Origin of the sequence: Vibrio tetraodonis, from assembly GCF_003350295.1 — a bacterium.
Taxonomy (GTDB): domain Bacteria; phylum Pseudomonadota; class Gammaproteobacteria; order Enterobacterales; family Vibrionaceae; genus Vibrio; species Vibrio tetraodonis.
Window position 1 is genome coordinate 1 of record NZ_QLYY01000014.1, and the last position, 182153, is coordinate 182153.

The window sequence follows — 182153 nt, forward strand, 5'->3', positions numbered from 1 at the left end:
GAAGCTATGACTGAAAATCCAGAGCGCTGTGCGTTCTCGGTACCATTGGTTGACTCAAAGACACGTGAGACAGAGCTTTACGCGCACAACCAGACCAAGCAAGACTACCCCAAAGATAAATCTGTTGCAGATTTGTTTGAAGCTCAAGCCGTGCTTACACCAGACGCACCTGCAGCCACCTTTAATGGTGAAACATTAAGCTATCGAGAATTGAATAAGCGAGCCAATGCGTTAGCGCATGAGCTTCAATCTCGGGGTGTTGGCAGCGATGATTTGGTGGGCGTTCACCAAGAGCGCTCGATGTCGATGTTGGTGTCTTTACTTGCGATATTGAAATCGGGCGGGGCGTATGTGCCGCTCGACCCTAACTACCCACAAGAGCGAATACAAGGAATGTTAGCGCACAGTCAACCAAGCTTGGTGCTGTGTGATAAGGACTCTGAGAAAGCGATGGCAGCTTACACGGAGGCGGTATTGGTGGTTGAACATCACCAATGGGCAAACGTAGAACGCGAGCTGATTGCCCGTGGCGATTTGACCTCTCGTGACTTGGCGTATGTTATTTACACCTCAGGCTCTACTGGTGAGCCTAAAGGCATTTCGGTTGAGCATCAATCAGTGATGAACTTCTTGTGGTCGATGGCGAAAAAGCCAGGATTGAGCGCAGAAGATACGTTACTCGCGGTGACCTCGATGTCGTTTGATATCCATGTGTTGGAGTTGTATTTGCCCTTGGTTATGGGTGGTCATGTGGTGGTGGCCTCGAGTGATGATGCACTTAATCCAACCCAGTTAGCAGGATTAATAAGCAAGCATCAGGTGAGTGTGATGCAGGCAACGCCCTCGACTTGGCAAATGCTGGTCAATGATAACTGGCAGCCAGCGCAGCCTCTGCGCGCCATATGTGGTGGTGAAGCCATGCCAGAGAGCTTGAAGTCATCGCTACTCACTCATGGTGCTATCGAGCTTTGGAACGTGTATGGGCCAACCGAGACAACGGTATGGTCATCGGTGAAACGAATTGAACAAGAATCGGCTATCACCTTAGGTCACCCGATTGGAAATACTCAGTTCTATGTGCTCAATGAGCAGCATCAGCTTGTACCAACCGGTGTTGCGGGAGAGTTGTATATTGCGGGTGAAGGACTAGCTCGAGGCTACTTGCATCGTGATGATTTAACCGATGCGGCGTTTGTGGCTAACCCCTTTGTTTCGGGCGAGCGTATGTATCGCGCGGGAGACCGAGTACGCCGGCTAGCAGATGGCGAGCTGGAATATTTGGGTCGCACTGACCACCAAGTAAAAATTCGAGGATTTAGGGTTGAGCTGGGCGCAGTTGATGCGGCGGCGCAAAGCCATGAAAGCGTCAATCACGTGGTGAGCGTGGTTCGCCAAGGCAGTGACAGTGGTGAAAGCCAATTGGTGACCTATGCGGTTTTGAACTCTGACTGGGTTGAGCGAATCGACGAAGCGCGAAGCGGTTTGTATGAGCATCTGAAAGGGCAGTTGCCCCACTATATGGTGCCATCGATTATTCAAGTATTAGAGGCGATGCCACTGACACCGAATGGCAAGATAAACCGTAAGGGGCTACCAGAGCCAACGTCGCTGAGCATGGGCGTGAGCTATCAGGCGCCGCAGGGTGAGGTAGAAGCGCGTTTGTGTCAGCTTTGGTCAGAGGTGCTCAATCTGGATGCATCGACCATCAGTCGAGATGCGAATTTCTTTGAAGTCGGTGGACAGTCTCTTAAAGCGATCCAGTTATTGAACGGCATAAAAGCCGTATTCAATTTCGATATTTCAATGAAAGATGTTTTCATCTCCCCTGAGTTAAAAGACTTAGCAAAGTATATTGAGAACAAAGCGAACGCACCGCTTCAGTCTAAGCATCAATGTTTACCAGTTGACCGAAGCCAGCCTTTACCTCTGACTGATATGCAGCAAAGACTCTGGATTATCGACCAGCTGGAAGGTGATAGCAGTCATTATAATATGCCTCTGGCGTTTCGTTGGAATGAAGCGGTTGACCTTAATATTCTCCAAAAAACTCTCATCGAAATCGTCAATCGCCATGAAATTTTGCGCACGAGCTTTGAGTTATGCGAAGGGGAATCTGTTCAAAAGGTAAGGGGAGAAATCACCGCTTTTCCATTGGCTATCGATGATCTTCGTGGCCAAGATACCAAGTCCCAACAACAATTCATATCAGCGTTGTTTGTCAAAGAAGCGAAGACAGGTTTTGATTTGGGTGAAGACCTTATGATCAGGGCGCGGATTGTCATTGAACATGATCAAGCAAACATATTGTTGCTCACTTTACATCATATTGCTGCTGATGGCTGGTCACTTGAAGTGTTGGTCAACGAACTCAACTTCATATATGGCCCTTTTATGCAAGGGAAACCGCATAGCTTGGCGCCTTTGCCAATACAATATGGAGACTATGCGGTTTGGCAAAGAACATGGCTTACTGGTGAGAATATTGAAAAGCTCCGCTTGTACTGGCAACAGGAGCTGCAATCACTACCCATGGTTCATCGTCTGCCGCTTGACTTACCAAGGCCTCCTGAGCAGAAGTTTGCTGGTGAATTATTGGTTGGTAAGCTACCGCCCCAGATTTTTGGTGAGTTAACTCAGCTTTGCCAAAATCAGGGAGTCACCCCTTTTATGGCGATCCATGCAGCATTTTCGACCTTGATCGGACGCCTAAGTAGTGAAAATGATATTGTCATTGGTACGCCGATAGCCAATCGTGAACATGTCGATGTAGTAAATAATATCGGATTTTTTGCTAATACATTGGTTTTGCGCAGTGACTTGAGCGAGAGCCCGTCCTATCTTGAACTGCTTGCTCAGTCAAAGAAAAAAGCATTAGCTGCATATGAACATCAGCAAATGCCTTTTGAGCAGTTGGTCGAGCTCATCCAGCCGGAACGCAGCTTGGCACACTCACCTTTGTTTCAGATCATGCTGACTTATGCCAGTGATGATTCCGAGCATGATGGTAAGCAAAGATTTATCGCGTTGGACCAAACGCAGAACCATCATACGTCTAAGTTTGACCTCACTCTACACGTCGCAGAAGAGCAGGGCAGCGCAAGTCTTGGTTGGGAGTATGCGTCATCTTTGTTTACCTCAGAGACCATCAGCAGAATAAACGAGATCTTTGTAACCTTGGTGTCTAATTTGGTGCAATCGCCAAGTCAAAGTGTTATGTCACATGAAATTGTTCCTGATGAGGATAAGGCGCTATTGGAAGAGGAGTTTAATGACACTGCCAAGTCTTACCCGGAGTTTGAAACCATTCATTCTCTATTCGAGCAACAAGTTGGTAGAAGCCGAAATCGCATTGCATTGACCTTTGAGGGTAACTCTCTGACATATCATGAGCTAAACAATAAAGCCAATGCGCTTGCTGCTCGTCTTCAATCAGCCAACGTTGGGCCTGATACCTTAGTCGGTTTGTGCTGTTATCGTTCTATAGAAATGGTGGTTGCTTTACTCGCAATTCTGAAGGCTGGAGGGGCTTATGTACCTTTGGACCCGGACTATCCAACTGAGCGTATTAATAGCATGCTCGATGATGCAAAGCCTCAACTGATCTTGACTACCAATGCGACGGCAAGCAGTGTATCAGCAGATCATTTACAAATAAATTTAGATACTTTCGATTTTTCTCATTCCAGTCATTTTTCTAATCCAATCAGTGCAGGATTTACTTCAAACAATCTCGCTTATGTGATTTATACCTCTGGTTCGACGGGCAAACCCAAAGGTGTGATGAACGAACACAAAGCTTTGGTTAACCGAATTCTATGGATGCAGCAAGAATTTGCTCTTGATGACACGGACAAGGTCTTGCAAAAAACTCCGTTTAGCTTTGATGTTTCAGTATGGGAGTTTTTCTGGCCTTTAATGGTAGGTGCAGAGCTTGTAATAGCCAGGCCAGAAGGTCATAAAGATGTTGATTACTTATTGAATGTCATTGAACAAAGCCAGATCACGACACTGCACTTCGTACCACCTATGTTGGCTATGTTTATGTTTGATGGTCGATACCAAACCCAATCTAGCTCGTTAAGGCGCGTGTTTGCCAGTGGAGAAGCTCTACCTTCAGAGCTAGCTAAAGAGTGGACAAAAAACCATGATGCTGAGTTACATAATCTTTATGGGCCAACAGAAGCGGCCATTGATGTGTCATGGCATGCTTGTAAGGCTGAGATCGATTACGTCACGGTTCCGATTGGAAAGCCTATCAATAACACTCAGCTTTACGTGCTGAACCAAGATCTGCAGATAGCACCAATAGGCGTGGCAGGAGAACTTTATATCGCCGGAGATGGTGTGGCAAGAGGGTACCTGAACCGTCCTGAGTTAACCAAAGAGCGGTTTATCTCGAATCCATTCTCAACTGATAATCAATCTCGGTTGTATAAAACAGGAGATTTAGCCAAGTGGAATCACCAAGGTGAGATTGAGTATTTGGGGCGTCTTGATCATCAAGTTAAAATTCGCGGTTTTCGAATTGAACTGGGTGAAATTGATGCTCAGTTACAGAGACATCTCGGTGTGTCCGAATCCATTACCCTTGACGTGACAGGGGCGAATAGTTGGGACAAACAGCTCGTGAGTTATGTTGTTCCCAATCACGGGGAATTTGAAGACAAGGATTATACAGAAGGCTTAACGGCATATTTGTCAGAATCACTGCCTTCGCATATGGTGCCCGCACAAATTATTCTCCTCCAATCGCTTCCTTTAACACCAAATGGAAAAGTTGATAGACGGGCTTTGCCAGTGGCTCGCTTTAGGTTCAAATCAACAGAGTATTCGGCGCCTAAAAATAGGGTGGAACACCAACTTGCACGGATTTGGGGCCAAGTATTGCAAATCGAGCAGTCGAGTATCAGCCGTGAAGCGAACTTCTTTGATATCGGCGGACAGTCTTTGCGAGCGATTCAAGTCTTGGCTCTGGTCAGACAAGAGTTTCATGTGTCTCTATCTGTGAAACAGCTGTTCATGACACCAGTACTTTTCGACTTTGCGGCTTTAATTAACCAAACCAATGTGGAGTCTGAAAAACTTACGATCATACCGAGTCAGCGCGATGGCTTGTTGCCTCTTTCACATATGCAACACAGATTATGGTTTATCGATCAAATGGAAGGGGCAAATGCGTACTACAACATTTGCTATACGATTGAAGCAAAGGAAAAGCTGGAAAAAAGTAGGCTAGAGAATGCGTTGCTTAAAGTGGTTGAGAGACATGAAATCTTGCGTACAAGCTATTTTGATCACAGTGACCAAGTTTGGCAAAAAGTTAATGCTCATCCAAAGAGCTTGGGGTTAGGCTACTCAGATTTAAGTCACCAAGATGCTGAATCAGTGCACGTTAAACTTAAAGCCATCGCGCAGCAAGAGGCAAATACGCCATTCGATCTCTCTCGAGATACCTTATTCAGAGGACATCTAGTCGATATCTCTGAGCATAGAAGTGTTGTCATATTAACTATGCATCATATCGCATCCGATGGCTGGTCTCTTGGGGTTTTACATTCTGAGCTTGAACGCCTTTATGTTGGAGCCGAAATTGAGCTATCACCTTTACCTGTTCAATATGGTGACTACGCGAATTGGTTACAACAACCTCAAGCAAAGTCTGAACTTGATGAGCATTTAGACTACTGGAACCGCCAGCTCGATGGTAGCCCTCAAGCGCACTCACTGCCTCTCGATAGACCAAGACCCAAGTCTCAGTCTTACCATGGGGAGTTATTTAAGTTTGAACTTGAGAATGAACTTGTCTCATCATTTAGGACGCTTTGTAAAACGCATGGTGTGACGACTTTTATGGGGTTGCATGCTGCGTTAAGTGTTTTAATTAGCCGACTGAGTAATCAGCAAGATATTGTTATCGCAACCCCAGTCGCAAACCGTGGATACTCCGAGACGGCCTCTTTGATTGGCTTTTTTGCCAACACCTTGCCTCTTAGAAGCCAGCTTAGTGATGACATTACCTTTCACGACATGATTAAGCAGTCTAAGCGCATTGCATTGGAGGCTTATGAGCATCAACAGGTTCCGTTTGAACGCATTGTGGATACTTTGCAACCAGAACGTAGTCTGAGTCATCACCCAATATTTCAGATCATGCTTTCTGTTACTGACTATGTGCAAAAAGGGCAAGAGACGGATCTGTTTAGGACTATTGATCTGACTGATGAGGAGAATGTGGTTGCAAAATTTGATCTTACTTTGCATGTGATAGAAAAAGAGAAAAACATTGAATTAGCGTGGGAATTTTGCAGAGATTTATTCAATGTTAACACTATTGAAAAATTCAATAGTGCTTTGACTACCCTGCTTAAGGAAATGCTCGCATCGCCAGATTCAAACGTTTATATGCTGCCTATTACGAGTGATTCCGAGCGTCGCTCTTTATTTAATGAATACAATCAGACTCAGTTTGAGCTTCCAGACGTAGGCAGTTATTTGTCTTTGTTTGAGCAACAAGTCAGATTACACCCTAGCCAAATGGCAGCCCGTTTTGGTGATCAATGTCTGTCTTATGCTGAATTGAACCAAGCCTCCGAGAGCCTTGCAAGGCGCATTATCTCGGCTGGTGTTTTTCCCAAGCAGCTGGTAGGTATCTATCTTGACCGCTCTTTGGATATGCTGATTTCTATGCTTGCAATCGGTAAAGCTGGTTGCGGTTATGTGCCACTCGATCCTCGTTATCCAAATGATCGTATCGAGTACATGTTGGAAGATTCACAACCAAGCTTGGTTTTAACGCTTAAGAGTTTCTCTGAACAACTTGATGGTTCAGTAAGCAAGCTGTGCCTAGATAGCGAAATGTCGGAGATGGTATCTACTGACACGTTACCAGAAGTGACTCGAACTGATCTGGCTTACGTCATCTATACATCCGGATCTACGGGTAAACCAAAGGGAATTGCGATTGAACACGGTTCTTTGCTCAACTTTCTTTGCTCTATGGCAGTTAATCCTGGGCTTGAAAGGACGGATAATTTACTTGCAGTCACTTCAATGTCTTTTGATATTCATACGCTTGAGCTGTTTTTGCCCTTAATTCTTGGTGCGCAGGTTGTTATCGCAAGTACAGAAGCGACGATGGATGCTGAATTACTCGCCGGCCTAATTGATTACGAGCGTATTACCGCTATGCAAGCCACGCCTGCGACATGGCAATTACTGCTCAATAACGGCTGGAAACCTGACGTGATGTTAAAAATGCTCTGTGGTGGTGAAGCTATGAATGCAGCGGTTAAGACAGGCTTGCTTATAAGTGATGAGCATCAGCTATTTGATATGTATGGTCCGACCGAAACAAGCGTTTGGTCGGCAGTAAAGCGTATACGTCGAACCGATGCGTTAGGTGTTATTGGTGGTCCAATTGCTAACACCCAGTTTTACGTTTTAAATCCATACCTTGAGCCCGTTCCGAATGGTGTTGGTGGCGAATTGTATATTGGTGGCTTAGGCGTTGCGCGTGAATATTTGAATCGCCCAGAACTGACTGACAAGTCGTTTGTTACGGTAAATATTGATGGCCAACTTCGCCGTTTGTATAGAACAGGCGATCAGGTCCGCTGGGTAGATAAAGGTTCTCTGGTTTACATGGGACGTTTAGACACCCAAGTAAAAATTCGTGGCTTTAGAGTAGAATTAGGCGAAATAGAGTCTCAATTGTTGCAAAATCCATGGGTCAGCGAAGCGATTACCTGTGTCCAGTCTGCCGTGGGTGTAGAGCCTACTTTAGTAAGTTACGTTGTGATTGATGATTCAAATACCGACACATCTTGGCCTTCAATCAAGCAAGCTATTTATCAAGGTATTCGAGCTGAGCTTCCTCACTATATGGTGCCTTCTTCAATCGTCGCAATCAAAGCGATGCCACTCACGCCGAATGGCAAAATAGACCGCAAGGCTTTGCTGAAAAAATCGTTTGATCTTGGACAAGAAAGTTATGAGCAACCAATAGGAGAAACAGAGCTTCAATTGGCTGAGATTTGGCAACATCTAATTAAGCCTGATGCACCGATTAGCCGCAATGCTCAGTTCTTTGAGATTGGTGGACAGTCCTTGTTAATTATGTCAATGGTCAATAAGGTTCGATCTAGGTTTAACGTTGACTTGACGGTAAAAGAAGTATTCTCGACCCCTGTTTTGTCAGATTTAGCAAGTTACATTGAAGGTAAAATGGATGACGGGGACTCCAACCTCACATCTAAGTGTTTAGTGTCGTTTAGTGAGGGTGCACAATCTGACATCTATTGTTTTCCTGGGTTAGGTGGTATGTCGATGGCCTATGCGCCTCTAGCAAATGCGCTGCGTGGGATAGTTAATATCCATGCGTTCGACGCTCCGGGTATGTTTGGACATACTGAGTCAACCGAGTGTTTTGATGATATGGTCGATAGATATGTTCAAGAACTCAAAGCGACTCAGTTTAGTGAACCCGTAATATTGATAGGCCATTCGTTTGGTGGAAGAGTGGCATTCGAAGTGATGCGTAGACTTGAAGCTGAGTCTATAAAAGTTAGCTTGATACTTCTGGATACTCTTCTGACCGACGCAAGTTTTGAAGCTGTCAGTCGTGAGCCAAGTGAAACAGAAATCAAAACGTCTTTTCTCAGTGGTATTTCGAACTGGCTAGGCATAGATATACCAGTGCTGGAACACTCTAGTGAGTTTGATTTCGACGCTGCATCATTCGCTATTGGTCAAAAACTGTCAGACCAAGGTTTTTGCGATAAGGACGGCTTCTCGCTTGACGGGTTCTGGCAGATTTATAAACAACAGGAGCTAATGAATCGCGGCTATCACCCATCTGGCCAATGTGTTGGCAGCATACATCTTCTGTGTTGTGAAGAGAGTTCGCCTTATTTGCAGCAGGTTTTGGATGCTAACTCTCTTTATTCACTCGAACAGATACAAAGTTCCATAGTTACTGGAGAGCATAATTCTATGCTTCACAAAAACCATGTTGCTGGTATCGCAGATTATTTGTTGTCACTTATTACCGTAATCAATCAAAAGTAACTGTATGGCTATTTCCCGTTTGTAGATCGGGCAATAGCCTTATCTAATATGGAATAAATTTATGTCTCAACCAACCAATACGGTTATGGAAGACCCTAACAGTGGGTTTAGCAATCTGGCTTATTTTATTATGCTTGCTGCTACGCTTATCTCCCTGTTGGGAACCCTAATGACAGATTTTGCATTAGGACAATGGGTATATAAGAAAACGAACTCTGCAACAGCATATGGGATAATCGGTTTTGCAGCACTTGCTCCACAGCTATTTTTTACCCCTTTGGTCGGTACTTTTCTTGACCGTTTCCCTCGAGGGAGCATTATGATCGTTGGCCATGTTGGTGCTGGGCTTTGCTCACTGAGCATGATGTTTTTGTACTCAAAGGAAATGCTAAGTTTTGAATGGATACTTGTGTTTGTCAGTATAGGTTCAGTATTTAATAGCTTTATTAGTCAAAGTTTTATGGTTTTGGTTCCTGTGTTGGTCAAACAAGAAAAACTGATAAAGTATCAAGGGTTCTCGCAGGGCGGTCTAGGGATCGTGGAATTATCCGTTCCTGCTCTTGCGGCATTCTTTCTTGTCACTATTGGCCTAAAAGGAGTCTTCATTTTTGATGTAGTGAGCTTTGTCAGTGCCATTTTTATTCTTTCTTTTATCGTGACCAAAATTAATCGCAATGATGGTAGAAGTGAGTCTCTTGATGGCGAAAAAGAGAGTGTTCTACAGCAAGTGAAATTTGGTTTTAAATATTTGATGGGGCATAAATATCTTTTATCTCTTTTGATATTTATGGGAGTCGTTAACTTTAGTATTGGTATTGTTCATGTATTGCTAACCCCCTTGGTGCTGAGTTTCTCAACTGTTGTTGAACTTGGCACTGTATTAACAGCAGCCGGGATAGGCACCCTTATGGGCTCATTTGTCCTAATGTTATTGAGTGATGTCAAAGATAAAAATGCCTTTTTATGTTGGATACTATTTTTTATTGGCATTATTTTGGTTAGTGCATCGCTTATTTTTGTTAATCAGAGTATTACCGTATGGGTGTTAATGGTTATTGCATTGATGATGACCTTATTGTTTGTCATGGTTGAAAGCGTAAATCAAGTCATATGGCAAACTTCTGTGCCGAGTGAACTACAAGGGAGAGTGCTTAGCGTACAAACCTTGGTAACCCAAATGTCATTACCTCTGGCTTTTTTAGTTGCAGGACCAATGGCAGATTTTGTTTTTGAACCCATGTTCAATGAGGGCGGTTTGCTGGCAAGCAATGTAGGAGAAATTATTGGCATAGGCCCAGGGAGAGGTATTGCTTTTTTATATAGTGTATGTGGATTAATGATCATACTTAGTGTGGCAATTTTCTGTAAAAAATCAAAATAATAACTTAGTTGAAAGGGAAAACAATGAAGGTTTTTGAAAGCTTAGAATCAGAAGTAAGAAGTTATATTCGTTCATTTCCTGCGGTATTTGATACGGCGGATAATGCTCTAATATGGGATATAGAAGGCAATGAATATATCGATTTCTTTTCCGGGGCAGGAACATTAAATTATGGTCATAATCCTGATGCGATGTTGAATGCCATTTCTTGTTATCTCAGTCGAAAAGGAATATTACATAGTCTTGATAAAGCGACCATAGCAAAAGAGGCGTTTATTAAAAAATTTAATCAAATTATTCTAGAGCCAAGACAATTAGAATATAAAATTCAATTTACGGGTCCAACAGGAACCAACGCTGTGGAGGCTGCGGTTAAATTAGCACGTAGAGTCACGGGAAGAAGAAATGTTATCGCTTTCACTCGCGGCTATCACGGCTTAACGGCCGGGGCGCTTGCTCTGACGGGGAATGACTATTATCACCAGTCAACCTATGGTGGGAGAAGCGATGTCTACCATGCACCCTATGATCAATACTTTGGTTCAGAAGTGGATACTGCTTCATACCTAAAGCAACTCATTGAAGACAGTAGCAGTGGTGTCGCTCTGCCTGCCGCTATTATCTTAGAGACAGTCCAAGGAGAGGGGGGGATTTACCCAGCTTCTAAGCAATGGCTAAACCAAATTGCGGACATATGTCAGCAGCACGATATTCTACTTATTATCGATGATATTCAAGTAGGAAACGGACGAACAGGTAAGTTTTTTAGCTTTGAGTTTGCCAATATTACACCAGATATTGTCTGTATGTCTAAATCCATAGGGGGCGGGTTGCCATTAGCTTTAAATCTAATCAAGCCCAAATGGGATCAATGGTTACCCGGAGAGCATACTGGTACATTTCGAGGAAACAACCTAGCATTTGTCGCCGCAACTCAACTGCTTGATTTCTGGAAAGACGCGGAGTTTTCTGCAGAAGTTGAACGCAAAGGACAGGTGATCGGCGGCCGCTTAAATGAGTGGGTTAAGGCCTTCCCTGCTTTGAATATGTCTGCTCGTGGCCGAGGCATGGTATGGGGACTTGAAATTCCCGAAAATGATGTCGCTAAGCTCATATCCAAACAGTTATTTGATGAAAAGCTCTTGCTAGAGTGCTGCGGTGCCAAGGATAGCGTTTTAAAGTTCCTTCCACCTCTCACCATTGAGCGAGACACTTTAGTGCGAGGGTTAGATAGAGTCGAAGCGGTGTTTAAACATATTTACTAAGATGTATACTCTGTAACTATAGAATAAGGGCTTAGCCTATGGGTTGAGCCCTTTTAAATGACTGATTATAAGATGTAAATAGTTTGGATAGACAAGAATTTCTAATTTCATCCCCAATAGGCTTACTTGATTTCCCCGAAACAATTGAAGTTCAACATACTGGCTTTGATATCAGTGCATACCATCAAAATTTGTTTGGCCACCATCAAGTTGATTTCCCAGGCAATCTAGGCAAGGCGGTTGATAAGCGATGCGCAGAATATCTTGCAGGACGTATTGTTGCTCGAAAGGCAATAGAGCGAATTAATAGCACTAAGCCGAAAATTGGTACACATGAAGATCGCTCTCCTATTTGGCCACAGGGATTAATTGGGTCGATTACTCACTCTGATGGAGTTGTGATAGCTGCCGTGGCAGAGCAAAAGCATCATAGATTGCTTGGTATCGACTTTGAACATTGGATGAGTGCAGAGCTCGCTGGTGAGCTTTGCGATCAGCTGTTAGATCAATCGGAAAAACAGCTGCTTTTGCAAAGTGACTTAGCATTTGAGCGTGGTGTTACCTTGATTTTTTCGCTGAAAGAAAGTTTTTATAAGGCGCTCTATCCTCATGTGAACACTTTTTTTGGTTTTGATGAGGCAAGAGTTCGCAGTATAGATACCACCAATGGAGCTTTTATCATCGAGCTTTTGACCAGCTTTGGTAAAGAATATCAACAAGGCTGGTCAATAAAAGGTTGTTTTAAGGTATTGTCTGATGGTGTACTGACCTATATCTATGGATAAGCTCAGACATCTATGTATATGATTTGAAGAAAGATAATCAAATAAAAATAAACGCATACTGTTTTTATAGACAGCTCTATGGTGTATCATTCTCACTTCATCTAGAGGGGTACAATGCATGAGTTTGATTTACCAAGAAACTTCACCAAATCCAAGTGAATTTTGCGATTTGCGTGTCAAGGCAGGGCTGTCGGCCAAATCACTAAAAGCCGCTACTATCGCACTTCCAAATAGCTTGTATGCAATTTCAATTCGAGATGGTGAGCTACTTGTTGCTATGGGAAGAGTAGTAGGAGACGGGGCTTGTAATTTTGAAGTGGTGGATGTCGCGGTTGATCCTGAGTATCAAGGAAAGGGACTAGGCAGAAAGGTAATGGAGTATATTGATGGGTACTTAGCATCAGTGGCGTTGGAGGGCTCTTATGTGTCAATGATTGCTGATGAGCCTGAATTCTACCAAAAATTGGGTTATCGCTTGGTATCTCCAGCATGCCAAGGAATGACAAAGAAGTTTAAGCCAGCAAAACAATAATATGATTCAAAAATGTCGATACGATTTTTTGCCCGCCATCGCAGGCCCATATGTACACGCAGCAAGACACAAGCAGACACTTTACATTTCCGGACTGACGGTACTTGGCACAAATGCTCAGTCAGGTGGACTGATTGAACAAACTGAGGAAGTGTTGTCCCAGATATCACAAATACTTGAGGCTGAAGCCTGTGCCATATCTGACTTAATCAAGCTAACCATATTTGTCACCGATATTAGTTTACTTTCATCGATAAGAGAGCAGCTATTTGCTTTTTACCAAAGGCACTTACCTGCTTGTTCCTTGGTGGAAGTTTCAGCATTGATTTACCCCGATTTGCAGATAGAAATTGAGGCCATTGCTGGGCTTGAACATACCCACGGGATGTAACACCCATATCTAAACCCATTTTTACAAGGATGTTGGCTGATGGCCAAAAGGATTATTTTTGTGCACGGCCGTGCGCAAAAACCATCGAAAGATGATTTACAACAGCTTTGGTATGAAGCAATCAACCATGGATTATTAAGAGATGTTGGCCTGCAAGCCTTGGAACAGTTTCAGGAGATCAACAAAGATTTCATTTATTACGGTGATTTGTCGAATGACTTTTTGCAGCAGCCAATGGAAGATATAGGGTTACGTTATCAATCACTGGAAAGACTTAAAAGCTACACCAAGCAGCAGTTTAATAAAGCGTCATATCACGCACTAACTCAAGCAGGTTTTCTTAAAGAGGCGCTGGCAGATATTTTTTCTGCTCCGCTAGGAAAGCTTGGTGTCGCCACTCCCTTAATAAAACTTGTTGCTCCGGACATGGCTCATTATTGGAATGGTGACTCCTATTTCGCGAGTGATGTAAGAAGTCGCCTAACACCTACGCTTAAGCAAGCGTTAGACAGAGGGGATGATATTATGCTTGTCGGCCACAGTTTAGGCTCTATGATTTGCTTTGATAATCTCTGGAAGCTCTCTCACTATGGTGAATATCGTCGACTGTATGGCGCTGATAAAAAAGTAAATCTCTTTGTAACCTTGGGATCTCCCTTGGCAGATGAAAACGTCAAACAACAGCTTAAGGGAAGCAGAAACCGAGGATTTAAAAAGTACCCAACCAATGTTAGAAGATGGTGTAACTTTGCCGCAGAAGATGACTTTATTTCTCATGATACTCGTGTAAGCAATGATTATGACGAGATGTCTAAGTTAGGTCTACTTAAAGCCCCTATTGAAGATTTTCATATCTACAACCTGACCGTTATGGAAGGGCGGTCCAATCCTCATGCATCGATTGGATATTTAATTCATCCAGACTTCATCTCTGTGGTTAATCATTGGATTAATAATTAGATGATATAGAGTTCTGGTTGAGAAAACTCACCAGTAGAGATAGAGAAAATGTCGATGAAATTGAGAGGTATGTAAAAGTTTGTAACTAATAACTTGCTCTATCACTTATATCTATAAATCAGGTATTTATCATTGGATGCTGATCACCTAAGTTGTGTTGCAAATTTGTTGACAATGAAGGAGTTGCAGTGATCTTACCGTTTAAGAAATACGCCTATCTATCAGGCCTATTGATCTCATGTTTGTTTGCTCAAGCTAATGCCTCACCAGATAATATCAAACTAGGAGGTGAGGCCTTTGAGCAATCGATGGGGGCTTGCTCGGATTATCATGTCACCTTGAGTCTCAATACTGACGATTGTGGAGCAGAGACAAGCTGGAAGATTAGAAATAACCAAGATAAGACTCTGTATACGGGATCGGGTTATGACAATAATCAGAACTACCAAAAGTTAATGTGTCTAGAGGCTGGCCAGTACACGCTTGAATTTTTGGATTCAGAGGGGGATGGTATCTGTTGTCAATTTGGCGAAGGTGCTTACAGTTTAAGACTTAATGAGCAGGAGCTGGTCTCTGGTGGAAGATTTGACGACTCTATTGAGCACCACTTTGTTCTGGGTGAGAAGAGTGGTGAAGGCAAAGATTATTATCAGTCAGCACAGGGAAAATCAGGTTATGAGCTGAAAACCGCATTACACAATATTATCAAAAATCATCAGCGGCAAAGTTATTCGGCAGTATGGAGTTTGGTCAAATCAGCAGATATTGATCGCTACTATGAGAATGATGGCAGTATCCTTGATATATATTCGGAAAATGTATCAGCGCCAGATTCAATCAACTATGTCGCTAGAGTTGACCAGTGCGGTAACTACCGTCGTGAGGGAGACTGCTATAATCGAGAGCACTCTTTTCCTAAGAGCTGGTTTGGCGGTAAAGTCGCGCCGATGAATACTGATGGCCATCATCTTTTTGCTTCAGATGGCTATGTGAATGCAAAGCGGGGTAATTGGCCTTTTGGAGAGGTCGGTGTGGCGACTTATCAATCATCAAATGGATCCAAGCTTGGTTATGCGACGAGCGATTTAAACTACACTGGAACCGTATTTGAGCCAGTTGATCAATTTAAAGGCGATCTTGCGCGTGTATATTTTTACATGGCAACACGCTACGAGCATGACATTGCTTACTGGGAAGGCAACACCAGTAGCTCTGATGCAGTGCTTAATGGAACCTCAGATCAAGTTTTTGAATCATGGGCACTTGAGATGTTCAAACGCTGGCACTTAAGTGACCCTGTTGACCAGAAAGAGCGAGATCGAAATGAAGCGGTGTTTCAATTTCAGAACAACCGCAATCCTTTTGTTGATCACCCAGAATTTGTTGAGCAAATTTGGGGGCATTAACTGACTATGATTTCACAGTGATTGAATTGGCAGATAGAACTCCTTTATGAAGTCATTCTGGGGTTCTGTCTGTTTAAACCCAAGCTTAGATAGCACGGAGATACTGCTTTTATTCCAAGTATGGACGCCTGCCCAAATACTGCCTTTGTAGCCTATATCTATGGTGTATCTGAGTACGTCTCTGCACATGGTTGTCGCATAGCCACGCCCCCTTTTTTCTGGTGCCACCCAATAGGCGAGCGCAACATCTTTAAGCCTCGGAAGGAGTGTGACTTGCCCAACAAGTGATAAGTCCACCCGATGTCGGCATGTCCAGACAAAACATTCATTCGTTTGCCAGTCTCTAGACCGATCCCCACACCATTGCCTTGCTTTATTGAGCGTATCAAGTTTTGAAAGGGCTAAGTCTGGATGAAATGCATTAGCACTGAAGGCATCAAATAACTCCTTACCATCAGAAGCGCAAACTGGCTTAAACATCAGGTTTGAGGTGGTAAAAATACTGTTTTGTATCCTTATATTGGGTAATTCAATTTGCATAATAAAATAATATTGTCATTAGTTCTCTAATTATTGGTTCTGGAGTGATTCCTAGGTGCAAGCAAGGGCTATTAAACCGTTAAGTTAAACTAGTGCTGATTTTCTTCGATTAACTGTATGTTTATCAGCTTGTTATAGGTAATTACAAGTAAATAATCGCTGGAAAGATATGAGTTTCCCCCCGTTTTGTATCACTTATGAACGGTCATATGTATCATTTTTATGATAATTGATTTGAACTCTAATTAATAATCAGGCATTTTATTTTTAATCGAACGTTCAATTAAAAAAGGAAAAGGGTTAATGCCTAAGGTAGGGATGCCTGATATTAGAAAGCCTCAGTTGGTTAATGCGACTATGTCTGTGATAGACAGAGTGGGTTTGCACGGTGCAAGTGTTGCGTTAATTAGCAAAGAAGCGGGCGTATCGACGGGAATCATTAATCACTATTTCGGGGGTAAGCAAGGTTTATTGCAAGAGACAATGCGAGAAGTCCTTCGTCAGCTGTCTCATACGGTAAAATCACGTCTTAGCCAACTACCGAAGAATGAGCACCACCAGAGGATAAACGCCATTATAGATGGTAACTTCGTGGGCTATCAGGCAGAAAATAAAGTGGCAAAAACATGGCTGGCGTTTTGGTCGCATTCTATCCATGACCCACAGTTGAAAAGACTTCAAAGAGTCAATGAAAAACGACTTTTATCTCACCTGAAAACCGAACTTAAAGCCTTGTTTGATAGTGAGCAAGCGGAGATTGTTGCCCATGGAATCGCGGCATTAATCGACGGCATTTGGTTACGAGGAACACTCAACCCTGGTGGTATTGATGCCAGTAAAGCTCGATTGATTATTAATGACTATTTAGACAATCAACTAAACCACTACTCAAGAAAATAAATAAAGTGCTAAACATAAGATGAAAATGAAATCTCAGTATATCGATGGTTGTGCATGCTATGCCACATCAAACGAAACTTTTATCACCTACAACCCAGCAAATGGCGAGCCACTGGCAGAGATAGGTCAATCAAATGTTGACGATTTACACATGGCAATTGAGTCTGCTAAGAAAGGCTTTCAAATATGGTCTGCGATGACGTCTACCGAGCGCAGCCGCATTTTATTGAAGGCGGTCGAGATCCTTCGCCAGCGAAATGATGAGCTTGCTGCACTGGAAGTTGCAGATACTGGAAAGCCTTTGCAAGAAGCCATTGCAGTCGATATTACAACAGGTGTAGATGTCATAGAATATTATGCTGGACTTGCTGTTGGCTTGCAGGGCGAGCAGCAACCGCTAAACGAAAGTCAGTTTTTTTATACTCGACGTGAGCCGCTTGGAATATGTGCTGGGATAGGGGCTTGGAATTATCCTATCCAAATTGCAATGTGGAAATCTGCGCCTGCTTTAGCAGCCGGTAATGTGATGATATTTAAACCCTCTGAAGAAACGCCGCTTTCCGTTTTAAAACTGGCGGAAATCTTTACACAAGCTGGTTTGCCGGATGGTGTATTTAATGTGGTGCAAGGTGATTATCGAGTGGGACAAATGCTGACAGCGCACCCTGACATTGCCAAAGTATCATTTACTGGTGAATCGGGTACGGGCAAGGCTGTTATGGCCGATAGCTCAGCAACGCTCAAACATGTCACTATGGAGCTTGGCGGTAAATCGCCTATGGTGGTGTTTGAGGATGCCAAACTCGATGATGCCGTATCAGCAGCCATGGTCGCGAATTTCTACACCCAGGGTGAAGTGTGCACTCATGGAACCAGAGTTTATGTGCATGAGTCTCTGTATGAGGCTTTTTTGAGCCAATTAAAACAAAGAACCGAAAAACTGATTGTCGGCGATCCTATGGATATGGATACCCAAATTGGTTCGCTAATTTCGCGTCAGCACCTTGATAAAGTATTAGAAGCGATTGAAATGGCTAAAAAAAGCGGTGCCAAACTGCTGATTGGTGGTAATCAAGTGACTGACAATGGGCTGTCTAAAGGTAATTTTGTCGCTCCTACCGTCTTTTATGATTGCTCGGATGACATGCCTCATGCCAAAAATGAAATCTTTGGCCCTGTGATGTCTGTGCTTAAGTTCTCAGATGAACAAGAGGTGATTCGACGCGCCAATGATACTGACTATGGTTTAGCGGCTGGGGTGTTTACTCAAGATCTGGCTAAAGCTCATCGAGTGATTCACCAGTTAGAAGCAGGGATTTGCTGGGTGAATACTTGGGGTGACTCTCCGGCTCAAATGCCAGTGGGTGGCTACAAGCATTCAGGTCTTGGCCGAGAAAATGGTCCGGAAACTTTGCGTCACTATACTCAGACCAAAAGCATATTAGTTGAGCTGGGCCCTTACCAAAGCCCCTATGCCTAAGCCATTGTGACTTAAGAGGTGAGAGATGAAACAGAGCTACGATTATATCATCGTTGGCGCGGGGTCTGCGGGTTGTGTGCTAGCCGATAGACTGACAGAAAGTGGTCAACATCAGGTCTTATTGCTTGAAGCCGGAGGCAGTGATAAAAGCATTTTTATTCAAATGCCAACCGCATTGTCGTACCCGATGAATACCGAAAAATACGCTTGGCAGTTTGAGACGGTCGCCGAACAAAGTTTGGATGGTCGCAAACTTCATTGTCCGCGAGGGAAAGTGTTGGGCGGCAGTTCTTCTATTAACGGTATGGTGTATGTCCGAGGTCATGCCTGTGATTTTGATGAATGGGAAGAGCAGGGCGCTGAAGGTTGGAATTATCAAGCCTGTTTACCTTACTTTCGGCGCGCAGAAGCATGGATTGGAGGCGAAGATGACTATCGTGGCGGCGCTGGTCCATTAGGTACATGCAGCGGCAATAACATGACGCTGAACCCATTATATCAAGCCTTTATCAAAGCAGGTGAGGAAGCCGGATATCCGACGACATCAGATTACAACGGTTATCAACAAGAAGGCTTTGGTAGCATGCACATGACGGTTGATAAAGGGGTAAGAGCATCAACGTCTAACGCCTACTTAAGGCGTGCTTTGAAGCGTTCTAATTTGACCTTATTGAAAGGTGTACAGGCTCATAAAGTATTGCTTGAGAATAGAAAAGCAATCGGTGTTGAATTTGAGCACAGAGGCAAGTTGGTACAATGCCTTGCCAACAAAGAGGTGCTACTCAGCTCTGGCCCTATAGGGTCTGTGCAACTTTTACAGCTTTCGGGTATCGGCCCCAAGGCGGTGCTTGAAAAAGCTGGGGTAAAAGTTGAGCACGATTTACCGGGTGTTGGTGAAAACCTTCAAGATCACCTTGAGGTGTATTTTCAGTATCAGTGCCACAAGCCAATAACACTTAACAGTAAGCTTGGCTTAGTCAGTAAAGGAATGATTGGCGCTGAATGGATTTTGACCCGTAAAGGTTTGGGTGCGACTAATCATTTTGAGTCGTGCGCGTTTATTCGCTCTCGTAAAGGACTCAAATGGCCCAACATCCAGTACCACTTCTTACCAGCGGCAATGCGTTATGACGGCCAAGTCGCTTTTGATGGTCATGGATTTCAAGTACATGTGGGCCCAAATAAGCCGCAAAGTCGTGGCCGAGTGGCAATTAGGTCCAGCAATCCTAAAGATAAGCCAGAAATTCAGTTTAACTACATTTCAACAGAGCAAGATCGTCAAGATTGGCGCGATTGTATTCGTTTGACTCGTGAGATCTTGGGCCAGCCTGCGATGGACGAATATCGAGGCAATGAAATTCAGCCTGGTGAGCACATCACCAGTGACCAAGCGATTGATGAATGGGTTAAGCAAAACGTAGAAAGTGCGTATCACCCTTCATGTAGCTGCAAGATGGGCTCTGACGATGATCCTATGGCGGTCTTGGACTCTCAATGCCGAGTGCGAGGTGTAGAAGGCTTATGGGTTGTCGACTCTTCTGTATTTCCCACCATTCCTAATGGCAATTTAAACGCCCCAACCATAATGGTGGCTGAGCGGGCTGCAGATTTAATTTTGGGCTTACCAGTGTTGGCTGCAACGGAACTTCCAGTATGGATAGCGCCAGATTGGCAAGATAACCAAAGAATTAATACCCCTGTGAGAGAGGTTGAGCCTCAGGCTTAGGGGAAAAATAATGATAAGGAAACCATTATGTCTATGATGAAAAAGTCGCTGGCGATGATAGTGCTCAGCGCAACGACAATGAGTGCTTACGCCAATCAATGTTCAACGGTTCGTTTTGCTGATGTTGGCTGGACAGACATCACCGCCACTACTGCGGTTGCAAGTGAATTACTGAAGGGAATGGGATATAAAACCAGAACCGATTTACTCTCGGTCCCCGTCACATACTCTTCGTTGGCCAATGGTGATATCGATGTGTTTTTAGGTAACTGGATGCCAACGATGGGAGCAGATATTGCTAAATATCGTGAGGCAGGAACCGTTGAAACGGTGCGAGCTAACCTTGAAGGGGCTAAATACACCTTAGCGGTACCAAAATATGTTTATGATGCTGGGATTAAACGTTTTTCTGATCTAGTAAAAAACGCAGATAAGTTCAAAAACCGCATTTATGGTATCGAACCGGGTAACGATGGTAATCGACTTATTCAGTCAATGATCGACCAAGATGCTTTCGGTCTCAAAGATTTTAACCTCGTAGAGTCGAGTGAAGCGGGCATGGTTTCTCAAGTTGCTCGCGCAGTTCGTCGCAATAAGTGGATTGTGTATCTAGGCTGGGCACCCCATCCAATGAATCAAGCTGTTGAAATGGAGTATCTAGCGGAGGGAGACGAATTTTTCGGTCCTAATTATGGCGGTGCGAATATTTACACTAACGTCAGATCTAACTACTTGAACGAATGCAAAAATGTGGGGCAGTTGTTGAAAAATCTTGAGTTCAGTCTTGAGATGGAGAGTGCATTGATGGAAGACATACTGAATAAAAAAATGAAGCCATCCAAAGCGGCTCAGCAATGGCTTAAAAGCAACCCTCAGCTTCTCAATAAATGGCTTAACGGCGTGCAAACTCTCTCTGGTGATGATGCCATTAAGGCGGTTTCTGACTACGTCAATGCTAATGCATAAGGTAATTGGCGGGCTTAGGCCCGCTCCACAAAATAAGGCTGTATTGTGAACTTTATTACAAACAACAAAATTCCTTTTGGTCAATGGATGGAGCAGGGCGTTGATTGGTTAACCATTAACGCGGCTGGCTTCTTCGATTCCATTTCTATTTTTCTTGAAACTGTTATTTTGTCTGTCGTTGATCTGTTTAAATGGATGCCACCCGAGGTGCCAATTATCGCCACAGCGGCCATCGCTTGGTATTTGCATCGAAGTATTCCGCTTGTTGTATTTGTGATTGCGGCTTTGTTAATGATATTGAACTTGGGTTATTGGCAGGAAATGTTAGAGACGTTTGTATTAGTGTTTGCCGCCACGACCATGTCTGTACTGATAGGCGTCCCCGTTGGAGTAATGGCTGCTCACCGGCCATGGCTATACACATTATTGCGGCCGATTCTAGATTTAATGCAGACAGTACCCACCTTTGTATACTTGATTCCAACTCTTGTTTTGTTCGGTCTCGGTATTGTTCCTGGGCTAATATCAACAGTCATTTTTGCCATCGCAGCGCCAATTCGATTGACCTATCTGGGGATCACCAAAGTGCCTGAAGAGCTTATTGAGGCAGGGCAAGCTTTTGGCGCGAGTAAGAGAAAGCTGCTGTTTAAAGTAGAGTTGCCAGCAGCCATGCCAAGCATTATGGCTGGTGTCACTCAATGCATTATGCTGTCTTTGTCTATGGTCGTGATTGCGGCGCTTGTTGGCGCTGATGGGTTAGGTAAGCCTGTGGTGCGAGCGCTGAACACAGTCAACATTTCTCAAGGATTTGAAGCTGGCCTTGCGATTGTGTTGGTGGCGATCATCTTAGATCGTTTGTGCAAATCACCTAATCAAAAGGAGGCTTAATCATGGATGCCATTACGATTAAAAACCTTGATGTGGTGTTTGGCGATCAACCACAAAAGGCATTGTCGCTGTTAAATGAGGGTAAAACTCGTCAAGAGATCATCGAGCAAACAGGGCAAGTAGTCGGTGTCGATAACGTCACCATGAGTGTCAAAGAAGGCGAAATATGCGTTCTTATGGGCTTATCAGGCTCGGGTAAATCAAGTTTACTGCGCGCTGTGAATGGCCTAAATCCTATTACTCGTGGTTCTTTACAAGTGAAAAATGGCGATAGCCAAGTTGAGCTATCTTCCTGTGATGCCAATACACTTCGCCACCTTCGTACTCATCGAGTGTCTATGGTGTTTCAAAAGTTTGCCTTAATGCCTTGGCTTACTGTATTGGATAATGTTGCTTTTGGGCTTGAAATGCTTGGTATGCCCAAAGCGCAAAGGAGAGAGAAAGCGCGCGAGCAGCTTGCTATGGTGGAGCTGTCTGATTGGGAGAATAAATACCCACATGAACTTTCAGGTGGCATGCAACAGAGAGTAGGGCTAGCAAGAGCTTTTGCGATGGACACCGACATCTTACTTATGGATGAGCCTTTTTCAGCGCTTGATCCCCTTATTAGAGCACAGTTGCAAGATGAACTTATTTCCCTACAGAAAAAACTCAATAAAACTATTTTGTTTGTTAGCCATGATCTTGATGAAGCGCTCAAAATCGGTAATAACATCGCCATTATGGAGTCGGGTAAACTTATTCAACATGGCAAACCTGAACAAATAGTCTTGGCGCCTGAAAATGATTATGTCAAAGATTTTGTCGCGCATACTAACCCACTCAATGTGCTTAAAGGGCGTTCATTAATGCAACCTGTAAGTCAATTAGAGCGCGAAGCGGCAAGATTGCAGATTTGCCCTGTGCAAAAAGTTTGGGTTGAAGAACGCGATAGCAAACTCTACCTTGATGATAAAACTTCATTAACACTTATCGATTGGCGAGATGAAAAAGTGAATCTTGATGACATATCGCATCAAAGTGTGGTGATAGCTAGCCCAGATATAGGCATGCGAGAAGCAATTAAGCTAAAGCAGCTCAGCGGACAGCCTATTCTATTGGTCGAAAATGGCGAGTTGGTGGGGGTGCTAGATGACAACGACTTTTATTCTGGCTTGCTAGGTAAACATAAGGCGGCATGATGATTTGACCAGTGCCCTAAGCCGATATTTCTTAGCAGCGCTGGTTTTCTTTACCGGCTGCGGTGTATAAAGCCGTTTGTCTTAATGAAATGGTCGATTTGTTTTGGCACCGCAGAGTTATATATCATAGTGGTGTGGGCGCTGCGCATCTCGATATGGTCTGTCATACCTTCGATTTTGGTTTCTTCGACCGTTACAGTACCATCTGAGAGAGTGTTATCTTCTATCATCAGTAAGCTTCTTGCGCCAATAGCTAGTGTTCCCGCAATACTTCCCAGCTTTTGTGGATGATTCCAATTATCTTCGTGTTGTTCTAAACCAAATTTAGGTGCATTACCTAATACTGCTCCCATACCCAAATCTTGGATCCGATTGACAATGGAAGCGCCTTGCAGTGGTGAACCTACGGCGATTACATGAGATATTCGCTCAATATTTGGAGCGCGAGAGGTTAGGTAGTGCTTAATGATAAGTCCGCCAAGGCTATGCCCAACCAGCACGTTTGTTTGTGTTGTTGACAGTGCATGATCAATAACGTTAAACACCTTGTTTTCGTCTATTGCTAGGCTGTTGTAGCTAACCGTTTTTGTATCATGACCGTATGATCTGAGCTTTTGACTTAGCGGCTTCATGACCAAACCATGCATATACAGCCCATGAAGAATAACAATATTCATTGGTGGTCCTACTTATCAAAGAAAAACCATTGTGCCAATTCTCACTGTATTTATCTAGCATGGGACAGCACTGTTTGAATCAGTTAAACAAGGAGTTGAAACATTGGTCTTTTTGAATGGTTCTAAACTTTCGGAACTGAACAACAGTGAGTAAAGCCACGATATGAGTAGTCATTCCGTGGCTTATTGAATGATGTTGTTTGTTAGAAGTTAGTTAGTGGGCCTCCACGCTCCCCAAATATTGCCGTTGTAGGTGGATTTTGGATCTTCTCCTCCTTGAACCCACCACTGAGCTTGCCAACTTTGGTTTGCAAAAGTCACGACTTCACCGCCTAGATACGTTTTTGATGAGTTCCAAGCATCACCTGAAGTTACCGTTTGTTGCAAAGTAGCCTCACTGGAAATGACTTCAAAGGTGAAAGTTTTGCCGCTATTACTCTGTGGGCTGGTGGCTGAGAAAATCAAGGTTTCATTTTGGGTGATAGAATCGGTATTGATAATAATCGAAGATGAACCACTATTTTCTATTCGGACAGGAGTGCCTTGAGTTTGACTTAACTTCGCAGCTTCGTCCATAACTATTACCATTTTGTCACCAGCATTGACGACGTTGTCACTTTTCGATAGTTCATAAAGTTGCCCAGTTAATGATGGGCTGCTGTCGTTGTTACTTCGAGAGACCGTCATTCGGCCAGAAGTTTGGTTGTCTTTAGCGTTGAAGAAGTTAAGTGAAGAGTCATTTTGAAAGAACATGTAATGTTGCATTTCATCATGCCAATCGCCTATAAAAATAGAGCCCTTTTGGTTGATATCATGCCAACCGTTGATTTCAGCAGCAAGAAGGCGGTCCCAAGCGTTTATATTGGCGGAGTTCACACTAATATCAAAGCTGCGAGCCACTTTACCATCTTTATCAAGGATGTCGTATTTTACAGTATCTCCAATTTCTGGTGCCTGGAAACCATCTGGGATAAAAGAAGCAATACGGTTTAAATCCGGATTTGGGGCATGTTCATTAGTAGGTGTGGTTGCACCGCCATTTTTAATGGTAATATCCGAGCAGTTATAAAACCCTTCACCGCCATTATCAATACGTTGCCAGCGCACAAAGAGTATGGCGTCACCGGAACGACCCGATGGAATAGTGACATTGGTGCGATATTTCTTGTGTCTACTATCGTTTTCATAGTTTTCGGCGGCTATATTTCCCTCAGTATGTATTAACTCGAGATCCTCCCAAGCGAGGCGCTTAGAAAGATCTGCGTTTGGCTTGGTAAGGTAGAACTCCCAAAAGGAAGGATTGTGAGCTACTGTTGCGTGAAATACGTACTCGAACGTGCCAGCATTTATTTTAGTCCTTTCCCAAGCTGGGTGTGGGGCTCCTATACCACTTTTGTGTTTGTCATTTGCGTAGCACAATGTGCCATTAGGAATAAGCCGTCTGACCTCATTAGCGTTTCTATAGTCTATGACGTTTTTTGAGTATTCATGTCTTTGAACGAACTGATATTGACCAGAAAGTTCCTTAGCGTTTGCACAAGCTGCGTTGGGCGGGCTACCGGACCATAATCCTCCTTGTTCATAACAGATGGCTTGCCGAGCTTTTGGAAACTCAGACCAACCATGAGCAGAGACATGAATTGGTAAACTAGATAACAAAGAGGCGCCTATTGTAAGCCTCAAAATATTTCTATTAGATCTCACTTTCTTCTATCCTATTAAAAAATTATTAATCAAACATCTATGTTTTAAGACCTTAAAACAGATGGTATTTACTTTTTAAAAAGCGGATAAAAGGTAATTGAGTTTTTTATTTTTAAAAGTTTCTTTATTATTTCTATGAATTGATATCGCAAATGATAAAATAATTACAAACTTGACGTAAATTTTTCTTTCCATCTTAAGTTTATGATTTAAAAAATTTTTTGTTTTAACTCTTGGTCTTCTTGTTGAATTTTTCAACGAAGTTTTACTTTTTATTTTTAATTAATAGTTAATTAAGTAAAGGTTAATTTACTTAAATAACTAAATTATATATTTTAAGTGAAGAGTGATTTTTAAAAACATCGCTCTTTTGATTCACATACTTAAATAATTAAAAGGAATAACTATGAAAAAAAATATATTGTCGTGCATTATTCCAATCGCTGCTAGTATCACAATTTATTCTTCTCAGGTTTACGCAGTTTATAATGGAGTAGAAGTAAGCCCTCAAGACGAATCTTATATGGTGTTTTTATCTACTGCCTCTGGTGGAACTACGTGTAGTGGGGCGCTTATTGCTCCAAATACTGTTTTAACCGCTGCATACTGCGCTGTCGATAACATGGACGCTCATTTTCTATACTCTGCGAATAATGATGGAACTGTAAACGGTGAGAGTAAAAAGGTAGTTAAGCATTACTTTGCTAATGATTTATACACTTTTGACGAGCCAGGTCAGTACTACGACATCGCTATTTTGGAACTTGAAGGCACCCCTGATAATGTTGAGCCTCTCCCAGTTGCTGAAAGAAAAATCCCATTAGGTGCGGATGTATATCCTCTGGGGTATTCTTCCGGTCAATTAAAAAAAATGCCCATCCCTGCGAAAGTAGCCGCCAAAGAGAACTCTAAGGCTTATTATATAGAGGCTTATTTCTCCGAGTGTCCAAATTCACCTCATTACTCGAACATTTATTACAACCAGCCAAGTATAAAGGGGGATGAGGCTAGATGTGGTTTCCTAGAGTGGGCTTTTGAAAACCGAAGAGAGCCGATAAGTCAGACACAGTACACTATTAGTGTCGAGAACCCATCTCTGCCACCCTCTCATCCTCAGTATTCACTAGATGAAAGTAGTGGTTTTGTCACCAAGTACGGAGCTACTCGAGGTGATGGCGGAAGTCCTCTTATATTTGAAGGCAAAATTTATGGTGTAGCCAGTACGGTTACGAACATTTATTCGGCACGACATAATGTGGCAACTTTTTATGAAGGCTTCGAACGTGAGGGAGCTTTAAACTGGATTATGGAAACCATGAAAGATATTCAGACCCGTGTGGACAGAGCAATTGTATTTCCTAACAATTAATTGATAAGTCATTCCAAGGAGTTTTGGAGACACACTTCTGAGCATATTATGTGTTATAGGAGTGTGTCCTCATAATCATGATGGTTTCATTGTTGTTTGAATTTTATACTGTAAAAGTAGATTTTTATATAAATACATTTAGGTGTATTCTCGCATAGCATTTTAAACAATTAAACCTTCATTGAATAAGGTCATAACTCAAAAACTATTAGCAGAAAGATGTTCAAACTGGTGACTCAATATAGTAATTAATCTGTCAATAAATTCATCTCCTTTTGCAATGCATAAGTTGAAACCGAGGTTGTTAGTATTACCGTATACTCTTGTTCGTTTTATGATGTGATAAAAAGAATAATAAATTTAGCACCTAGTAAAAACCTAGCTATTATGATATGTAAAGCATTGATTGATATTGGCTTTCAAGAGAGGGTTTGTGTGACTGATTTTTATTTATCACAAAAAGAGGTGATTATTGTTCAAAATAATCATATAGAATATTACCAATCCGGATTAAAAAAACTTGAGCATCAACCTATGGTTGTCGGTCTAAGCCCAGGTAATGGCTTCTACTCGAAAGAAAATATACTGAGTTTGGTTAAGGGACTGTGTAGTCTAGTACCAAAGCTGCTTATCATAATCCCTGATGTTATCCACGTTCATAACTTTCGTGGAATGGGTTACTCTGAGGAGTTAGCAATTAAAAAAGCCGGAGATGAGTCTCGTCGTTTGGAGAATCGTTTGACACATGTAACCAGTCTTCTAACAAAAGAACTTAATTTAGATAATTTCCATGTATTAGACTGGCAGAAAGACATAGAAGAAAGCCAATCATATCAAAGAAGTGTTGATAAAATATTGACCCATTATCACGCCAATCATTCATTTAGAACGTGCATCGAAGCAGTTTCAAATAGATACATAGAGTCTAAAGCAAAGCATAGAACCCTCATAAAGCTCGACATCAATCAGGCTGTTATGTATTACCTTAAAGAGTTAGCTCTATTTGCTTCAATGCCTAATGTTATTGGTGAACATACTACTATCTCTTATCATCAACTTTGGCAAGATGGAATTCCTTATCTGGAGGAGATCTATCCAAGCATTAAAAGCCATCTTTCTTTGGTTCAATATCAACTTGAATAGCTGATGCTAGTAGACTCGATTATTGTCTTGATTGTCACTTATATAAAGGCTGCTGTCTAATATTAATAGATAACGCAAGTATAGAGAAAACTATATGGACTAATAACTCTCAGCAACGAGAAAATTTCATTTTCTAGTATTGATTAATAGCCTTTTAAATGTTTTTAGATGGATTGAAGATTATATAAAAACCGCCAGCTTTTGCGTGGCGGTTTGATGTTGATTATTACTTAATGGTTACAACTCATCTTCTAGTGTGGAAAGCCGAGAATCTCTGGTTGGGAAAGCGGTAATCACATAACCGTCACTGCCTACTACAATGGCGACATTGGTGAACAGATAATGATAACGACCATAAACAAAAGTGACGGCTGCATACACTCTGCGTTGACCGCCTTCGCCTGTTCTGGTTGTAATTCTAGGGTTACCGTCAACACTGGTTAAGGCTGCCATAATCATGCGTGCTAGCATCTCTCGGTTGTGAAAACCATGTTGCATGAAATCTCTTTGGTGACCACCATCTCTGTTGGTCCATATATGTTCTAGCCCGAAGCCAAACCTTTCACGCCGTCCATTATTTGCATCAGACAAAACCACAAATCTGCGATTATTACCCGGAGCGGCTCCATCATAGGCAATTGCCCAAGTGTTGTTGGCTACTTCATTGTATGTCATACGTGAGCTTACACCACTATTGGTAAATGCTCTTACTATGGTATTGAAGTTTGCGGAATTTCTAGTGTAATAGTCTCCACCAGTTTGCAAAAGGGGAGGCAAGCTAACGACAGTGTCTATCGGCCTTCTATTTGCTCTCCTGCGTATGTTTTGTACACATTGGAACCCATCGTCGTCTTTGACTTCTGGATCGTTGTTGGCACAAGAGCCGGTCAGAACATTTTCATTACGCTTCTTGCCTTTTTTATTCCTTCGTGAAACAAGTTTATCGGGTTTCACATTTGATGCATTGGCAACTAACATAGCGCTATTTAACAGGTCTATAGCCGCTTCAGGGTTGTGATTGATAAAGTCGTTGAGGTGCTGATTGCCAGTGTCAACTGATAGCGCAGGGCCTGCTCCTTGCGCTGCAAGATTAAGATGCTCTTGGACATCATTAATGACAGCGCCTAGCTGATCACGGGTAAGATCCCCCATAAGGTTTATTGCTTCACTTTGTTCTATGGTGCATGTTCCTTCATCGGCATCCGTGTTTACATTGTCATCACAAGCTAATACATTCATTGCCGTGTTAAACGCATCCGGATTATCGTTGTGTGGCTGAGTCTCTATCACTTCGTAAACGATATTATTGTTATTGCCAGTAGGTTGAGGTTCATCAACGATAAGAGGAGGAACATTGGCGAACGGTTGATGGTTTTGTACACCACAGATGCTAGGCTCTCCCAGCAATCTAGCAAATGCCCAAGCCCCTAGACTTTGTAGTGACTGAATGAAATCCTCCACACACCTCTTTTGACGTCGATGTGCAGTGGGTAGCTCCAAGGGTATCGCCGTCTGCTGAGCTAAAACGAGGTTTTCTGCATCGTTGGCGTATCTATCTCCTTGTGTCGAACCAGAAGCAGCAGTGATATGTTTTCCACTAAAAAACTGGTCCTCAACTGCTTTTGAGCTTGTGCTGTAAAGAAGGTGATATGAAGACCACTGATTTTGCGAATAATCATCAGTTCTAAAGTGGATAGGGCTACTGATAAGAGAGTTACCAACAACGGTCACGCCAGTTTCTGGAAAATAGTCAGCATCATTGAGTTCTAAAGAGACATTGGTTTTTTCAATCAGCTGTTTTTGAGCTTTATCCGAAAAAATATTAAGGGTTGCAAGTACATACCCGTCTTCAATACTTTCTTCAAGGTTGAGCTTAAATTCCCAGTATTTCATCAGAGGATTACCTGAGCCAGGTGTAAAAAGATAAGAATCTAGAAGAGGTGGAGTAGGGCCCAGTGCTCGGTCTCCTGTACCGTTGTATCGCATTTTAAGAAGATTGCCGTTGATTTTTCCAGTAAGGCCTACATATCCAAAGTGCCCATCTCGGTCTTTGGAGACTTGTGAATCTGGCGTTGACTCCTCACCTACGGCTCTGATCATAAAGCTTGCGCTGTTATCCACATCGACTTTTACTAGCATTCTAATGCGGCTAATCAGGTTATCACCATACTTTGTTTCTGATACTTGGTCTGTCGTTGCAGTATGTAGTACGCCGTCTCTCAGCTCTTGATCAATAGCTAACTCATTGTAAATAATTTTTTGATATTTGGTTTCACTACTTGTATCAATGGCATAGAAATGCCCACTTTTTTTGGTACAAAGGCTTTGCCCGGTTGGAATATTTGGGTCGTTGTCTTCGATATTAGAGAGATACTCAAAAGCGTCATGGACAGTGTTAATGCTGTTATCTCGGGTTATCGCTAGTGTTTTTCCATTGTCTAGAAAATACCTTCCCCACATATCGATCTTACCTTGGTTGTAAAGCTCGGCTGATAGTTTTCTGGCTTCGGCTGGTTTGAGAAATCGATAACCACTCTCACACTGCTCACCTTGGACTTCAACATGACTCGGAGTGATATCAATCACGGCCAGTGAGCTAGTTGAATATAATGCAGATAGGCAAAGTATTATTTTCTTCTTATTCATTAAATTTACCTCTATTTGGCAGCAAATAAAATCTATATAAACGTGTTCAAGCTTTAAAATAAATAATAGATTGATTAAAAAATAAATTGTTATATGTGTGAAATATGACCCAAGCCTCAATTTATTAAAGTGAATCTTATAATTTAACTTCTCGTATTGTTTTAATTTATTGATTTTAAAATAGATTTAATTTTTGATCTGATTAAATCATTAGGTTTAGTGTTATTTTTTAAAATATAAACTTAAGATATTTTCACTTATTTGTTAATTTATTAATATTATTTAAAATGTGAAGTGTTATTATTGTCTTTTGGGATAATTCTGTCTTGTAAAGTGTATTTTTTATTAATCTTCTTTATATTTAATTTATTATAATGAATTAAGTTTTTATTTAGTAATGATAAAATTCTTTGGTCACTTATGTGCTATCTAGTTTTGCTAGCTATTTTTTAAAACCTTATAATTAGACGAACATTTTTTATATGCATCTTGTTTATTTTTAAGCAACTCATGACTAATAAAATACCCATTTAGGGGCTAGACTTTTAGTATGCTCAATGTGGTTTGGAGGTGCGTATGAATGTTCTTATCCAATTTGATGCATCAGGTGAGTACAAGGATGGCACTTGGAAACAACCTATCTCTTTTTGCAAAGGGGAAGTCCACTCAGTAAGTCCATTATCTGCGATAGTGCTTATAGAGCAGCGCAAGGCTCATATTTATCATCGGGCTGATGATGAATCTTTTGAAAGCTTGGATGATAACTAGCGACAATATGATTTTGATGATGCTGTTAATAAAACCAGAGAGTGTGCCACCTCTCTGGTTTTTCCCATACTCTGTGAGTGAAGGTGTGTTTTTAAATGTAAATCTTACTTTTTGAGTACAACATGGCATGGCCCGATACAATAACATTGTCATCATCAACATGGCAGTAGACGGTTCCCCCGCGTTTTGAAGCTTGGTAACCTTTTAAGTTATTTTTGTTTAGTTGAGATGCCCAATAAGGGGCAAGTGACGAATGAGCTGAGCCAGTAACTGGGTCCTCGCAGTCACCAACATCAGGCCAAAAGTAGCGAGATACAAAGTCGTGATCCTGACCTTTCGCTGTAACGATAAGATCATAAGGAGCAAGTTTCTCCAAGTACTCTCGGCGCACTTTTACCTGTTTTACCTGCTCTTCATTATCAAAAACGGCAAAATAAGCTTGGGGCGTTTTGAGTACTTTTGTCGGGTGAGTAGTCAGTGATTCAAATACCTCAGCTGGGCATTCGGATTCAATTGGCAACCTATTAGGAAACGTCATTAGAATCCGTCCAGAGAGATCTTTCTCTACATTTAAGGTGCTGACATGAAGGGTATCAAATGAAATTTTCCCCTCTACATCATAGAACTGGTAAAGGCAGAAAGCAGCGGCGAGTGTTGCGTGGCCGCAGAAGTCGACTTCAGAGCTTGGTGAAAACCAACGGATAGCATATTGGTTAGCTCCGGTTGGTTTGATAAACGCGGTTTCAGATAGATTATTCTCAGAAGCAATACTTTGCATGATGTCGTCACACAGCCATTCGCATACAGGAACGACTGCTGCGGCATTGCCTTCAAAGCGTTGAGTGGTGAATGCATCGCAGACGAACATTTCGAGTTCCATACCAAATTCCTTGTGTCTTTCAGTTTGTCACAAGCATCATAGGTACCCTAGATAAGTTTGTAATGCATTACATCTTACTTGTGTGATCACCTTTGCCCAAAGTAGTACTTTGGTTACATTGTGATTATCTAGAGAAAGGCTGAGAGTCACCGTCTCAACCTAAGTTGTGTGGTGGCTGGGCGCTAGATGTGCATTAATGAGTCGTGATTTAGCTGACTGATGTCGGTTGCGCCAGTTAAGGTCATAGCAACCCTCATTTCTTTCTCATAAAGGTCGAGCAGATTCTCAACTCCTGCTCTGCCATGAGCGGCGAGCGCATAAATATAGGAACGACCCAACATTGCACAATCGGCACCCAAGGCGAGCATTCTAACTACATCAAGTCCGGAACGTATCCCCGAATCGACGAATATTTTTAAATCTCCTTTGACAGCATCGGCAATGTAAGGCAGTGCTTTAGCAGATGATAGAACGCCATCAAGCTGGCGCCCACCATGGTTGGAGACAACAATACCATCAGCACCAAAACTAACCGCATCTTTCGCATCTTGTTGGTCTAAAATACCTTTTATGATCATAGGACCATCCCAGAAGTCTCTAATCCACTCTAGATCTTTCCAACAAATAGAGGGGTCAAAGTTTTCTCCTAGCCATCCGATATAGTCTTCGAGTTTTGTGGGCTTTCCACGGTAGGTAGAGATATTCCCAAGATCATGAGGCTTCCCGAATACGCCGACGTTAAACGCCCAGTCAGGGTGACGCATCGCTTGAAAAACTCGTCGCATCGCTGCATTTGGTCCACTCATACCAGAATGTAGATCGCGATAGCGCGCTCCTGGAACTGGCATATCGACAGTAAAGACCAGTGTGCTCACCCCAGCTTCCTTGGCGCGTTCAAGAACATTTCGCATAAAACCACGATCTTTTAGTACATAGAGCTGAAACCACATGGGCCTTTTAAGCTTTGGAGCCACTTCTTCAATAGGGCATACTGAAACCGTTGACATGGTAAAAGGAATACCTTTTTGCTCTGCTGCCAATGCCGCTTGAACTTCACCGCGTTTAGAATACATACCAGTTAAGCCAACAGGAGATAGGGCGATAGGTAGAGCAAAGCTTTCTCCAAACACTTTTGTGGTTATATCAATATCAGACATGTTTTTTAGCACTCTCTGCTTGAGTGCTATCGATGATAAGTCCTCACAATTGCGCCTTAATGTATGTTCGTTGTATGAACCACCATCTATGTAATGAAACAAAAACGGTGGCAACTTGGCTTGTGCTGCTTTGCGATAGTCAGAGGTAGATGAAATGATCATTAGTAGCATTCCTAAGGTTAAGTATCAGGTAAAGAACATATCTGGTGAATTTGGCGTTACATCATGAGTGCGTCCGTCATACCAAATCCATATATTGCGATGAGACCAATGATGCCAGTGACAATGACATAATAGAGTGTTGGCAGAATAGTCTTACGAAGTGTAGCGCCTTCTCGTCCCAGTAAACCCACAGTTGCAGAGGCAGCAACAACATTATGGATCGCTATCATATTGCCAGCCGCAGCCCCGACGGCTTGCAAAGCGACGACGATAACGCTTGATATGGATAAGGTTCTTGCAACTTCAAACTGAAACTGGCCAAACATCATATTAGAAACAGTATTTGAGCCCGCGATAAAAGCACCTAGAGCACCAATAGAAGCACTCAGTGCAGGAAAGGCTTCACCGACTAAGCCCGCCGTAAAGTTAGCCGTTGTAATTGGCATGCTAGCTAAGTCTGCTCCATTGATGCCTGAGTTAACAAAAATTCTTACCATGGGTATCGTGAACATCAAGACAAAACCAGCGCCGACTAATGCTTGGCTTGATTCGCCACAAGCTTTGACTAGCGGCTTAACGCTACCAGATTGTAATAATACCGCGACAAAGGCGACAAAAACTAAAATCCCACCCGGCAAATAGAGAGGCTGAATTGCCGCATTAATATCAGCGTAATTGAATATATTTTCAAAGGACAAGTTGATACCCATCAGCACAGACTTTACATCGCTACTAACACGACTTGATACTAAAGCGAGAGCGAGCAAGACATACGGAAACCATGCTAACCACATGCTCATTGGCTTACTTTGTGTCGTATTGAGCTCGATTTTTAGTGCACCCAACCATTCTTTAGGCCACTGGGACTCATCTTCAAAATCCCATGTTGTTCGAGGGACTAAAAAACCTCTTTTGGCGGCAAAGACGACAACGGATAAGCCTGTTAGCCCACCGATGAGTGAAGGGAACTCTGGTCCGAGAAATACCCCAGTTAGTGCGTAAGGTAAAGTAAAAGATATGCCTGCAAATAGAGCAAATGGAACAATATCTAGGCCTTCAGTCCAGCTTTTATTTTTGCCGAAGAATCGTGTGAGCATAACAGCCATTAGTACCGGGATGAGCGTACCTACACAAGCATGGATGATAGATACACTTGCCGTGATCTGCTGCAGGTAGATCTCCCAACTCGAACCGTTATTTACTAATGACTGGCTTATGTTATGGCTATCTAGTCCTTTGTTGATGCCTACTATTATCGGGGTGCCTACAGCACCAAACGAAACCGGAGTTGATTGGATCATCATACCCATTAATACAGCGGCTAACGCGGGAAAGCCAATCGCTACGAGAAGGGGAGCAGCAATCGCGGCTGGTGTCCCAAATCCTGAAGCTCCTTCGATAAAGCATCCAAAGCACCATGCAATAATGATGGCCTGCACTCGTCGATCTGGAGAAATGTTGGTAAAGCCATAGCGAATGGTCGATATAGCGCCTGTATGCTTCAAAGTGTTGAGAAGAAATATTGCGCCAAAAACAATCCAAAGAACTGATACTGTGATGATTATTCCCTGCAGTGTCGACGCGAGAATCCGAGACGTAGACATATCCCAAACAAAAAATGCAATGGCGACCGTCAGGGCGAAAGCGATAGGCATGGCTCTTTTTGCAGGCCAGTTTAGACCTACCAATAGAAAAGCTGCCACAGCTATCGGTGAAAAGGCCACCAAGGCCAGTATTGTTTCATTCATTAGTACATCCTCGTACAAACAGGCCTTGGGACTCCCGTGAATCACCTAGGTTCTTTTATTGTGATTTTTGTGTTAATTCTTAGTGAAATTAATACTTTATTTTCTATGGATACAGAGAAATAATGAAAAAAATTGATTCCAAAAATTGCATAATGATATGAAAGCAGATGATCTTATTCTTTTCTCTCAGGTGGCAGAATTAGGAAGTTTTAGTAAGGTTGCTGAAGTAAATAACCTTACAAATTCAGTAGTTAGCAAGAGAATTGCACGGTTAGAGCAAGACGTAGGTACTCAGCTTCTCTATCGAACCACTCGAAAATTAACGCTAACAGAAGCTGGTAAGGCACTGAATAATAGTGCGAAAAATGTGAAGCAAGCAGCTCAAGAGGCACTGGATTCAGTATCTGGTTTTGGAGAAAGTATGAGTGGAAGGATCAAAATGTCTGTCCCATGTATTTCTGGCGATTTAGTATTAGCGGATGCAGTGGCAGAATTCTGTACTTGGTATCCCGAGTTAAATATAGATATGTCGCTAGATAATCGGTTTGTCGATTTGGTCGATGGTGGCTATGACTTGGTAATTCGAACTGGGTACCTAGAGGATTCGAGTTTGATTGCACGCCATATTCTTGATTCACAGTGGCTGGTGTGCGCATCACCCTCCTATCTTTCCCGCAATGGCAGACCCCTCCAACCTCAAGATCTTACAGGGCACAATTGTTTACAGTATGCCTATCAGACAACTGGCGCTTCGGACTGGGAATTTAAAGGCTTTTCGGGAAATTATATCGTCAAAGTATCGGGTAATTTTTCCACAGATAACGCAACAGCCCTGCGAAAAGCAGCGATTGGCGGGCACGGTATCGCTTATGTCCCACGATGTTTAGTTTACCACGATCTTGGAAATGGTCAGTTGATTGATATTTTCCCAGACTTAGTGGGAAAACGTTTAGGCATTTATGCTGTTTATCCCTTTACTCGCCAGCCTACAAAAAAGGTAAAGATGCTCATCGAGCATATTCGTACCCGCTATCTTGAAATCAAACATTACTTTAAATAACGAAAGTACTAAAAGCCGATGCAAACTAGCATCGGCTTTTAGTCATTCTGTCGTTAGGCTGCTTCTACAACCTCTTCGTCTAAATCAAACGAAGCATCAATGAGCTTTTGGGTGTACGCATTTTGTGGAGAGTGGAAGATCTCATCAGCGGTTCCTTGTTCCATCACTTCGCCTTTTTGCATGACTAAAACACGATCAGATAATGCTTTCACCACGCTTAGGTCATGGCTAATGAACAGAAAACCAATGTTGTGCTTTTTCTGGATATCTTTTAGTAAGTCAATAACAGTGAGCTGGACAGATCTGTCTAGCGCGGAAGTCGGCTCGTCTAACAAAATAAATGAAGGCTCTAAGATTAGCGCTCTCGCTATGGCGATACGCTGTCGTTGACCCCCTGAAAACTCATGTGGATAGCGGTTAATGGAATGAGGATCTAACCGAACTTCTTCAAGAGCTTGACGCGCCCGCTGCATGCGCTGCGAATGACTGAGTTGAGGTTGGTGTACTGTTAAACCTTCAGTGATGATATCACCTACTGTCATACGAGGGGACAATGAACCATAGGGGTCTTGAAAGACCATCTGAACGTCTTTTTTGAGGGCAAACCTTTCTTTATGAGAGAGTTCTGCCAAATTGTTGCCTTTGAAGGCAATATTACCCGTAGAAGGTAGAAGCCCGATAAGCGCTCGACCAAGAGTTGATTTCCCTGATCCTGATTCACCTACGATACCAAGCGTTTCCCCTTGTTTTAGCTCTAGAGATATACCTTTAACCGCCTCGAAATATTGATTATAACTCGGAATAAAATGACTTTTAATGAGAAACTTAACTCGGATATCTTCAGCTTTAAGCAGTGGAGGGGCGCTGGGGTCAATAGGATCTTTACTGCCTTTAGGCACCGAATTAATCAGCATCTCGGTATATTCATGCTGTGGGTTGGCAAACAGCTCACTGCATTTGCCTTCTTCCACAACATCACCTTTACACATGACAATGACTCTGTCTGCCAAATGTTTTACTACGCCGAGGTCATGGGTAATAAATAATATAGCCATACCCATCTTCGCTTGGATCTCTTTGATTAGATTAAGTACTTCGGCCTGAACGGTGACATCAAGTGCTGTGGTTGGTTCGTCAGCGATTAGAATATCTGGTTCATTGATAAGAGCCATGGCGATCATTATTCGTTGCAGCTGGCCACCGGAAAACTCATGAGGGTATTTACTGTATGCTTGTTGTGGGCTGGGTAAGTGAACCAGATTAAATAGCTCCAATACTTTTTGTTTTGCTTGAGAGCGCGAGACAGGGCGATGGCACATAATAGCCTCAGCAACTTGAATGCCTACTCGCATAAAGGGGTTAAGTGATGTCATGGGTTCTTGAAAAATCATACCAATACGGTCGCCACGTATGGTTTGCATTGCTTTCTCTGGTAATGTTAATAATTGTTGGCCTTCAAACAAAATTTGCGACTTTTTATCGACAATGCCATTTTTAGGCAGTAGTTGCATTACAGCATTGGTTGAAACGGACTTTCCGCTTCCAGACTCACCGACAATTGCGAGAGTTTCTCCTTGGAATAACTCGAAATTGACATTCTTAACTGCATCAACAATACCATCATTGGTTGTAAAACTGACGGAGAGGTTTTTTACCTCGAGAATCGGTGTCTGTGACATTTAAATTCCTTTTTAATTCATCTTTTAATGAAAGCTTTCCAAATCATTTCCATAGCTTTTCAAGCTGGAAAAATGATGGTGCGCTTTTTGGACATGCTCAAACTCTAGCATCCACTGCGCATTTCTTTGAGCACTGCAAAATGCTCCCATATGGGACAAAAGATCGTTACAACTTTTGTCTAATATTGAATGAGTTGCTTCAATCAGTTCTGTGGGTTCGATAGATATAAACTGAAGCAATCCATAACTTTGGTTGAGTAAGTCAAATGCACTTTGGTATTGACCCATTTTGTTCAATATTTCTGACTGTGATATTGCTGAGTCTCTCAAACTTCTGAGTAAGCAACCAAATTGACAGGGTTTTGTCTGTTCGTCTTTGACGGCGTTATGAATATGACTGGGCAGGTGAGTAAGAACCTGATCATATAAATTATGGGCTTCCGGCCAATGGCCTTGCTCCAACAATTGCTCTGCTTTTAAATAATTAGTCCAGCACTGTTGTAAGTCCATATTCGATTCACTCCACCAAAGTTATAACAGATACTATTTAAATGTAATTTATTATCCATTGCAAATAATTATCATTTAGTTGTGTGCGGCAACTTATTGGTTGATATTTGACCACTTAAACTCTGATCGTACCTAAGTCACTAAAATATAAATAAAACTGGCCTACACTTGGAACTTATAGAGCGAAAATATAACGATAAGGAAAATAGAGATGGCAATTCAAAGGCTTGAATCAAGTCAGCTGTATCACGCTGCGCAGCTAGCAATGCTGCCATGCAAGTCGACGAAAGAGCTGGCTCCTATTGATGAAATTGTTGGCCAAGAGCGCGCGCAGAAAGCGGTAGAGTTTGCGATGTCCATTAAAGAAAAGGGCTACAACATCTATGCTATTGGCCAAAACGGCTTGGGCAAGCGTACCATGATTTTGCGCTATTTAAACCGTCACCGACATGATGTAAAAGCGCTATATGATTGGTGCTATGTTGCTAACTTTGAAGATACTCGAACGCCTAAAGTACTTGCATTACCGAGAGGTATTGGTAGCCAACTTAAGCAAGACATTGAGAAGCTAATGTCTAAGCTAGTCAATGCCATGCCTTTAGCTTTCGACAATGAGCTCTATTACAGTCGTGCTGACAAACTAAAAAATCAGTTGGCTCAAAAACAAGAAGCTGAACTAGCTGCCATCACTAAAGATGCGAAAGCCAAGGGAATTAGCTTAACCATAACCACCCAAGGTGACTATCAATTCGTTGCTATGGATGGGGATGAAATGCATACCGAAGAGTCATTTGAGGAGCTAACAAAAAAGGAACAAGAGTATTTTGGATCTACCATCGATGAACTTGAAATCAAGTTGCGGGATATGGTTCGCCAGCTTACTGAGTGGGAAGAAGCCTACAGTGAGAAAATCAAAAAACTTAATGATGATGTGACTCTTGATGTTATTACTCACTTTATAAAACAGTTGAAGAAAGACTACTCAGGCTATCCGACAATTAAAACCTATTTAACCGAATTACAACAGGATATTGTTGATAATGCCGATATTTTTCTTGAGCAGAGTGGCGAGCAGGCAGAAGTAGCAACCGCCTCATTAGATAAAAAACTTCCCAGACGCTACAAAGTTAACGTTCTTGTAAGCCGTAAAACAGATGACTTTCCGATTGTTGTTGAAGAAAATCCGAATTATCACAGTTTATTCGGTTATATCGAGACGGCGACGTTTAAAGGAACGGTATTTACGGACTTTTCACTGATCCGCCCAGGTAGCTTGCATAAAGCGAACGGCGGTGTGTTGATGATGGATGCACAGAAAGTGTTGGAGCAGCCTTATGTTTGGGACGGGCTAAAACGAGCGCTGAGAGCGAGAAAACTGAGCTTTACGTCACTTGAAAAAGAAGTCACCTTGACTGGTACAGTGTCACTTGATCCCGAAGCTATACCGCTTGATGTGAAAATAATTTTATTTGGTGATTATCGTACTTATCAACTTCTGCAACACTATGATCCAGAGTTTAGCGAGTTATTCCGTGTGACGGCCGACTTTGAAGACGAAATGGTTCGCAGTCCAGAATCTGAGTTGCAATATGCTCGCTTTATCTCAAGTGTGGTTAACGATAACAATATGCTGCATTGTGATAAAAAGGCGATTGCGCGAATTATTGAACATAGTTGCCGATTATCTGGGGATCAGACTAAGTTATCTTTACATTCAGCCAATATCGCTAATCTTCTCAGAGAGTCAAATTATGTCGCTCGCCAAGCAAACTCGAATATGATTCGAGCGAGTCATGTTGAGGAAGCACTGGCAAATCAGGAGCTTAGAGTTAGCCGCTTAAAAGATAGTGTGATGGAAGGTTTTATCAACGGAACCACGCTACTTCAGACACACGGCCATTCAGTAGGGCAAGTCAATGCGCTTTCGGTGTTAAGCACCAGTGAATATATGTTTGGAGCGCCTAACCGAATCACTGCGACGACATGCTATGGAGACGGTGAGGTGATAGATATCGAACGCAGCGTCGACTTGGGAGGAAGTATCCACTCAAAAGGGGTTATGATACTCACAGCTTACCTCTCTTCGGTGTTTGGCAAAACCGCAAAAGTACCGCTTAAAACCACTATAACTTTCGAGCAATCATACGGTGGTGTGGATGGCGATAGCGCGAGCATGGCCGAATTTTGTGCAGTAGTATCTGCGTTCTCACGCCAACCTAATTGCCAGAGCATTGCTATTACAGGTTCTATGAATCAGTTTGGCCAAGCTCAGCCGATTGGGGGGGTGAATGAAAAAATAGAAGGCTTTTATGATGTTTGTGGGATTAAAGGTCGCAACGATAATCAGGGGGTGATTATTCCTAGGGCGAATATGCATAATCTGATGCTAAGGCCAGATGTTGTTAAAGCTGTCGAACGTGGTGATTTTCATATATGGGCGATTGATCACGTAACAGAAGCCATTGAACTGTTCATGGGCAGGCCAGCTGGAGAGCCTAGTGATGAAGGTAGTTACCCAATCGATACTATATTTGGTATTGCCCAAGCGAAATTAAACGCTTTAAGAAAATAACTAGGTTAGCTTGTGGTGGGCCTTCGGTAAGAAAGCCCACAACAAGATCAGTCTATCAACTCATTTCCCGATTTAAGTTTGTGGTGAAAAGCATCAATGTTACCTAAAGTAGTATCTGCAATATTGCCGAGAGCCTCATTGGTGAGAAAGGCTTGATGGCCAGTAAATAGAACGTTATGACATGCTGAGAGGCGACGAAAAACATCATCAACAATGATGTCGTTGGATTTATCCCGAAAAAACAAGTCTTTTTCATTCTCATACACATCCAAACCGAGTGCGCCGATTCTGCCCGTTTTTAGAGCTTCAATAGCGGCTGCGGCATCTAATAAGCCGCCTCGACTTGTGTTAATGATCATTACGCCATCTTTCATTTTGTCGAAAGCGGTCTTATCTAAAAGGTGGTAGTTTTCATCCGACATAGGGCAATGAAGCGTGACGACGTCACTTTTTTCAAACACTTCATCTTTACTACAATATGTCGCGCCTAGTTTTAGTGCTAATGGGTTTTCGAAAGGATCGTAACAGAGTATATTCATTCCCAGCCCCTTAAGAATGCGCATTGTAGCTATACCTATTTTGCCAGTCCCAATAACCCCAACCGTTTTTTGGTGGAAGTTGAATCCAACGAGTCCTTCGAGTGAAAAATTGGCATCGCGAGTACGTTGATATGCTTTGTGGAAACGTCGGTTAAGGGACATCATTAAGCCGACGGTGTGTTCGGCCACCGACTCAGGAGAGTATGCTGGTACTCTGACTACTTGAATACCGAGGTTCTTAGCTGTTTCTAAGTCGACTCGATCAAAGCCAGCACATCGCATTGAGATGAGTTGAACACCTTGTAATGACAACTCATTTAAGACTGGAGCAGACAAGTCGTCGTTTACAAAAGCACAAACGACTTTACATCCATGAGCCATTTTTGCGGTTTTTTTAGTGAGCGGAAAATCATGAAAATGCAGTTCAAAGCCAAATGGCTTGTTGGCTCTGTTGAAAGACACTTCGTCATACGACTTAGCGCTGAATAGGGCGACATCTAACATATGGACCTCTAAAGTTTTCAATGAGGAAAAATCTAGTCATATTGAAGCGCGAAAATATTAAAAGTTAAAGTAATTATTATCGATAAAAGGTTAACCTTATTCTCAATAAAAGCCTTTTTTACACTTATAGTTGCAGTGTTATTTTTATTATTAAGCCCGGGCGCGTATAAATTCCGCCCAAATTCTCCATCAACATCATAATTTACTGCTAAATTATTAGAGACAAAATAAATAGCTCTTGGCTTAATTATCATTAGGTTAGGTGGGTGTTGTAGCTAGGCGCTGAAAGTATCTATTTTCTGGCTAGGGTATATAAACATGATCACAAAGAAGCTATCCGAGGTGTCTATTGCGACACGGGCATGGTCCATATTAGGTCTATTTGCCATTGGGCTGCTGGCTAACACAGTTCTTAATATTGATAAATCTCGTGAACACATGCGAGAAAACTACGAACGTGGAGTATCGACACTGGTTGAGGCTGCTTCTGGTGTTGCAAAGCATAACTACCAACAATATAAATCTGGCCTTATTTCAGAAAGTGAGGCGCAATCTCGCACGTTAAAGACAATATCGGCGATGAAATTTGATGGCAACAACTATGTTTTTGTCGTTAGTCGAGAAGGTTTACAACTTGCTTCTGGCGTTGAGTCATTAATCGGTAAGAACATCATCGGGCTTCAAGATAGTACAGGACGCTACTTTGTTCAGGACCTGTATACACTTGCTCAAAATGGCGGTGGTTTTGTTGATTACTACTGGAAAAATCCTGATTCGACCACAGCAGATCTCAAAACAAGCTATGCGCTCATTTTTCAACCATGGAGTTGGATGATTGGCTCTGGAATGAATATGCTTGCTTTAAAAGAGGATACACGGAGTTCTGAGGTAGCCTCAATCAGTTACGCTATAGGTATTTTAATTTTATTGTCGGTGGTGATAGGTTTCTTTATTAAAACCATTACTACACCACTCAATCGTACTGTAAATGCAATGAAAACTTTATCTAAAGGTGAAGGTGACTTAACTCAGCGTTTAGAAGAGGAAGGCAGTAGAGAACTGGTAGATTTGGCTCGTTACTTCAACCAATTTGTTCAATCAGTTCAGAATATTATGCTCAATATCAGTGATGCGGGTAGTGAAGTATCTAGTGCTGCAGGTCAGCTATCTAGATCGGCACTGCATATTGATCACAGTCTTAACCAGCAGCAAAGCGATGTCGAAACATTAGCGAGCGCAATGACTGAAATGTTGGCAACCGTTGAGGAAGTAGCGGCGCGAACAGTAGAAGCCAATGATGCAAGTCGTATGGCAGCAAAAGAAGCGAACCATAGTCACGAGATCATCAATAAAAATGTTGGTGGTGCTAATGAACTTGCTGGTGAAATACAGTCTGCCAGTCAAGTTGTACAGCAGTTGGCATCCGATGCTCGTAATGTTGATACCGTTTTAGAAGTGATTCGCGGTGTAGCTGAACAAACCAATCTATTGGCACTCAATGCAGCCATTGAAGCAGCGAGGGCAGGGGAACAAGGTCGTGGTTTTGCTGTAGTTGCAGATGAAGTGAGAAGTTTGTCGCTAAGAACACATGAATCAACGCTTGAAATTCAAAACATTGTAGAGAAGCTTCAATTAGGCGCCGAGAATGTTGTCAAAGTGATGGACCATGGGACAGAGAAAGCAACCAATGCTTCTGAGTTGTCGAGTCAAGCAGGAGTAGCAATTAGTAAGATTAACCAAGAAGTTCACACCATAGAGGAAATGAACCAACACATTGCTACGGCGGCTGAAGAACAGACACTTACTGTTAATGAGATGAACCGAAATATGGTAAGCCTGAATGATATGGCATCTTCTGTATCAGCAGAATCGGCTCAGATGGCAAGTGCCAGTACTGAACTTGATCGTGTGTCCGATAATTTAATCTCTATGATTCATCGCTTTAAGCTTGCTTAGATTGAGGCCCTAAGCTGATGTGGTAGAATCGACTTAGTTCGAACCTAGATTAATTTATTGATGAGACAATTAAAAACATCTATACATCCCGATATTAACCACTTGGATCACAAAGCTATCATTCAAAGGAAAGCGGCGAGAGCCATAGTGGTTAATGGAGAGAAAATTCTACTGCTATATACACAGCGTTATCATGATTACTCCATTCCCGGTGGTGGAATTGATGATGGAGAAGACATTATTGCGGGTTTGGTGAGAGAGTTAACAGAAGAAACCGGTGCTCGAAATATTCGTAGCATCAAGCCTTTTGGTATTTATGAAGAATTTCGACCATGGTACAAGCCAGAAGCCGATGTTATTCACATGCATTCCTACTGTTATACCTGCAAGGTTGATCTCGATCTTGGAAAACCTTCCTATGAAGATTACGAAATAAAAAACGGGATGACAGCCATGTGGGTCAATATTCATAAGGCGATTGAACATAACGAAAAAACCATGACTAGCAGTCCTAAAAAAGGTATGAGCATTGAGCGTGAAACCTACCTTTTACACCTCATTGCCAAGGAAATGATGTAGTACACATGTTTTTTTTGACATGATTAATAGTTGGCGTTGCGGCACATTTTTGTTGCGAACATTTCTCCGGCTGTAGTATAAGTGCCTATACTTATCTAAGTAACTGAATTAATAGTATACTTAATGTTGGGAAGAATACTGTCTATGATGCCAATACGCCGCATTCTCTTAGGAGCTCTACTTGTTAGCGTAAGCTCTATCGTACAAGCTAAAGTCATTGAATCAACCAACTTAGTAGGATTCGGTAAAGCCAAGTACCCAGATGGCTTTACTCATTTTGATTATGTTAATCCTAACGCGCCTAAATATGGCAAGGTTACCTACGGCCAGGTAGGAACATATGATAACTTCAATCGCTATGCATCAAGAGGTGTTGCTGCTGCCGCAACAGGCGAACTCTATGATTCTTTAATGTACTCTCCCAGTGATGAAATCGATGCTTATTATCCCCTAATCGCTCAAAGAGTCCGATATTCAGATGATTACACTTGGCTTGAGCTAGATATTAACCCCAAAGCCCGCTTTCATGATGGAGAACCAATTACCGCCGACGATGTCGCTTTTACTTTTGAGAAATTTATGACAGAGGGAGTCCCTCAGTATCGAGCTTACTATAAAGATATCAAGTCTGTTAAGGCAAAGAATAAGCACACAGTTCGGATAGAAATGGCAACGCCAAACAGGGAGAAACTTTTTAGTTTTGCTCAATCTACACCGGTACTGCCAGAACATTTTTGGAAAGATAAGTCTTTTTCAGAACCCATATCCACGCCGCCAGTGGGCAGCTCAGCCTATAAAATCATCGATCATAAAACTGGGCAGAGTGTCACTTATGGATTAGTGGAAGATTATTGGGCGAAGGATCTTCCTGTCAATATTGGGCGACACAACTTTAAGCAGATTCAGTACGATTATTATCGAGATGATACTGTTATGCTGGAAGCATTTAAAGCGGGTGAGTTTGATTTTCGTCTAGAGACATCGGCAAAGTACTGGGCTAACTCCTACACAGGAAAAAACTTTGATAAAGGTTTTATTACTAAAGAGGAAATTCCCCATCAAAAGCCCGAAGGTACGGCTGGATTTGTTTTTAATACTCAAAGGGAAATATTTAAAGATCCGCTAGTGCGAGAAGCTCTTAGTTATGCAATGGACTTTGAGTGGATGAACAAGAACATGTTCTATGGTCAATACTCTAGAACCCGCAGCTATTTTCAAAATACAGATTATGAGGCAAAGGGGTTACCCAGTGAGCAAGAGCGTAAAGTTTTAGAGCGGTTTAAAAATCAAATTCCTCCACGGGCACTTACACATGAATTTGAACCGCCTAAGACAGATGGCTCTGGACGAATTCGAGCTCAGATGAGAGTCGCTTTCAAACTGTTGAAAGAAGCTGGTTGGGAGCTAAAAGATAAAGTACTTACTAACACTAAGACAGGTGAAGCGTTTCGTTTTGAGTTAATGATTTATAGCCCGACCGATGAACGAATTGCGATACCCGTTCAAAAGAACATGAAGCGAATGGGTATTGAGATGAAAATTCGCACTATTGACACTACGCAATACACAAAGCGATTAAGAGACAGAGACTTTGACATGATCTCCAGAGGGTATTCGGCTAACCCATACCCGAGCCCAAACTTGATGATTATATGGAATTCAAACTATATCGACTCTACTTATAATTTTGCAGGAGTTATGGATCCTGTTGTGGATAGCTTGACAATGGAAATTGCTCAAAAGCAGCAAGATCCGGATGCTTTGCTTGCACTCGGTCGCGCATTGGATCGAGTCCTACAGTGGAACTTTTATATTATTCCACAATGGTACGTAAGTAAGTACAGAGTGGCTATGTGGGATAAGTTTGATCGCCCGACTACTTTGCCTAAGTACGACCTAGGCATTGATACTTGGTGGATATCGAAAGAGAAAGCTGCGAAATTGCCGGAAAAACGTCGTTAGCAAAGAGGGTGAAGCATGACCGCGTATATTTTTCGCCGATTACTGTTAGTGGTACCCACTTTGTGGGCGATAATCACGATTAATTTTTTTATTATCCAGATCGCTCCAGGTGGTCCTGTTGAACAGGCTATTGCGCAACTTGAAGGATTTGACTCAGGGATAATGGAGCGTTTCTCTGGTGGTGGCAGCGAAGTTTCTCTGGATATTGGTAGTGATACTAGTCCGAGTGGTTACAAGGGTTCAAGAGGGTTAGATCCAGAAGTTGTCGAGGAAATCAAAAAGCAGTTTGGTTTTGACAAGCCGATTCTAGAGCGTTACTTCACTATGTTAAAAGATTACGCCACCTTTAATTTTGGAGATAGTCTCTTCAAGGGTGGTAATGTGATCGACTTAATCGTTGAGCGTCTTCCTGTATCTATTTCCCTGGGGTTGTGGAGTACATTGATTATTTATTTCATCTCGATCCCATTAGGTGTAATGAAAGCGATTCATCACGGTTCAAGATTCGATATTTGGTCGAGTGCAGTTGTTATAGTTGGTTATGCAATTCCGGGGTTTTTGTTTGCCATCATACTGATTATATTATTTGCTAGTGGTAATTATTTTAGCTGGTTCCCACTACGTGGCCTTGTTTCGAGCAACTTTGATCAAATGCTTTGGTATGAGCAAATTATTGACTACTTTTGGCACTTGACCTTGCCGATACTGGCTATGGTGATAGGTGGGTTCGCTACGTTGAGTATGCTGACTAAAAATTCATTTTTGGATGAAATCAACAAACAATATGTCGTAACAGCTAGAGCTAAAGGCTTGGATGAAAACAGCATTCTTTACAAGCATGTTTTTCGTAACGCCATGCTGATCATCATCGCTGGTTTTCCCGCAGCGTTTATCAGTATTTTCTTCACAGGTTCAATGTTGATTGAAGTCATGTTTTCGCTTGAAGGTATAGGTTTACTTGGCTTTGAATCAACGATTCAGCGAGACTATCCGGTGGTCTTTAGTTCTCTCTACATTATGACATTACTGGGTTTGATTTTGAGCATTATATCAGACTTAACATACACTTGGGTCGACCCCAGAATAGACTTCGAGGCCCGTTAAATGCAAAACAGCAAAACGGCTAACCCGTTAAATCAAGCGCGTTGGCAAAGGTTTAAAGCGAATAAGCGTGGCTTTTGGTCGCTGTGTATCTTTATGGTTTTGTTCACACTCAGTCTGTTTGCAGAGCTAATTGCCAATGATAAGCCCATATTAGTAGACTATGACGGCGCTTGGTACTTCCCTATTGTAACCCAATATTCTGAAACTGTATTTGGTGGTGAGTTCGAGACCGAAGCCGATTATACCGATCCTTATGTTGCGGAGCTGATAGAAAACAAAGGTTATATGGTATGGCCCCTGATTCGTTTTAGCTATAGCACGATCAATTACGATATTGCTGGCTCAGTTCCTTCTGCACCGGATAATGTTAATTGGCTTGGTACCGATGATAAAGGTCGTGACGTATTGGCGCGTATTATTTATGGCTTTCGTATCTCAGTACTATTCGGGCTTATTCTTACTTTAGTATCAAGCGTCATTGGCGTTATTGTTGGTGCAACTCAGGGGTATTATGGTGGCTGGTTAGACTTGTTTGGTCAACGTTTCATCGAAGTATGGTCTGGGATGCCAACTTTGTTTTTACTCATCATCTTATCCAGTTTTGTTGAACCTAATTTCTGGTGGTTATTAGGCATTATGGTGCTATTTAGTTGGATGAGTCTAGTTGGTGTTGTGAGGGCTGAGTTTTTACGTTGTCGAAATTTTGATTATGTAAAAGCAGCACTGTCAATGGGCGTCAGCGATAGTCGAATTATGAGAAGGCACATGTTGCCAAATGCGATGGTAGCTTCTCTAACAATGATGCCATTTATCCTCTCGGGATCGGTCACAACACTCACATCTCTCGATTTTCTTGGTTTTGGTTTGCCTGTTGGATCTCCCTCTTTAGGAGAGTTGTTGGCTCAGGGCAAAGCCAACTTACAAGCCCCTTGGCTTGGTTTCTCTGCTTTTTTGGTATTGTCCATCATGCTCACCTTACTGGTTTTTATCGGTGAAGCAGTGCGAGATGCCTTTGACCCTCATCATCAAGGTAGATAGTCATGGCGAAAGACATACTCACGTTGAACAATTTGTCGGTAGGATTTGGTGTTGGCAACGAGATAAATAAAGTCACAAATAAAGTGTCTTTTACGATTTCTAAAGGGGAAACCCTTGCGTTAGTTGGTGAAAGCGGATCTGGAAAATCAGTGACGGCCAATTCAATACTTAAGCTTCTTCCCAAAGGCTCTTCTCATTATCTTGAAGGTACTATCAACTTTGATGGTATTGATATACTGAACTGCTCTGAACGCGAACTGAGAGGGATCCGCGGTAATCGTATAGGGATGATTTTCCAGGAGCCGATGGTATCTCTTAACCCTTTACATAAAGTGGGGAAACAGTTGGTAGAGACACTGGCGATACATAGTGGTGTTCGTCAGACTCAAGCAGAAAAATTAGCCGTTGAATGGCTACAAAAAGTGGGCATCCGTTATCCTGAAGTGAAGATTAATGCTTATCCTCATGAATTATCTGGTGGGGAAAGACAAAGAGTCATGATAGCAATGGCTTTGATAAACAAACCAGAACTATTAATTGCTGATGAACCAACCACTGCGCTTGATGTGTCTGTGCAAGCGCAAATATTGGAATTATTGAGAGATTTGCAAAAAGAACTTGGAATGGCGATGCTGTTTATTACCCATGATCTGAGCATAGTTCGCCGAATTGCAGACAAAGTTGCGGTAATGCAAGATGGACAGATAGTTGAACAGGCTGATTGTTATTCGCTATTTTCCGCGCCTGAGCACTCTTACACACAAACACTGATTCACTCGGATCCTCGAGGGCTACCCGTCGAAGTCGCGGAAGATTCAGAGAGTCTTATAAAAGTAGACAAATTAAAGGTTTGGTTTCCTGTAACTGGAGGTCTATTTAAAAGAGTAGTTTCTCATATCAAAGCGGTGACAGATATGGACTTTGACCTGAAACGAGGTCATTCAATGGGTATAGTAGGTGAAAGTGGGTCTGGTAAATCTACTACGGGTATGGCTATTTTGCGTTTAGTGAACTCTGAAGGCTCCATCTGCTATGAACGACATGAGTTACAGGGGTTGAACCGGAAGGAGATGTTACCTTACCGCAGTAAAATGCAGGTGGTTTTTCAAGACCCATTCTCCGCGCTTAATCCTAGAATGTCTGTTGCACAAGTGATAGGTGAAGGGCTATACGTTCATCATGACTTTGATGAATTAACCGTCGATAAAATGATTTGTGAGGCAATGGAAGATGTTGATTTAGATCCTGAAACTCGCCACAGATACCCCAATGAGTTTTCAGGCGGGCAGCGTCAAAGGATTGCAATAGCAAGAGCTTTGGTACTTAAACCTGAATTCATTCTACTCGATGAACCCACATCATCACTTGATCGAACGGTTCAAGCTCAGGTTCTTGATCTTCTGAAATCTCTTCAGCAGAAATACGCTTTAACCTACTTGTTTATAAGTCATGACCTTAATGTTGTTAAATCCCTTTGCCACCATACGATTGTAATGAAGCAAGGGCTTATTGTAGAGAGTGGGAGGACAGATAAGCTTTTTGAAAGTCCTAAACGTTCATACACACGTAAGCTGGTCGAGCTTTCAAGTTTCTAGGTGCTAATAACACAAGGGTTGAGGGGGGAAACTACGTGTGTTATAGATCTTTTTCTAAGTAAGCTTTGACGATAACTTCAATTTCTCCCTTCTCTTTCAATTGCGTGAGAATAGAGTTAAATGTTTCGACGAAGTCGTCTTTGTAAGGGTATTTCTCAGGTTGGATCGTGGTAAAGCCTAAGTACCCTTGCTCTGCGCTCACGACGGCCCCTAACGTGAGTTTCCAATCCTCTGGCAGTAGGCCATCGGTTGTCATACGTTTTATTTCCCAGAGAATAGACAATCGGTCATTCATGTAACAATCAATTTTCTTCTCATATAATTTTAGCAAGCTTGGCCTGCTCCCTTTTGCTTCAGAAACGGTTATTTTGCCTGCTTTTACTGCATTCCAAAACTCGCTTCCACCGAGCGCGAAAGCCTCATTTACACCTATGGTCAAACCGAGGTAGTCCGATGGCCAATTATTTAGTGGGCGATCTTGTACGCTGTCATTGTTGCAAAATACAACAACCTCTTCATTCAAAATGGGCTTTGAATACGGAGATATGTAAAGGCGTTTATCAGCATAGTAATAGGGAGGGAACAGGGCGAAGCCGCGTCCGGACTTGAGCATTTTAAGCCCACGTTTCCAAGGGATGGGTACAATTTTTATCTTATAGCCTGGCATGTCCTCAAACACTCGACGAAGAATGTCGCTGTATATCCCTCTCGCGATGCCATTTTCTACGTAGCTGTATGGTGGATAAGCGTCGTCACCATATACCAAAACTTTAACCGGTGGCTCGAAAGCAACGGCTCGCCACGAGAGTAAAAGTAGAATGAGTGTCCATTTGAGCAAAGTTCGTCCCTTTAATGTGCTCTTTCTATGTTTAACTTTAGTTTATTTATTGAAGGTTAGGCATTAGACTTTGCGTTTTCGCCATTTAATTAAAGCAAAACATGACAGAAGACGACAAAAATACTCAAGAAATTGAAATCGAAGCGATTGGAGTAGAGGTATCAAGTGAGCCTATTGAGCTATATAAGGTGTTTAAATTAGCTAATTTAGTCGGTGGCGGAGGTGAAGCGAAGCACATCATCTCTGAGGGTTATGTTGCTGTCAATGGTGAACTTGAAACTCGTAAACGTCGCAAAATGTATCACGGAGATGTTTTTGAGTTTAACCAAGAGTTCTATGTGGTTATCTGTGATGCTGAGAACTCGGAGTATGAAAGCACAGTTAGTGATTCCGTGACAGAGGAAGTTCGTCATAAGGGCACAAAACCACAAGTGAAGCCAGAAAAGGCTGACAGCAAGAAAGCAAACTCGAGCAAGAAAAATAAGATTGGTCGCTCAGATATCGATTTTTTCTAGCGGTCGGTTTTGCAAGATTGAGTAAATGCAACCAATGTGGCTAATATAGAAAAAGCCCCGTTTTGTACGGGGCTTTAATCGTTAATACCAAAGGTCTTCTGGGGGTATCTTACTTTCAGGTGCATAGGAATCATCATCGAGTGGATGCTCGGCCTTGCCTCGCAAACTCTCTAGCTGATGCTCAAGCATTTGGACAGTGTCGTAATCACCCTCTGAGCAAGCGATGTATATTTGCTGCTCGATAGCTCGAATACTATCTCGAATACTCATGCCCTACCTCCTGCGCTGTTAAACGCTTGGCCGAATAGTTTACCTATTCTCAAAACGATTATAGTCAAGGAGACCAAATTCGATAGGCTGATCTTTCTTATACCATTGGTGAATTTTGTCACTGAAAGACCAAAATTCAGGTGAGCTTCTTCGGATAGCAAATTTATCCAATAACTTAATGTAATCTTGCTCCTGTTTGACCTGTGCAATCATGTTTACAAATAATGGGATTTCTTTTTCACTGAGTGATAAGAAGGCAGCAGGGTAGCTACCTAGAATGCCGCGAACCAAAGTGAAGTCATCGTTATCAAAATCTCTGTTTCTTTGCTCATCAAATAGACTGGAGATATTGGTATGGGCATTATTGTGCAAGAGAGTAAAGACCTGACTTTGGCCTGATTCCGATTCTATCTGCAGTATTATAATCTGAGGGAAGTAACGGATACCTCCGCCTTTTAAGTCATCAATGGTTGCGAGTGCTTGTTCACTTTCAGGAGACAGTCCGGTTTGCTCAATAGCATAACGATTATGGAGTACTGGAGAAAGCTGTGTTTGTAGAATGTTATACAGCTCTTTTTTTGGATTATCGGTCTGATAGGGAACCTGACTAGGTTGATTAAAAGGTTTAACGTTACGTTGTAAGAAGTCACTTAATTGAGCACTTTGGTCCTCATACCAGCTTGACTGTTCGAAATGGCGAATGTCTTTGGGCAGCAGAGTAACAAAATTACTTTCCCCTTCTAAGCGAAGAAAATCCATAAACATACGGGTCATAAGTTGATGACCAAAGTTGCCATACACGTCAAATCCAGCGACGAGGAGATAGTGGATACGTTCAATCAGTGCATAGTCAAGGACCCACGCGGTTTTGGGCGGTTTACCTACCAAACCTTGAACGACGGATGCACTATCAAAGTGCCTAAAGACAGTGAGTGCAGCATTTGGGTTGGTCCCATTGCCTGTCCAAATCACATCGGTTGTGAGATTTTGGCCGTCTTTAAACCACTTATTAATAAATTCAGACTTTGCTTCTAAGTAACGGGCTTGCTGCCGAGAATATGAGACCCAGTTGGTAATCGGCACAGTATTACTTTCCAGTTCCCCCGGCAGCTTCAAATTATCTGCTTGTGAGCGATAAAACTCGTTGACTTCGGGTATATCCGATTTATCAGGATCCAAGAAAAATACCCAGAAACGGTCATTAATAACATTTAATGCCAGCTGTCCACGACATACAGGGCCTTTTATGTAGGCGTTTATTGTATTTTGTGCATTGTCCAGCATGAACTTAAAACGAGCTTTAACGGGAAGGTCGATAAAAGCTGTCATGGGATTGGCTGCAACTTCGACTGAGTAGTCAGGTAGTTTTGCCACATCATACTTGGAGTCGATAAACCACTTTTTCCAGTTAGCCAAGCGTTGTTTATTGAGTGCAAAAGGCATATGGGTCTTATCAACAATGGTTGATAAGACAGGAATCAACCGGTAATAAACGCGCTCGGTTTTAGGGTCATCATATGGACGGCGAGTTGTAATCTGCTTGATGGCTTGTCCTGGTGGCGTGGTTGAACGGATCAGAGTAAAGAAACGAGGGGTTGACTCTTTAAGATCAGAAAAATACAAATGTGACAGGAAAAGGTGTTCGTATATGTATCTAGCCATTAGCTGTACTTTACGCGGACTGGCGTTCAAGAATTGCTCATATTTATTAACCAGGGCATCTTGCTCTGAGGTCAAGGGCAGAGGAGCGCTCATGAGCGCTCCATCTTGTAGCCAAGACATTAAGGTTGAATACTCTGCTGATGTTAGATTAGGCATGCCATAAGGCATTCCCCAATTAGGGTATTTGCTTTCATATTCCGCATATTCTTCGATAGTGGGGCACTGCTGTTCACGATCAATAGAAAAATCGAACCCCTCTAATTGAGTTTGCATAGGTAAAGGGTGCGCTTGTTTTTGCATCAACATTTTTGCCATCAGCCCAGCTTCTATATTGGCAGTAGGCGATTGTGTTCGCTCATTCAAGACAGGATTAAAACCAAAGTCTCTCCATTGAGAGGTGCTTTGAGCATCTTCAAATAATCGAGTGGGTGTTGCTGCGGTTAGTCGTGTACCTTGATAAATGAGGGCTTTGCTCGCCCCGCGATCAATACCAGCTGTGGAGGATAGTTTCAGTTGGCAAGGAGCGTCATAACATGCGTGACATACTACGCAGCGGTTATCAATAATAGGCTTTACTTGGTTGAGAAAGAAGTCACTAGATGGGCTGGATGCCTCTACAAGCCGTTCCCTCGGTTGCGCATAACCAAAGAGTTTGTCGTAATTAAGACTCGCATAGGTTGCACAGCCTGCAAAGAGTGTAATAAGAGATAAGATAAATAGTTTACGCACATTCATGTGAAAAATAGCAGTCCAGATCAGTTCAATCATTGCAATTAAAGCATACTTAATTAGCCATCAAATAACCAACCAAAGTCGTTGAGCCCTACAATTTTGACGAGATTTTACAAGGCGTTCACATAGCCTAAAAAGGCTTAACAATGAAGCTAAGCCTTTTGGAATATAGAGCGACATGAAAGGTGCGTTAGGCTTTTTTCAGTCGTCCGAGTTTTGCCATAGAGATTGGTTTGGTAAACAGTGCTAAAGCAATACAGGTTGCCATCATGAAGGCCGAAATTGTGTACGCAAGGCTATAGTTTTCAACATTGGACATTGAGAAGCCAACAACAGCCGCACCTATAGCACCGCCAATCCCCCATGCTGTATACAGCACACCATAGTTAGTACCGTAGTTTCTAAGACCATAGAATTCTGCTGTTATGGTTGGGAATACCGCTAACAATGTACCATAGCCTACCGCAGCAACTGCTGTTCCTAGGATTAATGTGAACTCGCTATTAAACGTAGCGAACATAACCATATTAATGCCCTGTAGAATGAACGCCAGAAGCAATGTTCTTATTCCGCCAATCTTATCGGCGAGTAACCCTGCGACGACTCGTCCACCGGAGTTAAATATCGCGAGAATTGAAGCGAGATAAACGGCATTAGGTAAATCCGCTTGTATGCTTGCGATAGTCGTGATGTTACCAATGATCATTAGACCAACTGATGCTGCAAAGGCATACATAATCCAAAGAGAGTAGAATTGAGGCGTCTTTAGCATGGACTTCCAAGTTAAGTCACTATCATGAGCACTTGGATTTGTAGACTTGCTGGCCTTATTATGTGGTGAAGCGGGGGCATAATCTGCTGGAGGATTACTGATTGTAGCGGCAAGAGGAACGGTGATCACCAATATGCTAATACCAAGAATAATAAAGCTTGTTTGAATCCCCATGCTATCTATTAGAGATGAGGTAAGCGGAGCGAGATAAATAGCAGCAAGGCCAAAACCAGCAGCAACTAATCCATTAACCATGCCTTTTTTCGATGAGTGAAACCATTTCATCGCTGATGGTGAAAGACAAGCATAGCCAAAGCCAATCCCGGCCCCCGTCATTACACCGAAAGTGATATTTAGCATCAGTGGTGAATTTGCAAAGCCAGATGCAATCATACCTAAGCCTGTTAAGATGGTGCCAAGAATCAGGATCTTACGTGGTCCCATTTTATCTTGTAGGATCCCCGCGATAAGAAGACAAATTGAAAAGGTAATAGTTGCAATAGCGTAGGGGGATGAGGCTTCTGCTGCACTCCATCCTGATTCTGTCACTAACGCTTTGTTGAAGACACTCCAAGCATATAGGATGCCAAGACAAAGGTTGATACAGAACCCTGCTAGTAGTATTCGTGTCGCTTTATCAATCTTGCTCATTTTACTTCTCATTTTACCTCTGTCTGTGAGAGGTTTGTTTTATGGTTTTTTTCAAATTTATTTAGTGTTTATCAACACAAAACATAATGGGCGCGGATTATACCCAATATTGAGATGATTTAAATCTATTTTTTGTGTGGGTTAATATCGGTACGAAAAGAGATAAACTTTGCGTTAAGTAAAGTTCTTATCAAGCGTTCGTGGTAGGCAGCAAACTGGCAGATGGGTTATTAGTGTCTAATATTATAATTATCATTATTGGTCTGGGCTAGTGGGCGCAAACTTGAGTAAACATGCCGCAATACTATATCTCTCAAAAATCAAACAGTTTCTGCATAAGGGGGCCTTACTAGCTCAGCTAAGCTTACTAAACGTCACCCTATTGTTTTCCCCTGTATCAGTTGCGAATCAAGAAAACACAGAGTCACGAACTTTGATTGTGACCAACTCAAAAGCGTGGAAGCCCTTTTCTTATCTAGACGACGATCAACAACCCGCCGGGATATTGATTGACTACTGGCAACATTTTGCCAAACACAATAATGTCGAGATTGAATTTCTTTTATTAGATTGGAATGACTCACTTGAGGCAGTACGCACAGGACAAGCAGATGTGCATGCAGGGATACTATGGTCTGAAGGAAGAGAAGCCTATCTAGATTACACCCCAGAGATCATCACTATTGATACTCAGATGTACATAAATCGAGATTTGATAGGTCTTGACCTCAATGACTTTATGTTGGGCAAACATAACTATAAAGTGGGAGTAGTAACGGGCGGATACGAAGAAGAATTTACTCGCAACAATTACCCTAATATTCGACTTGTGTCATTCAACAATAACCAGAAAATGATTGATGCGGCGTTTAAAGGAGAGATCTCCGCTTTTGTTGCGGATTTACAAGTGGGAAATTTCTATCTTTTGACAAGCAACCAGCCCAACGCTTTCATTGGTGTTAGAAATCTTTACTCAGGAGACTTGAGAGCTGCGGTAAAAGAGGGTAATAAAGCGTTACAAGATAGGATAATAAAGGGACAGGAAACGATTACCACAAGTGAGAAGCAGCGCATTTTGAGTCGTTGGATGCACGTCAATACTGTCTACCCGGCTTATTTGGCACCGATTCTCATTGCGATTGCTGTGGGTGGTGCGATCCTCTATATATTTGCATTGAGGTATTCGGTGCGCATGAAAACTCGTGAGTTAGCCTTGGCCAATGAAGAGCTAAAGAAACTCTCTGAGACGGATTCATTGACAGGGCTGAGTAATCGTCGACATTTCGTTTCGGAGTTTCAACAGCGTATAGAGATGCAGGGTGACGTATGTGTCATTATATTTGATATTGATGACTTCAAATCTATAAATGACAACTACGGGCATCAGGTCGGTGATCATGTCATTAAAACGGTTGCAGAGGCGGTACATGAAAAAGTCGGATCGGACCAACTTTTGGGCCGTATCGGTGGTGAGGAGTTTGCCCTTGTGATGAACAACCAAGATGAGCTGCGAGTAAAAGAAGTCTCCCACGCTATTTGTGACTTAATTCGAAATCTAGACTTTAGCGACAAGCTTCCCTATCAGGTTACCGTCAGCTTAGGGTGCGCATATTACCCAACGGCACATCAGGATATACAGCTTTCAGATGCTGATCAACTAATGTATCAAGCGAAAGCACAAGGGAAGGACCAAGCGGTTGTGCACAACATGGAAAATTCACATTCTTGACCGCCCGTAGAGGTCAAACTTTTACCACTTTGCGCACAAAGAAAGCAAACAAAACCATTTGGCGAAGAAAAACCTTTTCTTTTCAAATTACTGTGGCATATTAGACCTGTATTCACGATGATGCGTGCATCGTATAATGGCTATTACCTCAGCCTTCCAAGCTGATGATGCGGGTTCGATTCCCGCTGCACGCTCCAATCCAAAACCTAGTTCAACCTGTTATTTCCAATTGTTTAAACTTCGTATCTAGCATTTTGATTCTAAAGATTTTTTCTTTCGCATCGAAATCAAATATTATTGATCTAGCCCCCACATACACCAAATTAGCCTTTTCTCCAAAGCAGATTCATAGTGCCATGCATTTTTCGTCGATAAATCGATGGTTTTAGTGAAGGAACTTGCTTACGGCACGTACCACCATTTGTTGTCGATGGCCTTGAAACCTTCCGTTAGCGTTGGGCTTGGAATTCGAATATGAGTTCGCTCTGCTAAGTTGGCTTTGGTAAAAGCATCACTTGAAAAAGGATGGTTGATCAATAACTCTTGTAAGCTCCCGTCCTCAAATGCGGCCTCTAGGCCTTTATGCATCACGTCAGATAACTCGGTATCGTTATTGCGGATATAGAAAAATCGTCCGTAGGGGTAAATCAGAACCAGTTGGTTCTCGACCATCAGTTGCTTTTGGTTTCCGCGATAGGTTTCAAGGAATTGGTGAACTTCTGTTGCACCCAGTGGAAATAAGTCAAACCGTTTTCCTCCAACCATTTTGATTAAGATCTCAATGCGTGGTGCGGTAGTCACTTTCAGTCCCGAAGCTTCCAAGATTCGAATGTCTCCCCAGCCTTGTCCTTGCCCCATAACAAATGGGCTCAGTTGAGATACATTTTTAACATTCTCAACTTTTGCCTGTGTATCTTGATGAATAATAAACAAACGCCATCCAGTCAAACCTAAATCTATGGGTAGGTAGATAGGTTTAAAACGCCCATCTAAGGTCTCATCAAAACCAGTATCAAAAATATCGAGCTGGCCATTTTCAACAAGTTGCCGCGCCCGATTTTGATTAACTTCATTAGAGTCGACAATTGCTGTCATGTCAGAGCCTGATTTTTCAATCGCCAGTTTCAGCATGGCGAGCCCTATCGATTGTTGACCTATGCCATCAAGGTTGGGGTAGCGAATTTCTCTTGCAGAGACGACACTAGCGATGACAGACAATAGCAATAGAGTGATCATCTTCATGTTGAGTTTCCAAACTTTTTAACTGAGTTTTAGTATAGTTATTTGTCAGTAACCCTCCAGCTCACACTATAATTGATAGACATCTTTCTAGAGATTATTTAATGAGTAAAAGGTACGTCAGCAGGATAGGGCGTCGAGTGTTGCTAATTTTAGTCGCCATTAGCAGTGTGATAACCCTGACCACTACGGGGTTGCAGCTGTACTTGGACTATGATAGAGAATTTAGTGACGTTGAATCGACGCATCAAGAAATCAAGCAGGTTTATTCTGGGCTGCTTGCCACCTCATTGTGGTTCTATGATATCCCGTCATTGCAAAAAAGGCTTGAGGAGCTGACGAATCTGCCCAAAGTTGATTATCTCGAAGTCGGTCTTGATGGAGAGGTAATATCATCTGGAATAAAGCCAGAGGGAAGTCATGTTACAAGCCGGTTCGAAATAAAATACTTTGACCAAAATACGGATTTAGAAGCAACGGTGGGAGAGCTTTCTGTTACCTCCAACTCGGAAAAAATTTATCACTTTCTACTTCAGCAGTTTTTCATCAGTCTCCTACTCAATGCGGTGAAAACCTTTCTGGTGTGCAGCATTTTATTTTGGGTATTCCATAAAAGTATAAATGCGAGAGTCATCAGTATTGTCAAATACCTACGACATTATTCGCCACGTTATGCAACCTCTAATTTACAGATGAACAATAAACATTGGACGATCGAGGACACGGACGAACTCAGTTGGGTTGCTGATGAAATTAATAAGCTTACTTGTACTTTTACTAAGCTGTATCAAAGCATTAAAGCTGAGCAAGAAAAGCTGCAAGATTTTACCTATGTGTCTTCTGACTGGCTATGGGAAACTGACAATACACATAGGTTGACTTTTTGTTCTGATCCGATGAGAGCTGCGTTGGGTATCGGTGAAGACAAGATACCTATTGTTCATAAAATTCAAGGGTTAAATAAATCGTTAAAACTACAAGAAAAGCTTGAACAAAAGAAAAGCTTTTCAATGTGCCAAGATGAAATTGAATTTGATGGTAAGGCTTATTACTTCGTTTTCCAAGCCATTGCTAAATACAGTGGTGATGTTTTTGTTGGTTTTCGAGGTACAGCAATAAATGTTAGTGAGCTGAAACAAGCGCAGCTTGAGTTAGAAAAGCTCAATCATTCACTCGAAGCGACTATCGCAATGCGAACGCAAGCTTTGCAAGAAAGTTTAAGGGAGCTTGAAAGCACTCAAGAGAAGCTTGTCGAATCTGAGAAAATGGCGGCTTTGGGTGGCTTAGTCGCTGGTGTGGCCCATGAGGTAAATACACCGCTTGGCATTGCCGTCACGGCTACTTCATTGGTTGAAGATAGTTTAAATAAGCTCAGTGATAGCTTTGACAATCAGACATTGACCAGTACTGAATTTACTAGTGAAAGCCAGATCATGGATAAAGGACTCTCTATGCTGAAAGCGAATTTAGAGCGTGCTTCTATCTTGATTAAAGACTTCAAAAGTACGGCGGTTGATCATATATCAGAAAATCAGTCTGAGTTTAATATTCGTCAAATGTTAGAAGCAGTGTTAGTGAGCCTTGAGAGTGAGACGAAAAAAGTTCCAGTAAGCATCGAGTTGATAGGTGAAAGGGAAATTACAATAAATAGTTTATCTGGTGTCTTAACTCAAGTGATGAGTCACTTGATCCTCAACAGTGTTTACCATGCGTTTGAACAAACTAGTAAACCTGCCAATATTTCGATTAGCTACCAGCAGTCTGAGCATGGCATCACTTTTTTATACCAAGATAATGGGCAGGGCATAGATTTAGAAGACCAACAAAAAGTCTTTGAGCCGTTTTATACGACTAAACGAGGGAGTGGTGGCTCTGGGTTAGGTCTTACACTGGTATACAACTTAGTCAACCAAAAACTAAAAGGAGAGATCCTGCTGGAATCGAGTATTGGTAATGGTGTGAGCTATAAAATAACCTTGCCCAAATCCTTGTCGAAATAAACCATCATTTTCCGTTTTCTAAGGACGCGTTTGACAAGGCAAATCTAACCAATCGTGTCAGAGTTGATATTGACAGCCCAGATACCAAAGAAAGCTTTAGTCAAATTGATAGTCGTTGGTGGTGTACCCCCTAGTGGTTGTAGTAAGCAGAAATATTATAGCTAAGGGCGCATTGTTTAAGTTTTATCGCGGTTGTGACAGGTCACAATGCTCTTAGCTATATCCCTACGCCAAGCTAGTTATTATTATATTATTTCGTTCTCGTGAACATTTTAATGCCGAGTATATGTCAACCAATCCTTATAAATAGTGTGATTGACTCCCGCCTTTTTGGTCTTGGATGCGTTCAACCTGAAATATCACTTTCTTTTACATGCGGCATAAATATAACTGATGGATTTGTTTATAAAAATACGAATTTAACAATAATGAAACAAAGATGGTTGTATTTACATTGTTGCCACTTTTTCATGTGTTCTAATAGGTGCATAAAAGAAAAAGTGGTGCTCTATTTCAAACGGCTTTGTACGGCTTAACTATGACATTGCTAGTTTGACTTAGTGGGGATATGGCTTTCGAACCACCCCGAGAATAGTAACCACAACGTCACTCAATTGTGTAGGACTCAGACCAGATACATAAATGGTTTGTGTACCAAGGACAGGTTTTTAGTCAGAGCATTTCTCGTCAAATGACCAAGTATGGAAAGTATGTTTTTCAGGGTGACCTGCGTAAGCAGAATTTACCACGTGCATAGCCTAGCGACAGGTGCATTTGATGGGGGATTGCCTGCATCACATCCTCGTATTTTCTCAACAACGTCGATTCGTACTAGGAAAAAAAATAATGATAAATACAATAACGTCAGTGATCTTTGGCACGGCTGCACTTGTTAGCCATAATGTTTACTCGCTTGATATAGCTATAAAATGCCCGGACGAACCTATTAACACTATGATGTTAGTGAACGATCAGGTATATGTTGTAGTTGATAATAACCTTATCCATAGTAAAGCTTTACTGGATAACTTAGAGCAAGGCAACATCCGTTTTTGTACATCTCAAGTGACCAATATGTCCTCTTTATTTAAAGGAAGAAAAACTTTTAATACCAAGATTGGAGACTGGGATACATCAAACGTTACCGATATGTCCTCAATGTTTTATTGGGCAGAGTCTTTTAACCAAGATATCAGTCGCTGGGATATGTCAAACGTGACTACGATGCGAGAAATGTTTTTTGGTGCGAAAACATTTAATAAAACGATTGGTCATTGGGATACTTCAAGTGTTGCAGATATGGATTCAATGTTTTCTTGGGCTAGTTCATTTAATCAAGACATCGGTTATTGGGACACCTCTAAAGTGGTCAGTATGGCTTGGATGTTTTTTAGAGCTAAAAAGTTTAATCAAGACATCGGCTACTGGAATACATCTCGCGTGAAATGGATGCATTCGATGTTTGGTGGAGCAGAGAATTTTAATCAAGACATTGGCCGTTGGAATACCTCAAATGTCACTAATATGTATGAAATGTTTTATAAAGCAAAGAATTTTAACAAAGATATCAGTAGATGGAATACGTCTAAAGTATTATCCATGTATCGGATGTTTTTTGGTGCTGTGTCTTTTAATCAAAATATTGGTTATTGGGATACCTCAAATGTGACTCACATGAAGCAGATGTTTGATCATGCGATTAAATTTTCTCAAGACTTAAGTGATTGGAATGTGTCTAACGTAAGTAATTATAGTGAGTTTTCAATAGGTAGTGGTCTCGCTACTGTTCAGAGACCTAGTTTTAGTGATTCGCCTTGGTTAAACCAAAATGAATCTGTGTCCGAATATTATACTCTCAATCAATAACCTTGGCGATCCCTTACTGATGCCTTGTTAACACAAGGCATTTTTTCTAGTTGATTTTTAATTATTAAAACAAATTAATGATTTATATAATAATATTCAATATCATTAATGTTTACTTTGTCTTTTTAACGATAAAAATATCGAACTGATATCTTACTATAAGAATTTTTCCGATAAATTCTCCTCGATTTACTGATAAATATTCCTTTAATAAAATATAATTATATTTTTGTTTGTATAAGGAAGTAAAAATGAAAAATACATATGCTTTATTAGCTTTAGGGTCATTTTTAGTCTTCGGCCAACAGGTACATGCTTCAGAAATATCAGTTAAATGCTCAAATGACGCGGTGAACTCTATCATCATAAAAGGTGGTATTGAATACTTAGTGGTAGATAATGAACTTATTAAAAATCGATACAGATTATATGATTTAGAACAAGGAAAAATTCGATTTTGTACAACGCATGTCACGAGCATGTATGGCGTGTTTTCTTCATCAAAAAAATTTAACGCTGATATAAGTGACTGGGACACATCAAATGTTACAGACATGAGTATGATGTTTTCTCAAGCGCTTACGTTCAATCAAGATATCAGCAATTGGGATACATCAAAAGTAACTAATATGACAGGAATGTTTGCTAGCGCTGAATCCTTTAATCAAAATATTAGTCACTGGAATACATCCAATGTAAGCGATATGTCTATGATGTTTTCGAATGCTAAGTCCTTTAACCAAAACATTGGTCGCTGGGATACTTCTAATGCGACAGACATGTCCGATATGTTTCGCTGGGCTGAATCATTTGATCAAGATATTGGTGATTGGGATACCTCGAATGTAGAGCTTATGTCAGGAATGTTTTCATCTGCTCGCTCTTTTAATCAAGATATTGGCTCATGGGATACATCAAAAGTGGTCTCCATGTCTTCCATGTTTGGTGATACTAAGGCATTCAACCAAAACATAGGCGATTGGAATACGTCTAATGTAACCAACATGGTGGCGATGTTTAGCGGTGCTACAGCATTTAATCAAGATATCGGTAACTGGAATACTTCAAAGGTAACAGACGTACAATTTATGTTCTCGGGAGCTAAAGCCTTTAACCAATACATCGGATTATGGGATATGTCCAATGCTACTAATATGATTGGTATGTTTATGGATGCGAAAGAATTTAATCAAAATATCAGTCCATGGGATACGTCAAATGTTAAATATATGGCCCATATTTTTGAAGGTGCTTCAAGTTTTTCACAAAATTTGACTAACTGGAATGTTAATAATGTTGAGTGGCATGAAAACTATAGAAAAGGGAGTCGCTTATACAATAATAAAGTACCGTACTCATTCAGGTATTAATTTTATACTCGAACTCTATTCTTATATAAAACCTCGCAATCGCGAGGTTTTATATTAAAACTATTCAAATGAATTATACAGTTTATATCAATATTTTTAGTTCCTATTAATATCAATATTAAAATACCAGCATTGTGACCCCAGTCTATTGTTTTGAATAAAAATGTATTAAGAATAAAATTAATTTATTTTTCACAAAAAATTCAAATATAATCATAAAAAACAACAAGTTGATGTTCTCCGTATCTAGGGTAAGTTCTAGTTCTTGACTTATCCAACAGCGTCTATTCAAACTAGGAAATAATAATGATAAAAAACATCACCTCCATACTTGCTGGATCCTTCGTGCTTGCTAGCCAATGCGTATTTGCCATCGATATTTCAGTGAAGTGCCCAGAACAGCCAATTAACTCTGTGCTTATAGAAAAGGGGCAAGTGTATGTTGTCGTAGATAACGCGCTTATTCGCAACCAAACCATGCTGGATAAACTCGAGCAAGGGCACATAGGTTTTTGTACTACCCAAGTGACTAATATGGACATGGTGTTCTTTGAGAAGGCGAGCTTTAATACAGATATCAGCGACTGGGATACCTCAAATGTTACCAGCATGCACTCGATGTTTTTATATGCAGAGGCCTTTAACCAAGATATTGGCTTTTGGGATACGTCGAATGTTGCCGCTATGCTACAAATGTTTTCTTTCGCCAAAGCATTCAATCAAGATATCGGCCACTGGGACACCGCCAGAGTCACAGACATGCAGTCTATGTTTCATAAAGCCCAAGCTTTTAATCAAGATATCAGTCATTGGGATACCTCCAAAGTGACCAATATGTTTGGGATGTTTTATCAAGCGGATGCTTTTAATCAAGATATCAGTCATTGGGACATCGCCAATGTAACGAACATGAATAACATGTTTCAAGGCGCTGGCGTATTCAATACCGACATTGGAAGTTGGGATACCTCCAAAGTCACTACTATGGACTACATGTTTAATGGTGCAGAAGCGTTTAACCAAGATATAGGCCACTGGAACACTTCCCAAGTCACCAGTATGCAAGGAATGTTTATGGTCGCTTATCGCTTTAACCAAGATATTGGCCATTGGGATATATCGAAGGTGACGAATATAAACCGAATGTTTCTGGGCAGCTATGCGTTTAATCAGGATATAGGTCACTGGGATACCTCCAAGGTGACCGACATGTCAGGTGCCTTCAACGCGGCGCTTTTATTTAACCAAGACATTGGCCATTGGGATACCTCCAATGTGGTCAATATGAAAGAGATGTTCTCTCAAGCCACTCGCTTTTCACAAGACCTAAGCAATTGGAATGTTAGCCAAGTGACTGAGCATATGGACTTTGCCAAAGACAGCGTATTGAGTGAGGTGCAGCTGCCGATATTTACCCAGTAGAGGTTGATTCTTTTATATTTATTACTTAGCTTTGAGCCTCGCACAAGCGGGGCTTTATTATATTTTACTCATAAATGGTTTATTTTCTCATTTTTAATATTTGTATTATGTAGTTTCAAATAAATGATGGATTTAAATTTAAAACTATCATTATAAATCGCACATAAGTGTGATTTTTCTCGATATGTTTTTGTTTTATATATGATTTCCTTGATTAATCATTACTTTAAAGTCGGGTTTTAGTATTATTTCCTCTCATTAAAATAAAAATATAGAAATAATACGTCATGAAATTTACGTCAGTTATTTTATCCTGCATGGCTTTGGGTAGTGCAGCCAGCTTTGCCGAAGAAGATCATTCCATTCGTTGTGATGCCAATCCTCCGGGCAGTGTGGTGATTATCGATGAGCGCTTATATGTGGTGGTCGATAATGCGCTATTGCGCCAAGAAGATTACTGGCAAAACTTTATCCACGGCAAGATAGAGCTATGCACAAGTCATGTCACTGATATGAGCGATTTATTTGCTCAATCACCTTATTTTAATTACGACCTCAGCCAGTGGGATACGCGCCGCGTGACCAATATGGATCGTATGTTTAAAGGGGCAAAACGCTTTAGGCAAGACTTATCTAATTGGTCGGTGGAAAAGGTCACTCGCCACCAAGACTTCGCCCTGCAAAGCGGCCTGCCTGATTATTACCTGCCGCAATTTCAACACTAATTTCTGTTAATAATGTCTATTCAACCTAGGAATTAACCATGAAAAAAAACCTTCTGTCACTGCTTGTTGGTGCAGCGGCGCTTGCCAGCCAGCATGCGTATGCCATCGATATTTCAGTAAAATGCCCAGATCAGCCCGTCAATTCGGTGCTGCTGGAAAATGGCAAAGTGTATGTGGTGGTCGACAACGACCTGATTAAAAACCAAACCCTGATCGATAACCTAGAGCAAGGCTATATTGGCTTTTGTACCACCCAAGTCACCAATATGGATAGCGTGTTCTACGAAAGAACCACGTTTAATGCCGATATCAGCGATTGGGATACCTCAAATGTCACTTCAATGCACGGGATGTTTTCTGGTGCAAAGGACTTTAATCAAGATATCGGTTACTGGGATACTTCTAATGTGACTGATATGGCGGCCATGTTTTATCTTGCAAAGGCTTTTAATCAAGATATAGGCCATTGGGATACTTCAAAACTTACCAATATGCATAGCATGTTTATGAATGCCAAGGCCTTTAATCAAGATATAGGTCATTGGGATACATCTAATGTTACTAGAATGGTTCAGGTGTTTGCCTACAATAGCGCGTTTAACCAAGATATTGGGTATTGGGATACCTCAAAAGTAATTGATATGCATGCTATGTTTAGAGGCTCTATATTTAACCAGGATATAAGCCATTGGAACACTTCGAGCGTGGTCAGAATGTCTTATATGTTCAATAACGCAGATGCTTTTGAGCAGGATATCGGTAACTGGGATACCTCAAAGGTCAATAGTATGTTTGCCATGTTTGAATGGACTAGTGCGTTTAACCTAAATATAGGCCTTTGGGATACCGCTAATGTAACTGATATGACTAGGATGTTTAATGGTGCAAAAGCTTTTAACCAAGATATTGGCAATTGGGATACGTCAAGTGTCACCAAGATGAAAGAGATGTTTAAAGACAATGCCATTTTTTCACAAGACCTAAGCAACTGGAATGTTAGCCAAGTAACTGAGCATACCGATTTTGCTAAAGACAGTATATTGACTGAGGAGCAGCTGCCGATATTTACCCAGTAGTGGGTGATTCTTTTAGACTTATTACTTAGCTTTGAGCCTCGCAAAAGCGAGGCTTTTTACTTGGAACAGTAGAAAGAGATAATGCTTAATTGATAATATGAATTGTACTTCGGTGGTGATTTTTGCTCGGTAATGTGAATCGAGGTTGAAATTTTATTTCGACATTTTGGGGTTCAATGCTAAGTTGGGCGGTGCAACCAAAATAGCAAAGGATTATTTCGTCACATGTTTTCTCATCTACCCACGCCAGTTCTTGATCCTATTCTTTCGTTATCCGTCGCCTACCGTAATGACCCTAGACCAGATAAAGTGGACTTGGGCATAGGTGTTTATAAAAACAGTGCGGGTGAAACCCCTGTTATGAAGGCCATTTCTCAAGCGCAAGATATTGTTGTGGCAACCCAAAAAACAAAATCTTATGTGGGCCTAGCCGGCTGCGAGGAGTTTAATCAGAATATGATTGAACTGCTGTTATCAGGGACCTCTGCAATGGAAAGAGTCGCTGCGATTCAGACGCCAGGGGCAAGTGGTGCGTTGCGCATGTTGGGTGATTTAATCAAGGTTGCGCAGCCCGGTACTTGCGTTTGGCTGTCCAACCCAAGCTATGTCAACCACAGGCCGGTAATGGAGGAGGCAGGTTTAAAAGTTAAGCAATACACCTACTTTAGCCCACAAACCAAGCAAGTAGACACAGCCCGTATGCTGGAAGAGTTGGCTCAGGCTGGTCCAAATGACGTAGTCTTATTACATGGCTGCTGTCATAACCCAACGGGCGCAGACATTGATTTTGCTGCATGGCAAGCCATCACTGAGCTTGCACAAAAAAATGGGTTTGTGCCGTTTGTCGATGTGGCTTATCAAGGTTTTGGCGATGGCTTAGATCAAGATGTGCAAGGCCTTCGTTATATGGCTGATAATGTCGAAGAGATGATGATCACTACTTCATGCTCAAAAAACTTTGGTCTCTATCGTGAGAGGACCGGTGCTGCTATTATGGTGGGCAAATCTTTGCAAGATGTTACGAATGCAAAAGGGAAGGCGCTGACTCTCGCTCGCTCTACTTATTCTATGCCACCTGATCACGGTGCAGCTTTAGTGAAAACCATTTTGCAAAGCCATGAATTGACAGGGATATGGAAACAAGAGCTGAGCGAAATGCAGCAAAGATTGGTTAGCTTGAGAAAGAGTTTATGCCAAGAGCTTCGAAATACTCATAACACGTCACAGTTTGATTTTATCGAAAGCCACAAAGGCATGTTTACTATGCTAGGATTTAGCCAAGAACAAATGGCGCAACTTCGTGAGACATATGGTATTTATGGTGTGGGCGACGGGCGAATTAATATCGCTGGTTTGACTGAAAAAGACATTCCTTATGTCGCGGAAGTAATCACTAAAGTCTCTTAAGGTTTGTGCCAAGGCCCACATAAAAGTGGGTCTCTCTGTCAAAGACACGTTGTTAGAAAGTTAGGTGATCGAATGGATAAAGCGTCAAAGGCTTTGGTGGCTATGCTACTTAGTGGAGGATTGATGGCTTGTTCAACCACAAGTCAGAAACCTGAGGAACCACAACCTAAACCCGCAATTGAAGAACCCAAAGACAAGCCTGATGGCTCTGAGGTGGATAAAGATAAGCAAATTGCTGAAAAGCCCAAACCCGTTAAACCCAAGCCTCAGCCAAAGAAGACTGGCGATGGCAAGCTGATTTTGGGTCAGCAGGAATGGGTCTATGTTCCTGGGCTTGAAGAGAACTTTAAGGCGCGGATCGATACTGGTGCGACAACGTCTTCAATCAGTGCCACTGACATTGTCGAGTTCGAGCGTGACGGACAAGATTGGGTCAAGTTTACTATTGAACATGACGGTAAAAAGAGTAAGCAGATGGCACTGCCTGTTGTGCGATGGGTTAAGGTTCGCCAGTCCAGTTCAGAAGAATCTCAGCGCCGCGCTGTGGTGGAGTCTTGGGTTCAACTGGGCGATCTAAAAGAAAAAACCGAGTTTACTCTGGCCGACCGCACACATCTTAACTACCCCTTACTTTTGGGTAGAAGTTTTGTCACAGATGTGGCGATAGTGGATGTGAGTAAAGAGTTTGTGCAGAAAAAGCACAAGTAGGCAGTTTGAAAGAAAAACTCATCATTTAACGGCACCTTAAGGTGCCGTTTTTGTTATGGATATCGTGTTTTTTGAACGCAGTATCAGAACTCAGTAATATATTTCGCTAACCTTGCGGCTTGGATTTAGATGCAACGTCGTAACGGCAGCATGTTATTCGTCATTTGTTCCCGTTTTTGTCGCTCAGCCGATAGTGTCTGCTTATTCTCAAGGAGTCTTTAATGAAGTATTTATCGATGGCGGTGGTCATCAAACAAGGTAAAGTTTTGATCCAAGAACGTTATCGCTCGAACCAAGGTATGGTGTTTGAGTTTCCCGGCGGAGAAGTAGAAACCAATGAGTCGGGCACTGACGCTGCTATCCGCGAGTTATACGAAGAAACGAACATGAGCGGCTTATCTCACGTTGCAACTTATAGTGATATTAATGAATACGGTGGCCGTATTTACTATGTGGTGTTACATGCCAGTAATCATGATGAACCAAGAGCAAACGACTTAAACCGCCAGCAGACTTTTCATTGGCTTTGCTTGGATAATTTACCCATTGATGAATTTTACAAAGCCGATGTGAGTTTCATTCGCCAACATTTAGACAAGCATTTACAAAGAGAAGTAGGAGAGATGGCCTAGTAGGCGCATTATTGAGCTTTGATGTGACCCTTCCATTTTACCATGAAAGGGTCATAAGCCTGTTATTGGATCTCGAGTAGTTCTACATCAAAGATCAAAGTCGATGCAGGCGGGATAGGGCCTGTGCCTTTTTTTCCATAAGCTAGGGTGCTAGGAATAAATAGGCGGAATTTATCGCCTTCAACCATATAAGTTAAGCCTTCTTGCCAGCCTTTAATCACTTGATTTAAACCAAATGAAATCGGCTCACCGCGCTCGACTGAACTGTCAAAGACAGTGCCGTCGATAAGTGTGCCATGGTAATGCACTTTTACCTTACTTTTGGGACTAGGATTGGTTGTACCTTCGCCTTTCGAAAGCACTTTATATTGCAGGCCACTTTCTGTGGTAATAACACCTTCTTGTGTGCCATTTTCGAGCAAAAAGGCTTGACCCGCCGCGAAGTTCTCTTCTCCCGCTTTGCTTGTCACTAACGTGCGGTAAATCATAAAGCCCGCGAGAACCAAGATGACGATAGGAATAATAATTTTAGACATAAGGTCTTTCCATAATTGTTAGGGTTGTTGGATAAGATAGTTGATAGTGTTTGCAATGCCATCGAGATCTTTGTGTCCGGCAAGGAGTACCATGTACTTGCCGTTAACAATAAAGGTAGGGACAGCATTTATCTGGCCGTTTTGAGATATGTCAGCAGCTTGCTGCATGGCGGCGAATAAGCTTCTTCGCTGATCCTCTGTTAATTTATCAGGGCTGGATAGATCTTGGTCGGTAAATGCTTTGTTGATGGCCAGCTTTTGTTGCTGCGCAGTCGCGCCTTCCATTTGCACCGCATTAAACATCGCATTCATCAAGTCATGGCTTGGGGTTGTTCCTAGTTGGGTTTGTGCGCTGTAATAGATCATGGCACTGACTTGGGCACTTTGATTAAAAATTACATGGACCTTACCAAATGTCTGATTGGTCGCGGCTTCAAGTTGGGGGATTGCAGACTCCATATTTGCACAGTGACCACAATTGAGAGAGAAAACCTCAGTAACAACGGGAAGTTGATAAGCGGACAAATCGGTAGGTAAGCGTTCAAATTGTTTGCCTTCTTGTGGGTGTTCGCTTTTGCTGCAACCTGCCAGCAGAGCCACGAGGATAAGACCCGCAAAGGCTAGTATTTTTCTCATACTTGGTACTCTTTACCATTAAGGTGATGTATCAATCTTAGGTATTGATTCTACCTTGTCATGGCCCTGAAAAAAACACTTTGAAGCTAGCATTTCAACGACAAAAAAGTCTTCATTTATAATTAAAGTATTTCCTAGTTCGCCGATATAAATCATGTATCGCAACAAAAAGTATGGTGGATCGATGAAATATCTTGCTTTACCGCTTCTTCTGCTACTGACTGGGTGTGGCAACCTTGCAAAAGAAATGCGCTATATGACAGACGATATGTTAGAAACTGCGCCCAAAACAGATATGGACGTTCGTTATCCATCTTGGGGTAATGCGCCGAGAGTTGCATCTAGGTCAGGAGTGATGGGGCCGATGGGACGAGAAGCCAGTTACAGCGATTTACAAAGCTTTTTGATGAAAAATGGTGTTGAGCATGAAGTCTTGCCTGGCGATCATCTGATGGTAAAGCTGACTGACACCATTAAATTTAATACTGGTTCTTCAATGGTTGAGCCGAGCTCAGCTTATTGGCTCAATAAAATGGGCAGTTATTTAGCCACCCAGCCGGGCATTGATATCGTCATTGATGGACATACAGATAATACAGGACCACCATCGCGCAATGATGTGCTATCAATGAAACGCGCAAAAGCAGTAAAACAGCAATTGATTCGTAATAACGTGGCGATGGACGCTATTTTCACCCGTGGCTATGGTGAGTATGTGCCAGCATGTACCAATAGTACTAGGGCAGGAAAAGCCTGCAATCGACGCGTTGAGGTTCTTTTTATCGTTGCTAACCAGAGATAAAATTCGCACTTGCCAAAAGCCACAACTAGACTTTGCTATGTAGATTCAAGTCATTCATAGTATTTAGTGTGGAAAGTAAATGTCTAAGTGTTTTGAAGTTATCCCCAGGTTCTTTTTGCTCTTAATCTTTTTGGTACCTCTACCTTCAGCTGTATCTTCGCAGCCACTAACCATAACAGTGAGCGAATATCCTCCTTATCATTCAAAAGATTTACCGGGTTTTGGTATTAACGCTCAAATTGTGACTGCCGCATTTGAAAGCCAGGATATTAGTATTGATTACAAGCAAATGAACACTTGGAAGGAAGCCTTTGACTATGCTGCACAAGGAAAAGCCGATGCAGCCGCATTATGGGAGTATAACCAAGCTCATGAAGAAGATTTTTTAATCAGTGAGCCTGTGTATAAAATTAGTGCCCACTTTTTTTACAATAATTCGCTCGATTTTAGTTGGCGCAATGTGAGCGACCTTAAAGGCTACACTATTAGCGCATTGATAGGTGGTTATTATGGTGATGCGTTTGAAGCGGCGGAAAAAAGTGGTGAAATAAAGGTGGTGCGTGTCTATGATGAGACGGAGAATTTAAAAAAGCTAGTTGACGGTTCCATAGATCTTGCGCCTTTGTACATCAGCAGTTTCAATTATGTACTGAAAACTCAAGGTTTAGGCGATAAAAGGTCGGAGTTTAGTTATCATCCCAAGCCTTTGTTTACAAACTCAGTGCACTTGTTAATGCCAAAATCTAACCCTCAAAGCCAATCCAATATGGCGCTATTTAACCAAGGGCTTAAGGTGATTAAATCAAATGGTGCGATGCAGTCTATCCTTAATGATCATCTCAACTATCGCTAATCAATACCATTCAAATTTCTAAGTATTTCATTTTCGATATCCTTCGTTTTTGCTCGTTTATGCCATTCTCTAAAACTCTATGCGACAATGCCAGTTGAGAAACCCTATTAATTACAACAGAGTCATTAGCTTTAGCTTATTATTGATAATAATATTGACCAATTCAATCATTTCAACCGAACAACGCCCGATGCCATCAACTCTCCAGCTTTATCGTGTCAACTTTGTTTACTCATACTCAATTGTTAACCAAGAGTATAAAAAGTAGAGTTAATTAACAAAATAGAGAACATAAATGAAACAAAATGTGTTCGAACGCTCATTAATAGCCTGGGGACGTTTCATCTGGTAGTCAGGTATGCAGAATACAATTCGCAATTATAACAAAACCAATCGTACCCAATAATGTAAACAAGGACTCTTACTATGATGACGAGAAAACCCACCTTACTCGGTGAATGTATTGCCGAGTTCATAGGGACTGGATTACTGATTTTCTTTGGTGTTGGCTGTGTCGCCGCCCTAGTGTTAACAGGGGCCCAGTTTGGCCAGTGGGAAATTAGTGTGGTATGGGGCTTTGGGGTAGCAATTGCCATTTATTGTACTGCTGGTGTATCGGGGGCGCATATAAATCCTGCTGTCACTATTGCATTGGCAGCGTTTCATGGATTTGATAAAGCTAAGGTTGTGCCTTACATTGTCGCTCAAACGTTAGGGGCATTTTGTAGTGCTGCGTTAGTGTATAGTTTGTACAGCAATTTATTTATCGATTACGAAATCACCCATGGTTTTGTACGATCTAGTCAAGAAGCTCTTGCAACAGCAGGTATTTTCTCAACTTATGCTCATGCATCTTTGTCATTTTCTGGGGCGTTGGCGGTTGAGTTTGTGATAACGGCCGTACTTATGTTTGCGATTTTGGCGCTGGGTGATGAGAATAATGGCGCCGCTCGTGGCCCTATGAACCCATTGTTGATTGGTGTGTTGATTGCTGTCATCGGTAGCTCGCTGGGCCCGTTAACCGGGTTTGCAATGAACCCTGCGCGTGACTTCGGACCAAAACTTTTTTCCTACTTAGCGGGTTGGGACTTTGCGCTAACGGGGGCTAAAGACATTCCTTATTTTATTGTTCCTATTCTTGGTCCTATTGCGGGCGCATGTTTTGGCGCTTGGGCATACCCTAAGGTGATAGCGCAATATCTACCGAATACGGGCACTGGCTGCACGATTCCTAATCAGTGTGATGACGCCGAAGAGAGTCAAGAGGCTCACGTTTAATACTAAAATTATTGCTATAAATATCGAATTAAAAGGAAATTATTATGACGGAGCCAAAATATATTGTCGCGCTCGATCAAGGCACAACCAGTTGCCGCGCAGTTGTGCTCGACTACGATGCCAACATTGTCAGTGCGTCTCAGCGAGAGTTTACGCAAATTTATCCTCAGGCTGGCTGGGTTGAGCATGATCCTATGGAAATCTATGCCACACAAAGCTCGGTATTGGTGGAAGCTTTGGGCAAATCCGGTATCCGTAGTGATGAAGTCGCGGGTATTGGTATTACTAACCAACGTGAGACCACTATAGTCTGGAATAAAGACACAGGAAAGCCAGTTTATAATGCGATTGTTTGGCAGTGCCGCCGTACAGCAGCCATTTGTGAAGAATTGAAAAGTCGAGGTCTGGAAGAGTACGTCCAAGAAAATACAGGCTTGGTACTCGACCCGTATTTCTCAGGCACAAAAATTAAGTGGATTCTTGATAATGTAGAAGGTGCGCGCGAAGACGCTAACGCAGGAAAATTGTTATTCGGCACCGTTGATACTTGGTTACTGTGGAAAATGACTCAAGGCCGAGTGCATGTGACCGACTATACCAATGCTTCCAGAACCATGTTGTTTAACATCAACACACTTCAATGGGATGAAAAACTGCTCCAAGAAATGGATATTCCTTTGTCCATGATGCCAGAAGTGAAGAAGTCGTCAGAAGTTTACGGGCAAACGAATATTGGTGGTAAAGGGGGGACGAGAATCCCGATTGCGGGTATCGCCGGAGACCAACAAGCGGCACTTTATGGTCAAATGTGTGTTAATGCAGGGCAGGCAAAAAATACTTACGGAACAGGCTGTTTTTTGCTGATGAACACGGGCCAAGAAAAAGTGACCTCAAAGAATGGTCTCCTAACCACATTGGCATGTGGTCCATCTGGTGAACCTGCTTATGCCCTTGAAGGTGCCGTGTTTATGGGGGGCGCCTCTATTCAGTGGCTACGAGATGAAATGAAGCTTCTTGCCGATGCAAAGGATTCAGAGTACTTTGCCACTAAGGTCGACTCATCCAATGGTGTCTATGTGGTTCCGGCATTTACTGGCCTTGGCGCGCCATACTGGGACGCCTATGCAAGAGGAACTATTGTTGGCTTAACCCGCGGCGTTAACTCCAACCATATTATACGGGCAACTCTAGAGGGCATTGCGTACCAGACACGTGATGTATTGGATGCCATGCAAGCGGATTCTGGGATAAAGCTTGAGGCACTTCGAGTAGACGGCGGCGCAGTTGCTAACAACTTTTTGATGCAGTTCCAATCTGATGTATTGGACACGCAAGTGCTTCGCCCTCAAGTGACCGAGGTCACTGCTTTGGGAGCGGCTTATCTTGCCGGATTGGCGGTAGGGTTCTGGCAAAGTCTTGATGAAGTTGCGGGTAAAGCCACCATAGATAAGACCTTTGTTCCTCATCATGATGAAGAAAAACGTAGCCGTCGTTATAAGGGATGGAAGCGCGCAGTAAAATGCGCTCAAGTTTGGGCACAAATGCATGACGAGGACGAGTAAATAACCCAGAGACGTTATAAAAATGCCCGCTTGAATACAAGCGGGCATACTTCAAGAAAAACTGAAATTATTTCTTTTTGCCTTGTACCACTTGTTTGTCTTCTTCAGTCAGCTCACGAATACGTCGGCTGATGTCACGGCGCTCTTTGGAGATCTCCGCACTTTTTATGATATGGTCGTCTACACGATCCTCGTAATCGGCTTTCATATTTTTGATGATGGCTACGATTTCATCAGGCGTCATGTCTGGTTTGATATAGTCCATCAAGTTATCCAGAAGATCGACTCTTTTACGGTTATCGCGAACTTTTTTTTCATTGTCGAGCAGTTCACGCTTCAGCTTATTCTTTCTGCGTGCTTGAGCTACGATTTCAAATACTCCACTCATAAGTGTTTTTCCTGCTTTTACTTACCTTAAAACTACAGAGATTAAACCACAACATTTATGTCGATAACAGGTTTAAGATCAACAACTCTCTAATGATGACTAGTTTATCACCAAAAAGCCAATCCCGTCGTTGAGTGCAGGCAGCAGTCAGGATATGATTTCGTTATTAATAGAATAAAAAGATAAAGTTTATGCGAGCGTCTGACATTGTAATTCCAAAGGTTGAAAGGGCAGAGTTGTCTCAGCAGTCGAGCAAAATTGTTGAGGCTTACCGTAAAGAATGTCGCAGTCAAGAATTGACGGAAGTTGAATTAAATCGTAGAAAAATCATTATGATTGACGAGTATGGTAATATAAAAAAGCCATCGATTCTTTCTGAGCACTAAGCTAGAAAGGTATGACTTAAGGAAACGATAATGAATATAGAATTAAGCGATATTGAAGCGCGTGTCATTGGCTGCTTGATAGAAAAGGAAGTCACTACTCCAGACTATTACCCTTTGACCCTCAATAGCTTGACCAGTGCTTGTAATCAGAAGAGTAATCGTGAACCTGTTATGACCCTGTCTGAAACAGATGTTCAACAAGTAGTAGATGGATTGATTGCTCGAAGATTAGTAAGTGACGAGAGTGGATTTAATAGTCGAGCAAGTAAGTTTCAGCATCGTTTCTGCAATACAGAATTTGGCGATTTAAAGTTAACATCTCAGCAAAAAGGCATCGTCTGCTGCTTACTGCTTCGCGGTGCGCAAACTCCGGGTGAACTTAGAACTCGTACTAATCGCCTAGCAGATTTTTCAGATGTTAAAGAAGTAGAATCAATTCTAGAAAATATGGCTTCTGGTGGTGATTCTCCCTTAGTCGTAAAATTGCCAAGAGAGGCAGGCAAACGAGAGTCCCGTTATATGCATCTATTTAGCGGTGAAGTCGATGTTGACGCTATTGCTGCATTTTCTCCCGCTGTAAATATCAGCTCTGATAGTAAAAGAATCGAATTGCTCGAGACTGAGGTGGCTGAATTGAAAGCTCAGATTGAAGGACTTCGCCTACAAATAGAAAGCCTCACTTCTTAAATGACATCTGAACATGTAAAATCATCGTGTTCGATATGGTATGTCTACTTGATTCGGACACGTTTCAATTCCCTTTATTGTGGTATAACAACGGATGTATCACGTCGGTATTTGCAACACTGCCAAGGTTCTGGTGCCAAATCTCTGAAAGGTAAAGGCCCACTAACGCTCGAATGGTTTGAAGCGGTTGGGAAAAGCCGCTCCACTGCCTCTAAATATGAATACCGCATAAAAAAGTTGTCCAAAACACTAAAAGAAAACCTGATACAAAAAACAGTTGTTTTAGATGAGCTTTTCGACATTGAGAAAACTTGAGTCAATTGGATGCTTTTAACATCAGTTAGTTATGATTCTCTGTAAACAACCAAGTAATATTTAATCTTCCCCACAAAATTACGTTGTTTCTTTGATTGACCATCAAATGATCAAATTTTGTATTAACCTTAAACTTGTAACTTTAATAAGGTTGGTATGGATATGAAACTGTTAATAAAAGCCACGATAATGTGGTCGGTAGCATGGATGGCCATAGTGGTGAATGCAGCGACCGTAGTCCCAGATGGGCGAGGTAACGGGATGGGGAATACGGGTGTAACTTCGGCTGATTACCTTTTGGCTCCGTTTTACAACCCAGCACTGGTTGCTCTTCACAGAGACTCAGACAAGCTTGGTGTATTGTTTCCTGGTGTCGGTGTAAGGCTCAGAGATACCGATAAGACGCTTGACACTGTCGATAAGCTTCAAGATGAAATTAAAGCGTTTAAAGCTAACCCATCAGACACTGGTGCAGAGGCGAGGCTGAATAGTTATTTAGACCAACTATCTGATGATAAACCACTTGGGGTAAATGGAGGTGTGGTTGCTGCGATAGCACTTCCGGTTGATGTTCTATCGACAAATATATTTACTCGTGGTTACGCCGAAATAATTGCCAATAGTGATATAGCAACTACAGGAACAACCGAACAGCGCTACCAAAATTCGAATGTTGATGTGATTGCATTTGGTTACGGTGAGATTGGTGTAGCTATCGCAAAACGAGTGAATTTTCTAGGGCAAGATGTCTCCGTAGGTATTTCTCCAAAATTTCAAACCATGAGAACATACAAGCAAGCAATCACGGTTGAAGATTTTGATATCAGTGATTACGACAAAAGTGAAACCAAAAAGAATGCATTTAACGTAGACCTGGGAGCGGTATGGTTATACGAACAGTTTCGAGCAGGCGTCGCGGTTAAGGACCTGTTCTCTCAAGAGCTCAATACGTTAGATATCGGTGGTGTCAGTAGATATAAATTAAATACCCAGATTACGGTATCAGGGAGCTATGCACTTGAATATTTTACGGCTTCCACAGACTTTGATTTAACCAAACAAAAAAGGTTTACGGATCAAAATGATGATACGCAATTTTTACGCTTTGGTGTGGAAGGAAATGCGATGGGTTGGGCGCAATTGAGGCTTGGGTATGAAATTGATCTAGAAGATACGCTCGATAATTCTTTCACATTCGGTGTCGGTGTAAGCCCTGCTGATTTGGTGAGTTTTGACTTAGCGGCCAGCTATGCTGGTGACAATCAATATGGACTATCCGGAAATTTAGCATTTACTTTTTAGACTCTTATTTTGAACTGTAAATGGCTATGAGCGCAGAGTTTGTATCTATCGGTTTTTAAATCTGAATAGGATACAAACTTTGCGTAAAACAAAAACTTTCAAACATTTGATAATTCGGCTCGAAAGCCGGGCAAACCCTATGTAATATATGCAGCAATACAAATATCTTTATTCAAAGGGTAAATAATGTTCAAGCTAGCGCTGATAACACTCGCTATAGCGGTCCCAGTCGTGACATGTGCACATACGACCCAAGTGCTAAATGGGTATTGGCAATATGAGGAATATTTAGAAGCTAACCCAGAACAGAAAGAGCTAAGTCAAAAGTTGACTGAAGCTGTAAGAAACGCTCCAATCCCAATAGTAACGGAACAAACTAAGTCTCTATCTATCTCGGTTGTTTATCCTGGACAGCAAGTATCAGATTACTGGGTGAGAAACATTAAATCTTTTGAGGCACGGCTTAGAGAGTTGGGTGTTAAATACGAGATTAAACAGGTGTTTACTCGCCCCAACCTAGATGTAAGACAGCAAAGTCTATCGCTGCTAGAAGCAGTGCAAAATAAAGCGGATTATTTAATTTTCACCTTGGATACTACCCGACACCGAAAATTTATTGAAAATGTACTCAGCTCCACTGATACCAAGCTTGTTTTACAAAATATCACCACGCCAGTTAGAGCATGGGGAGACCAAAAACCCTTTATGTATGTTGGTTTTGACCATGTTAAAGGCATGCGCCTACTCAAGAACTATTATAAAGAAAACTTGCCAGCTGGAAGTCGTTATTCAGTGTTATATTTTTCTGAAGGCTATGTTAGTGATGCTCGTGGAGATACTTTTATCGAAGAGATGAGTCATCACGACTCCTATCAACTATCGTCATCTTTCTATACGGCTGCGACACAAGAGTCTGGTTACAATGCTGCTATCAAGGCTGTGGAGAAAGACCCTGATATTTCCTTTATTTACGCATGTTCTACAGATGTAGCACTGGGTGCTGCTCAAGCCCTGAAAAAATTGAATAGGAATGATATTCTTATTAACGGTTGGGGGGGAGGCAGTGCTGAGCTAGAGGCATTGAGTAAAGGGGACTTGGCGGTGACTGCGATGCGCATGAATGATGATACTGGTGTTGCTTTAGCCGAAGCGATTAAATGGGATATTGAAGGAAAAGATGTGCCAGATGTATATTCTGGGGACTTTGAATTGGTAACGAAAACTGATACGCAAACCAAAATAGACAAATTAAAGCAGAGAGCTTTTAGATATTCGGATCAATAATGTCATTTTTAACTCGGCGAAGGACCAAAAAGCGTCTTGCCACTTTATTAACGCGTTCGATTTTTCTTACCATAGCGGTTTTATCCTTGGTGGTCGTATTACAGAATTACCAAGTAAATCGACAAGTGGTCTCTCAAGAAGTGGCTCGATCTAAGCTTCAAACCCAAAGTTTGGTTCAGCAAATTTTAAATTTTAGACTCGAAGCCCTTGAAATACAGCAAGATAGTTATAGTCGTAATGGCTCACTGGTCGATGCCTTTATCGCAAAGGATACAAATCGACTCGCTCGATTTTTTAATGGTATTGATCAAGCGACTCCAGAGTTAGCCCCTGATTTTCGTTTTATTACAGAGCAATCCCAAATAGTTTGGGATGATGCGAATTATCAGTTTTATGGCCTATCAACGGAACAGCTATCGCACATAAGCCAAGACATGACGACAGGGGGTAGTTGGCATTTGTCCCAAACACCTTCATTACTGGGTACCCGTTATCTTATGGTACGTCGTGTTCCTATTATCAATATGGCGTCTGGAGAGGTATTGGGTTACTTACATATTGCGGTCGTATTGAACAACAACTTTTCTCTTATGAGTGCGGTGTTGAGAGGCAGTAATGCTGATCAAGTATTGCTTGCTGTGGGATCAGAAGTTATCGCATCAAGCACGAAAGATATCGATTTAAGTCATATCGAATGGTTGGAAGAGTCAGCAGTGGATTTTACTGCGAGTCAATATATGGTTTCGAAAACTGATTTGACAATCAGTGATGTTCCAACGTTTTTGTCTATCTATACCATCCAGGATAACAAACCCATTGTTATTATGGTGCGCAGCCACTATATGTGGGTTGCAGTGGCTGTTGTACTCCTTTTCTTGATCGCAGTATATGGCCGTTTATGGCTCGGTAAGCGAGTCTCAAAAGAACTGTTGAAGCTGATGAAATATACAGAAAGTTCAGTCGAAACGAAAGGAATGACTCGATTTCTTGGCTCACACATCGAAGAGTTTGACCAAATAGGTTCCTCTTTTGAGCTATCTTTCCAACGATTTCATGAGCAAGAGAAACAATTTGCGGACTTATTTAACTTCTCGCTATCGCCAATGACGCTGTGGAATGCTCAAGGACAGTTATTAAGAAGTAATCCAGCCGCTGAAAGAAGCTTTTTGGTCAATAACGAGTCAGAGAATGGCGATTATCATTTACTAATTGAAAAGCTTGGCCCTCACATACGCTTATGTGCAAAAGGTGCGGCATTAAAAGGCATTAACATATCAATAAGAGACAAAACATATCGGTGGAACCTGTCACCCATATTCATAGATAAGGGAGTAAATAACGTTTTGGCTCAAGGGCAAGATGTGACAAGCTTTGTTGAAGCTGAGGTTCAAAGTCTTGCTGCAAGGAGAGAAGCGGAAGAGACGGCAAAAGCAAGGTCTGAATTTTTGGCCAAGATGAGTCATGAACTGAGAACTCCCTTGAACGGTATTTTAGGCGTTTCGCAGTTACTAAAAGGAAAGTTATCAGATACTCAAGATGTTGAGCACCTTGATGTACTGTGTAATAGTGGTGAACACTTATTGGCAGTACTCAATGATATTTTAGACTTTTCAAAAATAGAACAAGGTAAGTTTCAAATCCAGTCTGTAGATTTCCGACTTGTGGAATTGGTCAGTGCCGTAGAAAAAATATACACACCATTGTGTGAAGAAAAAGGCGTTAGTTTTGAAGTCGTTACTAATCTTAGCAATGAGACTTTTGCCCATAGTGATCAAGTAAGGCTTAATCAGATTTTGTTCAACCTTGTGAGTAATGCTATCAAATTTACACACAGGGGCAGTGTAACAGTATCAATAATGTGTCGTAAGCAACCGACAGGGTACTATTTGAATGTCGGTGTAGAAGACACAGGAATTGGTATAGAACAAGAGCGGATAACCCATATTTTTGAACCATTTGTTCAAGCTGAATCGACCACCACACGAGAATATGGAGGTAGTGGTCTCGGGCTTGCTATTGTTCATAGTCTAGTGGAAATGTTGAACGGTGAAATAGAAATAGAGAGTACTATCGGCAGAGGTACGCATTTACTGCTATCCATACCCATTGAACTCGTTGAATCTGCAGAGCAAGTGGAAACCAATACCTTGGTTGAACCAGCGAGTTTATTTGAGCGACCGCTAAATGTGCTTTTGGTCGAAGATAATCATACTAATGCGTTCATTGCTAAGGCTTTTTGTGAAAAGTATGGCATGGACGTAATATGGGTCCAAGATGGTTATAATGCGATCGAAAAGCTCAAACAACAGAACGACATTGACCTAATTCTTATGGATAATCAATTGCCCAATTTGGGTGGGATTGAAACGACCAAAATAATTCGTGACGATATGATGTTGGATACGCCAATCTTCGCTTGTACTGCCGATGGTATGCAAGATACCAAGCGTGCCTTCCTAAATGCAGGCGCTGATTATGTTATCATTAAGCCAATCAAAGAACTCGCTTTGAATCAAGCGTTTATTCATTATAAAGAAAATCACTTAAGTAAGAATAAAGACTTGTAATAGATGGATAATTGAAGCATAAGCCCAATAAAGCACTATTGGGCTTATGTGTTTTTTGTTCAAGCACAGTATTTATTTTTCTCGTGCTCGTGGCTTTCTAGGTAATTAGAGATTGCAAGATAACATTCATCATCACACAGCAAATGCAGCTTACTGCGGCGCTTAAGAACATCGTCAACGCCGACTGCGAGTTCCTGTTTAACGAGATAATCAATCTCTTTTTGATAGATACCTGGGGCAAACATTATGCCTAAATCTTGTTTTGTTTTGACACCACTGAGTAATCGATTCACTCGGCTGCCATATGACTGAATCCAACGTGAACGTGTATCAGCGTCAACAAATGGAATATTAGCAGCGAGTTGGGATTGCATAGCTGGCCACGAGAAGTTCTCCCCTCCGGGTAAAGGAGTGTCTTTCGTCCATGGTTTGTTGAGGTTAAAATATGGAGATAGTTGCTTCATCGCTGATTCAGCTAGCTTTCTATATGTTGTTAGTTTACCACCAAAAATTGACAATAGTGGCGCTTGGTTTTCTTGGTGATCTAAAGAAAGCGTGTAATCGCGAGTAATCGCTTGAGGTGAATCTGACTCGTCATCGCAAAGTGGACGAACACCACTAAAGTCAGAAATAATGTCATCCAATGTTAATTGTTTACGGAAGTGGCTGTTGGTGACCTTGAGCAAATATTGTTTTTCATCATCACTTATCGATACGTTTCTGGGATCTCCGTGGTACTCAACGTCAGTCGTTCCTATGATTGAAAACCGACCCAAATAAGGAATCACAAAAACGATACGATGATCTTCATTTTGCATAATGTACGCCTGTTCTTCATCGTGAACTTTGGGTACGATAATGTGCGATCCTTTTATTAACCGAATACCATAAGGTGAGTTTAACTCAGCATTTTCAGTAAGGAAGTCTTTCACCCATGGTCCGGTAGCATTAACTAAAGCTTTCGATCTTCTAATAAGTGTTTGCCCTGAACGAAGATCATGTATTTCTACATGCCAAACACCGTTCTCCCGTCTTGCTTTGGTCACTTGGCAATAATTACTTACTTCGGCTCCTAGCTCACGGGCTTGGATAATGTTGAGCACCACAAGCCTTGCATCATCAACCCAGCAATCTGAGTATTCGAATCCAATACTCAGCTCAGGCTGCATAACGCTTTGGTTATCGAGCGCAATCTTTTTACTCCCTGGTAGAGATGTACGCTTTCCTAGGTGATCATAGAGGAAAAGGCCTGCTCGAATCATCCAAGCGGCGCGTAAAAAAGGGCGATGAGGTAATCTAAATCTCATTGGGAAAGCGATATGTGGCGCTTTTGCAAGTAGAACTTCTCGTTCTGCTAAGGATTCACTGACTAGGCGAAACTCATAGTGTTCTAGATACCTCAAACCTCCATGGATTAGCTTTGAACTTGCAGAGGAGGTGGCTCCAGCAAAGTCTTGGGCTTCATACAGTCCAACTTTGAGGCCCCGTCCTGCGGCATCGACCGCTATCCCAGCGCCATTTATTCCTCCACCTACAACAATGATATCCAGTAGTTCCTGTTCTTCTTGGTCACTTAAGCAACTATTATTCATAAAACCGCCATAGCAAAATGTTCGTTCGAGCGTTTAATTTTCGTTATTTAATCATATTGTAGCTTTATTTGTTAGTGTTTGTCTGACCAAACCCGATCAAGATCATTAAATTAATCATGATTCGAAAATAAATCGAACGTTAAATGTTGTTCTATGAAACAAAAGGGGATGAAAAACTAGCAGTATGAACTATTTTTATGGATGACTTTTTACCGCAGTCTTTAACTGCTAGCCAATGACGTTAGTCGTTCTACAAATTGGTTCTTTCTTATATCGGAGAAGGAAAGATAGTTTTAGACTATCATCATCATGCGCCAATTTTGTATTGGCGCATGATGAGTTGGTCGAGAGGAGAGCATTTATCTTGCCAGTTTTTGGTGTGCCTTCGAGAAGTGACCAGCACAAAATGCTCCAACAATGGATAGTTCGCCAGCCAAGCAGAGGCCAGCGGTGACTTCGGCGAGCGCTTTTGATTTTCCAGTGCCATGTAATCTCATGATTTCTAGACATGCTCTTTGACTTGGTAGATGCGTGCCACCACCTACAGTGCCGACCATGATGTTAGGTAAAGTAACACAAGCATATAAACCGCCATCCATATTTATTTCCATACGCGTGATGCCAATCGCGGACTCAGCTACGCAGGCTATATCTTGCCCACATGCAGTATAAAGAGCAGCAAGTGCATTAGCATAATGAGCATTAACGCCAATTCCGCCACTAAGTGAGGCGCCTGTTGTCGTCATTTGACCGAACTTAACCATTTTTTCTGGTGTGGTATGTAGATACTTCTCTATTAGATCTTTAGATAGGTTTATTTCAGCAGAGACCTTTTTACCCCTGACATGCTTTAGTGTGCAAGTATTGGGCTTTTTATCACCCGATAAGTTGCCATCAAGAAAAGCTTCTCGAGCTTTGATTGGTGAATGTGCACATATGTAGTTAAACACCTCATTGGTTGCTATCGTAACCATGTTTTGACCTGAGGCATCACCTGTATGAAACTCAAAGATAAGGTATACTCGGTTACCCTCTATATTTACACTTACATCATTCAACTGACCATGTGCAGTTGTCGATTCAGCAATCTTCTTACATTGTTCATACTGCGTTACAACCCAGGCCACAAATTGTCCTGCCTTAGCTAGGCTATGAAATTCAAACACTGGTGTTCGTGTCACGCCTTCGTTGAGCAATATCGCACTCGCACCACCGCCAGATGTAATGAGTTGGGCTCCACGATTGTATGATGCAACTAATGCTGCTTCAGTGGTGGCAAGTGGGATCAAATAATCGCCATGAGCATGCAGGCCATTAATGCGAAGAGGGCCTGCGACTCCGACAGGAACTTTTACTGTGCCGATAAAGTGTTCAATGTTTTTGTTATACGTATCAGACAGACTTCTTGTGGTTGGATCGAGTAAGTGCTGTTGTTCTGTCATGTCAGATAAAACGCTCCAGCGCTTATCCAAGTTTTTTGCGGAGATATATGGACTCTGCGTTAGCGACTGCTCGATTGGAGCTGAGCTAGGCAAAAGCCTACTCTCCAGAGTAGCTGAACATAATTCCGTGTTGAAGTTTGACGCTCTGTCATGACTAGACAAGTTGAGTTTGGGCATGGTGATGAAAAAAATAGTGTTGTCGGGCGATTCTAGCGTCTGTTACGAGGAAGACAACATTTATTCTTTAATGAGAAGTAAATTTAACCTAAACATGAATATCAAGCAACGTACCGATCATTTCTTGGTCTCTCTGTAATACATTGGTACCAATACGACTATACTGCTCTGCTTGAGTCAGCTTGACCATTGGTTCTATCTGATAGGTTTCAGGCGGCTTGAATTCCACCTCATTGAACTGGTAGGAGTTATCTTTATCGATAGGGTTGGTTGCTTTGGGTTGGTATATTTCGCGCGCAGCTTCCTCTGCCATTTTAGATGACTGCTCGATTAGCTGATAGCCGGGTTGCACCGCAGATACTGCCATAATCACCCCCTATACCTAGTTAAAGCCTACTGTAGATTTGCTTTTTTAGCAAGTTATGCTATCGAAACAAGCTCGCTATAAGTCTTTGCTCTTCATCAGTTAGTAGAGCGTTTTTAGGCTCTGATAAGGTTTGAGATATCTCAGTTTTTAGTGTTCTTAGCTGACAGGGTGTCATATTTTTTATTTGTTTTTTAAGAACTTCAAACTGCTCTGAATTCATGTTGGGCTGCCTCCGAATCAAATCAATTTTCTCATTCGAATAGCAAGAGATGTCTCCTTTCATCGTCTCACCTTGTTACAAGATTTAAGATCCCATCTTATGTAGAATTGCTGCATATATGTCCGAAAAATGTCAGATGGGTTTTATATTTCTGTGAATTATGCCATATAAATAAACGATAAAGATAACTTAATTGTCATTAAAGTGACTCAGTTTTTTGCACGAATTACGAATTTTTTAGCTAAAGAGTGCAGCTCAGGAAGCATTCGGTATATGAGGTAGAGTTGTTCTAATACCATTTTCACTTCGCTGTTATCTTGATCTCGCCATTCCTCTAGTCGACTTTTCAGATCAAGATCAATATTATTACATTGAGAATCATAGTGTTCCGAGCCATCGAGCAACTTAGTCAATATTTCCAAGTGATGATGGATAACTTTATGTGCGTCTAAAATAAGTTTGTGGGTCCCCGCTTCACTGATGCGTGTTCTATGGGCACCAAGAGCAGAGGAGTAGCTCAATAAAGCGTGACTTAGTGTCAAGAAACGGAAGCTTTCGTCTGTGGCAGCGCGATATCGCCCCGGTTCTATCAGCATTGAACTTATGGCATTGCTTAGCTTTGCATCGTGGTTGTGAGCCTTACGCCTTGCTATTCGATAAGGCAAACTATCTCTCTTTCCGATTCGATATTGACCTATGATTTGTGCAAGGTACTCTTGGTTGGCTTGAATGGTTTCAGCCATGACTTTATGCAGTCTTTTTGACTGCCAATCTGGTAAGATGAAAGTGATGGATAATACCGCTAGCGCGCACCCAATCAGGGTATCAGTTAATCTTGGAATAACTATCGCATAGCCGTCGCCGTGTTGATGAAAGCAAAATAGAACTAAAATTGTGATAAAGCTTGTGGCATATCCATAGTTTGCAAGTCGCAGCATAAAAAAAGCGACGCCCGAGACCACAATCAGGAGTAGTTGGCTTTCTTGCGAAGGGAGCAGAATAAGTAAAGGTACACCTACCAACAGACCAAGTATGGTACCAGCCACTCTAGCAACCAGTTTATTACGAGTTGCACTATAGTTGGGTTGGCAGACAAATAATGTTGTCATCAGTATCCAATACCCTTGTTCAACATGTGTCATCTGAATTAGACAATATCCCACCGTTAGTGCCAAAGACATCCTCACTGCATGGCGGAATAACATCGAATCGAGTGAAAAATGTGATATGACTCGTTGCCAGCCCTCTTTCAGGCTATGAGCTTCCGTGTCATCGAGTTCGGTTGTGTCGAGTATACCTGCGTTTGAAGTACAGATATTACTGAGTTGCTTTTCAACGGTGGCAAGATTATTAAAGAGATAGTTAAGCTGGTTAATCAATGATTTCTTGTCACTCTTTGTTTCTGTTTTTAGGTGTTCCAGTGAGCAAACTAATTCATCGAGCGCAAGTAACGATTGACCAGTATGAATATATACCTTACCTAGCTGGATTGACTTCGCTACTTGTTTACATGCTTGTGCTTGTGTTTCGAGTAGGTGCTTGAATCTAAAAAGTATGTCTGAACGACCAAACTGCTCGCATAACTCTTGATAGCGATAGTGGCTTGAACTGATGCGTTCATGGATGTCTTGAGCAAGGAAGTAAATGTTGAGAAATTCATCACTAGACGATTGAACATGGTCCCGTTTAGACCTGTTTAATAAGGTTGTTTTACATTGGTTCAAAGCAGTTACTGTTGCTGCGTTGAGTGCCGCTTGTTTTATTCTATAGGGTTGGGGATCGAGACCAGTAACAGGGTGAAAGAGTTGGCTACGTGATTCTAGGTAGTTCGCGAGATGAATAAAAACGTTAGCTAAACTTTGTTGAACAGGTTGGTGGGGCCATAATGCTGACCAAGTTATCGATAATATGAAATACCAAATAGAGCCTGAAAGCAGCCAGATAGGTTGTTGCCAGAGATTGGAGCTTTGTTCAGCACCCAACATTGTGTATATGGCGACGAGTAGTGAACCGAATGCAATACTTGCATAGCTAGCACTGATTGCGCCAAGCATGATGAATCCGAAAGTAGAAATACATAGCCCTATCGCAAACAAAATAGGCATAGAAAAAAGCAGTTCGATAGAAAACGACGCAATGGAGAAGCAAACTAATGTAATAAACGTAGCTTTGATACGGCCTAAGACACTTTCATCTGTTTCTGATAGTGCGGCTGCGATAACACCTAATATTAATGGAATAACAGAAGTGTCGATCGAATAAAACCAGCTGACGCTAACTACACCGACCAAAGCGACCAGAATCAGCAAGCCGTAATTGATGGTTTTGTTTACCCAGTAGAGGTGAAGTTGACTTAAAAGTTGCACAGTGATTGCTTTTCGTTCTCTTTAATGTTCATATTAACTAATAATACATGTTAAATTTATGATGTAGATAAGGAAAAATGCTTATTTTCGAGAAATTAACTCGACGTCGATAGTTATCCATCGACAAGATCTTTTCACTCAATGCACTGGTTACGTTATTATGTGGATAACTAGACCTGAGGAAATGTAAACATGCAGCTAACTGCAACCAAGACTGCACAATATTTGATACAAAATGAATATAACCGGGTTTCTCTAGAATCTGATGTCATCATACTCAGCTCAAAGTGGTTTGAAGAACATATCCCGTTTAGTGTATGGAGTGGTGAAGTTAATCTAAAACGAGGCATAATTTGGGGTGGTTTGCAGTTTTTTTCTCACCCTAAAGACGGTAGCAGACAGTCATGGTTAATTGAAGGGCTTTCATGGCAGAGCTGCGGTCAGTTTGCTCGCCTAGCGGTTGATTGCTATCAAAAATGGCATAACAAGCAATGCCAACAGCTTTATAAACTTCTTCCCCAATGGGAAATGGCCTTACAGGGGTTAGAGCGTCAACCTGCGTACTTAACTCATTCTACCGTTAATTGCCAATTAACGAAGATTTTCGACGATCTAAAAACGACTCAAATGACGCTGGAAGATGCCGTTTTGATGGCACCCCAGAAGATGGCCAATCTAGTGGCTTGGGTGACAGATACCGAAAATGTTATGCAATTACGCAACCAAAGGTGGATGGAAATAGAGCTGGAAAACTGGAAAGTGCTTTTTTCTCAAATAGAGTCGTCTCCATTGAACTTGTCTCAGCAACAAGCGGTTTTACTGAATGATGACACCAATTTAGTGCTTGCAGGAGCAGGCTCAGGAAAAACCAGTGTTCTAACCGCACGTGTCGCATACCTTCTTCAAAGCCATCTTGCACAATCGGAAGAGATTCTTATGTTGGCATTCGGGCGAGATGCTGCAAATGAAATGCGTCAGAGGCTAGAAAATAAAATCGGTTTAAGTGCTGACCAAGTGAAAGTTAATACATTTCATCAGCTTGCACTAGCTATTTTGAATGATGTTGAAGGCTCCTCAGTCACCATCTCTCCTATTGCCACTGACGATAACTTAAAAAATGCATGGTGTATGGCGTGGTTAAAAAATCATTGGGCTTCATCAACCGCATTCAAACGTTGGCAAAAGCACCTCAAGAAATGGCCAATTGCTTACATAACTGGAGACGATGAGTTAGCAAGCCATGCTGAAAATCCAAAGTTAATTAATTGGTTAACAAAGCAGCTCGAACAACTGTCTACATTAGGGTCTACCAAGAAAGATATCCAAGAGAAGTTAGTGACGTTTGATGACTATACACGCCTTAACAGTGAACTCGCCCTAGTCTGGCCTTGCTACCAAGCTTGGATGGCGAAGCATAGTGAAGAGGGGCATGTTGATTTCAATATCATGATTAGCAAAGCGATAGAATATGTTGAAAAAGGGAAATACAAGCCTTCATGGAAATATATCATGATTGACGAGTACCAAGATATTTCACCAAAACGCTTACAGTTAGTGGAAGCTTTATGCAACCAAAAAGGATCGCCTAATTGTGTATTGTTTGCTGTTGGTGATGATTGGCAATCGATTTATCAATTCGCGGGTGCGGATGTAGATTTAACGACAGGGTTCGCTAAACGTTTTCGCTATTCAACGGTACATAGGCTTGATACAACTTATCGCTTCAATAATCAGATTGGCGAAGTGGCCAACCAGTTTATTCAGCGTAATCCTAATCAGTTGATAAAAACATTACAAAGTTATAAACAGAAAAAGTCTAAGTCTGTAACCTTGTCAGAGAGTAGTTCGGTAGAAAAGATTCTCGAAGAGTTAAACCGCAAAGCGAAAAGTACTCAAAGTGTGTTGCTGCTCGCCAGAAATCATTATCACAAGCCAGAGCTTTTGCCACAGTGGCAAAAACAATTTGCTTTGTTATCTATCGATTTTATGACGTGTCACGCTAGCAAGGGACGCGAAGCTGATTATGTTATCATTTTATGCGTCGATGAAGGCCAGTTTCCTCCCAGAGTTAAGAGTCTACACATTGATTGTGCTTTGACCCAATCTACGGACCCTTTTCCTTATGCGGAGGAGCGACGCTTATTTTACGTTGCTCTTACACGCGCCAAAAAGCATGTCTGGGTGACGTATTCAGGTTCTGGATCCTGCTTTATTCATGAACTTAAAGACCAAGACTATCCAGTTAATGTTAAAAAGCGCGGTGTGTAACACGATGAAAGAAGAATTATGTATTGTCTTAACGACAACAGATTGTCAGAAAACGGTGCAAACAATCATAGAAACAGCATTAGAGCGGGAGTTGGCTGCTTGTATCCAAACTTTGCCTATTCAAAGCAGTTATAAATGGGAAGGGAAGTTACACCAAGATAGTGAAACTCTACTTATTTTTAAAACGAAAAAAGCCTGTTACAAGAAACTAGAAGACCTGATTAGTTCGCTCCACAATTATGAGGTACCGGAAGTGATTCAACTGTCAATCACTGGGGGATTCAACCCCTACCTGACATGGCTGAAGGAGTCGACACGTTGCTGAGTTAAAAGAAGAGTCAGTGATGTCAGTGCACCAATAGTGTCCATTAACATATCTTTTTGAGCATCCCAGATGTCTCCTTGAGAGCCTAAGAAAGCTATCCCTTCATCCCCTCCAGCAAGGGCAGCATACCACCATTCAACGATTTCGTAGCCTGCAGCCAGTGACATGATAGCAAATAAAGCAAAACATACAGCGAGTTTAACACTCATCAATTGGCGTCGGATTATGTACTCAGCGATGGGGTAGGCATACAATCCGATAGAAAAATGCGCGACGCGGTCGAAGTTATTACGTTCTGAGCCGATAAGTTGATTGAACCAATTGAATGGAACCTCGGCAAAGGTGTATTTTGCTCCAATAGTATGCAGTGTAAGCCAGATAAACATCAGAATGTAGGCTGTGTTAGAGAACTTGAACTGTTTTGATATTATCCAAATAAAAAACAATATTCCTAAAGCGGGAATTATTTCAGCGACCCATACAGTATAAGAAGTTGGGGAAATGGCAGAAAAGGCAAATACGACCGCATAACCAATTGTTAACCAAAATAAAATTGATAGTGATCTATTGTTGGTATCCATTTGGTCGTCGCCTCTCTAGTCAGTTAACATGTGTATAATGCCACCCAATAAAACACTGTTCAATTAAATTTTAATGGTTTATATCTCACATTTTACTAACTGATAATGTTGAAATGCATAATTAACACACAGATAAAATCTGTGTTATTGCGCTGGACCTCGGCAAAGTTTGCTTTACTGGGCCACGAGATTTAGAATCCTGCTTCAACCATAGCACAATGAAATAAAGTGAAGCCATGAAACTGGAAACCGTCGATTATAGGGCCGAAGATGCGGCGCAAAAATTTGTCAAATCACTTCGCGAAACAGGGTTTGGAGTACTGAAAAATCATCCAATTCCCAAAGAGCTCGTCGAGTCAATTTACGAGAACTGGTATCAGTTTTTTATGACAGATCGGAAGAATGAGTTCACATACAATGTTGAGACACAAGATGGTTACTTTCCTCCTTCTGTTTCTGAAGTAGCAAAAGGGCATGCGGTCAAAGATATCAAAGAGTACTTCCATGTTTACCCTTGGGGACAAATACCGGAGGAACTAAAAGCGCAAATTTTGGATTACTATCAGCAAGCAAATAAATTTGCTGAAGAGTTGTTAGGGTGGGTTGAAGCTCATGCACCAGCCGAAATTCAGGACAAGTTTTCTGTGGCACTATCGGAAATGATTAATGGTAGTGAAAAAACCTTGCTAAGAGTGCTGCACTACCCACCGATGACTGGCGAAGAAGAGCCTGGAGCGATCCGAGCTGCCGCTCATGAAGATATAAACCTACTTACTGTCCTTCCTGCATCTAATGAGCCTGGTCTCCAAGTCTTGGGCAAAGATGGGCAATGGATTGATGTGCCATGTGACTTTGGTAGTTTAATTATTAATATCGGTGACATGCTTCAGGAAGCATCTGATGGCTATTTCCCTTCTACCACTCATCGTGTTATCAACCCTGCAGGTGAGCGCCAAGAAAGTTCAAGAATTTCATTACCTTTGTTTCTCCATCCCAAACCTGAGGTGGTACTCTCAGAGCGCCATACGGCAGATACATACCTAACAGAGAGACTAACAGAGCTTGGAGTGCTTTAGCAAAATTTGTTTAGCGGGCCAGTGAGTACTGGCTCTTTTTTTGGGTAATGATCGTTAAATCTTATATATTGGCTCGACAAATCGACAATTTTAGCTTTGTATTAAAAATAAACGCTGAATAATTTGGATATGAACGAACATCAGGAAGTCGCCGCCCAATTTGAACAGTATATGGAAAATCCATTGCTGTGGCCCATAATGGAAGTCTTGAAAAAACAACCTTCTGGATGGAAAGTTCACACACTTTCGTCCCATCTTTGCGATCTAGAACTTTTGCCAGTTCTCGACGCTTCACCGGAAAAAGATCTTTTCAAACGCAACTTTCTAATCATGAACGCTCTATATCAATTGCAAGAAACACTGTACCCAGAAAACTGGCTGCAGGTGCAAGCAATGGATATTGTGTTGATGCCTCAGTCTCAAGTTTTCGGCCATGAAGTCGATCATGCAGACCCGCTCCGAGACTATTATCTTGATTGGCATAATTATGAAGCGGAAGAAGGTGAGGTAAAACGCTTATTGAACGAGTTTTGGACACGATACAGAGAGTTTGTTGGTAGCATTGATGTAAGCGACATGGATCGAACTAAAGCTTTGTCGCTATTCGAGCTTCCTATGGACGCAAGCCAAACTGAAATTCGTAAGACGTGGCGAAAGCTGGCTTTAAAATGGCATCCTGATAGGGAAAATGGCAATAGCGAACGATTCAGGGTATTGTGTGAAGCTTGGCATGTATTGAGGCATTGATAAGTGTGGCTAGCACCCTTATCAATGCAAATTTACGTTAGGTCGGCCCAATCTACTTTTTTTGCTGAAATCTTGCTCTTCTAAAACGATTCAGAGCTGCAATCACATCCAGTGCTCGGGGTTTTGCGAGATCACCATACTTGGGCATGTTGTCCAACCAGTTTTTATCAAGCATCGTCTGAATTTCTTTAGTTGGATCATCAGATAGGCCTGTTTTATGGGCAAGCTCAAACCAAATCCAGCCTATGGCGTTTATCTCACAACTCGACTCTAGCTGTTCTAATGCAGAAAGATCAGTAAACTCCTTCCCAAAACGTAGCGCATCCGTTCCTTTTGCAGACACCCTAAACTTACCCTCAGTAAGAATTTTCTGTAGGGCTGCTCGATTGAGCTGGCGAGGTGAGAAAGTAGACAAAGGAGTTAATGACTCATTAGTACGCTCAGTAGGATGCTGTTTGATCACTTCTCTCGCTTTTTGAGTTACATCTATAGCTTGATAATCATGCATTTGGATAACGTTATCGGCAACATCAAAATAGTCTCCTGAGCCGCCCATAACCAATATTGTTGACGTGTTTAGTGAGTCTCTAAGTTGGCCTATACGATCGACTAGTGGCGTTATCGGCTCTGCATCTTTGTTGACTAGGGCTTGCATACGCTCATCGCGAATCATAAAGTTAGTGGCTGATGTATCTTCATCAATCAAGATTGCTTGAGCGCCAGCTTCTATAGATTCTTGGATCCATGCAGCTTGAGAAGTTGAACCTGAAGCATCTTGAGTAGAGAAGTCAGTCGTATCTCGGCCCATAGGTAAGCAGTTTATATAGTTAGATAGGTTTAAGCTATGGACACACCGACCATCCTCTGCACGAATCTTATTCGTATTCCGGTTGGTGACAATATACTCTCGTCCGTCTCCGGGGATATGGTTATAGATAGAACGCTCTATCGCGCATAGCAGCGTTGACTTGCCATGAAAACCTCCACCTACAATCAAGGTAATACCTTTTTTGATACCCAAGCCCGTCACTTTCCCTTTATTTGGAGTGATGATGTCGACTTCCATCGAACTTGGGGCTGTAAATGGTTTGGCATCCTGCATAGGTAGATCACTGTTTCCAGCAATTCTCGGAAGTATTGACCCGTTACCTATAAAAGCAATTAAACCGAGCTTATCAAGCTCATCACGCATAAAGTCTTGGTCTTCCACAACCTGGCAGTGGAGCTCGAGGGCTTGCTTATCGATTTCTCTCTCTAATGTAGACCGCCTAATGTATTTAGGCAGGTGAAAAGTAAGTAGGTTGTCTGCTTTCTTACCAAGTACTGAGCGTCCTTCTGCCGGCAGATTGATGCGAAATCTGAGTTCGATTCCTTCTTCAGTGAACAGGACCGCCGTAGAGTCTAATACTGTTTGCCCTGTTAAAGATATATCAAGGCTGTTTTCTTGTTTACAAAGCTGAGAGAAATGGCGTGCAATGAAATCACGCGCGGCAGTTTGATAAGATAGAGACTTTCCTTGCAACCATTGCAGTCCTGTCAGTGACCATGGGCGAATTGCTCGTACTCTTGAAGCTGATGCATAGGGATCGGGCTGTACCTGATCGATCAGGAACCTGTAGTCACCAAAATCATACTCACCTTTGATTTTTTGGTAGGCACGATAGTTTTGTTTTTCAATTTTTTTTAGTGTCGCAGTTAACTGTTCCATAAAGCGATCTCAAGCGCGGTTCATTAGAAGCGAGGATTATAAGAACCGCATGCTACAGAGTAAAGAGAATCAATGCTCTTGAAGTGTAACTTGACGGTAGAGATTGTATTCAAACTCATTGCTAGGTATTGGCTTAGAATATAAGTAGCCTTGGCCATACTCACAGCCTTCACTCACGATAAACTCTTCGTGCTTTTTATTTTCAATACCTTCGGCTGTGACTTTCATATTAAATGCACGGGCTATCCCTATGATGGAACGAACTATTTCTTGGTCCTTACGACACTCATCGATTTTTTCAATAAAGCTCTTATCTATTTTTAGGGCATTAAATGGGAATTTTTTTAGGTAATCATAAGAGGAATACCCCGTGCCAAAGTCGTCAAGTGACAGTGTCATACCTAGATTGCGTAAACGCTTGAGAGATTTTTCCATTACGATATCATCAATCACGATACCGCTTTCAGTAATTTCTAACTCAATGTTTTTGGTAGAAAGTTGGTGAGTAATGAGTAAATGTTCGAGCTCTTGTACAAACTCCAAGCTGTTGAGTTGAACAACAGAGACATTGATGGCAATTTTAAATTCGGAATTCCATTCTACCCACTTAGCACCTTTTTTGACTGCTTCGGTTAGAACAAAACGTCCTATTTCAAAAATAAGTCCATTTTTTTCGGCTATGTTAATCAAAGTTTCACTGGAAATCTCTCCCATTGTGGGGTGCCTCCAGCGTAAAAGAGCTTCTGCACCTATCCAAGACTTGGTTTTTGTACAAACCTTGGGTTGAAAATGCAGAAGTAGATCATTGTCCCTTATTGCCTTGAGTAAATAAGACTCCAATTCTTGAGTGTCTGATGAAAAAATTGGTAAATCTTGCGAGTAATAACGGTAATTTTGTCCACTATCTTTACTTGATAGAGCGACTTTTGAAGCAAATTGCAGCAAGCTATTTGGGCATAATGTATCTTTAGTAGTGCAAACTCCAATGTAAGCATTAAGATGAAATGACTTACTATCAATCACAAATGTCGATTGGCTCGACTGCACGATATGTTTACACAGGTCATCAAGGTCGCTCTGATCTTTCAAATCACTAACAACTAACACTATATCGGCAGACGTAGGTAAAGAAGTAATGATTTTGTCATTTACTTTATTTTTGATCTTCCTATCAAACTGAATCAGAAGTTGTTTCCAAGTTATACTGTCGTCCTGTTCTTGAATCAGCAATCCGTTGATGAAGTTAATGTGTATGACAGCACCAAATAGTGTGTTGTTTTGGGCTTTTTCTGCAAGTTTAGTCACCTCTTTTTCAAGGGCCTGGCGATTTAAGAAACCCGTTCTAATATCGTGCCATCTCTGGTAATCAATGATTTCCTCGGCACGTTGTCGTTTCCTGATCTCTTGTTCAAGATACCCATTGACCATGTCCATATCATGGTTGCGTGCAACAACTTTGTTTCTCAGTTCTATGTTTGTGTTCTTTAACTTTTCTTTCTGATAAAGAATCGATAACTGTAGTTCGATTGAGTTACGAAAGCTCGAGATAAGCTCTTGGTAACAAAGCTTGGGTGAATAAACGTCGTTACCCCAAATACAGATTGTGCCGAATACATGGCCATTGGGCCATTTAATCGGTATGCCTTGACAAGAATTTGAGCAGTTATCATAAGACAAGAAAGTTTCTGAACTTGAGGCAAGCTTGTTTTGTTTGGCAAGCATTATACGTTCATCTTCTACCCAGCAGCATAGATCTTTATAAGTAACCTCAGGTTTACTAATTGTGGATGAGCTCCATGCATTTTTATTTGATTCAACGGTCCTAACTTTGTGTTTTTGGGTGTCTACTATCAATGCAGTAGGAATGGACATGATTTCAGCAATTAAATTAATATTGTTTTGCCAGCTACTTGAGATATCTTCTGGGATAACTAAGTTGGCTGTATTGATGTGTGACATTTGTACCGAATCCTTTGCTGCTAACCGCTTTCATATAATAACTTTAAAGTCAGTAGCATTTGCCCATAGATGTTTGTCTAGTTGACTGACAGGAAGTGATACATAGACTGCATACTTCTGTGTTCTCAATGTTAAGAGCTGCCAATCCTACTGGTTTGTCGCGAAGAGGTCAGCTATATGAGCCTTTTGTTATATGCTGTCTCAGAATTGAGATATTTTCTTGCAAAGAGTCCAGACTTTGAGATAGGCCTCGCTAGTCAAGGTTTGAACGGTGAATCAGAGGTGTTCGATCAAATTTTTGGCGACAAATTCTGCAATCCAAGGTTGTGCTTTTTCGTTAGGGTGAAGTCCGTCATCCATCATCCACTTGGGGTTAGTGATCACGCCTTCTAAGAAAAAGGGCAACAGTGGAACATCAAGCTGCTTCGACAGCATAGGGTATAAATCAGCAAAGGCTTGAGTATAGCGTTTACCATAGTTAGGCAGGATATGAATTTGCATAAGTAACGCTTTTGCCCCTCGTGATTGAACTAACTGGATAATCTGACGTAAATTATCTTGTATGAGTTTGGGTGAGAATCCCCTAAGGCCATCGTTTGCCCCAAGTTCTATAAGCACGATATCGGGTGTGTGTGTGTTTAATAGGGTAGGTAAGCGGTCTAATCCATTGCCAGTGGTATCACCAGACACACTGGCATTGACCACGGTTAGTGTTCTGCCTGTTTTAGCGATGACATTTGGTAACAATGTAGGCCAAGCTTTATCAATCGACATCTGATAGCCTGCACTCAGGCTATCACCCAACACAAGAAGTTTGGCAGCGTTCAATGGACTTACGTAAGTGAGCAACAAGAGTAAGGAAAGTAATCGAATCATGCATCCATCCGTAATCAAAGCAGAGTCATTATCGAAACTAGTCTCTACTAAACAAGAACAATTAACAATCCTAGAGAACATAAATTTGGATATCAAGGAGGGTGAAAGCATCGCAATTGTTGGGACGTCTGGAGCAGGTAAATCGACTTTAATGACTCTTCTTGCAGGCCTTGATACACCCACATCAGGAAGTATCTCACTTTTAGACAAGCCGATAAGCGAAATGAATGACGAAGAGAGAGCGCTTATTCGTAGTGAATCAGTCGGGTTTGTATTTCAAAGTTTCCTCTTAGTACCAAGTTTAAGTGCTTTAGATAACGTAACGTTGCCGTGTTTACTGAAAGGTGAACCGGAAGACAGAGAACGTGCTCAGCAGTTATTAGCTTCAGTTGGTTTGGAACACAGAATGCGGCATTTTCCTACACAGCTATCCGGAGGGGAGCAACAACGTGTTGCTCTCGCGCGAGCCTTTATGATTCAACCTAAAGTGTTGTTTGCCGATGAGCCAACCGGAAACTTGGATCAAACAACAGCTGAAAAGGTGATTCAGCTTTTATTTGAACTTAACAAGCAGCACGGCACCACATTAGTTTTGGTGACTCACGATATGCAGCTAGCTGACTTGTGTGATAGGCGACTTCACATTCAGGCTGGAAGATTGGAGGAATGCTGATGTGTTCATTTAGACCTCTCACAAGTATCAGCAGAATGGTTTCGTGGAGCTTCAGTGAGATACGCAACGCTCACTTATGGCCAATCTCAGTTGCTATTACGCTAATTATTGCCTGCATATTTGCAATAACGGCTCTTGCCGAAAGAGTTGAGCAAGCTGTTGTTAAGCAGGGAAAGGAAGCTCTAACAGCCGATACTGTTTTTGTGTCTTCTAATCCTATCCCTGAGAGACTTTACGAGCTCACCAGTTCACCTGATATTTCTACCTCATTGCAAACCCGTTTTGCAACCATGGCGTTTAGCGATAAAAACATGAAGTTGGTCATGGTTAAGTCAGTCGATAGTCGTTATCCACTTCGTGGCAATCTTGTTCTGGCTGACAACGAGGGTACACGATCGAGTGTACATCCGAGAGAGTTATGGCTAGATGAGCGGTTGTTTACTATTCTAGATATATCTATAGGTGACAATGTCACTATAGGTGATGCAGACTTTCAAGTGACAGGGCGTGTTGTTGAAGAACCAGGATTGAGCTTTAACCCATTTCAGCAAATGCCTTCAGTATATATACACAGCTCAGATCTTGATAAAACAGGAGCTATTCAACTAGGGAGTAGAGTTCGCTTTAGTCTCTTTATTAGTGCTCAAGATTCATCAATTGAGTCTATTAAGCAAAATCTGACTTTGACCCCAAGTGATAGGTGGAAGGATCAGAATACCGCTAGTCGAACCAATGAGGTATTTCAACGCACTGAGCAATACTTGTCTTTAACTGTTGTGATTGTGGTTCTAATGGCTGCAACAATATTAGTATTTACTTGCCAGCATTATGTTGAATCTCGGCGCAAAACTATTGCTATGTTAAAGAGTTTGGGTGCAAGTAAAGTTTGGCTTATTCGCTGGATCTCAATTCAAATCTTGATTTTGTTTTCAGGAGCGATCATTGCAGGCGTATGTGTAGGGGTTGCACTTGAGTACTTTCTTCGTATCCCCTTGGTTGATGTTTTACCAACCCCTCTTCCAAGCTATGGACTCAGCCCTCTATTTATCTCCGTTTTGACTAGTGTTTTGATCTGCATACCGGCACTTGGAATTCCTCTACAAAGACTATTGAACATCAATGCATTGGAGGTAATGCAACCTAAAGATGACACAAACAGGAGTTATTGGACTTTATGGTTGCTGTTAGTCCCCATAATACCCATGGTATGGGTCTATAGAGACAACACACTAATATGGGTAGTTTTAGGAGGAGTTGTGTCACTACTCATATTGCTCGCGTTTGTCAGCGTTTTTATGATGAGATTACTGACGAGTCTCAGATTGCCGACGTCTTTTAAGCTAGCTTTGAGTAGAATGAATCGTTCGCCAATAGCAACAGGCTTACAGTTTGGTGCGCTTGCGCTGTCACTGATGCTGCTTTCGGTCATTTGGTTAGTGCGGAGTGATTTGCTATCGGATTGGCAAAGGACAGTTCCTGTGGATGCTCCCAATGCATTCGCACTTAATATTGCTCCCTATGAAAAAGACGCGTATCTCAATGCTCTTGATAATAATAATGTCGAAAGATCCGATGCGTACCCTATTATCAGAGGTCGATTAAGTAAAATAAACGGTCACGAAGCAAAAAAAGTCGCTCAAGGTAGAGAAGGCACAGATGTTCTACGCCGAGAGATAAATTTCACCTATGCTACTGAGGTTCCAGGTCATAATCTTTTACTCCAAGGCAGTTGGACGACACAAAAGGGAGTATCGGTTGAGTCCGATGTAGCTAAAGACTTGAACTTAGAAATAGGGGATAGCCTAGAGTTCGTCATTAATGGCCAAGTGGTTATAGCTGAAGTTAACAGCATACGTGAGGTTGAGTGGCGGGACATGAAGCCCAATTTTTACTTCATCTTTACCCCTGACGTGCTTAAAGATATCTCAGCTACTTACTTGGTGAGCTTTCGAGTTGAAAGCGATCAAGATCTATTTCTTAATGGCTTATCAAGAAATTATCCGACGGTAAGCTTGATGGATATTCGACAAATGGGCGCAAAAATTCAGCAACTGCTCGAGCAGATGGTATGGTCAATCACTCTTCTCGCAGCACTGGGTGTTGTTGCTGGTGTATTGCTGATCTTTACACTTCTTCGTCTTAGTTTGAGCCAAAGACAAGAAGAAATAAGACTATACAGAACTTTGGGTGCTAGTAAGAGGCGAGTTATGAGAACCATTTGGGCTGAGTATGGATTACTGGCAATCATAGCAGGTTTGATTGCCGTACTTGGGGCTGAGTTAGTGGTCGCAGGTGTGGTTTCATTCGGCTTCGACCTCTCGCCAAGTCCTCACTTTGTTATGTGGTTGGTGCTGCCATCATTAACTTTTTGCACACTTGTCTTGGTAATAAATAGTTTACTCAATCAGCTGTTAGCCCCCACAAATAAAGAATTTGGTTAGGTTTGTATATGCTAAGTTATCCAGTTATCCACAAAAACGGTGGATAAACTTTGGGATAACTTAGCCTGTAGATAACTTAGTATTGCTCTTGAAGCCTGTTGGCATAATGTATAGGGATGTTTTGTTATTCACAGTACTGATTTTTATGTTTTTCATGAGATATTAGTCAAGTGCTTTTTTGATTTTTTTTACTTGAAATTAGTTCATTTATCCCCTTTAAAAAATGTGATTTTTTTCACTGAATAAACTCAGTAAAATGTACTGACAATGAGCAAATTAGCAGCACATATGTTAGAAGAAAACAAAAAATCGGATAGGCCTACCATAGCAATCATCGGAGGTGGTATTGCTGGTTCTACGTCAGCTTTGCATCTGGCTGAGATAGGCTTGAACGTTGTGCTGGTTGAAAAGTCTCCCTCGTTAGTTAGTGGTCCTCCAATTTGTCATTTGCATGCTGGAGGAAACTTATACAGAGATATCTCGGCCGATCAGTGTATAGAATTACTAAAGCAATCTATCGACTCTGTACGGCTATATCCTCATACAATCAATCGTCGTCCTACCGTTATCGCTGTGCCTAAAAGTGATAGTGGGAATCCACACGACCTCATTGAGCGCTTAGAGACAATCAAATCTTGTTATCAGAAGTTGGTCGATGCGGACAACAGAAATCAAGTCCTTGGCTTGCCAGCAGATTATTATAAATTGTATAGTTATGATGACCTTCAACGAGTGGCAAAACTTAATCAGAGTAATCAACCTAGGTCTTTTGATGATTGGATAATTCCTTTTGCCAAGTCTGTAGATATTGACTCCTTGCAGTTTCCGGTGATAGCCGTACAAGAATATGGTTGGAGTGCATTTCGTGTGGCGTCGTCGGCAACCATTGTCTTAGAGTCATTGGACAATTGCCAACTATATACCGACACACAAGTTGTTGGTTTGAACCAACATGGTAAGGGTTGGCAATTGGAATGCTTACATGTTGAAGGTAAAAAAATCCATATAGATGCTGACTATTTAATTAATGCATGCGGCTACGAAACGGGTAAGATTGATGATTTAGCGCTCGCACCGCGTGAGAGATTGGTTGAATTTAAAGCCGCCTATGTGACATGTTGGGACGAATGTAATGAGCTTTGGCCCGAAGTGGTTTTCCATGGCCCTAGAGGCACGCCAAATGGTATGGCACAGCTCACGCCATACGCAGGTGGTGTTTTTCAATTACATGGAATGACAGAGGACATCACTTTATTTAGCGACGGACTTGTATCATCTAACAGTATGAGTTCTCAACCTCAGTTGCCTCAAAGACTTACCAAGAAACTCTACTCCGGTTGGGATAAATCCATGGCGTTAGAAAGAACTTACCGTGCTATTGATCATATGGCGAAGTTTATCCCTAGCTATAAATCGGCACATCAACTTGGTATCCCTCTATTTGGAGCGCAACAAATCCCCGGTACTGATCAAACTCTTCGTGCTGCGGATGTCTCCTTTGAAGGACAAAACTATGCAAGAGTTGAGGTAGTGAAGGGCTCTTCAGCTCTTGAAGCCGCTATGAGAATCGCTGATAATTGGAAGTTATTTAACTACGGGGTTTCTAGCATAGAATCTCTTCATCCGCTTAGCATGTCACTCACTGCTCGTGAGGTAGAACTAAAAGCAGAAGAGCTTGCGATACAGCGCAATTATCCTGTTGAACTCGCAGTTATATATGGCAATTAAACTAATCCGAGTATCAGCTGATTTGATGAATCCATGCACTGTTGGCAAGGCACTCCGTTATTCAAAATGGTGACCCCACTCTCGTGCATATTAGTAACCAAAAAATCTTGCCCATTGGCACCAAACTTCTTGTAGGCCAAGTAGATCTCCTCTTACAAACCTAACTTTTTGCCCTGGCTTTGATTGTGCTAGTCTGGGGAGGTCTATACGGGCGACGCAGCCTACTTTTGGATAACCGCCTATTGTCTGTCTGTCGTTAAGTAATACAATGGGTTCACCATCTGGAGTTATCTGAATTGCACCTAGTGCAATACCTTCACTCAGATATTCTCTTTGTGGCGGGGCTACATAACCATCACACAACCTATATCCCATCCTATCAACCAGTTTACTGACGCAAAATGTCTGACTGTATAAAGAATTTAATGCGTCCGTTGAAAAGTCGTTTGCTTGATAGCCTTCAATTACTCTCAGCTCAAGAGGTAAGTTATAGTCGGGTTTGTATCTAAAGGTCATCTGTTTGGTTTTAGCTGTCACTTCATGCGGCTCAAAATGAATGATATCCCCAGAGTTGACCGGTTTTCCATTCTTGATACCGCCAAGCTGATCACGCATGACTGTCGCCGTACTCCCCAAATGAACGGGTACTTTAAACCCACCTTTCACCGCTAAATAGCTTCGTAGCCCATTTTTAGGTAGAGCAAAGGAGAGAGTTTGCCCTTGGCCTGCGATAAAAGTAGACCAATTATCTATATGTTGACCATCTAATTTAGCATTCAAGTCACCACCTGCGATTGCCATTTCACAGTTTGAGTGAATGAAAAACTCTGCTTGTCCCAACGTAATTTCCAATGATGGGCAATTAGTATGATTACCAAGCAAATGATTTGCCCAGCTATAAGCATAATCATCTACGGGGCCACCTTGAGTAATTCCAAAATGAGCAAGTCCGAAACGTCCAAAGTCTTGAATAAGCGTTTGTTGGCCTGGCTTAACGGCTGTGATCGCACAAATATTAGTCACTGCCACCCCCTCGTAATGCGTCCACCAAGATGAAGAAATTCGTCGTTAGTAATTGACTTAAAGCGTACCTTTGTTCCTATAGAGAAAGGCAGAACATTTGATTTATCAGGCGTGTATAAATCTATTGGGCAGTTTCCTATTATGTTCCACCCCCCCGGTGAGTCCGATGGGTAAACCGCTGTGTTGTTATTGGCTATTCCTACACTTCCTTTTGGTAATTTGACTCGAGGGGTGGATTTACGCGGCAAACGAAGCGCTTCAGTTATTGAGGAGAGGAAGGCGAAACCGGGAGCAAAACCAATTGCGCATACCGTATATTCCTCCTTAGTATGTAACCCAATTATATCGTCTAAGCTCAGACCTTTAGCTTGATACAGACTAATCTCAGGACCCACGTCTTGATGATAGTATACGGGAAGCTCGACTACTTGAGTGTTGATATTATCCGGAAGGGCTTTAATGGCCTCTTTAACCAGTTTTTCTAAATAAGGTATAAATTCAAAAATAGAGACTCGATGGGGAAGGTAATCAATCAATATAGAGTCCATTGATGGCGTAACATTCATAATAATGGCGCCAAGCTGATTGGAAAGATACCTGCTTATCTCACCAATTAATAGAGAAAGTTTATGACTACACTCGGCCTCAAAGCGAATGAGTATTGAGCATTCTGCTACAGGGTCAACAGAGGTTTCTATATTCACCTTTAGCCTCCTCAAAGAGCATCTCTAATTTTATGAATCATTCCAATAGCTTGTTCATTGTCACCGTGCACGCAGATAGTATCAGCCTCTATTGGGATTAGACATCCATCTATGGTTCGAACTTTTCCGTACTGAGCGATTTGTTTGACTTGATCGAGAATCTCTTCTTCTTGGGATAGCACCGAACCTGACAGTGAGCGAGGGGCAAGTTCGCCATTCGATAAATACGCTCTGTCTGCAAATGCCTCAAATAACAAAGGTAATTCATACTTATCGGCAATGTCGAGAAGCTTTCCATTGTCACTCATGGCTAAAGTCATAAGTGGGACTCCAAAGCAAGCCACAGCATCAGCCACAGCGTCAAAAATAGTTAAATCACGCAACATACTATTATACAAAGCGCCATGCGGCTTTACGTAACTAATCTGAGTGTTTTGACTTTCAGCCAGTGCTTTCAGAGCACCAACTTGATAGATAACCATGTTTGTAATTGAATCTTTATCCATATCTAACTTACGTCTACCGAAGCCTTGTAAGTCGGGATAGCTTGGATGAGCACCTATTTGAGTGTCGTGCTTGATTGCAAGCTTGATCGTATTGAGCATAATATCTGGGTCAGATGCATGAAAACCACAGGCTAGATTCGCCATATCGACCCATGGCATAACAGCTTCATCATTGCCCATTTCCCACATCCCGAAACTCTCACCCATATCGCAATTGAGAGTTATAGTTCGTTTTGTCATCGAGTAGATCCCAATAGTCATGCATATTCAATATGTTATAAAAATAACAGACAATCAGTGACTTTTTCATGATTTTTGTAATCAAAACGTAATTTTCAGTGTTGTGATAGCTTATTTTAAGTTTAGTTTTGAGAGATATATTGTAGGTGATGCGCAAAAAGATACACTATATTTCGTATTAAACATCCTTTACTATGTGATTGAAAATAATGACAAGGTTATTACTATGAATGTATTAGTCACTGGTGGGTTAGGTTATATTGGTAGCCATACCTGCATTCAAATGTTAGAAGCAGGCATGACACCGATAATTCTGGACAATTTGTACAACAGTAAAAAGTCTGTGCTTGAGCGCATTGCGAAAGTTACAGGTGTTGAGCCTTTGTTTATTGAAGGTGATGTACGAGATAAAGAAAACTTAGTTAAGGTGCTGAAGGAGCAAAATATTGGAGCGGTTATTCACTTTGCAGGGCTTAAAGCTGTGGGTGAATCGGTAGAGAAACCACTCGAGTATTATGACAACAATGTTAATGGCACCTTGGTTCTAGTAGATGCAATGCGTCAAGTTGGTGTCAAGTGTTTGGTCTTTTCTTCGTCTGCAACTGTTTATGGTGATCCTGCGTCCGTGCCTATTACGGAAGACTTTCCAACTAGCGCAACAAACCCTTATGGTCGCAGCAAACTCATGGTGGAAGAATGCCTCACAGATTTTGAGAAAGCGAATCCAGATTGGAGCATCACCTTACTGCGCTATTTTAACCCCGTAGGATCTCATCCGTCAGGCGATTTAGGAGAAGACCCATCGGGTATACCGAACAACCTAATGCCATTTGTTTCACAGGTTGCTGTAGGGAGAAGGGAGTATTTATCTGTATTTGGTGATGATTACCCAACGTCTGATGGAACGGGTGTACGTGATTATATACATGTCATGGACTTATCAGATGGCCATGTTGCTGCGCTGAAGAAAGTAGGGGACAAACAGGGGCTTCATGTTTTTAATTTAGGTACGGGTAATGGCTACAGTGTTTTGGAAATGGTGGCTGCCTTTGAAAAAGCATCGGGAAAACAGGTGCCATACAAAATTGCGCCAAGAAGGCCTGGTGATATCGCGGAGTGTTGGGCTGACCCATCAAAAGCAATACAAGAACTTGATTGGAAAGCTGAGAGGACTCTAGAACAAATGACGACAGATACATGGAGATGGCAGTCGAGTAATCCCGAAGGTTACCCTTAGTCATATGAAGGCAGCTGTCTAATTACTCCTCCCGGACCTAAGCGATTAGCTTCGGGAGTTACAATACGATACGGGCTGTCTCTTACTATTGAGTTTACTCAATTTTTATCCTTTGTAAGTAATAGTTACCCTTCTAGCTCTTCTACTTCAGCTCTGCATCCTTAGCGATTAGGATAGCTGAAGATATTGAATATGATTAGACTAACTTGTAAGACTGTAAGTGAAAATATTAGCAACAGTTGGTTAACTACTGGCGACGCTAACTCAACTGTGCGACACAATACAATTGGACGTATTTTCTAAGGGCTTGTTTATCTATTGGACGTTGAAGAGGGTGAGTGCATTTAACAAAATATGGACTCAGGGAGAAACAATCTTCCAATAGATGACCTAATAGACTGTCGGCTTCTGATAGTTTTACACCTTGTGTTGTATATTGTTCAACATCATCCGGTAGCTGTCCTGTCCACCAATGAATCAGCTCTCTGCTCTGTCTATTTCGTGAGAACCAATGATCGCCAATCAGTAGAAGTAGATCATTAGGTTGAATTGCAAACGAGTATTCCCCTTGCCAATGATCTATGGCTTGAAGAAACGTTTTTCTACACATGTTACCACCTGTGACCATATGAGATGCTAAGACCCATACTGTTCCTACATCAGAGGTGATTCTGTAGTGATGTATAGGGTTGAAATGAGTAGTGGAGCCTAAGGCTACATATTCACAGTCATGGCCGAATTTCGTCAATGTACGGGATAGCCGGCGAGAGAAGGCTAAACTCAAGTGGTGCTCATCCATTCCCTCACTATGAATATTTGGGTAATGTTTTTGGTAGAGCCTCATACAATCCGTTTGAAACTCATTAACACTCTTGATCAACAAGTCCAACAGCAAGATGATTCTCCAAAACGTTGCGATACTATCAAAAATGTTAGCACGTGAATTTCGTAATTAGTTACATTTGGATATAAAAATATTAAACATTTTTAGAGGTTTATGGTTAAGATTGAAGTTGCGTCACAACACTACAAAGAGTGTTATTTGTTATGTTGCTATATCTCCAATATCGACTAAACATTTATCGTCTTTCTTGATCACAGTTATGACCATGTCAGTTCTGGGTAACATGGGTCAGTACTCGGGGCCAAAAATTAGTCATCAATTTTTTTGAACAACTTGATCAACTCAGGATGATTTTATGAATGTAAAGATGGGTAAATAATCTGTGATAGGAATAACCTAGACGATAGTCTAGTTGATAAAGAGATGCGTTTACTATTGGATAAGAGCTATGAGTTCAGAAGTTAAAAACTACAATCCAGTTACCAGAGCCGTCCATTGGACATCAGCGGTTGTTGTTATCGGTATGTTTGCAGTTGGACTGTGGATGGTTGATTTAAGTTACTACAGTGAGTGGTATAGGACTGCGCCTCATTGGCATAAGTCTATTGGGATAATTCTTGCGGGACTGACCATATTTCGTATCGTTTGGAAGAAAACAACAGTTTCGCCTGATATTGAAGGCAAGCCGTATGAAGTTATCGCCGCCAAGCTAGTTCATTTTTTGATGTACGTAGCCTTGCTGACACTATTTATTTCTGGATACCTAATCTCTACCGAAGACGGGCGAAGTATTGACGTGTTTGATTGGTTCTCAGTTCCAAGCCTTGGGGCGTTGTTTGAAAATCAAGCTGATATATCTGGAGAAATACATTTCTATTGTGCTTGGGCGCTTATTCTGATGGCAGGAGCACATGCTGCGGCTGCGATCAAACACCACGTGATAAACAAAGATAATACTCTACGTAAGATGATAGGAGCTTTAAAATGAAAAAAAAGGTATTCGCTACTGGACTAGCGGCTTTCGTTATGTGGCTGCCATTTGGAGCCAGTGCAGCGGACTACGTTATTGACACTAAAGGTGCTCACGCATCGATCAACTTTAAAGTAAAACACTTAGAGTATAGCTTTATAAAAGGTCGATTCAATGACTTTGAAGGTGATTTTTCTTATGACCCTAAAAATGTGAGTGCTTCTAAAATATCCGTCACAGTTGATACTACCAGCCTAGACTCTAATCATGCAGAGCGAGACAAACATATACGTAGCGGCGATTTCATCAATGCATCAAAGTTCTCTACAGCGACATTTAAAAGCACAAGTGTTGTCGATAAAGGAGATGGTAAGCTCGAGGTTAATGGCGATTTAAAACTTCATGGCGTTACTAAACCAATCACAATAGACGCTCAGTTTATTGGAGCTGGAGCAGATCCATGGGGTAGTGAAAGGGCAGGCTTTGATGGCAAAGTTCGTCTCGAGCTCGCTGACTTTAAGATTCCGGTAGTAGGTTCTTCCAGCTATGTTGACATGGAACTGCATGTCGAAGGTATCAAAAAGTAACAAGCAAAATGCCTCTGATTATTTTGTCAGAGGCATATTTCTACGTATTTCCGTTCGCCATCGTGACAACACGTTTTAAAGTCCATCTAATCAATAATGGTATGCAATCCATCCCTTTCGTTTCGCAGTATGAAACAATAGCAAGTGCAAGGTCAGGTTTCGCAAATTTTTTCAAAACTCTGGTGACTACTTTTTTGGGCGGAATTGGATGATCTAAAGGTATACGAACCATATCTTTAAAAAACGCCTCGAAACCATTGTTATATAAATAATGTTCAATATCTCGATCTGGCAGTTCTGTTAAGCGATGCCTCTCTTGATCATTGTCTAGTTGCGCTCTAACTGCGGAAGCGTATTTTTTACCTGCGGCGTCACCATCGGTGACCACATGCCAATCAATTCCAAATGCTTTTGCGATTTTCACCAAGGATTTTAACCCTGATTGTGCGAACTCGATAATTTGTACACCTTCAGCTGCGAGGTTGTAACCGCACTGATTGGCAAGCTCATTGAATAACCAAACCTCTGTTTCCCCTTCTACTAGAAGCCAGCACCTAGCGAAAAGTGCACCAGGGCGATGGAATCTTATGTGGAAACCAATTCGTCTAAGTTCATCTTTGGAGAAACCTTGAGCGGGAAGGTAAGTGGTTATGGTTCTATCAGACTGCCTCACCAAACGGCGGATACTGTTAAGGGGAACTTGTCCGAGTAGGTCACCGCTATTAGTAGTAAGGATTTTTTGCATTGGTAATAATTGAAGCAGGCTCCAAGCTCGGGCTAAATGGGTCGGGTGAAGTCGACCTTCTGGGTCTTCAAGAATAAGTAATGGTCTAGCACATCGACGCAACTTATTCGGCCCTTTTGCTTGCAAGTAAGCGTTGAGCAAACCCATAAACAATAACCTAGTTTGTTTGCTTTGAGTTTCTTCGACAACTTGAGAAATACTTTTGTTGTTCGGTGAGCTGTTAAAGAAAATGCCATCTCTCTGTTTGCGAAGGTTTTTACGTGTGTTGGATTTGAATGAAAAATAGTGCTCAACCAATACATTCATCGAATTTAAGCTGCTTTTCATCTCGCCCTTATTTACGTGGCCGGGAACCGCCATCAAGCGCCGACATGTATTGTTGATTCGCTTTTCGATTCGGTCATTATTATCACCGTTAAAGCTTATAGGCCTTTCAAATCGGCGAGAGTCTTTCAGTCTGATTACAGGGTGAAGGGTCATCAGTTCTTGAGCAAGTTTTTCTGAGTGATGTAATGGAAGCGTGTTCCCTTGGTTATCCAGAAATGAATATCGCGTTTTTACTTCATGCCCATTTCGACTCGCACTCAAACAATAAATGATTTTGTTTGTCCCTTGAGCGTTTTGAATCCATACAGGCCTGACTTTTCGGTAACGACCGGAATTTATTTCTTTTTTGTCAGTAGAAACTAGACTCAATACAATTTGTAGATGTTGTGTTTGAGGATGAGCAACAGAGTAATCGACGTGAAAGTCCGCCATTTCGAACTGGTAGGGTGTGCCCTTAGGTGGTAGTGCAACCGCAAGGGCATCCAGTAGTGATGATTTACCCCAGGTATTTTCTCCAATAAGGGTAGTGAGTTCTTCAAATGCGATGGAAAGTCGCTTGATTCCACGAAAGCCGGAAATTTCTATCCGCTCTAGAAGCATTAACCGATCCCAAGTGATCTATCCTTCTTATGAGCATAATAGAAAAAGCTCTATGAAGCAGAAGGTTAGTTCACAAAGTTAAAAATATTTATCCCGTTAATCTAGCCATATGTATTTTGTAAACCAATAAAAACATGAAAGTTAATGAATTTGTCATAAGTGTCCATGTATTATGTGTGCGAAAATGAGAGATAAATATGAAATATAAAAAGAATAAGATGTCAAAAATTAGACTTGTGCACGTAAATGATACCCATTCACATTTCGAACCTACCTCCCTTCAATTATCGATAAGTCTGCCAAATAAAGATATATCACCTTATGTTAGCGCAGGGGGTTTTGCCAGAATCGCCACTCGAAAAAAGCAGCTAGAATCTACTCTTTGTGATTCCAGAGAATTGGTGTTTCTTCATGCGGGTGACTGCTTTCAGGGCACTTTGTATTTCACTTTGTTTAAGGGAGAAGCGAATGCAGAAATGCTTAATGCGCTTAACCTTGACGCTATGGCTTTGGGCAATCATGAGTTAGACATGGGTAACCTGCCTGTCGCCAAATTCGTCAAGCAAATTAATTTTCCTTTACTCGCGGGCAATTGGGATCTTTCTGGAGAAATGCAAGACAAAACATACACGCTCCGAGATAGTGAAAATGTACATTCATTTGATCCTAAAACTCGAACAGCCAGTTGGATTACAAAGTATGCTCAGGGAGAGCCAATCGCTATCTTCTCGTTAGCGATTGATAAAATGTCCGATATATCGAACCCTGACCATGACACGCCTTTTACTGATTCAATACAAACAGCGAAAAATACGGTTAAGGCAATTAAATCTCAGGGAATCAACAAGATAATTTTACTCAGCCATATGGGCTATGAAGCCGACTTTGATTTGGCCGAAAAGGTCGATGGGATAAGTATTATCGTTGGTGGGCATAGCCATCGTTTGCAAGGTGACTTCAGCGCTTTGGGGCTTAAAAAAGACGATGACTATGGAATGGTCGTTAATGATACTTACATTGTTCAAGCAGGTTACCACTCCCTTAGCATGGGACATTGTGATATTGACTTTGATAAGAAGGGTAACGTTATTAAGTTTGCCGGAAAAAACGAACTCTTACTCGGTCGGCGTGTTTTCTTGGACGCCAGCATGACGAGTGCAACGGATCAAGCGCCATATAATCTTGCTCGTCAATTTATTGACAATCACCCTAATGTGATTGTTTGTAAGAAAGATCTTAGGGTTCAGGAGATTTTGAATAATAGATACCTACCTCGAGTGCGAGAATTGCAGAACCAATTCATTGCTGTGGCAGGTCGGCCAATGCGTCATGTCAGAGTTCCGGATGAACTTGGTGCAAGTGAATTGGCACCTATTGTTGCTAAGTCTTTTGCTTATTCGATGAGTAAGCTTGGTTATAGTGTGGACTTCGCTATTCATAACGCAGGGGGAGTAAGGAACTCACTGCATCAAGGTAATGTTTCCGTTGCTGATATTGCCGGAAAACTGCTCCCATTTGCCGTCCCTGTTGGTGTTTATAAAGTGAAAGGGAAGGATATTGCCGCGGCACTCGAAGGGGCAATAAACAATGCGCTGAATAATGGAGTTAAGGGGACTGGTGATGGTTCTTATCCATATACACACAACCTTAATTTTAAATATTTAAGCCAAGCGCCGATGGGGAAAAGAATTGTTGAACTTAAAATATACACTCCAATGGAAGGCTGGCAACCAATTGATAATAGTAAATATTATCTAGGTACATCCTCAGCTTATACAATGAAAGGCAAGGAAGGATTCGATGCCTTATTGAATATGGACGGAGAAGAAATTGTTACAGATTGGTCCATGACGGAATGCTTTATTGAGCTACTCAAAGATAATCCGAATGAACTTAATGAAGCTCAACTGACACAGCAAAATTGGTGGCACAAAGGTTGCTAGTTATACATTGAGCTAATGTTAACTTGGGGGACCTATGCTAAAGAGAAATTGGTTCGATATCGTGGTTGTAGTCAGCTGGGTAGGAGTTTGGTCAGCGCTGGTTTACTTCATCCCGTCTGGCGGCATATAAATGCCAAAGGTCAGTTTGTGGGGAGGCTCTCCCCGCAAACCGTTCAGTCTCTTTTTTTATCTAAGGCGACATTTCTTCAGTACTTCCACTTAGAAATAGATAAATATATCTATTCTATTTTCCTGCTCCAAAATACTTAAATAGTAACGCTTCAGTTGTAATAGACATGTCATAATTCGATCGTCAGGTCGTAACACTTAGGTGGTTTAAAAATCACTATTTAAAAACTCTTCATTCAACAGTAAGTATCGATTAATTCGAGCCAAAATATTTAATGTGAATAAAATGTGAACATAAGTTTATTCGAACTGTCACAGAAACACTCTATGCATAATCTCTATATTTATCTTCATAATTTTGCAGTTTTAGTGCATTTTATTTTTACTCGATGTTAACGCTTTGTTTCATTAGAAAAACTAATGTCAAAGCTGAAAATTTGTCATTTTTTGAACAGGAAATTATTGCTTAATATTCACTCATCGAAACAAGTTAACCAATTTATAGAGAGGCAATCATGGCTCAAGCAATGCACATCGGAACTATTGAAGCACCCATCTCTATGGACAAAAAAACCTATACGGTTTCATTCAAAGGATTGATTGCACACCTATTCGATATTCTTTTTACAGACAATACTCCTCATACGTACTATGCAGGTGACATGTCTGGCCATATTCAAAAAGATATAGGTCTGTATCGATAGCAATAGTAGTGCTATGGATAGTGAACTTAAGCGCCAGCAGTAATGTTGGCGCTTTTTATTTTGGTGAGTTTATTTTTTAGAAATATGCCTGACTGTGTTACTCGTCAGGGAATCAATACTGCTACTTTTAGTCGTTAGATAGCGTTCAAATTCAGGCAAAAGTGGCCCTAGAGCATCAGTTAATGTGTTTCTAATGGTATCGACCACCACTTGAGTCCCTCGTTCAATTTCAATATTGACATAATCTCCAAGATCTTTTTCTTCAAATGTCGTTTGGCGGCGAGTTTCAGGGATGAGCCAAACCTCAAACCAATTGCTTGATTTATCGACTTCAGAAACCGTAAGGCTAGCACCATTTATCGCTATGTATCCTTTTTGGAAAATATAGGGCTTAAGTGATGGTGGAAGCTCAAGCCTAAGGCGATAATTATCTTCTATTGCTTCAATTTCAGCGACCTTAGTTTTGTCATCAATATGCCCAGAAAGAGGATGACCTCCAATTTCTGCTCCATCTTTCGCTGCCCGCTCCACATTTACCTTTGTGCCGGCATTGCAGCTTCCAAGCGTGGTGAGCCGAATACTTGGCAGCATTACATCAAATGAGGCTTTGATCGGCGAGAGCAGCTTGGTGACGGTTAAGCACACACCATCGACAGCTACACTCGCTCCTATGTGAAGGTCATTGCAAAAGCCTTGTTCAAACTCAATGTCGAAAGTACGGATCCCACTGTGATCCTCTATGTCCTGAATAATGGCGATTGAGGAAATAATTCCTGTAAACATTAGTGCTGCTCCGATTTGATTTTTATGAAGGTATAAGAGGCTCTGACAAACCTTGGTCGCTATGATTGATAGAATAAACGTAAAGTCCAAGTTTGAATTGTGGCAGAATAATAGATTTATCCCTAGTTGGGAAGTGAGGCTGGTTTAAGGCTATGATTTCTATCTCTCAATTGGCAAATCGGAATTTGCTCCCCATTCAGTCCAAGAGCCATCGTATACTAATAAGTCACGGTAACCTGCAATCTGAGCGGCAACTAAAACAATAGCGGCGGTGACACCAGAACCACAGCTAAATATATACTTTGCTTTTGCTTGATCAAATGAAGCAGATAAGATTTGCTTTAGCTCAGTGGGTGATTTGAGTTTATGTCCATCTATTAACTCAAGAAATGGCTGACATATCGAGTTTGGAATATGTCCGGATCGTAAGCCCACTCTTGGCTCAGCAACTTTTGCGTTAAAGCGTTCGTGAGAACGAGCATCAACGATTTGGCAAGTTGAATCATCTATATGGCTCAACACAAAATTAGAGTCGACAAAATAATTGGAGTTTAGTTGGCCGTTAAAATCCCCTTTTAACGAAATCTTCTTATAAGAAGTCGTTGTTTCGAGACCTGAATTTTTCCATTCTGTTAGGCCGCCATCGAGTATATACACCTCTTTATGTCCCATTGCTTTAAACATCCACCAAGCTCGTGGTGAAGCAAAGATCCCGCTGTTGTCATACACAACGATAATAGAGTCTTGATTTAATCCTAAGTCGCATGCAAGCGTGTTAAAGCGCTCTTCAGTGGGCATCATATGCGGAAGTGACGAGTCAATATCGCAGAAGACTTTATCGTAATCGAAACGAATGGCACCTGGGATAATGTTCACTTTGTCATTTGTAGGGGTCGATGGGACTTGGAAATCAATACTTGCGTCGAGGATAGAGAGCTTTCCAGTATTACGCAGTTCGTTTAACTGTTTTGGTGTGATAATAGGTGACATAAATTTCCTTATTTACACTTGGTGAGCTTGTGTTTTTGGCCGTTTAAAGAACTTCACTACATACAATGCAGTTACTTTGTTTGGATACTCTCAGTTCTTGCCATGACATGGCCATGCCATCCATAAGTAACAACACGCCTTGTTTGGGTTGACCGAAATTCGCGATAAGTTTGATGGCTTCTAGTGCTTGTATTGTACCGATAATACCGACGATAGGCGACATAACGCCTGACTCCACGCAGCTCAAATTAGTATCTCCAAATAGAGAGCTCAGACATTGATAACATGGCTGACGTTCATCCTTATAGGTAAAGACACTTATCTGTCCTTCCATTCTTATCGCTGCGCCTGATACTAGGGGGACTTTGAGTTTGTAACAAAGTCGGTTTAGTTGGTTTCGAGTATCAAGGTTGTCAGAACAATCAAGGACTAGTGTATGCTGGCTAACCTCATACTCTAAATCTGGTTCATCTAATCGCTTGGCAATGGGGTGAATACTTAGGTGAGGATTCAATTGTTTGAGCGACTCAGTCGCAGAGCTCACTTTGTATTGCCCTTGGTTACTGTCGTGATGTAAGACTTGCCGATGAAGGTTAGACAATTCAACCACATCGTCATCGATAAGCGTTAAACTACCGATGCCAGCGGCGGCTAAATACTGGCTAGCAGCACACCCTAAACCGCCAAGACCAATAATAAGGACTTTGCTTTGGTTTAACGCCTCTTGCCCCTCAAAATCAAAGCTTTTGAGAGTAATTTGGCGATTATAGCGCAGCATTTCTTGATCGGAGAGAATGGTCAAATCAATTCCTAATAGAGTGAAGGATTAAACAGTTGAATGTTGACTGTGTCACCAATTTCAACATGCCCACGATCTTGCTCAAGCACGGCAAAGCAATTGGCGAGACTCATAGAACGAAATGCTCCTGAACTTTGATTGCCTGTGCTTTCAACAAAGAATTGACCATTTTCAATACTATATATGGCTCTTTGGTAATCTGTGCGTCCGGGAGCTTTTCTAAAGGCAGAGCGCGACTCAGCCGGTATCGATTCAGGTGTTTTCCATTGAGAATGCCCTGCTAATTTTGCTAGTAGAGGTTGAACCAAAACGTACATAGTGACGACCGCCGATACCGGATTTCCTGGGAGTCCGCAGAACCACGCGTTTGTTAAAGAGCCGAAAGCGAATGGCTTACCTGGCTTGATCGCCAGTTTCCAAAAATCAATGTTTCCGATTTCTGCTAATATCTGCTTTGTGTAATCTGCTTCACCAACACTTACTCCACCAGACGTCACGACAACATCAGCCAATGCTTGGGCCTTTTCAAAAGTAGACTTTAGCTCGCTTGGACTATCAGGAATAATACCTAAATCTATTGCCTCACAACCGAAGTTTTCAATCAAAGGTTTTATACCATAACGGTTGCTATCATATATTTGCCCTGATTGGAGAGATTCACCCAATGAGATTAATTCGTCACCGGTAGAGAAAAATGCGACGCGTGGCTTTCGAAAAACATTAACATGGCTAATGCCCAAAGATGCAATCATAGGGATATCTCGAGCTGTCAATCGAGCGCCTTTGGGCAAAACCAAGTCACCCTGTTTTATATCGTCTCCTTTTGGTCGAATATTGCTTTGTGGCTGGATGTTCGATGCCTCAAAGATAGCGCCTTGGTCTGTCACTTGCGCTTTTTCCTGCATAATGACAGCGTCACAACCCTGAGGAACTGGGGCTCCGGTCATAATTCTCACACAGGTATTTTTCGGCCAAGTCCCATCAAAAGGTTGCCCAGCATACGATGTACCGGCCACAGGTAAGGCTCTATTTTGGCCTAGATCCTCGATTCGTACAGCGAATCCATCCATGGCAGAATTTGCAAAAGGTGGGACGAAAATGGGAGAGTTAATATCTTCTGCGAGCACATGGCCAATCGCATCGAGCAAGGGGAGTGGTAAGTTTGTTTGAACTGGTTTAATTGATGCTAGCATCTTATCTATCGCATCATTGATTGGCATTAAGCCAGGCGCGTCACAGCAACCCATCATATCGCCTCTATATTATTGTTGTTTTGTTACTAATGTCGTTAATGATTATCGTACCATAGATAATGGTAGCTACAATAAAAGCCATTGATAAAATATGGGTGTAATTGTGCAAAAATACGAGTATCCTAGCTTTCCCAAAATCTTACCTATTAGGGTGAGGTTCGTAGCCACTCAGATTGAGTGACTTTTTGGAACAACAGATACCATAGGTTGATGTTAAAACGGCAAACAAACTTTGAGAGGAAGTAGGATGTCAGGTCTGAGTGAATCTGCAAAATTGGTAAAAGAAGCGCTAGAGAACCGTGGGTTAGAGACGCCAATGTTACCAAATCAAATGAACCGAGAAGAGAAAAAAGAAAAAATTCAGCATCATATGCGTGAAATTCTTACTCTATTGGAACTCGACCTTACAGACGATAGTCTCGAAGAAACACCACATCGAATCGCCAAAATGTATGTGGATGAAATTTTCTCTGGTCTGGATTATTCAAATTTTCCCAAAATCACTGTCATTGAGAACAAAATGGACATGAGTGAAATGGTACGTGTTAAAAGTATCACTGTGACCAGTACGTGTGAGCACCACCTCGTTACCATAGACGGACTGGCGACCGTTGCCTATATTCCCCGAGGAAAAATAATCGGCTTATCTAAGATTAACCGTATTGTGAGGTTTTTCGCTCAGCGCCCTCAGGTCCAAGAGCGAATGACCCAGCAGATCTTGGTTGCTCTACAAACTTTGCTCGAATCTGATGATGTTGCTGTGACTATTGATGCCACTCACTACTGCGTTAAATCACGCGGAGTCATGGATGCAACTAGTGAAACTACGACTACAGCCCTTGGTGGTATTTTCAAGAGCAATCCTGCAACAAGACATGAGTTTTTGCATGGAATACGCTAGGCATTAAGCTAAGCCAACTATTTTTATGAGCCGCTTCTTGTATGAAGCGGTTTTTTGCTTTTTACGGTCAGCGCCAACAAAGGGCCTGACCATTCTTAAAGGTTTTTCTATGACCAACACATTTAAGAGTCTTAACCTAAAAACTGAATTGGTTGAGACACTAGATAGTTTAAATTATTTTGAAATGACACCGATTCAGCAGCAAGCATTACCTATTGTATTACAGGGGAAAGATGTCATAGGGCAGGGTAAAACTGGTTCGGGAAAAACGGCGACTTTTTCTTTGGGGTTACTCAGTAATCTTAAGGTAAAGCGCTTTCGCGTTCAGTCATTGGTGTTGTGCCCAACTCGGGAATTAGCCGACCAAGTCGCTCAAGAAATTCGCATGCTTGCTCGTGGAATTCATAATATCAAAGTATTAACTTTATGTGGCGGGATGCCCATGGGCCCACAAATTGGTTCTCTTGAACATGGAGCCCATATATTGGTGGGGACTCCAGGTCGAATACTTGACCATCTATTAAAAGGTCGTATCAATTTAGATGAGCTTAACACTCTAGTGTTGGATGAAGCTGATAGAATGTTGGAAATGGGCTTTGAAGAGGCCATTGATGCGATTACTGCACAAGCTCCTAAAACAAGACAGACGCTATTGTTTAGTGCTACTTTTCCCGCCAATATTGAGACGTTAGCATCAAAAGTAATGCAAGAACCACAGATGGTTAAAGTTGAGTCAACTCATCAGCTAAGCACTATTGAACAGCAATTTTTTCTACTTGAGACGCTAAAAGAACGTGATGAAGCACTTGAAGCTTTGCTTTTAACCCACAAACCTGAGTCTTCAGTCGTGTTTTGTAATACCAAAAAAGAAGTTCAAAATGTCACCGATGAACTGAATTATCGGGGCTATAGTGTCACAGAACTTCATGGTGATATGGAGCAACGTGACCGTGAACAAGCGCTGACCATGTTCGCCAATAAAAGTATCTCAATTTTAGTTGCAACGGATGTGGCCGCTCGAGGTCTGGATGTCGATAACTTAGACGCGGTATTTAACTATGAGTTATCTCGTGATCCAGAAGTTCATGTCCATCGCATTGGGAGAACAGGGCGTGCAGGGGCGAAAGGTATGGCGTTTAGCTTTTTTAGTACTAAAGAATCGTATCGTGTTGCTCAAATTGACGAGTATATGCACATTGAAATTTCGCCAGTAAATCTACCTGAGAAGCCTATTGAAAAACCTTTCTACCCCAAGATGCAAACCATTCAGATTTTGGGCGGCAAAAAGCAAAAAGTTCGAGCTGGTGATATCCTAGGTGCGCTAACTAAGCAAGCGGGATTGGATGGAAAGAAGATAGGCAAAATTAAAATTTTACCTATGGTTTCATATGTTGCGGTCGAGCATGATCTTGTGAAGCCCGCCCTTAAACAGCTCCAGAACGGAAAAATGAAAGGCCGGAATTTTAAAGCTCGAATCATGAAATAACCGCCACAAACTAATGGTCCCATTACAAATATAAGACTTTCTTATCGAAAGTCTTATATTCTGAATTCTGTTAATCGGTAAATTTATAGCTTATCCCGAGACTAAAAGACCAACCGAGATCATTCTGGATTAAAGGGCTACTTGAATCATGATGTTCAAGCTCTAGCTTGGTGAGAATCATCCACTTTGAGCTAATGTCATATAGGCCAATTAAGCCCGTCTGGTATACCCAAGTGTCATCGGCCTCGAATTGTTTAAAGTTTGAATTCAAAGACTCTACATTTGAAACAGAATATAAATGACGAGACAGCTTTTTGTCTCGATAGTCGACTTCAAAATAGGGCGTTAATGAAAATGCATCGAAAGGTAATGGCAGGGTTTTACCAAGATGAAGTTGTACTTCATAGCCATTGTGTTCGTCAGTTACATCGTGAAGATAGGTCAATCTAGCTCCCACACTACCCAGTGTTATGCCAAGTTCTCCGTTTCCATCACGATCTTGGATGCCATTTGGAATGTCATCAAACTGAGAGTCAACCTCGGCAAACCTCCAATGACCCGTTAATCCCACGTACGGCAAAACGGAAACGTTGACTAAGCTGCCATCAATAAAACCATATTCGCCGTTATAGAAAAGATTGGGCTCAACAGAAAAACTACCTTTTTGATCAGTCGAAAATACGGACTCGCCAAAAGCACCACTTAATCCGATGAAACCAAAATCATTATTTTGGTCTTCTTGTGCAGCCACATTGAGAGAAAAAGCACTTAAGCAAAAAAAATAAAGGGCGCGGTGTGATTGAATATACATAAGATTCTCCTTGTTCGTAACAAAAAGAACGCTCATTTTCAAAAAAAATTTCAACTCACTATATAACCAATACATCTAAATTATAATGCTATCATAAAAAAAGTTAAGCCACCCTAAATCGGATGGCTTGGCTTATTCGTTAAAGACTTATTTGTCAGCTATCAAATAAATACAGGTACTCGCCATAACCTTGTTGCTCTAATTCTTCCTTGGGAATGAACTTCATTGCTGCTGAATTCATACAATAACGCAATCCAGTTGGGGCAGGGCCGTCTTTGAATACGTGACCCAAATGAGAGTCCGCAAAGCGACTTCGAACCTCGGTTCTTGGATAAACAAGGTAGTAATCGGTTTTAGTCACTATGTATCCTTGGTTGATCGGCTTGGTAAAGCTTGGCCACCCTGTACCTGATTTGTATTTATCAGTTGAAGAGAATAGCGGCTCGCCAGAGACTATATCGACGTAGATGCCTTCTTGTTTGTTATCCCAATATTCATTATTGAACGCTTTCTCAGTGCCTTCTTTTTGTGTTACGTAGTACTGTAGACTGGTTAACTTGTCTTTAATTTCTTTATCCGATGGTTTGTTATACGGCTTCACATTGGCAACGGCGTTATGTTCATCAATTAATTGACGCAGTGTTTTAGGGTTTTTCTCTCTGTCATCACCAAAGATGTCATTTAGATACTGATCTCGCCCTGAGGCATAGCGATAGTAGTTATAACGAATTTTGTTATGTTTGTAATAGTCTTGGTGGTACGCTTCTGCCGGCCAGAATTTGGAGAACTTGATCAATTCCGTTTTGAGTGGTTTTTTAAAGATTCCCAGGCTTTCAATTTCATCCATAAAATCTCTCGCAATCTGCTTTTGCTCATTATTATGATAAAAAATCGCTGGGCGATATTGAGGGCCTCGGTCTACAAAGGACCCTTTGTTGTCTGTTGGGTCTATATGACGAAAGAACTGATCGAGCACTTGTTCGTAGCTGACAGTGTTTGGGTCAAATTTCACTTCAATGACTTCAATATGCCCTGATTTACCGGAAGAGACCTGTTTGTATGTAGGATTTTCCAGCTCACCACCTGAGTAGCCGGACACTACATCGATCACACCATCGAGCTTTTCTAGATCAGATTCTGTGCACCAGAAGCAGCCGCCCGCTAGGGTTGCTATTTCATAACCATTTGCGTTTTTAGTGTTTACTTCCGTTTTAGCAGCGCCTAAAAATGACGTTAGGGCTGCCGTCAGAGCAAGGGCAGAAAGGATTATCTTCGACTTAACTTTCATATCAACCTCTTCGAATACTTTGTCTTTGACTAATAAGAAAGGTGAGAACACAAAAAAATTGCATTTAATATGATTTTTTAACAATACGAGTCGTAGGGTACAAAAAAGGCAACCTAAGGTTGCCTGTGTTTGATTAAGATAACTGGACTAGCCCAAAGACGGAAGAACGCCAGTAGTAATCAGGATTTGAGCAGTAATGATCACTAAGCCGACTGACCCACTAATTATAAGTCCTAGATTGCCGCCGATAACCTGATATGTTTCCTGATTGTTTTGACTCACACGGGCTTTTTTAACCATCAATACAGGAAGGAAAATGGCGAGTACTGCGAGAGATATGGCCGCGTAACCTAAGGCCATAATAAAACCTTGTGGGTAAAACAGACCGAACCCCATAGGTGGCAAGAAGGTGATTGCGCCTATTATAACGCGGTTGGATGACTCTTTCTTTTTGTTGAAGGTATCGCCCAAAAACTCAAATAAGCCTAAGCTAGCACCCAAGAAGGAAGTCAATAGAGCAAGATCTGCAAACACCCCTATAGTCTGGCTTAGGTTTGACTGATGAACCTTGGTTGATAACGTCGCAATAAGTCCACTTAAACCTTGATTCTCTATTAATGTATCTTGGCTGACTACGCCTAAAGTAACGATTTGCCAAAACACGTAAACGATCAACGGAATAGAAGAGCCTATGATGATGGCTTTTCGAAGTGATGGCGTGTTACCATCTAGGTAATTTACGATAGCAGGAATGCTGCCATGGAAGCCAAAAGAGGTAAATATAACCGGTATTGCAGCGACAATTAGACCTTGCTCTATTGGCATGCTAAGGAGGTAAGATTCAGTCACGTTTGGGGCGAGAAAGCTAAGTGCTGTGGCCATAGCGATCAGCTTGACAGCAAATAGAACTCGGTTCACTTTATCTACGGTACTCGTGCCAATGGTTACCACAGAAGCTACGATAAAGGTAAATAAAACTGTCGATGAAGTACCGCTTAACTCAAAACCCGTAAAATAAGCTAGGCGTTGACCAAATTGAGCACCTCCTCCGGCTATGTAGGCTGCACACAAAGAATAAAACAGAAAAAGCATAGAGAAACTGGCTACCCATTTGCCTTTACTTCCCAAAAACTGTTTAGCAAGAGTATGCAGAGTAGCACTTGAGTCCGCATGCTGGTGTAACTCAACCATTAATAGAGCGGTGTACGACATCAATGCCCAAAGTGCAAACATAATAATCAGTGATGACGAAAACCCTATCCCGGCAGAAGCTAGTGGCAGAGCTAGCATTCCTGCTCCAATGGTCGTCCCAGCAATGATCAAGGTGCTGCCTAGTACTTTTGATTTCTTCATGTATTATTTTCTTTACAGTGATTTGTTATAGGTCTTAACGTTTTTGTACATGACAAATTACGTTTTATGTCATATTGGCTAACGCATTCTGTAAAAAAAAGGCGTTCATTTCAAGTGTTATGTACAAATTTTTGCTCATTGGTGTAATTAATACTTTACATTTTTTCACGATAAAGTGTGGTTAATCCTGCTTAGGTTGTTCAAAAACCAACCTATGACTCAAAGCTTCTTAACATCATTTTTTCAAAAAAATGTCATAAAGTTGGTGTAAAACGGTCGGGTAAACTTTATAGTCGAGTTGAGACTTGGAAATAAGTCTTTAGAAACGATGTATACAAGGGAGGTCAGAATGAGCGACCAAATCGTAAACGATGAATGTCTTGAGTTAATAGATGCGATGGAAATAGGTTTTACCTTGTCAGATTATGAGCGGGTAACCGATGAGCTGATAGATGAAACGTTAAATTAATCATCTTTTATACATTCATACCAAGAAAGAGCCAGTGCAAAAGCGCTGGCTTTGTGCTGTTATGTTATTTATCTTTTTATTTTGTAGAAGCCGATGAACTATCTTGCCCATTTGCATATCGCATCGTACTGCCAGAAAGATTTATGGTGGTCACCGAGGCGATGTGGAAAGGTCGATGGTTAGAGTCTTACCAAAGCATGGAAAATATACATTTTGCGTTGCAAAGAATGTCTACACGTTCGCCTAGAATGGTAGAGTTAGTCTCCTGTTCTGATACGTTAGATCAGCACTATGATCGTTTGAAAAGCATTTTTCATGTTTTATATCCTGAGATACTAAACGCTTCGAAAAGATTTTGATAGAATTCTAATCCCTGTTTCATCTGGAAATCTAACATGCCTTCATTTGATCAATTAGGCTTATCTCTAACTTTAACCAATACTCTAAACAAATTGGGGTTTAACACTCCGACACAGATACAAGAGCAAGCAATCCCTGTTGTTTTGGAAGGGAAAGATGTGCTTGCTGGAGCACAAACAGGAACAGGCAAAACAGCGGCCTTCGGCTTGCCAATACTGAATAAAATATTAGACGCTAGTGATGAGCGAGATCTGCAATCTAACGATGTTCTGGCTTTGGTTGTTGTTCCGACTCGAGAGTTGGCGCAACAAGTATTCGAGAGTCTTACCGCTTATGCCGAGTCAACAAAGATAAAAATTGTCACCGCATATGGTGGAACCAGTATCAATACGCAAACTCGCAATCTTGAAAATGGGTGCGATGTCCTTATTGCAACGCCAGGTCGATTACTAGATCATCTATACTGCAAAAATATTAATTTGAAAAAAACTAAATACTTGGTACTCGATGAAGCTGATCGTATGTTGGATATGGGCTTTATGCCTGATGTGCAACGTATTCTTAAACAGATAAATGCTAATCGCCAGACTCTATTTTTTTCAGCAACTTTTGATAAGAAGATTAAAGCTATTGCCTATCGACTGATGAATGAACCTGTTGAAGTTCAAGTCACCCCATCCAATAGCACTGCGGAAACCGTTAAGCAGATGGTATATCCAGTCGATAAAAAGCGAAAAGCCGAATTACTCGCTTATTTGATTGGTTCTCGAAACTGGCATCAGGTGCTCGTCTTTACCAAAACCAAGCAGGGCAGTGATTCTCTGGCTAAGGAACTAAAGCTCGATGGCATTGTTGCGGCATCAATCAATGGAGACAAAAGCCAAGGCGCTCGTCAAAAAGCGCTTGATGATTTTAAATCTGGTAAAGTGAGGGCATTGATAGCGACTGACGTAGCGGCTAGAGGTTTAGACATCAATCAGCTAGAGCAAGTTATAAACTACGATATGCCTTATAAAGCAGAAGATTATGTTCACCGTATTGGGCGGACTGGCCGTGCAGGGCATGAAGGCATGGCTATTTCTCTGATGAGTAAAGATGAGGAGTATCTACTTGCGGCAATTGAAAGGCTTTTAGATACTCGTTTGCCGCAAGAATGGCTACAAGGTTTTGAGCCCAGCTTGGAAGACACGGGAGACAATGAGCTGAAACAAACTAAGCGCAGCAAAAGCCGTTCTGCGGAGAAGCGAAAACTTAAGGCTCAAATGAATATTCATTCTAATAGAGGAAAGAAGAAGCCAAATAAATAAGTTGTTTATTTTGATATATCATAGGGTTTGGTATGCGTTTAGAACTATTGTCAAAAAAGCATGATAAAAAACTACTTAAGTTTGAACTTGAGAATAAAGACTGGTTCGAGTCTATGATTCCGCCCCGAGATCCCGATTTTTATTCTTTACTCGGAATTACAGAGCATATCCAATTGTTTTTACTTGAGTATAAAGCAAGAACTTTAATCCCAATGTTAATTATTGATGATAAAGAAAACTTAGTTGGAAGGATCAATGTATCTAACATAGACAGCAATAAACATCAGGCACATATTGGTTATCGCGTCGGTCAAGCGTTCACAAATCGAGGAATCGCCAAGTATGCGGTGACTAATATGGTGCGAATAGTAGAAAAGTTTGGCATTAAAGAGTTGTTAGCTTACGCCTCAACAGAAAATATTGCATCGCAAAAGGTACTCAAGACCAACGGTTTTAAAGCCGTTGGATTGGTTCCAAACTATGCTGAATTGCATGGTGTTTCGATTGACTGTATTGAATTTAAGTTATGCCTGAGTTAGTAAAGCAAGCTGGAATATTCGTTTACATTCTAACAAATTGTATTCCTAAATAGGGCTTTCTAGGAAATTTTTTTCGTTGTGTTTTAGTGAACTATAAATAAAAATTTTAAAAATTATAAAGTTACAAAGATTTGCTGGGGTTCCGTATGCTCTATGTGGAATTTCTGGTCTTGACTTAACCTAACCATGCACTATTACTTACCGTTAGTATCTATTAATGCTGAAGGAACAGTGTTCGGAGTCACTATGAAAAAAACCTTAGCTCTACTTTGTACAGTTCTAGCTTCTACCTCAGTCCTTGCAAAAACCAATGTTACCGTTTTTGGGGATGACTCTTATCCACCATATTCTTACATTGATAGCGGTCGCATGACTGGTATATACACGGTCGTACTAGAGCGCATTTTCGAAAAAATGCCTGACTACAATGTAACCATAAAAGGTGTTCCGTGGAAACGAGGACTACTTGAGATAGAAGGGGGCAAAAGCTTTGCCTTGTATCCTCCCTACAAACGTCCAAAGCAGCGTCCGTATATGGAATACGACATGTCTATTTTGGATGAAAAGCTAGTTGTAGTGTGCCAGAAATCTGTTCTTAGCTCACCAAGACCTAACTGGCCTGGCGACTATATGGGGTTGACTATTGGTAACAATTCAGGATTTTCTGCTGGCGGAGATGAGTTCAAAGCTGCCGTTAAAGCTGGGAAGATAAAACTCAGTGAGACGAAAGGAACGCCTAAGAACTTACTCAAGCTTATCGCTGGGCGTGTGGACTGTTACATGAACGACGCCTTATCGATACAGTGGGAGCTCAAAAAGCTTCAGAAGGAAGGCAAGTATAACGGCTCAACCATTGTAGAAGGTGCGACAATTAGTTCAGAGCAAGGCTTCCTAGGAATTGCCACCAAAGGCGATAAATTCCCTTTCAAAGATGATTTCAAGTCACAGTATCACAAAATTCTTTCGGAAATGAAAGCGAGCGGTGAAGTGGACAAAATCATTCAAGAATATGTGAAATAGTGTAATAGTTTCATAGACAAGCGGGAGTTAATCTCCCGTTTTTTTTACTTAGATTTCTTTATTTTGTTTTTTGTTAATAAATCCTTATTATTGACTATTATTCAACTAAACTTTTTATTGAAATTAAATTTTTCAGTTGTAGGAATTTAATATGATATATAATAAAGACTTAATCCTTCAATCTATAGTTCAATATAATAAGTCCAATGGGAATGCTTCTGAAAGAAGCAGAATAAGTAATTGGTTGCATTTTGAAAATCATGGAAAAGTTGGTCAAGTAAGAGCGAATATATTGAAGAGTTATGTTGAAAAGTCTCAGCCTATATATGTTAGTGGTTTGATATCAGAGTATTTATCCGCTTCAGTAAAACCAGGAACCCTAAATAAAATAATAAAAGATAACAGTCAAAAAGATTGCTTTAAACATGCGAAGATACTCAATGGCGGAAGTAATAAATCTTCTTCCTTAAGAACATTCGTAAAATCTGCACATAATAAAATAATCTCTGGAGATGCACAATGTATCAAACCATACCAGAATAAGTTGCTTGAAGGTAACTCTATACCTCCAGAAAGAGTGATTACCAGCGGGTTTAGCATATTTAGAAGTGATTTAAACATGGTCAAAGACTTAAATTCATCGGCACATACAGTTACCATGTATCAGCACAAAAGTACAAACGACATGTACTTTGGAAAGTCTTTAACTGATGGCAGTGAAGAAAAAATCAATGCTTTATCAGAAATTTTATATTCTCTAATATGGCAAAAATTTATTGGTGATCGCTCTTCTAAGTCACTTATCATGCTTGATGATAGTAACCAGATTTGTGGAATTTGTTCAAAAGGGTTAGACCAGTTCAGTGAACTAAAAACGCAGCTAGGAAAAAATGGTTACCCTTCGAAATTAGGCTTACTATCAATTGCTGTATTATCCTATTTGCTTGTTGAGGATGATTTGCATACAAAAAATGTTGGTACATTTAATTATCATGGTGAGACAGTTTTTGGTAAAATAGACCATGATTATATTGTTTCAAAATTTAAAACTCATCATTCTCATTTTAACAATGACTTCGACCTAGAGTTATTAATTGGATATCTACTGACACAGGATGTTAGTTTACTTAAATTAATACTGAAAAGCCTTAGGTTTTCTCCTGGAACAAAGAATAGTCGTATGCTTAATTTCGGTCATTATTTAAGAGGGCTAAATGGCGGGGCAAATACAACATTAGGAAGAAAAACCACTCGAGATTTTTATTCAAATTATGTAACCATTCATAATAAGTCTGAATGTGAGTTTTTAAAAGATAAAATAAAAAATCTGAATATCCAAGAAATGGATAAAGACTATGATAGCATTATAAAGTTCGCAGCAAGATATAGTATTGTAGGTATAGATAAAATTAATGACGTTTATTTCTTTATTAAGAACAGGATTTTAATCGCTAAGAATGAGTTATTAAGCCTAGGTTAGATTAGCAGATAACATAGTTAATCATTACATAATGATAGACTTCCTTTGTCCGAATCATAGATCAAAATATTGACGTTGATTTTTCGCTATGTTCTGGTGAAAGGCACTATAATCTTGACTAAACTTGGCAGGTCGTACATTTGGTGTACTTAACTGTTTGAGCCTTAATGGATTATGGACAATTTACAGGGTTTACAGATGGAATTCAAAGTCGCTGCATATGAAGATTATGAACGTTTGGCTTCACTGCAGGCTCAAAGTTGGAAAATGTTTTACCAGGGTGCTTTGGAGCCGGAATATTTAGATCTTGATATCCTCGCCGATCGCCGAGTTGTTTGGCAAACTCGCCTCATCAACCCTCCTTATAATCAACATGTTCTACTGCTTGAGGAAGGTGGATTACTCTGCGGGTTTATATGTGCATTCGGTAACCATGACTATGAAAAAGGAACAATTATTGATGCATTACACATCGATGATTATTACTTAGGAAAAGGGTTGGGCGTTAAATTAGTTGGTCATGTAGCGCAGTGGGTTAAGAAGCACTTCCCTAATAATGGTATTTATGTGAATGTTGTAAAAAGTAATCGCAGAGCGATTACTTTTTGTGAGCGGTTGGGGGGGCACTTTAAACAGGAAAGAACTTGGAATGCACCTTGTGGCTCCCAAGTCCCAGAGCTGATTTATTCTTGGAACTCGCCCGAGGAGTTACTTGAATCAACTTCGCGACTCCAGAACGGCGCGCTTAATTTGGTTAAAGGGTAGTCTATTGTCATCGAGACTAAGCGTCTTATGTGCTATGAACAGATCTTAGCGTGTGCTGGCACAGCGCTTTAGCTGTGAACACTTTTCTGAAGGTGTTCGATAAATGCTCCAACTTTTTTGGCTAGATGCTTTCTTGATGAATAAAAAGCGTATAACACGAGATCTTCCGGTTCATGCTCTAAACGCAGTTCAGTGAGTAGACCACCATCTATTTCAGTTTGGCAAAATTCTAACGGTAATATTGCAGCACCCAAACCTGAAATTGCACCTTGCTTAGCAAGTTGACCGCTGTTGACTCGAAAATTAGACTGAACTCTCTGTGTGACAGTTTGCCCTTTTTGATATTTAAAGACCCAAGGTTTGCCATTTAATACAGAAAATGTACTAATACATGGAAAATGGTTTAAGTCACTTAACTTCTTTGGTTTTAGGTAAGTCTGTAAGAGTTTAGGCGCTGCAACTACAGTACTAGTCCAGCGATTGATTTCTTTTGCTATCCAACTACTGTCTGGCAAGCCACCTCTATGGAAACTGAGAAATACATCGAACCCGCTCAGCAAATCATGGTTAGGGGCTAAGTTTGTGTCACAGCACAGTGAAATTGATGGGTTTTCAGCGCAAAAAGATACCACAGCTTCTGCCAATTGAGGCGAATCTGGCATGAGTACTCTTAGCTGACCGAACGCATCATGGCTGTGCTCAGTCACCTTGGTTAATGCATCATTAAGCTGCAAGAGCAAGGGTTGAGTTTGTTCGTATAACTGATCTCCCGCTGGAGTGGGTGAAGTTTTACGAGTGGTCCTATTAAATAATCGCGTGTGAAGCGTATTTTCAAGTAAACCGATATGACGGCTAACATTAGATGTCGGTAATCCAAGAAACTCAGAGGCTTTTTTAAAACTATTGTTCTCATAAACACAGTGAAAGCTTTTTAGCCATTGCTGTTCAACCTTATCTATCATCTTCAACTGTCCCATTTTTTGAGATTATAAATTTAAAAATAGCGACTTTATTACTTAAATTCTCTCGATACAATCCTTTTACCATGTCTGCGGACCCAGAAGATACTGGCAGCTATTAACTGAAACAGATGAGCGAAGATAACAATGAGCTGGTTAGAGAAATTAATACCAAGTAATAATATAATTAAAGGACGCAAGGCCGAGATACCAGATGGTGTATGGATGCAATGTCCCAACTGTACAAAGACATTATATAAAGCGTTTGTTGAACAAAATTTGTATGTATGCCCTGAGTGTACACACCATATGAGAATGCCTGCTCGTGAGCGATTGACATCTTTCTTAGATCAAGGCGAAGTAATGGAAATGGGAGGTGATATAAAGCCCAGAGATATCGTTGGATTTAAAGATGTTAAGCCGTACAAAGAGCGTCTAAAGATAGCCCAAAAACAGACTGGAGAGAAGGATGCACTGATCGTATTAAAAGGTGAGTTGTATGGGTTACCTATTGTCACTTGTGCTTTTGAATTTTCATTCATGGCAGGATCAATGGGTTCGGTGGTAGGAGCTCGGTTTGTTGCCGCTGTTGAAACAGCAATAGCCGAGAAGTGTGGACTGGTATGTTTTTCAGCATGCGGTGGGGCACGAATGCAAGAGTCCTTGATGTCACTACTACAAATGTCAAAAACCAGTGCGGCTTTGGGGCGTTTATCTGATTTGAGACTACCTTATATATCGGTCCTAACAGACCAGACCTTTGGCGGGGTATCGGCAAGTTTAGCCATGTTAGGGGACATTAATATTGCCGAGCCAAGGGCAAAAATTGGATTCGCTGGCAGGCGGGTTATTGAGCAAACGGTTCGCCAGCAATTGCCCGACCAATTCCAGCGCAGTGAGTTTTTATTAGAACATGGTGCTATCGATATGATTGTGGACAGGCGAGAGATGCGAAAAAAGGTCGCCAGTCTACTATCTAAGCTAATCAATCAGCCACTTGTAAAACGCTAACAATAAATAAAATTTATAAAGTTTATTGGCGATTTACCAAATTCATTTATCAAGTAAATAATGCCATAAGCGGGCACTTTATTCTCACACTCCATCAAACATAGCAGTGTGAATAATTGATTGGTTAATAACCATATTGAGTTCGATTTTTGAACGCTGGCTAACCATTTAAATTAGTTAACATGCTTAAATTTTGATGCTTTACTACTCTAGGTTAAAAACTTGGTAATCTATTTGAAATTCTTGATAATCATAAGTTACTGATAATTATATATTTTTAGTTTTTTTTATATAAATCACATTAGATCATGAATGTTTTTTTTGAAAAATTAATATTTGAGCCTATCATCTGCGCGGTTCAGGGGATTGACATAACGCTTTTTAGCATAAGCCGTTTTCAATCCCCTCTTTATTTAGAGTAAAAAATTCTTTGGAGTATAAATGAAACTCACAAAATTAAGTGTGTTATTTTCGTCGTTGTATTTTGGTTTAGTGGGTAATGGTTACTCTTCTAATACGGCAACTATGACATTTACCGAGACAATTGATCTTGTTTGTGGCTTAGATGTTAAAGTACCCTCTGGAGGTAATCCTACGATCCTATTTAAAGGCGAACAAGCATCTTCAGGTGAACGATTTGTTACTTTTACCCCGTTCAGCAACAATAGCACAAAGCAAGCTCTCCAACTAGCTATCACAACACTTACTCCTACTAACTTGGACTTCGTATCAACTGAAGGCGAGGTAACATCTATAGGTAATGATCTAAAGCTTTGGATTGGACCAGAAGGTAGAAAAACTTCGGCTAGTTATGATGATGTTACTCACGCAAAGTTGGCAACGGAGACATATACCGTGTCTCATGCAGAACCATTGTCTGCTATTGCGACCGTTAATCGCTATAAATCAGAAATAGCACGCAGAGCTTCTGGTAACGCTGAAGTGGAGGCGGTGATCACTCTTACGTGTCGTCCATAGCTTATTAATAAAAAAATTGGATAGTTGTAAAATGTCGCTTAATCCTTTGCTAAAACGAAGTTTGACTTTAGTATTAATATTGATCTTTTTTAATGTAAGCCATGCTCAGTCATTAAGTGGTGGATCATTAGAAAATATATTTTTTACCAAGAGTGAACGCTTGCAAGTTACTTTCGGTAATTTAAATAAATACTCTGAAAATTACAGAGTATCTGTTAGCAAGCTGAAATTTAACCCAACTGATGTAAATAGTCTTATTAATATAATTGATAAAGAGAATAGCGATAAGCAACTATCCAAGTTTTTTAATAAGGTAAAACCTAAAAGTACGACTAAAAGAAAACTGAATAAAATATTAAAAATAGCCTCAGGAAAAACACGTAGAGTTAAAGTCCCAGTATTTAATCTAGAAAAGAACAAACTGAACTTCTATCGTATTTGTAGTGAGTCAGAGCCTAAAGGTGGCTATGTATACGAGGTGTGTACGCACTCTGTTATATACTATTCTCCGAAAAGATAAGGCAGATATATGAGATGTTTAGCTTTTTTATCATTGCTGTTTTTTTCTGATTTTCTATTGGCCGAGTGTACTGAAAGGTCTTTAAAAGGTCGTTCAGACACAGTGTATACTCGTATGAGTATTTGTTATCACTTTGCACCTCGTGCACAGGTAGTTGGTAGACCGGACAGGAACATGTTAGTATTTGAAGTCTACCCTGCAGATAATAGACGAACTCGTTTTGATAGCCATGTGCAACAAGTGGTTAATACAAATGCTCAAAGTAGGTGTGTTTTTGTTCGTAGAGAAAGGTTTAATCGTAATAAAGATTATCGTTTTTCTGAAAATGACTGTAATTATTATCAATATCAGAAACTTACGTATTACACATCAAATGATGATTCAAGAAACACACCTGTTTTGTACTTTTTTAGCTTGGATACATCGCGAGCTACTAGTGATATAAATGTTTCCTTTGAAGTGGCTGATGAAGAAATTTGGAATAATATTCGTTATTATATAAAGTCTGCCCCTATTGTAGATTCCTGCTCAATTACAGTTTTTGGAAATACCGGAGGTATGATATTTATCGACGAACCTGATAGAGGAGGTAAAACCCTTGATGTTCGCATGCACGCACAGGGTAGTCGCCGCCTTAAGCTAGAAAGTAATTCCAATAGCGATATTTTAAATAGGCACTTTGAAGGATACTCACTTCAACGATACAACGACAGAACTAGACAATTCACAAACTCAGTGTGGAAATTAATTCCCGAACGCCCTATTAGACTTCACGGCTCATATAATTTTAGATTAGCTCCAATATATAACTATAAAAAATCTGATTTACCACCTGGTGAATATATAAATACATTGGAAATAGTATGCGAATAATAGTGCTAATCATTAGTTTATTATCATTTCATACTTTGGCGCATATGCAGGCCCCAAGAGAATTAAATGAAGTGGTGTATAGTCAATTTCCTCAAGTTGAATTAACACTAGGAAATGCATACGACATCGATAAAGTCTATTCGCTAGAGGTGAATGGAGTTTTAGTAGAGGAAGCTATTCGTCTGAAAGGAAATCAAGTTAAGAAACAGTTAATACAGCTGCCGAAAGTTGAGCCAAATAAAGTGAATCGCTTTAGAGTTTGCTCTATGACTGCAGCGACACAAGAGGTAAGAAGTAAGATATGTTCAAGAGTCAATGTTTATTATCCGCAGCGATAATTCTCACTCTTTGGTTAAATGTTGTTTCGGCGGCAGGCTTTAGTATTCCCGGTGCTTCAGTGCCCGGAGGGTACGATCGCGTAACCACTTCGGATGGCGTGACTTGTGAATCAACCATAGCCAGTAGCTCTTATGTTCAAGCAGGCTTGATGGGTGTCACTGAAGACAGTGACTACAACCGTGTTACCACCCCAAACTATTCGGCTAATATTGAAAATAAGGATGAAGTTGGTGCCTATGTTCAAGTGGTGATCCCTTTTGGTGGCGGAAAACGTGAACGTTTAAACTGTAATCGCCTTTACAATATTGAAATCGATCGGCTAAAAGCACAGATTGAAAAACTCAAAGCGGAAGCCAGCCTGGGTGACATTTGGGCGCAGGCGAGTGAAGAACAGGATAAAAGCATTCCTGAGATGATCACAGTCGATGAAACACGTGGGACTGCACTTTTCGATGTCGATGGCTACTCGCTGAACTCATCGTTTACTCATAAATTTAACGATGTGGTTTTTACACTTCTTGATAACGATCAAGCGAAAGTTAAGGTTATCGTACACACTGACTCTGGTTTACCAGAGAGTGAAGAGCTGGATCTTGCCGAGCAACGAGCAGACTCTATCGCAAGGTATCTAGAGAGTAGAGGCATTGAGAAAAGCCGGATAAAAGTACTCGCAAGAGGGAACCTTTACCCCGTAGAGTCGAGTGATACCCAAGAAGGCCGAAACGCAAATACTAGGGTTGAATTTATCATTAGTAAGTAAGCTGACGACGACAAATCGGGTTTAAGTAATCTATTTTCTGATCCACAACGTACAACACCTTAGACTCACAGTGGAGAAGATAAAATGGAATTGCAAATCGAATCATTGGAAGGTGGAATTTACTTAGCTTACTCGGTTGATGGTGACGAGAAGATGTTACTGCGCGATGGCAATCATGACCCACTTAAATTTTCGAGCTTATGTCAAGCGAAGGAGCATTTTAAAGACCAGCAGTACCACAGTGCTTGCCTGGTTCACCTCAGCGCTTATGACGAGATGTGTGGTGAAAATATCGCAGCGGGTATCCCGCTCAAAACAGACCTTCAATGGTACTAAGCGACTCCTACCAAAGCTTATTAGGCCAGCACTCTTGCGGTGTTGGCTTTCTTTATATTAGTATCCCACAAATACGATTATTAAAATTGTCTTACCCCTAAATGTGTATGCTCAGCAAGATGTATTATTCATAATGCATTTGTCTTGTTTAAATTTTTATTGATTACTATATTTCAGCATCAAGGGATGTGACTCGATTGTGAAAAATAGCCTCTCTATACGAGCGTATACCCGTCAAAAGCATGGTCACACACATGACTACCATCAATTGGTTCTGCCTATAGCTGGCGTAATCGATATTGAACTTGAGAGTTACGTAGGAAGCGTTTCTGTTGGCGAATGTGTTGTAATTCCTGCAGGAGTCTGTCACCACTTTCGCGCTCATGAATCCGCTCGTTTTACTGTTGCCGACTTAAACGAGTTACCATCAAATTTACTTGATACGACAAGTTTGGTATTTCCCATATCGGCGCCTCTCTTGTCCTACTTATCGTTTGTCGAGTCTCAGCTGCAACATAGGGTCGAGGATACTCTTGAAGATTCTATGATGTCTATGTTCAATCAGCTTATGATTCAACAATCTTGTGACATGAAGATAGATCGTAGAATTCGACTAGCAATACAAGCTATAGACAAGGATCTCAGTGATGAAATCAGCATTGACTCTTTAGCTGCAAAGGCTTGCCTTAGTCCAACACAATTTAAGAAGTTGTTTAAGCTTTCTACAGGTCAAAGCGTGATGCAATATGTTGCCAAACAGCGTATGGAAAAGGCGAAAGCTTTATTAACTCACACAGATATGCCAGTCCAATTGATTTCTGAAGCGGTTGGATATTCCGACCTGTCGGCATTCAGTCGGCGGTTTTCTCTGTTTTTTGGTCTTTCACCTAAAGCTATGCGTGGTTGAATGTTTGATTAATGGTTGAGTCTTTAAAGCCAACTTTAGTGTCTTATCTGCAAAGTGTATCTGATCTTTTTTCATTATCATTTGTGCATTAACTACATACATAAGAAAATGGTAATGAAACTCACGGTACATCAAAAACAGAGAAAAATTGGCATAGGTTTGATTTTGTTCTCGTCTTTGCTTTGGGGAACAACAGGAACGGCTGCTGCATTGATCCCCAATGTGAGCCCTTTGGCGATTGGCGGATTTTCTATGGGCTTAGGCGGTTTATTATTGGCATTGTTTGCGCGGAAAACAATCATCAGCGATAGGATGATATTGAATGAAAACAAGTGGCTAGTTTGTATTGGAGCCTTAGCCTTAGCGGTTTACCCTCTCGCTTTCTACACCTCTATGAAGATGGCTGGAGTCGCTATTGGTACGGTCGTGTCCATATCTAGTGCGCCATTATTTGTTGCCATCATAGAACGTCTTTTTAGCAAAAATACCACAGTGGATTTACTTTGGACCTTTAGTCTTTTTATCGGCACATTAGGCATAAGTTTACTGGTCTTTTCAGACTCACCTGTCGCTATGGAGTCTCCTGAGGTAAATCACCATATTGGTGTTAGCTTAGGATTGTTAGCCGGTTTGACTTACGCGATTTATGCATGGGTGGCGAGAGATCTAATCACTAAAGGGGCGAATTCAAAATCTGCGATGGGGAGTGTTTTTGGTTTAGGTGCTGTATTTCTCATCCCTTCACTTATTTTTACCGGTAGTGGGCTATTTGACACACAATTAAGTACCTCAGTTGCTTTATATATGGCATTGGTACCAATGTTTTTGGGGTATGTCTGCTTTGGACACGGCTTAAAAGTAGTGTCAGCAAGTCAAGCAAGTTTACTTACGCTTTTTGAACCTGTTGTTGCGACTGTATTTGCGGTAAGTATAGTTGGTGAGCGTATCGAAGCACTTGGATGGATAGGTATAGGGCTGATCATGATATGTTTACTACTGCAATCACATCAGCCCAAGAGGCAGTCTCATCTAGCGTTGCAAAGCGAGTGATACTTTGGATGTTGGTTTTCTACCCAGCGTATCACTGATTTCCCAACCAGCTTGCGCAAGCATGTGTAGATCGATTCCAGTATCTATACCTAAGCCATGGCACAGGTAAACGACATCCTCTGTGGAGACATTACCGGAAGCTCCAGCAGCATATGGGCAACCGCCAAGTCCAGCAACACTGCTGTCTATAACTCTAATACCCATTTGCAGGGATTGGTAAATATTAGCTAATGCCTGCCCATAGGTGTCATGAAAGTGAACGGCGATGCGCTCAAGTGGAACTTGCTTACTCACAGCTTCTATGACTCTAGCTGTTCGCATCGGCGTGCCTGTGCCTATGGTGTCGCCGAGAGATACTTCATAGCAACCCAGATCAATGAGGGAGCGAGCTACTTTTGCAACCTCGTTTGGATCGGTTGGTCCATCATAAGGACAATCAAGGATACAAGATAGATACCCCCTAACAGGAATATTCCGTTGCCGAGCTTGTTCTACTACGGGTTTAAATCTTTCTAAACTTTCTTCAATGGAGCAATTGATGTTTTTTTGGCAAAACCCTTCAGAGGCCGATGTAAATACAGCGACTTCATCTGCTTTGGCCGTTATTGCGGTTTCTAATCCCTTTAAGTTGGGGGTTAGGGCGCTGTAGCAAATATTAGGCTGACGCTTAATTTGCTGCATCACCTCCAATGAGTCCGCCATCTGTGGCACCCACTTGGGTGACACAAATGCGCCCGCTTCAATAAATTTAAGCCCACAGGATGAAAGCTGATTAATGAGCTTAATTTTAGCTTGTGTTGATACTGCTTTCTCATTTTGCAGGCCATCACGAGGTCCAACTTCAACAATTTTTACTGACCGAGGCAGATCTGTTTTTGGGATCATGGCTGTCCCTCATTTACCCAGCTTGCAGAGCGCTTCTCAAAAAATGCACTCAGTCCTTCTTGCCCCTGTTCTGAGACTCTAACGTTAGCAATAAGCTCACTAGTATAATCAATCAGCTCATGCGCCAGTGGTTTAGACTCGCATTCTTGAATAAGCAGCTTAGTCTTTGTCATTGCCACAGGGCTGTTAACAAGTATATGGGAAAGAATGTGCTCTCGGCGTTCGCTGATTTGCTCTGAAGAGACTACTTCATGAATCAGCCCCATATGCAGGGCTTGCATCGCATCAAATCGTTCAGCCGTCAACATGTAGCGTCTTGATTGTCGAGCACCAATACTACGATTCACGTAGGGGCCAATGGTTGCAGGCACTAAGCCTAATTTTACTTCGCTGAGACAAAAGAGTGCGCTGTCATCTGCCAACGCAATATCACAGCAACAGATTAGCCCTAAAGCGCCGCCAAAGGCACAACCGTGGACAAGAGCAAGAGTTGGATGCGGGAAGTTGTCCAAACATTGCATCAAAAACGCTAACCTAGATGCGTCTTGTCGGTTTTCTTGCTCAGTTTTACTTGCCATAGATTTCATCCATGCCAAATCAGCACCGGCAGAAAAATGTTTGCCGTTTCCTTGCAGCACTAGGCATCGAACTGACTCATCATGAGCCAGTGATTCGATGGATTCAATTAATGCTTCGATGACTTCGGCATTAAAAGCATTGTGTTTTTCAATGCGATTTAACGTTAAGGTTGCAACGCCACGTGAATCAAGGTGGTAGTCTAGGTATGTCCTATCCTTGGTGTTGTTCATACCGTTTCCTTACATTCTGAAGATGCCAAATTGACTATCAGGAATAGGCGCTTGAGCCGCCGCTTTTAGTGCTTGTGCTAATATGTCACGGGTCTGTTTCGGATCGATAATTCCATCGTCCCACAGTCTTGCACTGGCATAGTATGGGTGGCCTTGCTGCTCATACAATTCGACAATTCCTTTCTTGAATTGATTTTCTTGAATATCAGACCATGGCTCGCCTTGGCGCTTTAACACCTCGCGTTTGACTTGGGTTAGAACCCCAGCTGCCTGTTCACCGCCCATCACAGATATTCTGGCATTGGGCCACATCCACATTAGAGTAGGGTCATACGCTCGGCCACACATTCCATAATTACCAGCGCCGTATGAACCGCCGATAATAATGGTAAACTTAGGCACATCAGCGCAGGCGACCGCCATAACGAGCTTAGCGCCGTGTTTGGCAATACCGCCTTCTTCAACTTTTTTCCCAACCATGAAACCGGTTATATTTTGCAAAAATAACAGAGGGATCTTACGTTTTGCGCACAGCTCGATAAAGTGAGCACCTTTCTGCGCGGATTCAGCAAACAAAATGCCATTGTTGGCGACGATCCCGATCAGCCTGCCTTCAATTCGAGCAAATCCACAAACGAGCGTTGTACCAAATAAGGCTTTAAACTCATCAAAGTCTGAGTCATCGACGATACGGGCAATCACTTCTCGAACATCGAAAGACAGGCGTAGGTCTGAATTGACGATGCCATATATTTCTTCAGCTGGCAGTCTTGGAGGGAGAGCTTTGTCGACAGGAGCTTGATTTGCCACTTGATTACAGCTTGATAGTGCTTCACGAGCCATGTGCATCGCTTGTTGCTCATTTTCTGCGTAGTAATCGGCAACACCAGATTTCCTACAGTGAACATCGGCACCGCCAAGCTCTTCATCTGTCACAATCTCACCAGTGGCTGCTTTGACAAGCGGAGGACCTGCCAAGAAAATCGTGCCTTGTTTTTTGACGATTACAGACACATCTGCCATGGCAGGTATATAGGCGCCCCCCGCAGTACAAGGACCTAACACAACCGCAATTTGTGGTATGCCCTTGGCTGACATGCGCGCCTGATTAAAGAATATCCGCCCAAAATGATCTTTATCAGGAAACACTTCGGCTTGATGGGGGAGGTTAGCACCGCCAGAGTCGACCAAGTAGACGCAAGGTAGATTGCATCGTTCCGCTATTTCTTGTGCTCTAAGGTGTTTTTTGACGGTGAGCGGGTAGTAAGTTCCACCTTTAACAGAAGGGTCGTTTGCCAGAACCATACAAGGTACACCCTTGATTTGGCCAATTCCTGCCACGACGCCAGCACATGGGATGGACTCTTCGTATACCTCCCATGCCGCAAATTGGCCCACTTCTAAGAAATCTGATCCTGGATCAAGCAGAAGATCGATACGTTCGCGAACAGGCAATTTTCCTTTCTTGCGCTGTCTTTCAACGGCTTTTGGGCCTCCACCTTGTTTAAGGCTCTCTAGATCTGCACTGAGTTTTTCTACAAGCCCTGTCATTGCTTGCTGGTTTTTAACAAACAATGGGGAATCGGTTTTTATTTTAGTTTTAATGACTGCCATAACATCCTCGTTAGCGTGACTCTTCAAACAGTTCACGCCCAATAAGCATCCTGCGAATTTCTGACGTTCCTGCACCAATTTCATAAAGTTTTGCGTCTCTTAATAAACGCCCGGCAGGGAATTCATTGATATAGCCGTTGCCACCAAGTAACTGGATAGCATCTAGGGCAATTTGAGTGGCCATTTCCGCGCTGTATAAGATAGCTCCAGCTGCGTCTTTTCTGGTTGTTTCTCCTCGGTCACATGCGCTTGCTACGGCGTAAACATAAGAGCGCGCGGCATTAGCTCGGGTGTACATGTCTGCAACCTTTGCTTGGATTAACTGAAACTCGCCAATAGAACGACCAAATTGCTTGCGGTCATGGACATAAGGAACCACGAGATCAAGACAGGCTTGCATAATGCCAAGTGGGCCTGCTGCAAGTACAACACGTTCATAATCCAATCCGCTCATAAGAACTTTTACGCCTTGATTTACCTCGCCAAGGACATTTTCAACCGGAACCTTACAGTTATTGAATACCAGCTCACAGGTATTGGATCCCCTCATCCCGAGTTTGTCTAGCTTTTGAGCATGACTAAAGCCTTCAAAATCCCTTTCGATGATAAAAGCAGTAATCCCTTTCGATGCTGCGGAAGGGTCGGTTTTTGCGTACACAACAAGAACATGAGCATCTGGACCATTAGTGATCCACATCTTGTTACCATTAAGTACATAGTGATCACCTTTAAGCTCGGCTTTCAGTTGCATGCTTACCACGTCCGAACCAGCATTAGGTTCACTCATAGCCAAAGCGCCAATGTGTTCACCACTAATTAGTTTCGGAAGATATTTTTCTCGTTGGGCAGCGTTGCCATTGCGAAATATTTGGTTTACACACAAATTTGAGTGGGCACCATAGCTCAAAGCGACGGAGGCTGAAGCTCGGCTAATTTCCTCCATCGCCACCACATGAGCAAGATAGCCCATGCTTGCACCACCAAACTCTTCATCAACAGTGACACCAAGTAATCCCATTGCTCCCATTTCAGCCCAAAGGTGGTTAGGAAATTGGTTTTCTTCGTCCACTTTAGCCGCAATAGGGGCTATCTGCTCTCGAGCAAAAGCATTGACGTGCTCTCTCAACATGTTGATTGACTCGTCGAGTCCGAAATTGAGAGGGGTGTATTGAGATATCATATCGCCTCCGATTGGCTGATTTTCTGTTAAGCACAACATCCATTATTGATGGCAGTTCAACTTGCTTTAGAACGCTCTAAAGCCTCTTCACATCGTTTTCGAGCAGTATTCAAATCTTCTAAGACTATTGTGATGTCTTCCAACTGACGTTTGAGTACGGCTTCCTTGTCGTCGATGATTTTGAGCATTTTTATTAATTGAGTATCCAGCTGATTTGTATCGTAAAGCTCCAACAAGTCACGGATCTCGGCGAGCGAAAAACCCAGCCGTTTTCCTCGTAAAATCAGTTTGAGACGAACCTTGTCTCTACGTTGATAGACGCGCATGCTTCCTTTGCGTTCAGGTTGAATAAGGCCCATATCTTCGTAAAAGCGGATACTTCTTGTTGTGATATCAAACTCTTTCGCGAGCTCGCTGATTTTATAGGTTCCCACCAGGTGAAACTCCCCAAGTTTGGTGATAGACAATCACACTGTCCGCTACGACGGTAAAAAAGATTTTACAGTTTGCGAATGTGTTTGTTTACGTTAACGTAAATGTTAGTGCTATGCTTACGTAAACGTCAAGGAATAAACGTGCAAAAATTTAATGGCCTAACGAGTAAAAGTGATGCTTAAGACACTCGCAACGCAGTTGCTTGGTGGGCTGAGCCGTTTTTAAACCGTCATGAGGAGTAGGTAATGGAACAGAAAGAGATTTGGATCGTAGCGGCGAAGAGAACCCCAATGGGTCGTTTTCAAGGCATGCTATCTGAATATTCTTCGCCTCAGCTAGGGGCTATGGCAATCAAAGCTGCTGTTGAAGAGCACCCGGAAGTTGCTGGATTAATAAACGAAGTATATATGGGGTGCGTGTTACCGGCAGGAACAGGTCAAGCACCAGCGAGACAAGCTGCGCTAGGGGCAGGTTTGGATGAAGCAGTCGGGTGTACGACGGTCAACAAAGTGTGCGGGTCAGGAATGAAATCCGTGATGCTGGCACATGATCTTATCCGAGCTGGAAGTGCTAACTGTGTCCTTGCTGGTGGTATGGAAAGTATGACCAATGCCCCTTATCTTCTCAAAGAAGCACGGTCTGGGATGCGCATGGGGCACAAATCCAGCTACGATCACATGTTCCTTGATGGTCTTCAGGATGCTTATCAAGGTGAGTTGATGGGCGTATTTGGTCAACAAATTGCGGATAAGTTGGATTTTACGCGCCAGAAAATGGATGAGTGGGCATCACTTTCTGTTAGCAGAGCGATGCAGGCGCAGCAGCAAAAGTTATTCGATGATGAAATGGTCTCTGTATCTTTGCGAAATGGCGAAGTGCTGGATTATGACGAACAACCACCATCTATAAAGCCAGAAAAAATTCCACAGCTTAAACCTGCTTTTGCTAAAGATGGCTCTATCACAGCGGCTAACTCTAGCGCCATTTCTGACGGGGCTGCAGCGCTTGTCGTTATGGATGGACAGTTAGCTCAACAAAAAGGCTTGAAACCACTAGCGATAATCAAGGGGCATGCTACTCATGCTCGTCAACCATCTGAATTTACTATTGCACCAGTGCACGCTATTGAGCATTTGCTCTCCCAGCTTGATTGGGATATTGATGAAGTAGATCTGTGGGAAATCAATGAAGCTTTCGCTGTCGTAACTCAGATTGCCGTGAAGCAACTTGGTCTTGATAGTGAAAAAGTGAACGTAAAAGGCGGAGCTTGTGCACTAGGTCACCCGATTGGGGCAAGCGGTGCAAGAATTATCGTGACTTTGATTCATAGCTTGCGTCAGCTTCAAAAATTAAGTGGTGATGGCAGTTCGAATGAAAAACGTGTGATGAAGGGTATCGCATCACTGTGTATTGGTGGTGGTGAAGCAACCGCTATTGGAATAGAAATACCATTATAAAAGACAAGGATAATCAATAATGAATCAGTCAGTTCCCTTATTCATTGGTGGAGAATTCTGCCAGTCTCAAACAACCGAGTGGGTTGAGGTCACAAATCCAGCCACAAGCGAAGTGATTGCTAAGGTTCCATGTGCAACAGAACAAGAAATGGAACATGCAATAAAAAATGCTGCAGAGACCTTTAAATCATGGAAGGACGTGGCGATATCGGAGCGCGCACGTGTCATGCTTCGTTATCAGCATTTACTTAAAGAGCATCATGATGAGCTTGCAGAGCTACTTTCAAAAGAAACAGGCAAAATTTTAATTGATGCGAAAGGTGATGTTTGGCGTGGGATTGAAGTCGTTGAACAAGCAGCCAATATTTCCAGTAACATGATGGGTGAGACAGTTGAGAATGTTGCAACAGATATCGATTCTTACTCAATGATTCAACCGCTTGGTGTTTGCTGTGGTATTACTCCGTTTAATTTTCCAGCCATGATCCCTTTGTGGATGTTCCCACTAGCCATTGCAGCCGGAAATACTTTTGTTCTTAAGCCATCAGAGCAGGTGCCTCTTACCGCGATGAGGTTAGCAGAACTATTTGAACAAGCCGGCGCCCCTAAAGGTGTGTTGCAAGTCGTTCATGGCAGAAAAGAGCAAGTTGACACTCTGCTAAAGCATCCTACCATCCGAGCTGTTTCTTTTGTCGGGTCTGTTCCCGTCGCTCAATACATTTACAAAACGGGTACAGACTATAACAAACGAGTCCAAGCTTTTGCAGGTGCAAAGAACCATATGGTCGTTATGCCTGATGCGAACAAAGCACAAGTAATCAACAACTTGGTTGGTAGCTCAGTTGGTGCAGCTGGACAGCGCTGTATGGCGATTTCAGTGGCTGTATTTGTGGGTAGCACAAAAGAATGGATCGAAGACCTGAAAACAGAGATGGCGAAGATGCAGCCCGGTGCTTGGAATGACGATAAAGCGGCATATGGTCCGCTTATCAGCAGAGAAGCGAAAAACCGCGTGGTAGCGCTCATTGAGGAAGGTAAAGCTCAAGGCGCTGTATGCCAGCTAGATGGAACTCAATGCAATGTTGAGGGAATGCCACAAGGAAATTGGTTGGGTCCGACGCTGTTTACAGGTACAACGACAGATATGTCTATCTATGAGCAGGAAATTTTTGGACCTGTGTTAGTGTGCATGGAAGTCGATACCCTAGATGAGGCCATCGAGTTAATTAATAACAACCCATATGGGAATGGCACGTCGATATTTACTGCCAATGGTGCAGCAGCGCGCAAATATCAGCATGAAATTCAAGTCGGACAAGTGGGAATCAACGTACCTATTCCGGTTCCATTGCCTTTCTTCTCATTTACAGGCTGGCGCGGCAGTTTTTATGGCGATTTACATGCATACGGAAAGCAAGCCGTTAGATTCTATACCGAAACCAAGACTGTTACTTCACGTTGGTTTGATGACGATATCCCGACTGGGCCAAATCTAACCATTCAGTTGCGATAGCGGGAGGAGAAATGGATTTTGAATTAAATGAAGACCAGCGCGCGTTCGCCGAAACGGCTCAGCAGTTCGCCATGGGGCAACTAGCTCCCATGGCCGCAGAATGGGATGAAAAGCAAGTATTTCCAAAGGATGTTATTAAAGCCGCCGGAGAACTGGGCTTTCTAAGTTTGTATACACCGGAAGATGAAGGTGGATTGCAATTAAGCCGATTAGATTCTTCGATTATTTTTGAACAACTTGCCATGGGCTGTACGTCAACTACGGCATTTATGACCATTCATAATATGGTCACTTGGATGATTGCGAGCTTTGCTTCTAAAGAGGCCAAGCAGTCCTTTTGTCCAAACCTGATTTCTGGGGAATGGCTAGGATCCTACTGTTTAACTGAGCCGAATGCGGGTTCAGATGCAGCATCGTTGACGACAAACGCAAAAAAACAAGCTGACACTTACGTTATTAACGGTGGTAAAGCCTTTATTTCTGGTGCAGGCGATACGGATGTTCTTGTCGTGATGGCGCGTACAGGAGATCAATCGGCAAAAGGCATTTCAGCGTTTATTGTTCCAGCAGATGCTGATGGAATAAGTTACGGACGTAAAGAGCCTAAGATGGGCTGGAACAGTCAGCCTACTCGCGCGATTACCTTTGATAATGTTGTGGTGCCAGAGCACTTCCGCTTAGGTGAAGAAGGGGAAGGGTTCTCTATTGCGATGAAAGGCTTAGATGGCGGACGCATAAACATCGCGACCTGTTCTATTGGTACAGCGCAACAGGCTCTTAATGAGGCTCTGCAATACGTCAAAGAAAGAAAGCAGTTTGGTAAAGAGTTGGCTCACTTTCAAGGTTTGCAATTTAAATTGGCTGACATGGTCACGGAGTTGGTTGCGGCGAGACAGATGGTGCGTTTAGCTGCGAGCAAATTAGATAATAAGGACTCGGAAGCTACGGCATATTGTGCGATGGCGAAACGGTTTGCGACAGATGTTGGATTTAAAATTTGCGATCAGGCTTTACAACTCTATGGCGGGTATGGGTACATTAAAGAGTATCCGATGGAACGCCATTTTAGGGATGTTCGCGTTCATCAAATCCTCGAAGGAACCAATGAAATCATGCGTCTGATTATTGCTCGCCGTGTGTTATCAGAAGGCTCTCAGCTACTTTAATTTTAGGGACAGATTACAATGAATATTTCAGAGAGCGGTGCCATTGAGCATACTATCCAAAATCATGTGGCAATTGTCACCATGAACAATCCCCCAGCTAATACCTGGACAACAGAAAGCCTTACAGAGCTTAAACAGCTGGTTTTAGCATTGAACGATAATAAAGACGTTTATGCGTTAGTTTTAACTGGGCAGGGAGAGAAGTTTTTCTCTGCTGGAGCCGATTTAAAGCTTTTTGCCAGTGGTGATAAAGCAGTAGCGGTTGATATGTCTCGCCTTTTTGGTGCGGCATTTGAAGCTTTATCGAGTTATGGAGGCGTCTCCATTGCTGCAATTAATGGGTATGCCATGGGAGGGGGACTAGAAGTTGCACTTGCTTGTGATATTCGTATCGCCGAAGAGCAAGCTGTGATGGCGCTCCCAGAGGCGAAAGTTGGCCTACTTCCGTGTGCTGGGGGAACACAAAACCTAACAGCTTTGGTGGGTGAAGGTTGGGCGAAACGCATGATTTTGTGCGGAGAGCAAGTCACAGCAGAGCAAGCTCTAAATATTAAATTGGTCGAGGAAGTTGTCAGTAAAGGCAATGCGCTAGATGCTGCAATAAGTCTTGCAGAAATGGTTGCTAATCAATCTCCATCTTCGGTGACAGCCTGTAAATCTTTGATTCAAAATACCAGAACCAATCCCCTAGCTCATGGACTAGTCAGAGAACGTGAATTGTTTATCCAATTATTTGATACAGAGGATCAGACGGAAGGCGTGAATGCCTTTTTGGAGAAGCGTCCACCTCAATGGAAAAATAGATAGGGGGAGGTATGACAGCATTGGTTCGCTTTGAAGAGCTAAATTGTAAAGAAGGAAATGCAAAGATCGGTGTCGCAACGCTTGATAATGCACCTTCGTTAAATGCTCTCAACTATGACATGTTGATGCAGCTTAAAACTCAACTAGAGGTCTGGCATGAAGACGATAATATAGTTTGTATTTTTCTTGAGGGGCAGGGAGAGAAAGCTTTTTGCGCTGGTGGTGATGTTCGTACTATGCACGATAAGATGAGTAGCGGTTGTTCCGAAGAGATCGCATCTTATTGCACCTCTTTCTTCAAACTTGAATATGAATGCGACTACTTGATCCATACTTACTGCAAACCCATTATTGCTTGGGGGCAAGGTATTGTGATGGGCGGTGGTATGGGACTCTTTATGGGGGCTAGCCATAAGGTGGTTACTCCAGAAAGTCGCCTCGCTATGCCGGAGATCAGTATCGGACTTTACCCAGATGTTGGGGCTACATGGTTCTTGAATAAGCTAGACCACGGAATTGGACTATTTCTTGGGATGACAGGGGTCATGGTCAACGCTACTGACGCATTGGGTATTAGGCTTGCCGATCACATTGTTAGTGCTAATGACAAAGTGGATTTACTCTCTTGTCTCAAAGACACGCTTTGGTCAGACATTGAAGATGTGTATCAAGAAGTGAGCGTACTTCTCAATCAATTAAATGATAGAGTCAATGGGCACCAGCCTGATTCACAAATGCTGCCTTTTATTGATGAAATAAAACAAGCATGCAATGCAGAAAGTGTTGCTCAAGTGAGTGAAAATATCCTCGGGTTGTCTGGAGAGACGAAATGGATGGAAATTGCCAAAAGCAATCATGCTTTGGGCAGCCCGATTACAGCGCATGTTTGTCATCGTCAATTGACACAATATCGTGACTTGTCGTTGGCAGATTGTTTTCGTCTTGAGCTCAGCTTGTCTGTTCGCAGCTGTTTGCTTGGCGAGTTCCGTGAGGGTGTACGAGCCCGCCTAATTGATAAAGATAACCAGCCTAAATGGCGATATAGTCGAGTCGACAATGTTGATATAGGCACGATCAACAACTTGTTTAGCTCATTGTGGGATGAAAATGACCACCCATTAGCGTCACTTGGTCACTACTAAAAATAAGGAAATTACTCATGAACACCATTGCGTTTATCGGTTTAGGTAATATGGGTGGACCCATGGCCGAGAATCTGTTGTCTGCAGGGTTTAATGTGCGAGTGTTTGATTTGATGCCAGAGGCGGTAAAAGTTTTAGAGTCAGCAGGCGCCTATGCAGCATCCTCAATCGCGGATGCAGTAAAAGACGCCGAATCAATCATTACTATGCTCCCTGCTAGCCAGCATGTAAAAGATGTATATCTTGGCGATAATAAAGGCTCGAAAGGGCTATTGGATTTGGTTGAAGATGGCGCATTTCTCATTGATTCATCAACCATTGATCCTCATTCAGCGAAAATGGTTGCTGAGAGCGCTGCACAAAAGGGCCTTGATTTTGTTGATGCTCCTGTATCTGGCGGTGTAGCTGGAGCTAAAGCTGGAACATTAACATTCATTGTTGGTGGCTCCGAAGCTGCTTTTTCTAAAGCTGAGAATGTGCTAAAACATATGGGTAAGAACATTTTCCATGCAGGTAAAGCGGGCGATGGACAAATGGGCAAAATATGTAACAATCTGATGTTAGGTATTTTAATGTCTGGTACTTGCGAAGCGTTGAATCTAGGCATTGATAATGGGCTTGATCCAAAAGTCTTATCTAACATTATGCTGCAGAGTTCTGGTCGCAATTGGGCTTTAGAACTTTATAATCCCTGTCCTGGTGTTATGGAGACTTCGCCAGCAAGTAATGACTATCGTCCAGGGTTTATGAGTAAGCTGATGCTCAAAGACTTAGGATTGGGGTTAGATGCGGCTTCAATGAGCCAATCTTCGGTCCCAATGGGATCTCTCGCACGAAATCTGTATGCTTTTCATAACGCAAATGGTAATGAGGAGCTAGACTTTTCAAGTTTGTTCGAGTTTTATCAATCAGAAAAGTAATGGGGTACGCGAATGGAACTAAAACATAGTGTTATAGCTATTACTGGGGCCGGGCAAGGTTTGGGTCAGATGATGGCGACAACATTGGCAAAAGCGGGAGCTGAATTAGCTTTACTCGATGTAAATGATGAAGCCTTGCTAAATACCAAGGAGCAGTGCAACGTGCTGGGAGTGAAAGCATTGACTTATAAGGTTAATGTCACAAACGAGCAGCAAGTTGAGCAGGTATTTAGTGACATTGTGAGAGATTTCGGTCAACTAGACGGTTTGATTAATAATGCAGGGATCCTTCGAGATGGCTTATTGATCAAGGTTAAAGACGATGAAATGACCAAGATGTCTCTTGAGCAATTTCATTCAGTGATCGATGTAAACCTAAATGGCACCTTTCTCTGTGGCCGAGAAGCCGCTGCGCAGATGATCAATACCCAACGAAACGGAGTGATCATTAATATTTCCAGTGTTGCAAGAGCTGGGAATATTGGTCAGAGTAATTACGCTGCGTCGAAAGCGGCGGTAGCAACACTGGCGACCACGTGGGGTAAAGAGCTTGCTCGCTATGGAATTAGGGCCGCCGCCATTGCACCTGGTGTCATCGAAACAGCGATGACGGGAGGAATGAAACCAGAAGCTCGTGAGCGTTTGGAGAAGATGGTTCCTGTTGGTCGTATGGGTTCCCCTGAAGAAATCGCTCAAACCGCCAAGTTCATTTTTGAGAATGATTACGTCAACGCTCGTGTATTTGAAGTTGATGGCGGAATCTTTATGTAAACAAACGTATTTTTGTCGAACAAAAGGCACGCTATGTTGCGTGCCTTACTCATTTTTACTACATATTTTGGTAATTGGGGCCACCACCACCTTCAGGTGGTATCCAAGTTATGTTTTGCGAAGGGTCTTTAATATCGCATGTTTTGCAGTGCAGGCAATTGGCTGCATTGATTTGAAGCTTGGGGTTATTATCAACCGTGATAATTTCATATACTCCAGCTGGACAATAGCGTTGGCTTGGCTCGTCAAACCTTGGTAGATGACTCTCAATGGGTATATTTGCGTTTTTAATCACCAAGTGGCAGGGTTGATCTTCTTCGTGTTGCGTGCCAGACAGATAGACGGATGACGGTCTGTCAAAACTCAGCTTACCATCAGGTTTTGGATAGCTTACGCTTGGGCTCTCAGAGACTTCTTTCATTCCAAGATGATCTGGCTTGGTGTCTGAGATATTCCATGGGGCCGCTCGTTTAAGCAACTGATGCCAAACATTTTGTTCCAATGTTGCAAGAGCACCACCAGCAATGGCGCCATATCTGTGAATTGATGACGCAAAATTCCGGCTTAAATGAAGCTCACTATAAAGCCAAGATTGTTCAAATACACTTTGATAATCTGGCGTGTTGTCACTGTTTTCTGCTTTTAACTGTGAGAAGACGGCTTCAGCAGCCAACATACCTGACTTCATAGCTGTATGGCTTCCCTTTATTTTGCCTGAGTTAAGGGTGCCCGCATCACAGCCAATTAAAAGACCACCAGGGAATTGTTGTTTTGGTAGAGAATGAAGTCCACCTTTTGCAATCGCCCGAGCGCCATAAGCGATCCTTTCTCCACCCTCAAGATATTGGCTTATTAGAGGGTGATGTTTAAAGCGTTGAAACTCATCGAAAGGACTGAGGTGAGGGTTTGAATAGTTTAAATCAACGATAAGCCCGACGACGATTTGGTTATTATCCAAGTGATAGAGAAAGCTACCACCGTTTGAATTCGTTTGATTTAGTGGCCAGCCCGCACCATGCAGGACACGACCTGCTTGGTAATGAGGATGATCTGCGGGTACTTGCCATATTTCTTTGAGACCCAAGGCGTAGTGTTGTGGTTGGCACTCATTGGCTAATTGGAAGGTTTCGATTAACTCTTTGCCTAGGTGACCTCGCGCTCCTTCCGCAAAAAGAGTGTATTTCGCTTTCAGTTCGATGCCAGCTTCGAACGAGGGCTTTTGCTCTCCTGACTTATTGAGTCCCATGTCAGATGTGTTGATACCAATCACTGATCCATTTGAGTCATAATTTATGCTTGTTGCGGCGAATCCTGGATAAACTTCAATCTCAAGCTCTTCGGCTTTTTGACCTAACCAACGACACAGGTTAGCTAAGCTAATAACATGATTTTTATTGCTATTATGCATAAGATTGGGCGTCATAAAAGATGGCAGTTTTATATGCTGATGATCTGAAGTCATATAGACAAACTCATCCAAGCTAACTGGATTATTGACAGGAGCCCCTAGATCTTTCCAATCAGGAAATAATTCATCCAAGGCTTTTGTTTCAAATAGTGCACCAGAAAGGATATGCGCCCCAACTTCAGCGCCTTTCTCCACAACGCAAATAGATACAGGCATGTCATTGATTTTACTAAGCTGTGCAAGTTTTATTGCGCTTGATAACCCAGCAGGTCCTGCACCTACTACGACAACATCAAACTCCATACATTCTCTTTCCATTGGTGTAAACCTACCTTTCCAACTTTTGAACACTAATCAATATAGTCTAGTTGACGTAAACGTAAACTTTACTAAGCTATGTATATGACAGAATCGGTGACCAATTGTGTTTAATGTGAAGCCGATCGGCAAAATATAATCGAGAAACTCAGTATAAACATTCTGAATATCAGCCTGTTACTGTTGTGTAGTTACTTTTAGCACCAAGGAGGAGATGTGAAAGTACTAGTAGCCATAAAACGTGTGATCGACCCATATGTAAAAGTTAGGGTGAAGAGTGATGGCAGCGGTGTTGAAACGAATAACGTTAAGATGTCCATGAACCCATTTTGTGAAATTGCAGTAGAAGAAGCGGTTCGTCTAAAAGAATCTGGCAAAGCGAATGAAGTGGTCGTCGTGTCCATAGGAGACGCTGCGAGTCAAGAAAACCTTAGAGGAGCACTTGCATTGGGAGCTGATAGGGCAATACACATAAAACATGATGTATCTCCTGAGCCTCTCGCCGTTGCAAAATTGTTGAAAGCGGTCATGGACAAAGAGAATCCATCACTTGTTCTTCTTGGTAAGCAGTCCATTGATACGGATAACAATCAAGTCGCTCAGATGCTAGCAGCTCTAACCAACCGTCCTCAAGGTACTTTTGCCTCTGATGTTAGTTTAGACAATGATCATGTTAGCGTGACTCGAGAAGTCGATGGTGGACTTGAGACCGTAAAACTTCAGTTGCCAGCGATCATTAGTACCGATTTAAGGCTCAATGAACCACGTTATGCATCCTTGCCTAATATCATGAAAGCGAAAAAGAAACCATTGGAGGTCATTACTGCAGATGACTTAGGAGTAGAAGTAGTATCAACTCATGAAATCATTGAGGTAATGGCACCAAAGGCGCGCACAGCAGGGGAAATGGTAGCCAACGTGAGTGAGCTGATATCTAAGCTTAAAAATGACGCTAAGGTCTTATAGGGAGATGGGCATGAATTCAAAAACGTTAGTCATTGTTGAGCATGATAACCAAGTTCTTAGTAGTGATACCCTAAAAACGATTTCTGCCGCTACAGCGCTTAATCAATCAATAAGCGCAATTGTTGTTGGTTGTGATTGTCAGAATGTTGTGGATGCTGTCGCTCGTGTTGAAGGCATCTCAGAAGTGCTAGTGGCAGATTCGGAGATTTATCAAAAGCAGCTCGCAGAGAATACCGCGCCATTGATTCAGCAAGTCGCGGCGAGTTATTCACATCTTTTTGCTCCTGCGACAACGTTTGGCAAGAACTTGATGCCAAGAGTTGCGGCTTTGCTTGATGTAGGTCAACTATCAGATGTTATCAAAATCGAATCTGAGGACACAGTCATTCGTCCTATCTATGCGGGTAACGCGCTGGCCAAAGTAAAGTCATTAGATAAAGCTAAGGTGATGACAATCCGAAGCTCGGCATTTGATAATGCAGCGGTGACTGATAATGTGAAAGCTGAAATCAAGGTTGTCGACATTAATATCGGTAACGACATATCTGATTTAATTGAACGTCAAAAGACGCAAAGTGCTCGTCCAGACTTACCTGCTGCCAGAGTGGTTGTATCAGGTGGTCGAGGAGTAGGCAGTAAGGAAAATTTTGCTTTAATCGAACAACTAGCAGACAAACTTGATGCTGCTATTGGCGCCTCTCGTGCCGCAGTGGATGCCGGCTTTGTCTCTAATGATTTACAAGTGGGCCAGACAGGGAAAATAGTTGCACCTGAGCTTTATATCGCGGTTGGGATATCTGGAGCTATTCAACACCTTGCTGGTATGAAAGATTCGAAAGTGATTGTTGCCATCAATAGTGATCCGGAAGCGCCAATCTTTGAGGTGGCAGACTATGGCTTAGTGGGAGATCTGTTTGAAATACTGCCAGAGCTAACACAGGCTGTTTAGCACATAGCTGTATACTGTGCGTGAAACTCCGATAATTGCTTTTTCAATTATCGGAGTTTTTCAGTTTAAGCTAACTCAACTTGGACCAAATACACGTAAAAGACTGATGAGTCTGATTAGATTTCCTAAACTTATGCTATTGGGTAAGTTTAGGATGTCCTATAAATGACAATACATTTAGATATTGCCACTTTATCAATCATTTGTGTGTTACTTTCCGTGTGTTATTGCATAGGGCTTTTTTTAATTCAGAGACTTCAGCCAAGTGTTGGTGGCATCAATACGATAGCGACTTCTTTACTACTACTTTCTCTTAGCTTCTTTTTTCTTAGTTTCGGCAATAATGTGACTCTCTGGTTATCCAAGATTCTAGCTAATTCTTTAATGGCTTTTAGCTATATTCTCTTGCTTATGGGGATTTGTCAGTTTAGAGGCTTTAGCGTTAAACTCGCTAATGTCGGATTCTATAGCTTTCCTGTACTTGTTGCTGGATTAACATATTTTACCTTTTTCATGCCTTCAACTAGTGCGAGGGTGATTTTGATGTCGATTTACATATCGACCATGTGCTTTGTCTCTATTATTGCTAATCATAAAGGCAAAAGCATTGATATATCGCCTTCGACAGTTTTGCTTTCTTTTGGGCTCGCGATTCAATCTAGTTATAACTTGTTTCGCTTTGGCTGGAGTCTATTTGAAGGTGTTGTTGAAGACTTTATGCGTGCAGGAACTGTGCACCAGTTAGCCTTTGTTAGTACCTTACTTATGATTATCCTAATCTTTTTTTCAGTGACTTGGATGCTGACAGGGCGCTTGGTGGCGACACTGCATGATACTGCGATCAAAGATGAACTAACTCAACTGTATAACCGCCGTGCGCTTGAGGAATTGATTCCAACAGAGGTCGCTAGAGCTCTTAGGCATGGTCAACCTTTATCGATAGTCTTACTTGATATCGACCATTTCAAACAAGTGAATGATACTTATGGCCACCAGATAGGGGATAAGGTACTAAGTACAACCGGCCGTATACTCAAATTACACACTCGGAGGGATGATCTGAGTTTTCGTTATGGTGGGGAAGAGTTCATGGTATTACTACCCAATACCGACATCGAGAAAGCACTGATTGTGGCAGAAAAGTTAAGGGAGGAGATAGAACACTCTCGGATGTTGCCAAGTAAAAAAGATCGCTGTACAGCAAGTTTTGGGGTTACACAGTTACGTGATGAAGAGTGGCAAAGCGCTGTAGAGCGTGCTGATGTTGCACTCTACAACGCTAAAGAAAACGGCCGTAACCAAGTTGTTGAAGGGAGAGTTAACCTTGTCTCGACTGTCGATGAAGAAGAAAGTTAACACCCCCCTTTACTTATGTTACTTAAGCTTCATTTCCAAATGTTCGACCATGAATTTAGTAAAGCGTGCTGCTTCACCACCAGTGCAAGCCCTGTGATCAAAGGTCACTGATAGTGGCATAGCTTTTACTTCAACAGCCTCATTATTTCTCATCACCACCTTTTCTATGATGCGTCCTGCACCAACAATGGCCACCTGAGGTGGAGAAACGACAGGAGTGGCATAAAGCCCCGCTATTGCACCAAAGTTAGACAGGGTAATGGTTGCGTGCTGTAACTGTTCACGGCCGATTTTACGGTCACGTATTCCAGCGACGGTGTCATTAAGCCATGAGCGAATATCTGCTGTTTTCACTTCGTGTGCGTTGCGAAGCACAGGAACATACAGGCCGTGGCTACTGTCTACAGCGATGCCAATATTCACTGCGCTGTGAACACAACGCGTCATTGTTTCAGCATCAAACCATGCATTCAGAGCAGGCTCTTTTTGACATGCATGGACGACAGCCTGAATCAAACGTCCCGAAATGTCTTCGCCCTTCACCCAGTTTTCTAAAAGTGCTTCTTCCGTAATAGTTACAGATGCCACATTATGATGAGACTCAGACATGGTGCCAACCATGGTTCGGCGAGCACCTTTAAGCACCTCAGTTCCGGGCTGCTGTTTTCCAGCCTCTTCATAAATATCGGCGTCGGTGATCATGCCGTCGTGTCCGCTGCCTTTGATTTTAAGTAAATCGACACCTAACTTCTTAGCCAGAAGTCTAGCAGAGGGCATAGCGGTGATCGGTGAGTCATCATCAGCATTGCGAGAGGCACCGATCCAAAAATCATCAACATCGACTTTGTGGGTTTGATTAGAAACGTTACCCACAACGGTTGCAGCGTCTTTTTGTTTCTCTTTACTGCTCTCAGTAGCACCTTCTTCTTCGATTTCGAGTAAAAGGCTACCAATGTTGATCACATCACCTTCTTCGCCATGGCGGCTAACAATTTTACCACTATATGGAGCGGGAACATCGACCACCGCTTTGGCTGTCTCAACCGTCAAAATAATTTGGTCTAGCTTGACCATATCTCCTACATTAACATGCCATTGCACAATTTCTGACTCGGCAAGTCCTTCACCAAGATCTGGTAGTAAAAACGATCTCATTTCCAATCCTCCATGAGTTCTTTCGCTGCAATAACAATGTCTTCTTCTTGAATCATAAAATAATCTTCATTTCGGTAATATGGCATTACCGTATCCATGCCTGTCACTCGTTTCGGTGGCGCTTTCAGCTTGCACATAGACTGCTCGGCAACACGTGTAATGATTTCGGCGCCAACACCACAGCTTCTACTTGCTTCATGAACGACGAGCAAACGCCCAGTTTTGCTGAGTGATTTAAAGATAGTATCCATATCAATCGGCTTTATACTGGCTAAATCAATTACTTCTGCCTCTATGCCCTGTTCTGATAGTCGTTGAGCCGCTTGCAACGATTCAACAACCGATGCACCCCAAGTGACAAGTGTGAGGTCTCTACCTTTACGTAGTGTAAAACATGTATCTATAGGTAGGGCTTCACCATTATCAATCACGTTCGATTTTACTGTTCGGTAGATCCTTTTGGGTTCGAAGAACATCACAGGATCATTGCTTCGAATTGCGCCAAGAAGTAAACCGTATGCACGCTGCGGTGATGACGGGATAACGACTCTAAAGCCAGGAATATGAGCAAAGATTGCTTCAACACTTTCTGAATGGTGCTCTGGCGCATGAATACCGCCACCAAATGGTGCTCGGAACACGGCAGGGCATGTTAATCGTCCACGTGTTCTATTACGCATTCTTGCCGCATGACAAATGAGGTGTTCTAAAGCTGGAAATACGAATCCTTGGAATTGGAACTCAGCTACAGGTCTTAGCCCTTGTGTTGCCATACCGACACTGACACCACCGATCAGCGCTTCCGCCAATGGCGTATCAATAACACGTTTAAAGCCAAATTGATCTTTAAGCCCAACGGTGGCTCTAAATACGCCGCCGTTATCACCAACATCTTCTCCTAACACTATAACATTGTTGTCTTTTGACATTTCGTGGTGCAGAGCAAGGTTGACCGCTTCAACGAGTGTAATCTCAGACATGTTTGCCTCCCTGCATACGCATTGCTTTAGTTATGAGTTCGTCACGCTGTTTGTTAAGCTCTGAAACAGGCGACTCATAGAGATAATCAAATGCGGCTTCAGGTGCTTGAGGGGGGAGGTTCAGATAACGTTCTACAGCTTTTTCAACTTCGACTTTTGCGCTTTCTAGTAGGGTTTGCTCGTCTTCTTCAGACCAATGCCCTTGCTCCATCAAATACGTTTTGAGCCTTTTAATTGGTTCATATTGCCAAGCTTGGTTTAATTCATCCTTACTTCTATAGCGCGTTGCATCGTCGGCTGTTGTATGGTCGCTTAGACGGTAGCTGACGGCTTCAATTAGGGTTGCCCCTTTGCCTTTTTTGGCTCTATGCAAAGCGGTTTGGACTGCATCGTACATAGCAACAACGTCGTTACCATCCACTGTGATACCAGGGATACCTGCGCCTTTTGCTTTCTCCGATAGAAAATCAGCAGCACATTGCAGCGCTCTTGGAACTGAGATCGCCCATTGGTTGTTATTGACAACAAATACCAGCGGTATGTTCCAAGTCCCAGCACAGTTGATGGACTCAAGGAAATCACCTTTTGAAGTGGCGCCATCGCCGCATGTCACTAGTGCTGCGTTGTGGTCTCCAGCAATCTTGAGAGCAGACGCAACGCCTACAGCATGAGTACACTGCGTAGCAATAGGGACACAATAAGGTAAATCACGACACTCGATTTCACTATTTTCAAAAGTAAAGTCGCTGCCTCGCTCATCGCCACCCCAGTACTGAAGGTTTTTTTCCATACCGATTCCTCGAACCCACATAGCAGGCATATCTCGATAGTATGGGATGAATACATCCTGAGGTTTCATTGCGTGACCTATGGCAATACCAAAGGCTTCGGCGCCAAGATGAGAAGGGTAGGTACCTAGCTTTCCGGTTCGTTGTAATGCGACAGCTTTGTTGTCGTAGGTGCGTGCGACTACCATGTCGCGATAGAACTTTTTCAGTGTTGTAACATCGGCCCACTCAGGAAGTGGGTTGACGACTTGGCCATGTTGGTCGATAAATCGATTCATGGGTAATGCCTGAACGTTCATCTCAAGCTCCTTATTGTGCTGCATTCTTTGGCAGCAATTGATTAACATCCTCCTGATGTGGCCATTTTGAATATTCTGAGTTTCTTCTCAAATTGAAATACTATTCTGAATAACCGGATAAAGTTGTTGTTAAGTACTGATATATTGTTCTTATCCAGTTTTGAATGTTGGCAACATCAGTTGGCTTAAGTGTAACCAAATTGTTAAGTATTGCCTCCTGTAGAATGGATGAAGGGAGTAAACTAATCCTTACAAAGCTTAAAAAACAGATGAAAGTGCTGGTTTTTTTATCGCTCACAGACTAGATACGAAAAGATCCACTAATGATGAAGCAAAAAAAAATAGAATATTATCTGGTTTTTTTTGTAAAAAACGCCAAGAAAAGTTATTTAATGCAGAAAAATTAGAGTCATAGCGGCGTTAGGTATCATTGTTTAGCACGAGTATGAAGCATGGTATCCGTGGTTTAATAAAGAGATTACCTCTGGGCACTAGTTTAAAGCTGTCATGCATTAACTTAGATAATGTAAGGTTATTAAGTTATAATATTGTCATTGGAATATTTAACGTCACTTGGTCTGGGCCCATCATAAAAAACAGCAGAGACGGACTACCGCATAAGGGCTTACTATGAAAATTGCTACCAAGATAGTTATTGCTTCGACTTTATTATGCAGTGTGGCGGTGGTGGCCACGGGTGCATTTGTCGGATGGAGAGCGTCGACCTTATCAGAACAAGCCTTATATCAGCGAGCGATGAGTCAATTGACTTCCATTCGTGAGAACAAAAAAAGTGAAATAGAAAACTACTTCCAGCAGATCAGAGGTCAGATGGTGACAGTTGCCAACTCCATCGGTGTTAGAGATGCGATGGTGGCGTTTGCAGATACGTTTGAGCGATATCCTGTAGAGCTTGTGAACTCCTCTGATGTTAGCCAACTCTCAAGTTACTATTCGTCGGGTTTCGGTGAGACATATCGTGGAGTCAATGGTGGCCAATCGGCCAATGAGCAAAATGTCTTATCGAGTCTATCTGACAAAGCCAAAGCCCTACAGGCGAGGTATATTGGTGTCAATCCGAACCCCCTAGGTGAGAAGCATCAGCTTATGGCTGATACTCTGGGCACTGAGTATGATGATGTCCATAAAAAGTATCACCCGAGTATAAAAGGCTTTTTAGAAGAGTTTGGTTACTATGATATTTTTCTTGTCGATACGAGTGGTAATATTGTTTATTCGGTTTTCAAAGAATTGGATTATGCGACAAATTTAAACACTGGTCCCTATTCATCTACGGGTATCGCCAAGGCATATAAGCAAGCCCTAAACATAAGCCCTTCTCAATATTATCTAGAAGATTTTGCTCCTTATTTCCCATCATATGAAGCGGCGGCTTCATTCATCGCTACCCCTATTGTTGTGGAAGGACGGTCAATAGGCGTGCTTATTTTTCAAATGCCGGTGGATAAAATAAACAGCATTATGACGTTCGGACAGAACTGGAGTTATGCAGGCTTGGGTCAAACCGGTGAGACTTATTTAGTCGGTCCAGATCAGTTACTCAGAAGTGAATCTCGCTTTTTACTCGAAGAGCCAGAAAAATATTTCTTAGAACTAAAAACACTTGGCGTTCCAGCTGAGACAATACAACAGATAGAGGGAAAATCATCAGCGATTGGCCGCTATAAAGTGAGTAGTGATAGTGTCAATGCTGCTTTGTCGGGCCAAAGTGGTACAGACGTTGTAGTGGGGAAAAGGGGAGTTGAAGTGCTGTCTGTATATGCGCCCCTTGATGCAGCAGGTCTGAAGTGGGCGATTGTTACGGAAATAGATAAAAATGAAGCCTTATCCGATTTACAAGCACTGATTCGTTCGAAATTTACCACAGTGGTTGTCAGTATTGTGGTTGGGGTAATTGTAGCGGTATGCGTATCTTACTTTCTCGGAAGAAGTATTGCCAAACCTGTCAGTAGGGCAAGTAATAAAATCCAAAACATTAGTAAAGACAATGATCTTACCAAACGTCTTGATGAAGATGGAAAAGATGAAATGACGGAATTAGCCATTTCTCTCAACTCTTTATTTGCTCATCTTCAAGATATCATCCGTAAGTTCGCTCAAGCCACCGATGACTTGAACAATAATATTCATAGTATGAGTGGTAGCATGCATAGCACGCGTCTAGCCGTTACAGATCAGAATGAACGTGCTGAGTCTGTTGCTGCAGCAATCAATCAGATGGGTAGTTCAATTTCCGAAGTTGCTGAGTTCGCCAGCCGAGCAGCCGAGTTTGTCAAAAATGCAAATGACACCGGTAGCCAAGGCGTCAGTGTTGGTCGAAACTTAGGAGGAGAGATATCTCAACTCAGCGAAGAGATGCAAACGGCTGTGGATGCGATTAGCCGTCTAGACAATGAGAGTAAGTCAATTGCTGAAGTTTTGGATGTGATCCAAGGAATTGCAGAGCAAACGAATTTGCTGGCACTTAATGCTGCTATTGAAGCTGCTCGAGCCGGAGAACAAGGCCGAGGTTTTGCCGTAGTGGCTGATGAAGTACGTAATCTTGCAGGAAGAACTCAGTCTTCTACAGAAGAAATCAGAGAGAAAATCGAATCTTTGCAAAAAGAAACCGGTGATGTCTCGACGAGCATAACTAATGCCAACGAAACGGTATCAAAAGGGGTTGAAACGTGTGACACAAATGCCCAGATGCTCGAGCAAATAGTGACTATGCTAAATGATCTTAATGAAATGAATGTTCAAATAGCTGCTGCGACTGATGAACAACAGTCTGTAACAAGTAAGATCACCAGCAGTATTACTTCAATTGCGGACTCGTCAGCACAAGTGTCTAGCCAAGTTCAAGATGTTGATGAGGTACTTAAAGGCCTTTCTTCTCAAGCTGAGCAGCTAAACTCGGAAGTTTCGCAGTTTAAGTATTAGGGAGGCGAATCGGTAACTTGCTTTCTATCCTTTGACGAAATTTCACCCCGTTTGGTTGCCAAATACGCTTCCGAGGCGGGTTTTTAACCATCTGAATAAAAAAGATAAAAATTTTATTGACCTGACATCACAATAGGTTAAAGTACGCCTCGTTCCAGCGGCACAGCCCGCTGAGATGGTGTTACCATCGCATAATTGCGTTGCCCTGGTGGTGGAATTGGTAGACACAAGGGATTTAAAATCCCTCGGCGTTCGCGCTGTGCCGGTTCAAGTCCGGCCCGGGGCACCATCTAAATTTGACTCACGTAAAAGAGACACAATGTAAGGCGCGTTGGCAGAGTGGCTATGCAGCGGATTGCAAATCCGTGGACCTCGGTTCGACTCCGGGACGCGCCTCCATTATATTTCAGCATCAAAGCCAGAGTTATCTTGATTTTACATCACAAAGTCCCGTGATAAAAAATCATCCTATTGCCCACTGGACAAAGATACCCGCAACAAAACGAATTCAACTTTTATGCTCGTTCTGTAAATCTCATAGAACCAGTTTTTATTCCTAGTCTTATTCTAAATAGATAAACTATTTAATGGCATTTATGCCATTATTTTTTCATGATTTTTATAAATTTGTTACTGAATGTATTGGGTATAATTGTGGCGAGGTTAGTAATATCTTGATGATACAAAGGAAATTGAGATGCAAAAAGTTGGGCAATTGCCAATGCCACCCACAGCGGGTATTTTTGGACACGTTAGCTATTTAAAGAAAACCAATGTACATCAGCAGATGTTGGCGTGGATACAAGAATACGGCGCTCAGTTTCGTTTAAAACTAGGCCTTAAAGATGTTCTGGTGTTGTCCGATCCTGCTCAAATTAAGTCGATATTAAAATCTCGGCCTAGCGAGTTCCGCCGTTTAAAAAGTATTGAAAGTGTGTTTGATGAAGTTGGCCTGAACGGTATCTTCTCTTCTGAAGGTGAAAAGTGGAAACACCATCGAAAGCTGACAGAGCCAATGTTTCAGCCTAGTCACCTGAAGCACTTTTACCCTAACTTACGCATGATTACAGAACGTCTACGAAAGCGCTTTGAAGCCTTGTCCAAATCTGGAGAGGTTGTTGAATTAGTTAATGAATTTAAAAAGTATACCGTGGATGTCACTTCACTCTTAGCTTTCGGTGAAGATTTTAACTCAATTGAGCGAGAGGATACGTCAGTTAGAGATTGTATTCAGCGTGTTTTCCCTGTGGTAAATCTACGATGTAAGTCTCCTATACCTTTGTGGCGTTTTTTTAAAACCAGTAAAGATAAAGAGTTTGATGCCAGTGTAGACGAGATTAAGCAGTTTGTTTCTGAATGTATAGTGAAGCAACGTATTCGTTTGAGTGAAGAGCCAAATCTTAAAGATTCACCAGAAAATATGCTACAAATTATGCTGTTGGAGCAAGAGCAGGACTCGTCATTAACTGATAAAGATATCATTGCTAATGCAATTACTGTCTTGCTAGCTGGTGAGGACACCACCGCGAATACGCTCGCGTGGATGGCATTTTTAGTCAGCAACGATAATGATAGCGAGATTGCTCTGCATAATGAGCTTGAACAGACAGGTGATAATCAGGTACTAGACTGGCCAATTGCACGGCTGCCTTATGTAACTGCGATCATGTACGAAGCGATGCGTTTGAAGCCCGTTGCACCGCAGCTTTATTTGGAGCCTAACCGTGATACTGATATTGATGGGTTAGAGGTTAAAGAGGGCACAGCCATTTTTGCTATGCTCCATGCTAGTGGTTTTGACCCTGAGTTATTTGAGGATCCTAGCTCGTTTAACCCTAATCGGTGGATAGAAAAGACAGGAGCTTCTTTTTCGAATCTGCAACCATTTGGTGGAGGCTCTAGACTATGCCCAGGGCGATCATTAGCGATTATGGAAATGAAGTTAGCCTTTCATGTATTATTTAAAGAATTTAGTGTTGAGCCACAGCAAAAGCCGGAAAGTGTTACCGAGCAATTTGCTTTCACTATGTCACCTGTTGGATTTAAAGTGAAAATAAAGCAAGCTGTAGAGTAGTGCACGAGTTGCTGAGCAATGATTCATCGAAAATTTGCTGATGAATCATTGCTCCACTTTTAGATTAGAAAGCGATAGGTTAACCTATTCTCCTGCCACCACATGATTTTTGAACTTTAAGCTTGCAGCAAGAATGTACAAACAAGTTGCAAGCAAAATAGAAAACAAATATCCCAGTAAAGTATGTTCTTGAGACATATACTGGTCAGCAATAACAGGGCCTAATACTGAACCTATGCTGTAGCTAAACAACATGACTTGAGTTGCTGATACTATGTATTTTGCGTCTAAATTGTCACAGCCAAGGTTGATGGAGATTGGATACAAAGCAAACGTTGCCATACCAAGCAAAAATAACCCTAATGCCATTAAGCGCAGATCATCATCAAGCATAACCAAACTAACCGCCAGAGTGCCCAGTAGACAGAAAAACGCCATTAATAGTGTACGACCTAAATATTTCGACATCCAAGGCACTACGGGCTGCACTAGCATACCGCCAAGTATGATAAGCGCCATCAGTGAGCCTATATCGGAGTTTTCAATTCCCTGTTCGGCAAGCTCAAGTGGCATCATGCCATATATAGCGCCTATAACAAGCCCGGATACTATGCTGCCAATAAGGGCGGCATGATTTAGCTTGAAAATTTGCTTAGCTGTTAAATGTGCAATTGACTCGGAGCAAGGCTGATCACATCGTCCAAATAAAACAGTAGCAATAGATGAGCAAATCAAAACGCCAATGATGAGAAAAGGCAGATACCCACCGATGCCCACATAGCTTATTCCTAGTTGTCCAATTGCGCTGCCACCATAAAGCGCTGCCATATATAAACCGAGACGCTTAGCTCGGGCCGTTGGAGAGCCTTGCAGTAACCAAGATTCTACGACGACAAAGATACCCGCAACAGAAAAGCCTGCCACAAGACGAGCGACTAACCAGACTGATGAATGTGCCAAGATTGGCAGAACTAGACTTGTAATGGAAAATACTGCCAGACATAGAGCGAGAGTACACTTATGACCCAATCGACTCACTATAGGCTCAATAATGATCGCACCAAGCAAAAGGCCAACATAAAACACACTTGCTAGCCAACTCGCTAATGAGCTGTCTAGCCCATAGTAAGGTAGCATAAGTGGAATCAGGCTCATTAAATAGCCTGATGCTACCGCATAAAGAGCCAGCGCAATAACAGGGGTTGAAATGCGAGCTTTTGCTGCAGGAGCAAGAATGTTTTCCAATGTCGTAGCCTCTTAATATAAGTCATAGTTAATAAATTTGGCGCGACTATGAGGCTATTTGTGCTTTGGGTAAAACGAATAATTTTGGTCGTTTCGATAAAAATTTTTTTTCGAAGCGTTTTATGATTAAAAACAAAGAAAAGGCCATATCAGTTAAACTCATTATGGCCTTATTTGGGATGACTGCGGGTGTTTTTACTTCTGTAAAGCTTCGCTAAGCCATTGCTTAAATTGACTTTTAGGCAGTGCACCATTTAAAGAGTCGACTCTTTTACCATTTTTAAACAGCATTATTGTCGGAATGCTTCGAATTTGATGCCTAGCTGCTAGGTTTGTTTGGCTTTCAGTATCTATTTTTACAAATCGAACCTTTTCTGCGTACTCCAGTGCAACATCGGAAAAAATGGGAGCAAAGCCTACACAAGGATTACACCACGGGGCCCAGAAGTCGACAACGACGGGTTGATCACTGTTTAAAATCGCGTCGAAGTTAGAATCCGTTCCTTCTATCGGAAAACCATCAAGTAGTATGCTTGAACATTTCCCGCATTTAGGGCTTTCAGATACTCTTTCAGTTGGGATTCGATTCATACTCTGGCAAGAAGGGCAGCGTGTATTAAATGTCGACATGATTTATTTCTCGTTTAGTTTTCTACACAAGTGTGACGTTGATTTTATCAATGAGGTGACACAGAAGATAGTCGCTAGTTATACTTTGAAAATATAAATATTCCAACCGACTATGTTGGCTATCTAACACAATAAAAATAAAGGTTTCGAATGACTACAACATACGCAGAAATTACTGGCTGGGGTAAGTGCCTTCCGCCCTCCGTACTCTCCAACCAAGATTTAGGTACTTTTCTTGATACCTCAGATGAGTGGATTCAAACCAGAACAGGGATTGAGAATCGTAGAATTAGTCATGTCGATACTTCAGAGCTTGCTACGGTTGCGGCAAAACATGCCGTCGCATGTGCTGGTTTGGACATCAGTGATATCGATCTTCTTATTATCGCAACCTGTTCACCAGACTCTCTTATTCCTAATATGGCATCTAAGGTGTCACAAAACTTAGGTATGGAAGGGACAATGGCGTTTGATCTAAACGCAGCGTGTACCGGCTTTCTTTATGGTTTAGAAACTGCAACAAGGATGATGCAATCTGGACGTTACCGTCATGCCTTGGTGATTGGTGCAGAGCGCCTGTCTTTTTTTATTGATTGGTCGATGCGAGATACGGCAGTCCTGTTTGGTGATGGTGCGGGAGCAGTTGTACTGAGTCAATCAGAAAGCGCAGTGGGTTTACAAAATGCGCAGCTAGGCTGTGACTCTCAAGGTAGAGACATACTGTCGGTGCCTAAATTTGGCAGTTCGATGGACCGTTTTGCCGCCGATAATGGATACTGGGAATTTAATTTCGTCGGTAAAGAGATCTTTAAGCGAGCCGTCAAAGGCATGGGGGCTGCAGCCAATAATGTGTTAGAAAGAAGTCAGTTATCGACAAAAGACGTAGACTTGGTTATTCCTCATCAGGCGAACATACGTATTATTCAAACCCTGTGTGACTTATCTGGTATTGGGCGAGACAAGGCATTTATCAACATTCAAAAGTATGGCAACACGTCAGCGGCGACCATTCCCATTGCGTTATGCGAAGCGCTAGAGCAAGGGCGCATTAAAGCTGATGACAATATGTTGCTGGCAGCTTTTGGTGCAGGGTTAACTTGGGGAGCAGCACATGTAAAATGGGGAAGTCGAGTCATGCCAATAGGTGCCAGTGACGCGGCATTGCCAGAGTGTGATAAACCAGTGCTTGAGTTGATCGATGAGGCGGTTAAGTTCTGCAAGAAACATACTATTTACTGATCACCTAACCCTTACTAGTGAATTGGCGTGTCGAGATGATATGATGCGCCTTGAGCTATTTAAATGAAACTAGGAACAAAATGAAGTTTCTTCACACCTCTGACTGGCATCTCGGACGTCAGTTTCACAGTGTTTCTCTCCTTGATGACCAAAAGGCGGTATTGGCTCAGTTAGTTGAGTATTTACGAGAAAACCCAGTTGATGCGCTGATTATTGCGGGCGATATTTATGACCGTTCGGTTCCGCCAACTGCTGCAATTGAGCTAATGAATCATTTTGTTAGTCAGGTTTGTGATGAACTCAAAGTGCCTATCATTCTTATCCCAGGCAATCACGATGGTGCACAAAGGCTCGGTTTTGGCTCGTCGCAAATGAAAGGGGCTGGACTACATATCTTGTCGAGTTTTGAGGACATGTGTCGACCCGTTGTAATTGATACAGATGTTGGAGAAGTGGCCTTTTATGGCATGCCATATAATGATCCTGAAATGGCACGCCACTATTTCAAGCAATCCGTGTCGACGTTCGATGATGCGCACAAATTCTTGGCCAATGAAATTAAGTCTCGATTTAGCCCAAAGCAGAAAAATGTATTGATCAGCCATTGTTTTGTGGATGGGGCGATAGAATCTGAGTCGGAAAGACCACTTTGTATAGGTGGATCAGAGCGAGTCAGTCACGAGCATTTTGTCGACTTTGATTATGTGGCACTCGGGCATCTTCACCAACCACAAAAAAAAGGTCAAGAGTTCATCCGGTATTCCGGCTCTCTAATGAAGTACAGTTTTTCTGAACAACATCAGAAAAAGGGCGTGACCTTAGTTGAATTTGATAATAATGGCTTTAGGTCAGCGACACACATTGATCTAAAAGCGCCGCATCAGATGCGAATTATCGAAGGTGAACTGAATAACATCATTGAGCAAGCTAAAGAAGATCCTAATCATGACGACTATTTATTGGTTCGTTTAATGGATACTCACGCCATTCTAAACCCGATGGAAAAGCTTCGCAGTGTATACCCCAACGTATTACATATTGAGAAACCGGGCATGTTAATTGGTGTAGAGAAAGAATTGGCAGCCGCTACACTGTCACGCAGTGAAGTTGATATGTTTCGTGACTTTTTTAAAGAAACCCAGAGTGTCGATTTAAGTAATGAGCAAGATGAGGCGATTTCGGATCTGATCATGCAGCTAAGCCATCAATAACAGGGAAAAGAATGAAACCACTATTGTTAACCCTGCAAGCCTTTGGTCCTTTTGCAACGACACAAACCATTGATTTTCGATTATTAGGCAGTAATCCTCTTTTTTTAATCAACGGCCCAACAGGGTCGGGCAAAACCTCAATTTTAGATGCGATTTGTTTTGCTCTGTACGGAGAGACGACAGGCAATGAGAGACAAGCAACTCATATGCGATGTGACTTGGCCGATCTCTCGACACCAACAGAGATAACATTTGAGTTTGCGCTCCATGACAAACGTTACCGCGTAACTCGCTTGCCAGAGCAGCAAGTACCTAAGTCGCGTGGAGAGGGCACAACAACACGCAAACATACAGCATCGCTTTATGAAATCACCGAAAGTGACCGGTTAATTACTAGCAAAACGGCTCAAGTGAAGCTGGAAGTGACCAGTCTACTAGGTTTAAATGAAAGTCAGTTTCGTCAGGTAATGGTGCTACCGCAAGGAAAATTTCGTGAATTATTGCTTGCAAGCTCAAAAGACAGGGAAGCGATTTTTGGTCAGCTGTTTCAAACCGATATCTACAAAAAAATTGAATTCGCTTTAAAAGATAAAGCTTCGTCTATTGTTACCGCTAAAGAAGAGTTTGATAACCAAATACAAGGCGCGCTGAAAGTTGCTGAAGTGTCTTCAGAGCAAGAATTGAATGTTCAAATCGAAGACATCACTCAACAACTGGCTAAAGCTAAGCAAGAAGAAAAGTCGAGCTTTGAACGCCTTAATCAAGCGAAAGTTAAACTTGAGCAGTCGAAGATGCTTGCTGGTCAATTTTCTAAGCGGGAACACAGCCAAAAGAACTTAAATCTGCATTTAGAGCGGCAAGATAAAATAATAGACATGACCTCATTACTTGAGCTTGCTGTCAGCGCGGAAAAGCTCAATGTGCCGTATCAACATTGGCAATCATGTCTTAATCAAGTCAAGGCGCTGGAAAACAAAATCTCGGCTTTTAATATTGAAAGGCAACAAGCTCAAACCCACTTAACTTTGTGTGAGCAAGGATTACAACAAGCCATATTAAACGCTGAGCAACTACCTAAATTAAACGAACAACTGTTTCATTTAGAGCAAAGTAAAGAAAAACTAAAAGAGATAGATCTGCAGCAAACTAATCTGAAAGAGCTTGAATCCCAAGGTAAAGAGCATGTTCACACCATGACGAAGTACCAAGCGTTAAAAGCTCAGCTTTTCGAAGAGTTACAGACAAGTGAACGCAATTTAGATAGTGCTAGGAAAGGGACTACGGAGAAAATCTCTCTTGAAGCTGATATAGCGAAAACCCAGCGTTTATTGGCCGACCTGAGTAAGTTGAGATCTTTGATCACTGAGCAGGTACAGCTTAACAACCAAATCAGTGCTATTCGTATAACTAAGCAGCAGTTAGAGAAAGAGTTAGCAGAAAAACGCCAACATGCGGACAAGTTGGAAATGCATTGGCATAGTGCTCAGGCAGCAGTGCTGGCTAAACGACTTAAATCGAACCAACCTTGCCCAGTTTGTGGTAGTTGTGAGCACCCGAGCCCAGCCGAATTTGAAGGTAAGGAAGTACATAAGCAGGATGTGCAACAAGCTCGTCAAGTTGAAACGGCGGCATTAGAGCAATTTAATACGGCACTGAACGAATTGGAGCGTCATCATTCCTTGTGTGACCAACAGGAAAAACTGATTCAGTCATACAAACGGGAATTGGGTGATGATGCTATTCTCGATATTGAATCGACAGAGCAAAAGCTTTTGCAGTTAAAGGCAAGATACCATGAACTTGATGCCATTGATGTACCTAAGTTAGAAAGTGTCGCTGCGGAACTTAAGCAAAGGTGTGAAAACGGTGAGGCGAAAATAAACGTTCTTCGAGAAGAAATATCAGCCAATGACGCAAAACTTGAGGCGCAGAACAAACAGTTAAATCAGCTTCGAGCCTCAATCTCTGGCTCATATGACTCTATTGCCCAACTTGATGCCGTGCATCTGGATTTCCAGCAGAACATTGAACGGCTTAATAATGCATTAAAGCATGCGCAAGAGTCACAGCATAACGCGACGGTAAGCTATTCCAATATTGAGTCTCAGATATCTTCTCACCAAGAGTTATCGACTACAGCGCGGAGCAATACACAATTGGCTGAGACAGAGTGGGATGGTGCTTTAAAGGCCGCTTCCTTCTCCTCATTGGCGCATTTCCTAGAATGCCGCTCTAGTTCAGAACAAATGCAACAATGGCGTGAACAAATAGAGCAATATAGCTCGACTAAGTTAAAACTCGAGCAAACCATTCATGATATTGAGCAAGAACTTGCCAACACTTCTCGGCCAAATCTAGAAGAAGAGCAACTTAATGTTACGCTTCTTGAGTCAGAACACGTTGAGCGTCGAGGCGAACTTGATGCTGCTCAATCGCTTTTCCATCGCTTGGAAAAAGTGGCTTCGGATATTGCCCAATTACGGTCTAAAAACAGTAAACTCGATGACGAATACAAAGTTTATGGCACACTTTACGATGTCGCGAGCGGAAAAACGGGTAGTAGAATTAGTTTACATCGTTTTGTGTTGGGTGTGTTACTTGATGATGTATTGATTCAAGCTTCTCAAAGGTTGAGAGTGATGAGTCAGGGGCGTTATCAACTGGTACGAAAAACCGAGGGCTTTAAGGGTGTCGCTGGCCGAGGATTGGACTTATCGGTTGAAGATGGATACACAGGGAAAACACGTGATGTAGCAACATTGTCGGGTGGAGAATCGTTTATGGCGGCACTCGCACTCGCACTGGGCCTATCAGATGTTGTTCAGTCATACAGTGGTGGAATAAGACTCGATACCTTGTTTATCGATGAAGGCTTCGGCAGTTTAGATCCTGAGTCATTAGATTTGGCCATGCAAATCCTAGTAGAGCTTCAGCAAACGGGGCGTATGATTGGCGTCATATCTCATGTGTCAGAGCTCAAAGAGCAGATGCCACTACGGCTGGATGTGAACTCATCAAGATCGGGAAGCAAGATCTTACTTGTTGGCGCATAAATGTTACCAGCTAGTCATTGTTACTCAATGAGAGAAGTTACTGTATTTCGTGATTTGGTTGATACAGTAACGAACATTGACGTTGAAAGACAGAATATCCATTAAGACTTCTCTAAGCATAATATATTGAGCATTTATAATATTTTTCACATCCAAATTATTATTATGCTAGTATTAGAAAATATTGCTTAGAAAAACTATTATGGAAAGTAAAACAATAGATATCTCGATTATTATATCAGCAAGAGATATTTCATATTCTATAATCAATACTATTGATTTATTAAAGATATGCAAACTGAATATAGAAGTAATTATTGTAACCTATAATATAGACGATAGCAATGTTAATTATGAATTTAATAAATACTCTGAATTAGATAGAGTTTCAGTCATTAAAAGCGACTTTCCTGAAAATGGATATTGTTTTAATTCAGGAATAAAAAACGCAAGAGGTAAGTACTTATTCTTCATGAAATCAGACGGATATGTTGTTGAAGATGGACTGATTTCTTTATTTGAACACGCGGAAAAGCACTGCTTAGATATGGCAATTGCTTGGGAAAAGTATGTTGGAGATAACGGAGCATATATAAAACCTTCCCATTTTCTTGGAAAAATCAATTCAACTACTTTTGAAGAAACTCCAAAACTGATAAAAAATATATTTCCTTTTAATAGGATATATAGGAAAGCATTTTTAATAAGTGAAAACGAGTCAATTTTTTCAGATTTTTCTAATTACTCCAGTGATAGTAAGCCTTGTATTTATGGATATTACAAGGCAAAAAGAATAGGGTCTGTTGACAAGGTCGTCTATATAGAAAGTACTGAGAGCGAAAAATACTTTATAAAAAATATAAAAGAATCTATCCTCGTAACAAAGGATCTTGATAATTCTTTTAGTGCTCTTGAGAAAGAAACTCAAAAAAAAATGAGAAAATTTTTCTTCATAAAAGAATTAATTAGTAATATAGGTATATATTCTAAGACTAAGTCATTTAAAAATGAAGATATTAAGGATGTTAAAAGAATTCTTATATATAATTTCAACCTTCTTAAATACTTAAGTTCTGGAGAGTTGATTTTTTTAAAAAATATGTATCATAATAATTTAAAAAAACGTCATGTAATCTTCAGTTTAAATTTCAGTGCATTTAAATATATTATTAGTAAAAAATCCATCATATATTACAGTTTCATTAAGTCATTGCTTTTATTCAATATTGGTTTTTTTTGTTCAAAAATTTTTAATGTAAATATTTCTCTTATAGGAGAAAGGGAAGGAAAAACAATATCTGATAATGGCTTTGCTTTTTTTAAAGGCGTAGGTAGGAGACTAAACTGTTATTTTGTCACTAGAGAGAAAAACACTGAAGAAGCGAGTAAGCATGGTAATGTCTTAAAGTATGGCAGTATCAGGCACTTATTTTATGTTGGACTGGCGAGAAGATACTTCTTTGACGTATCAATGTTAGATATTTCTCCTTATTGGAGAGTTCTCAATAAAAAGCCAAGAAATAGCAAGAAACTTATTTTTTTACAACATGGTGTTATGGCACTCAATCGTACATCATTCTATTATGATCATTATTCTATGACATGCAGGAACGAGCTTCCTGATATGCTTTGTGTTTCATCTAATTTTGAGAAAAATAGTTTTATTAGTGACTACTCATTTCCTGAAGATATTATTAAAGTCACTGGGCTTTCAAGGTATGACTATCTTCCTGAAGTTACAAACAAACAATGCAACAACATTCTTTATATACCAACTTGGAGAAATTGGCTGGAACATCAAAGCTCAGATGAATTTATAAAATCTCAATATTATCGTTCAATTATTGATCTTATATCCAAATTATCAAAATGGGCAAGCGAAAATGACCATCAGATTACTTTGGTATTACATCATAAGATGTCTAAATTTGAAATGAACGTTAATCTTCCATGCGTTTCTTTCCGGTATATGTCAGATTTAAACTGGGAACATATGTTGTCTACAGGTAGGTTATTAGTCACTGACTATTCTTCTGTTGTATTTGACTTTATAAGATTAGGAAAGCCCGCGATCACTTATCCATTTGACAAAGAAGCATTCCTTGCTGTCCGAGGAGGGGAAATGATTACGGATAAAGAAACGCCCTTTTTGGCATCATGTAATAATAGCGACGAAGTCATTGAAAATATAGGAAAAATAATAAATGATAAGACAATCTATCTAAATGATGACCAGGTTTTCTTTGATTATAATGATAGATTGAATTGCAACCGAATTTTAACAATGGCTGACGAGTTGGACAGAACTGAATAATAAGTATGCCTGTTACTCAAAAAAGTTCTGACCCTTGCCTACTTGTCTAAATCAAACACCATAATCTACATTTTTCATCTCTATATCCGAGTAACTCGCCCGTTGCTTGATTAATGAAGGTAATCTTGTTGCAAATCTATGTTCAGTTTGTAACTTCTTCCACAAAATATCTAAGCAATAGTGATGGCTAACGAGTTTATTGAGCTTGAGAGGGAGCTTGCTCGAATGCTCGAGACCGAGTGCAGATTCAAAAAACGTACTCATTAGCTTAATAGCGAAGCTTCTATGGACAATATAGCCTGATGCGGTTTGTGAGTTGATTACTCGAGAAAACCCGAGTTGATCATCGATTATTGCAATAGGTATGGCTTTGTTATTGCCAAGAAGAAATACATCCCAATCGCTAGAGCAATCCAAAATTCTCTCTAAGTTAGAAAGAAATAGTTCGCACTCTTGGACTTCAAAGTCATCTTCCAAGACTAACAAGTATGGACTGGAAGAGTGAGATAGATAGTGGGCAATTAAGTTACCATGACTCAGACTGCAGCCTAACGCACCACACTCTGGTTTATAGTAAGCTTCAAAGAATGACTCATCATCAATACTAATACCGCATTTTTTTAATTCAGATATGCTTTCTGCTTTGCGGTCTGTTCTATGAGTTAAATTGATGATTTGTAGTTGGACTTTGTCATTAAACATTGTAAGCACCTTAAGAACCTAGAGCCCAATATGCTACGCATCATCAGCACAGATAGCTATAAAGTCCGGTTTGAATTCCGTTTAATTCAGATTACTTCAAGCTGATTTTATAAGTTTTAATTCAGGCCAGTACATCTTGATATATCTGAGCGTAACCCAAATGACCAAACCTGTAGCGATAGTCAGCTCGAAAAAACCAAACTTATGTAGCCAATGCCAATGTGGATGATATTGCTCGAAAAAGCTGGTTAAGCGGTGCATGGCAATCGCGCTAATTACGGATGGAAAAGTTACGGCGGCAATAGAGGGTTGGAACTTAAGCCGAATGAGACGGAAGTAACATAGGTATATGGTTAATGTCATGGTAATGGCTATGCCTGCCAAGGCTCCTGTGAGAATTGGATCTGGCTGGCGAAAGTTTACCAAGTATGACGCAAGTGATAGGTTGATTGGCGCCGCCATGATAGCGAGAGTTGGCCGCGCTCTTCTGGGTAATCTGCCTAAAAACATCAGTCTGTAGAGAACGACAGGCAACATGACAAAATAGGTTGCGATACAAATATTGACTAAAGATTCAGAAAACACGGTGTGGCCAAATTTAGTGCCAGCTAATGAACTACTGATAAGACCTACAGGGTATAAAAACCAACTAGGAACAATATTAGCAAGCTTAAAGTTTTTAGCTTGGAAAAAGAAGAACAGAACCATCATAGTAAGGTGTAGCGACAATGCAGCAAACCATAATGGATAGGCGATAAAAGGCGAAATAACCGCTAGGTAATCACATAGTACCAGCAGCGCCATGCTCATGGGTGCTAGTAAGCTTCCGTTAAGAGGGTTGCGGAGATCGTTTAAAAATAGTCGATAGTTATTCAGGTACTTAATTAATACCGGAATAAGTAATAAGGCACCGATTGCAGCAAGGTAGGGCCGGATAAAAATACCCACTTCAGGAATATACAGCGCCCAAGCATGCCCCAAGCCAATGATGCCCAGCGACAATGCTGCTTGAGATGGAGGGACATTATGAAACTTAAAAAAGCGTCGCCAGTTCAACTGCGTAAATCCTAAATAAAATCTGATTAGCCTAACAATGATATCAATTCAGTTGCTTAATTAGCAACTATGATTTGTTCTCACAAGGTAGATCTTCTTGTCGTAATTTTTCATTTTTTAACGTTCGATGTAGAAGCTGGCTATAAATAGGCTGGCCTCCCAAGAGTTGAGCTACAATGACAGCGCCGAGACATGTAATGATAAGAGGCAAAATTAGGTAGTAATTATTCGTCATTTCAATAACTAATAATATCCCTGTGATGGGCGCTCTGACTGTGGCGGCAAACAGCGCCCCCATACCTGCAATCGCGAACATGCCCGGAGAGATTAAAAGCCCTGGAAACAAAGTTTGTACGATAAGACCAAATGCGTAACCAAATAGCGTCCCAAGCGCCAGCATAGGAGCAAAAATGCCACCTGGCGCACCAGAAGCAAAGCAAAGTAGGGTAGTTAAAATACGAGCGATAAAGAGAATGATTAAAACCCCAGCACCATAACCTCCATTGGTAATGGTAGGGATGTGGCTGATCCCCCCTCCGGTTATTTCGGGCAAGTAAAGCAGCATAAGACCGAAAAAACCGCCCAAACAGCTGCCTGTAATCAAATATCGCTTACGATCATTTCGGTGCAGCTTTACAAACAGATCCTGAGAAAGATTGATCAAACGATTAAATGCAACACCAAATACACCAAACATTGCACCAAGCAATAAGAAAAGCCATAGCGCTGCCAATTCTGGTCGTTGATATTGAGGCATAGTGATGACGGCATCTTGCCCATTGATGTATCGAAAGACGATATTGGCGGAAATTGCCGAAATAATAACGGCGCGGATTGAAATAAGTGAATAACGAAACTGAGGTCGCATTTCTTCGATCACAAACATGATGCCAGCCAGTGGTGCATTGAAGGCGGCCGCTAGTCCTCCTGCGGCGCCAGATGCCAGTAATGAGTGCTGTGTATCATCATTTTTGACCTTAAAAATGTCAGTAACCATACGTCCAATAGCGCCGCCCATTTGCACAGTGGGGCCTTCTCGACCCAGCACCATACCCGAGCCCAATGCGCCCATTCCGCCAAAAAACTTAACGGGAAGAACTCGCCACCAACGAACTGGTCGTATTCCATCCATGGCACCTTCAATTTCAGGTATGCCTGAACCTGCGGCTTCGGGAGCAAAACGATGAACTAGGTAATATCCTATAAAAGCGAGTGCAGCACTAATCAGAATTGCGGCGAGCCAAAGCGGTAGCAAACGACCAATTGCTTGTTTTAACCAATCAGTTCTGGTGTCTGAAACAAAGTGAACCGCCATCTCAAATAGGGTGCCGACAAGGCCAGATAATATTCCTACTATCAAAGAGAGGGCGAGAACAGAGAGAGGTGTTTTGTCTTTTGAGAGAAATTGATTAATCGCATCCTTTGGTACCTTAGATAAAAAGGATTGCTTGATCTTCTCTCTGGTGTTCATTTGTATTTTGGTCCCTGTTATGAATGAGTATCAGTGCTGCGCCCGATGCTCAAGCAAATTTCGCTTAGGGTGTTAGGGATCAGTGGGCTGATTATACGCTTGATAAGGACAATCTTTATCTATCAAAAGTGAAAATTTGAATTTCAAATATGTAATAAAATTTTATGCATTAAGTTTCATTTTATTGACAGAGGATCACACTTGTTTTCTTGATCTCTGAGCGATATAAACCACAATTAAAGGGTAAGGAAATCTGAACTATTCGCATAGAGAAAGTTAACCTTGCACACAATATGGAAAGTTTTACCCAAATATACAGAAATCCTCGTATTAATATCAGAATGTCGAAGATGAAGGCACTGATTCGCAAGCTCACGATTGAGTCACGAGGGACAAGGCGCACTGATTTGTGCGCCTTTTGTTGTTTAGAGTTTATGAAAGGCCAGCGAGCTGCTGAAGGATGGCATCGAGTTGCTCCCAAGGTAGCTTCTGGCTATCAATGACTTCGATTCTACTCTCCTTGGCTGACATTGACGCCTCTGATATCGATACGACACCATGAGAGATATTGAGTGTCATCACCCCTTTATCCGTTTTCATGACCCCTTTGATACGCTCAGCCGATAGGTCAGATAGCATTGACAGCAATTCATCAAAGCAAAATTCCACCTGTTCGCTAAATAACCAACCACAACTGTAATAGCCTTGGCCGCTATTTTCTCGCCTAAGAACGTGCTGCCCAGCATTTAGTGTTAGAGGGGGAGCCATATCTTGGTCATGAGTATGTAAATTAGCCACCTTAGGTGAAATATTACCTCTAATGCTGTCGAGGATTTCAATCGGGAACTGCCCATCTTTGACAAGGCGTGCATTGATCTTTGGCGGATCTTGCTTGGCTACCCAATCATTGAAAGCGTCTATGTCTTCCGTAGTACATAGGTCTACCTTGTTTCCTATTACTACGTCGGCAATCCCGAGCTGTTCAATAAAATTATCATTAGAAAGATATTTTGGATTGGAAAGATTACGCGGGTCGACCAAGGCAAGGGTTGCCTTTAAGTCAATATGCTCGCGAAACTGTTCAGACATAAGAGTCGCGAGGATCTTGTCTGCATGCCCCAATCCTGTCGGTTCGATGATCAACCTGTCCGGCTTACTACGTAACAATGAGGTGATGGCGACAGAAGTCGGCACGCCAGCAGCGCAGCACATACAGCCGCCTGGCACCTGTTTGACTAGCGTTCCTTGCTGCGTGAGTATCGCGCCATCAATGCCGATTTCACCAAATTCATTGACCAGCACAGCCCAATTTTGATTGGCAGGCTTGTTTTTGAGCAAGTTAAGAATGGCGGTTGTTTTACCTGAACCTAAAAAGCCTGTGATAATGTTTGTTGGTGTTTGCATATCAATCGTTCGTCATTCCATTTCTAAATCTATTCAAGAAGTCGATCAGCGCTTGTTTTTCAAATAGCGTTTACGACGTTCTTCTTTCTTCTGTGCCTTAAGCTCGGCTTTACGCGTGGCTTCGATCTCGACTTCAACCAACTCTTTAGTGATCATTTCAGGACGTTCAAGCGTGACTTGTCCCAAGGTGCCATTACGCAGTTCATGGAGCAAAATCTCTGAACATTTGTGTAAATCGACACGGCCACCTGATCGCAATGCGCCGCGCTTACGACCAATTTCTTCCATCAACTCAATGTCGCTTTGCGGCAACTCTTCGATTTGGTAACGCTCTTTCAAGCGTTCTGGATAGGCTTGGGCTAAGTATTCTACCGTATAGAAAGCCACTTCTTCATATTCCATCGCAGTGTCTTTTACTGCGCCTGTGGCTGCAAGGCGAAACCCGCTGTGTGGGTTTTCTACTTTCGGCCACAAAATCCCCGGCGTGTCAGAAAGCACAATACCATTTTGTAAGTTGATCCTTTGCTGACGGCGAGTGACAGCGGGCTGGTTTCCCGTTACTGCGATAGTTCGGCCTGCAAGCGTGTTGATGATGGTTGATTTGCCCACATTTGGGATGCCCATGATCATGGTGCGAATATTTTTGCCGATTTCTTCGCGGTGGGGAGCCAGCTTGCGGCAAAGGTCCAAAATCTTATTCACTTCTTGCGGATTAGACGTGGTAATCGCCATCGCTTTAACATCTTGCTCTTTTTCGAAATGGTCTATCCATAATTGAGTCAATTCAGGATCAGCAAGGTCTCTCTTGTTTAGAACTTTTACAACCGGCTTGCCAGCGCGGATTTCAGAGATCATCGGATTTTCACTGCTAAATGGAATGCGAGCATCCAATACTTCGATGATGACATCAATTTGTGGAATGGCTTCTTCGATCTCTTTACGGGCTTTGTGCATGTGGCCCGGAAACCATTGGATTGTGTTGTTAACCATGTGAATATTTGGCCTTTGTAAATAGAAACGGCTGGCGGCATAACGCTAATCGTGATGGTTGATACCCACGATAACGCTCAGTTGCCGTAAAGCACTAAGTTATAGCTAATCTTAACATTGAGTTTGAGTTTCTCATAACTTAGTCATTGGTTTTTTCCAAAAGGTCTAAACCACAATAAGGCTCTGATATACAGTAAAACTTATGATAATTAAAAAGTGTTAAATGAAACTGATTTAATACTTTGCCTTAGCTGTGTTTGTTGTTTATATTTCGTGTTTCATATGGATAATTCGAAAAATAAATCTATGGCAGCTACCCAACATTCCCAAGAACATGAAACCTTATTTGAAACTAATGAACAGCTTGTTTCCACTACCGATTTAAGTGGTGTTATTACCTACAGTAATGAAGCCTTTTGCCGCATTGCAGGATTTAGCCAAGATGAATTGCTTGGACAGCATCACAACATTGTCCGTCACGATTCTATGCCCAAAGCCGCATTCGCTGATATGTGGGCGCATTTGAAAAACGGTCAGGCGTGGCGTGGCATTGTTAAAAATAGGACCAAATCGGGTGGTTTTTACTGGGTAGATGCTTATGTGACGCCCATTTATGATAATGGCGAGATGGTTGGTTACCAATCCGTTCGGGTTAAACCCAAAAGAGAATGGGTAAATGTTGCCGATAAGGCATACAAAAAATTGCGAAAAGCCGAAAAATCAGGACGTCGCCAATCACTTCCTCGTTTCGATGCGCTGCGCTACGTCATGGTGTTTGGTGCCCTCATTGCGCCGCTACTCGCAAAAACGTTTGCCGTTGAAGGCGCGCTTAGCTGGATTTTGAATCTGCTTCCACTCGCTGGCTTTATGCTTTTTAAACAAGAGCTTGTCGACACACCAAGGCAGCTAAAGCATTTAAGAACAGTTTATGACAGCATCAGTCGTTTGATTTACTCTGGTCAAGGACAGTTTTCTGTTGCGGACTTTCATATTAAGTTGCTATCAGCGCGTATTCGTACTGTCTTAGGACGAATGACAGACTCTGCAAGGCCGCTTTTGAGTCTATCAGACAGTTTAAGCGCGACAACGAATCAGGTGTCGGAAGCGCTTGAACAACAAACTCGTGATATTCGCCAAGTGCGAGTGGCGTCAGAAGAGGTGGAATTAACCGCTAATGAAGTTTCAACCAGCACTCATGAAGCCCATGAACTTATCGATGATACGCTAAATACTTGTTTGCTAGCCAAAGAGACGATAGACAAAACACATGCCAACCTTGAGCAGTTAAGTCTTCAAGCAGAGCAGGCCACGCAAGCCACTTTTCAACTGAGCGAACAAGCGCAAAATGTCAGTCAAATGATGGAAGAAATCGGCGGGATCGCCGAACAAACCAATTTACTGGCGCTTAACGCGGCAATTGAGGCTGCAAGAGCGGGGGAGCAGGGCAGAGGATTTGCGGTTGTCTCAGATGAAGTTCGAGCGCTTTCAGGTCGCACGGCCAATGCCACTGTGCAAATCAAAGACAGCATCGGCACTATGTTAGAGACGATTGAAAAGTGGCAGAAAGATATTATTGAAAATCGCGAGCAAACCAATGCCTGTGGTGAAGTGGCTCAAGAAAGCGCAAAACGTCTATCAGATGTTGAAGCTATGATGCATTCGATGGACAACTTGATGAAAGTGGTCGAGGATGCCTCGATGAAGCAGCGCCGATTATCAGAGGATGTGAATTTGCATATTCAGTCGATTGCGTCAGCTGCGGAGAAAAATCTGATAGCAACTCAATCAGTTAACCAACATTCCCATGAACTGCGTAATCAAGTGAACGAGTTTTATCATCTTGCGCAGCGATTTGAAGAAAAACAATAGCCGAGAAATATCGGCTATTGTGGCTAGACAGCTCTACGCAGGTATAAAGCTGCGTAGGTGTTGTTTAACCTGCTCAGAAGTGAACGCAGACTCAACACTGTATGAGTAAATCTTGAAGTAATCATCAAGTGTTAGCGCAAATTCTTGCATGACTTTTTCCACTTCTGCCGTCATTGTCGTATTCGACACAGTGCGGTTATCGGTATTGATTGTAATGGCGATACCATCTTTTAAAAATACCTTTGCAGGGTGGTTAGATAAGGCAGTAACCGCTTTGGTCTGAACATTACTGCTTGGGCATGTTTCTAAAGCGATATGCTGATCTTTGACCATGTCATAGGCAGCTTGATGGCCTGTAATGTGAATACCATGACCAATACGTTCTGCGCCTAGTAAGGTGATTGCATCATAAACATTTTGCCCCACACCTTGCTCGCCAGCATGAATCGTGACGTTATAACCCTTATCCTTAGCGTACTCGGCATACGGGACAAACTCGGCGCAAAATCCAGCGGCTTCTCCACCGGCGAGATCAAAGGCAGCAATACCATTGCCTAAATACGGCTGACCAACATCTAATACTTCTTTGATTCTGTCTTTTGGTGCATGGCGGAGAATCGAAAGGATGTAGTTGCCTTTAATATCGTAAAGCGATTCTGCACGTTTCATGCCGTTGACAACGCTTGATAGCACTTGCTCAAGTGTTAATCCGCTTTCAAGATGTAATAGGGGGCCGAAACGTACTTCAAGGTATTTGACGTTCTCTTTTGCCGCATCTTCATAAAGCTCGAAAGAAATTCTCTCAAGTGCGTCAGCGGTTTGCATCACAGATAGGGGCAAGTCAAAACGCTTTAAGTACTCATCAAGGTTTGGGCAAGTTTCAGGTGCGATCATCAGCTCGCGTATCTGCTCAATATCTTGAGTCGGTAGGGAAATACCTTGCTGATTTGCAAGCTCAAGAATCGTTTCAGGGCGCACACTGCCATCAAGGTGGCAGTGTAAGTCAATTTTAGGAAGATCAATAAATTGCATGAGTCTCTACCTTTATTGAAAGGTTAAAGTATCGTTATTCATTCAAAAAAGCCCCGCATCGCGAGGCTTTGTTAAGCGCAAGAAGAATTAGTCGAGTAATTCTTTCGCTGTGTTTACCACATTTTCAGTGGTAAAGCCGAACATCTTAAATAGCTCGCCTGCTGGTGCTGATTCACCAAAGGTTGTCATACCTATGATGCGGCCGTCAAAGCCAACATACTTGTACCAGAAGTCGGCAATACCGGCTTCAATAGCCACACGCGCTGTTACATCTGATGGTAGAACGCTTTCACGATACGCTGCGTCTTGTCTGTCAAAGGCATCAGTCGATGGCATAGACACCACGCGTACTTGCTTGCCTTGCGCGCTTAGCTCAGCCGCCGCATTAACGGCAAGCTCTACTTCGGAACCCGTAGCAATTAAAATAAGCTCTGGCTGGCCTTGGCAGTCTTTTAGGATATAACCACCTTTGGCAATGTTCGCCACTTGCTCTGCGCTGCGCTCTTGCTGCGCGAGGTTTTGACGAGAGAAAAC

At 41.8% G+C, this 182153-nt stretch carries 149 protein-coding genes, 3 tRNA genes and 1 pseudogene; 95 read left to right on the top strand and 58 right to left on the bottom strand.

What is annotated here, in order from left to right; genetic code table 11:
- Positions 1–6 precede the first annotated feature (6 nt).
- The 8 genes and pseudogenes from DPF90_RS10495 to DPF90_RS10530 all read left to right on the top strand — a co-directional run.
- Complete coding sequence (locus tag DPF90_RS10495; protein WP_205395186.1) at positions 7–9066, top strand: non-ribosomal peptide synthetase; 9060 nt, start codon at positions 7–9, stop codon at positions 9064–9066.
- Between the two features lie 61 nt (positions 9067–9127).
- Positions 9128–10447, top strand: coding sequence for an MFS transporter (locus DPF90_RS10500; RefSeq protein WP_114786295.1), 1320 nt, complete (start codon positions 9128–9130; stop codon positions 10445–10447).
- A 23-nt stretch (positions 10448–10470) separates the two neighbouring features.
- Positions 10471–11712, top strand: a complete 1242-nt coding sequence (gene ectB, locus DPF90_RS10505) for a diaminobutyrate--2-oxoglutarate transaminase (protein ID WP_114786296.1) — start codon at positions 10471–10473, stop codon at positions 11710–11712.
- An 83-nt stretch (positions 11713–11795) separates the two neighbouring features.
- Positions 11796–12497, top strand: coding sequence for a 4'-phosphopantetheinyl transferase family protein (locus tag DPF90_RS10510; RefSeq protein WP_114786297.1), 702 nt, complete (start codon positions 11796–11798; stop codon positions 12495–12497).
- Between the two features lie 118 nt (positions 12498–12615).
- Positions 12616–13029 carry a GNAT family N-acetyltransferase gene (locus tag DPF90_RS10515; RefSeq protein WP_114786298.1) on the top strand — a complete coding sequence of 138 codons (414 nt, stop codon included), beginning with the start codon at positions 12616–12618 and terminating at the stop codon, positions 13027–13029.
- Position 13030: 1 nt separating this feature from the next.
- A complete protein-coding gene (locus DPF90_RS10520; protein WP_114786299.1) occupies positions 13031–13420 on the top strand; it encodes a RidA family protein in 390 nt (129 codons plus the stop codon).
- A 39-nt stretch (positions 13421–13459) separates the two neighbouring features.
- Complete coding sequence (locus DPF90_RS10525; protein ID WP_114786300.1) at positions 13460–14380, top strand: hypothetical protein; 921 nt, start codon at positions 13460–13462, stop codon at positions 14378–14380.
- 314 nt (positions 14381–14694) lie between these two features.
- Positions 14695–15786, top strand: a pseudogene (locus tag DPF90_RS10530) (HNH endonuclease signature motif containing protein); the annotation flags it as partial.
- Positions 15787–15798: 12 nt separating this feature from the next.
- Here DPF90_RS10530 and DPF90_RS10535 read toward each other — a convergent pair.
- Positions 15799–16326, bottom strand: coding sequence for a GNAT family N-acetyltransferase (locus tag DPF90_RS10535; protein ID WP_114786301.1), 528 nt, complete (start codon positions 16324–16326; stop codon positions 15799–15801).
- 303 nt (positions 16327–16629) lie between these two features.
- Here DPF90_RS10535 and betI point away from each other — a divergent pair, with 303 nt between their 5' ends.
- The 6 genes from betI to choV are packed head-to-tail and all read left to right on the top strand — an operon-like array spanning position 16630 to position 23467.
- Entirely contained in the window at positions 16630–17226 is a 597-nt protein-coding gene (gene betI, locus DPF90_RS10540; protein ID WP_114786302.1) for a transcriptional regulator BetI, read from the top strand.
- A 19-nt stretch (positions 17227–17245) separates the two neighbouring features.
- Positions 17246–18706 (top strand): betaine-aldehyde dehydrogenase, encoded by a 1461-nt coding sequence (gene betB, locus DPF90_RS10545; RefSeq protein ID WP_114786303.1) that lies wholly within the window; start codon positions 17246–17248, stop codon positions 18704–18706.
- A 25-nt stretch (positions 18707–18731) separates the two neighbouring features.
- The gene (gene betA / locus DPF90_RS10550; protein ID WP_114786304.1) at positions 18732–20432 is read left to right on the top strand and encodes a choline dehydrogenase; all 1701 of its coding nucleotides are present in this window, start codon (positions 18732–18734) and stop codon (positions 20430–20432) included.
- Positions 20433–20459: 27 nt separating this feature from the next.
- The gene (locus DPF90_RS10555) at positions 20460–21398 is read left to right on the top strand and encodes a choline ABC transporter substrate-binding protein (RefSeq protein ID WP_114786305.1); all 939 of its coding nucleotides are present in this window, start codon (positions 20460–20462) and stop codon (positions 21396–21398) included.
- A 45-nt stretch (positions 21399–21443) separates the two neighbouring features.
- Positions 21444–22286: a choline ABC transporter permease subunit gene (choW, locus tag DPF90_RS10560; protein ID WP_114786306.1), complete on the top strand. Its 843-nt coding sequence runs from the start codon at positions 21444–21446 to the stop codon at positions 22284–22286.
- Positions 22287–22288: 2 nt separating this feature from the next.
- A complete protein-coding gene (gene choV, locus DPF90_RS10565; RefSeq protein WP_114786307.1) occupies positions 22289–23467 on the top strand; it encodes a choline ABC transporter ATP-binding protein in 1179 nt (392 codons plus the stop codon).
- A 50-nt stretch (positions 23468–23517) separates the two neighbouring features.
- On the opposite strand, the gene DPF90_RS10570 is transcribed toward choV, so the two are convergent.
- Together DPF90_RS10570 and DPF90_RS10575 are read right to left on the bottom strand one after the other, a co-directional pair.
- Entirely contained in the window at positions 23518–24144 is a 627-nt protein-coding gene (locus DPF90_RS10570; RefSeq protein WP_114786308.1) for an esterase/lipase family protein, read from the bottom strand.
- A 210-nt stretch (positions 24145–24354) separates the two neighbouring features.
- Complete coding sequence (locus DPF90_RS10575; protein WP_114786309.1) at positions 24355–25848, bottom strand: lytic polysaccharide monooxygenase; 1494 nt, start codon at positions 25846–25848, stop codon at positions 24355–24357.
- Positions 25849–26254: 406 nt separating this feature from the next.
- On the opposite strand from DPF90_RS10575, the gene DPF90_RS10580 reads away from it, so the two are divergent.
- Together DPF90_RS10580 and DPF90_RS10585 are read left to right on the top strand one after the other, a co-directional pair.
- Positions 26255–27217, top strand: coding sequence for a S1 family peptidase (locus DPF90_RS10580; protein WP_114786310.1), 963 nt, complete (start codon positions 26255–26257; stop codon positions 27215–27217).
- Positions 27218–27652: 435 nt separating this feature from the next.
- Positions 27653–28360 carry a tRNA-dependent cyclodipeptide synthase gene (locus tag DPF90_RS10585; protein ID WP_162814022.1) on the top strand — a complete coding sequence of 236 codons (708 nt, stop codon included), beginning with the start codon at positions 27653–27655 and terminating at the stop codon, positions 28358–28360.
- Positions 28361–28597: 237 nt separating this feature from the next.
- On the opposite strand, the gene DPF90_RS10590 is transcribed toward DPF90_RS10585, so the two are convergent.
- Positions 28598–31006, bottom strand: coding sequence for a hypothetical protein (locus DPF90_RS10590; RefSeq protein WP_114786312.1), 2409 nt, complete (start codon positions 31004–31006; stop codon positions 28598–28600).
- A 576-nt stretch (positions 31007–31582) separates the two neighbouring features.
- On the opposite strand from DPF90_RS10590, the gene DPF90_RS10595 reads away from it, so the two are divergent.
- Positions 31583–31774, top strand: coding sequence for a hypothetical protein (locus DPF90_RS10595; RefSeq protein WP_114786313.1), 192 nt, complete (start codon positions 31583–31585; stop codon positions 31772–31774).
- Between the two features lie 91 nt (positions 31775–31865).
- Here the strand turns inward: DPF90_RS10595 and DPF90_RS10600 are convergent, their stop codons facing one another.
- The 3 genes from DPF90_RS10600 to DPF90_RS10610 all read right to left on the bottom strand — a co-directional run bounded on the left by DPF90_RS10600 (position 31866) and on the right by DPF90_RS10610 (position 35721).
- On the bottom strand, positions 31866–32654 hold the full coding sequence (locus DPF90_RS10600) for a PhzF family phenazine biosynthesis protein (RefSeq protein WP_114786314.1): 789 nt from the start codon (positions 32652–32654) through the stop codon (positions 31866–31868).
- 182 nt (positions 32655–32836) lie between these two features.
- Complete coding sequence (lldD, locus tag DPF90_RS10605; RefSeq protein ID WP_114786315.1) at positions 32837–33973, bottom strand: FMN-dependent L-lactate dehydrogenase LldD; 1137 nt, start codon at positions 33971–33973, stop codon at positions 32837–32839.
- Between the two features lie 56 nt (positions 33974–34029).
- Positions 34030–35721: an L-lactate permease gene (locus DPF90_RS10610; RefSeq protein WP_114786316.1), complete on the bottom strand. Its 1692-nt coding sequence runs from the start codon at positions 35719–35721 to the stop codon at positions 34030–34032.
- A gap of 157 nt (positions 35722–35878) precedes the next feature.
- On the opposite strand from DPF90_RS10610, the gene DPF90_RS10615 reads away from it, so the two are divergent.
- A complete protein-coding gene (locus DPF90_RS10615; RefSeq protein ID WP_114786317.1) occupies positions 35879–36781 on the top strand; it encodes a LysR family transcriptional regulator in 903 nt (300 codons plus the stop codon).
- Between the two features lie 53 nt (positions 36782–36834).
- Here DPF90_RS10615 and DPF90_RS10620 read toward each other — a convergent pair whose 3' ends face one another.
- Positions 36835–38460, bottom strand: a complete 1626-nt coding sequence (locus tag DPF90_RS10620; protein WP_114786318.1) for an ABC transporter ATP-binding protein — start codon at positions 38458–38460, stop codon at positions 36835–36837.
- 24 nt (positions 38461–38484) lie between these two features.
- A complete protein-coding gene (locus tag DPF90_RS10625) occupies positions 38485–38970 on the bottom strand; it encodes a hypothetical protein (protein WP_114786319.1) in 486 nt (161 codons plus the stop codon).
- A gap of 211 nt (positions 38971–39181) precedes the next feature.
- Between DPF90_RS10625 and DPF90_RS10630 the strand changes: the two genes are divergently transcribed.
- The gene (locus tag DPF90_RS10630) at positions 39182–41542 is read left to right on the top strand and encodes a Lon protease family protein (RefSeq protein WP_114786320.1); all 2361 of its coding nucleotides are present in this window, start codon (positions 39182–39184) and stop codon (positions 41540–41542) included.
- A 47-nt stretch (positions 41543–41589) separates the two neighbouring features.
- Here the strand turns inward: DPF90_RS10630 and DPF90_RS10635 are convergent, their stop codons facing one another.
- Positions 41590–42585, bottom strand: a complete 996-nt coding sequence (locus tag DPF90_RS10635) for a 2-hydroxyacid dehydrogenase (RefSeq protein WP_114786321.1) — start codon at positions 42583–42585, stop codon at positions 41590–41592.
- A gap of 318 nt (positions 42586–42903) precedes the next feature.
- Between DPF90_RS10635 and DPF90_RS10645 the strand changes: the two genes are divergently transcribed.
- The 6 genes from DPF90_RS10645 to DPF90_RS10670 all read left to right on the top strand — a co-directional run bounded on the left by DPF90_RS10645 (position 42904) and on the right by DPF90_RS10670 (position 50819).
- On the top strand, positions 42904–44541 hold the full coding sequence (locus DPF90_RS10645) for a methyl-accepting chemotaxis protein (RefSeq protein WP_114786323.1): 1638 nt from the start codon (positions 42904–42906) through the stop codon (positions 44539–44541).
- 60 nt (positions 44542–44601) lie between these two features.
- Positions 44602–45120 carry an NUDIX hydrolase gene (locus DPF90_RS10650; RefSeq protein ID WP_114786324.1) on the top strand — a complete coding sequence of 173 codons (519 nt, stop codon included), beginning with the start codon at positions 44602–44604 and terminating at the stop codon, positions 45118–45120.
- Positions 45121–45264: 144 nt separating this feature from the next.
- Positions 45265–47082, top strand: coding sequence for an extracellular solute-binding protein (locus DPF90_RS10655; RefSeq protein WP_114786325.1), 1818 nt, complete (start codon positions 45265–45267; stop codon positions 47080–47082).
- Between the two features lie 15 nt (positions 47083–47097).
- A complete protein-coding gene (locus DPF90_RS10660) occupies positions 47098–48186 on the top strand; it encodes a microcin C ABC transporter permease YejB (protein ID WP_114786326.1) in 1089 nt (362 codons plus the stop codon).
- Positions 48187–49224: an ABC transporter permease gene (locus tag DPF90_RS10665; protein WP_114786327.1), complete on the top strand. Its 1038-nt coding sequence runs from the start codon at positions 48187–48189 to the stop codon at positions 49222–49224.
- A gap of 2 nt (positions 49225–49226) precedes the next feature.
- Entirely contained in the window at positions 49227–50819 is a 1593-nt protein-coding gene (locus DPF90_RS10670; RefSeq protein ID WP_114786328.1) for an ABC transporter ATP-binding protein, read from the top strand.
- Positions 50820–50859: 40 nt separating this feature from the next.
- Here DPF90_RS10670 and DPF90_RS10675 read toward each other — a convergent pair whose 3' ends face one another.
- Positions 50860–51657 carry a substrate-binding periplasmic protein gene (locus tag DPF90_RS10675; protein WP_114786329.1) on the bottom strand — a complete coding sequence of 266 codons (798 nt, stop codon included), beginning with the start codon at positions 51655–51657 and terminating at the stop codon, positions 50860–50862.
- A gap of 101 nt (positions 51658–51758) precedes the next feature.
- Between DPF90_RS10675 and DPF90_RS10680 the strand changes: the two genes are divergently transcribed.
- Positions 51759–52172 carry an RNA-binding S4 domain-containing protein gene (locus DPF90_RS10680; RefSeq protein WP_114786330.1) on the top strand — a complete coding sequence of 138 codons (414 nt, stop codon included), beginning with the start codon at positions 51759–51761 and terminating at the stop codon, positions 52170–52172.
- 81 nt (positions 52173–52253) lie between these two features.
- On the opposite strand, the gene DPF90_RS10685 is transcribed toward DPF90_RS10680, so the two are convergent.
- The 3 genes from DPF90_RS10685 to DPF90_RS10695 form a co-directional block, all read right to left on the bottom strand.
- The gene (locus tag DPF90_RS10685; protein WP_114786331.1) at positions 52254–52442 is read right to left on the bottom strand and encodes a hypothetical protein; all 189 of its coding nucleotides are present in this window, start codon (positions 52440–52442) and stop codon (positions 52254–52256) included.
- A 39-nt stretch (positions 52443–52481) separates the two neighbouring features.
- Positions 52482–54839, bottom strand: a complete 2358-nt coding sequence (locus DPF90_RS10690) for a fatty acid cis/trans isomerase (RefSeq protein WP_114786433.1) — start codon at positions 54837–54839, stop codon at positions 52482–52484.
- Between the two features lie 187 nt (positions 54840–55026).
- A complete protein-coding gene (locus DPF90_RS10695) occupies positions 55027–56259 on the bottom strand; it encodes an L-lactate MFS transporter (RefSeq protein WP_114786332.1) in 1233 nt (410 codons plus the stop codon).
- 283 nt (positions 56260–56542) lie between these two features.
- On the opposite strand from DPF90_RS10695, the gene DPF90_RS10700 reads away from it, so the two are divergent.
- Together DPF90_RS10700 and DPF90_RS10705 are read left to right on the top strand one after the other, a co-directional pair.
- Positions 56543–57988 carry a sensor domain-containing diguanylate cyclase gene (locus DPF90_RS10700; protein ID WP_240314501.1) on the top strand — a complete coding sequence of 482 codons (1446 nt, stop codon included), beginning with the start codon at positions 56543–56545 and terminating at the stop codon, positions 57986–57988.
- 122 nt (positions 57989–58110) lie between these two features.
- Positions 58111–58185, top strand: a tRNA-Gly gene (locus DPF90_RS10705).
- A gap of 205 nt (positions 58186–58390) precedes the next feature.
- Here DPF90_RS10705 and DPF90_RS10710 read toward each other — a convergent pair.
- Complete coding sequence (locus tag DPF90_RS10710) at positions 58391–59230, bottom strand: hypothetical protein (RefSeq protein WP_114786333.1); 840 nt, start codon at positions 59228–59230, stop codon at positions 58391–58393.
- A 101-nt stretch (positions 59231–59331) separates the two neighbouring features.
- Here DPF90_RS10710 and DPF90_RS10715 point away from each other — a divergent pair, with 101 nt between their 5' ends.
- The 9 genes from DPF90_RS10715 (at position 59332) to DPF90_RS10755 (ending at position 70433) form a co-directional block, all read left to right on the top strand.
- Positions 59332–61227, top strand: coding sequence for a PAS domain-containing sensor histidine kinase (locus tag DPF90_RS10715; RefSeq protein WP_114786334.1), 1896 nt, complete (start codon positions 59332–59334; stop codon positions 61225–61227).
- 846 nt (positions 61228–62073) lie between these two features.
- Positions 62074–63093, top strand: a complete 1020-nt coding sequence (locus DPF90_RS10720) for a BspA family leucine-rich repeat surface protein (protein WP_114786335.1) — start codon at positions 62074–62076, stop codon at positions 63091–63093.
- Between the two features lie 251 nt (positions 63094–63344).
- Positions 63345–64463: a BspA family leucine-rich repeat surface protein gene (locus DPF90_RS10725; protein ID WP_114786336.1), complete on the top strand. Its 1119-nt coding sequence runs from the start codon at positions 63345–63347 to the stop codon at positions 64461–64463.
- Between the two features lie 306 nt (positions 64464–64769).
- Positions 64770–65885 (top strand): BspA family leucine-rich repeat surface protein, encoded by a 1116-nt coding sequence (locus DPF90_RS10730; RefSeq protein ID WP_114786337.1) that lies wholly within the window; start codon positions 64770–64772, stop codon positions 65883–65885.
- 287 nt (positions 65886–66172) lie between these two features.
- Positions 66173–66610 (top strand): BspA family leucine-rich repeat surface protein, encoded by a 438-nt coding sequence (locus DPF90_RS10735; protein WP_205395187.1) that lies wholly within the window; start codon positions 66173–66175, stop codon positions 66608–66610.
- A gap of 38 nt (positions 66611–66648) precedes the next feature.
- Entirely contained in the window at positions 66649–67686 is a 1038-nt protein-coding gene (locus DPF90_RS10740) for a BspA family leucine-rich repeat surface protein (protein WP_114786338.1), read from the top strand.
- A 225-nt stretch (positions 67687–67911) separates the two neighbouring features.
- A complete protein-coding gene (locus DPF90_RS10745) occupies positions 67912–69093 on the top strand; it encodes an amino acid aminotransferase (protein ID WP_114786339.1) in 1182 nt (393 codons plus the stop codon).
- 72 nt (positions 69094–69165) lie between these two features.
- Positions 69166–69801, top strand: a complete 636-nt coding sequence (locus DPF90_RS10750; RefSeq protein ID WP_114786340.1) for an ATP-dependent zinc protease family protein — start codon at positions 69166–69168, stop codon at positions 69799–69801.
- Positions 69802–70022: 221 nt separating this feature from the next.
- Positions 70023–70433, top strand: coding sequence for an NUDIX hydrolase (locus tag DPF90_RS10755; RefSeq protein ID WP_114786341.1), 411 nt, complete (start codon positions 70023–70025; stop codon positions 70431–70433).
- 62 nt (positions 70434–70495) lie between these two features.
- Here the strand turns inward: DPF90_RS10755 and DPF90_RS10760 are convergent, their stop codons facing one another.
- Positions 70496–70969, bottom strand: a complete 474-nt coding sequence (locus DPF90_RS10760; protein ID WP_114786342.1) for a BamJ family beta-barrel-assembly machinery protein — start codon at positions 70967–70969, stop codon at positions 70496–70498.
- A gap of 18 nt (positions 70970–70987) precedes the next feature.
- Positions 70988–71605: a thiol:disulfide interchange protein DsbA/DsbL gene (locus DPF90_RS10765; RefSeq protein WP_114786343.1), complete on the bottom strand. Its 618-nt coding sequence runs from the start codon at positions 71603–71605 to the stop codon at positions 70988–70990.
- 184 nt (positions 71606–71789) lie between these two features.
- Between DPF90_RS10765 and DPF90_RS10770 the strand changes: the two genes are divergently transcribed.
- The 4 genes from DPF90_RS10770 (at position 71790) to glpK (ending at position 76100) form a co-directional block, all read left to right on the top strand.
- Positions 71790–72407: an OmpA family protein gene (locus DPF90_RS10770; protein ID WP_114786344.1), complete on the top strand. Its 618-nt coding sequence runs from the start codon at positions 71790–71792 to the stop codon at positions 72405–72407.
- A gap of 79 nt (positions 72408–72486) precedes the next feature.
- Positions 72487–73260: a substrate-binding periplasmic protein gene (locus tag DPF90_RS10775; protein WP_114786345.1), complete on the top strand. Its 774-nt coding sequence runs from the start codon at positions 72487–72489 to the stop codon at positions 73258–73260.
- Positions 73261–73686: 426 nt separating this feature from the next.
- Positions 73687–74538 carry an MIP/aquaporin family protein gene (locus DPF90_RS10780; RefSeq protein ID WP_114786346.1) on the top strand — a complete coding sequence of 284 codons (852 nt, stop codon included), beginning with the start codon at positions 73687–73689 and terminating at the stop codon, positions 74536–74538.
- Between the two features lie 44 nt (positions 74539–74582).
- On the top strand, positions 74583–76100 hold the full coding sequence (gene glpK, locus DPF90_RS10785) for a glycerol kinase GlpK (protein WP_114786347.1): 1518 nt from the start codon (positions 74583–74585) through the stop codon (positions 76098–76100).
- Between the two features lie 67 nt (positions 76101–76167).
- Here the strand turns inward: glpK and DPF90_RS10790 are convergent, their stop codons facing one another.
- Positions 76168–76488: a DUF496 family protein gene (locus DPF90_RS10790; protein ID WP_114786348.1), complete on the bottom strand. Its 321-nt coding sequence runs from the start codon at positions 76486–76488 to the stop codon at positions 76168–76170.
- A 191-nt stretch (positions 76489–76679) separates the two neighbouring features.
- On the opposite strand from DPF90_RS10790, the gene DPF90_RS10795 reads away from it, so the two are divergent.
- The 6 genes from DPF90_RS10795 (at position 76680) to luxQ (ending at position 83029) form a co-directional block, all read left to right on the top strand.
- Positions 76680–76874: a hypothetical protein gene (locus tag DPF90_RS10795; protein WP_114786349.1), complete on the top strand. Its 195-nt coding sequence runs from the start codon at positions 76680–76682 to the stop codon at positions 76872–76874.
- Positions 76875–76904: 30 nt separating this feature from the next.
- Positions 76905–77561 (top strand): YceH family protein, encoded by a 657-nt coding sequence (locus DPF90_RS10800; RefSeq protein WP_114786350.1) that lies wholly within the window; start codon positions 76905–76907, stop codon positions 77559–77561.
- Positions 77562–77876 carry a GIY-YIG nuclease family protein gene (locus DPF90_RS10805; RefSeq protein WP_114786351.1) on the top strand — a complete coding sequence of 105 codons (315 nt, stop codon included), beginning with the start codon at positions 77562–77564 and terminating at the stop codon, positions 77874–77876. It abuts the gene before it with no gap.
- A 162-nt stretch (positions 77877–78038) separates the two neighbouring features.
- Complete coding sequence (locus tag DPF90_RS10810; protein WP_114786352.1) at positions 78039–79178, top strand: conjugal transfer protein TraF; 1140 nt, start codon at positions 78039–78041, stop codon at positions 79176–79178.
- A gap of 186 nt (positions 79179–79364) precedes the next feature.
- The gene (locus tag DPF90_RS10815) at positions 79365–80462 is read left to right on the top strand and encodes a substrate-binding domain-containing protein (protein WP_114786353.1); all 1098 of its coding nucleotides are present in this window, start codon (positions 79365–79367) and stop codon (positions 80460–80462) included.
- Complete coding sequence (gene luxQ, locus DPF90_RS10820; RefSeq protein WP_114786354.1) at positions 80462–83029, top strand: quorum-sensing autoinducer 2 sensor kinase/phosphatase LuxQ; 2568 nt, start codon at positions 80462–80464, stop codon at positions 83027–83029. The genes DPF90_RS10815 and luxQ overlap by 1 nt, the downstream gene beginning before the upstream one ends.
- A 59-nt stretch (positions 83030–83088) precedes the next feature.
- On the opposite strand, the gene glpD is transcribed toward luxQ, so the two are convergent.
- The 5 genes from glpD to yccS all read right to left on the bottom strand — a co-directional run bounded on the left by glpD (position 83089) and on the right by yccS (position 89193).
- A complete protein-coding gene (glpD, locus tag DPF90_RS10825) occupies positions 83089–84621 on the bottom strand; it encodes a glycerol-3-phosphate dehydrogenase (RefSeq protein WP_114786355.1) in 1533 nt (510 codons plus the stop codon).
- 359 nt (positions 84622–84980) lie between these two features.
- Positions 84981–86240, bottom strand: a complete 1260-nt coding sequence (locus DPF90_RS10830) for a hydroxymethylglutaryl-CoA reductase (RefSeq protein ID WP_114786356.1) — start codon at positions 86238–86240, stop codon at positions 84981–84983.
- Positions 86241–86328: 88 nt separating this feature from the next.
- Complete coding sequence (locus DPF90_RS10835) at positions 86329–86607, bottom strand: hypothetical protein (RefSeq protein ID WP_114786357.1); 279 nt, start codon at positions 86605–86607, stop codon at positions 86329–86331.
- 58 nt (positions 86608–86665) lie between these two features.
- Entirely contained in the window at positions 86666–86890 is a 225-nt protein-coding gene (locus tag DPF90_RS10840; protein ID WP_114786358.1) for a hypothetical protein, read from the bottom strand.
- A gap of 146 nt (positions 86891–87036) precedes the next feature.
- Positions 87037–89193, bottom strand: coding sequence for a YccS family putative transporter (gene yccS / locus DPF90_RS10845; protein WP_114786359.1), 2157 nt, complete (start codon positions 89191–89193; stop codon positions 87037–87039).
- 192 nt (positions 89194–89385) lie between these two features.
- Here yccS and helD point away from each other — a divergent pair, with 192 nt between their 5' ends.
- Both helD and cutA read left to right on the top strand, forming a co-directional pair.
- Positions 89386–91461 (top strand): DNA helicase IV, encoded by a 2076-nt coding sequence (gene helD, locus DPF90_RS10850; protein WP_114786360.1) that lies wholly within the window; start codon positions 89386–89388, stop codon positions 91459–91461.
- Positions 91462–91465: 4 nt separating this feature from the next.
- Positions 91466–91786 carry a divalent-cation tolerance protein CutA gene (cutA, locus tag DPF90_RS10855; protein ID WP_114786361.1) on the top strand — a complete coding sequence of 107 codons (321 nt, stop codon included), beginning with the start codon at positions 91466–91468 and terminating at the stop codon, positions 91784–91786.
- On the opposite strand, the gene DPF90_RS10860 is transcribed toward cutA, so the two are convergent.
- Positions 91750–92367, bottom strand: a complete 618-nt coding sequence (locus DPF90_RS10860; protein WP_114786362.1) for a DUF2238 domain-containing protein — start codon at positions 92365–92367, stop codon at positions 91750–91752. The two genes, cutA and DPF90_RS10860, sit on opposite strands and share 37 nt — an antisense overlap.
- Positions 92368–92603: 236 nt before the next feature.
- On the opposite strand from DPF90_RS10860, the gene DPF90_RS10865 reads away from it, so the two are divergent.
- Complete coding sequence (locus tag DPF90_RS10865) at positions 92604–93443, top strand: isopenicillin N synthase family dioxygenase (protein WP_114786363.1); 840 nt, start codon at positions 92604–92606, stop codon at positions 93441–93443.
- Positions 93444–93572: 129 nt separating this feature from the next.
- Positions 93573–94190, top strand: coding sequence for a DNA-J related domain-containing protein (locus DPF90_RS10870; protein WP_114786364.1), 618 nt, complete (start codon positions 93573–93575; stop codon positions 94188–94190).
- Between the two features lie 52 nt (positions 94191–94242).
- Here DPF90_RS10870 and DPF90_RS10875 read toward each other — a convergent pair whose 3' ends face one another.
- The 3 genes from DPF90_RS10875 to DPF90_RS10885 all read right to left on the bottom strand — a co-directional run bounded on the left by DPF90_RS10875 (position 94243) and on the right by DPF90_RS10885 (position 98733).
- The gene (locus DPF90_RS10875; RefSeq protein WP_114786365.1) at positions 94243–95898 is read right to left on the bottom strand and encodes an ABC-ATPase domain-containing protein; all 1656 of its coding nucleotides are present in this window, start codon (positions 95896–95898) and stop codon (positions 94243–94245) included.
- A 69-nt stretch (positions 95899–95967) separates the two neighbouring features.
- The gene (locus DPF90_RS10880; protein ID WP_114786366.1) at positions 95968–97857 is read right to left on the bottom strand and encodes a putative bifunctional diguanylate cyclase/phosphodiesterase; all 1890 of its coding nucleotides are present in this window, start codon (positions 97855–97857) and stop codon (positions 95968–95970) included.
- Between the two features lie 276 nt (positions 97858–98133).
- Positions 98134–98733 carry an arylesterase gene (locus DPF90_RS10885; protein ID WP_114786367.1) on the bottom strand — a complete coding sequence of 200 codons (600 nt, stop codon included), beginning with the start codon at positions 98731–98733 and terminating at the stop codon, positions 98134–98136.
- On the opposite strand from DPF90_RS10885, the gene DPF90_RS10890 reads away from it, so the two are divergent.
- The 3 genes from DPF90_RS10890 (at position 98732) to DPF90_RS10900 (ending at position 103575) form a co-directional block, all read left to right on the top strand.
- Positions 98732–99406, top strand: a complete 675-nt coding sequence (locus DPF90_RS10890; RefSeq protein WP_114786368.1) for an ABC transporter ATP-binding protein — start codon at positions 98732–98734, stop codon at positions 99404–99406. The two genes, DPF90_RS10885 and DPF90_RS10890, sit on opposite strands and share 2 nt — an antisense overlap.
- Positions 99407–99441: 35 nt before the next feature.
- A complete protein-coding gene (locus DPF90_RS10895) occupies positions 99442–101847 on the top strand; it encodes an ABC transporter permease (RefSeq protein WP_240314502.1) in 2406 nt (801 codons plus the stop codon).
- A 288-nt stretch (positions 101848–102135) separates the two neighbouring features.
- A complete protein-coding gene (locus tag DPF90_RS10900) occupies positions 102136–103575 on the top strand; it encodes an FAD-dependent oxidoreductase (protein WP_114786436.1) in 1440 nt (479 codons plus the stop codon).
- 90 nt (positions 103576–103665) lie between these two features.
- Here DPF90_RS10900 and DPF90_RS10905 read toward each other — a convergent pair whose 3' ends face one another.
- Genes DPF90_RS10905 through DPF90_RS10915 form a run of 3 tightly spaced genes read right to left on the bottom strand, consistent with a single transcriptional unit; the run spans position 103666 to position 106048 of the window.
- Positions 103666–104598, bottom strand: coding sequence for a 5-oxoprolinase subunit C family protein (locus DPF90_RS10905; protein ID WP_114786370.1), 933 nt, complete (start codon positions 104596–104598; stop codon positions 103666–103668).
- A complete protein-coding gene (locus DPF90_RS10910; RefSeq protein WP_114786371.1) occupies positions 104595–105302 on the bottom strand; it encodes a 5-oxoprolinase subunit B family protein in 708 nt (235 codons plus the stop codon). Before DPF90_RS10910 ends, DPF90_RS10905 begins: the two co-directional genes overlap by 4 nt.
- Positions 105303–105313: 11 nt before the next feature.
- A complete protein-coding gene (locus tag DPF90_RS10915) occupies positions 105314–106048 on the bottom strand; it encodes a 5-oxoprolinase subunit PxpA (RefSeq protein ID WP_114786437.1) in 735 nt (244 codons plus the stop codon).
- A gap of 226 nt (positions 106049–106274) precedes the next feature.
- Here DPF90_RS10915 and galE point away from each other — a divergent pair, with 226 nt between their 5' ends.
- Entirely contained in the window at positions 106275–107285 is a 1011-nt protein-coding gene (galE, locus tag DPF90_RS10920; RefSeq protein ID WP_114786438.1) for a UDP-glucose 4-epimerase GalE, read from the top strand.
- A gap of 259 nt (positions 107286–107544) precedes the next feature.
- Here the strand turns inward: galE and DPF90_RS10925 are convergent, their stop codons facing one another.
- Positions 107545–108180 carry a hypothetical protein gene (locus tag DPF90_RS10925; protein ID WP_114786372.1) on the bottom strand — a complete coding sequence of 212 codons (636 nt, stop codon included), beginning with the start codon at positions 108178–108180 and terminating at the stop codon, positions 107545–107547.
- Between the two features lie 397 nt (positions 108181–108577).
- Here DPF90_RS10925 and DPF90_RS10930 point away from each other — a divergent pair, with 397 nt between their 5' ends.
- The gene (locus DPF90_RS10930) at positions 108578–109117 is read left to right on the top strand and encodes a cytochrome b (RefSeq protein ID WP_114786373.1); all 540 of its coding nucleotides are present in this window, start codon (positions 108578–108580) and stop codon (positions 109115–109117) included.
- Positions 109114–109686, top strand: a complete 573-nt coding sequence (locus tag DPF90_RS10935) for a YceI family protein (RefSeq protein WP_114786374.1) — start codon at positions 109114–109116, stop codon at positions 109684–109686. Before DPF90_RS10930 ends, DPF90_RS10935 begins: the two co-directional genes overlap by 4 nt.
- A gap of 40 nt (positions 109687–109726) precedes the next feature.
- Here DPF90_RS10935 and DPF90_RS10940 read toward each other — a convergent pair whose 3' ends face one another.
- On the bottom strand, positions 109727–111358 hold the full coding sequence (locus tag DPF90_RS10940; protein ID WP_114786375.1) for an ATP-dependent endonuclease: 1632 nt from the start codon (positions 111356–111358) through the stop codon (positions 109727–109729).
- A gap of 197 nt (positions 111359–111555) precedes the next feature.
- Between DPF90_RS10940 and DPF90_RS10945 the strand changes: the two genes are divergently transcribed.
- Both DPF90_RS10945 and DPF90_RS10950 read left to right on the top strand, forming a co-directional pair.
- Complete coding sequence (locus DPF90_RS10945; protein WP_114786376.1) at positions 111556–113301, top strand: bifunctional metallophosphatase/5'-nucleotidase; 1746 nt, start codon at positions 111556–111558, stop codon at positions 113299–113301.
- 644 nt (positions 113302–113945) lie between these two features.
- On the top strand, positions 113946–114134 hold the full coding sequence (locus tag DPF90_RS10950; RefSeq protein WP_114786377.1) for a hypothetical protein: 189 nt from the start codon (positions 113946–113948) through the stop codon (positions 114132–114134).
- Between the two features lie 69 nt (positions 114135–114203).
- On the opposite strand, the gene DPF90_RS10955 is transcribed toward DPF90_RS10950, so the two are convergent.
- The 4 genes from DPF90_RS10955 to moeA form a co-directional block, all read right to left on the bottom strand.
- Positions 114204–114917, bottom strand: coding sequence for a riboflavin synthase subunit alpha (locus DPF90_RS10955; protein ID WP_114786378.1), 714 nt, complete (start codon positions 114915–114917; stop codon positions 114204–114206).
- A 159-nt stretch (positions 114918–115076) separates the two neighbouring features.
- On the bottom strand, positions 115077–115907 hold the full coding sequence (locus tag DPF90_RS10960; RefSeq protein WP_114786379.1) for a sulfurtransferase: 831 nt from the start codon (positions 115905–115907) through the stop codon (positions 115077–115079).
- A gap of 43 nt (positions 115908–115950) precedes the next feature.
- A complete protein-coding gene (moeB, locus tag DPF90_RS10965; RefSeq protein WP_114786380.1) occupies positions 115951–116709 on the bottom strand; it encodes a molybdopterin-synthase adenylyltransferase MoeB in 759 nt (252 codons plus the stop codon).
- An 8-nt stretch (positions 116710–116717) separates the two neighbouring features.
- Positions 116718–117953: a molybdopterin molybdotransferase MoeA gene (gene moeA, locus DPF90_RS10970; protein WP_114786439.1), complete on the bottom strand. Its 1236-nt coding sequence runs from the start codon at positions 117951–117953 to the stop codon at positions 116718–116720.
- Between the two features lie 253 nt (positions 117954–118206).
- Here moeA and folE point away from each other — a divergent pair, with 253 nt between their 5' ends.
- Both folE and dbpA read left to right on the top strand, forming a co-directional pair.
- A complete protein-coding gene (gene folE / locus DPF90_RS10975; RefSeq protein ID WP_114786381.1) occupies positions 118207–118860 on the top strand; it encodes a GTP cyclohydrolase I FolE in 654 nt (217 codons plus the stop codon).
- Positions 118861–118969: 109 nt separating this feature from the next.
- Complete coding sequence (dbpA, locus tag DPF90_RS10980) at positions 118970–120346, top strand: ATP-dependent RNA helicase DbpA (protein ID WP_114786440.1); 1377 nt, start codon at positions 118970–118972, stop codon at positions 120344–120346.
- A gap of 70 nt (positions 120347–120416) precedes the next feature.
- On the opposite strand, the gene DPF90_RS10985 is transcribed toward dbpA, so the two are convergent.
- The 3 genes from DPF90_RS10985 to DPF90_RS10995 form a co-directional block, all read right to left on the bottom strand.
- Complete coding sequence (locus DPF90_RS10985) at positions 120417–121157, bottom strand: MipA/OmpV family protein (protein ID WP_114786382.1); 741 nt, start codon at positions 121155–121157, stop codon at positions 120417–120419.
- Positions 121158–121311: 154 nt separating this feature from the next.
- A complete protein-coding gene (gene msrB, locus DPF90_RS10990) occupies positions 121312–122445 on the bottom strand; it encodes a peptide-methionine (R)-S-oxide reductase MsrB (RefSeq protein WP_114786383.1) in 1134 nt (377 codons plus the stop codon).
- 147 nt (positions 122446–122592) lie between these two features.
- Positions 122593–123798 (bottom strand): aromatic amino acid transport family protein, encoded by a 1206-nt coding sequence (locus DPF90_RS10995; protein ID WP_114786384.1) that lies wholly within the window; start codon positions 123796–123798, stop codon positions 122593–122595.
- A gap of 630 nt (positions 123799–124428) precedes the next feature.
- On the opposite strand from DPF90_RS10995, the gene DPF90_RS20615 reads away from it, so the two are divergent.
- From DPF90_RS20615 to DPF90_RS11025, 6 genes are all read left to right on the top strand, one after another.
- Positions 124429–124626 (top strand): ACP phosphodiesterase, encoded by a 198-nt coding sequence (locus DPF90_RS20615; RefSeq protein WP_240314505.1) that lies wholly within the window; start codon positions 124429–124431, stop codon positions 124624–124626.
- Positions 124627–124662: 36 nt separating this feature from the next.
- Complete coding sequence (locus DPF90_RS11005) at positions 124663–125934, top strand: DEAD/DEAH box helicase (protein ID WP_114786385.1); 1272 nt, start codon at positions 124663–124665, stop codon at positions 125932–125934.
- A 32-nt stretch (positions 125935–125966) separates the two neighbouring features.
- A complete protein-coding gene (locus DPF90_RS11010) occupies positions 125967–126473 on the top strand; it encodes a GNAT family N-acetyltransferase (RefSeq protein ID WP_114786386.1) in 507 nt (168 codons plus the stop codon).
- A 246-nt stretch (positions 126474–126719) separates the two neighbouring features.
- Positions 126720–127493, top strand: a complete 774-nt coding sequence (locus DPF90_RS11015) for a substrate-binding periplasmic protein (protein WP_114786387.1) — start codon at positions 126720–126722, stop codon at positions 127491–127493.
- Positions 127494–127644: 151 nt separating this feature from the next.
- Positions 127645–128973: a hypothetical protein gene (locus tag DPF90_RS11020; protein WP_114786388.1), complete on the top strand. Its 1329-nt coding sequence runs from the start codon at positions 127645–127647 to the stop codon at positions 128971–128973.
- A 198-nt stretch (positions 128974–129171) separates the two neighbouring features.
- Entirely contained in the window at positions 129172–129738 is a 567-nt protein-coding gene (locus DPF90_RS11025) for a GNAT family N-acetyltransferase (protein ID WP_114786442.1), read from the top strand.
- A 68-nt stretch (positions 129739–129806) separates the two neighbouring features.
- On the opposite strand, the gene DPF90_RS11030 is transcribed toward DPF90_RS11025, so the two are convergent.
- Positions 129807–130700 carry a LysR family transcriptional regulator gene (locus DPF90_RS11030; RefSeq protein ID WP_205395188.1) on the bottom strand — a complete coding sequence of 298 codons (894 nt, stop codon included), beginning with the start codon at positions 130698–130700 and terminating at the stop codon, positions 129807–129809.
- 144 nt (positions 130701–130844) lie between these two features.
- Between DPF90_RS11030 and accD the strand changes: the two genes are divergently transcribed.
- The 9 genes from accD to DPF90_RS11075 all read left to right on the top strand — a co-directional run bounded on the left by accD (position 130845) and on the right by DPF90_RS11075 (position 137471).
- A complete protein-coding gene (accD, locus tag DPF90_RS11035) occupies positions 130845–131708 on the top strand; it encodes an acetyl-CoA carboxylase, carboxyltransferase subunit beta (protein ID WP_114786390.1) in 864 nt (287 codons plus the stop codon).
- Between the two features lie 441 nt (positions 131709–132149).
- On the top strand, positions 132150–132686 hold the full coding sequence (locus tag DPF90_RS11040; RefSeq protein ID WP_114786391.1) for a hypothetical protein: 537 nt from the start codon (positions 132150–132152) through the stop codon (positions 132684–132686).
- Between the two features lie 31 nt (positions 132687–132717).
- Positions 132718–133206, top strand: coding sequence for a hypothetical protein (locus DPF90_RS11045; protein WP_114786392.1), 489 nt, complete (start codon positions 132718–132720; stop codon positions 133204–133206).
- 174 nt (positions 133207–133380) lie between these two features.
- Entirely contained in the window at positions 133381–134079 is a 699-nt protein-coding gene (locus DPF90_RS11050; RefSeq protein ID WP_162814023.1) for a hypothetical protein, read from the top strand.
- Positions 134070–134417, top strand: a complete 348-nt coding sequence (locus DPF90_RS11055) for a hypothetical protein (protein ID WP_114786394.1) — start codon at positions 134070–134072, stop codon at positions 134415–134417. The genes DPF90_RS11050 and DPF90_RS11055 overlap by 10 nt, the downstream gene beginning before the upstream one ends.
- Positions 134381–135178, top strand: a complete 798-nt coding sequence (locus DPF90_RS11060; protein WP_114786395.1) for an OmpA family protein — start codon at positions 134381–134383, stop codon at positions 135176–135178. Before DPF90_RS11055 ends, DPF90_RS11060 begins: the two co-directional genes overlap by 37 nt.
- 84 nt (positions 135179–135262) lie before the next feature.
- Positions 135263–135514, top strand: coding sequence for a DUF6482 family protein (locus DPF90_RS11065; protein ID WP_114786396.1), 252 nt, complete (start codon positions 135263–135265; stop codon positions 135512–135514).
- Between the two features lie 199 nt (positions 135515–135713).
- Positions 135714–136421 carry an AraC family transcriptional regulator gene (locus DPF90_RS11070; protein ID WP_114786397.1) on the top strand — a complete coding sequence of 236 codons (708 nt, stop codon included), beginning with the start codon at positions 135714–135716 and terminating at the stop codon, positions 136419–136421.
- Between the two features lie 114 nt (positions 136422–136535).
- On the top strand, positions 136536–137471 hold the full coding sequence (locus DPF90_RS11075; protein ID WP_114786398.1) for a DMT family transporter: 936 nt from the start codon (positions 136536–136538) through the stop codon (positions 137469–137471).
- Here the strand turns inward: DPF90_RS11075 and DPF90_RS11080 are convergent.
- The 5 genes from DPF90_RS11080 to DPF90_RS11100 are packed head-to-tail and all read right to left on the bottom strand — an operon-like array spanning position 137451 to position 142393.
- A complete protein-coding gene (locus DPF90_RS11080; RefSeq protein ID WP_114786399.1) occupies positions 137451–138356 on the bottom strand; it encodes a hydroxymethylglutaryl-CoA lyase in 906 nt (301 codons plus the stop codon). The two genes, DPF90_RS11075 and DPF90_RS11080, sit on opposite strands and share 21 nt — an antisense overlap.
- Positions 138353–139165, bottom strand: a complete 813-nt coding sequence (locus tag DPF90_RS11085) for an enoyl-CoA hydratase-related protein (protein ID WP_114786400.1) — start codon at positions 139163–139165, stop codon at positions 138353–138355. The genes DPF90_RS11080 and DPF90_RS11085 overlap by 4 nt, the downstream gene beginning before the upstream one ends.
- Before the next feature lie 9 nt (positions 139166–139174).
- The gene (locus DPF90_RS11090) at positions 139175–140779 is read right to left on the bottom strand and encodes a carboxyl transferase domain-containing protein (protein ID WP_114786401.1); all 1605 of its coding nucleotides are present in this window, start codon (positions 140777–140779) and stop codon (positions 139175–139177) included.
- 10 nt (positions 140780–140789) lie between these two features.
- Positions 140790–141959: an isovaleryl-CoA dehydrogenase gene (locus DPF90_RS11095; protein ID WP_114786402.1), complete on the bottom strand. Its 1170-nt coding sequence runs from the start codon at positions 141957–141959 to the stop codon at positions 140790–140792.
- Between the two features lie 56 nt (positions 141960–142015).
- On the bottom strand, positions 142016–142393 hold the full coding sequence (locus tag DPF90_RS11100; RefSeq protein ID WP_114786443.1) for a MerR family transcriptional regulator: 378 nt from the start codon (positions 142391–142393) through the stop codon (positions 142016–142018).
- A 246-nt stretch (positions 142394–142639) separates the two neighbouring features.
- Between DPF90_RS11100 and DPF90_RS11105 the strand changes: the two genes are divergently transcribed.
- From DPF90_RS11105 to DPF90_RS11135, 7 genes are read left to right on the top strand one after another with little or no spacing between them, the layout of a single operon-like run.
- Positions 142640–143851, top strand: coding sequence for an acetyl-CoA C-acyltransferase (locus tag DPF90_RS11105; RefSeq protein WP_114786403.1), 1212 nt, complete (start codon positions 142640–142642; stop codon positions 143849–143851).
- Between the two features lie 19 nt (positions 143852–143870).
- Complete coding sequence (locus DPF90_RS11110; RefSeq protein ID WP_114786404.1) at positions 143871–145364, top strand: CoA-acylating methylmalonate-semialdehyde dehydrogenase; 1494 nt, start codon at positions 143871–143873, stop codon at positions 145362–145364.
- 11 nt (positions 145365–145375) lie between these two features.
- Entirely contained in the window at positions 145376–146530 is a 1155-nt protein-coding gene (locus DPF90_RS11115; protein ID WP_114786405.1) for an acyl-CoA dehydrogenase family protein, read from the top strand.
- A gap of 18 nt (positions 146531–146548) precedes the next feature.
- A complete protein-coding gene (locus tag DPF90_RS11120) occupies positions 146549–147337 on the top strand; it encodes an enoyl-CoA hydratase (protein WP_114786406.1) in 789 nt (262 codons plus the stop codon).
- Between the two features lie 8 nt (positions 147338–147345).
- Positions 147346–148476 carry an enoyl-CoA hydratase/isomerase family protein gene (locus DPF90_RS11125; protein WP_114786407.1) on the top strand — a complete coding sequence of 377 codons (1131 nt, stop codon included), beginning with the start codon at positions 147346–147348 and terminating at the stop codon, positions 148474–148476.
- A gap of 17 nt (positions 148477–148493) precedes the next feature.
- Positions 148494–149396 carry a 3-hydroxyisobutyrate dehydrogenase gene (mmsB, locus tag DPF90_RS11130; protein WP_114786408.1) on the top strand — a complete coding sequence of 301 codons (903 nt, stop codon included), beginning with the start codon at positions 148494–148496 and terminating at the stop codon, positions 149394–149396.
- 12 nt (positions 149397–149408) lie between these two features.
- A complete protein-coding gene (locus DPF90_RS11135) occupies positions 149409–150167 on the top strand; it encodes an SDR family oxidoreductase (protein ID WP_114786409.1) in 759 nt (252 codons plus the stop codon).
- A 58-nt stretch (positions 150168–150225) separates the two neighbouring features.
- Here the strand turns inward: DPF90_RS11135 and DPF90_RS11140 are convergent, their stop codons facing one another.
- Entirely contained in the window at positions 150226–151893 is a 1668-nt protein-coding gene (locus DPF90_RS11140) for an electron transfer flavoprotein-ubiquinone oxidoreductase (RefSeq protein WP_205395189.1), read from the bottom strand.
- Positions 151894–152109: 216 nt separating this feature from the next.
- Between DPF90_RS11140 and DPF90_RS11145 the strand changes: the two genes are divergently transcribed.
- The 3 genes from DPF90_RS11145 to DPF90_RS11155 all read left to right on the top strand — a co-directional run bounded on the left by DPF90_RS11145 (position 152110) and on the right by DPF90_RS11155 (position 155164).
- On the top strand, positions 152110–152859 hold the full coding sequence (locus DPF90_RS11145; RefSeq protein ID WP_114786411.1) for an electron transfer flavoprotein subunit beta/FixA family protein: 750 nt from the start codon (positions 152110–152112) through the stop codon (positions 152857–152859).
- 10 nt (positions 152860–152869) lie between these two features.
- Positions 152870–153808, top strand: coding sequence for an electron transfer flavoprotein subunit alpha/FixB family protein (locus DPF90_RS11150; protein ID WP_114786412.1), 939 nt, complete (start codon positions 152870–152872; stop codon positions 153806–153808).
- 165 nt (positions 153809–153973) lie between these two features.
- Entirely contained in the window at positions 153974–155164 is a 1191-nt protein-coding gene (locus DPF90_RS11155; RefSeq protein WP_114786413.1) for a GGDEF domain-containing protein, read from the top strand.
- An 18-nt stretch (positions 155165–155182) separates the two neighbouring features.
- Here the strand turns inward: DPF90_RS11155 and DPF90_RS11160 are convergent, their stop codons facing one another.
- From DPF90_RS11160 to pdhA, 3 genes are read right to left on the bottom strand one after another with little or no spacing between them, the layout of a single operon-like run.
- Positions 155183–156319, bottom strand: coding sequence for a dihydrolipoamide acetyltransferase family protein (locus tag DPF90_RS11160; RefSeq protein ID WP_205395190.1), 1137 nt, complete (start codon positions 156317–156319; stop codon positions 155183–155185).
- Positions 156316–157299, bottom strand: coding sequence for an alpha-ketoacid dehydrogenase subunit beta (locus DPF90_RS11165; RefSeq protein ID WP_114786415.1), 984 nt, complete (start codon positions 157297–157299; stop codon positions 156316–156318). The genes DPF90_RS11160 and DPF90_RS11165 overlap by 4 nt, the downstream gene beginning before the upstream one ends.
- Positions 157292–158386 carry a pyruvate dehydrogenase (acetyl-transferring) E1 component subunit alpha gene (gene pdhA / locus DPF90_RS11170; RefSeq protein WP_114786416.1) on the bottom strand — a complete coding sequence of 365 codons (1095 nt, stop codon included), beginning with the start codon at positions 158384–158386 and terminating at the stop codon, positions 157292–157294. Before pdhA ends, DPF90_RS11165 begins: the two co-directional genes overlap by 8 nt.
- Positions 158387–159016: 630 nt before the next feature.
- Between pdhA and DPF90_RS11175 the strand changes: the two genes are divergently transcribed.
- The 4 genes from DPF90_RS11175 (at position 159017) to DPF90_RS11190 (ending at position 163403) form a co-directional block, all read left to right on the top strand.
- Positions 159017–161329, top strand: a complete 2313-nt coding sequence (locus DPF90_RS11175; protein ID WP_114786417.1) for a methyl-accepting chemotaxis protein — start codon at positions 159017–159019, stop codon at positions 161327–161329.
- Positions 161330–161531: 202 nt separating this feature from the next.
- A tRNA-Leu gene (locus DPF90_RS11180) sits at positions 161532–161618 on the top strand.
- A 36-nt stretch (positions 161619–161654) separates the two neighbouring features.
- Positions 161655–161728, top strand: a tRNA-Cys gene (locus DPF90_RS11185).
- A gap of 298 nt (positions 161729–162026) precedes the next feature.
- A complete protein-coding gene (locus tag DPF90_RS11190) occupies positions 162027–163403 on the top strand; it encodes a cytochrome P450 (protein WP_114786418.1) in 1377 nt (458 codons plus the stop codon).
- 84 nt (positions 163404–163487) lie between these two features.
- Here the strand turns inward: DPF90_RS11190 and DPF90_RS11195 are convergent, their stop codons facing one another.
- Positions 163488–164648 carry an MFS transporter gene (locus DPF90_RS11195; RefSeq protein WP_114786419.1) on the bottom strand — a complete coding sequence of 387 codons (1161 nt, stop codon included), beginning with the start codon at positions 164646–164648 and terminating at the stop codon, positions 163488–163490.
- A 195-nt stretch (positions 164649–164843) separates the two neighbouring features.
- Positions 164844–165278 (bottom strand): thioredoxin TrxC, encoded by a 435-nt coding sequence (trxC, locus tag DPF90_RS11200; protein WP_114786420.1) that lies wholly within the window; start codon positions 165276–165278, stop codon positions 164844–164846.
- A 150-nt stretch (positions 165279–165428) separates the two neighbouring features.
- Between trxC and DPF90_RS11205 the strand changes: the two genes are divergently transcribed.
- The 4 genes from DPF90_RS11205 (at position 165429) to DPF90_RS11220 (ending at position 173095) form a co-directional block, all read left to right on the top strand.
- Positions 165429–166517 (top strand): ketoacyl-ACP synthase III, encoded by a 1089-nt coding sequence (locus DPF90_RS11205; protein ID WP_114786421.1) that lies wholly within the window; start codon positions 165429–165431, stop codon positions 166515–166517.
- 80 nt (positions 166518–166597) lie between these two features.
- On the top strand, positions 166598–167728 hold the full coding sequence (locus DPF90_RS11210; RefSeq protein WP_114786422.1) for an exonuclease SbcCD subunit D: 1131 nt from the start codon (positions 166598–166600) through the stop codon (positions 167726–167728).
- A gap of 11 nt (positions 167729–167739) precedes the next feature.
- Positions 167740–170781 (top strand): AAA family ATPase, encoded by a 3042-nt coding sequence (locus tag DPF90_RS11215; protein ID WP_114786423.1) that lies wholly within the window; start codon positions 167740–167742, stop codon positions 170779–170781.
- A 202-nt stretch (positions 170782–170983) separates the two neighbouring features.
- Entirely contained in the window at positions 170984–173095 is a 2112-nt protein-coding gene (locus DPF90_RS11220; protein ID WP_114786424.1) for a bifunctional glycosyltransferase/CDP-glycerol:glycerophosphate glycerophosphotransferase, read from the top strand.
- Between the two features lie 51 nt (positions 173096–173146).
- Here the strand turns inward: DPF90_RS11220 and DPF90_RS11225 are convergent, their stop codons facing one another.
- The 5 genes from DPF90_RS11225 to ylqF form a co-directional block, all read right to left on the bottom strand.
- Positions 173147–173797 carry a hypothetical protein gene (locus tag DPF90_RS11225; protein WP_114786425.1) on the bottom strand — a complete coding sequence of 217 codons (651 nt, stop codon included), beginning with the start codon at positions 173795–173797 and terminating at the stop codon, positions 173147–173149.
- Positions 173798–173893: 96 nt separating this feature from the next.
- On the bottom strand, positions 173894–174853 hold the full coding sequence (locus tag DPF90_RS11230; RefSeq protein ID WP_114786426.1) for a TDT family transporter: 960 nt from the start codon (positions 174851–174853) through the stop codon (positions 173894–173896).
- A 67-nt stretch (positions 174854–174920) separates the two neighbouring features.
- Complete coding sequence (gene clcA, locus DPF90_RS11235; protein WP_114786427.1) at positions 174921–176324, bottom strand: H(+)/Cl(-) exchange transporter ClcA; 1404 nt, start codon at positions 176322–176324, stop codon at positions 174921–174923.
- A 432-nt stretch (positions 176325–176756) separates the two neighbouring features.
- A complete protein-coding gene (locus DPF90_RS11240; RefSeq protein WP_114786428.1) occupies positions 176757–177728 on the bottom strand; it encodes a CobW family GTP-binding protein in 972 nt (323 codons plus the stop codon).
- Between the two features lie 45 nt (positions 177729–177773).
- Complete coding sequence (gene ylqF / locus DPF90_RS11245; RefSeq protein ID WP_114786429.1) at positions 177774–178718, bottom strand: ribosome biogenesis GTPase YlqF; 945 nt, start codon at positions 178716–178718, stop codon at positions 177774–177776.
- Between the two features lie 306 nt (positions 178719–179024).
- Here ylqF and DPF90_RS11250 point away from each other — a divergent pair, with 306 nt between their 5' ends.
- Positions 179025–180587, top strand: a complete 1563-nt coding sequence (locus DPF90_RS11250) for a methyl-accepting chemotaxis protein (RefSeq protein WP_114786430.1) — start codon at positions 179025–179027, stop codon at positions 180585–180587.
- Positions 180588–180620: 33 nt separating this feature from the next.
- Here the strand turns inward: DPF90_RS11250 and add are convergent, their stop codons facing one another.
- Together add and DPF90_RS11260 are read right to left on the bottom strand one after the other, a co-directional pair.
- Positions 180621–181619: an adenosine deaminase gene (gene add, locus DPF90_RS11255; RefSeq protein ID WP_114786431.1), complete on the bottom strand. Its 999-nt coding sequence runs from the start codon at positions 181617–181619 to the stop codon at positions 180621–180623.
- Positions 181620–181706: 87 nt separating this feature from the next.
- A partial coding sequence (locus tag DPF90_RS11260; RefSeq protein ID WP_275895330.1) for a transketolase-like TK C-terminal-containing protein occupies positions 181707–182153 on the bottom strand: 447 nt, incomplete at its 5' end.

What these genes read in the sequence shown, in the direction of transcription:
- DPF90_RS10495 (WP_205395186.1), top strand. Translation starts at nt 7, where the DNA reads ATGACTGAAAATCCAGAGCGCTGTGCGTTCTCGGTACCATTGGTTGAC.
- DPF90_RS10500 (WP_114786295.1), top strand. Translation starts at nt 9,128, where the DNA reads ATGTCTCAACCAACCAATACGGTTATGGAAGACCCTAACAGTGGGTTT.
- ectB (WP_114786296.1), top strand. Translation starts at nt 10,471, where the DNA reads ATGAAGGTTTTTGAAAGCTTAGAATCAGAAGTAAGAAGTTATATTCGT.
- DPF90_RS10515 (WP_114786298.1), top strand. Translation starts at nt 12,616, where the DNA reads ATGAGTTTGATTTACCAAGAAACTTCACCAAATCCAAGTGAATTTTGC.
- DPF90_RS10520 (WP_114786299.1), top strand. Translation starts at nt 13,031, where the DNA reads ATGATTCAAAAATGTCGATACGATTTTTTGCCCGCCATCGCAGGCCCA.
- DPF90_RS10525 (WP_114786300.1), top strand. Translation starts at nt 13,460, where the DNA reads ATGGCCAAAAGGATTATTTTTGTGCACGGCCGTGCGCAAAAACCATCG.
- DPF90_RS10535 (WP_114786301.1), bottom strand. Translation starts at nt 16,326, where the DNA reads ATGCAAATTGAATTACCCAATATAAGGATACAAAACAGTATTTTTACC.
- betI (WP_114786302.1), top strand. Translation starts at nt 16,630, where the DNA reads ATGCCTAAGGTAGGGATGCCTGATATTAGAAAGCCTCAGTTGGTTAAT.
- betB (WP_114786303.1), top strand. Translation starts at nt 17,246, where the DNA reads ATGAAAATGAAATCTCAGTATATCGATGGTTGTGCATGCTATGCCACA.
- betA (WP_114786304.1), top strand. Translation starts at nt 18,732, where the DNA reads ATGAAACAGAGCTACGATTATATCATCGTTGGCGCGGGGTCTGCGGGT.
- DPF90_RS10555 (WP_114786305.1), top strand. Translation starts at nt 20,460, where the DNA reads ATGTCTATGATGAAAAAGTCGCTGGCGATGATAGTGCTCAGCGCAACG.
- choV (WP_114786307.1), top strand. Translation starts at nt 22,289, where the DNA reads ATGGATGCCATTACGATTAAAAACCTTGATGTGGTGTTTGGCGATCAA.
- DPF90_RS10570 (WP_114786308.1), bottom strand. Translation starts at nt 24,144, where the DNA reads ATGAATATTGTTATTCTTCATGGGCTGTATATGCATGGTTTGGTCATG.
- DPF90_RS10580 (WP_114786310.1), top strand. Translation starts at nt 26,255, where the DNA reads ATGAAAAAAAATATATTGTCGTGCATTATTCCAATCGCTGCTAGTATC.
- DPF90_RS10590 (WP_114786312.1), bottom strand. Translation starts at nt 31,006, where the DNA reads ATGAATAAGAAGAAAATAATACTTTGCCTATCTGCATTATATTCAACT.
- DPF90_RS10595 (WP_114786313.1), top strand. Translation starts at nt 31,583, where the DNA reads ATGAATGTTCTTATCCAATTTGATGCATCAGGTGAGTACAAGGATGGC.
- DPF90_RS10600 (WP_114786314.1), bottom strand. Translation starts at nt 32,654, where the DNA reads ATGGAACTCGAAATGTTCGTCTGCGATGCATTCACCACTCAACGCTTT.
- lldD (WP_114786315.1), bottom strand. Translation starts at nt 33,973, where the DNA reads ATGATCATTTCATCTACCTCTGACTATCGCAAAGCAGCACAAGCCAAG.
- DPF90_RS10610 (WP_114786316.1), bottom strand. Translation starts at nt 35,721, where the DNA reads ATGAATGAAACAATACTGGCCTTGGTGGCCTTTTCACCGATAGCTGTG.
- DPF90_RS10615 (WP_114786317.1), top strand. Translation starts at nt 35,879, where the DNA reads ATGAAAGCAGATGATCTTATTCTTTTCTCTCAGGTGGCAGAATTAGGA.
- DPF90_RS10620 (WP_114786318.1), bottom strand. Translation starts at nt 38,460, where the DNA reads ATGTCACAGACACCGATTCTCGAGGTAAAAAACCTCTCCGTCAGTTTT.
- DPF90_RS10625 (WP_114786319.1), bottom strand. Translation starts at nt 38,970, where the DNA reads ATGGACTTACAACAGTGCTGGACTAATTATTTAAAAGCAGAGCAATTG.
- DPF90_RS10630 (WP_114786320.1), top strand. Translation starts at nt 39,182, where the DNA reads ATGGCAATTCAAAGGCTTGAATCAAGTCAGCTGTATCACGCTGCGCAG.
- DPF90_RS10635 (WP_114786321.1), bottom strand. Translation starts at nt 42,585, where the DNA reads ATGTTAGATGTCGCCCTATTCAGCGCTAAGTCGTATGACGAAGTGTCT.
- DPF90_RS10645 (WP_114786323.1), top strand. Translation starts at nt 42,904, where the DNA reads ATGATCACAAAGAAGCTATCCGAGGTGTCTATTGCGACACGGGCATGG.
- DPF90_RS10650 (WP_114786324.1), top strand. Translation starts at nt 44,602, where the DNA reads ATGAGACAATTAAAAACATCTATACATCCCGATATTAACCACTTGGAT.
- DPF90_RS10655 (WP_114786325.1), top strand. Translation starts at nt 45,265, where the DNA reads ATGATGCCAATACGCCGCATTCTCTTAGGAGCTCTACTTGTTAGCGTA.
- DPF90_RS10660 (WP_114786326.1), top strand. Translation starts at nt 47,098, where the DNA reads ATGACCGCGTATATTTTTCGCCGATTACTGTTAGTGGTACCCACTTTG.
- DPF90_RS10665 (WP_114786327.1), top strand. Translation starts at nt 48,187, where the DNA reads ATGCAAAACAGCAAAACGGCTAACCCGTTAAATCAAGCGCGTTGGCAA.
- DPF90_RS10670 (WP_114786328.1), top strand. Translation starts at nt 49,227, where the DNA reads ATGGCGAAAGACATACTCACGTTGAACAATTTGTCGGTAGGATTTGGT.
- DPF90_RS10680 (WP_114786330.1), top strand. Translation starts at nt 51,759, where the DNA reads ATGACAGAAGACGACAAAAATACTCAAGAAATTGAAATCGAAGCGATT.
- DPF90_RS10685 (WP_114786331.1), bottom strand. Translation starts at nt 52,442, where the DNA reads ATGAGTATTCGAGATAGTATTCGAGCTATCGAGCAGCAAATATACATC.
- DPF90_RS10690 (WP_114786433.1), bottom strand. Translation starts at nt 54,839, where the DNA reads ATGAATGTGCGTAAACTATTTATCTTATCTCTTATTACACTCTTTGCA.
- DPF90_RS10695 (WP_114786332.1), bottom strand. Translation starts at nt 56,259, where the DNA reads ATGAGCAAGATTGATAAAGCGACACGAATACTACTAGCAGGGTTCTGT.
- DPF90_RS10710 (WP_114786333.1), bottom strand. Translation starts at nt 59,230, where the DNA reads ATGAAGATGATCACTCTATTGCTATTGTCTGTCATCGCTAGTGTCGTC.
- DPF90_RS10715 (WP_114786334.1), top strand. Translation starts at nt 59,332, where the DNA reads ATGAGTAAAAGGTACGTCAGCAGGATAGGGCGTCGAGTGTTGCTAATT.
- DPF90_RS10720 (WP_114786335.1), top strand. Translation starts at nt 62,074, where the DNA reads ATGATAAATACAATAACGTCAGTGATCTTTGGCACGGCTGCACTTGTT.
- DPF90_RS10725 (WP_114786336.1), top strand. Translation starts at nt 63,345, where the DNA reads ATGAAAAATACATATGCTTTATTAGCTTTAGGGTCATTTTTAGTCTTC.
- DPF90_RS10730 (WP_114786337.1), top strand. Translation starts at nt 64,770, where the DNA reads ATGATAAAAAACATCACCTCCATACTTGCTGGATCCTTCGTGCTTGCT.
- DPF90_RS10735 (WP_205395187.1), top strand. Translation starts at nt 66,173, where the DNA reads ATGAAATTTACGTCAGTTATTTTATCCTGCATGGCTTTGGGTAGTGCA.
- DPF90_RS10740 (WP_114786338.1), top strand. Translation starts at nt 66,649, where the DNA reads ATGAAAAAAAACCTTCTGTCACTGCTTGTTGGTGCAGCGGCGCTTGCC.
- DPF90_RS10745 (WP_114786339.1), top strand. Translation starts at nt 67,912, where the DNA reads ATGTTTTCTCATCTACCCACGCCAGTTCTTGATCCTATTCTTTCGTTA.
- DPF90_RS10750 (WP_114786340.1), top strand. Translation starts at nt 69,166, where the DNA reads ATGGATAAAGCGTCAAAGGCTTTGGTGGCTATGCTACTTAGTGGAGGA.
- DPF90_RS10755 (WP_114786341.1), top strand. Translation starts at nt 70,023, where the DNA reads ATGAAGTATTTATCGATGGCGGTGGTCATCAAACAAGGTAAAGTTTTG.
- DPF90_RS10760 (WP_114786342.1), bottom strand. Translation starts at nt 70,969, where the DNA reads ATGTCTAAAATTATTATTCCTATCGTCATCTTGGTTCTCGCGGGCTTT.
- DPF90_RS10765 (WP_114786343.1), bottom strand. Translation starts at nt 71,605, where the DNA reads ATGAGAAAAATACTAGCCTTTGCGGGTCTTATCCTCGTGGCTCTGCTG.
- DPF90_RS10770 (WP_114786344.1), top strand. Translation starts at nt 71,790, where the DNA reads ATGAAATATCTTGCTTTACCGCTTCTTCTGCTACTGACTGGGTGTGGC.
- DPF90_RS10775 (WP_114786345.1), top strand. Translation starts at nt 72,487, where the DNA reads ATGTCTAAGTGTTTTGAAGTTATCCCCAGGTTCTTTTTGCTCTTAATC.
- DPF90_RS10780 (WP_114786346.1), top strand. Translation starts at nt 73,687, where the DNA reads ATGATGACGAGAAAACCCACCTTACTCGGTGAATGTATTGCCGAGTTC.
- glpK (WP_114786347.1), top strand. Translation starts at nt 74,583, where the DNA reads ATGACGGAGCCAAAATATATTGTCGCGCTCGATCAAGGCACAACCAGT.
- DPF90_RS10790 (WP_114786348.1), bottom strand. Translation starts at nt 76,488, where the DNA reads ATGAGTGGAGTATTTGAAATCGTAGCTCAAGCACGCAGAAAGAATAAG.
- DPF90_RS10795 (WP_114786349.1), top strand. Translation starts at nt 76,680, where the DNA reads ATGCGAGCGTCTGACATTGTAATTCCAAAGGTTGAAAGGGCAGAGTTG.
- DPF90_RS10800 (WP_114786350.1), top strand. Translation starts at nt 76,905, where the DNA reads ATGAATATAGAATTAAGCGATATTGAAGCGCGTGTCATTGGCTGCTTG.
- DPF90_RS10805 (WP_114786351.1), top strand. Translation starts at nt 77,562, where the DNA reads ATGACATCTGAACATGTAAAATCATCGTGTTCGATATGGTATGTCTAC.
- DPF90_RS10810 (WP_114786352.1), top strand. Translation starts at nt 78,039, where the DNA reads ATGAAACTGTTAATAAAAGCCACGATAATGTGGTCGGTAGCATGGATG.
- DPF90_RS10815 (WP_114786353.1), top strand. Translation starts at nt 79,365, where the DNA reads ATGTTCAAGCTAGCGCTGATAACACTCGCTATAGCGGTCCCAGTCGTG.
- luxQ (WP_114786354.1), top strand. Translation starts at nt 80,462, where the DNA reads ATGTCATTTTTAACTCGGCGAAGGACCAAAAAGCGTCTTGCCACTTTA.
- glpD (WP_114786355.1), bottom strand. Translation starts at nt 84,621, where the DNA reads ATGAATAATAGTTGCTTAAGTGACCAAGAAGAACAGGAACTACTGGAT.
- DPF90_RS10830 (WP_114786356.1), bottom strand. Translation starts at nt 86,240, where the DNA reads ATGCCCAAACTCAACTTGTCTAGTCATGACAGAGCGTCAAACTTCAAC.
- DPF90_RS10835 (WP_114786357.1), bottom strand. Translation starts at nt 86,607, where the DNA reads ATGGCAGTATCTGCGGTGCAACCCGGCTATCAGCTAATCGAGCAGTCA.
- DPF90_RS10840 (WP_114786358.1), bottom strand. Translation starts at nt 86,890, where the DNA reads ATGAAAGGAGACATCTCTTGCTATTCGAATGAGAAAATTGATTTGATT.
- helD (WP_114786360.1), top strand. Translation starts at nt 89,386, where the DNA reads ATGCAGCTAACTGCAACCAAGACTGCACAATATTTGATACAAAATGAA.
- cutA (WP_114786361.1), top strand. Translation starts at nt 91,466, where the DNA reads ATGAAAGAAGAATTATGTATTGTCTTAACGACAACAGATTGTCAGAAA.
- DPF90_RS10860 (WP_114786362.1), bottom strand. Translation starts at nt 92,367, where the DNA reads ATGGATACCAACAATAGATCACTATCAATTTTATTTTGGTTAACAATT.
- DPF90_RS10865 (WP_114786363.1), top strand. Translation starts at nt 92,604, where the DNA reads ATGAAACTGGAAACCGTCGATTATAGGGCCGAAGATGCGGCGCAAAAA.
- DPF90_RS10870 (WP_114786364.1), top strand. Translation starts at nt 93,573, where the DNA reads ATGAACGAACATCAGGAAGTCGCCGCCCAATTTGAACAGTATATGGAA.
- DPF90_RS10875 (WP_114786365.1), bottom strand. Translation starts at nt 95,898, where the DNA reads ATGGAACAGTTAACTGCGACACTAAAAAAAATTGAAAAACAAAACTAT.
- DPF90_RS10880 (WP_114786366.1), bottom strand. Translation starts at nt 97,857, where the DNA reads ATGTCACACATCAATACAGCCAACTTAGTTATCCCAGAAGATATCTCA.
- DPF90_RS10890 (WP_114786368.1), top strand. Translation starts at nt 98,732, where the DNA reads ATGCATCCATCCGTAATCAAAGCAGAGTCATTATCGAAACTAGTCTCT.
- DPF90_RS10885 (WP_114786367.1), bottom strand. Translation starts at nt 98,733, where the DNA reads ATGATTCGATTACTTTCCTTACTCTTGTTGCTCACTTACGTAAGTCCA.
- DPF90_RS10895 (WP_240314502.1), top strand. Translation starts at nt 99,442, where the DNA reads ATGGTTTCGTGGAGCTTCAGTGAGATACGCAACGCTCACTTATGGCCA.
- DPF90_RS10900 (WP_114786436.1), top strand. Translation starts at nt 102,136, where the DNA reads ATGTTAGAAGAAAACAAAAAATCGGATAGGCCTACCATAGCAATCATC.
- DPF90_RS10915 (WP_114786437.1), bottom strand. Translation starts at nt 106,048, where the DNA reads ATGACAAAACGAACTATAACTCTCAATTGCGATATGGGTGAGAGTTTC.
- galE (WP_114786438.1), top strand. Translation starts at nt 106,275, where the DNA reads ATGAATGTATTAGTCACTGGTGGGTTAGGTTATATTGGTAGCCATACC.
- DPF90_RS10930 (WP_114786373.1), top strand. Translation starts at nt 108,578, where the DNA reads ATGAGTTCAGAAGTTAAAAACTACAATCCAGTTACCAGAGCCGTCCAT.
- DPF90_RS10935 (WP_114786374.1), top strand. Translation starts at nt 109,114, where the DNA reads ATGAAAAAAAAGGTATTCGCTACTGGACTAGCGGCTTTCGTTATGTGG.
- DPF90_RS10940 (WP_114786375.1), bottom strand. Translation starts at nt 111,358, where the DNA reads ATGCTTCTAGAGCGGATAGAAATTTCCGGCTTTCGTGGAATCAAGCGA.
- DPF90_RS10945 (WP_114786376.1), top strand. Translation starts at nt 111,556, where the DNA reads ATGAAATATAAAAAGAATAAGATGTCAAAAATTAGACTTGTGCACGTA.
- DPF90_RS10950 (WP_114786377.1), top strand. Translation starts at nt 113,946, where the DNA reads ATGGCTCAAGCAATGCACATCGGAACTATTGAAGCACCCATCTCTATG.
- DPF90_RS10955 (WP_114786378.1), bottom strand. Translation starts at nt 114,917, where the DNA reads ATGTTTACAGGAATTATTTCCTCAATCGCCATTATTCAGGACATAGAG.
- DPF90_RS10960 (WP_114786379.1), bottom strand. Translation starts at nt 115,907, where the DNA reads ATGTCACCTATTATCACACCAAAACAGTTAAACGAACTGCGTAATACT.
- moeA (WP_114786439.1), bottom strand. Translation starts at nt 117,953, where the DNA reads ATGGGTTGCTGTGACGCGCCTGGCTTAATGCCAATCAATGATGCGATA.
- folE (WP_114786381.1), top strand. Translation starts at nt 118,207, where the DNA reads ATGTCAGGTCTGAGTGAATCTGCAAAATTGGTAAAAGAAGCGCTAGAG.
- dbpA (WP_114786440.1), top strand. Translation starts at nt 118,970, where the DNA reads ATGACCAACACATTTAAGAGTCTTAACCTAAAAACTGAATTGGTTGAG.
- DPF90_RS10985 (WP_114786382.1), bottom strand. Translation starts at nt 121,157, where the DNA reads ATGTATATTCAATCACACCGCGCCCTTTATTTTTTTTGCTTAAGTGCT.
- msrB (WP_114786383.1), bottom strand. Translation starts at nt 122,445, where the DNA reads ATGAAAGTTAAGTCGAAGATAATCCTTTCTGCCCTTGCTCTGACGGCA.
- DPF90_RS10995 (WP_114786384.1), bottom strand. Translation starts at nt 123,798, where the DNA reads ATGAAGAAATCAAAAGTACTAGGCAGCACCTTGATCATTGCTGGGACG.
- DPF90_RS20615 (WP_240314505.1), top strand. Translation starts at nt 124,429, where the DNA reads ATGTGGAAAGGTCGATGGTTAGAGTCTTACCAAAGCATGGAAAATATA.
- DPF90_RS11005 (WP_114786385.1), top strand. Translation starts at nt 124,663, where the DNA reads ATGCCTTCATTTGATCAATTAGGCTTATCTCTAACTTTAACCAATACT.
- DPF90_RS11010 (WP_114786386.1), top strand. Translation starts at nt 125,967, where the DNA reads ATGCGTTTAGAACTATTGTCAAAAAAGCATGATAAAAAACTACTTAAG.
- DPF90_RS11015 (WP_114786387.1), top strand. Translation starts at nt 126,720, where the DNA reads ATGAAAAAAACCTTAGCTCTACTTTGTACAGTTCTAGCTTCTACCTCA.
- DPF90_RS11020 (WP_114786388.1), top strand. Translation starts at nt 127,645, where the DNA reads ATGATATATAATAAAGACTTAATCCTTCAATCTATAGTTCAATATAAT.
- DPF90_RS11025 (WP_114786442.1), top strand. Translation starts at nt 129,172, where the DNA reads ATGGAATTCAAAGTCGCTGCATATGAAGATTATGAACGTTTGGCTTCA.
- DPF90_RS11030 (WP_205395188.1), bottom strand. Translation starts at nt 130,700, where the DNA reads ATGATAGATAAGGTTGAACAGCAATGGCTAAAAAGCTTTCACTGTGTT.
- accD (WP_114786390.1), top strand. Translation starts at nt 130,845, where the DNA reads ATGAGCTGGTTAGAGAAATTAATACCAAGTAATAATATAATTAAAGGA.
- DPF90_RS11040 (WP_114786391.1), top strand. Translation starts at nt 132,150, where the DNA reads ATGAAACTCACAAAATTAAGTGTGTTATTTTCGTCGTTGTATTTTGGT.
- DPF90_RS11045 (WP_114786392.1), top strand. Translation starts at nt 132,718, where the DNA reads ATGTCGCTTAATCCTTTGCTAAAACGAAGTTTGACTTTAGTATTAATA.
- DPF90_RS11050 (WP_162814023.1), top strand. Translation starts at nt 133,381, where the DNA reads ATGTTAGTATTTGAAGTCTACCCTGCAGATAATAGACGAACTCGTTTT.
- DPF90_RS11055 (WP_114786394.1), top strand. Translation starts at nt 134,070, where the DNA reads ATGCGAATAATAGTGCTAATCATTAGTTTATTATCATTTCATACTTTG.
- DPF90_RS11060 (WP_114786395.1), top strand. Translation starts at nt 134,381, where the DNA reads ATGTTCAAGAGTCAATGTTTATTATCCGCAGCGATAATTCTCACTCTT.
- DPF90_RS11065 (WP_114786396.1), top strand. Translation starts at nt 135,263, where the DNA reads ATGGAATTGCAAATCGAATCATTGGAAGGTGGAATTTACTTAGCTTAC.
- DPF90_RS11075 (WP_114786398.1), top strand. Translation starts at nt 136,536, where the DNA reads ATGAAACTCACGGTACATCAAAAACAGAGAAAAATTGGCATAGGTTTG.
- DPF90_RS11080 (WP_114786399.1), bottom strand. Translation starts at nt 138,356, where the DNA reads ATGATCCCAAAAACAGATCTGCCTCGGTCAGTAAAAATTGTTGAAGTT.
- DPF90_RS11085 (WP_114786400.1), bottom strand. Translation starts at nt 139,165, where the DNA reads ATGAACAACACCAAGGATAGGACATACCTAGACTACCACCTTGATTCA.
- DPF90_RS11090 (WP_114786401.1), bottom strand. Translation starts at nt 140,779, where the DNA reads ATGGCAGTCATTAAAACTAAAATAAAAACCGATTCCCCATTGTTTGTT.
- DPF90_RS11095 (WP_114786402.1), bottom strand. Translation starts at nt 141,959, where the DNA reads ATGATATCTCAATACACCCCTCTCAATTTCGGACTCGACGAGTCAATC.
- DPF90_RS11105 (WP_114786403.1), top strand. Translation starts at nt 142,640, where the DNA reads ATGGAACAGAAAGAGATTTGGATCGTAGCGGCGAAGAGAACCCCAATG.
- DPF90_RS11110 (WP_114786404.1), top strand. Translation starts at nt 143,871, where the DNA reads ATGAATCAGTCAGTTCCCTTATTCATTGGTGGAGAATTCTGCCAGTCT.
- DPF90_RS11115 (WP_114786405.1), top strand. Translation starts at nt 145,376, where the DNA reads ATGGATTTTGAATTAAATGAAGACCAGCGCGCGTTCGCCGAAACGGCT.
- DPF90_RS11120 (WP_114786406.1), top strand. Translation starts at nt 146,549, where the DNA reads ATGAATATTTCAGAGAGCGGTGCCATTGAGCATACTATCCAAAATCAT.
- DPF90_RS11125 (WP_114786407.1), top strand. Translation starts at nt 147,346, where the DNA reads ATGACAGCATTGGTTCGCTTTGAAGAGCTAAATTGTAAAGAAGGAAAT.
- mmsB (WP_114786408.1), top strand. Translation starts at nt 148,494, where the DNA reads ATGAACACCATTGCGTTTATCGGTTTAGGTAATATGGGTGGACCCATG.
- DPF90_RS11135 (WP_114786409.1), top strand. Translation starts at nt 149,409, where the DNA reads ATGGAACTAAAACATAGTGTTATAGCTATTACTGGGGCCGGGCAAGGT.
- DPF90_RS11140 (WP_205395189.1), bottom strand. Translation starts at nt 151,893, where the DNA reads ATGGAAAGAGAATGTATGGAGTTTGATGTTGTCGTAGTAGGTGCAGGA.
- DPF90_RS11150 (WP_114786412.1), top strand. Translation starts at nt 152,870, where the DNA reads ATGAATTCAAAAACGTTAGTCATTGTTGAGCATGATAACCAAGTTCTT.
- DPF90_RS11155 (WP_114786413.1), top strand. Translation starts at nt 153,974, where the DNA reads ATGACAATACATTTAGATATTGCCACTTTATCAATCATTTGTGTGTTA.
- DPF90_RS11160 (WP_205395190.1), bottom strand. Translation starts at nt 156,319, where the DNA reads ATGAGATCGTTTTTACTACCAGATCTTGGTGAAGGACTTGCCGAGTCA.
- DPF90_RS11165 (WP_114786415.1), bottom strand. Translation starts at nt 157,299, where the DNA reads ATGTCTGAGATTACACTCGTTGAAGCGGTCAACCTTGCTCTGCACCAC.
- pdhA (WP_114786416.1), bottom strand. Translation starts at nt 158,386, where the DNA reads ATGAACGTTCAGGCATTACCCATGAATCGATTTATCGACCAACATGGC.
- DPF90_RS11175 (WP_114786417.1), top strand. Translation starts at nt 159,017, where the DNA reads ATGAAAATTGCTACCAAGATAGTTATTGCTTCGACTTTATTATGCAGT.
- DPF90_RS11190 (WP_114786418.1), top strand. Translation starts at nt 162,027, where the DNA reads ATGCAAAAAGTTGGGCAATTGCCAATGCCACCCACAGCGGGTATTTTT.
- trxC (WP_114786420.1), bottom strand. Translation starts at nt 165,278, where the DNA reads ATGTCGACATTTAATACACGCTGCCCTTCTTGCCAGAGTATGAATCGA.
- DPF90_RS11205 (WP_114786421.1), top strand. Translation starts at nt 165,429, where the DNA reads ATGACTACAACATACGCAGAAATTACTGGCTGGGGTAAGTGCCTTCCG.
- DPF90_RS11210 (WP_114786422.1), top strand. Translation starts at nt 166,598, where the DNA reads ATGAAGTTTCTTCACACCTCTGACTGGCATCTCGGACGTCAGTTTCAC.
- DPF90_RS11215 (WP_114786423.1), top strand. Translation starts at nt 167,740, where the DNA reads ATGAAACCACTATTGTTAACCCTGCAAGCCTTTGGTCCTTTTGCAACG.
- DPF90_RS11220 (WP_114786424.1), top strand. Translation starts at nt 170,984, where the DNA reads ATGGAAAGTAAAACAATAGATATCTCGATTATTATATCAGCAAGAGAT.
- DPF90_RS11225 (WP_114786425.1), bottom strand. Translation starts at nt 173,797, where the DNA reads ATGTTTAATGACAAAGTCCAACTACAAATCATCAATTTAACTCATAGA.
- clcA (WP_114786427.1), bottom strand. Translation starts at nt 176,324, where the DNA reads ATGAACACCAGAGAGAAGATCAAGCAATCCTTTTTATCTAAGGTACCA.
- DPF90_RS11240 (WP_114786428.1), bottom strand. Translation starts at nt 177,728, where the DNA reads ATGCAAACACCAACAAACATTATCACAGGCTTTTTAGGTTCAGGTAAA.
- ylqF (WP_114786429.1), bottom strand. Translation starts at nt 178,718, where the DNA reads ATGGTTAACAACACAATCCAATGGTTTCCGGGCCACATGCACAAAGCC.
- DPF90_RS11250 (WP_114786430.1), top strand. Translation starts at nt 179,025, where the DNA reads ATGGCAGCTACCCAACATTCCCAAGAACATGAAACCTTATTTGAAACT.
- add (WP_114786431.1), bottom strand. Translation starts at nt 181,619, where the DNA reads ATGCAATTTATTGATCTTCCTAAAATTGACTTACACTGCCACCTTGAT.